Below are 223,592 nucleotides of genomic sequence, written 5' to 3' on the forward strand. Positions count from 1 at the left end.
CGGTTCTAGGCTTCACGACTTCGCCTCCTCGAAGGAAGCGCAATATCAGGGGATCGCCGGCGTGATCTTGTGCATTTTGTGCGGCGCTTGAACGATCTCACGATCCGAGACTATTACACCGAGCAATACTTTTCCTGAATGGCCTGGTCGGCCAACAAGCTGTCGGCGCGGCCTTCATGCACGATCCTGCCTTGATCGATGATGTAGGCGCGATCGGAAATTCTGAGCGCGAGTTCGACATTCTGCTCGACCAGGAGGATGGTCGTCCCCTGATCGCGAAGTTGTGCAAAGTAGTCGAACATCTCCTTCACGAGGACCGGCATGATCCCCTCGGAAGGCTCGTCGAGCATCACCAGTGACGGCCCGGACGCCATTGCGCGCGCGATCGCGAGCATCTGCTGCTCGCCGCCGGACAAGGTGACGGCCTCCTGGCTCAATCGCTGCTTGAGTCGCGGAAACGTCGCGGCGATGCGATCAATCACCTCGTGCTCGTCCAATTTCGGCCGAGCCGCAACCAGCCCCAGCCGAAGATTTTCGAGCACGGTCAGCCCCGGGACGATGCCACGCTGTTCGGGAACATAGGCCAACCCGTCGCTGAAGCGCCTCCACGTCGGCCGGGGAAGAATCTCGCTGCCCTTGAAGTGGACCGATCCGGTACGCTTGGCGATGAGCCCCATGATCGCGCGCAGGGTCGTCGTCTTGCCGGCGCCGTTGCGGCCGAGCAGCGTGACGATCTCGCCACGGTCGACCTCGAACGTCACGTCCTGGATCACATGGCTGCGTCCGTACCAGGCATTGAGACCGTTTACGGTCAGCATCAATGCGCCTCCTGCCCTAGATAGACCCGCTTCACTTCCTGGTCGTTGCGCACGTCGTCGGGCGAGCCGTCGGCAAGCAGCCTGCCATGATGGAGAACGATGATTCGCCGGCTGATGCCGAGCACCAGCTTCATCTTGTGCTCGACGAGGACAACCGTCTTGGTCTCTGCAAGGCGCTCGATCAGCGAGACCATGTCCCTGGTCTCCTCGGGGCTCATCCCGGCGGTCGGCTCGTCCATCAGAAGCAGGCGGGGAGAACAGGCAAGCGCCATCGCGATTTCCAACGCCCGCTGCTGGCCGTGGGCGAGTTCGGACGCGCGCCGACGTCCCTCGCCGGCGAGACCGACCTCCTTCAGCAGTTGTGCCGCCGTATCGTCGGTGGCCGTCAGAGCCGATCGCTTCGACCAGAAGTTCCTGCCCCCGACCATTGCCTGCGCCGCCAGCCTCACATTCTCATGTGCGGTCAGCGCCGGGAACACGTTGGTGATCTGGAACGACTTCGATATCCCGGCATGGACGTAGCGGTGCTGGGGTAACCCGGTGATGTCGCGCCCGTCATAGACGACGCGCCCGGTGCTCGGCGTTCGGGCACCCGAAATGACATTAAAGAAGCTGCTCTTGCCGGCGCCGTTCGGACCGATGATGGAGGTGAGCTCGCCCGCGCGGAAGGCGACCGAGACATCCTCCAGGGCCGTGAAGCTGCCATAGCGTAGCGTAACGTTTTCCGCGCTGAGGACGATACCGTCGTTCACTTCCGGATCCTTTCCAGAACCGTTCCCCAAACGCCGGCAGGGAAGAAACGCACGCATGCGATGAAGATGATTCCGGCGATCAATTGCCAATGCGACGTCCAGGCGGACGTCAGGTCTTCGAGCAGCAGGAACAGCGCGGCGCCGATGAACGGTCCGAAATACGTACCCATGCCGCCGAGCAGCGCCATCATCACGACCGTGCCCGAGGTTGTGTAGAACAGGGCATCGATTGAAACGATGCCGAGATGGATCGTATTGAGCGCACCCGCCAGGCCACAGAACGCCGCCGACAGCACGAAGCTCAACCATTTCGTCGACCGCAGGGCGTATCCGGATGCCCTCGCCCTGTTCTCGTTCTCTCGAATGCCTTCGATCACAGCGCCGAACGGCGATTCGAGGATGCGCGAGAAAACGGCGAGAGCGATGACGACGAAGAACAGGAGGAAGTAAAACTTCGAAAGGGGGTTCAGCAGGGATATCTGGAACGATCCGATATCGATCGTCGGAACCGACACGCCGCGCAGGCCGCTCTCGCCCCCGGTGACCGACGTCCATTGATAGAACAGGAAATACAGGCATTGCGCCAGCGCCAGCGTCACCATGCCGAAATAGACGCCGCTGGTGCGGATCGCGAGGCCGCCAATGATCGCACCCGCGATGACGGCAAGGATGATGCCGCCAAGTAGCGCCGCATACCAGGGCAGGTGAAGCGCAACGATGGCGAGGCCGCAGCCATAGGCGCCCGCGCCGAAGAACGCGGCGTGCCCCAGCGAGAGCAGCCCGGTATAGCCGAACAGCAAGTTGAAGCCGGTCGCGAACAGTCCGTAGATGAGGACGCTGATCGCGAGTGCCGGATGGGGAGCCACTGCCGGCAACACGGCGAGCACCGCCGCAGATGTCAGCACGCGATGGCGCTCCAACCATTTCAGGAACGACCACTGACGGCTGGCATCGGACGCTTCGTCGTTCCGGCTCTGCATGGCAATCGGCTTCACTTCACGACATCCAATCGGCCGAACAGCCCCTGCGGCCGCACCAGCAACACAACGGCCATGATCGCAAACATCACCACGCTGGAGAAATCCGCGGCAAAGAACGAGGTGACGCTGATGATGATCCCCATCGCAAGGCCCGCGATCACCGCTCCGGCCAGCGATCCCATTCCGCCGACGACCGTGACCACGAAGGCTTCGATCAGCACATTGACACCCATCTCGGGGATCACGCCGCGCATCGGGGCGGCAAGAAATCCGGCGAGACCGGCGACCGCTGTGCCGATCGCGAACACGATGAGCCAGACCTTGGACGTGTCGACCCCGAGCACTTCGACGATTTCGGGATTTTTCGCGCCGGCCCGCACAATCAGGCCATAGGAGGTCTTTTCGAGGAACAGCCACAGCACCGTCAGCAGCGTGGCGGTCGCAAGCATGACGAAGATCCGGTACCGCGGGAAGGATATGTCGCCGAGCAGGAGGCTTCCGCGCAGAGCGCTCGGCGCGCTAAACGGAACGCCGTCGGTGCCGAACAGGATGCGGATCAATTCCACCAGGACGTACCCGACGCCAAAGGTGGCAAGCAGCGGATAGCTGGGATCTCGCCCATACAATGGCCGCAGCAGGAACTTCTCAACGGCCATTCCAAGGACGGCCATTCCGAGCGGAACGGCCACGAGCGACAGCCAGAAATTCCCAGTCAAGCCGAAGGCGAACACGCCGAGATAGGCTCCCGCCGCGTAGAACGCGCCGTGTGCGAAATTGACGACGTTGAGAAGCCCGAAGATCAGCGTCAGCCCGGCCGCGACGAGCACGAAGATGCAGCCCAGCGCCAGGCCAGTCAGAATCTGAAGCTCCAGGAGCCCGAGGGAGACATCAGCCATCGACCACCCCCTTGCGGTTAGCTCTTGTGGCCGAGTTCGGCGCAGCTTCGCAGCATGCTCTCGTCCGCCTTGGAGACGGAGACGATCTCGAACGTGTCATTCTGGCTCTTCATCGCGGCCTCGGGCTTCGATTTCAGGATGAACACCGACTGCATCGACTGATGGTCGCAGCCCCTGATTCGCTGCGGACCTTTGTAGAGATCAAAGTCGAAGCCCGTGCCCACGGCGGCGGCAAGCGCGGCGGGTTCGACGGACCCCGCCTTTCGCGCCAATTCGAGCATCGAGCGGACGCCGCCGTAACCGTAGCTGCCGTAGTCGGACGGGACGCCGCCGTTATGCTTGGCGGCATAGGCCGCATTGAAGGCCTTCGAGGACGCAAACGTATCTTCGGCCGCCCAATAGTAGTTGGACGCGCCAACCACGTCGGCATAGGCCTCCGCGCCGCCGGCGATTCTCTGCGTGCTGGACAGCGCGCCGACGACGATCTTCATCCGGTCCTTGAGGCCGAACTCGTTGGCCTGCTTCAGCGCATTGAGCTGATCACGGCCGAAATTGAGCACACACAGGATGTCGGGTTTCGCGCTGAGGATCCGCGGGAACAGACTACTGAAGTCCTGGGTGCCGAGCGGATGCTTCACTTCGGCGACGACTTGCACCCCCATCCGGTCCCCGACCACCTGGAACGCGCGCCGCATCTCATAGCCAAATTCATAGTCAGCGATGAGATAGGCGACTTTCTTGCCCATGTTCGCGAAGACGTAGCTCCCCAGCGCGCCAACGGAGAAGTGGGGCGCCATTCCCTCATGATAGGTCGTCGGGCCGAAGTCCGACGCCTCGTTGATCCGATCCGAAAGGCTGAGCGCATTGTAGACCACGCCTCGCGCCTTGCACGCATCATTGACCGCGAGCTGCACTGCGCCCGAGAGCGACCCGACGATCATGTCGACCTTGTCCTTTTCGATCAGCTCGAGGGTTCGGCTGACCGCCTCGGCGGGATTGAGCTTGTCGTCCCTCACCAGGAGCTCGGCCAGACGACCGTTCAGGCCACCCGCCTTGTTGAAGTTCTCGATGGCGAGCTGGGCGCAGCGAACCTGATCGGCGGCCTCGGAGCCGTACGGACCGGTCAGCGGCACGGGAAAGCCCACTCGGATCGGCGCCGACTGGGCGGTCACCCGCCGCGGGAACGCGGAGATCAGCATCGCACCGGCGGCGAGCTTGAGAGCGGAACGGCGGCTCAGGCCGCCTGAACGGAAATGAGGTGTCACAGATGCCTCCTTGTGGACCCTGGTCGGTGTTTTATTTATCGATCGATCAATTATAAATTAGCAAACGATAAATTCGCGCAAGAGTCAACCGGATCGTTTTGTCTTTGATCCGGCGCAAGTTTTTTCGGATTATTTTCGGGGCGGGAGACCCGTTGCCCGACCGACCGTGCTATTGCACTGCCGATCGGATCGCGTCGCGCGATCGAGACCTGCCGCTGCGCGATGCTTCTCAGTGCGCGGCTAAACTGGCATTCTGGCGCCGACTCCAGCCGAGAGGAACAGTGCGTGACCAATCCCGAAAGCTCATCAGCTCGGGCCAAGGCCGGCAAAAGAACGAGGAAGGCGAAGCCGGCCCAGACGGCGCGTTCTGGCGCAAAGCCGGCGCGCGGCGCCAGGCTCTCGCCTGATGAGCGCAAGAGGCTGATCGTCGAGGAGGCGATCGAGTACTTCGCGGAGGTGGGCTTCGACGCGGGCACCCGGCCCCTCGCCGCCCGGCTCGGCGTCACACAACCGCTGATTTTCCGTTATTTTCCAAACAAGGACGATCTTCTTCAGGCCGTCTATGGCGAGGTCTTCCTGTCGCGATGGCGCATCGAGTGGGAGCATCTCCTCGAGGACCGCTCGCGCCCGCTCCGGGATCGGCTGATCGAATTCTACAACAGCTATACCGACGTGATCTTTCATCCGAAGTGGATGCGGATCTTCCTGTTCGCAGGACTGAAGGCGCTCGATCTCAACCGCTGGTACATCAAGTTCGTCGAGGAACGGGTCCACCGACGGGTGTGCGCCGAGATCCGTGCCGAGAACGGCCTCGCCAGGAGCGGCCCCATCAGCGGCCAGGAACTCGAGCTCTATTGGGAGTTTCACGGCGGCATTTTCTATTACGGTGTCCGCCGGTTCGCTTACGGCGTTCCGGTTCACCTCGACGTGCCCGCGTTCATCGAGGCAAGCGTGGACAGCCTCCTTAAGGGAATGCCGGCCGTCATTGCCAGGCGGCGCTAGGAATCGACGGCTTGACTCGGAGAGCTTCGGTCCGTTATTTATCGATCGATAACTAACGGGAGCAACGACCATGGGCATGAAGGCCAGCAAGAAAGCCGTTGTCGTCGGAGGTTCGATTTCCGGATTATTTGCCGCGGCCCTGCTGCGGAAGGCCGGCTGGACCGTCGATATATTCGAGCGTTCCGACGTAGAGCTGAAAGGGCGCGGCGCCGGTATCGTCAGCCACAAGGAATTGCAGGACATCCTCGTCGAGAGCGGTGCGGGCATCGCCGACCTCGGCGTCTACGTGGAAGACCGCGTGCTGTTTGACGACGACGGACGCGTGATCGAGCGGCACCGCCATCCGCAGATCGTAACCTCGTGGGATCGTTTGCAAAACCTTTGCCGCGAGGTGCAGCCGCAAGGATCCTATCACCTCAACCACAATCTGGCGGATTTTGCCCAGGACGACGACGGTGTCACCGTTCGCTTCCAAAATGGCCACGTCGAGCGCGCCGATCTGCTCATTGCCGCGGACGGCTTTCGCTCGACGGCACGCAATCACCTTGCGCCAGCCGTTCAGCCGATCTACGCGGGCTATGTGATATGGCGCGCGCTGGTCGATGAAGCCGATCTCGACCCGGAGACCCACAAGGCTGTTTTCGACAAGTTCACCTTCTTCGTTGCGCCCGGACACGAAGTGATCGGCTATCCGATCGCGGGCCCCGACAACGACCTGACGCCCGGCAAGCGCCGCTACAATTTCGTCTGGTATCGGAACACGGACCCATCGCGGCTCGGCCAAATGCTCACCGACGAGAGCGGCCGCGCGCACGACATCTCCATTCCGCCGCCGCTCGTCAGGGCCGAAGTGGTACGCGAGATGAGGGATGCCGCCGAGAATTTCATGTGCACGCCGATGTTGAACGTTTTGCGTGCCGTCAAATCCGCGTTCTTTACGCCGATCTACGACCTCGCCTCTCCGACCATGGTGTACGGCCGCATCGCCCTGATCGGAGATGCAGCCTTCGTCGGCCGTCCCCATGTCGGCTTGGGCGTCACCAAAGGCGCGGCGGATGCGAAATGCCTCGCGGACTCACTCGCCGCTGCGGGCGACGACATCCGAGCCGGGCTAAAGGCCTTCAATGACGTCCGAAAGCCGATCGGGGACCGCGTCGTCGCGCGAGGCCGCGAACTGGGCGCTGTCCTCACGCAAGTGCATAGCGTCGCCGCGCATGACCATCAGCAGTTGCTGCGCGATACCGCAGCCGACCATTTTCTAAGGTAGCAAAGGCAAGTCGACTACCGGGACATCCGGCCGGACCATGCGCGCAACACGCGTCCGGTCGGACGCCCCAATCGCCCCGGCGTGATCCAATCGAGCGACGTCTTTGTCGACGCCGCCAGGTTGATCTACGCGACCGATTACAATGCGGGCCTGTACATTCTCGAAAAGAACTGACGGAGCGCGACGCCACGGGCCCGACTCATGCCTGCTCCGCTCAGCCCTTCTTCTACTCGAGCGAAAGCGGCTTGTTCGAGCTTTCCAGGAATTCTACCGTGGCGAAAACCAGCGGTGTATCACCGATGTTCTCGAGATCATGGACCATGAATTCGCCCAGGCCATATGTATGGTGCTGGGTGTCGCCGGACTTGTAGCTGACTTCGCGGATCTCGCCGTCACCGTAATGCGAGCGCGCCTTGCCCGGTGTCATCGCCGTCCAGAAATAATCCAAAACATGCGTATGGAATCCAATACGCTCGCCCGGCTGGAGCGTAAGGTGCCAAACACGAACCCGCTCTGTCTGCGACACGAGAACGCTACCAACGCGACCATCTCCGCGCTTCGCAATGAATTCCTCTCGTAGAGCCTGCGGCCATTGCGCGGGCGCTTCCGGCCAGACAAAGGGGCTGCCCATATTCAACTTCCCATCCCTTGATATTTATCGAACGATAAATATCTTGGGTGACGCCTGTAGTCAAGCGTGGGTAAGCCGTGGCGCCTCCGCCCTCGATTTCGTGGCAATTCCAGCGCCTGTCGCCGCAGGCGGCGTCTCATGACGGATGCGCGATGCATGGGTTCACGCGCGGACCAACGAAAGGACCGGAGTGATGTCGACTTCAACATCCATGACGGGAGAGGCCGCGGGGCTCGGCCGGGGAAAAGTGTTCGCGATGGCCGCCTGCGCCGGCATCGCGGTTGCAAACATCTACTACAACCAGCCCCTCCTGGGACTCATCGAAGCGAGTTACCCGGGATCCTCGATGATCGGGCTGGTGCCGACGGCGACCCAGTTCGGCTATGCGATCGGACTGGTCCTCCTCGTTCCCCTCGGTGATCTCGCCGAGCGGCGAAGCATCATCGCGGCTCAGTTCGTCGTTCTGGCCGCAGCACTTGCCTTTGCCGCGATCGCTCCGACCACGACGGCGCTGATGGCCGCGTCCCTGATACTCGGCCTGTCGGCGACCGTAGCGCAGCAGATCGTCCCGTTCGCGGCAATCCTCGCCGACGCGCGATCGAGAGGCGCCGTAGTCGGCACGGTCGTCAGCGGCATCCTGTGCGGCATCCTTCTCAGCCGTACCGTCGCCGGCTTCGTCGGAGCCCATTTCGGATGGCGCGAGATGTTCTGGCTCGGCGTGCCGTTAGCACTCGTGGCGGCTGCCCTGATGCGCACCACCCTCCCACGTCACCATCCGACGCAGAGCATCCCATACATCGCCGCCCTGCGCTCGCTCGTTCATCTGCTCGTCGAGGAGCCGGCCCTGCGGTTGGCGGCTGCGACACAGGCCATGCTGTTCGCCTCGTTCATTGCGTTCTGGACCATGCTGTCGCTCCACTTGCAGGAGCCTCCGCTTCGGCTCGGTCCCGAGGTGGCCGGATTGTTCGGCGTGATCGGCGCGGCGGGCATATTTGCCGCGCCTCTTGCCGGCCGCATCGCCGATAAGCGAGGGCCGCATCTCGTCGTGGCGATCGGCGCCGCAATAACGCTCGCGTCCTGGTTCAGTTTTGCCATCTGGGACAAGATCGCTGGGCTGGTTGTCGGCGTGATCCTGCTCGACATCGGGGTGAACTGCGCGCTTGTGTCCAATCAGCACATCATCTTTGCACTACGCCCTGAGGCACGCAGCCGGCTCAACACCGTTTTCATGACAGTCATGTTCATCGGCGGGTCGCTCGGCTCGCTGGGCTCGAGCTGGGCCTATGGGCACTTTTCCTGGCCCGGCGTGTGCATCTATGGCGCCGTGCTCGCGGCCGGCGGCCTCCTGTTGCAACTGCCCAGCATCTGGTCGTGGCGAACTTTGCATGCAGCTCATGGCAAGGAGTGACGCCACGCATCGAGGCCCGACTGAGGACATCACACGGAGCATGGGATGCGAGTAGCAATCGTCGGCGGTTCGCTTGCAGGGCTGTTCGTAGCGACGCTGCTCGCGGAAGATGGGCACGACGTCTCGGTCTATGAAAGATCGCGCCACGGGCTCGAAGGGCGGGGAGCCGGGCTGCTCGGCAAGCGCGAGACGTTTGCCATTCTGCGCGCTGCCGGATGCGAACACGTGGCACGCGTCGGGGTCATTGCGCGGGAACGCATCGTGTTCAGCGATGAAGGCACTACCATCGATCAGAAGATGGCGCCTCAAATGCAGCTATCGTGGGATTCCATCTATCGGGTCTTTCGACAGCGGATGACCGGCGACCGATACGCGCTCGATCGGAAGGTCGCATCCATTGTCGAGGAGGCCGACCAGGTTGTTCTTCGGTTCGCCGATGGAAGTGAGGCGGCTGCGGACGTCGTCGTTGGCGCTGATGGAATAGCATCCGCCGTGCGCGCCGCGGTCGACGGCCCGGAAGCCACCAACGCGTACGCCGGATATGTCGGGTGGCGCGGCCTGCTTCCGGAGCTTGCTTTGCCGGGCTTTGCCGCCGATGCCCTGCTCGAGCGCTTCGCCTATTTCCGGATGCCGCGCTCCCATGTGATCGGATTCCTGGTGCCCGGTCCGAACGGCGAGACAGAGATCGGCCGCCGAAGATACAATTGGGTATGGTATCGCCCAGCTGTCGGATCGGCCGCGCGGGACGACGTGCTCACGGACCTCGACGGCAGCATCCACCCGTACTCGCTCCCGCCGGGCGCAGTTTCCGAACGAGCCCGCGAAACGCTCATCGACGAGGCGAGGCAACTCATGCCTCGCCCACTGGCGGCCGCCATAGAAGCGACGGTCAGCCCGTTCGTGCAGGGCATCTTCGACTACGAAACAAAGCGAATGACCTCGCGACGAATTGCCCTTGTCGGAGACGCGGCATTCGTGGTGCGACCGCACACCGGAATGGGAATAGCAAAGGCGGCGGGGGATGCGATTGCGCTGCGAAAGCACCTCTCATCGGCATCTCTCGGCGATGCACTTCAAAGCTACAGACAAGAGCGAATGCAGGCGGGAGCGATCATCGCCGCATCTGGCCGGGAGCTGGGCGCGCATTTCGTGTGAGGCCGTCCTCACCCCTCTGAACGCGCTCGCCGCCACGCGCCAGGGCTCGTTCCGATGCTGCGAGAGAATATCCTGGTGAAGTAACTCTGGTCACCAAACCCGCAGATCAGCGCGATATCCGCCAGCGGCAGCTTGGTGGTTGTCATCAGGCGCTTGGCCTCCTCGATCCGTCCCTTTCCGTCGAGCAAAGGCATTGCTTGACAGGCTGCGAGGGCAAGCAAGGACGTAGTTGGTCCTCCAAGACGCCAACTTCAATCGTCTTCGGCCGCCTCGATCACCCGAGCCGCAAACAGCTCCTCCTGGTCCAGCTCACTCTCCAACCTCTGCATCACGTTGTCGTGGATGCGGCCTGAATCGAAGAGCTCCAGAAGCTTCTCGCGGCCTGCCTTCACCGCGATCAATACGGCACCATAGTGCTGAAGTCTGCGCTCTCCATGGGCTCCCTTGGCAAGGGCGTGATCCTCGGCCACTGCGAGGCGATGGCCGTACTGCTCGACGAGCCGCGGGTGGTGATGCCTGCCTTCGGCTCCGAGAGAATGTGCGCTGACGGCGTCGAACTGGGCTCGCGCGATCTCGGCCCGCACCGTCGCTTCGGACAGCGTCTCCTCGCCATGGAGCAGGAATTCCTTCCCCGCCAGCGTCTTCGCCACCGGACCGAGCGTCAATCCAAGCGCAACGATGGTCGCGGCCACGACGCAAAAGGTCACGAAGAGGATGATATCCCGGCCAGGAAACTGCTCCGGCAACGACAGCGCGGCGGCCAGACTAACAACTCCGCGCATTCCGGCCCAGCTCATCACGAGCGGAACGGCAAACGGTGGATAGGGATCCCGCGCACGGAGCGAGGGGATCAACGCCCTCGGAATGTAGGCCGTCGGGAAAATCCAGGCGAACCGCGCGAGCACGAGCACTGCAAAGATCGTTGCGGCCGCGGGCACGAGCGCACTTACCGCTCCCCAATCCGAGCCGAACCGGTGCAGAACGCCGCGAAGCGCCAGCCCGACCAGGACGAAGACCAACGCCTCCATCACGAACGTCACGACGGACCAGACCGACAACGCCTGGACGCGGGAGGCCGCGCTCAAGGTCCCGTGCTGCAAACGCCCAAGGACGAGCCCACACGCGACCGTCGATAGCACACCCGAGACATGCAGGCTGTCCGCGAACAGATAGGCGGCCCAGGCCGACAGGAATGTCCAGACCACGGCGAGCCGGGCATCGGTCAGTCGGCCCGCGACGAACGCGCAGATCCAGCCGAGCGCAAGTCCGATCCCGGTGCCGACGGCTGAGACGTAGACAAAGCTTGCCACGGCGCCTCCCGCGCTGAAGGCGCCGGTCAGCGCCGCCGCGACGGCGAAGCGAAACAGAACGAGGCCCGAGGCGTCGTTGATCAGGCTTTCGCCCTCGAGGAGAACGGAAATGCGGGGTGGAACGTCAATGTGGTCCAGCACCGCCCGGGCAGCCACGGCGTCCGGCGGTGAAATGATCGCACCGAGTGCAAAGCACGCGGCCCAGGGCAATGCCGGGAAGAAGAAATGCGTGACGACCCCGACCAGCAGCGTCGTCACAACGACAGCCCCGACGGCCAACTGGAGGATGATCCTCAGATTCGCCCGGAAATCCGGCCATACCGTGAAGTAGGCGCCCGAAAGCAGAAGCGGCGGCAGAAACAGCACCATGACGAAGTCCGGATCGAACTCCACTTCGGGAAGTCCGGGTACCAGAGCTAGAGCGATGCCGGCCAGCACCAACACAGACGCGGACGGCAGACGCAGACGGCGGGCCACCGTGTCGAGCACGACGGCAATCATCAGAAGCAGCAGGATGGTCTGGAAGGTCTCGGCTGGACTCATCGTGCGCCTTAAGTCGTCTTCTGTGGGAGGGGATCGGACTCCGCGAGGAACACGGCCGGCAACGCGATGAACGGGGGCAGGACGAAGCACCAGGTACCAAGCTTGGCATAGAGGCAGGCACCCGCCGCGCACCCCAACGCGAACGCGATCACGCTTGCCGTCATCTTGCTCAGGCGGGGCCTGGCAGCGACCAGAACCGGAGCAGGTGCAGACCTGAGAACATCGGCGACATCGATCATGATCTGGGTGGTCGTTCCCGTCATCAGGGTGCTCGGCGGATCCGATCCCATATGGATACGATGCGCTGCATTCTGAATGGCCATTGCGGCAACGAGCAGCATCCCGGTGACAATCGCCTGCCAACTGTCCCCTTGCACGAACGGCCCGAAATAGACGGCTGCGGCACCGCCGACGGCGAGCAGCAGTACCTTGAGGGTCAGCATCGATCGGAAGATCGGCAGTCCCATGGCGGGGAGATAGAAGCTGAACATTCTCGTCACGATCACGACGACGCAGAAGACTGGAAGCGCGAGAAGCTTGGCCAGCGCACCGGACGTTCCGAGCACAATCGCGGCACCGAACGTAACGAAGTTGCCGGTCACGTGCGCCGTGAAGAGCCCCTGAAGCGCGAGAAAGCCGGCGGTATCGACGAAGCCGGCGTTGAGGCTCATCAGGAGAGCAAGAATGGAAATGGTCTTTGACATGTACAGCCTACCGGAAGCTCGACGCTCAGATGGTCACGGGACCCGTCCACCGGAGCCGGCGGATGGCAACGTCGACAGCGAAGTCTGCAGCTTCGGTCAACGCTCGACAAGGCGGGCCGCCTCTTGTTCCGGTCGGCGCCTCACCATCCCCGCTTTATCTCAACGCCGATGTAGTTGGAATCGTGTGCGCCGGCATGGCGCAGCGCATCGCCGATCGCAAAGTGCACGGCCTCGACTGCAAATGACGTTGAGCGGTCGATGGTCCAGTCGACGCGAGCCTGGCCATAGGCGCCGGTATAAGCACCGGGCCGCCCCGCCGTGTTGGGAATCGGTATGTCGGGCTGGGCGTAGACGGCGTCGGCCGTGTTCTGGCGCCACTGTGCAGCTGCCGCGAGGGTGATCTTCACGGACGACGACGGATGCAGCGTCAGCGAAGGCTTGACGTGAATGAAGTTGACGTATCCGGTGTAGCCCGCCAGCGTCACGTAGTAGCCGTTGGGAAAAAGCGGATTAAAGGTTCCGAACGCGCGCCCCGGTGCGTTGCCATCGCCCGACGAGGCGTCCACCTGGATGCCAAGCCTCGGAGTCCAGTTGATATCGGCCAGGGTGTAACCGGCGAGCGACCCGAAAGCCCAGGCCTCAATCGGCCTGCTGCCGATTTGTCCCGTCTGGTACATCGCTTCAACATCCCAATCGAAATGACCGGGCTTGCCGCTCAAATGGATATCGAAGACGTCTCGCCGCTCGTTGCCCGCGGCGTTCGGAAAGCGCACGTCGGCCTGTGTGAAGTGGGCATAGTAGCCGTTGATGCTCATGTCCGACAGCTGGCGCTCCAGCCTGACGCCGCCAAACGTCTGCTTGCTGCTGCTGTAGTCGTCGAAGACCTGGTTGTCCCGGGTCTGCACAGGGTGGCTGTAGAAGGTGATGAACCGCCAGGGTCCGTTCTCGTAGTCGAGCCACGCGGCATCGTAGGATTGCCGGACGTTGGGACCGTCACGCACCGAAACAAAGCGCGCGAGGTCGAGCGAAAACTGTTGACGGCCGAGACGCAGCTTCAACGTTCCACCGCCGACGGGCTCTGTCAGAGCAATGAACGCCTGCTCGAGATCGAGCTGGTTCCGGTCGACTGGCGACAGCATTGTCTTCCAGGGCGCGAAGTCGCTCTGAAACTGCACAAACGCCTGTACCTGATTGGCAATGCGCAGGTCGGCATGGAATTCGTTGCGGTTGATCACGTAGTCCTGGTTGCGGTTTGCACCCGTCCCGAAGCCGGCCGCATTGTTGCTTTCGAACCGCGCGCGCGTGTTCGCACCGAACGAGAGATAGGTGTACGGATCGACATCGGACAGCGGAATATACTTGAATTCGTCAAACGGCTGGCGCGGGACGCGTGGGTCGGCGAGCACCGACCAGTCCTCCTGCCATCGGTTGAACAAGATGGCAGGACGTTGCGGCACGGACGTCTGATCGTCCGCGAGCGCCAATCGCGGTGCCGCCATCAGCCAGAAGGCGGCCGCCACGCATCCTCGTTGTAAAAGCAATCGTGACGAGGCGGCCACCATCTCGGTTCCTACTTCGGTACAGCCGCGTGGATTTCGGCGACGTAGCCGCCCGGGAACTGCACGATCGCCGCGGACCTCCCGTCGGACGTGTACGGCTCGACGAGGACGGTCGCTCCCGCCGTCTTCGCCTTCGCAAGCGTCGCGCCGAGATCCGCCACTTCGTAGCCTGTCGTCTCGCGGCCGTAGGGATAGGGCAGCTGACCGTCGGTCACAAGAACGACCATCTTGCCGAATGCCGATTCGATGCGAATCCTCCTGTAAGTCTGTCCCGTCTTGCCGATCTCGATCCCGGGAGCCTTCGCGGTCTGCGACACGACCTTCCCGTGCGAGAAGGTAACGAAACTCCGCACAAAATCATTCGCCCTGTCGGCCGAAACATACACCCGGTTCTCCGGGATCTTCTCGAAGGCGGCATAATTCGGCTTGGCCGTGTGCCAGTAGATCTGCATGTTGACGCCGCCCGGCCACTGGATCACGGCGTCGCGCCCGATCGGATCCGGAAAGGTCGCGACGGTCAAATCGGCGCCCGCCGCACGGGCGGCCTTGATCGCAACGTCCATGTCGCTGACCAGATATCCGTTCCGTTCGGCGCCGAAGGGATACGGCACCGGCGTCTTGAAGCCGAACAGCGAGACCGTGCCGACCGGTGTCTGAAGCAGCTGCGAGGTCGTGCTGCTCGGCGTGGGCGTGACCGTTGCAACCACCTGCTTGGTGCTCTGGCCGCCGAAAGTCGCAAGGAAGCTCGACACGAACTTGTCCACGTCATCAGGTGCGACATAGACATGCGTCGTATCGTATTGCGGCGCCACCGCAACCATTTCCCTGCCGGCCTTTCCCGCATCCCTGGCGACCGCTGGCGCCGCTACGGCAAGAGCCGCAACCGACAAGAGCAGGATCGATGCCGATAGCCGTTTCATGGACAACTCCTTGAGCGAGATTGGACTAGAATTCGCTGATTCGACGAGGTTGCGTCTTTTCAGCGCAGATCGTCACGATGACAAGACCAGCGATCAGGCCGAGATGTTCGAAGAACGCATTGATCGCCATGAACCGTTCGTGGCCTGTGGACAGCCAAAATGCGTTCGCCGTCAGCATCGCCACGAAAGTCAACACGCCGAGTCCGCCGGCGCCAAGCCAGACGAGCCGGTTGGCGACGACCAGCAGGGAGCCGCCAAGCTCGACGACGATCGCTGCCGCGGCCCACAGCCATGCCGGCTGCAGACCGAAATGCGCCTGCTCTGCGACCGCCGCAGGAAAATCGGCGAGCTTCTGGATGCCACCGATCAGGTAAGGCGAGACCAGCGCGACCCTGGCCGTCGGCAGCAGCCACGGCCAGGACAGGATCGCTGCGATCCAGCGCGGCGTGCCGGTCCTCGCATCCATCTCACACCGCCCAGCAGGCGCAACCGAGCGCCCCCCAGAACGATTTGAGGTCGGCGATCGGCAGCTTGGCCGACCACGCGCTAGCATGATCATGGCCGTGCACGCCGCAGGCGCTGGAGCAGCCACACATCTGCATGGCTTGCGATCGGATCGCCTTGGCCTTGCCGTCCGATCCGACCCAATTGCCGTACCCGCCAAAACTGCGCACCGGCGACCAATCCGGCATGGCCGGCGGCGGCGCGTTGGTATCGAGCGTCTTGAAGTCTCCGGCGCCATAGACAATGCGGCCGCCGACCACCGTGAGGTCGCTCGCCGTATCGGCGATCTCGGCGTCACTGCACGAGAAATAGTCCCGATCCGGAACGATCAGATCGGCGAGCTGCCCGACCTGGATACGGCCCTTCTTGCCTTCTTCATTCGAGAACCAGGTGACATTCTCGGTCCACATCCGCAGCGCCGTCTCGCGATCCAGGCAATTGCGCTGCGGAGTAAGGCGCAATCCCCCCACCGTCATACCGGTCACGAGCCACGCGAGCGAGACCCAGGGATTGTAGGATGCGACCCGGGTCGCGTCGGTACCCGCGGACACCTTGACGCCCTTGTCGAGCATCTTCTTCACAGGTGGCGTCGCTTCGGCGGCACCGTAACCATAGCGCTCGACGAAATACTCACCCTGATAGGCCATGCGATGCTGCACGGCGATGCCGCCGCCGAGCGCGGCGATGCGATCGATCGACTGGTCGGAGATGGTCTCGGCGTGATCGAAGAACCAGTGCAGGCCGTCCAGCGGCATGTCCTGGTTGACCTTCTCGAACACGTCGAGCGCGCGCGAGATCGTCTCGTCATAGGTCGCGTGCAGCCGCCACGGCCATCTGTTCTGGGCGAGGATGCGCACGACGCCCTCGAGTTCGCCCTCCATCTCCGGCGGCATGTCCGGGCGCGCGACGCGGAAATCCTCGAAGTCAGCGGCCGAAAACACCAGCATCTCACCGGCACCGTTGTGGCGGAAATAGTCGGTGCCCTGCTGGTATTTGGAGGTCTTGGTCCAGTTCAGGAAATCGTCCTTTTCACCCTTCGGCTTCTGGGTAAAGAGGTTGTAGGCTAGGCGGATCGTGAGCTGCCCCTCGTCCGAGAGCTTCTGGATGACCGCATAGTCCTCCGGATAATTCTGGAAGCCGCCGCCCGCGTCGATGGCGCCGGTGACGCCGAGCCGATTCAGCTCGCGCATGAAGTGGCGGGTCGAATTGACCTGGTAATCGAACGGCAGCTTCGGCCCTTTTGCCAGCGTGGCATAGAGGATGTTGGCGTTCGGCTTGGCAAGCAGGAGCCCGGTCGGGTTGCCCTTTGCATCGCGCGTGATCTCACCGCCCGGAGGCTCGGGCGTATCCTTGGTGTAGCCGACGGCGCGCAGCGCCGCGGCATTGAGTATCGCGCGGTCGTAGAGATGGAGGATGAAGACCGGCGTATCGGGGGCTGCGGCATTGAGCTCGTCGATCGTCGGCAGGCGCCGCTCGGCGAACTGATGCTCGGTGAATCCGCCGACGACGCGCACCCATTGCGGCGGCGGCGTGATCGCCACCTGCTTCCGCAGCATGGCCATCGCGTCGGCGAGCGACCACACGCCGTCCCAGCGCAGCTCCATGTTGAAGTTGAGCCCGCCGCGAATGATGTGCAGATGATTGTCGATCAACCCGGGCAGGACGCGCCGTCCTTTCAGATCGATCACCTTGGTCGATGGTCCGGCCAGCTTCATCACGTCGTGGTCATGGCCGACCGCCGTGAAGCGTCCGTCCTTGATGGCGACGGCGCTCGCGACCGGATTGGAACGGTCGAGCGTGGTAAATAGGCCGCGATGAAGAATCGTATCAGGAGCGCTCATGACGCCTTCTCCGCAACATCTGTGGTTGTCTTGACTTCCTCGGCGTGCCGCCCCGGCAGCAGGCCGAACATGTGAGGCGCGCACTTCGCCTGCCGCCATGCGGCGGCAATGCCCTCGCCGACGACGATCTGCCTGGCGACCGGAACGATCTGCTCGCCGACGAGGATGCCGAGCAGACCGACCAGAGCCACCAGAGGAGGTGCGGGCGAACGAACATTCAGGAGGCTGTAGACGACGCCGACCAACAGGCCGGCGCCAAGGGACAGAATATAGATCTTCATCGCAGCCCTCCCGGAGGACGGAAAGAAACTAGCCGACCTAGCCGGCCTCCGACGCATGCTCGCCGAGCGCCCACTTCGAGAAGCGAATCTGGACACCGTAGGGTGAATGCGCGCGCTGGATGTCCATCATCCCTTCGTAGGTCTCACTGCGCGCCCAGTCCTGTTGAAGCTCGTAGGCGTATTGCGAAGAGGTTATTGGAACCGCACCAGCCTGGATGACGCGCTCCATTGCGCGATTATGGGCTTCAAGCGAAAGATCGCCGCAAGCATCGGCCGCTACGTAAATCTCGTAGCCCTCCTTGAGCATGTCTAACGTCGGGAAAAGCACGCACGCTTCCGTCCAAAGACCGGCCAACACGAATTTCTTGCGACCGGTGGCCGCCACCGCCTTTCGGAAATTCGCATCGAGCCAGGAATTCATCGAGGTGCGATCGATGATGTCGTGATTCGGAAACACGCTGGTCACCTCTGGTATGAAGGGACCGGAGAAGGATTCCGCCGCGACCGTACTCAACACCGTCGGAACTTTGAAAAGTTTGGCAGCCTTTGCGAGAATCTGAACGTTGTTGATCGTCACCAGGCGGTCATGCGATTGAACACCTTGAAACATGGCCGGTTGAAAGTCGATGAGTGCAATGGCGCTGTTTTGGGGCGTGAGCATATCGAGTTTGGACATCGAGATTTCTCCTTGAATTGACGATCTCCGGCCGGGGCGAATGACAGCCTACGTCGTACGCCCTCCTGTATGACCACTGCCCGCGTCACATGCTTGAACAACCTCGTCGCTACTTGGACGAACTCACGATCAAGCCCGGCGTGCGACAAACCATCCTCGGCGGTTCCGGCACGAGGCTGCAAACCTCTGCGTTCGCGAATCGCACTCCCGCAAGCGTGAAGACGTACAAAGGACATCGACAACGTCCAAGCCAGGCCACGTTCCATCCGCGAGCTTGACGGCAGACGGCCGAGCGCAGGAGTGGCATCGGCACCGTTCGTGCTCACAACAAGGAGTTATCAATGTCGCGGCTGATACTGCGGGATGGGACCGAGCTCTACTTCAAGGACTGGGGCAGCGGGAAGCCGATACTGTTCAGCCATGGCTGGCCGCTCAGCGCGGACATGTGGGACGCCCAGATGCTGTTCTTCGCCGCCCAGGGCTATCGGGCTGTTGCGTTCGATCGTCGTGGCTTCGGTCGATCGGGGCAGCCTTGGAGCGGCTACGACTACGACACATTCGCGGACGACATCGCCGAACTGATCAAGCATCTCGATCTGACGGACGTCACCCTCGTCGGCTTCTCGATGGGGGGCGGCGATATCGTACGCTACATCACCCGACACGGCTCCTCGCGAGTGTCGAAATTGGCACTGGTTAGCGCCGTGACTCCCTTGTTCGGCAAGACCGCGGATCACGATGGCGTCGACAGAGCCGTCTTCGACGGCATTAAGGCCGGACTCGTTAAGGATCGACCGCAATTCCTAGACGATTTCAACCCACTGTTCTACGGCACGAATCACGGCACTAAGGTCTCCCAGGGAGTGTTCAAGCAGACGCTACAAATCGGACTGCAAGCGTCCATCAAGGCGACGATCGACTGCGTGACAGCATTCTCCGAGACCGATTTTCGGCCTGACATGGCGAAGATCGACGTCCCCACACTCGTCGTTCACGGCGACGACGATCAGGTCGTTCCGATTCAATACACTGGAAAGCTTGCGGCCGAGCTGATTAAGTCAGCCAAGCTCAAGGTCTATTCGGGAGCACCACACGCTACCGCAACCACGCATGCGGATCAGCTCAATGCCGACCTTCTCGAACTGCTGAAATCCGGACGATAGGAGCGTAAGATGGCAGATAGCACCCTGCAGCTCCTTGAACCAAAGGATTGTGCGCTTCTCTTTGCCGATCAACAAGCCGGGCTTGCGTTCGGCGTGGAATCGAGCGGCCGACAAATCCTGCTAAACAATGTCGTCGCCCTAGCCAAGACTGCAATGGCATTCAACCTACCGGTCGTTGCCTCGACGTCCGCGACGAAAGTGTACAGCGGGCCTCTGATGCCGGCACTCAGCGCGGCCCTTCCAGGCGTGGTGGCCATCGACCGCCGCAGTATGAATGTCTGGGAGGACGACACCGCCCGAGGGGCAATCCTGGCTACGGGTCGTCGACGCCTCATTGTTTCAGGATTGCTGACGGAAGCATGCGTCAGCTTTACGGTGCTGTCCGCACTGGCACACGGGCTCGAGGTGTACGTCGTCGGCGACGCTTGCGGAGGCCTCACACCTGCGGGCCATGAGCTGGCGCTTCGCCGGATGGAAACGGCCGGTGCCCGACTGACGTCTTGGGTCCAGGTCTTATTGGAGCTACAGCGGGATTGGACTCGCCGAGAGACCTACGACCGCGCAAGAGCAATCGTGGAGCTACACGGCGGTGGATATGGTATCGGACTCGCCTACGCGCGCGACATGATCCATCCGACCTGAGCGAGTGACCTCAACCCTCGGAACGAGCTCGACGCCACGCGCCAGGGCTCGTTCCGACGCTACGGGAGAAGACCCTCGTAAAGTAGCTCTGGTCACTGAAGCCACAGATCAGCGCGACATCCGCCAACGGGAGCTCGGTAGTTGTCATTAGCCGCTTGGCTTCCTCGATCCGCAATCGAGAGAGGTACTCGTGAGGCGCAACACCGGTACTGCGCCGGAAAGAACGGGCGAAATGGCTCGGCGTCAACTTGCACTCGGCCGCGACGTCAGCAATCGTCAAGCTGCTGGCGAGGCGGACGCTCATGATCTCCTTGGCACGACGTTCTTGCCATGGCGCCAGGCCCCCGCCGTCCTGAATTCCCTCACTTGAACGAAGATTCCCATAAGCTTGGGCAAAGTGAGCGAGCAAGCTTAACCCAAGCTGATCGATAAAAAGGTGATTGTTCGCGCGTTCTTCCTCCAAGGAGTTCAAGAGCACACTTGAAAGCGCAGAGAGATAGGGATCGCGACGATCTCGGGGCCACCGCAATGCCGAGACCGGCTTCGCGCCATTCTCATAGGCAAAATCGTCAAGTGCACGGTGCGGCACGTAGTACTGGATGGCGTCGAAGGGTCCCCTAAACTCGCACACCGGATTGTCGCGGAGGTCGATAACGCTAACCGTTCCGGCGTGGAAAGATCCGGAATACCGCTGCTGACCACCGAGCCAGCACGAATGCCTGTCAAGATCCCCGAGCTGATGGAGAATGCTGTATGCTGGCTCGGAGGGAAACGGCGCAGTGCGCTCACGAACAAATCGGGCACAAGTTAGCCGCGTCACGGCGAGTGCAAGCCTTCCCTGCCGGTTAATCTCCAGGACGCAGCCCCCTTCCATTCCAAGGTGAATGGCAAGGCGACGGCCAAAAAAGCCATCGAAATTGGTGTCGGCATCTTCAATCATTGATGCTCGTCTGGATTTCGGCGGGCGTGTAACATGTTATCGAGTTCATCAAGCCAAGAGAACCGGCTCCGACGGACGTTTTTCACGGACATATTTTCCGCAATGGACAAAATCGCTGGTATTTCCGTTTTCGTTCAAGTGGCCGACTCCGGCAGCTATGTTGCGGCTGGGAGGGCGATGGGCCAAACCGCTTCATCGATCGGCAAGACGATCGTGCGCCTCGAAGAAAGGTTGGGAGTCCGCCTCTTTCACCGTAATACGCGAAGCATCAGCCTCACGGCCGAAGGAACACGCTTTCTCGAGCGCTGTCGCGCGATCATGAGCGAGATAGCGGCCGCAGAGGCCGACCTCGCCGCGGTCCGTGACGGCCCGAACGGACGGTTGCGAGTCAGCGTCCCGATGGTCAGTGACTCTTGGAACGCCGTTTTCGTGGAGTTCATGACGCGCTTCCCGGACGTCGATCTTGAGCTTAGCTACAGCAACCGCAATGTCGACCTGATCGAAGAAGGATTCGAGGCCACCCTGCGAATCGGACACCTTACGGATTCCAGGCTTCGATCCCGCAAGATTGGATCATTCCGGCTCGTCTTGGTAGCTTCCTCCGCATACCTTGCCACTCGACCGCAGCCGAGTTGCCTCGATGATCTCGCGGACCATTCGTGCCTTAGGACCCAGAATTCCTCGACAGGAAAACTGTATCCTTGGCCACTGGGGGAAGACTTCGTTCGGCGTAGCGAGCGCCTGCTAACGCGTCTTGTTGCCGATCACAACGCAATGCTGCTGTCGGCTTGCCTTCAGGGAGAAGGTATCGCCTGCATACCGGAGTTCTGGGCGCGTCGGTATGTCGCCTCCGGTGAATTGGTGACCTTGCTCGACGCCGAGACAGAGAACAGAAGAGTAGTATCGGCGCTCTGGCCCACCGGACCATCTTGTCCAACGACCGCCGCCTTCGTAGAGTTCATCGCGGAGAAGCTGCCCGTAATCTTGCAACCAGAAGGCAAGTAGCGGCAACAGGCTTAAGAGAGCGGAGGCAGAATACTCTGCAGTTCGGACCGACGCTTCTCGAGAAAGGCCGGCAACTTGAGCCTTTCCCCGAGGCGATCGCGCGACTCATCGACCTCGAAACCGGGCCCATCCGTTGCGATCTCAAAAAGAATGCCGCACGGAGCGCGAAAACCGATCGCGGTTAGGTAGGTTCGCTCGATCGGCTCGGTCACGACAATATCGTACATTCGTTGAAGCTTCTGAATCATTGCCGATTGATCGTCGACACCAGCGGCACGAAACGCTACGTGCCTGATCGTTCCTCCTCCTAGGCGCCCGCGCGACGACGCGCCGATGGCCCGTAAGGTCAACGCACCTCCGGGACCATCATGTGCGACAAATCGTGTGCAATCCCCTGCTTGGGAGACCCGCTTAAACCCAAGCACGTTTTCCAGAATGTCAATCGTGGCGTCCTCTGCCCGAACATTCAGAGTAACCTCGTTGAGTCCAAGCACCGATTGGACGGCTTGCGCGCTCACTGCCTCCCGCCCAGCCTGCTTTGACTCTACCAGGGCAAGGGCAGTTCCATCAGGATCAGCGAAGCAAAGTGTCGGCTCTCCGAACGGCGAATGGTCCAATCTGAACGCGATGTTCGCGGTCTTGAGCCGATCCGACCACCACCCAAAGGAACCTGCAGGCACACGAAGTGCTGTTTGCACGACCTCGCCGACTCCTACCATTCCTTTTGGAACACATCGCCACGCAAGAGTGCTTATCACCGTGCCTGGCTCACCCGAGCCATCCCCATAGTAAAGGTGATAGCTGCCTGGATCGTCATAACAGACCGTCTTTTTCACCCGCTTCAAGCCTAAGACTTGAGCATAGAAATCCGCGGCTTGCTGTACATCGCCGATGATCGTTGTGACGTGATGAAGTCCACGTGATGGCAGCCGCACCATACCTGCTCACCGCTGCTGAGGAGAATAATAAAAAAGGACGCCGCCCATGGCCGGTATGCCAACCCAAAATCCGCGATCCAGATCACGCGAACCAAAAATTATCTTGCTTGCTTCCACCGCTTCGACGGTCGCAGTCGGTATTGAGGGCCATGCCGGCCCTAATGTCTTGGATTTTCGCCCGATCACGTGGAGGACCAAGCAAGCGCGGAAGTCACAACTACAGTCGCTTCAATGTCGATTCCGGACGCAATCGTACAACTCGGCGCCAAATAGTGCAATCAGTGCGGCCGGCTTTGAAACAACATCCAGGCCACTTTGGATCCACCACGTGAAACCGGCGTGCGCGCCGAGCGGGGACAATGGTGCGGATGAATGAAGTGGGCCACGAGACGATTGTCGCCAACGGCATTCGCCAACACTACTGCTTCGCAGGCTCGGGCCCACCTGTCATCTTGCTACATGGATTCCCGGAAACGAGCTATGCTTGGCGTTTCCAGATTCCTGCCCTCGCCCAACGCTATCGAGTGATTGCGCCCGACTTACGCGGCTATGGCGAGACCGACAAGCCTCAATCCGGTTACGATAAGAGGACGATGGCTAACGACATCGTCAAGCTGGCCGAGGCTGTCGGAATCGGCCGGTTTGCGCTAGTTGGTCACGATCGCGGCGCACGTGTCGCCACACGCCTAGTAAAAGATCACCCCGAGTTGGTCGACAGACTTGTCGTGATGGACAATGTGCCGACGCGGATTGTCGCACGCGAGATGAACGCACGGATCGCCCGCCAATATTGGTTCTTCCTTTTTCATCAGGTCGCCGATCTACCCGAGGCCTTACTGGCCGGTCGAGAGGAGATCTGGCTGCGTCATTTCTTTTCCGATTGGTGTCACGATCCGAAAAGCATTTCGGACGAGGCCGTCGCAACGTATGTGAGGGCATATGCGGCGGAAGGAGGGGTCCGGGGCGCCCTGTCAGACTACAGGGCGGGGCCCGAGGACATCGCACAAGACCTTGCCGATGCCGATATCAAGATCGCCTGCCCCGTACTCTCCATCTGGGGAGCTGACTTCGATGCCGTCGGCAAGCTGTTCGACATGAAGGCGGTCTGGAGTGAGATTGCCGAAAACCTGCAAGTCGCGCCAATCGATCGCTGCGGCCATCTTCCACAGGAAGAGCAGCCCGAAACAGTGACTACGCTGCTGCTCGATTTTCTCGAGGGCTGGACGGAATAAGGCTCGGCGCACTCCGAGGCGCGGACACCATGCCATCCTTTAGCGCGGCGTACTCGGACGCGGAGATCGCTGCCGTCAGCAACTACGTTATCGCTCACTTCGGAGGCAAGTCGGGCACAGTCACACCGGAACAGGTAAAGGCAGCCCGCGACTGAGCCTTTGGTAACGCGGAATGAAATAGGAGATTTATCATGACCCGAGCCCGCACGTTTATTCTGGGTGCGCTCTCCTGCGTTCTACACGGAGGGACCGCCGATGCGGCGGCGCCCCAGCAACGCGTCCAGGCGCCCGGCTTCTACCGGATCATGCTCGGGAAATTCGAAATCACGGCTATTCTCGATGGCACGCACCCTTTCCCCGTTCACGAGGTGATGACACGAAACGAGACGATTGCCGGAGGCAGCCGCAAGGCTGTCAAGCTTTCGGATGAGCATCCCGGCGAAGCCGAGTCCCTCCTGGCCGCCGACCGACTTGCCGCGCCGGTTGAAGGTTCAATCAACGCCTTCCTGATCAACACCGGCGACAAGCTCGTTCTGATCGACAGCGGTGCAGGCAGCCTCTACGGTGATTGTTGCGGCCATCTTGTCGAAAATCTCGCCTCGGCCGGCTACCGGCCTGAACAGATCGACGAGATCTACCTTACTCACCTCCATGCCGATCACGTGGGAGGCATTGCTCCGCACGGCAAGGTCGCATTCCCGAACGCCATCGTCAGGGTCAACGAAAAGGACCTCGACTACTGGCTCGATGCAAAAAGCGAGAGTGAGGCGCCGGCATTCCTAAAGCCCATGTTCGAAGGCGATCGAACGTCGCTGAAGCCATACATCGATTCCAACCGACTGCGACCATTCAAGGACAATGAGCAGCTCTCGGATGGGATCCGCGCCGTCCCGACATCCGGCCATACGCCGGGCCACACCTCTTATGAGGTCACGAGCGGGACCGCTAAGCTGCTGGTGTGGGGAGACCTCGTCCATGTCGCTCCGATCCAATTTCCCGATCCCGCCGTGTCCGTGACCTATGACAGCGATCCGTTCGCGGCTGAGGCACAGCGCCTGACGGTATTCTCGGAGGCAGCACGGACCGACACCTGGATTGCGGCCGCCCACATCGCATTCCCTGGACTGGGGCACATTCGCCCCAAGGATGGCCGTTTCGAATGGATACCCACAAACTACACGACCGGCCTGCGACCCTAGGTTCTCGACCGTCGAAAGATCGACAGCCGGCACGGCTAGCCGGCGGCCCTCGTCGACTCGTAAAGAAACCACGACCGCCGCTCCATTGTCGATAATTGCATGAACTGGTTCTCACATCTCTGACGTCGGCAGCATTGCGGCTGTCAGTCGCGTAAGGGCGCCGGTCACTCTGAACCAGATAGTCCAATCCAGATGGAGGATATGCAAGCCGTTTGTCTTCTAGCGTGCTTATTTGACCGCTCGGTTGCACAACGCTTTTTGATAATGCGGGCAACGCGACATGCCCATACTGAAGAGGTGGCAAACATGAATGGTCTCTTCCGTCCAACGGCTCTGGGCGATCTCGATCTCACCAGCAGGATAGTCATGGCGCCGATGACACGTTCCCGTGCCGACGAGCACGGCGTCATCAACGCGTCCGCAGCCGAATACTATGCCGCACGCACGAGTGCCGGCTTAATCATCAGCGAGGGTATCAACGTTGGCCCGATGTCGAATGCCTTCGACCGCGCCCCCGGTTTATGGACCGACGATCAAACCGAGGCCTGGAAACCGATCGTCGATCGAGTTCACAAAAAGGGCGGCCGTATCGTAGCGCAGCTATGGCATGCAGGACGCGCAAGTGCGCGCGGCCTCCTGTCCGACAAGCAGCCACTATCGCCTTCAGGCGTAAATGACGATCTGGATCGGCTCCAAGTATGGGCACTTCTGGCGAACGGCGCTTATGTGCGCGTCACTGCAACGGCGTCGCGCGCCATGACTCTCGCGGATGTCCACGCCGTCCTCGGCGAATTCGAAGTGGCTGCCGCCAACGCAGTTCGTGCCGGATTTGACGGCGTCGAGATTCACGGCGCCAACGGGTACCTGATTCATCAATTTCTCTCTCCGACGATCAACTTGCGGCTTGATGAATATGGCGGAAGCGTCGACGGACGATTGCGATTGTTGACTGACATCGTTTCGGCGGTTGCGCTCTCGATCCCGCGCTCGCGGATCGGCCTCCGTCTATCACCCTTTGCGGACTACAACAGCCCACGGGATCCGAATCCGGCCGACACCTACGGACGGCTCGCTCAATGGCTTGCGACCGCAGGGCTGGCCTATTTGCATTTGGCGGACACGAATGCATGGACCGGAGCGCCGGACTACGAGAGAATGTTGCCGATTTTCCGCGAGTACTATAGCGGTCCCCTCATCGTAAATGCGGGCATTAGTCCCGAGCGCGCCGCCGAAATCGTCGATTCGGGCGAAGCGGATGCAGTCGCCTTTGGCCGGCTATTTCTCGCCAATGCGGACTTGCCAGCGCGCATCCTTGCCGGCGGACCATATAACGCGCCGAAGCCGTTCGGAATCTACGGTGGCTCGGATGCGGGCTATCTTGACTATCCGAGCCTCGAGAGCTTTGGGAAAGTTCAGGCATAAGCGAGGCATGTGCACCGTCTCTCCGACGCGTCTGCAGCGGGAAGAGACGGATCTTTAACGCACCGCTCGGAAATCCTACCTTGGAAGCTCGGTCGTCAGCCAGGAACCGATCGGTCCGAAGCGACTCACCGATTTCCAACAGGGGTAGGCCTTCGGTTTGCTCATCACGAACTTGATCTGGCTGTCCTCACCGGCCCCCGGCAGAATGATCATCTGGAGTTCGAGCTACTCGTCTCCGAGCAGGTATTTCTTTTTGGACAACCAAACGATCCGCTATTTCGGCGGCGCACCGTGACGCCCAAGGCGTTTGCTTCTCTACCGAGCGCAGTCGTGCCTCTCAGCCGGAATCAATTCCCCGCGTCGGTGCCCTACACGATCTGTGTTGAGAGCAGCATTCCCATGAAGCGCATCGTCGCGCAGGGCATCGGCTACGGCTTGATGCCATACTCCGGCATTCACGAGGAAGTCGAGGCAGGAACGCTTGCTGCGGCGAGCCTTCCTTGGATTCGCGCAGACCGTACTATGGCTCTGCCAAAGGGGCGGCCGGTAAGTCGCGCAACCAGGGAAGCCGTTGCGACGCTCAAGCGCATCACCGACGACCTGGTGCGCGAAGGAAAGATCCGGTTATCATTTCTCGGAAGAAAATTAACTCCCTCAAAGGGAAGGCAGCAGGAGCCCGTCGGTCTCCGTGACTAGATCAACTCATGCGCACACGACGACGCTCGAGCTCTCTGGCGAGATAGGACAGCGCATAGCAAAGTACAAAGTAGAGAATCGCGGTCGCGGTGAAGACCCGATGGGACGAGAACTTGCCGTTGATGGGTCGTTCGCCTGATAGGTGAGATCGGCCACCCCAAGCGCTGGCTCCGCGCCAGTACTACGCCAGACGAATCTGGCGCAATTTCCGATAGATTGGGCCTCTTACGCCAAGCACTTCGCCTTGGAACCTAGTGCTTTCCCCATCCCCAGGACGACAGAGGACAGCACGCCAGGACACGATTGTCGTACTTTTGGAAACTGTAGGTTCACATTGTTTCCATTTTAATCGATCAAGAACACGAGCATCCTAAGCAGGTCGAAGGCAATAGGAGGCTGTCGTGAAACAGATAAACTCTCTGACGCGCATCGCTGCAGTAGGCAGCCTCGCAATCGTGTTGTCGGCGGGATTCTCAAACGCGATGATGCGACTTGAGCCTCGCGACAAGTCCGTGCAGCAGACCCACAGCCTGATCGAGGACACGAACGCGGACCAGAGCGATCGCCTAGCTCTTATTGTTGGTGATTCAAATTATCCGGACGCCGAGGTCCCCCTGCACCAAACAGCGCATGACGCCACGGCCTTGGCAGTTGCCCTCCGCAGCAAGGGCTTCTCGGTCGACTTGCTTGCAAACGGCACGCGCGCGCAGATGCTTGCCGCCGCTGAACGGCTGAAGGCAAAAGTACGCCCTGGTTCAACCGTCCTAGTCTACTTCGGCGGATACGCCATCCAGTCCGGAGGTCAGAATTACATGATTCCTGTCGATGCGAAGATTTGGGACGAGATTGACGTTCGCCACGAAGGGCTGAGCATCGACGGCCTCCTGTCCACATTGAAAGCGCTCGGCGCCCACACGCGGCTCGCAGCCATCGATGCTTCGCGTCGCAACCCGTACGAACGACGTTTCAGGAGTTACTCGCACGGTCTCGCGCCGGTTCAACCGAGCGAAGGCGAAGTGATTCTGACTTCCGCCGCACCCGACATCGTAGTGGACGACTCCAACGAGCTGGCATCGCGATTCATGACTACGCTCGTACGGCAAATCAGCTCCTCAACTGGCCCTCTTGCTGAAACCTTCGATCGAACGCGCGTGGTACTGGCGACGGCGTCTCAGGACGGACAAATAGCCGCTCCGTCGTCAAGCCTAACAAACTAAGTTTCCGCTGCCCTAGCATGGCCGATCCGCGCCCTCCAAACTTGGGGAGTCTAAAATCCGGCTGCCACGTCCCGTCGAGTTTCTCCTAAGGCGGCAATCTGACAATCAGCGGCGAAAATGGACAAGTCAATTGGGCCGCCTAACCGTTATCGTAGGGACGACTTCGGCACCTTATCTGGGCAAGTAGTGCTTAGCTCCCGCGTCCCTTAAAGCGCGACATGTGAGGAATAACCCCATGAAAAAAACTGTAACGTGCTTGATCGCGGCAGTAAGTTTTTGCGCATTGCTCCCCGCTACGGCTGTTGCGCGAAGTTCCGCCTACGACGGTTCGTGGGAACTAGCTTTCGTAACCCAGCGCGGAGCATGCGATCCGACCTACAACTTCACCGTCAATATCAACCAAGGCATCGTAACCCACCCTAACCTTCTCAAGTTCAAAGGCAACGTAGCAAGATCGGGTGTGGTTCACGCCTCGGTCTCGGTCGGCGAGAAATTTGCATCCGGCTCTGGCAAGCTATCGGGCGGAACTGGCCGAGGGACATGGACCGGTTATGCTGGGCGTGAGCGGTGTTCAGGATACTGGAACGCTCAGAGGAATTGATCCTCTTGTCGGGTGAGCGTTGGTCAGGTGTTGGCAAGCTGGTCACCGCAGTGCTGCGGCCGGATCAACCTCCAGGATCCTCGCCACTGTGCATCTAGTGCGCGCCGACATGTCGGAAGAAGAGCGCAATTCCGAGATCTGCGACTTGAATACAGCGCTTCGCAAGTACGGCAAGCCAGCCGGGATGGTGTCATTCGATAACGCCGACAAGGTGATCTACTTCCCGGCGGCAAAAGGCGACGAGAACTCGAGTTCCTTTCGCGAATCAGTCGAGTCGCAACGTTGAAAAGGGCCCGGATTCCGTAGCCACCACTCGGTCGACATTCGTCAAGCAATCGGTCCGGCAGCGCATGAGCCTTAACGTTGGCCCACGTACGACGATTCGCCAGGAACGTCTCGAACCAGGACGCTCTCTGCGCACTTTTTCGAATCCCTACAATGCATGATAGCGGGGCCGTTGCTCACCGATGGGCAATTTCGCCCAAGCCCGTCAGATTTGACCCAGCCTCCGTTGAAGCGACCCCATGAGGACACGACATAACCTCTATCGTCGACCTGCGTCACTGCTGAGAACAACAATATGAACGCGCCATCCAACGTCGATCCCATTACCGCCAGTTCTATCGACGGCATCATATACTGGCTGACAAACGATACTCGCGATGAGCGCTTCATTGACAATATTTTCGCTGACCTCTGCATGCGCCTCCAGCAGGCGGGCATTCCCGTCAAGCGGGCGTCGCTCCATCTTCTGATACATCATCCGCAGTGGCTCGGCGCTCGGATCACCTGGGCGGATGGAATGCGTGCAGCAGAGATCGAGCGGCTTGACTACGATGTGAGCGAGCGATCCGAATACATAGGTAGTCCCGTAAAAGAAATTCATGACGGGGCGGCCGAGATACGCGAAAATCTCGAACTCGATCCTGCGCTGGGCCGTCGGCATGCCATCTTCGATGAGATGCGCGCGAAAGGCCTAACCGACTATGTAGCTTGGCCGCTGTACCATACTCTCGGAATGCGGCATGTCGTGGCTTTTTCAACCGACCGTCGCTCCGGTTTCAATAACAAGCAAATCGCCGACCTATTGACACTTTTGCCGATCCTGGCGCTGGTCAGCGAGATCCGGATGAAGAACCGGCTAGCACGAACGCTGCTCGAAACTTATGTCGGGTCGCATGCTAGCGAACTTATTCTGGAAGGTGCTACCAGACGCGGAAGCGGGACGACTGTGCGCGCCGCCATCATGATCGCCGACCTGCGTGACTTCACTCGGATCTCTGACAATTGGCCACGAGATGACGTGATAGATATCTTAAACGACTATTTCGAAGTGTTGTCGGAGCCGATCTTGCGACACGGTGGAGAAATACTCAAACTCATCGGCGACGGCCTGCTCGCAATTTTTCCGCTCAGCCAGCCTTCGGCTTGCGCTAATCTGTTGCATGCTGTGGACGAAGCCCACAAAGCCATGCTGGTTCTGAACGAGAACAACGGCAAAACTGGTCGTGTACCGCTGAACTACGGCATCGGCATCCACCTCGGGGACGTGATGTACGGCAACATCGGATCGCGCTCCCGGCTGGACTTCACTGTCATTGGTCCCGCGGTCAACATGGCTTCGCGTCTCGAAACCCTCACCAAACAATTGCGCAGGAGGGTGCTGGTATCCCGTGCGTTCGCTGAGCAAGTCGAAGGCGCTTTCAATCTCGAGCGCGTCGGCAAACATTCCGTGCGCGGCTTCAGCGATCCGATCGAAGTGTTTGCTTTTCACGGCTGAGCGCCAGGCTTGCTAGGCGATTAGCATCAATGATCGATCGGGCCACTGTCGGCGGATTGCAGGATTTGGCTTCGTTCCCACCGAACAGAAGCCGTTCCACCGCGGAACGATAAAAATTTCAGGAAGAGCGAACATTTCCGGCGTCGCTGATTTCGAGATCGACGGGTGTCGAAAAAATCCAGCGAAAACAGAGATAGATGGCGCGCCCGGAACGATTCGAACGTCCGACCCTCAGATTCGTAGTCTGATGAACACACCCGCCACGGGTACGCCCTCGCCGTCACAAGTACGATTTAGCAAATAAATTCAAATACATTTGGCGACACCAGCCGCTTCGCACCCGCTGCGATTTGCCTTATCGTGGTTGCTAAATGGTAGCTAGGAGCGGCGGACCAATGGCGTCGGGCAGTGTAACAATTCGCGCGGTACAGGCCTTAGAAGCCGGCGCAACCGTTTGGGATGCCGGGCACAAAGAAGCGGTGCGAGGCTTTGGCGTCCGGCGCCAGCGGGGCGGACCGGTCTACGTCCTCAAGTATCGCTTCGCTAAACGGCAGCGCTTCTACACCATCGGCCCGCACGGCTCACCTTGGACACCGGACCTCGCGCGCAAGGAAGCGAAGCGGTTGCTAGGCAAAGTAGCGGACGGCAAGGACCCTGCGGACGAAAAGGCCCTCGCTGCTTTGCAGGCCAGCGACACTCTTCACAGAGTTGCTGATGAATATCTGAAGCACGCCAAGGCGAAGCAAAAGCCGCGAAGCTACGTTGAAACAGAGAGGCACCTGCTAGTCGCTTGGAAGCCGTTGCATCCGATTTCGGTGTTCAACATTCGGCGTCGCCATATCGCAGCGCGGCTTGACGAGATTGCGATCGATAAAGGGCCAGTAGCAGCCGCTCATGCTCGCGCCGCTCTCTCGGCTATGTTCAATTGGGCTATTCGCGACGGCCTCGACATTCCGGCCAACCCGGTGATGGGGACTAATCGGCCAGCCGTGCCAAAGTCTCGCGAGCGTGTTCTTACCGATGCCGAGCTTGCAGAGATTTGGCGCGCATGCGGTGATGACGACTATGGGCGGATTATTCGGTTGCTGATGCTGACCGCTCAGCGTCGGGATGAAGTTGGTGGAATGTTGTGGCCGGAGATCGCTGGCGACGCGTGGACCCTGCCCGGCACCCGCACCAAGAACCATCGCGAGCATCTGCTGCCGCTGCCTTCCGCCGCCCTGGCCCTGCTCCCCGCCCGCCGCAACGATCGCGATCACGTCTTTGGCGATGGCCCGCGCCGAGAAGGCGACACGCCGCGCGGCTTCTCTGGTTGGTCGAAATCAAAGGCCGCGCTCGATGCGCGCATTCTCGCGGCACGGCGCAAGATTAATCCGAAGGCGGATGGACTCGACTGGCGCTTGCACGACCTGCGGCGTACTGCGGCCACTGTGATGGCCGACCGCCTTGGCGTGCTGCCGCATATCGTTGAGGCGATCTTAAACCACGTCAGCGGACACCGTGCAGGCGTGGCAGGCGTCTACAACCGCGCTCGCTACGTGGCCGAGATGCGCGACGCGCTGGAGCGCTGGAGCGAACATCTGGCGGCTGTTGTCACAGCCTTGTGATACAACCTAATCTCTAGATTATCCCAGATAGTGGGGTTGTAAGCTCCGCTTAGGTTGAATGACCTGCGACGGCGTTTGTCGTTAGATAGCGGCTATCGGCATCCCGGGGTGCTGTTAGGCGTGGTTCGAAAAGGAGGGCGTCAACTCCCTCCCTCGCCGCTTCCCTCAACATCGTTAGGAAACGATCATGTCTGCATTTCTTGTGCAGCACGAGGCGGCTGCGATTCTACGCCTCAGCGAGCGAACCCTTGAGAGAATGCGAGTGACTGGCGAAGGGCCTCCCTTCGCCAAACTTGGTCGCCGTGTGGTCTATCGCCAATCCGACCTTGACGCATGGACTGCCTCACGCGTCCGCACCAGCACCAGCGAACGGAGGGCCGCACAATGACGGATTGGAGACCAATCGAAACGGCGCCGAAGGATGGAAGTTCGGTTTGGCTGTTGGCCCGCCCCCATGCGCATCCGCCAGAACCAGACAGCTTTGCGCCTGTCGTGGGATTCTGGCAGTCGTACCCCGTCGAGCGATGGAAAGCGGCCGGCACGGATGATGATTTGCTTGCCACTCACTGGGCACCCATCCCGCCGACGGAGGGCCAGCCATGAGCGAAACCCTAAAGCGCTTCATCGGCTCCGCAATAACTACCGTTGCACCTCAACAACGCGACCTTGTTGTGGTGCCCCCGGCTCCGCCGACCCTCGCGGAGAGAGCCGCCACCATCCGAAACCAGCACGGCAGAGCAATGGCCGCACTCGGCGAAAGCCTCACCGCTGCGATCGATGCCGGCAAAGAACTGATAGCGGCCAAGGCTTCCGTCAAGCATGGTCTCTGGCAAGACTATGTCGGCATTGAATGCGGAATATCACTGAGCACAGCGAACAACTACATGCGGCTTGCGAAGCACGAAGCTCAACTGACGCCTTTGCTTTCTGCAAATCCACAGACCTCTGCGTTTTTGTCTCAGGCTCAGGCGCTGAAGTTTCTTGGCGAGGAACGGAAGAAGCGGAAGCGCAAGCCGGCGAAGTAGTTTCGCAATCAACGAACGATCTCAAGGGCGCTTGGAGCAATCGCTTCAGGCGCCCTTTTCGTGGCGCACCCTCCATCAATGGCAGCTAAGCCATTGAAATAACTAGAAATTCAAGTTGACATTTATTCGGAAAAGGCGCATTCTATAGGGATAGAATTAGGAGAATCCCCGCATGAAATGCACCAACTGCAATCGCGACTTCGTGCCCCGCGAGGCCAAGCAAAGATTTTGCAGCAAGCCGTGTAGCGTCGCGTGGTTTGCTGAGGAGCGGCGCTCTGCTCTGGCTGCGTATCGCGGCGACGGAGCGACCTATTACGACCGTGCAATGTCCGATGCCGACGGCGCGTCGGGCGCGTTCGTCACCGGCAGCGGCGGACCGCCCCCTTTCCCCGCGCCGCGATACTCCGCTGATCCGGGCCTAGAGCCACCGCTGGGCGAATGTGTGGACGCATTGCCAGACATGCGTTTCACCCCGCACGGGGGCAGACAATGAGCCGGCGCCGCGATCTTTGTCCCGACTGGCCGCACTGCCGTTGCGCTCGAAAGTTCAACAACACCGACTGGCTGCCGTTTGATCCGCAGGACGCGCTCACCGCTGACGAATTCGACGCAATGATGTTCGAAGTGGTGTTCTTGCTGAGTTGCCTTTCGCGTCATTGCCCGGACCACAAGCTTCGCGAGAACGCGCAAGTGCAGTTGTTGCATCCCGTCTTTCGCGACGAACTGCGGCGCGGCAGATGGCTGAATTAACCGGAGCACCAACTATGAAATATCAACTCACCAGCGACTGGCCTTGCGGGCAATGGCTTGTGCCCACCGGCACGATAATTGACGGCAACAATCCGCAGTGGAACGGCACCAAGCTTCCGCTGGCGATGCCCCTGACCTGCATCGCACTCGACGTTGAGGCGGCTAACGCGCTTGTCGAGTGGCATTCCCATTCGCAGCACCTGTTGCATTTCGCACCGGGCATCAAACCAACAGTGAGGATCAACGTATGAGCAAAGCAAAGAGTGGCGGCGGCTCCAACATGAACAAGGTCCGCAGCGTTGGCGTTCGCACTGGCGCTCCAACAACCCGCATTATCTCACCGGGCGCGGTATCGAACATCGGCGCGCCCAAGGCCAATCACGCAACCGATACCGGCACGTTCCGCGCCGCATCGCAGCCGCTTGTGACCGGCAACGCGCGAGACGTTCCACTTGGCAACGCCGTAGCCGGCAACGTTGGCAGGGGTGGCCCGGGGACGGGGCGCGTTGTTCACAGCACCGGCTCGCAGGGCCAGCACGGTCCCGCAGCCGGGAGTCCGCAGCCGCAGGGCCGTGACATCCTTGGCGACTTCGGCCCCAACCGGAAAGGATAAACGCAAATGGACAATCAAGATCGCGATCAGCGTATCGCGGAGCTAGAAGCTGCTGTAGCGAAGCTCACCGCTTCCCCACCGGCACCGTTTGTCCCGCAGCCAATCCCGCGCTTCGATCCCACCGAGCGAATGGGCATGCCGCGTGAAGTTGTCGCGGAGATGGTCGCTGCAGAAGGCGGCTCGATGGCGGAAGTGATCCGCGAGAACCGGGTGCCTTCCACAGCGCAGCTTGGCCGAGCACAAAAGGTCACGGTTGGCGGCGCACTGCCGATCTCCAACGGAGTCGCGCCGGGTCGCAACGGTTGGGTTGAGCCCAAGGGCGTCGGCGATTGGCGGCCACCCGGACAAGCCGTCGCTGATGCCTTGCTCGACGTTGAGGACGCAAGGTGGCGTGCCGCGCGCAAGCGGGAGCTTGGCGGATGAGCGCACGAATCTTCTCCTCAACGGACTTCCTATGGAAGCTTATCGAACGTGACATCGATGCGTTTCTAACCGGCCGCGAACGCGAGATGGAAGCGGCCAACATCGGCAGGGCTATCGGCTTCGAATTGTTCGATCAGATCGAAGCCATTCGCGGGGCTTGGGCTGAGGCTCGCAGGGTCAAAGAAAAGCAGCAACAAGCCGAGGGCGCGTGATGAGTGACGAAGTCTCAAAAGGCATTGTCGCGAGATTCCGCACGCAGACAGCCCAGCCCGTGCAAGCCGCTGCTGCCGCTCGTCGGGACGTAGTTGCGGCAAAGCCCCCGCCTGCGCCCGACGACCGGCCAAGCCTTGATGAGCTAATGTCCCGGGGCCAGCCCGCGCCAACGGTCGCGGCAAATCCATCCGCTGCCGATCAGTACCTAACGGTGATGAACAATCGGCATGCGATCATTGACAACGTCGGGGGCAAAACTGTCATCGCCAGTTGGGAGCCGTCGCAGCTAGACCCCACGAAAGAGGTTCTGGTCTATCACCTCAAAGACAGCTTCATGCTGCGGTACTCAAACCACACCGTTCCCGTTGACGTGCCGAACCGTGTCGGCGGGTTCAACACTGAAATGCAAGACCTTGGCAAATGGTGGCTGAAGCATCGGGGGCGTCGCCAGTATCGCAGCGTCGTGTTTCACCCTGGCGGCCCGCAAGTCGTCAACGATTGCCTCAACCTCTGGCGCTGCTGGGGCGTGGAAGGCACGGCCGGGGACTGGAGCTTGATCTATCGGCACATCGTTGACGTTGTCGCCAAGGGCAACGCGGAACATGCCGAGTACATCATCCGTTGGATCGCTTGGAGCATCCAAAATCCTGATCGGCAGGCCGAAGTTGCGTTGGTTCTTATCGGTGAAAAGGGCGCGGGCAAGGGGACGCTCGCCGAATGCCTGCGGCGCATATTCGGGGTTCATGCTTTCAAGGTCAGCAGCAGCGAGGAAGTGGTTGGCCGGTTCAACGGCCATCTGCAAGACTGCGTGTTGCTGATCGCTGATGAAGCGTTCTGGGGCGAGAAGCACAAGGCTTGCGCTGGCCGCTTGCAGGGCATGATAACCGAAGCAACGCTTGCGATTGAGCCGAAGGGCATCGGCATTTTTCAAATCCGCAACTGCCTTCACATCATCATGCTTGCTGAGCCCGGCTGGGTGATCCCCGCTGGCCGCAACGAGCGTCGCTACGCTGCCTTTGACGTAAGCACGCAGTACCGGGGTGATCGGAGCTACTTCAGAGCGCTGCATCAGCAAATCGAGGGGGACGGCCCCGCAGCGATGTTCCACGACCTCACGCAGTTAGACCTTGATAGCTGGCATCCGCGCGAGGTCCCCGAAAGCATCCTCAAAGGCGCGGCGCTGCAAAAGCAGCAAAGCCGTTCGCTGCCGGCAGAGGAGCAATGGTATCTGGGCCTGTTGCACGATGGCCGGTTGCCGGGGGCATTGGAGAAGCGACCCAACACCACCTACACCACAAACCTTCTCGCCGACGCGCAAGAGAAATCCCCTCGGCTGCGCTATCTCACCAGCGAAGCGCTGCGCAATTTCCTCACTGACGAAGAGCGCATCGGCATCGCCTGCGACAAGCACCACGATTCCAAACGCAACGGATGGGCATTCCCACCGCTTGCAGAATGCCGCGCCGCTTGGGTTCGCATCTATGGCCCGGTCAATTGGGACACCCCGGCAGGGGACTGGGGTGGCTCGCTTCCTCCGGTCGCAGTTTTGGACCTGATCCCCGCAGCGCTGCCAGCGCCTTACCGGAGATTCTAGCGATGCAGGGCCTTGGCTCAGTGGAGGGTGTGGAGGGGTGTGGAGGCCCGAAATTCCTTCTACCCTCTAGGGATTCTGTAACGGTAGTACCCCCTCCATACCCTCCACACTCTCCACAAAGAGATAATTAGAAAGGAAAGGGGATGAGTGAGTTTTACCAAGCGTTGCAGCAGATCGCGAAGCCGGATGCGGAAATAGAGCTACCGGCCGACGCAACGTCGCTGGACTTCCTCCAAGCGGTCTACCGCGATCCACAGCAAACGTTGCCGGTGCGGATGCGGGCGGCAATCGCGGCGCTGCCGTTTGAACGTCCCAAGCTCGCTGTGATCGCAAACGTCAACAGCTTCGCGGCGCAGATGGAAGCGATCGCTCGCCAGTCGGGACGCAGCAACGTGATCGATGCATCGCCCATACCGAAAACCTTGGCCGCCAAGCTCAGACAACGGGCAGTGATTTCGCTCGCGAATTTCTTTCGCCCCGACCCATACCGTAATCATTTATTTTCGGTATAGACTGCGCTATACTCTCGCCCTCAACACCGGAGGGCAGGATATGAAGCGCGTCGGCATCTATCTCCGCGTCAGCAAAGACACCCAAACCACCGCGAACCAGCGGCGAGAGCTTGAAGCCGTTGCCGCTCGCTCCGGGTGGCAAGTCGTCGGCATCTATGAGGATGAGGGCATTAGCGGCGCCAAGGGCCGTGACAAGCGCCCGGGCTTTGATCGCCTGCTTCGCGACGCCACGGCGCGCAAGATCAACCTAATCGCGGCGTGGTCCGTTGATCGCCTAGGCCGGAGCCTGCAGGACCTCGTCGGCTTCCTCAACGAACTACAGGCCCTCGGCTGCAATCTGTATCTGCATCAGCAAGCACTCGACACAACCACCCCATCCGGCCGGGCGATGTTTCAAATGTGCGGCGTGTTCGCGGAGTTCGAACGCTGCATGATCCGCGAGCGGGTGAACGCTGGCCTAGCCAGGGCGAAGGCCAGTGGCATCAAACTCGGCCGCCCCACCATCGCCCCGGCAATCGAAAAGCGCATCCGCAGCCTCCGGGCCGAAGGCATGGGCGTACTCCGCATCGGTCGCACACTCGGCATCGGCACCAGCGCCGTGCAGCGCGTGCTAGGGCCGGGGTGATTTTGGACCGGCCCCCGGGGGCCAAAATTCGTCGGCCCGAACGCGCGTCATAGTGGTCCCCGCAAAATATACAAAATTCCGAAAGCTTCGCTGCGTTATTGAAAGCTCTCAGGCTCGGGGAAGTTTTCGTAACCAGCGTACATGACATACCCAACGTAGCCGACGTATCGCACATGCCCCACGCGGCGGGCATAAGGTGCGAACGAACCCTGTCGCTGTGAACTCTTAGACCTGTGAGTAATCAGGCGATTGTCGTTCATAATCTCACCGAGATATTTGCCATCACGGCCATATACCTCGTCACCGTCAAACCGCCCGACGTGGCGTCCATCGAAAGTCCAAAGGTCGTCCCCATCCCTCACACCGAAATGGGAGCCACCCCAAGTCCAAAGTTCAGTGGTCATCCAACGCCTCCGGTTGTGCGGCCTGTAAATCGTGGGGAACTGACTCGCTATCCCTTGAATCCGGGACCCATCTACCGGACAGTCCATAGGCGAGTCGGCAACCCCGATTCGCTGTGTAAGGAGCAGGGCCGACCAACCGGGAAGTTCGTCCGGCCCCGCATCCTCACTGGCGCGCCCAAACTCGGGGGTTGCGCCCCGGGGGCAAACGGCTCGTTGGAGAAATCCGGCGGGCCGTTTGTTTTTGCGAAGGGCGTCGCAACCTTCACAAGCTGCGTACACTTCGCAATCTGCGTACACTAGGCGTGTACAGAAGATTCTGTAAAGCGGTCGTTGTAACCAATTCGGCAACATCCACTGTCGTTCACCGCAATCACGGCAATTCACCATCGCAACGGAACGCCGCAAGCTCATGGCGAACCCCACGACCATCGATTGCACCATCTGCGGACGCTGGCCCGAGGCCGACCGCTGGGCGCTGCGGGAGATGCTGGACACGCTGCCACTAGATCAGGAGCCGATTTGCGATGAATGCCTTACGGCATGGGCGCGCAACGTCGGCTTTCCGGTCGGGGACGCGACAGAGCCGCCGCGCGGTAGCTAGGTGGTAGCTAGACCGATCTTGGCGAAAGCGCCGTTCTGGTTAAGTCATTGAAAAGAATGGCGCGCCCGGAACGATTCGAACGTCCGACCCTCAGATTCGTAGTCTGATGCTCTATCCAGCTGAGCTACGGGCGCGTTTTTCGCAAGCAACTGTGCGGGCTGGGCCCGCACGCAGCCTCCGACGAGCGCCGGAGGGGTGCGAAAGAGCGCTCTGACTAACCGCTCTTGTCCCGATTGGCAAGGTCCGGGATGAGGAGATTTTGCAGAGAGATGACGGTTTTCGCGTCGGCCGCTGGCCGATTAGGCCAGCGCCCGCTCGTTGCGGATGGAGAGGAGTTCCACGGGCCGATCGGGGATGACGATCCGGAAGGTGGCGCCGATGGTGCCTTCGACCAGGTGGATGTCGCCGCCATGGGCACGGACGAGCTCGGCGGCGATGGCGAGGCCCAGCCCGCTGCCGCCGGGGCGGCCGGAGGTCTGGAACGCCTCGAACAGATGCTCCCGGGTCCGCTGGGGCACGCCCGGGCCGGTATCGGAGACCTCCAGGATGGCGACCGCGCCCTCGCGCTTTCCAGTGATCCGGATCTGCTGCGGACCGCCGTCGCCGGAGGCATGGCTCTCCAGCGCCTGGGCGGCGTTGCGGACGAGGTTGAGCAGCACGCGGAACAGCTGGTCGGGATCGGCGTCGACCGCTAGCCCGCGCTCGATGGCGGCGACCCAGGCAATCGAGACGTCGTTGGCAAGACCCGCGGTCTCGCGCACCTCCAGCACCACCGGCTCGATCAGCATCATGCGGCGGTCGGGCGCGGCCTCCTGGGCGCGCCCATAAGACAACGTCGACTGGCAAAACGCGATGGCGCGCTCGAGCGAGCGCACCAATTTTGGCGCAAAGCGCTGCACCCGCGGATCGGGCACGCTGGCAAGCTGGTCCGACAGCAGCTGTGCCGAGGCCAGCAGATTGCGCAGATCGTGGTTGATCTTGGAGACGGCAAGGCCCAGCGCTGCGAGCCGGCTCTTCTGATGCAGCATCGACATCAGGTCGCGCTGCATGTCCGACAATTCGCGCTCGGCGACGCCGATCTCGTCGCTGCGCTGGCTCGGCACGATGATCCGCGCCGAGCTTTCGGGATTTTCATGGAAGCCGATCAGGCTTGCCGTCAGCCGCCGCATCGGCCGCACGAAGAGATAATGGAGCGCTAGATAGACGAGGCCCGCGGTCAAAATGCCGATGATCAGCGCGACCACCACGACGTTGCGGGAAAAGCGGTACATCGACTGCCGCAGCGGCAGATCGTCGGTCACGATTTCGATGAACTGGGCGTTGCCGACGCCGGGGCCGACGATGCGGATCGGCTGGTTGCCGGTCTCCAGCATCATCTGGAACGAGCCGGTGATGGCCTGCCACACCGTCATGTCGCGCAGGTCGATGTCGTGCTCGATCGTGGCAGGCAGATTGTCGCTGGCGAGCAGGCGGCGCTGCTGGCCCATCTTGATCGCCACCGCGCGCGCATTGATGCTTTTGAGGATTTCCCGCGACAGCGAATCCGGCACCATGCCGAGCGGCGCCGCGTCGAGCACCAGTGCCGCCGTGTTGGCCGCGGCGACGCGGTCGTTGAGCCGGTTGACCCAGAAGTTTGCGATCGCAGGCACGTAGAGCAGGACGGCCGCGATCATCACCAGGGGGACGGTCAGCAGCAACAGCTTGCCGGACAGGCCGAGACCGCCCGGCCCGCGGGACCGCGTCACCGGCGGGTCCGGTTGGTCCATTGACCGATCCAGATCCTGATCCAGATCCAGATCTTGGGTCGGCTGGAGGTCTGTCGCCACGAAATTCGCCCCTGCTGGCCTTGGCTATCGGAGGATGCGACCCGCCCCGGGGGGCGGTCAAATTACGGATCGCTAATCTGCCAAGGTGGGATGTAGGCGCTGATACCGCGAGTTGCCACCTCAAGGGTTAAAAACCCCAAGGAAACAGCGATATTCACCGGAACTGTGCGGTCCTGCGGCGTTGACGAAAACAAGACGCTCCCTTATAAGCCGGCCAAATTGTCCGCGATGACCCGGTGCGACACCGGGAGCGGCTCTTCTGGGGCCGGAAATGGCTCATTTTGGGCCGCATCTTCCGGACTTTATCATCAATTCTACAGGCAAATTGCCCGGTCAGCGGAGAAAAACCCGTGAAGCGGACTTATCAACCCAGCAAACTGGTGCGCAAGCGCCGCCACGGCTTCCGGGCCCGTCTCGCGACCGCCGGCGGTCGCAAGGTTCTGGCTGCCCGCCGCGCCCGCGGCCGCAAGCGTCTGAGCGCCTGAGCCGGACCCCCTTTTTGGGATTTCATTATGGATCGGCTGAGGCAGCGAGCGGATTTCCTCGCCGTTGCCAATGGCGCGCGGGTGAATAGTCCCGCGTTCGTCCTGCAAAGCCGTGGGCGCGACGACAGCGGCCCGATCCGGATCGGCTTCACCGTTACCAAAAAGAACGGCAACGCCCCCGAGCGCAATCGCATCCGGCGCCGGCTTCGCGAACTGGTGAAGCGGCTCGATCCGGTGTCGATGCAACCCCATCATGATTACGTGCTGGTCGGCCGCAGGGACGCGCTCTCGCGCGACTTCACGACCATGCTCGACGATCTGCGCATAGCGTTCACGAAGCCCGTGCGGCATACGGCCAAGGGACCTAACAAGGGACGCGGGCCGAGGCCAGATTCAAGCCCCGGCCCAGCCGCCAGCCGCAAACCGGATTGATGACGAGACCATAGTGATGACTGACAATCGCAATACCATCCTCGCCGTCATTCTCTCCGGCCTGGTGCTGATCGCCTGGCAGTATTTCTACAATGTGCCGGCGATGGAGAAGCAGCGCGCCCAGCAGCAGGCGCAGGCCGAGCTCCAGAAGACCGCACCGCAGCCGACGGCGTCCGCGACGCCGGGTGCCACGCCGCAATCCGGCAGCGCGCCTGCGCCCACCACCGCGCCGGGCGCGAGCCAGCAGGCCCAGCCGACCGTCAGCCGCGACGCCGCGATTGCCGCCAGCCCGCGCGTCAAGATCGACACGCCGCGGCTCGCCGGCAGCATCTCGCTCAAGGGCGGCCGCATCGACGACCTCGCGCTGTTGCAATTCCGCGAGACCGTCGACCCGAAATCGCCGCCGATCATTCTCTATTCACCCTCCGGCACGGCTGAGCCCTATTACGCCGAGTTCGGCTGGGTGGCGGCAACAGGCGTGACGTCGAAGATGCCCGATGCCCAGACCGTCTGGCAGCAGGAGGGCAGCGGCAGCCTGACGCCCAATTCGCCTGCGGTGCTGAAGTGGGATAATGGCGAAGGCCTCACCTTCCGCCGCACCATCGCGGTCGACGACCACTATCTCTTCACCATCAAGGACGACGTGAGCAATGTCGGCAACGCGCCGGTGACGCTCTATCCGTTCGCGCTGATCTCACGCCACGGCACGCCGCAGGTGTCGGGCTATTACATCCTGCATGAAGGCCTGATCGGCTATCTCGATGGCCTGCAGGAATATGCCTACAAGAAGATAGACGAAGCCAAGTCGGTCAACTTCAAGGCCACCAATGGCTGGCTCGGCATGACCGACAAGTACTGGGCTTCGGCGCTGCTGCCCGACACCAGTGCGCAGCTTCAGGCGAAGTTCTCCTCGAACCTCGTCGGCAACGTCCACACCTACCAGACCGACTATCTGCTCGATCCCGTCACCGTCGCGATCGGCGGCACGGCGACCGCAAATGCGCGGCTGTTCGCCGGTGCCAAGGAAGCCGGCGTCGTCGGCGTGTTCCCGTTCGCAGGGCTCGGCGGCTACAACAAGGCGCTCGGGCTGAACCATTTCGATCTCTTGATCGACTGGGGCTGGTTCTACTTCATCACCAAGCCGATGTTCCTCGGCCTCGACTTCTTCTACCGCTTCTTCGGCAATTTCGGCATCTCGATCCTGCTCGTGACCGTGATCGTGAAGCTGCTGTTCTTCCCGCTTGCGAACAAGTCCTACGCCTCGATGGCGAAGATGAAGTCGGTCCAGCCGCAGCTTCAGGCGCTAAAGGAGCGCTATCCCGACGACAAGGTGAAGCAGCAGCAGGAGATGATGGAGATCTACCGCAAGGAGAAGATCAATCCGGTCGCCGGCTGTCTTCCCGTGGTGATCCAGATCCCGGTGTTCTTCTCGCTCTACAAGGTGCTGTTCGTCACCATCGAGATGCGGCACGCGCCGTTCTTCGGCTGGATCAAGGACCTCTCGGCGCCGGATCCGACCAATCTGTTCACGCTGTTCGGGCTGATCCCGTTCGATCCGACCACGCTCCCGCTGTTCGGCCATTATCTCGCGCTCGGCATCTGGCCGATCATCATGGGCATCACGATGTGGTTCCAGATGAAGCTGAACCCGACGCCGCCGGATCCGACGCAGCAGATCATCTTCAACTGGATGCCGCTGATCTTCACCTTCATGCTGGCCGGCTTCCCGGCGGGCCTCGTGATCTACTGGGCCTGGAACAACACGCTCTCTGTGCTCCAGCAGAGCTTCATCATGCGCCGCAACGGCGTGAAGGTGGAGCTGTTCGACAATCTCAAGGCGACGTTCGCGAGGAAGGCGACGTAGGCGCCGTTATTGCCGGGCGCAAATGCCTCCACATCGTCATGCCCGGGCTTGTCCCGGGCATCCACGTTTAGGAGGGTACCGTGCGGACAGACGTGGATGGCCGGGATAAGCCCGGCCATGACGAGAGGATGGACCGCTCGCATGAACGACAAGACTGACGAGCGGCTGATCGAAACCGGGCGAAAGCTGTTCGCCCGCGACTGGCAGTTCATCTGGGCTTCGCCCTCGATTCAAACGCTGCCGCCGATGGCGGGGCTGGAGATCGCCTTTGCGGGCCGCTCCAATGTCGGCAAGTCGAGCCTGATCAACGCGCTGACGGGGCGCAACGCGCTGGCGCGCACCTCGCATACGCCGGGCCGCACCCAGGAGCTGATCTTCTTCGAGGTCCCCGGGAAAACCGACCTGCGTCTCGTCGACATGCCCGGCTATGGCTATGCCAAGGCGCCGAAGAGCCAGGTCGCGTCCTGGACCGAGCTGATCCACACATTCCTGCTGGGGCGCGCCTCGCTCGCGCGCGTCTACGTGCTGATCGACGCGCGGCATGGGCTGAAGGACGTCGATCTCGAAGTGCTCAAGACGCTCGACCGCTCCGCCGTCAGCTACCAGATCGTGCTGACCAAGGCCGATCAGGTGAAGGCCTCCGAGCTTCAATCGCGCGTCGCCGAGACCGAGGCCGCGCTGGCCAAGCATCCAGCGGCGTTCCCGAACGTACTCGCGACCTCGTCACGCAGCGCGACCGGCATGGCCGAACTGCGCGCCGCGATGGCCAAGTTGCTGGAGGAGCGGACCAAGTAATGGCTCGCCTTCTGATCACCCTTGCCGGCTTGATGGGCGCTGCCGGCGTCGCGCTGGCCGCAGCCTCCGCCCATGGCGCCGATGCCAGCCGGCTTGCCTCCGCAAGCGCCATGCTGCTGTTTCATGCAACTGCCATATTGGCCTCCGTCGCCCTGCTCGCGCGCGGCCTTCTGCACGGCGGAATTGGCCTGATCGCCGCGTTCGGCTTCGTGATCGGCGCCGCGCTGTTCGCGGGCGACCTCACCTTGCGGCAATATGCAGGGCACTCGCTGTTTCCGTTCGCGGCACCGACCGGCGGAACGGTGATGATTTTGAGCTGGCTGGTGGTGACGCTGGCGGCGGTGGTGGCGCGGAAATAGGTCTCGTGCCCCGGACGCAGCGCAGCGCTTCAGCGGTGCGCTGCTGAGCCGGGGCCCATGCGGCTTTCTGGGTCCCGGCTCAGCGGCGCGGCACTACGCGCCGCACCGCGTCCGGGACACGAGACGGCATACCAGTCACACTTTGCGCCTCGCCCGCCAATCAGATAGAACGCTGGCCGCGTTAGTCCCGCCAGCGAGATCCGCCTCATGACCGAAATCTCCCCGCTCGACCAGGCCCGCATCCTGTCCGAAGCGCTGCCGCACATGCAGCAGTACGACGAAGAAACCATCGTCATCAAATATGGCGGCCATGCCATGGGCGACGAGGAGACCGCGAAGAATTTTGCCCGTGACATCGTGCTGCTCGAGCAGACCGCGATCAATCCGGTGGTGGTGCATGGCGGCGGGCCGCAGATCGCGACCATGCTCAAGCGCCTCGGCATCGTCTCGGAATTCGCCGCCGGTTTGCGCATCACCGATGCAGCGACCATCGAGATCGTCGAGATGGTGCTCGCCGGCTCCGTCAACAAGCAGATCGTCGGCTACATCAACGAGGCCGGCGGCAAGGCCGTGGGCCTGTCGGGCAAGGACGCCAACATGGTGAAGGCGTCGAAGACGACGCGCACCATCATCGATCCGGACTCGCACATCGAGAAAGCGGTCGATCTGGGCTTCGTCGGCGATCCCGAGAAGGTCGACCTCACCTTGCTCAACCAGCTGATCGGCTACGAGCTGATCCCGGTGCTGGCGCCGCTCGCAACGTCGAAAGAGGGCCTGACGCTGAACGTCAACGCCGACACTTTTGCGGGCGCAGTGGCCGGCGCGCTGAAGGCAAAGCGCCTCTTGCTGCTCACCGACGTGCCGGGCGTGCTCGACAAGTCGAAGAAGCTGATCCCGCAGCTTTCGATCAAGGACGCGCGCAAGCTGATTGCCGATGGCACCATTTCCGGCGGCATGATCCCGAAGGTCGAGACCTGCATCTATGCACTCGAGCAGGGCGTCGAAGGCGTCGTCATCATCGACGGCAAGATGCAGCACGCGGTGCTGCTCGAGCTCTTCACCAACACGGGCACGGGAACGCTGATACATAAGTGATGCGGGAGCGAACAAAGGGCGGCGTCATGGCCGGGCTTGTCCCGGCCATCCACGGTCTTTTGTCCGATACCAAGAACGTGGATGCCCGGCACAAGGCCGGGCATGACGAGCGCAGAGTAAGGCGCCCCCGCCGTTCCAATCTGACCCGCTTGCTGATGTCCCTTCCGGCGGCTGCCGTCTCGTTTGTCTTCTCCTCCGCGCCGGCCTTCGCCGACCTCAAGATCTGCAACCGCATGTCCTATGTCGTCGAGGCCGCGATCGGCATCGACGACAAGGCGGCGACCGCGACGCGAGGCTGGTTCAGGATCGATCCCGCCACCTGCCGCGTCGTGGTTCAGGGCACGCTGACCGCCGACCGCATCCTGCTCAATGCCCGCGCGCTTGGCGTCTATGGTGCGTCACCAATCCCGCAGAACGGCAGCGACATGCTATGCGTGGCGCAGGACAATTTCGTCATCGCGGCCGCACGGCAGTGCCGCAGCGGCCAGACCCAGGCCGCCTTCACCCAGATCACGCCGACGCAAGGCGACGACGGCAATCTCGTCGCCTACCTCGCCGAGGATTCCGAATATGACGACGAGCAGGCGCGGCTCGCCGGCATCCAAAGGCTGCTGGTGATCGCAGGCTACGACATCGGCGCGATCGACGGCGTCGACGGACCGAAGACGCAGGCCGCGCTCGCCGCGTTCCTGAAGAGCCGCGGGCTGCCCACCGACGTGGTTTCATCGCCGAATCTGTTCAAGACCATGGTCGACGCGGCGCAGGCGCCGTCCCCGAGCGGGCTCACCTGGTGCAACGACACGCCGCACAAGGTGATGGCGGCGGTCGCGACCGACGACGGCAAGTCGGTGACGAGCCGCGGCTGGTACCGCATCGATCCCAAGACCTGCCTGCATCCCGATGTCGCCGGCCAGCCCAAGCAGATCTTCAGCTTCGCGGAAGCGGTGGATAGCGACAACCGCGCCGTCAAGCTGAAGGACAAGCCGCTGAACTGGGGCGGCGACAAGCAGCTCTGCACCCGCGAAACCAAGTTCGAGACCAACGAGCAGACCGATTGCGGCGCGCGCGGATTTGCGCCGACCGGTTTTGGGGCGGTGGACATGTCGAGCGGCGGCAAGACGCTGCGATTTGCTGTGCCGTGATTGAGAGAATCTTGATGAAATCCCCCCGCGCCTTCGCCCATATCGACACCTGGGTGTTCGACCTCGACAACACGCTCTACCCGCATCACGTCAATCTGTGGCAGCAGGTCGATGCCAGAATCGGCGAGTTCGTGTGCAACTGGCTGCAGGTCGGCCCGGAGGAAGCGCGCAAGATCCAGAAGGACTATTACCAGCGCTTCGGCACCACGATGCGCGGCATGATGACCCTGCATGGCGTCCGCGCCGACGATTACCTCGCTTACGTGCACAAGATCGACCATTCGCCGCTGGAGCCGAACCCGGCGCTCGGCGAGGCCATCGCAGAATTGCCGGGGCGAAAGCTGATCCTGACCAACGGCTCGGTCGATCATGTCGATGCGGTGCTGGCGCGGCTCGGCCTCGGCTCACATTTCGACGGCGTGTTCGACATCATCGCCGCCGAGTTCGAACCCAAGCCGGCGGCGCAGACCTATCAGAAATTCCTGAGGCAACATGCGGTCGACCCGACACGCGCCGCCATGTTCGAAGACCTCGCCCGCAACCTCACCGTCCCGCACGATCTCGGAATGACCACCGTGCTGGTGGTGCCTGACGGCACCAAGGAAGTGGTGCGCGAGGATTGGGAACTTGAGGGCCGCGATGCGGCCCATGTCGACCACGTCACGGATGATCTGGCGGGGTTCTTGGCGAGATTGCCCCACCCGAAGTAGCCGTCATACCCCGCGAAGGCGGGGTATCCAGTACTCGCCAGCACCTCGATTCATCACGTCCGCCGCGGCGTACTGGATCACCCGCTTTCGCGGGTGATGACAGCGAACCAAGCTTGACTCCACCTCTCCAAATCCCGAAAAAGCGACCCAATCCGTTACAAATCCTGGCCTTCCCGAGAGGAAATCCCGATGTCCCTGTCCGCCCTGGAATCCACCATCAACAGTGCCTTCGACGCACGCGACGGCATCTCGACCTCGACCAAGGGCGAAGTGCGCGAGGCCGTGAACCAGTCGCTGGAGATTCTGGACAAGGGCGAGGCACGCGTTGCCGAGCGCGGGGCCGATGGCAAGTGGAAGGTCAATCAGTGGCTGAAGAAGGCCGTGCTGCTCTCCTTCCGCCTCAACGACATGGACGTCATTCCCGGCGGCCCGGGCCAGGCGAACTGGTGGGACAAGGTGCCCTCGAAGTTCGAAGGCTGGGGCCCGAACCGTTTTCGCGATGCCGGTTTTCGCGCGGTGCCGGGCGCTGTCGTCCGCCGCTCGGCCTTCATCGCCAGGAACGTCGTGCTGATGCCGTCCTTCGTCAATCTCGGCGCTTACGTCGATGAGAGCACCATGGTCGACACCTGGGCCACCGTCGGCTCCTGCGCGCAGATCGGCAAGCGCGTGCACATCTCCGGCGGCGCCGGCATCGGCGGCGTGCTCGAGCCGCTCCAGGCCGAGCCCGTCATCATCGAGGACGACTGCTTCATCGGCGCGCGCTCCGAGGTTGCCGAGGGCGTGATCGTGCGCAAGGGCGCGGTGCTGGCGATGGGCGTATTCCTGGGCGCCTCGACCAAGATCGTCGACCGCGAGACCGGCGAGATCTTCATGGGCGAAGTGCCCGAGTATTCGGTGGTGGTGCCCGGCGCGCTGCCCGGCAAGCCCATGAAGAACGGCCAGATCGGCCCGAGCACCGCCTGCGCCGTGATCGTCAAGCGCGTCGACGAGCGCACGCGGTCCAAGACCAGCATCAACGAACTGCTGCGGGACTGATCCCGACGCACACAGCCACAACATCGTCGTCCCGGCCTGGTGCGCAATTGCGCACGAAGGCCGGGACCAGCAGCGCGAGAGCGAATTTGTCCCGCCCGGCGCTAGCCCACCCGGCGGCATGCATGTTATGCGGGGCGCATGACCGATGCTCTGTCCATTGCCCGCGACCTCATCCGCTGCCCCTCGGTAACTCCGGCCGATGCCGGTGCGCTGGGGGTGCTTGAACAAGCCCTCAACGCTGCTGGCTTCACCTGTCACCGTGTGACCTTCAGCGAACCCGGCACCGCCGATGTCGATAATCTCTACGCGCGGATCGGCACTGAAGGGCCGCACATCACCTTCGCCGGCCACACCGACGTGGTCCCGCCCGGCGACGAGAGCGCCTGGAGCGTCGGTGCCTTCTCGGGCGAAGTGAAGGACGGTTTCCTGCACGGCCGCGGCGCGGTCGATATGAAGGGCGGTATCGCCTGCTCGGTCGCCGCAGTGCTGGAGCATCTCGCCGCCAACGGCGGCAAGCCGCGCGCCGACGGTACGGGATCGATCTCGTTCCTGATCACCGGCGACGAGGAAGACGTCTCCGTCAACGGCACCATCAAGCTGTTGCAGTGGGCCGCCGAGCGCGGCGAAAAGTTCGATCATTGCGTGCTCGGCGAGCCTTCCAATGTCGAGACGCTCGGCGACACCATCAAGGTCGGCCGCCGCGGCTCGCAGTCGGGCACGCTCTATGTCGACGGCGTGCAGGGCCATGTCGCCTATCCGCACCGCGCGGCCAATCCGGTGCCGGATATTTCGCGGCTGATCGTGGCGATCTCGGACGAGCCGCTCGACCATGGCAGCGCGCAGTTCCAAGCGTCCAATCTCGAATTCACCTCGGTCGACGTCGGCAACAAGGCCAATAACGTCATCCCCGGCGAGGCGCGGGCCAAATTCAACATCCGCTACAACGACAATCATACGCAGGCGAGCCTGCGCGAGCTGGTCGAGGCGCGGCTGACCAAAGCCTGCGGCAACCGCATCAAGGCCCGCATCGTCTGGGAGCCCTCGAACTCCAACGTGTTCGTGACCAAGCCCGGCCCGTTCACCGATCTCGCGGTCTCCGCGATCGAAGAGATCACGGGCCGCAAGCCGGAGCTATCGACGAGCGGTGGCACCTCCGATGCACGCTTCATCTCGAGCTATTGCCCGGTGATCGAGTTCGGCCTCGTCGGCCAGACCATGCACCAGGTCAACGAGCGCGTGCCGGTGGTTGATCTGGAGAAGCTGACGAAGGTGTATCGGGGGATACTCACGCGGTATTTTGCTTGAGGCTCTGCTCCCTCGCCCCGTTCTTACGGGGAGAGGGTTGGGGTGAGGGGCTGCCTCCGCGATCAAGGAGCGGACTCGTGGAGAGTCCCCCTCACCCGCCTCGCATCTTCGATGCGACGCGGCCTCTCCCCGCAAGCGGGGAGAGGCGAAGAAAGAATCAATAATCCACCTTCACCAGATACAGCCCCTCCGGCGGCGCGACGATGCCGCAGGCCGCACGATTGCGAGCTTCTAGCGCTGCAGAGAGATCATCCGCGGTCCAGCGGCCTTCGCCGACCCAGACCAGCGACCCCACCATTGAGCGCACCTGGCTGTGCAGGAACGAGCGCGCCGAGGTGACGATGGTGATCTCGCGGCCGTCGCGCAGCACGTCGAGCTGGTCGAGCGTCTTCTCCGGCGATTTGGCCTGGCACTCGGTATCGCGAAAGGTCGTGAAATCGTGCTTGCCGAGCAGGCGCTGTGCCGCGGCATGCATTGCGTCGGCATCGAGCCGTCGCGGCACGCGCCAGGCATGGCCGATGTCGAGCGCGAGATTGGCGCGGGTGTTGACGACACGGTAGCGGTAGTGGCGCTTGACGGCCGAGAAGCGCGCCTCGAAACTATCAGGCACGATGTCGGCTTCGAGCACCGCAACCGGATGCGGGCGCAGATGCGCGTTCAATCCATCGCGAAAGCGACCCGGCGGAAATGACTTCTCGATATCGACATGCGCGACCTGGCCGCGCGCGTGCACGCCGGCATCAGTGCGGCCCGCGCCATGCACCCGCACGTCCGCGCCGGTCATTGCCTTCACCGCCGCTTCCAACGCGCCCTGCACCGACGGCAGCGTGTCCTGAATCTGCCAGCCGAAGAACGGCGCGCCGTCATATTCGATGGTGAGCTTGTAGCGGGGCATCAGGCGAGCCGCATCGACGGCTCGACCTTCACGCCGCGCAGGAAGTCGGTGGCCTGCATCCGGGCCTTGCCCTCGCGTTGCAGCTCGAGGATGCGGATCGCGCCCTCGCCGCAGGCGATGGTGAGCTGGCCATCCAGCACCTCGCCCGGCGCACCGGAGCCTTTGGCGAGCTCGCAGCGCAGAATTTTTACGCGCGCATTTTCGCTGGCGCCGGCGAGTTCGGCCCAGGCGCCGGGAAACGGCGACAGGCCGTGCACGTGACGCAGCACCGCGTGCGCGGGCTTGCTCCAGTCGATCCGCGCCTCGGCCTTGTCGATCTTGGCGGCGTAGGTGACGCCGTCCTCGCTCTGCTTCTTGAGCTGAAGGCCGCCGCGGTCGAGCGCGGCCATGGCGCGCACCATCAGATCGGCACCAAGCCGGGACAGGCGATCGTGCAGATCGACCGCGGTCATGGTGTCGGTGATCGAAAGGCGCTCGGCCATGGCGACGTCGCCGGTGTCGAGACCGACATCCATCTTCATCACCATCACGCCGCTCTCGGCATCGCCGGCCATGATCGCGCGATTGATCGGCGCGGCACCGCGCCAGCGCGGCAGCAGCGAAGCATGTAGATTGTAACAGCCGAGCTTTGGCGCATCGAGGATCGCCTGCGGCAGGATCATGCCGTAGGCGACGACGACGGCGGCATCGGCACCAAACGCGCTGAACTCGTCGAGCGCTTCCTGCGTCTTCAGCGTCTTCGGCGTCAGCACGGGCACGCCGAGTTTTCGCGCGGCCTCCTCGACCGGCGTTGGCTGCAATTGCAGACCGCGCCGCCCGCCCGGCTTCTGCGCGCGGGTGTAGACAGCCACGATCTCGTGGCCGTGCGCGACGAGCTCGAGCAGCGTCGGCACGGAGAAATCGGGCGTGCCCATGAAGATCAGGCGGAGGGGCATCGACGGAGAACCTTACTCCGCGCGCTTGGCGGCTTTCTCGAATTTCTTGATCACGCGGTCGCGCTTGAGCTTCGAGAGATAGTCGACGAACAGCACGCCGTTGAGATGGTCGATCTCATGCTGGATGCAGGTGGCGTAGAGGCCTTCGGCGTCCTCCTCGTGCACCTTGCCGTCCAGATCAGTAAAGCGCACGCGCACCTTCGCCGGCCGCTCGACCTCCTCGTAATATTCGGGGATCGACAGGCAGCCTTCCTCATAGACCGACAGATCCTCGGAAGACGCGATGATCTCGGGATTGATGAAGACGCGCGGCTCCGGCTTGGTTTCGCCGTCCTGGCCGGGCTTGGCGAGGTCCATGGTGATCAGCCGCAGCGGCTGCGCGATCTGGATCGCCGCCAGGCCAATGCCGGGCGCGTCGTACATGGTCTCGAACATGTCGTCGGCAAGCTTGCGGATCTCCGGCGTGACCTTCTCGATCGGCTTGGAGACCAGACGCAGCTGCTTGTCGGGCAGGATGATGATTTCTCTGAGGGCCATGGCGGGCGATTTAAGCTGCGCGCGACAAGCGGTCAATGCGGCCGGGAACGCGTTAACGGTCCGCTAACCATAAAACTTCAGGTTTCGTTAACCATAAGGATTAGGGATCGATTAACCATAAATGTTCGCTATTCGTTCGTATGCCCCGGCGAATCGGGTAGAAGGACGGGCATGAACGAGATCATTTTCATGCTGGGCGACTGGCCGGTGCGCACGATCGATGCGCTGATCGGCTTCGGCGCCCTGGTCCTCATCCTCCTCGTGCTGATTACCGTCGTGATCGCGCGATCCGGGCGGCGCGGCGCGGAACTCGCCATGGCACACGCCATCCGCGCCGACGAGCTGGAGGAGCGCCTCAGCCAGGTGCTGCACGCCCAGAGCGAGGCCGCCGGCCGGGCCGACGCCATGACCCAGGCGCTGGCCGGCCGTCAGGCCGAGATGGCGCGCGCGGTCAACGAGCGGCTGGATTCGGTGACCCATCGGGTCGGCCAGTCCATGGAGCACTCGACCCGCAACACCATGGAGAGCCTGCGCGCGCTGCACGAGCGGCTCGGCATCATCGACAACGCGCACAAGAACCTCACCGACCTCACCACGCAGGTGACGACCTTGCGCGACGTGCTCGCCAACAAGCAGTCGCGCGGCGCCTTCGGCCAGGCGCGGATGGAGGCGATCGTCCAGGACGGCTTGCCGAAGGGCGCTTACGAATTCCAGTTCACGCTCTCGACCGGCAAGCGGCCGGATTGCGTGGTGTTCCTGCCCGACCAGCGCCCGCTCTGCATCGATGCGAAATTCCCGCTGGAAGCGATGACCGCGCTGCACGATGCGCGGTCCGACGAGGAAAAGCGCGCCGCCACGCAGCGGCTGCGCGGCGACGTGATGAAGCATGTCAGCGACATCGCCGAAAAATACCTCGTCACCGGCGAGACCCAGGAGATGGCGCTGATGTTCGTGCCGTCGGAATCGGTCTACGCCGAGATCCATGACGGTTTCGACGACGTGATCCAGAAGGCCTATCGCGCCAAGGTCGTGCTGGTGTCGCCCTCGCTGCTGATGCTCGCGATCCAGGTGATGCAGCAGATCATGAAGGACGCGCGCATGCGCGATGCCGCCGACCAGATCCAGACCGAGGTGATCAAGCTCGGCGACGATCTCGGCCGCCTGCGCGACCGCGTGCTGAAATTGCAGAAGCACTTTGCGGACGCGAACGAGGACGTCCACCAGATCCTGATCTCCGCCGACAAGATCGAAAAGCGCGCGGGGAGAATCGAGGAGCTCGATTTCAGCAAGACCGACACACCCACGGACGGCCCGCGGCTGGTGACGACGGGTGCGCCGGAGCTGTTTCCGAGGAAGCTCCAGGCGGGGGAGTGAGTTCCTTATCTCGCCCCGCTTGCGGGGAGAGGTCGAATTCGATCGCAGATCGAATTCGGGTGAGGGGGTACAGGTCTCACGGCCATCTCATCTGCGGATAGAGGCCCCTCACCCCGCCCTCTCCCCGTAAGAACGGGGCGAGGGAGACGAGGCAGCGCCGCCAGAATCTGCTAACAAGCCCGAATGACCGCACCTGACGCGACCTCAGAAGCTGCTCCGGCCACCGCTGATCCGCGTTCCTCATGGCGCGACAGCCTGGCTGTCTACCTGCAACCGCGGGTGCTGATCGTGCTGTTCCTTGGCTTCTCCTCGGGGCTACCGCTGGCGCTGTCGGGATCGACGCTGCTGGTGTGGATGCGCGAGGCCGGGGTTGATCTCAAGACCATCGGGCTGTTTGCGCTGGTCGGCACGCCCTACACGCTGAAGTTCCTGTGGGCGCCGCTGGTGGATGCGCTGCATGTGCCGCTGTTCACGCGTGCCTTCGGCCGCCGGCGCGGCTGGCTGCTGTTCTCGCAATTGCTGCTGATCGTCGCGATCCTGCTGCTGGCGATGACGGATCCGGCACGCTCGCCGTTCTATGTCGCGCTCGGCGCGCTGCTGGTGGCGACGACGTCGTCGACGCAGGACATCGTGGTCGACGCCTTTCGCGTCGAGAGCCTACCCGAGAGCGAGCAGGCGGCCGGCATGGCGGCCTATGTCGCGGCCTATCGCATCGGCATGCTGGTCTCGACCGCGGGGGCGCTGTTCATCGTCTCCGGTTTCGAGAGCACCGGCATCACGCGCACCTCGGCCTGGATGTGGGGCTATGTGGTGATGGCGGCGATGGTGCTGATCGGGACGATCACGGCGCTCGCCGCGACCGAGCCCGAGCAATCGGTGCGGGCGGAAGCTGCGACGCACGAAGAGACCGCGTTCACGCGCGTGCTGCATGCGGCGATCGGCGCGTTCTCGGAATTCCTGTCGCGAAAGGACGCGCTCGCCGCGCTCGCCTTCGTCGTGCTGTTCAAATTCACCGATGCCTTCTCCGGCACCATGACGGCGCCGTTCGTGATCGACCTCGGCTTCACCCGCAACGATTATGCGGCGATCGTGAAGGGCGTTGGCCTCGCAGCGACGCTGATCGGCGGCTTCGCGGGCGGTTTTGTCGCGCGGCGTTATTCGCTCGCAACCTCGCTCTGGATCGGCGGGGTGCTGCAGGCGCTGGCCAATCTGACCTTCTCCTGGCTCGCAGTGGTCGGCACCAATCAATGGGCGCTGGCGCTCGCGATCTGCGCCGAGAATTTCACCAGCGCCATCGGCACCGTGATCTTCGTCGCCTATCTCTCGGCGCTGTGCCAGAACCCGCTGCACACGGCGACGCAATATGCGCTGCTCACCGCGCTTGCAGCGGTGGGGCGAACCTATCTCTCGTCAGGCGCCGGCTTCGTGGCCGACACGACTGGCTGGCCACTGTTCTTCGTGATCTGCGTGCTGGTGGCGATCCCGAGCCTGGTGCTGCTGACATGGCTGCAGAAGCGCGGGCATTTTGAGGCGCTGGGACCGGTAAGGGTGTAGCGCCGCCTCCTACTTCCGCACCAAGCTCCACTTCGTCACCACGGCCTCGCTCATCTGGCCGGGATCGCTGGCGCAGGCGATTTCGTCGACCTTGACGGAAATCTCCTTGCCGACGAACGATTTCAGCTGCGTGGCCTGCGCGTCGCTGGAGGTGATGAGCTGGAACGTCTCAGGTCCGGTCTCGAGATCGCACAGCCCGTTCGGCGCCGGCAGGCGGCGCGGCTCGGAGGTGATCTGGTACATCGCAATCCGCTTGCCGGCGTTCTTGGCGTCGCGAATCTTCATGGCGTTCAGCTCGCCCGAGAGCACCTCGCCGGCGCTGATCGGCTTGCCGGGCTTCGAGGGCGGCGGCGCCTCGTCGTCCTGCTGCGCGGCGATGGCCGGTGTCACCAGCAAAAGCATCGTCGCGACCAAAGCCGATCGTGTGGCGAAAAGTTTCGTCATGTCGTCCGTTCCGTCAAGTCTGGATGGCTAGAACAGGGTCCGCTGCCGCATGGCGGCCGATAGCGTGCCCTCATCGAGATAATCAAGCTCGCCACCAACAGGCACACCATGGGCCAGCCGGGTTACTTTTACGTTGGCGTCCTGAAGCAGGTCGGTGATGTAATGCGCGGTGGTCTGTCCGTCGACTGTCGCATTCAGCGCAAGAATGATCTCGTGCACCTCGGTCGCGTGGGCACGCGCCACCAGCGCGTCGATGGTGAGATCCTGCGGGCCCACGCCATCGAGCGGCGACAGGGTGGCGCCCAGCACGTGGTAGCGCCCCTGGGTCGCATTGGCCCGCTCCAGCGCCCAGAGATCAGCGACGTCGGCGACGACCACGATGATGGCCGGATCACGCTTCGGGTCGATGCAGACGGTGCAGGGATTCTGCGTATCGATGTTGCCGCAGGTCTTGCAGACCTGAACCTTGTCCAGCGCAACTTGCAGGGCGGAGGACAGCGGCATCATCAGCGCTTCGCGCTTCTTGATCAGATGCAGCGCCGCGCGCCGTGCGGAGCGCGGGCCCAAGCCCGGCAGCCGCGCGAGAAGCTGGACCAGCCGCTCGATTTCGGGACCTGCAACCGCGCCCATATTACTGGCCGAACAGCCCCGGCGGCAGGCCGAGTCCGCCGGTCAGCGACTGCATCTTCTCCTGCATCGCGGTCTCCGCCTTGCGGCGAGCATCACTGAGCGCGGTGACGAGCAGATCTTCCAGCACCTCGCGCTCTTCGGCCTTCATCAGCGAGGGATCGATCTTGACGCCCTTGACGTCCATCTTCGCGGTCATGCGCACGGCGACGAGACCGCCGCCGGAGATGCCCTCGACCTCCACATTGGCGAGCTGCTCCTGCATCTCCTGCATCTTGGATTGCAGCTGCGCCGCCTGCTTCATCATGCCGAGAAAATCAGCCATGGGTGTTCGTCCTTGGAAAGCCTAAGTTGTTTTGAGCATGATCTTGTCGGAAAACCGCTTCACACTTTTCCGGATCATGCTCAGAGATCGTCGTCGGAACCGTCGGGCGGATCGTCGGAGCCATAGTCGGCGTTAATATTGGATTCCGGCGTCTCGGGGGCAAGCCTGCGGATCTCGACGACCTTCGCACCGGGGAAGCGCGATAGCACCTCCTGCACACGCGGATCGGCCTCGGCGGAGCGCGCATGTTCCTGCTTGGCCGCCTGGCTCACCGAGCGCAGCGTCGGCTGGCCCTGCTCGTTGGAGACGATCACGGTCCAGCGCCGGCCGGTCCACATCTCGAATTTTCGCGCGAGCTCGGTAATCATGGTCTTCGAGGCGTTCGGCTCGAGCGCGATTTCGAGCCGGCCCTCCTCGAAACGGACGAGGCGCATGTCGCCTTCGAGCGCGCCCTTGGTCATGACGTCGCGCTTCTGGCTGGCAAGCGCGACGAGCTGGGTGAAGCTCGTGATGCGCACCTGAGGAGCCGCAGCTTGCGGATCCGGCGCGGGTGCCGCCATCTGCGGCCTGGCGCCACCGCCGCTAAACGCGGACGGCGACGAGGTCGGCATGCGAACCGGCGCGGCTGACGCGACCGGCGCCGCGGAAGCCATCGGGGTAGCCGGCGCACCGCTGCGCGCAGCACTGCCGCCGCTCACGACCGGCGAACCGCCACCGTTCTGCTCCAGCATCCGGATCGCCTCGTCCGGCGTCGGCAGGTCGGCGACATAGGCGATGCGCACCAGCACCATCTCGGCGGCCGCAGCAGGGCGCGTCGCGGCCTGCACCTCGGTGATGCCCTTGAGCAGCATCTGCCACATCCGCGACAGCACGCGCATCGAGATCTTCGAGGCGAAATCCTTCGCGCGCACGCGTTCGGTCTCGCCATAGGCGACGTTGTCGGCGGTTGCCGGCACGATCTTCACGCGGGTGACGAAATTGACGAATTCCGCAAGGTCCGAGAGCACGACGATCGGATCGGCGCCGACATCGTACTGGTCGCGGAACTCCTTGAAGGCGCTCGCGATGTCACCGCGCGCCAGCGAATCGAAGAGGTCGATGACGCGGGTGCGGTCGGCAAGGCCCAGCATCTGCCTGACCGCATCGGCCTTCACCTGGCCCGCCGCATGCGCGATGGCCTGGTCGAGCAGCGACAGCGAATCGCGTACCGAGCCTTCGGCGGCGCGCGCGATGATGCCGAGCGCCTCCGGCTCGATCTCGACGCTCTCCTTCGCTGCGATGTTTGCGAGATGCGTCATCAGCACGTCGGCCTCGACGCGGCGCAAATCGAAGCGCTGGCAGCGCGACAACACCGTAACCGGAACCTTGCGGATCTCCGTCGTGGCGAACACGAATTTGGCGTGCTCTGGCGGTTCCTCCAGCGTCTTCAGGAAGGCGTTGAACGCCGCTGTCGACAGCATGTGGACTTCGTCGATGATGTAGACCTTGTAGCGGGCGCTGGCCGGCGCGTAGCGCACGCTGTCATTGATCTGGCGGACGTCGTCGACGCCGGTATGCGAGGCCGCGTCCATCTCCAGCACGTCCATGTGCCGGCTTTCCATGATCGCCTGGCAATGCACGCCGAGCGTCGGCATGTGGATGGTCGGGCCCGTCACCGAGCCGTCCGGCATCTCGTAGTTGAGCGCACGGGCCAGAATGCGCGCGGTGGTGGTCTTGCCGACACCGCGGACGCCGGTGAGGATCCAGGCCTGCGGAATGCGCCCGGTCTCGAACGCATTGGAGACGGTGCGGACCACGGCCTCCTGGCCGATCAGATCGTCGAACGAGGAGGGGCGGTATTTGCGCGCCAGCACCCGGTATGGGGCGTTGGCGGCTTTGCCGGCGCTGTCAGGATCAGGAGGGGCGCCAGCGTCGGTCATCGGTCAATCCGCAATGGAATGTCTCTCGGCTGGCTTTTGCGGACAGGAGCGCGCAGGCGGGAAGCCCGCCGGCGCAATTCGCTCGAAAAAACAGGTAGGAGACTGACGAGCGACCCGATCCGGACCTCGTTAGGGCTGCTTCCTTCCGGACCTGACCCGGTTGGCGAGTGGCTCGTCCACCGCCAATCTCCCGGTCCCTATTTGGGGCTAAAAGGTCGGGAAAGCAAGCGGGTATCACTTTGGCCAGCTTGATCTTGCCCAGCATCCGGGCAATTTCGGGTCTGCTCAGCCGATAGGCTGTGCTTTCGCAGCCTCCGCCACCTTGGTAAGAACGCTGCCGGAACTCCACCTAACCAGAAAAGCGATTGATCCCAATGGTTACACGTCGTGATGTTGCATCGATTGTCGGACTTGGCGCTATCGGCGCGGTGACAGCGGGCGCGCTAGCCTCTCCGGCCGTGGCCCAGGCGGCCGATCCCAACGAATCGACCTTTGCCCGCATCCGCCGCACCAAAAAGATGCGGATCGGCGCAGTCGGCGGTGGCGCCCCCTATTACATGAAGGACCTCGCCAGCGGCCAGTGGAAGGGTTTTTACATCGACATCGCCAAGGCGCTTGCCGACGACATGGAGGCCGAGCTCGAGATCACCGAAACCACCTGGGGCAATTCGGTGCTTGATCTCCAGTCCAACAAGATCGACATCTTCTTCGGCCTGAACCCGACGCCGAAGCGCGCGCTGGTGGTCGATTTCTCGGTGCCGGTGTTCAACAACGCCTTCGGCATCCTCTGCAAGAAGGACTTCAAGCCGAAGAGCTGGGCCGAGCTGAACTCGCCCGACATCAAGATCGCGGTCGACCAGGGCTCGTCGCACGACCAGGTCGTCAGCCGCCTGACGCCGAAGGCGCAGATCTCGCGGCTGAAGACCGCCGACGACGCCACTGCCGCGCTGCAGACCGGCCGCGTCGATGCGCAGTGTCTGATCACCATGCTGTCGCTGACCGTGCTGAAGAAGAATCCCTCACTCGGCCAGTTCGTGCTGCCGACGCCGATCTTCGCCACCACGTCGAACGCCGGCTTCCGCCGCGAGAACGACAAGACCTTCCGCGACTACGTCAACACCTGGATCGACTTCAACAAGGGCCTCGGCTTCATCCGCAACGCGATCATCACCAACATGGAGCTGGTGGGCGTGACCGAAGCGGACATTCCGCCGGGCGTTTCGCTGTAAGTGATAAGCGCCTGAAGTATCCGCATCGTCATGGCCGGGCTTGTCCCGGCCATCCACGTCTGACCCGCGGCACCAAGAACGTGGATGCCCGGGACAAGCCCGGGCATGACGACAAGTTTCTGAACTGACATCGGGTAAAAGTAACAACACGCATGTATCAGTGGGACTTCGGCATCCTCTGGAGCTATCGCTGGCTCTTTCTCAACGGGCTTGGCGTCACCGTCGGCTTCACCGTGGTGATCGTGCTGCTCGGCCTTGTGTTCGGCCTGTTCGGGGCGTTCGGCAGCCTGTCGCGGTTCAAGGCGGTGCGCCTGACCGCCCTCACCTTCATCGAGGCGTTCCGCTGCACGCCGATCCTGGTGCAGCTGATCTGGTTCTATTATGCGCTGCCGATCCTCGCCGGTGTCGAGATGACGCCGATCACGGCCTCAGCGATGGCGCTCTCGCTCTATGGCGGCTCTTTCTATTCAGAGATCATCCGCGGCGGCATCATCTCGATCGACAAGGGCCAGTCGGAAGCCGGCGCCGCGCTCGGCATGACACCTAGCCAGAGCATGCGGCGCATCGTGCTGCCGCAGGCGATCAAGCGCATGATCCCGGCGCTGATGAACCAGTCGATCATCCAGTTCAAGAACACCTCGCTGGTCTCGGTGCTCGCGGTGCCTGATCTGGTCTATCAAAGCCAGGTCGCCGCCCATGACAGCTACCGGCCGCTGGAAACCTACACCGCCGTCGCGGTCGCCTATGCGGCGATCCTGATCCCGCTCACCATCATCGTCCGCCGCGGCGAGAAGCGACTGGCGGTCAGCGAATGAGCGAGACTTCCCAGAACATTTCGAAAATCGAGATCCGCGGCTTGCGCAAAAGCTTCGGCAGCAACGAAGTCCTCAAGAACATCAGCCTCGACGTCGCCAAGGGCGGCGTCGTGGCGCTGATCGGCCCGTCGGGCTCCGGCAAGTCGACGCTGCTCCGCTGCATCAATCTCCTGGTCGTGCCCGACGGCGGCAGCGTCCGTGTCGGCGACACGCGCTTTTCATTCGGCGATGGTTCAAAGCTCCCCGACGTGAGGACGCTGGCCAAATTCCGCGCCACCACCGGCATGGTGTTCCAGCATTTCAACCTGTTCCCGCACATGACGACGCTCCAGAACGTGATGGAGGGACCGGTCACGGTACGGCGCATGGCGAAGGCGGACGCCGAGAAGCTCGCACGTGCCCAGCTCGCCAAAGTGGGCCTTGCCGAGAAGGCCGACCAATATCCGGCGACACTCTCCGGCGGCCAGAAGCAGCGCGTCGCGATCGCACGCGCGCTCGCGATGGAGCCGGATGTCATGCTGTTTGACGAGGCCACGTCCGCGCTCGATCCCGAGCTCGTCGGCGAGGTGCTGAACGTGATCCAGCAGCTGGCCTCCGAAGGCATGACCATGGTGATCGTGACCCACGAGATCGCCTTTGCCCGCGAGGTCGCCGATCGCCTCATCTTCATGCGCGATGGCGTCGTGGTCGAGGAAGGCCCGGCGCGGCAGGTGATCGACAATCCGCAGGAAGCCGCGACACGCGCCTTCCTCAGCCATTTCCACCGCACCGGCGCACTGCCGCCGGCCAACGCGACATCGTGATGCCCGATATCAACCGCGTCTATCTCGTCACCGGTGCCGCCAGCGGCATCGGTCGCGCCACCGCAAAATCGCTCGCTGCGCCTGGCGTCGCGCTTCTGTTGCACACACGCTCGAACGCAGAAGGTCTCGACGCCACTGCGGCGGAAGCCGAAGCGAAAGGCGCTGTCGTCGCCAAATGCCTCGGCGATCTCGTCGAGGAGACGGCGATCATCGATGCCGTCGCCGCCACGCAAAAGGCCTTCGGCCGGCTTGACGGATTGATCCTGGTCGGCGGCCACGCCCGCCGCGGCAGCGCCATCGGCACGCCGGCGGATCAGTTCCGCCAGGCGATGGACGAATCGGCACTCGCCTTCACGCGGATGGTCGAGGCGGCGCTTCCGCTGCTGCGTGCCGGACAAGACGCTCGAATCGTCGCGGTGTCCTCCTTCGTGGCGCACGCGATCCGGCCTGAATTCGCGCCGTTTGCAGCGACAGCCGCTAGCCGTGCCGCGCTGGAAGCGCTGGTACGCCTCACTGCGGTTGAACTTGCGAAAGACGGAATCACCGTCAACGCGGTTGCGCCGGGCCTCATCGTCAAGGACAAGCCCAGCGAAAGCAGGCTGTCGCCGGAGCAAATCGCAGCGACCGAGGCGCTGATCCCGATGCGCCGCCGCGGGCGGCCGGAAGAGGTCGCCGAAATCATCGCCTTCCTGGCATCCCCGAAGGCGTCCTACGTCACCGGCCAGGTCTGGCACGTCAATGGAGGCCTGACATGACCGAAGCGACCATCCAACGTCTCAGGCTCTTCCTGATCGAGAGCCCGATCAAGATGGCGCGCCTTCAGGGCGTCGGCAACGTCAAGGGCACGGTGAAACGCGTGCTGCTCGAACTGACGTCAAGCGACGGTGTGGTCGGCTGGGGCGAGGCCGCGCCGTGGGAGGTTTTTACGGGAACGCCGGAAGCGGCGTTCTCCGCTCTCGACATCTATTTGCGGCCAATCGTTCTCGGCAAGTCCGTGCGGCGCATTCGCGCACTGATGGCCGATCTCGATCGCGCGCTGGTCGGTCATGCCGAGGCCAAGGTGGCGATCGAGATGGCGCTGCTCGACATCGTCGGCAAATCGTCGGGGCTGTCGGTCGCCGATCTGCTCGGCGGCCGTGTCCGCGACACGATTCCTCTCTCTTTCTCGATTGCCGATCCGGATTTCGCCGCCGATCTCGAACGCATGCGAAAAATGGTTCCGGACGGCAATGTCATCTACAAGGTCAAGACCGGCGTGAAGCCGCACCGCGAGGATCTCGACCATCTTGAGGCGATCCGCAACGAGTTCGGCGACAAGGTCGACCTTCGCGTCGATTACAACCAGGCACTGGCGCCGTTCGGCGCCATCAAGATTTTGCGCGATGTCGAGCAGTTTGCGCCGACCTTCATCGAGCAGCCGGTGCCGCGCAAATTTCTCGACGTGATGGCGCAGCTGACCGCGGCGCTGGAAACGCCCGTGCTCGCCGACGAAAGCTGCTTTGACCGCCGCGACATGATGGAGGTGGTGCGCCGCGAGGCCGCCGACGCCGTCTCGATCAAGCTGATGAAGGCCGGCGGCCTGTTCGAGGCGCAGGCGATCATGGCAATCGCCGACATCGCCGGTCTGCCCGGCTATGGCGGCACGCTGTGGGAGGGCGGCATTGGGCTCGCCGCCGGCACACAGCTGATTGCGGCAACACCGGGCATCTCGCTTGGCTGCGAGTTCTACATGCCGCATCATGTTTTGACCGAGGACGTGCTGGAAGAGCGCGTCGCCAATCGCGCAGGTCACGTTGTCGTGCCTGACGGCCCCGGCCTCGGCATTCGCGTCAGCGAAGCCTCGGTTCGCGCCAATGCGCGGGTGCTGGCGGAGGCGTAAGGCAGCGCCGCAAATTCTCTGTCGTCCCGGCGAAGGCCGGGACCCATACCGCGGAATCTATCGATAGGCGCAGGTGGTCGTACCGCGGGAAGACTCTTCACCACCAGCTTTCGCCAAATTTCGTCATGTGGTTATGGGTCCCGGCCTTCGCCGGGACGACAATGGAGCATGCGGGACCTGCGGAGCCCCATCCTTCCCCTCGCCAACTCCGTATCGTATGGTCCGACCAAACGCGCCCGACCCGTCGGGCATTCTGGAAACGCATATGTCCGATCCCGCCTGGTCGCTGCACTCCCGCCTGAAAGAGGACACCATCGACATCGGCGATTTGCCGCTGTCGAAGGTGCTCGTCATCAAGGACGCGCATTACCCCTGGCTGCTGCTGGTGCCGCGGCGCGCCGATGCGGTCGAGATCATCGATCTCGACGAGGTGCAGCAGGCGCAATTGATGACCGAGATCTCCCGTGTCTCGCGCGCGCTGAAGGAGATCACCCAATGCGACAAGCTCAATGTCGCAGCGCTCGGCAATCTCGTGCCGCAGCTTCACGTTCACATCATCGCACGCCGGACGAGTGACGCAGCCTGGCCGCGGCCGGTCTGGGGCGTGATGAAGCCCTTGGCGCACGACGCCACTGAGGTGCAGAATTTCATCAGCGCGCTTCGCCGAAAAATCTGGTTGGGTTGAAAGAACAAGAAATGTCAGCATTCGACTCGTTTCCGCTGGGACAGCCGGCCTTCGTCACCAACATCCTCGATCGCGCCGCGCATCTGCGCCGCGACGACGAAAAACTGTTCGCGATGGAGCAGAAGCCATCGTCGCGCGCCTATGTCGTCTACCGCGACTCGCTGCTGGTCAAGCGCGAGGGCGACAAGGTGCGCGCGCTGCTGGGAATCGACGAGGCGCTGAAATGCGGCGCCAATCCCGGCACGATCTTCCTGGGGCTGCGCGACGGCGCCGCAACGTTCGGCATGGGCCTGTCGCAGGCCGCGGCCGAGAAGCTGATGGGCCGCGAGGACTATGCCGTCACCGAGCTGCGCGGCATGGCGATGCAGGGCGCGATCGCGCCCGAAGAACTCTCGGCGGTCGCGATGGCGAAGTCGATGGTGGGCTGGCATCAGCGCCACGGCTATTGCGCCAATTGCGGCACTCGCAGCGCGATGAAGGAAGGCGGCTGGAAGCGCGAATGCCCGGCTTGCAAGGCCGAGCACTTTCCGCGCACCGATCCGGTCGTGATCATGCACGTGTCATCCGGCGAAAAATGCCTGCTCGGCCGGCAGAAGCAATTTCCGCCGGGCATGTATTCGTGCCTCGCCGGCTTCGTCGAGGCCGCCGAGACCATCGAGGACGCAGTACGCCGCGAGATTCTCGAAGAGTCGGGCATCCGCTGCACCGACGTGCAATATTACATGACGCAGCCCTGGCCCTATCCGTCGTCGCTGATGATCGGTTGCAGCGCGCGGGCCTTGAACGAGGACATCGTCGTCGATCACTCCGAGCTCGAGGACGCACGCTGGTTCACGCGTGAGGATGCGGCCCTGATGCTGAAGCGGACGCATCCCGACGGGCTTGCCGGCCCGCATCCTTTCGCTATCGCGCATCACCTGCTCGGCCGCTGGGTGCACGGCAAGAGCTGACCGCCGATGGCTGCATCTGGGATCGCGCCGCGCATCACCTGCATCGGCATTCCTGTGCGCGACCTCACCTTTCGGGTCGAGGCCGTGCCTGCGCGCGGCACCAAAGCCAACGCGACGCATCTCGCGGAGATCTGCGGCGGCAACGCGCTTAATGCAGCGATTGCGATTGCCCGGCTCGGCGGCCGCGCTGCCTTTGCAGGACCGATGGGCGATGCGCGAGAGACGTCGAGCAACTTCATCCTCGACTTGATGGCCGCCGAAGGCATCGCGACTTCGCACATCGTTCGCATGCCGGGGCTGATGACGCCGGTCTCGGCGATCATGATCGAACCCTCCGGCGAGCGCACGCTCACGATCTATCGCGATCCCGGTCTGTGGAGCGTGAAGCTGCCGGATACCGACCAACTGCTGGCCGATTGTCAGGCTGTCCTCGTCGAGAGCCGTTGCGCCTCGTTCTGCATTGATCTCTGCACCGAGGCGCGCCGGCGTGGCATTGCCGTCATCGTCGGCGTCGACCGCGCGATGGCGCTGACCGACCGCCTGCTCACGGCCGCCTCGCATCTGTTGTTCTCGAGCGATCAGGTGCAGGAAACCGCAGGCATCGCCGACGATGGCGAGGCGCTGAAGCGGCTGGCCCAGCTCACGCCAGCCTTCCTCGCCGCGACCCGAGGCCCGCGCGGCACGATCTGGCTGAACGAGACGGGCGCGCTCGAGGAGACGCCGGCCTTTCCGGTCGAGGCGGTGGATACACTCGGCGCCGGGGACGCCTTCCAGGCCGCCTTCACGCTCCGCCTCGCCGAGGGCGGCAAGGTACGTGAGGCGCTGCGATTCGCCGCGGCTGCCGCAGCGCTGAAATGCACGCGCCATGGCGGCGGCCTCGCCGCCCCGCAACGCATTGAAGTTGAAGAGCTTTTGCGAAACAGGCTTTAGAGCCATTCTGCAGGGACGCCGAGATTATAGACTTGCGGGAGAAGATTTTTCTCTATATGACGGAAACTAGCCCTCATATTGGAACAAAGTTCTTCAAATGACCGATCTCGCTGTCCAACTCCCCGAGACCAGCCGCCGCCTCGACGCCATCGACCGCAAGATCCTGATGGTGCTCCAGGACGATGCCTCCCTGTCCGTTGCCGAAATCGGCGACCGTGTCGGACTGTCGTCGACCCCCTGCTGGAAGCGCATCCAGCGCCTTGAGGCCGACGGCGTGATCCTGAAGCGGGTGGCGCTGGTTGATCAGAACAAGATCGGGCTCGGCATCTCCGTGTTCGTGTCAGTGGAGAGCTCGGATCATTCCGACGCCTGGCTCAAGAAATTCGCCGAAGCGGTCAGCGCCATGCCCGAGGTGATGGAATTCTACCGGATGGCCGGCGACGTCGACTACATGCTCCGCGTCGTGGTCGCGGACATGCATGCCTATGACATCTTCTACAAGAAGCTGATCAGCGCCGTGCCGCTGAAGAACGTCACCTCGCGCTTCGCGATGGAGAAGATCAAGTCGGTCACGGCGCTGCCGATCCCGGCGGTGGTCGCGGCTTAGGAGCTGCCTACCTCTCCCCGCTTGCGGGGAGAGGTCGGATCGCCTCGGCGATGCGAAGCGTCGTCCGGTGCGATCCGGGTGAGGGGGTACAGGTCCCTCGACGATCTCACGTGTGGATAGAGGCCCCTCACCCCCACCCTCTCCCCGTAAGAACGGGGCGAGGGAGCAAACCTTCTTCGTGGCTTCCAATCAGATCGTCTGATTGTACTCGCCGACTTCGGGATGGGTGCGCAGCACGCTGTTCACCATCTCGAACATGTCGTGCATGCGCCGCTCGGAGACCGGGCTCTCGACCACGACCACGAGCTCAGGCTTGTTCGAAGAGGCGCGCACCAGGCCCCAGCTGCCGTCCTCGACCGTGACGCGCACGCCGTTGACGGTGACGAGGTCGCGGATCGACTGTCCGCCGATCTTGGCGCCCTTGGCCTGCAAGCCTTCGAAGTGCTTCACGACCTGGTCGATGACGCCGTACTTCACCTCGTCGGCGCAATGCGGCGACATGGTCGGCGACGACCACGTCTTCGGCAGCGCGTTCTTCAGATCGGCCATCGACTTGCCGGGCGCGCGGTCGAGCATGTCGCAGATCGCGATCGCTGAGACGAGACCGTCGTCATAGCCGCGTCCATACGGCTTGTTGAAGAAGAAGTGGCCGGACTTCTCGAAGCCCGCGAGCGCGCCGGTCTCGTTGGTGCGGCGTTTCATGTAGGAATGGCCGGTCTTCCAGTAAGCAGTCCTGGCGCCCTGCTTCTGCAGAATTGGATCGGTGATGAACAGGCCGGTCGACTTCACGTCGACGATGAACTGCGCGTCCTTGTGGATCGCCGACATGTCGCGCGCCAGCATCACGCCGACCTTGTCGGCAAAGATCTCCTCGCCGGTGTTGTCGACCACGCCGCAGCGGTCGCCGTCCCCGTCGAAGCCGAGGCCGACATCGGCCTTGTGATGCAGCACCGCGTCGCGGATCGCGTGCAGCATCTCCATGTCTTCCGGATTCGGATTGTATTTCGGGAAGGTGTGATCGAGCTCGGTGTCGAGCGGAATCACCTCGCAACCGATGGCTTCCAGCACCTGCGGCGCGAACGCGCCGGCCGTGCCATTGCCGCAGGCCGCGACGACCTTGAGCTTGCGCTTGAGCTTCGGACGGTTGGTGAGGTCGGCGATGTAGCGTGCCGGATAGTTCTCGTGGAACTGGTAGGAGCCGCCGGCCTTGTTCTTGAAATCGGCGTTGAGCACGATTTCCTTCAGGCGCGTCATCTCGTCGGGGCCGAAGGTCAGCGGGCGGTTGGCGCCCATCTTCACGCCGGTCCATCCGTTGTCGTTGTGCGAGGCCGTGACCATGGCGCAGCAGGGCACGTCGAGATCGAACTGCGCGAAATAGGCCATCGGCGTCACCGCAAGGCCGATGTCGTGCACCTTGCACCCGGCCGCCATCAGGCCGGAGATCAGCGCATATTTGATCGAGGCCGAATAACCGCGGAAATCATGCCCGGTAACGATCTCCTGGCTGACGCCGAGTTCCGCGATCAGCGCGCCCAGCCCCATGCCGAGCGCCTGCACGCCCATGAGGTTGATTTCCTTCTGGAACAGCCAGCGCGCGTCGTATTCGCGAAAACCGGTGGGCTTCACCATCGGCTCGGATTCGAAGGCGTAGGTGTTGGGCAAAAGCACGGATTTCGGCTTGGGAAACATTGAGACGGTCTCGTGAAATAGGCAGGAATTGGTGCAGCCTTAGCGAATGCCGGGCCGCAGCGGAAGGCGGGAATGGCAGCTTATGGCTGATAATTGCGGCAGTTTGGTAACGGGAAACGCGACCTGCCGCGGGCTCGCTCAGGACAATATCGAAACTATCTGGCCGCAATCCGCTCGGATTTACTGCTCCAGCACCATCAGGCCGTTGGCGTATTCAAAACGCTTCAGGCGGGACAGGAAGGAGAGGCCGAGCAGATTCTCCGACAGCGCCTCGTCCGGCAACACCATGGCGTCGACATCGCGCACGATGAGACCGCCGACATCAAGCATGGCGATGCGGGTGCGCGCGGCCTTGATGGTGCCGTTGGCGGTGGTGACGGTGGCGTTGTAGTCGCTACGCGAGGGACGCAGGCCGAAGCGGGCGGCCGAGGTCTCGTTCAGCGCTACTACGGAGGCGCCGGTGTCGACCATGAAGCCGATACGCTGGCCGTCGATGCGGCCTTCGGTCTGGAAGTGGCCACGGCCGTCGCGGGGAATGTTGAGGCTGCGGCCGCCGGCCGGCGCCGTGGCCGCAAGCGCGACCGTCGTATGCGGCGCTGACGTGGCCGACGCGGAGCTCATCTTGTCCGCCATCTGCGCCATGAAAGTGCCGAGGCCGATCATGACGGCCGCGATGATCATAATGTTACGCATCACACCACTTCCGGGCCGAAAGCTCGATTTCACCACGCGGCACGCCCGTCCGGGAGCGCCGCCACGGCAGAGCAGGTGTCATTTTGACGAAAAGGATGAGCGTACGGTTAATGGCGGGGCGTGATTTCTCACGTCCCGCGCGGCTTGACCCGCCGGGTGGGCAGTGCGTTTGCCGGATCTTCGGGCCAGGGATGGCGGGGATAGCGGCCGCGCATGTCGGAGCGGACCGCGGCGTAACTGCCGCGCCAAAAACCGGGGAGATCGCGCGTCACCTGCACCGGGCGCTGCGCCGGCGATAGCAGTTCCAGCACCAGCGGCACCTTGCCGGCGGCGATCGACGGATGGGTGTTGAGGCCGAACAATTCCTGGAGGCGCACCGCGATGGTCGGCCCCTGCTCCGCCTCGTAGTCGATCGCGAGCACGCTGCCCGTGGGCGCCTCGAAGTGCGTCGGCGCCTCGCGCTCCAGCCGCGCACGCATCTCCCACGGCAATAGCGCCATCAGCGCGTCGGAGAGATCACCGGCGGAGATGTCCTTGAGCGCGATCTTGTCGTAGAGCGCCGGCACCAGCCAATCGTCGCGCCGCGCGATCAGCCCGTCATCGGAGAGATCAGGCCAGCTATCGCCCTCGGCCTTGCGCAGGAACATGACGCGGTCGCGCCATTGCTTGGCGGCCTTCGACCAGGGCAGCCGGTCGAGGCCGGCAGCGATCAGCCCATCGGCGAAGATACGCGCAGTTTCCTCCGACGGCGACACCGCAAGCGTGGCCTCGGACAGCGTGATCGCATGCAGCACGCGCTTGCGCCGCGCGCGCAGCGCCATGGCGCCACGATCGAAGGAGATCTCGTCGGCGGTGTCGATATGCTCGGCGAAATGCCGCTCGATGTCGTCCTCGGCGATTTGCGCGGCGAGCAGGATGCGGCCGCTCGCAGCCGTCCCCGTCATCTCGCCGATCGCGATATAGGGCGCGCGGGCGAGCGAGGACGTCTGCTCCACCGCGGCGCCGCGGCCATTGGCGAGCACGAAACTGCCATTGCCGCGGTTGCGCGCGACGCGATCCGGGAAGGCATAGGCGAGCATCAGGCCGGTCGAGAGATCCTCCTGCTGTCCCGGCTTCTCGGACGCGGCGACCTGCGAGGCCCAGCGCCGCGCCAGATCGCGCGCACTTGCCGCCCGCGGCGAACGGTCGCGGCGGAACTGGTCGCGCCTGTGCTCGAGATCGGCGCCGTCGCCGCCGAGCCCACGCTCGGTGAGGATGGCCGCGATCTCGGCCGCTTCTTCGCCGCTACCTGCGCGATGCGAATCCACGATCATGCGCGCCAGCCGCGGCGGCAGCGCCAGCGCGCGCAGGCTTTTGCCTTCGGCTGTGATACGGCCGTCGCCATCGAGCGCGTTGAGCTCGGAGAGCAGGTTTTTTGCCTCCTTCCACGCAGGCTGCGGCGGGGGATCAAGGAACGACAACGCCGCCGGATCGGCCACGCCCCATTGCGCGAGATCGAGCACCAGCGAGGAGAGGTCGGCGCTCAAAATTTCCGGCTGGGTGTAGGGCGCAAGCGACGCCGTCTGCGGCTCGTCCCAGAGCCGGTAGCACACGCCGGGCTCGGTACGGCCGGCGCGGCCGCGGCGCTGGTCGACTGCGGCACGCGCGGCGCGCACAGTCTCGAGCCGGGTCAGGCCGATGTCCGGCTCGTAGCGCGGCACGCGGGCGAGGCCGGAATCGACGACGATGCGCACGCCTTCGATCGTGAGCGACGTCTCGGCGATCGAGGTCGCGAGCACGACCTTGCGCGTGCCCTTGGGCGCCGGCGCGATGGCGCGGTCCTGCACGGCGGCGTCGAGCGCGCCGAACAGCGGCACGATCTCGATGCTGGCGTCCTGCACGCGCTCACCGAGGAAATTCTGGGTGCGGCGGATTTCGGCGGCGCCCGGCAGGAAGGCGAGCACCGAGCCGCCGTCGGCACGCAGGGCCGACGCGATCGCGTCCGCCATCTGACGCTCGATCGGCGCATCCGCCTTGCGGCCGAGATAGCGGGTCTCGACCGGAAAGGCGCGGCCCTCGCTCTCGACGACGGGCGCATCGCCAAGCAGCTTTGCGACGCGGGCGCCGTCGAGCGTTGCCGACATCACCAGGATGCGCAGATCTTCCCGCAAGCCGAGTTGCGCATCGCGCGCCAGCGCCAGGCCCATGTCGGCGTCGAGCGAGCGCTCGTGGAATTCGTCGAACAGGATGGCGGCAACGCCCGAGAGCTCGGGATCGTCGAGGATCTGGCGCGTGAAAATGCCTTCGGTCACGACCTCGATGCGTGTGGCCCGCGAAATCTTCGAGCCGAAGCGGACGCGATAGCCGACCGTTTCGCCGGCACGCTCGCCGAGCGACTTGGCCATGCGATCGGCGCTGGCGCGGGCCGCAATGCGCCGCGGCTCCAGCACGATGATCTTCTTGCCCTTGGTCCAGGGCGCATCGAGCAGCGCCAGCGGCACTCGCGTGGTCTTGCCGGCGCCCGGAGGAGCGACCAGCACGGCGGCGTTGTGCGTCTCCAGCGTGCGCGAGAGATCGTCGAGCACGGCATCGATCGGAAGGGGCGTGTCGAAGTTGCGGGGCAAAAGTCTCGGTCCGTCATCGTCCGCCGTGTGCGCAATTGCGCGCCGGGGCGGACGATCCAGTCATCTCGGATCCCGGCCATTCCGAAGATCCTAGCGTACTGGATACCCCGCCTTCGCGGGGTATGACAATCATATGTAGCTATCAGCCCTGGACTGGAGGGCGGCCGATGCTCTCATAGGTGAAGCCGGCGGCAGCCATGTCTTCGGGGCTGAAGATGTTGCGGAGGTCGACGACGACGGGCTGCGCCATGACGCTCTTCAGCCGGTCGAGATCGAGACCACGGAATTGCACCCATTCGGTGACGACGACCAGCGCATCGGCGCCTTGCGCGCAGGAATAGGCGTCCTCGCAATAGGCGATGCTGGGCAGCTCGCCCTTCGCCTGCTCCATGCCGACCGGATCGAACGCCTTCACCTTCGCGCCCATGTCGAGGAGGCCTGTCACCAGCGGAATCGACGGCGCGTCGCGCATGTCGTCGGTGTCGGGCTTGAAGGTGAGACCGAGCACGGCGATGGTCTTGCCGCGCAAGCTACCGCCGAGCGCCTGGCTGACCTTGCGCGCCATCGCGCGCTTGCGGTTCTCGTTGACCGCGAGCACGGATTCGACGATGCGCAAGGAGACATCGTAGTCCTGCGCGATCTTGATCAGCGCCTTGGTGTCCTTCGGAAAGCAGGAGCCGCCGAAGCCCGGACCGGCGTGCAGGAATTTTGTGCCGATGCGGTTGTCCAGGCCAATGCCGCGCGCGACCTCCTGGACATTGGCGCCGACCTTTTCCGAGAGGTCCGCGATCTCGTTGATAAAGGTGATCTTGGTCGCGAGGAACGCGTTCGCGGCGTATTTGATCATCTCGGCGGTGCGGCGCGCGGTGAACATCAGCGGCGCCTGGTTCAGCGACAACGGACGGTAGATGTCGCCCATCACCTTGCGGCCGCGCTCGTCGGATGTGCCGACGACGACGCGATCGGGGAATTTAAAGTCGCGGATCGCCGCGCCCTCGCGCAGGAACTCGGGGTTGGAAGCGACCACGACGTCGGCCTTGGGATTGGCTTCGCGGATGATGCGCTCGACCTCGTCACCGGTGCCGACCGGCACGGTCGACTTCGTCACGACGACGGTGAAGCCGGACAGCGACTGCGCGATCTCCTTGGCGGCAGCGTAGACGTAGGAGAGATCGGCATGGCCATCGCCGCGACGCGAAGGTGTGCCGACCGCGATGAACACGGCATCGGCATCCGCGACCGGCTTCGACAGGTCAGTGGTGAAGCTCAGGCGCTTGGCCTTCACATTGGTCGCGACCAGCTCGTCGAGCCCTGGTTCGTAGATCGGGATCTCGCCGCGATGAAGCGCCGCGATCTTCTTCTCGTCCTTGTCGACGCAAATGACGTCGTGACCGAAATCAGCAAAGCAGGCTCCGGACACCAGTCCCACATAACCCGTGCCGATCATCGCGATGCGCATGAAAATCCCTGCTTTAGCTTGGTTAACGAAACCCCAACTTGGGGCGGTTTAGCATTTTCCCGTCGGGAAGGAAGAGCCCGCGCTCCAAAACCGGCACGCGATTTGTACCGGTAAAGAAGTCGGAAACCACAAAGCCCCACACTGCCCCACGCCCGCACAGGACCGGGCGGAACACGCCTCGAAACGAGACACCATGGCATCATCAGGCACAATCGCCGCGAGCGAGAGCACCAGGGGCCCGGCCGCCGCGCGTGTCGACTGGGTCGACTATGCCAAGGGCATCTGCATCGTCATGGTCGTGATGATGCATTCGGTGCTGGGGGTCGAGCTCGCCGCTGGCGAGACCGGTTTCATGCATGTCCTGGTGGCCTTCGCAAAGCCGTTCCGGATGCCGGACTTCTTCCTGATTTCGGGCCTGTTCCTGCCGCTGGTGATCGATCGGGACTGGCGAACCTATCTCGACCGCAAGGTGGTGCATTTCGCTTATTTTTATGTCGTCTGGGTGACAATCCAGTTCGGCTTCAAAGCACCTGCTTTCGCGGCCGAAACCAGCTGGCGCGACGCAGGCCTGCTGTATCTGGAATCCTTCATCGAGCCGTTCGGCACGCTGTGGTTCATCTATCTGCTGCCGATTTTCTTTGTCGTCACAAAACTGACACGACGAATCCCGGCACCCGCGATCTGGCTCGTGGCGGCCGCGCTGGAGACGGCGCGCATCGCGACCGGCTGGACCGCGATCGACGAGTTCTGTGCGCGCTTCGTCTACTTCTATTCGGGCTATCTGTTTGCGCCATACGTGTTCACGCTGTCGGATCGCGCGCGCAGCCATCCCGCGCTGGCGCTCGCAGTGCTCGCGAGCTGGGCGCTGGTCAATGCCGGCCTCGTCGCATTCGGTGCCAGCGAATGGAAGATCGTATCGCTCCTGCTCGGCTTTGCCGGTGCGTGTGCGATCATCACGATCGGCACGCTGCTTGCGCGCATGCATTGGTGCAATTTCCTGCGCTTCTGCGGCGAGCATTCGATCGTGATCTATCTCGCCTTCTTCCTGCCGATGGCAGCGACACGCACGCTGCTGCTGCACACCGGAATCATCTCTGACATCGGAACGGTGTCGTTGATCGTGACCATCGTCGGCGTGCTCGGATCGCTGGCGATCTGGCGGGCCGCGCTGCGGCTGCACGCCGACTTCCTGTTCGAACGGCCCGACGCATTCTGGATCGCGCCGAAGAAGGCCGGGCCGGTGTTGCAGGCGGCGGAGTAGCCACAGTGTCGTCCCGGCCGAGTGCGCAATTGCGCACGGGGGGCCGGGACCCATACCGCGTGATTTTTCGATGAAACGCGGTCTCGGTACCGCGGCACGATCGCTTAACTGCCGGTCTTCGCAAAATTGCACCCTGTGGTTATGGGTCCCGGGCCCCCGTGCGCAATTGCGCACTAGGCCGGGACGACGATGAGGTGTGGGCTGCGGGCAAAAATCCTCCTCCCACGGCTGTCAAAACTCGCAAAAATTCATACATTGCGGCCATGCCCAAAACCTCGCCCAAAACATCCCCGAAGACCTCCGCCAAAGCCGACACCAAATCCGCTGCTGCGACAGCTGCTGCCAAACCGGTCGCGGCGAAGGCGGCCGGCAAAGGCGACCACATCTTCCTGGTCGACGGTTCCGGCTACATCTTCCGCGCCTATCACGCGCTGCCGCCGCTGAACCGAAAGTCCGACGGCTTGCAGGTCAATGCGGTGCTCGGCTTCTGCAACATGCTGTGGAAGCTTTTGCGCGACATGCCCGAGGACAATCGGCCGACGCATCTGGCGATCGTGTTCGACAAGTCGGAAGTCACCTTCCGCAACAAGATCTATCCCGAGTACAAGGCGCACCGGCCGCCGGCGCCTGACGATCTGATCCCGCAATTCGCGCTGATCCGCGAGGCCGTGCGCGCCTTCGACCTGCCCTGCCTGGAGCAGGGCGGCTTCGAGGCCGACGACCTCATTGCGACCTATGCGCGGCAGGCCAGCGACCGCGGCGCCCACACGACCATCGTGTCCTCCGACAAGGATCTGATGCAGCTCGTGAACGACAAGATCACGATGTACGACACCATGAAGGATCGCCGCATCGGCATCCCCGAGGTGATCGAGAAGTTCGGTGTGCCGCCGGAGAAGGTGGTCGAGGTGCAGGCGCTGGCCGGCGATTCCACCGACAACGTGCCTGGCGTCCCCGGCATCGGCATCAAGACCGCGGCGCAGCTGATTGTGGAATATGGTGATCTTGAACAACTCCTGTTCCGGGCCACCGAGATCAAGCAGCCGAAGCGGCGCGAGGCCCTAATCGAGAATGCCGAGAAGGCGCGGGTCTCGCGGCAACTGGTGCTGCTCGACGACAAGGTCGATCTGGAGGTGCCGCTCGATGACCTCGCCGTCCACGAACCGGATGCGCGCAAGCTGATCGCCTTCCTGAAGGCGATGGAATTCACCACGCTGACGCGCCGCGTCGCCGACTATTCGCAGATCGATCCTGCCAATGTCGATGCCGATGCGAGCAACAGCAGCGGGGCGAGAGGCGGCGACAGCGCGAAGGCAAAATCGTCCGAGACATCAGGCGATCTCTTCGCGGCTCCTGCGGTCCCCGCAAAGGGCGGCGACAAGGGCGACAAATCGGTGAGCCTCAAGGGCGCGCCGATCTCGCTGGCCGCGGCGCGCGAGGAGGCGCTGCGCAACCTGCCGGTCGACCGTGCGAAGTACCAGACCATCAAGACGCTCGCCGAGCTCAACGCCTTCATCGCGCGCATCCATGACGCCGGCCATGTCGCGATCGAGATCAAGGCCAACTCCATCGATCCGATGCAGGCCGATCTCTGCGGCATCGCGCTGGCGCTGGCGCCGAACGAGGCCTGCTATGTGCCGCTGGCGCACAAGCAGTCCGGCGGTGGGGCGGGCCTGTTCGACGCAGGCCTCGCGCCAGATCAGGTCAAGCACGTTGAGGCGATCGACGCACTGCGCCCGGTGCTGGAATCGGCAGGCATTCTCAAGATCGGCTTCGACGTCAAGTTCGCCGCCGTGATGCTCGCACAGCACGGCATTACCTTGCGCAACGCTGACGATGCCAAGCTGATCTCCTACGTGCTCGACGCCGGCCGCGGCTCGCATGAGCTGGACTCGCTATCCGAGCGCTGGTTCGGCCACGCCATGCTGAAGGAGAGCGAGCTGCTCGGTAGCGGCAAGGGCAAGATCACCTACGACCAGGTGCCGATCGACAAGGCCGCGCCGCTGTCGGCGGAGAGCGCCGATGTCGCCTTGCGCGTCTGGCGCGTGTTGAAGCCTCGCCTCGTCGCCGAGCACATGACCGCCGTCTACGAGACGCTGGAGCGGCCGCTGGTTTCGGTGCTTGCGCGCATGGAGCGGCGCGGCATCTCGATCGACCGCCAGGTGCTGTCACGTCTCTCCGGCGACTTCGCCCAGACCGCCGCGCGGGTCGAGGCCGAGATCCAGGAGATCGCGGGCGAGCCGGTCAATGTCGGCAGCCCCAAGCAGATCGGCGACATCCTGTTCGGCAAGATGGGGCTATCAGGCGGCACCAAGACCAAGACCGGCGCGTGGTCGACCACCGCGCAGGTGCTGGACGAGCTCGCCGAGCAGGGCCACGATTTTCCACGAAAGATTCTGGAGTGGCGGCAGGTTTCAAAACTGAAATCGACCTACACCGACGCGCTGCCGACCTATGTCAATCCGCAGACCCATCGTGTGCACACGACCTACGCGCTGGCCGCGACCACGACAGGCCGGCTGTCCTCGAACGAGCCGAACCTGCAGAACATTCCGGTCCGCACCGAGGACGGCCGCAAGATTCGCCGTGCATTCATCGCGACGCCGGGCCACAAGCTCGTCTCCGCCGATTATTCGCAGATCGAGCTGCGGCTGCTGGCGGAGATCGCCGACATTCCCGTGCTAAAGCAGGCCTTCAAGGACGGGCTCGACATTCACGCGATGACGGCGTCGGAGATGTTCGGCGTGCCGATCGATGGCATGCCGAGCGAGATCCGCCGCCGCGCCAAGGCGATCAATTTCGGCATCATCTACGGCATCTCGGCGTTCGGCCTCGCCAACCAGCTCGGCATCGCGCGCGAGGAAGCATCCGCTTACATCAAGAAATACTTTGAGCGCTTCCCCGGCATCCGCGCCTATATGGACGAGACGCGGGATTTCTGCCGCAGCCACGGCTACGTCACCACGCTGTTCGGCCGCAAGTGCCACTACCCCGACATCAAGGCCTCCAACGCCTCGGTGCGCGCCTTCAACGAGCGTGCCGCGATCAACGCGCGCCTTCAAGGCACCGCCGCCGACATCATCCGCCGCGCCATGACGCGCGTGGAGGACGCGCTCGCCGAGAAGAAACTCTCGGCGCAGATGCTCTTGCAGGTGCACGACGAATTGATCTTCGAGGTGCCGGACGCGGAAGTCGAGAAGACGCTCCCGGTCGTGCAGCACGTGATGCAGGATGCGCCGTTCCCGGCCGTGCTGCTGTCGGTGCCGCTGCACGTCGATGCCCGCGCGGCGGCGAACTGGGACGAGGCGCATTGATGCCTCACGACCGGATCTGGCGCGAAGACGAGCCGCGTGAGTAACTTCAGTCCGATGCTCGCCTTCGTTCTGACCTCGCTGGTCATCGAGATCACTCCCGGCCCCAATATGACCTATCTGGCTGCGCTGTCGCTCTCGAGCGGGATGCGCACCGGCTTTGCGGCCGTTGCCGGCATTGCGCTCGGGCTGATGACCTACGGCCTGATCGCTGCGTTCGGCCTCGCGGCGGCGATCGACAGTTCGCCTCTGCTTTATGATGCGCTGCGGTGGGGCGGGGTCGCCTTTTTGCTGTGGCTCGCCTGGGAGGCATGGTCGGGCACGGAGAAAACGTCACCTGGCGCAACCGATAGCACCGACGAACGGCCATGGCCTGCCTTCCGGCGCGGCCTGATCACCAATCTGCTCAATCCGAAGGCCGCCGTGTTCTACGCGGCCGTGCTGCCGGAATTCGTTCGTGCCGACGGCGGCCCCGTGATCACGCAGACATTGGTGCTCAGCGTCATCTATGTCGCGATCGCCACCTTGATCCATGCGGTGATCGTCGCACTCGCAGGTTCCCTGCAATCGACCATCGATGTCGCCAACAATCGCAGGATCGTGGGGCGCATATTCGCCCTGGCTCTGGTCGCGATCGCACTCTGGTTCGCGTTCACGACCGGGCGGCCGCATTGAATTGTCCTCCGTGCAATTGCGCGATGGCTCCACAGCGCCACGCATATTAGAACCGGTGCATCCCCCGCATCGGTTCGCTCATGCCCCACACCTCCGCCGTGCTTGGCTTCGCCCTCGTCTGCCTTGGTCTCGTGCTCACGCCCGGGCCGAACATGATCTATCTGATCTCGCGCTCGATCACGCAGGGACCGGCGGCCGGCATCGTCTCGCTCGGCGGCGTCGCGCTCGGTTTCGTGTTCTACATGCTGTGCGCGGCGTTCGGCATCACGGCGCTGCTGCTCGCGATTCCCTTCGCCTATGACGCGCTTCGCTTCGCCGGCGCCGGCTACATGCTGTGGCTCGCCTGGCAGGCCGTGAAGCCGGGCGGGCGCTCGCCGTTCCAGGTGAAGAAGCTCGCGATCGACAGCCCGCGCAAATTGTTTGCGATGGGGCTCGTCACCAATCTGCTCAATCCGAAGATCGCGATGCTGTATCTGGCGCTGCTGCCGCAGTTCATCGATCCCACGGCCGGCAGCGTGCTGACGCAGTCGGTGGTGCTGGGCGTGATCCAGATTGCGCTCAGCGTCAGCGTCAATGCGATGATTGCGCTTGGGGCCGGATCGATCGCGTTGTTCCTGGCGAGCCGACCAAGCTGGATGCTGGTGCAGCGCTGGCTGATGGGCACGGTGCTCGCCGGGCTTGCGGTCAGGATGGCGGTGGAAGCGCGGAAGGTGTGAGGGTCTTTTCACCTCTCCCCGCTTGCGGGGAGAGGTCGGAATTCGCGCGTAGCGCGGATTCCGGGTGAGGGGGTACAGGTCTCGCATCGATCTCACGTGCGGAGAGATGCCCTCACCCCAACCCTCTCCCCGTAAGAACGGGGAGAGGGAGAAGATGAAACCTCAATCCAGCTTCGCCTCCATCCCCCGCTTCACCGCCGGGCGCGCCATCAGGGCGTCGTACCAGCGCTTGACGTTGGGGAAGTCGGCTAGCTCGACCTTGTGGCGCGGATGCCGCCAGGCCCAGCCCAGAATGGCAAAATCGGCGACCGAGAGATCGCCGGCGACGAAATCGCGGCCATCGAGGCGGCGGTCCAGCACGCCGTAGAGCCGGCGGGTCTCGGCCATGTAGCGCTTCAACCCGTAGGCGCGGTCCTGCTCGTTCTCGAGCGCGATGAAATGGTGCACCTGGCCCGGCATCGGCCCGAAACCGCCCATCTGCCACATCAGCCATTCGTAGACGGGGATGCGGCCCGCGAGCGATTTCGGCAGAAACTTTCCGGTCTTTTCGCCGAGATAGAGCAGGATCGCGCCAGACTCGAAGATGCCGACGGGCTTGCCGTCCGGCCCCTCGGGGTCGAGGATCGCCGGGATCTTGTTGTTCGGGGAGAGCTTGAGGAACTCCGGCGCCATCTGCTCGCCCTTGGTGATGTTCACCGGGACCACCTTGTAGGGCAGCCCCATTTCCTCCAGCGCGACCGAGATTTTGCGGCCGTTCGGCGTGTTCCAGGTGTGCAGCTCGATGATCATTTGCCTGTTTCCTTCCCCAGTTTCTCGCCCAGTTTCTTGCCCGAGATCTCGGGCATCCACCTACTCCAGAAAGTTGCACCCCCACAACCGGCGGACCGGGATGGCCGATCCCTGTTGACTGGGGGCGCCCCCTCTGGAATGTCACCGCCGTCGCGGATAAATTCCGCCACCTTCAAGAACGCCCCCGAGGGACCGCCGTGTCGAAATCAGCCTCCCGCGCCCGCCTGTTCGAAATCATCCGCCGCCGCTCCTTCGGCCGGGGCGAGGTGACGCTCGCGTCGGGCCGCAAGAGCGATTTCTATTTCAACCTCAAGCCGACCATGCTCGACCCCGAGGGCGCGACGCTGCTCGCCGAGCTGACCTATGAGACGCTGAAGGACGACAATCTCGATTTCATCGGCGGGCTCGAGATGGGCGCGGTGCCGCTGGCCGGCGCGCTGGCGCAGATCTCCTGGATCAAGGGCCATCCGATCGCGGCGTTCTTCGTGCGCAAGAAGCCGAAGGAGCACGGCGCAAAGCTGGCAATCGAGGGCTTGCCCAGAGGCGAAACGCTGGACGGCAAGCGCGTCGTGATCGTCGAGGACGTCACCACCACCGGCGGCTCGGCGATGAAGGCCGTGGAGTCCGTGCGCGAGACCGGCGCCGAAGTCGTGCTGGTGCTGACTATGGTCGACCGCGAGGAAGGCGCCACCGACACCTTTGGTGCGGCCGGCCTGCCGTTCCGCTCGCTCTACAAGGCGTCAGAATTTTTGAAGGCTTGAGGCCGCAAAATTTTCCGCGGTCATGCCCGGGCGTTACCCGGAAGCCACCATCCGTCAGAAGCTGTGCCCGGCCTTAAAGAGGTCACTGCCTCGACTTGAAACCGCCTCTGCTCAACGGCTCATTTACCATCCCGTTTTATGGTGAATCATGTGCTGAGACCCCTGCGGTCGAGGCCGGTTCAGTAGCGTCGGGTGGAGTAGCGTGTTGCCTACGATTGTGTCCCATGCGCGCCAGCGGCGTCGCGCGATACTTGTGGCCGCCGCTCTCGCAGCGCCGCTGCTCGCAGCCCCGGCCCCGGTTTCGGCCGAAGGCCTGTTCGACTTCTTCTTCGGCGGAATGCAGCAGCAGCGGCCTCGGCGCGACGTGCCGCAACAGGCGAATTCCTTCGTCGATCCCTTCGCCAGTCAGCAGAACCAGGCGGTGCAACCGCAAGAGATGCCGCCGACCCGCACGGCCGCGGCCGGCGGCTCGGGCCCAGCGTTCTGCGTGCGCAGCTGTGACGGCAAATATTTTCCGCTGATGCGCGGCCTCGCCTCGCCGGCGCAGATGTGTCAGGCCTTCTGTCCTGCCACAGCCACAAAAGTCTTCTTCGGCTCCAGCATCGACGGCGCCTATTCGCAGACCGGCGAGCGCTACGCCGACAGCGAGAACGCGTTCGCCTACCGCAAGGCGCTGCGCGCGGACTGCACCTGCAACGGCCGCGAGCCGGCCGGGCTCGCCCCGGTCGATTTGACGCTGGACTCGTCACTGAAAGCCGGTGACGTCATCGCCACCACCGACGGGCTGGTCGCCTATACCGGCGTTCGCCTCGGTATGGAGCAGACCGCGGAATTCACCCCGGTCGCCTCCTATCCCGGCCTCACTGCGCAGGTCCGCGCCCGGCTCGGCGAAATGAAGGTGGCCCCGGTGCGTGCGGACACGGTGGCGGCCGATGCGCCGGCAGCCGAGATCGTGCGTGAGACACTGCCGGATGTCACGGTGCCGAAGACACAAGCGAAATCGGAGAAGCGCGCGGGGTTGGATTAAGGCCAATCTCTCGTGTCCCGGACGCGGCGCGGCACGAAGTGACGCGATGCAGAGCCGGGACCCAAAGCGAGAATAGGCCCCGGTTCAGCAGCGCATCACTGACGTGCTGGGCTGCGCCCGGGGCACGAGACTGTCACCGCCCGATAATCACCCCGATCACATTCGGCGCCGCCAGATATTTCTCCTCGATCGCCGCGCGCGCGGCAGCGCGGTTTTCAGCCGTCAGCAGGCCGCGCTTCTCGGCCAGGATCATCCAGCAAAAGCCCCACCAGTCGGTCAGCATGCCCGTCTCGCTGACGAGGTCGTAGCCCTGCTCGGCCGCGAAGATGCGCGCATGCGCTTCGTCCAGCGTGTCGAGGAAATGATGGTCCTCGGGCGCGAACAGATCGTCGCTGATGTCGTCGATGGTATAGCCCCAGATCGACTGGCACACCGCGTTGAACTCGCGGTCGAACTGGTCGTCGTCGACGGCATAGCGCCGCGCCGCCTGGTGCAGCCGCGACAGCGACCGCGCGAAATCGGCGATCCGCGTGAGGGCAAATTGATCGAAGGCAATAGTGGACATGTAGTCCTCGCGACGGCTGTCAGACCCTAGATATTGTGTCGGCAATGCGCCGAATCACAATGATATATCAAAGACTTGCTAAAGCGTTCTTAATTTGTTCCGGAGAGCCAAAATACAAGCTCGAGAGTCTTCCCTCTTAGTAGAAGGGTTTGTTGGAGGACCTACACGTGAGACTGCAGGATGCAATCCGAAAGGCACTGGAGCTAGGCCGCCCGGCAGGTGTCGTCACATTCGATCAGCTCAACAACTTGTTGCCATCAACCACCATGACGCCCGAAGACATCGAAACGGTCATGATGGCGCTCAGCGACGAAGGAATAAATCTCGTCGAGAGTGACCCGCCATAAGTTTCGCCAGGACGACGATGTGGTGGCAGTCTCGCTTCGCCGCCCCCTCAATTCGCCGCCGACATCAACCGATCCCCGCACGCGCTCGCATAAAACTTGCCGCCGCATTGGCGCTTGATGGCGGCGCAGCGCGCGGCGGGAGACGCGTTCTGCGGGACCGAGAATCCGCAGCTGAGACCGTCGGCGCTGCGTTTTCCGGCGGCGAAAGCGGCGCTGGAGGTGGCGATGCAGATGACAAGAAGCGCTGCGGCGGCGATTTCGATCAGCAGTCTCATGGGACGTCTCCTCCACAGTGATGGCTGAATCTGCGCCCATTCTAGCACCACATCGGCGTTCCCTCGTGCTGCCGCGGGTTCCCAAACCGGCCCGTTCCTTGCATAATTTTACGCCAGCGCAGTGCACGGCCGCGCCAGGGATGGTTCCGGTGCAGGGGCAAGACGCGTAGGGTTTAGTGGTGTTCTCCCGACCAGGAAGTGACGGCCTTGCAAGATCAATCGTTCCAGCCAAATTTCCCCGCCCCCGGCCAGCCCATCGACGAACTCGCGCTGTCGGAGATCAAGGGCGCGATCCTGGCGAAGCTGCGCCTTGCCATCGGCAAGGATGCGGGCATGGCGACCAGGCACGATTGGTACCAGGCCGCGGCGCTGGCGCTGCGCGACCGCATCGTGCATCGCTGGCTCACGGCCGAGAAGCGCAGCTACGACGCGGGCCGCAAGCGCGTCTATTATCTCTCGCTCGAATTCCTGATCGGCCGCCTCTTCACCGATGCGCTCAACAACATGGGCCTCTTGAAGATCTTCGAGGTCGCGCTCGGCGATCTCGGCGTGTCGCTGCCTGAGCTGCGCAAATGCGAGCCGGACGCGGCGCTCGGCAATGGCGGCCTCGGCCGCCTCGCCGCATGCTTCATGGAGAGCATGGCGACGCTGTCGATCCCCGCGATCGGCTACGGCATCCGCTACGATTACGGCCTGTTCCGCCAGATCATCAATCAGGGCTGGCAGCAGGAATATCCCGACGAATGGCTCGGCTTCGGCAACCCCTGGGAATTGCAGCGGCCCGAAGTGATCTACGACATCAATTTCGGCGGCGGCGTCGAGCATGTCGACGACAAGGGCCGCGACCGCGCGATCTGGCATCCGGGCGAGACCGTGCAGGCGATTGCCTATGATACGCCGATCGTCGGCTGGCGCGGCCAGCACGTCAATGCGCTGCGGCTGTGGTCGGCGCGCTCGCCCGATCCGCTCAAGCTCGATGCCTTCAACAAGGGCGACTATGTCAGCGCCAGCGCCGAGCAGTCGCGCGCGGAAGCGATCTGCAAATTCCTCTATCCGAACGACGAGAGCCCGGCGGGCCGCGAGCTCCGCCTGCGTCAGGAATATTTCTTCGTCTCCGCCTCGCTGCAGGATCTCATCAAGCGGCATCTTGCCTCCGACGGCCAGCTGCGCAGCCTGTCGTCCAAGGTCGCGGTGCAGCTCAACGACACGCATCCGAGCCTCGCTGTGACCGAGCTGATGCGCATCCTCGTCGACCTCCACAATTTCCGCTGGGACGAGGCCTGGAAGATCACGGTCGCCACGCTCTCCTACACCAATCACACGCTGCTGCCGGAAGCGCTGGAGACCTGGCCGGTCGAGCTGTTCGAGCGGCTGCTGCCGCGGCATCTCGAGATCATCTACCGCATCAACGTCCAGCATCTCGCGCTGGCCGAAGCACGCGCCCCCGGCGACATCGACTTCCGCGCCTCGGTCTCGCTGATCGACGAGAAGAGCGGCCGCCGCGTCCGCATGGGCCAGCTCGCCTTTGTCGGCTCGCACCGCATCAACGGTGTCTCGGCGATGCATTCGGATCTGATGCGCGAAACCGTATTCCACGATCTCAACCATCTCTATCCCGGCCGCATCACCAACAAGACCAACGGCATCACCTTCCGCCGCTGGCTGATGCTGGCGAACCCGAAGCTCACCGACCTCCTGCGCGAGACCTGCGGCGAGGCCGTGCTCGACGATCCGACGCAGCTCTCGCTGATCGAGGCGCGCGCCAGCGACGTCGAATTCCAGAAGAAATTCCGCGCCGTCAAGCTTCACAACAAGACGGCGCTGGCGCGGCTGATCGGCGAGCGGCTCGGCATCAAGGTCGACCCGACCGCGTTGTTCGACGTGCAGATCAAGCGCATCCACGAATACAAGCGCCAGCTCCTCAATGTCATCGAGACGGTTGCGCTGTATCAGTCGATCAAGGACGATCCGAACGGCAATTGGGTTCCGCGGGTGAAGATCTTTGCCGGCAAGGCTGCCGCGAGCTACCGCTACGCCAAGCTGATCATCAAGCTGATCAACGACGTCGCCGAGGTCGTCAACAACGATCCCGCCATCGGCGGCAAGCTGAAGGTCGCCTTCCTGCCCGACTACAATGTCAGCCTCGCCGAGATCATCATCCCCGCTGCCGACCTGTCCGAGCAGATCTCCACCGCCGGCATGGAAGCCTCCGGCACCGGCAACATGAAGCTGGCGCTCAACGGCGCCATCACCATCGGTACGCTCGACGGCGCCAATATCGAGATCCGCGACCAGGTCGGCGTCGAGAACATCGCGATCTTCGGCATGGAGGCCGGCGACGTGATGATCAAGCGCAAGCAGGGGCTGGATGCCTCCGACGTGATCCGCAATTCGCCGAAGCTTCAGCGCGCCATCAATGCGATCGGCGCCGGCGAATTCTCGCCCGGCGATCCCGGCCGCTTCGAATCCATCGCGCATGCGCTGCGCTATCTCGACCATTACATGGTCAGCGCCGATTTCGATTCCTACTACGAGGCGCAGCGTGCGATCGACGCGCGCTGGCAGGTGGCGCCGGCCTGGACTCGCGCGTCCATCCTCAACGTCGCGCGCATGGCGTGGTTCTCGTCCGACCGCACCATCCGCGAATATGCCGAGGAAATCTGGAACGTGCCCGTCAATCCGATCACGCCGCCATTCCAGGCGGCAGAGACCCTACGCGACGCGGCGAGCTGATTTTTCCGCAGCGTGAAATCGGCTACGCCAGAGGTAATTGCACAAGCCGGCGTCGGACGTGATATGACGTCCATCATTGAAAGCCGGACATGACCATGCACGCCAAGCTTCCGCACCCCTTCGACGACGCCACCCGCATCACCGCGGGTGACTCGAGCTGGCAGGGGCACACCAGCGACGACTATTGGGCCTTTGTCGGCCCGTTCGGCGGCGCCACGGCCGCGACCATCCTGCGCGCGCTGATCGAGCATCCGCAACGCGCCGGCGACCCGCTCGCCCTCACCGTCAATTACTGCGCGCCGATCGCCAAGGGCCCGTTCGATCTCGACCTGCGGCTGGTGAAGGCCAACCGCTCCAGCCAGCACTGGAGCGTCGAACTGTCGCAGGGCGGCGGCGAGGTCGCGACGCTTGCCACGGCGGTGTTCGCCGAGCGCCGGCCGTCCTGGGAACACCGGGTAGCGCAGTATCCCGACGCCAAGCCATTCGAACAGACGCTACCGTTCCCCAATATCAAGGCATCTTGGGCCAACCAGTACGAATTCCGCTTCGTCGAGGGAGAAATGCGGCTCGGCCCGCCGCAGGCGGAGCTCGCCAGCACCTATTCAAAGATCTGGATCAGCGATCGCGAGCCGCGCAAGCTCGACATGCCGTCGCTGATGTCGATGTCGGACGCCTTCTTCGGCCGCATCTTCCACGCAAGGCGCGAGCTGGTGCCGTTCGGCACGGTGTCGCTGACGACGTATTTTCACACGGACGCGGAAGAGCTCGCGGCCGAGGACATCACGCGTGTGCTGGCGACGGCTGACTCGAAAATCATGCATAAGAGCTACGCCGATCAAAACGCGGAGCTGTGGTCGCCGAACGGCAGATTGCTCGCGACGACCACGCAGATCGCGTATTTCAAGGCCTGACTGTCGTCCCGGACAAGCGCAGCGAAGCGGAGCGCAGATCCGGGACCCATAACCACAGGAAGCGGTTTGGCGAAGATTCTCAGTGATCCCTTCTTCGCCGGTACGTGCACTGAATTCCCTCGATAGATCACGCGGTATGGGTCCCGGCCCCCCGTGCGCAATTGCGCACTAGGCCGGGACGACACTGAGCGTGTGGTTCGCGCGCGTGCCACAAAGCAAAAAGGGCGGCCTTTCGGCCGCCCTTTTGCATTTCAAACGATGCGAACTTACTCCGCCGCGAGCTTCACGTCCGGAGCCGCCGCACGCACCTCGGCGTCGACCTGGGCTTCAAACTTGGCAAAGTTCTTCTGGAACATGCCGACCAGCGCGCGGGCGGTCTTGTCGAACTCGTCCTTGTCCTTCCAGGTATTGACCGGGTTAAGGATTTCGCTCGGCACACCCGGCAGCGCGGTCGGGACTGCGAAGCCGAAATATTTGTCGGTGCGGAATTCGACGTTGCGAAGCGAGCCGTCGAGCGCTGCGGTCAGCAGTGCGCGCGTCACCTTGATCGGCATGCGCGAGCCCGTGCCGTACTTGCCGCCGGTCCAGCCGGTGTTGACCAGCCAGCAGTCGACATTGTGCTGGGCAATGAGGTCACGCAGCATGTTGCCGTAGACGCTGGGGTCGAGCGGCAGGAAGGGCGAGCCGAAGCAGGTCGAGAATTCCGGCTGCGGCTCGTTGCCGAGGCCGCGCTCGGTGCCCGCGACCTTGGCGGTGTAGCCCGAGAGGAAGTGATACATCGCCTGCGCCGGCGACAGCTTTGCGATCGGCGGCAGCACGCCGAAGGCGTCGGCGGCGAGCATCACCACGTTCTTCGGCTGCGGCGCACGGCCGGTGCGCGAGGCGTTCGGGATGAAGTCGAGCGGGTACGCAGAACGCGTGTTCTCGGTCTTGGAGCCGTCGTCGAAATCGACAATTCGGGTGTCCTCGTCGAGGACGCAGTTCTCGAGCACCGCACCGAAGCGGGTCGACGCCGCGTAGATCTGGGGCTCGGCTTCCTTCGACAGCTTGATGCACTTGGCGTAGCAGCCGCCTTCGAAATTGAAGACGCCGTTCGGGCCCCAGCCGTGCTCGTCGTCGCCGATAAGCGTGCGGTTCGGATCGGCCGACAACGTGGTCTTGCCGGTCCCGGACAGGCCGAAGAAGATCGCAGCGTCGTCGTTGGCGCCGACATTGGCCGAGCAGTGCATCGGCATCACGCCGCGCTCGGGCAGGTAATAGTTCAGCGTGGTGAAGACCGACTTCTTCATCTCGCCGGCATAGTAGGAGCCGCCGATCAGCACGATCTTGCGGGCGAAGTCGATCGCAACGACGTTCTCCGACTTGCAGCCATGGCGCTTCGGATCGGCGCGGAAGCTCGGCATGTCGATGATGGTGAGCTCCGGTGTGAAGCTCGACAGCTCGACCGCCTCAGGGCGGATCAAGAGCGTGCGGATAAATAGCGAGTGCCAGGCGAGCTCGGTGAAGACGCGGGTCTTGATCCGGTAGGCCGGGTCGGCGCCGCCATAGAGGTCCTGCGCGAACAGGCTCTTGCCTTCGGCGTGCTTGAGGAAGTCCTGATAGAGCGTCTCGAACTGCTCCGCGGTAATCGACTGGTTGCCGGCCCACCACATCTTCTTGTCGGTGGTAGCGTCGCGCACCGTGAACTTGTCCTTCGGGCTACGGCCCGTGAACTCGCCGGTGTCGGCGCAGAGCGAACCGTCGGCAGACAACACCGCCTCACCCGCGGAGAGCGAGTATTGATAGAGCTGCGGTGCGCCAAGGTTCCAGTGAACCTGCTTGAGATTCTTTAAGCCGAATTTGTCGGCGCCGAAGGCACCGTTGCGCACGCCCGTCTCTTGCACGAAAGATCCTCCTAGAACCCGCGACACTCAGCGCGACCTAACCTTGGCGCCATCGCGGTCACCGTGAATTGCAGGCCGTCCGGCCTCGGTTGGACGACCTAATACTGATGAACGCTGACGTTGCCAAGCTGATCCCGCAGGATTTGGTTTATTCAAGGACCGCGCCAAACGCCGCGCATGTCAGCCCTGAGCGACTGCATCAAAAAATTAGAAATGGTCGCGCAACCAAACGCACATTTCGGCGTTATTTGCGTTTTGCGACGCACAATCCTGCGCCGGCCTATCGTACCGCGCCTTCGCCAATGAGCGCGAACGGCCCCCACATCGCAGGATAGGCATTGCGGGGCGACGAGGCGTCATCAACGTACGTTAGCATCGCGCGCCGCAGAGCTTCGGCTCTGCCGATTTTTGGTTCGCTTTTGAGCAGATCGAAAGTCGAAGTGGTCAAGCGGGTAGCAGCCTCCGAATCCACTGCCCAATGCGAAACCAGCAGCGCACGTGCGCCTGCATAGAAGAAGGCACGCGCCAGTCCCGACAGGGCCTCGGCGCCCGGCTTGTCGCCGGCGATCGTATTGCAGGCCGACAGCACGACCCAATCTGCGTTGAGCTTGAGCTGGGCAACTTCGCTCGCCGTGAGCAGGCCATCGTCGAGCTCCGAGGGCCGATCGGGAATCGACAGCGCGAGCGACGGCTCGCCGACATCCTTGATGTCACCGGCGACGAGGCCGTGGGTCGCAAAGTAGATGATGCTGTATTGAGCAAGCGGTGCACGCTTGAGCGTCGTTTCGCTGGCGTCACGGCCGAGATGAATGTCGGCATCAGTCGCGCCGACATCTTTCGCCACGGCGTTCAGCTCGTCCGCTGTATCAGGGAGTTGCGGCAACGCTTGCGCAAGCCGTGCGCGATCGACGCCGGCGCCGCGCCAAAAATCGGTATAGGCTGATGTCACGATGCTGCGCGCGGCCACCCTGCCGCTCGCTGCGCGACGGTCGGCGGGACCGCCCTCGGCGGGATTGAACACGGGATCGCCAAAGCCGGTCATCGGCTTGATGCCCTGATCCTTGCGCGCAAAGGCGCGCAGCGATTTCAGGCTGACCACCGATGGCAGCACCGAGACAGCTTGACGCCGCAGCAGCCAGGCGGCGCTGCGATAGCCTTCGAGCGTCTCCGGGATCGGAGCTTGCGGTGGCGCCGTGACGAGCAGATGAAACGGCAGCGCAGTGAGCGCACCCGACGGCACCATGAGCAGGCTGCGCTTGTCCGTGGTCAGTGCCTCGACCGGGCCGAGCAGCGTGACATAAAGTTCGTTGGCGAGCGCGAGGTCGAACAGGCCCGATTTGCCGGAGCCATCGCGCGCCTTGCCGACATCGAGACCTCGGCGGAAAGACGTGACCTTCTGCGCCAGTGCGTCTGCGCCAAGCGGAATTTCCTTCCAATCTGCGCCCTCGCGCGTGATGGCGATGACGTAGCTGCGGTTGTCGACGACGGAATAGAGCACCATCGCCTCATCGGCCGACAGCAGTGGCTGGACGTCCTTGACGGTCAACGGCAGCGGGTTGGAGAGCGAGGCGTAATCAGGGAATTCAATGGCAAGCGTCTTCTGCAAACCCGTGCGCTCGCTTGCGATGGCTGCGATCCGTGCGCGGCTGCGCTGCTCGGAGGCGACGTCGCGCTGCGCCGGCGGCTTCGACACGGCCGCGATGATCGCTTTGTCCAGCGCGTCGGATTCGGCGCCGAGATCCTGGTCCTTGCGCACCAGCTCGGCGAGACGGTCGCTGCCGGCGGCGAGCCGCACCGCGAGCTTGTTCACTGCCGACGCGGCGGAGGATTGCGTGCCGCGCTCGATCGCGGCGAGCGCCTCGTCCAGCGCCTTGTCTGGCGGCAGCAGCGATTGCTGGCGCGCCGCAAACAGGATCGGCAGCACCACGCGCAGCTGCGCGCGATCGTTCGCAAGCGTTTTTTCCGCGAGCGGCAACGCGTCCGCAGTTCGCCCAGACACAAAGAGGAAATAAGCGAGATTGCCGGTGGACGTCGTGACGTCAGGATGATCCGGCCCAAGCGCACGCTCGCGGATGGCGAGCGCGCGGCGATACAGCGGTTCGGCCTCGGCATAGCGCTGCTGGTGCTCGTAAAGGCCGGCGAGATTGTTGAGCGAACGCGCGACGTCGGGATGATCGGGACCCAGCGCTTTTTCACGGATCGCAAGCGAGCGCTTGATCGGCGCTTCGGCATCGGCGTCGCGGCCGAGATCGCGATCGACCTGGCCAATGTTGTTCAGGACCGTGGCGACCGCGGGATGCTCGGGCCCGGCAGCCTTCTGGTAGATCGCGAGCGCGCGCTGAAACAGCGGCTCGGCTTCGGCCTGGCGCTGCTGCCTGACATAGAGCGTGGCCAGATTGTTGAGAGCCTGGCCGACATCGGGATGCTCGCGTGACAGGCTCTTTTCCCGGACGGAAAGCGCGCGCTTGAACAGCGGCTCGGCCTCGTCAAAGCGGCTCTGCCGCTGATAAAGCGCGGCGAGATTGGTCAGTTCGGCCGCGACCAGTGCGTTGTCCAGACCGAGCGACTTCTCCATCAATGCGATCGAACGCTTGTAGAGCGGCTCGGCGAGGTCGTCCCGGCCCTGACCGGCATAGACCTGACCGAGATTGTTCAAGGCGGCTGCAAGTTCACGACCGTTGTCGCTCTTCTCCAGGCTCGCAACCATCGCCTGCGCCAGGGGAAGCGCTTCCGAATATCTGCCGGCCTTGGTGAGCTCGTTGATCCCAGCGCTCTCGGTCGCGAGACCGCCTTTCTGGGCAAGGCCTTTCTGGGCAAGGCCTGGCGTGGCGAGCGATGCAGTGATCGCGAGCGCCAACCCCAGCGTCAAACGGCGGCGTGTCATGAACCCTCTCGCTGCGCGCCTTGCGACCATTACGGTCTTGGGTCGCAGCGATGGGCGGCAGCGTTCAAATTGTTGCGTTCAGCCTGCCTTCGCGCGCGCCTCGCCAGCAAGGCGCACCAGCATCTTGCGCAGCGCAGTGCCATCAGTGACACGCTCCGGAAAATCCAGCCGCAGCGCGGTCTGGCCGTCCTGCATGTCGAGGCCTTCGGGGTCGCAGCCGGTGCAGCGCCAGTCGCCCGCAGCCGCCCTGAGAAGTCTCGTCGCATAGAGGCCCAGGGCCTCGCGATGGTCGGCATTCATGTGCTCGACCGCCCCCTCCTCCGCCGCGAGCAGATCGTCGGCGCCGGTGAGGTCCGTGAGGAATTGCTCGGGCTTGAGGTCAACGATCCGGCCGAAGCCCGCGACCAGATGGGTTCCCGTGGGCCGGATCCGGAAGAACGCAAAATCCCTAAATGAGACAAAGGCTTCCGCCGAGGGATGGGCATTGAGATACCGCCGCTGGAGCAGCTCTCGCTCGGTGCCGGCCTGCTCAGCCCGGCCTGACAGCATGATCCGGGCGCCTTCCAGCGGATCGCCGGCGGCGCGCTCGTCCAGCATCAGGGAGACCCGGCTGTCTGCGAGGATGTTCCTGGTGTGCACGGCCAGTCCCGAGATCAGCAGGATCGGCGAGCCATCCGGATGGCTCGCCAGATTGACCAGGGAACAATAGGGATCGCCGCTGCCCGCCATCAGCGTTGCCAGCGCACCCTGCCGCGACCGCCGCAGCAGCGATTTGGCGAGCATTCCGGGGGCGAAATCGGGGGTCGGTTGCATCGGCTTTCTCGGCTCAGGTGGTTGCAAGGGAGGTCTTTTTTCGGGTAAACGGGGGTCAGGTTATGGGTCGAAACGCGGCGAATCTGCCGTGTTTCGTGGAACTTGGTCACACTTCAGCCCAGCTTGCATTGCTCGGTGACAAGGTTCGAATGCCAATTCGGCACCCATGTATGCGGCGCATCACTGGATTGCTCGCCGTTTAAGCCACGACCCAAACGGAAAGCAGAAAGCAGAGGCTCATGCCCACAATCGCTTTGGTCGACGACGACCGCAACATTCTCACATCCGTCTCGATCGCGCTGGAAGCCGAAGGCTATCGCATCATGACCTACACCGACGGCGCCTCCGCGCTCGACGGTTTCCGCACGACCCAGCCCGATCTTGCCATCCTCGACATCAAGATGCCGCGCATGGACGGCATGGAAACGCTGCGCCGGCTGCGGCAGAAGTCCGACCTGCCGGTGATCTTTCTGACCTCCAAGGACGAAGAGATCGACGAGTTGTTCGGCCTCAAGATGGGCGCCGACGATTTCATCCGCAAACCGTTCTCGCAGCGCCTGCTGGTCGAACGCGTCAAGGCGGTGCTGCGCCGCTCGGCGCCGAAGGATCCGACCGTCGCTCCGAAGGAGAACGACGCCAAGGCGCTCGACCGCGGCCTGCTGCGCATGGATCCGGAACGGCACACCTGCACCTGGAAGAACGAGCCGGTGACGCTGACCGTCACCGAATTCCTGATCCTGCAGGCACTGGCGACAAGGCCCGGCGTCGTCAAGAGCCGCAACGCGCTGATGGACGCCGCCTATGACGACCAGGTCTATGTCGACGACCGCACCATCGACAGCCACATCAAGCGGCTGCGCAAGAAGTTCAAGGTGACCGACAACGATTTCGAGATGATCGAGACGCTTTACGGCGTCGGCTACCGCTTCAAGGAAGCCTGAGGCGCACGCGCCTTCACGACAGATGAGGGCTGCACCGGTTCTGATTCCATCAGAACCGGGCATGCTCTAGGATGCGGGCCGTCGCACGAGCTGTCCTAACGCGGGCGTAAGCATTGCTTGACCGAACGCAGCCTGATCCGAGTTCGAACGCCGAGGACGTTACCGCCCACGGCGCCTCGGAGCATGAGGACAAGCCGGTCGCGCGAGGCTGGGGGCCGCTGAACTGGCTCAAGCGTGCTGGCCAGTTCTTCTTCGCCCTGTCCTTCTCGAGCCTCACCCGCCGCATCGTCTCGCTCAACCTCGCAGGCCTTGTCGCCCTGGTCGCGAGCATTCTCTATCTGTCGCAGTTTCGCGCCGGCCTGATCGACGCGCGCGCGCAGAGCCTGCTGGTGCAGGCCGAAATCATCGCCGGCGCCATCGGCGCCTCGGCGACGGTGCAGACCAATGCGATCACCGTCGACCCCGAGCGGCTGCTCGACTTGAAACTGGGTGAGAGCTATGGCGGGCCCGACGATTCGCTGGATTTTCCAATCAATCCCGAGCGCGTGGCGCCGGTGTTGCGCACGCTGATCTCGCCGACCAAGACCCGCGCGCGGATTTTCGATCCCAACGGTTCGGTACTGCTCGACAGCCGTGACCTCGACGTTCTCAGGGCGTTTCCGCTGCCGCCACCGTCCGAGAAACCCGGGCTGGTCGAGCGCGCCATGGTCGCGACCCGCACTTGGCTGAACCGCGGCGACCTGCCGCTCTATCGCGAGCTTGGGCGTGAGAACGGCAATGGCTATGTTGAAGTCGCCGATGCGCTCCAGGGTCAGAAGCGCTCGATGGTGCGGGTCAATGCGCGCGGCGAGGTGATTGTCTCGGTCGCGGTCCCCGTGCAGCGCTCGCGCGCCATCCATGGTGCGCTGATGCTGTCGACGCAGGGCGACGAAATCGATCAGATGGTCACGGCCGAGCGCCTGGCGATCCTGAAAGTCGGCGGCGTCGCTGCCGCGGTCATGATCATGCTGTCGCTGCTGCTCGCGAGCACGATCGCAGGCCCCGTGCGCCGGCTCGCCGACAGCGCCGAGCGGGTCCGCCGCCGCATCAAGACCCGCGTCGAGATCCCCGACTTCACCCGCCGCCGCGACGAGATCGGCCATCTCTCCGGCGCGCTGCGCGACATGACCAATGCGCTCTACAAGCGGATCGAGGCGATCGAGATGTTCGCCGCCGATGTCGCCCACGAGCTGAAGAACCCGCTGACCTCGCTACGCTCCGCAGTCGAGACGATGCCGCTGGCGCGCAACGAGACCAGCCGCGCCCGCCTGCTCGAGGTGATCGAGCATGACGTCAAGCGGCTCGACCGCCTGATCTCGGACATCTCCGATGCGAGCCGGCTCGATGCCGAACTGCAGCGGCAGGATGCGATCCCGGTCGATCTGCGCCGCCTGCTGACGACGCTCGTGTCGGTCGCCAACGAGACAAAACTCGGCCACGACGTCGCGGTCGAGGCGCGCTTCGAGGGCCGCAGCCCGACCGATACGTTCGCGGTCACCGGCCATGATTCGCGGCTCGGGCAGGTGGTCTCAAACCTGCTCTCCAACGCGCAGTCCTTCTCGGAAGCCGGAGCCAAGGTCCGCCTGACCTGCCGCCGTGTCCGCGGCGAGATCGAGATCGTGATCGACGACGACGGCCCCGGCATCCGCGACGACGCGCTGGAGCGAATCTTCGAGCGCTTCTACACCGACCGGCCGCATCAGGGCTTTGGCCAGAATTCCGGCCTCGGCCTGTCGATCTCCAAGCAGATCGTCGATGCCCATGGCGGGCGCATCTGGGCGGAGAATCGCGCCGGCCCCGCTGATGAAGACGGGGCGCCGACGGTTGCCGGCGCGCGCTTCGTGGTGAGGCTGCCGGCGCTATGAGCCAAGGCGGTCTAAACGAAGACGGGCCGAGCGTTCACGCCTCCGCGGTCAAGGTCGGCCCCCTGGCGGTGCTGATCCGCGGGCCCTCGGGCGCCGGCAAGTCGCGCCTTGCCTTCGATTTGATCATGGCGGGGCGCGCGGGCGTGGTCGACAGCGCTGTTCTGGTCGGCGACGACCGTGTCCATCTGGCGACACTCGGCCACGAAATTGCGGTTCGTCCCGCCCCCCTCCTGGCCGGCCTGATCGAGATCCGGGGACTGGGAATCCGAAGCTGCGACTTTGTGGAGCATGCGACGGTCGGTCTCGTGGTCGATCTGGATGCCGATGACGCCGAACGGCTGCCTTCGCCGGAATCGCTGAAAACCACCATTTTTGGTGTCGAAATACCGCGAATCCCGGTCGGGCGCGGCTATTCGCCCCTCCCCTTGGTTGTTGCGGCCTTGACCACTACCAAGAGTTAACCTCCACCTAACCCTTGAGGCGATTGTTTGAAGGGAAATTGTAACCATATGAACCCCACACTCGCGACCGAATAGACCGGCGCAGCTCCCCTTATCCATCCGTCTAGATTCAGGGAGATACGCAACATCCCCCCTTGCGCGGGGGCTCTGGATGGTCAAAGTGGCGCGTTCGTGCGGTGCACCAAAAGCGCCCGCGGGAGTTTTCCGATGATTGGTCTAGTACTTGTGACCCACGGGCGCCTTGCCGACGAATTCAAGGCAGCGCTTGAACATGTCATGGGCCCACAAAAGCAAATCGAAGCGATTACGATCGGTGCCGAAGATGATTCCGATCTCTGCCGAAGCGACATCATCGAGGCGGTTAACCGCGTCGATTCCGGCGACGGCGTTGCGATCCTCACCGACATGTTCGGCGGCACCCCGTCGAACCTCGCGATTTCCTGCATGAGCCGACCGAAGGTCGAAGTGCTCGCGGGCATCAACCTGCCCATGCTGGTGAAGCTCGCCAAGGTGCGCGAGGAGCGTCCGCTGCCCGACGCGATCGCGATGGCCCAGGAAGCCGGTCGCAAATACGTCACCATCGCCAGCCGGGTGCTCGCCGGCAAATGAGCGACGACGCGCCACAAGCCGGGACGGGCGTGCCCGCGGGCGCGATCTCCAAAGAGCTCCTGATCATCAACAAGCGCGGCCTGCATGCGCGCGCCTCGGCGAAATTCGTCCAGGCGGTCGAGCGCTTCAACGCGCAAGTGTGGGTGACGCGCGGCGGCGAGACCGTCGGCGGCACCTCGATCATGGGCCTGATGATGCTCGCGGCCGGACCGGGCACGACGATCACGGTCGCCGCCGCCGGCGCCGACGCTGAAGCCGCGCTCACGGCGATCGCCGAGCTCGTTGAAAGCAAATTCAACGAGGAAGGGGTTTAGACCCCTCGATCACTTCGCCGGCGGGGCGATGTAGACGTTCCACGTCATCGACGGGCCGGCCTTGCCGTGGGTGAAGCGGCGCGTCGTCATCACGATCCGCTCGGCATTCGGCGCAATCTCCGACACCCACTTCTCAAATGCCGGCAGGCGGCCATCGGTCGGATCGAACACGCCGATGAAACCGTCCTTGTTGACCTCATCGAGTGACGTCAGCCCGGAGCTCCAGGCTTCGTTCGGGATGAACGCAACCGGATGATCCGGGCTGTAGAACACCATCGGCTGGATCGATTCCATCGTGCCGGCGACGATCGCCCAGCGCGAGGCGAAGCGCGAGTGCCAGGCTTGCGTCAGTTCCCGCGCGAGCTCCGAGCGCGCGCCATAGGTCGCCGTGTTGTCCGAATTCGCCGCCATCTCGCGCGCGGCGATCCAGGGCGAGGCGACGAGCGTCGCGACGCTGAGCACCAGCCAGATCGCTACGATGTTGAACAGCACGGCACTCTGAACCCGCAGCGCCGGAATCGCGACCAGCGCGAGCGGCACCAGGAAGAACAGCGAGATGCCCCAATCGGTCTTCATGTAAATGCTGAAAGCGAGCGCGCCGAGCGGCGGCCCGGCCGCGACGATGATCTGGATGATCCAGATGTTCAGCGCCTGGGAAACATTGACGCCCGCGTTGGCGCCGCGCGCCCAGGCCCGCGTGACGATGCGCAAGGGCGCGCGCACGAGCAGCGACAGCCATGGCGGCACCAGTGCCATTGCGAGTGCGGCGAGCGCCACGGGAAGAGCCAGCAGCGCGGCATTGTGCAGGACATAACCGAACACGAGCTGACGTACCTGGCCGGCGTCCTCGATGCTGTAGGTGTCGCCGGCATAGGTCAGCGGCACGAAATGCGCATCCGCCAGCCAGACGATGTGCGGGATCATCGCCACCACCATCGTCGCGATCGCGACCCAGGGCGCCGGCGACAGCAGGAATTTTACGCGCTCTGGATGAATCAGCGCGGCAAGGCCGATCGCGCCGATCATGGTCAGCACCCAGTATTTGGTCATCAGCGCCAGCGCGCCGGCAAGCCCGAGCCAGATTCCGGACTGCCAGCTCCGCTTCTCGAACGCGTTGAGATAAGCGAGCACGACGAGCGGCAGGGTGACGAGCTGAAGCAGGTCGGGGTTGTACTTGAAGCCCTTGAAATTGAAGATCGGGTAGAGCGCGACCATCACCACGACCAGGAACGCGCGCCGCGGATCCACCACACGCAGCGCGACCAGCCAGCAGATCACCATGCCGACGCTGACCGTCGCCATCGCCAGCGCGTAGGTCGCCCAATCCGCCGCCGGGAACACCTTGAACCAGACGCCGGCGATCCAGCCCGACAGCGGCGGATGCTTGCCGTAGCCCCACAGGAATTTCTGGCCCCAGCCCCAGGCTTCTGCGACGTCCATGTGAACGTCCTGCGCCGCCTTGAGATTGATCAGGATGAAGGTCCAGATCACGGCATGCAGGATGGCGAGCTGGATCACCAGCCACAGCCGGGCTGAAGGGTGGGTCGCGCAGGCAACCAGCCAGGCCCGGAAACGGTCAAGGCTGAGGCGGGTCTTCGCGCGCGCCCGGGCGGAGGGGATCGAGGTCGTTGACATCGTCGTTGCGTAGCGCGTTTTGGCTCCGCGTGGAATCAGCTTGGCGTGAAGAAAGGCCCTGAAAATACAGCAATATGGTTGCCGCACGGGGATGTGAGTGGTATCCCGCGCCCATGACGACCGTCCCCATTTCCAACATCCGCAATTTCTCCATCGTCGCCCATATCGACCATGGCAAATCGACGCTGGCCGACCGTCTGATCCAGATGACCGGCGGCCTCTCCGACCGCGAAATGGCGGGCAAGGAGCAGGTGCTCGATTCCATGGACATCGAGCGCGAGCGCGGCATCACCATCAAGGCGCAGACGGTCCGCCTCGCCTACCGCGCCAAGGACGGCAAGGATTACATCTTCAACCTGATGGACACGCCCGGCCATGTCGACTTCGCCTACGAAGTCTCGCGGTCGCTGGCGGCCTGCGAAGGTTCCCTGCTGGTGGTCGACGCCAGCCAGGGCGTCGAAGCGCAGACGCTCGCCAACGTCTACCAGGCGCTCGACAACAATCACGAAATCGTTCCGGTCCTGAACAAGGTCGATCTTCCGGCTGCAGAGCCGGAGAAGGTCAAGCAGCAGATCGAGGACGTCATCGGCATCGATGCGTCTGATGCCGTGATGATCTCGGCAAAGACCGGGCTCGGCGTTCCCGATGTACTGGAAGCCATCGTCACCCGCCTGCCGCCGCCGAAGGGCGACCGCGACGCGACCTTGAAGGCGCTGCTGGTCGATAGCTGGTACGACGTCTATCTCGGCGTCGTCGTTCTGATCCGCGTCGTCGACGGCGTCATGAAGAAGGGCAGCCGCGTCCGCATGATGGGCACAGGCGCGGCCTACGACGTCGAGCGCGTCGGTTTCTTCACGCCGAAGATGACACAGGTCGACGAGCTCGGCCCCGGCGAGATCGGCTTCATCACCGCCGCGATCAAGGAAGTCGCCGACACCCGCGTCGGTGACACCATCACCGACGACAGGAAGCCGGTGACCGAGATGCTGCCGGGCTTCAAGCCGGCGATCCCGGTCGTGTTCTGCGGCCTGTTCCCGGTCGACGCCGACGACTTCGAGACGTTGCGCGCGGCGATGGGCAAGCTGCGCCTCAACGACGCCAGCTTCTCCTTCGAGATGGAAACCTCCGCGGCACTCGGCTTCGGCTTCCGCTGCGGCTTCCTCGGCCTCTTGCACCTCGAGATCATCCAGGAGCGGCTGTCGCGCGAATTCGACCTCAATTTGATCGCGACCGCGCCGAGCGTCATCTACAAGATGAAGCTGACCGATGGCACCGAGCTCGAGATTCACAATCCCGTCGACATGCCCGACGTGGTGAAGATCGAGGAGATCCAGGAGCCCTGGATCGAGGCGACAATCCTCACGCCCGACGAATATCTCGGCAGCGTGCTGAAGCTGTGCCAGGATCGCCGCGGCGCGCAGAAGGAGCTGACCTATGTCGGCGCCCGCGCGATGGTGAAATACGACCTGCCGCTCAACGAGGTCGTGTTCGACTTCTACGACCGGCTGAAATCGGTCTCCAAGGGCTACGCCTCGTTCGACTATCATCTCACCGACTACAAGCCGGCTGACCTCGTCAAGATGCAGATCCTGGTCAACGCCGAGCCGGTTGATGCGCTCTCGATGCTGGTCCACCGCACCCGCGCCGAAGGCCGTGGCCGCGCCATGGTCGAGAAGATGAAAGAGCTGATCCCGCCGCACATGTTCCAGATCCCGATCCAGGCGGCGATCGGCGGCAAGGTGATCGCGCGCGAGACCGTGCGCGCGCTGCGCAAGGACGTCACCGCAAAATGCTACGGCGGCGACATCACGCGTAAGCGCAAGCTTCTGGAGAAGCAGAAGGAAGGCAAGAAGAAGATGCGGCAGTTCGGCAAGGTCGACATCCCGCAGGAAGCCTTCATTGCCGCGCTGAAGGTGGATAGCTGAGACGGATCAACGTCCGGCCCGGGATGTTTCGGGCCGACCACCACAAATCTCGAAAACAACCCCATGCACAGTAGCCGACTCATTGTCGGCACTACGGTTTTTCGATTTTTAAGAAATTCTCTTGCTCCGTCGGGCAAAACACCGGCATGATGCCATCATGGCAGTGGTGCAGCCGGCAGGCGACGATGTCCCATCAAACCGTTCCCGTCACGTTTGCGCTCATCGCCCGAATACCTGCGGAGGGCGTCGCGGACTTCAGGGCTTATGAGGACGCGGTGCTGCCGCTCTTGCCCGAGCTCAACGGACGTCTGGAACGGCGGCTTCGGAACTCAGACGGCACGATAGAAATGCACATCGTCAGCTTCGCATCGGAAGCGGACTTCCATAGTTATCGGAATGACCCGCAGCGGACGGCCCAAGCCTGCCTGCTGGAAAAATCGTCCGCCACGCTGGAGTTGCTTCCGATGGAGAACGTCTGACGGGGCGTCGATCAGCGATCAAGTCCCTCGAGCTGATTCAGATGCTTGGCGTCGATTCCGTCGGCAGGGTACTGCCTGACCTCCAGGCTCAGCCTGTGTTTGTCTTGTTCAAATCAAGACTCCGTTAGCCGCGCCTAAATAATTGATATAACTTATATATTCTATTTTTAGGTCGCTACTTTGCCGACGAGTTAGTGTTGTGCCGGTTGCGCAGAATTCCTTTAGGTTTCCCGCTGCTCCCCGCAATTCGCGCGCGACACGAGGCGCAATATGACGCGTCGAAATAATGTTCTAGACAGGGTTGTACAGGCGTATAGCCTCCCACGAATTGGGTGGGGGAACATCCTTGAAACGACCGAAGCAGTTGCAGCAGGTATTTCGGGGCAAACCGAAACAGCTGAAAAAGAGCGTTACGGCTGAGGAAATTGAACGTGCAGTAAGCGGTGTTAAGTACACACCGAGCGACTATCACTGCAAATTAGACGGCAGGTTGGCCCGGAGATATAAACCTCATACCCCGTGCCCGCGGGACTTCACCATTCAGCAAGCGGGTGATGCGATTCGAGCGGCAATACGAGCGCGACATGTGTCCCCGCAGTGGGTCGACGACTTCCCTCGTTATTGTTGGAGAAAAATTGATGGGCGCTGGTACGAGGCGACCACGAAGTTTGCTGATCCGGGAAACTATCACGCGTACCCGATCGACGAGGAGGGTCTCCCTCCGGAGCTACGAAAATGAGCGGATTCGAAATTGCGCGGTCTTGGCTTCCACGTCCTGGCAAGACTGAAGCTGATGCGACGCTTGCCAGATTGCACATTCAAATCGAAGACAAGTCTGTTTCCGATTTTTTAGACAGCCGTGAGCAAAAGCATTCACTCGAAATTCCCGCCTATTATCTCGCGGAATGGGTGGCTGAAAACTGGTGGCCACTTCTGTGGGAGCCCAAGAAATCGGAAGACGCCGTCTTCGACGCGGCATTTGTTCGCCGACATTCTTTCCTAGCTGCTCAGCGCGGATTCGCATTACCCGACGTTCAAATTGTTTCAGTTGGCAAGTCAGTTGAAGTCTCGGCCGCTGCTCGAACCTCGGATTTGGCGAAGGTAAGATTCTTCAATCGCGCTTCGGCATCGCTCGATCGGAAGGAAGTTGAGAAGGTCTTACGTCAATTCATCGAAGGTGTGGTCGCTCGCCTCGAAGAGGCGCACATAGCCGACTCCTTCTTGCAGGCTGCCTGGGCGTTGATTTCGTCCACCGACGAAGAGGAAGCACTGTTTTGCAGACTCGCAGGTGCCCTTGGAATATCGCCGTACGAAATTTCCGAGCCGATTGCCGAGCTTTTTGAAAGGCTCGAAGTCACCTTGGGGGCGAAGGTGCTCCTCGATTTATGCCAAGTGGCGACCATTGAAGACTTTCCCGAAATGGCGAAGGTTACTGAACAAGCGGTAGCGCTCACGAAGAACGCACCGACGTCGACGCTATCGCCATTATCAACGTTCAAGATGCCATCGGACAACGTCAATGCTGTTGCTCACCGATATGGCGTGCGCACTGCGGACTATTTACGCCGGCAATTGGGCATTAAGGACACGGATCCGAATGGCGCGACCAAGATATTCGAGAAACTGCACGTCGATCCGAAAAACCGTGTGCTTCAAAAGCACACTGATTTTGATGAAGCTTCAGTAACAGGTGCGGTTGTTCGTCACGATGACGAGATGCAAATAGCATTGCTCCAAGAAACCGAAACGAAGCGCCGTTTCTCCGCAGCGAGAGCCATATTCTCCGCATGGTCGGCCGAAGACAACGAAAGCATGCTGCTCACCTCTGCAGTCACACGTGATCAACAAGCCAACAGAGCATTTGCGGCTGAGCTTACATGCCCATTAGCGATCGTGCGTTCCAAAGCTAAATCCGGAAGACTTACAAGTAGTGCCATATCAGACTTAGTTGCCGAGTTGCACATAGGCGCGGACGTTGTCAGGAAGCGGGCTACTGACAACGGTATCCACGTTTGATCGGAATGTACCGCGATCGTACTCCATCGAAGAAGTTGGCATGGCTATTTTCATTCACCTGACCCGCCGGGGACCTCCAGAACGTGAGGTGCTGGTGAACCTCGATCGAATACTGCTTATTCAGCCCGGCCAAAACGGCGGCTCCACGATCCTATTTGGGCACGAACATACAATCGCGTTTGTCGAAGAACCTGACGCTGTCCATGAAAGGATTGCGGCCGGCCCGTATGTGAGGACCCATTAGATCGGTGAGGCTCTGATGGCTTGCGGCACTCTAGACAGCGTTGGCCGATGCTGACAACGAGAGTGCGAGCGCAATCATTGACGCACTGGCCAAGGCCTACGGCGTTCCGGCGAACGACTTACCGTGCCTAGGGCAATCAACCGCAACGCTTGTGAGAGAAGTCGCCTCCGCACGGCCTTTGTCCTCTGGCTGCTAATTGCTCTGCTGGGGGATGCCCGCCAGATTTGGGCGCTAGACTGATCTGTTAGTTACCGAAAGATGGCAGTTGTCTTCGCACGCCCTGTCCGGTTGCATGCCCTCTTTGGTGTGATCTGTTTGCTATGGGGCTCAGATGGAATGGAGCAGCGCGCTAGGCTCTATCGCTTCCTTTGTTACCGAAACATGGAGCAAGACGCCTGCTCCAGTGCAGACCATCATGATAGCGGCTTTCGGCACCTTGGTCGGCGCATACGTTGCTAGTCGGGCACAGGAGAAGCGTCGGGTTATCGATGAATTGAAGGCTGTCCACGTCGCGTATGGTCTCTGCTTCACCATCGTCAACAAAGCGCTGGCGATAAAACGGCAGCATATTCGTCCCATGAAAACTACTTATGACGAGGCCGTCGAGCGCTACGATAATTTCGTCGTCAATCCGGTGGGCGTGTTTGAGCTCGATCTGGACCTCAAGACTCTCTCGCAACCGCGCTTCGGCGTATCTGCTCTCGAAAAGATTGTCTTTGAGAAGTTCGCACTGGGTCACCGCGGCATAGCCGCCGCGACCTCGCTCGCGGACGCAACGGAGGATCTCCGACTATCGATCGACTATCGAAACAATCTCATCTCGGAGTTCCAAAAAAGGCAACCTATGCCTCACCTTGAACGCATCGCGTTTTACGTGGGAGCTTACATGGAAGAGCAAGTTGACCAGCGTTTTGGTCACAACATAGATGCACTCAATCATCAAGCCGACGATTGCATCTTTTTCGGAATGACGCTTGCGGATGAATTGCTGCGTCTTGAGAGAAAGCTGCACGCGCGCAAGGGTTGGAAATATCGTTTGGGCGTACCGCGACAATATCCGGCGAACTGGTCAATCGCCCAAGAGCAGAATTTAATCCCGAGCGACGATCAATATGCCGATTGGCTAAGAGGGTTTGGAAGACCGCCCAGCGCGTGGCGTCGACTGCGGGATTTTGTCAAAGGCGCGAACGCGCATGCTTAGTTGTTCAAGCGCGGCGGACCTAGTACTAGCTATGCGGCTCATGCTCGGTGTAGCGGCCGGTTAAGTTCAATTGACGCGCGGAGCGACGTCTTCCAAGTCCGGAACTCCGATAGCATCTGCGGAGCAATTTGCTAAACGTTGATCCTACGGGCTGCCCCGACCCATCACACAAGGTGCCCATTTCTATGCTTCCATTCCCACCCGACGCGATCGTCTTCGACATGGACGGGCTGCTGTTCGACTCGGAGCGATTGTATCTGGAGGCATTCCTGGCGACAGCAAACGAGGGCAAGTACAACGCCAGCCGCGATACGTTCCTGCCGATGCTCGGCAGATCTTGGCAGGAGAATCGGACTCATCTCGCCGCGCAGCTCGGCCCAGGCGCCTCCGTCGACGATTTCAGGGTTCTCTGGCAACGGCAATTCGAGCAACGTCTCGCGGCTGATGCGGCGCTACCGGCGCTGAAGACGGGCGCTCGCGAGCTGGATCTCGGGCGTTAAGTGCACTGTCATCGTAAGCACCGGCAGCGCCGATTTCCTACTGCCAGAATCTGTCACTACCCCACGCTAGGTTTCCTTTCAGTTCACCAATCACTGAAAGGAAAACCATGAATAGCCAGAGCAGCGGCACAGCGTTGCAAGTCGCCAAGACCTATGTCGAGGCCATCGCCAGCAGAGATGTCGATACGATCGTCTCCGTTTCGGCGGACGACATTGTCTGCACGTCGCCGATCGGGCGGATCACCGGGACCCAGAGGTTTCGCGAGTTCCACGCCGGGTTCGCCCGCATGATCAAGACGGTGACGATACTCGCCACCTACGGCGACGATCAGCAGGCGGTTGTCGTTTACAGCGCGGACACCCATCCGGTCGCCAGCGCCATCGTCGCGGAACTGCTCAAGGTGAAGAATGGCAAGATCGCGTCGACCGATGTGATCTATGACGCGACACCCTTTGCAGCCTACATGGCGACCCGGACGCAGGCTCAGCGGTGAGGCGCTGGTCGCGATGTGACCCCGGTCCAGGCCATCGAAGCGGCGCGGCTACTCGAAGCCGCGCCGCCATTCTGCAGTAGCTAACTGCCAAGCTCGTAGGATGGGTTGAGCCCTTGCGAAACCCATCGCCTCGACGGGCGGACGCGGTATCTAGCAACTCTTGCTGGCTCGATCCGATCGTGAGGATGAAACTTGATGGGTTTCGCTTCGCTCTACCCATCCTACGAGCTGCGGCTGGCTGCTGCCAATTTTTGGCAGGATAAGTGTTAGACTTGCACCATGTCCAAGAGCCAGCGCCTGTTCGACCTCATGCAGATCTTGCGGCGGCACCGTCATCCGGTGTCGGGCAGCAATCTGGCGGCTGAGGCAGGCGTGTCGTTGCGGACGATTTATCGCGACATCGCCGACTTGCAGTCTTTGGGCGCGCAAATCGAGGGTGAGCCGGGCTTCGGTTATGTGCTGCAGCCCGGCTTTCTCCTTCCTCCACTGATGTTCTCCGAGCAGGAAATCCAGGCCCTGGCGCTCGGCGCACAATGGGTGTCCCGTCAGACCGATGATGAATTCGCACTGGCCGCGCGTAACGCGCTCGCAAAAATCGGTGCCGTACTCCCGTCCGAGCTGCAACACAAGATCGACGACAATGCCTTTCACGTGGGTCGCAGGCCGAAGCAGCCTGAGGCCGTCGATCTTCGCATCGTGCGCCAGGCCATGCGCGACCAACACAAGCTTTCCATTGTGTATCGCGATCCGAAAGGCGCGAAAACCACCCGGACGATCTGGCCGATTGGCGTCGCCTTTTTCGATTCCCGGCGCATCCTCGCCGGCTGGTGTGAAATGAGGAAAGACTTTCGCTCATTCCGGGCGGATCGGATCGAGAGGATCAAGCTTAAGGCGGAACGCTATCCCGGTCGCCGACGCGACCTCGTCAAGCAATGGCGGGCCCAGGTCGACGCGGATCGCCGCAAGGCTATGGATTGACTGGCCAAGCTGCAACGAGACCGCCCTCACCCGATCGCGAAATCCGCCGCGGCCTCCGCGTGGATGGCCGTCGTGTCGAACGTCTCGACCGATGTATCGGCGGCCCCACCAGCATCGTGATCTCGGTGCAGCCGAGGATGATAGAAAGATCGATCACACTACGAGAATTCCGACCGCCAAGATTGTCGACAAAACGCTGAACGCGGTGACATTCGCATCCCATAACCACGGTCCTACCGGCGATCGAAAGGGCAGGTAGCCATTTTGATCATAGAGTGCGCCGCCAAACAGCTTTCGCACGAGTAGCGCGGCGAAAAAGGCCCCGTAGACCGCAGCGCCAAGCGCCCCTGCAAGCAACAGCCTTTCTTTCGGAAGCGGCCCGTTCAGCCAAATTAGGCAGAGGGCGATGACCGCGATGCCAGTATAGCTAAGTACCTGCCACACGACGTGGAAGCGTGCGTGCGGCGTCCATAATGGATTGGTTGCATGGGTGCGGTTGAAATCGGCTTTGATCGTCACGAAACCATATCCGATGGCTGCGAGCGTCAAAAGAGCTCTTGATAGCAAGTGTCCGTCGCTAATGCTTTCCATTGGCAGCCCTCAAATCGAGAATTGTGATTTTCATGCCCGTCAATCATTCCGGCTGTATCCAATCACATCCAAGACCGGGATGGCTACTTCCGATGCTGGCCCATCGCCGACATACCACGGCCATGAGTCAACGACCGATTTTGCCCCAAAACAGACAACGGCTAAAATCTCGGCTTCAAATGGCGAGCATCTAGCGTCCCGTCAGGTCACAATCATCCGATCGCGAAATCCGCCGCCGTCTCGGCGTGAATGGCCGTCGTGTCGAACGTCTCGACCGATGTATCGGCGGCCCCCACCAGCATCGTGATCTCGGTGCAGCCGAGGATGATGCACTCTGCACCACGCGCCACGAGCGCAGCCATCACGTCCTGATAGCGGCGCCGCGAGGGCTCTGCGACGACGCCGAGACACAGCTCGTCGTAGATGATGCGATTCACGTCGGCGCGCTCGTCGGCAGACGGAATGAGGACATCGAGATCATGCGCGCGCAGTCGATCGATGTAGAAATCCTCCTCCATCGTGAACTTGGTGCCGAGCAGCCCGACTCGCCGGTATCCCTTGGCCCGGATGCGCTGCGCCGTCGCGTCGCCGATATGAATGAACGGAATGGTCAGCTTCGACACGATATCGGGCGCGAGCTTGTGCATCGTGTTCGTGCACAGCACGATGGCGCGGGCGCCCGCGCGTTCGAGGCGCTGCGCGACTTCCGCGAGGCTCGCCGCCGCCTCGGCCCAGCGGCCGGCATATTGCATCTCCTTGATGTCCTGGAAGTCGTAGGAATACATCAACAGCGGGGCCGAATGCAGCTTGCCCATGCGATCGCGGACGCGCTCGTTGATGAGCTTGTAATAGAGCGCGGTGCTCTCCCAGCTCATGCCTCCAATCAGGCCAATGGTTCGCATCCCGGTGCCTTTCGAAATCTGGCTCGCGCCGATCGTAGACGAGGGCGACGGGCTGCGCCATCACAGAAGCGGACATCAGCCAGCCGACAATCTCCGCTGAGACCGACGAAAATGACCCAAAGCCGGCATGAGCGGCGCAAGATTGCTGCTGCGCGACCTGATCCCGAATCCCATTTTCTTTAGCCGCTGTCTGTGGTGCGCGACGACAGCGTATGAGACGGCGCAGCGCGACTGACCGGTCACGCGAGAAAATAGCATTGTGTGGGCGTCAGAGTTCGGCAGTTCGGCGCCCATATGACGGTTGATTTGGAACGGACTACTTGTAGTAACCGACGCCGCATCCCAGGCCGGCGACCGCAGTAACTAAGCTCGCCTTCGGCACCCACGTCTTGTCAGCGCCGGGCTTGGGGGACATGTAGCTGACCTCATTGATCTGGCCCTCTTTTGCTTCGTCATAGAGCCTCGGGCCATACAGGTCGCCCGTAGGGTCCTTAAATGTCCTCACATCCTTGCCGAGCAACTGCTTTACGTTGAGATTGGCATTCGCGACGAGGAGTCCGTCGCTGAGATTGAAGCAGAACGGATAGATGTCGCCAGCAAGGAAGCCGTTTTCGTCCTTGTTGATCTGGTCGAGCGTCTTGGCCTTATCGGCTTTGATGGCCGCAACCGTCTTTTCAAGCATGGCCTTAGCGTCCGCCGCAGTACCTTGCGCGAATGCCGTAGTCGAAAACAAGACAGCCATGGCGCCTAGCGCGCCAATCGGGAGCTTACGAAACATGGATATTTCCTCCCCGCTCTTCGAGCAATTTGCAGTTGTCATGCACCGTGCGTAGGACGCAAGGATCATATCCAAACATTGCCCAATGACCAATCTGCCAGAGGAATTGGCGCGCGAATGTTAGTATTTTCGTACCGGAAACAGTGCTCGTCAGAGCAGATAACGTGATTGAATGGGGTTGCGGTTGCTGCGTCGCAATTCGTCTCCTTTTGGCGCATCGCGACACACTGCGCTGCCGGACGTTTTTGGTCGCGATAGGAGCAAAGCGGACTTCGTCACCAGCCACATGACGCCGCTGGGTTTATAGGTACACGGCCTAGCTGGATTGAACCCGAACCGGCCTCGACGACACTATCTCCTGCAGAAAGAACGACCTCACCCATCCATGGACGATACGGGGGAGCATCTCGCATGCGACAACGAAACTGGCGATTGATTGCGGTGGGCACGGTGCTGCTGGTACTGGCCGTGCTGTTCTTCCTGTCGATGCGCGACATGACGCTATGGTCGAATGATCCTGTCGCCCTGATGCGCACGGTCGGAGAGGTCTCCGGCGCCGTCGGCGGCATCAGCCTCGTCATGATCGTGTTCGGCCTGATCGGCCGCAAAGCGCCGGTCTGACAAGGCGTCCCTACATTCCCCCCCAGTAAGGATAACGATTGCCTCCATCCGACGGAGTTGGCCCGGGGATTGGAACCCGAGACGCATGCGGTCCGTCCGCAGAACCCCGAACCGGACCCGCGAGGACGCCTTGATTGGTGCGAACAACGGCATGTCGGTGATGTGAGTGAGACGCTGCGGAGACGGTCGCCGATGCACACAGAGCAATCAGAAGACACAGGACCGAAGAGAAACGCATCGCATCCTCCGATTCTCGCGGCTCGCGTTTTCCGGCTTCGCCGATCCGCCGACGGACTCAAATAATTCCCCGCGAGGCAGCAGTGGCATTTCGGCAGTTGATGTCGAGACGTGGGATTGCCATTGATCTGAATCAACATGCTGATCGCCGCAAAGCACCGACCTGGCGCGGCGTGTTTCCGGACTGCAGGTCACGGTGGCATCACGCCTCCGCGACGATGGGAATAGCCGGTCTTCGATGCCAATCTGAATGTCAGAACCGCGCGTCTCGCGTGGAAGCCATTCGGAGGCATTCATGATCACCTCGAAGCTGTTGGTTGCGCTCGCACTCGTCTCGACGATCGGCGCCGTATCGGCGCAATCCTTCCATCCGTCGGTGGCCGGGAAGGAAACGACCACAAAGCCCTGGACGGCGCCGATCGGCCATCGCCAGCCTCGCGTAGCCGACCTGCCCGCAACGATCACGGGACCGCTGGATTTCCTCGACCAGGAAGATGCCAGTGTCGACCGCAAGATCAGCGGAATTTGCCGGGGTTGCTGAGCCGGCCGAAATGTTCGGCAGGTCTGGGGTCGGCCCCAGAGCGCACGTTAACAGTCAGTCTTTCATGCCATCGAGACCGGGATGATCTTTGTAATGTCGTCCTGAAGCACAGTGTCTATCCGAGCGATGAAATCGCCGACCGATGTCCTCAATCTCAGAAGCTCATCTTCGCGTTTTGACCTGAAGCAGAAGTTTGCGGGCGGCTCCTTTATCGGCCGATCTTCTTGATGCAAGTGGGTTCGCTGCTGGGGTGAGGTATGCAATCCCAGTCGGGTCCAAAGCCCGCATTGGCGTTCCGCTGTGGCAGGAAAGGGTAATAAACCACAACGGCCGCGAAGATGGTGACAGCGATGATTGCCAGCACCAGCGTCCATGCAATACCCGCACGATCCGGACTCCAGTGGAGCAGTCGAATGGATCGATGCTTCCTTGGATTGGGATGCTTCACTGCCGCATCAGCGAGGTGGTCTGGCGATCATGCGCATTCAAGCGATTTCGCCGCCTCTATCGACCTGAGGGTCGTCCCTGCCAATCCCGAGCTCGAGAGCCGCAGCGATCCGCTCCAATCCGGCGTTCGTTCGGCGCGTTTCGGCAATCTGCTGCTCGTACAGATCGATCATCGTCGCGCCGGACGGGGTACGTTGGCGCATCACACGCATTGCCAAGATCGATCCACCCACCATCAGGATAAACGGCCACCACGAGTACATGGCAAGTAGTATATCGCGCACGGTCATCCACAACCTCCTAGGCCAGGCAACTTTGGTCAGTTCCGATGGTTTTTCTCGAGAGCAGCAGCGATCCTCTCTATCGTAGCGCTCATCCGATATGTCTCGGTGAGGTGTTGCTCCCGCAATTCAATCATCGGGACCCCAGAGGCTGTGCGTTCCCGGCAAAAATGCCCTAACACGAACCATCCCGCAGGTACCAAGATGATTGGCCATGCGTAGTACACGACAACAGCCCAATCGTAGGCTTCCATGCGATTTGCACCAAAACTCTCGACCACAGCGTCGATCACAACTTAAGCGCTAATCATTCAAAACGCACGTGAGGCACGCGCTCACGATTAATAGATCGTTGCCGGGGCCGCCGCGACCCGACTGAATCCAGCCTGCATCCTGAGGCATCTCCGCAAACGGCAGCCTGTCTGGGTCTGTCCATGGGCAGAGGAGGAGCCGTCGCGTCGACAGCGGCATACGGCCCCGCCTCCATCCGTTGCCCGGCGCGCCCTTACGACGTCTTCTGCTTCGCCTCGACGTATCGCGCAAAACTGTCGAGGATCGCCTGCCAGCCGCCTTTCTGCTGCTCGACCGAGTGCGTCTCCTCGCCATCGAAGACAACGCGAACGACGACGCCCTTCGGGCCGGGCACGAACTCGACCTCGGCCTTGCGATCGCCGAACGCATATTCGATCAGCTTGTGCTCGACGATCGTCGTGTAGGTGCCGGCGAAGTCAAAGCCCATGCTGCCGTCCTTGGCCTCCATGCGGGACGAGAACACGCCGCCCTCGCGCAAATCGACCGTCGCCTTGGTCGTATGCCAGTCGTCCGATGCGGCGTTCCACTTCACGATGTCGGCGGGGGTCGTATAGGCACGCCAGACCTGATCGATGGGGGCGGCGACGCTGGTTTCGACGGTGATTCTCATGGGTATTGCTCCAGTTCAATCTTGACGGCTCGGGATGACGACATCACGTCACGTGTGCGGGGTCCAGTCCAGCACGTCCGGGACGTGTCTGGCCAAGGACGGACGAGACAGGTCCATGCCGACACGCCCGGGCCGTCAATAGGCAAAAAAAATGTTGGAGAGAAGCCCTGGATGTTCGTATCATCCGCTCCAAAGGGCGCGCGCAGGCTTTAGCGCCAGCTGGGACCGCTTTTCCGGGAGCTTCAGATGGCCGCGGCAACATGCCTCAAGTGCGAAGGGCACGCTTTCGAGCGCGGTCGCATCATGCCGCTCGGCGAACAGCACGCTGTGTCCGTATTACAGTGCGCCGACTGCGGGGCAGTGGTCGGGATATTGGACACGCAATCGTCGATCGAGAGCCTGCACAAGCAGGTCGCAAGCATCGACGCCGGCATCATGCGCATCGTCAAGGCGATGCAGGATCTGACTTGAGCGCTGATCGACAAATACTGGTTCGGGTATGAAGCAGATTTGGCGCAAGCTGACGAGACGCTCGACGCCAGGCTCGCGGCCTTGGTCGAGTCATGGCGACGCAAGTAGATTGTCGGGCATGATCAACCGATCCGATCGCGACCCGCGATCAGGTGAAGAAGTCCCTGAGCTTATCGACCACGAGCTCCGGCGCCTCTTCGGGCAGATAATGTCCGCAAGGCAGGCTTTCGCCGCTGACATCCACGGCCTTTTCGCGCCACGTCGCACGCACGTCGTAGGTCGATCCAACGACGCCTTTTTCGCCCCAGAGCACGAGCAAGGGGCAACCGATCCGCTTGTCTGAATCCGCCGCGTCGTGGACCAGGTCGATGCCGGCGGCCGCCCGGTAATCCTCGCACACCGCGTGCAGCGTCTCACGCGTATAGCAGCGGCGGTACTCCTCGAAAGCGAGCGGGTCGATCGCGCCTGGCGTCTTGTTCTGCTTGTTGATGTGCGCCTGGAGATAGAAGTCGAGATTGTTGCCGATCAGGGTTTCCGGCAGCGGCGCCGGCTGGCTCAGGAAGAACCACCACATGTAGCGCATGGCGAAATCCTTGGTCACCTTCGCATACATCGTCGCTGTCGGCGCGATATCGAGCAGTGCGGCCCTGGTCACGGCGGCGGGATGATCCAGCAGCAAGCGGTGGAGGACGCGTCCGCCGCGGTCGTGACCGGCCGCAAGGAAGCGCTCGAAGCCGAGCGAACGCATCACCTCGACCTGGTCGCGTGCCATCTCGCGCTTGGAATAGTTGACGCTGTCCTTTCCGCCGTCGGGCTTGCTGGAATCGCCGTAGCCCCGCAGATCCGTCAGCACGACCGTGAACCGCTCGGCAAGCTTTGGCGCAACCTTGTGCCAGCACACCACCGTCTGCGGATGGCCATGGAGCAGCAGGAGCGGCGCGCCCTCGCCCTTCACGAACGTATTGATCTCCGCGCCATCAGTCTTGATGCGGCTGCGACGAAAGCCAGGCAACAATTTTTCGATCCGGTCGGCGTCCACGGTCATCTTCTCCTCCGCGAGAGCAGGCAAATTTATCATGGCCGAGCCGATCGCGCCTGTAGTGGTTGCCGCCAGCGACATCAGGCGGCGTCGCGACAGCGCTGGAGCTGCCGTGTCGGTTAGATGTTCTGCTTGGTCACTGCCGGGCATATCGCGTTCCAACGGAGGAATTGAGCCTTCCGGGAAGGTGCCGGCCCGACCGGCGAAAATCCAATGTCAGGTCAAAATATGATTATGCATGCTTTGCATAAGCGGGCGGGAGGCCTGACGCATTGCCGCCAATGCCTCGATCAGTCCCGCGACGTCGCCGGCAGGATATAGCGATCCAGCAGGTCGAGCTCGGGCGCGACCATGTTCTTGGATTCTCGCCCCGCGTTGAAGACGACGACCATGTCGAGCGCGGGGATGATGATGGTCTTCTGTGAATTGAAGCCGAGCGCGGCGGCCCATTGAACGGTGCTGTCCTTGTCCGGCGAATGCCCCACCCACCACTGATAGCCATAGGTGAGCGCTGGCTTGTCCGTCTTGATTTGCTCGGCCGTCGATTGATCCACCCAGGACGCCGGAATGATCTGCCTGCCGTCCCAGGCGCCATGGTTGAGGACGAGCTGGCCGATCTTCGCCCAATCGCGCGGGCGGAGGCTCAGGCCACTCGCCGACGTTGGGAGGCCGCTGACCGGAGTCCTGTACCAGGCAGCATCCTCGATGCCGAGCGGTGCAAAAATGTTCTCCTGAGCCAGCACATCGACGCCCTTTCCGGTGACCTTCTTCAAGATGGCGCCGATCAGCTCCGTTTCCGCATTGTTGTACTGGAAGGAAACGCCGGGTACCCTCTCGAAGCCCAATCCCGCCGACATCGTCAGGAGATGGCGCAGCGTGATCCGATCCTTGTCGGATGCACGCAACCCCGCATAATCGGGGAGATACGACACGATCGGCGCATCCAGATCCCTGATCAGGCCGCGATCCATGGCGATGCCGACCAGCAGCGAGACCACGCTCTTGGTCATGGAATAACCGTTGTGCCGCGTGCTCGCGTCGTAATTGAGCTGATGCGGATAATCGTAGTAGCTCTCGTAGACGAGCACGCCGTGCCTGATGACGACGATGTCGTCGACATTGGCGAGCTTGCCGCCGCGGATGCCCTCGTCCATCGCGCAGAGCAGCGCCGCGTTCAGCCCCTGCTTGTCCGGCGAGCTCATCGCCCATCCGTCATGGATCTCCTGAGGAATGCCGCAACCGGATGCAGGCTCGGCCCCGAACGCAAGGGGAGCTCCGATGGGACTTAAGGCGACGGCACACACGGCTGCAACGACGGCGATCCACGTCCGCATGTCAGGCTCTCCCCCACCATTGCCCGCGACGAGCAACCCAAGGATGCCGTTCAGTGTGTGACCGTTTTGCGGCGTTGCAGGTTTTGAAAGAGCCTTCATTTCAGGCACACGCCTGAATGCAACACAGTCCGGCCATGTTGCTCCACTAGGTCAACGCCAAATTTTTTTGGAGCGGCATCGATGCGCCGGCACTATTGGTTTTGCCTCGCCTTGCTCTTTTGCCTGACCTCGTCCGCGCAAGCGGCGGGCATTCAGCTTCTGGACACCGACCCGACTTTGGCGGGCGCGATCTGGTACCCTTGTGCGGGGGAGCCGCAAGCAGTGTCGCTCGGCAGGCTGACGTTGAATTTCATCGACACCTTGCAAGGCGTGAAAGATTGCCCCGTCTCCGGGAGCAAGCTGCCGCTCGTCATCGTCGCGCACGGCCGCGGCGGCTGGTTTGGCGGGCATGACGATACCGCGCAGGCTCTCGCCGATGCCGGCTTTGTCGTCGCCGCCATCAATTATCGCGGCGACAACGGCGCCGACCGTTCGCAGAGCGAAAGCCTGTTCACCATCACTGCACGCCCGACCGATACGATCCGGCTGCTGAACTTCGTGTTGAACGACTGGCGCGATCGCGCGGTGATCGACCCCGAAAAGATCGGCTTCTTTGGTTTTTCCGCCGGGGCCTATACGGGATTGATTTTGGCGGGCGCCAACCCGGACTTTCAGAAGATCGCGCCGTTCTGCACCGAGAGCAACAATTCGCTGGGGTGCGAACAGTTTCGCAACGGCAACATTCCGCCCGAGCCGCCGCACGACCCGCGCATTCGCGCCGCGGTTCTCGCCGACACGGCGCTGAACTTCATGTTCTCGCCGGAGCGACTGGCCGGCGTTCGAATTCCGCTGCTGATCTGGCGATCGCAATCGGGAGGCGGCGGTGTCGATCCCAAAGATGTGGTGCTGACGGCAAGCAGCCTGCCGGGCAAGCCGACGGTTCATGTCGTCCCAGCCGGTCACTTCGCGTTCCTGGCGCCCTGCACGCCGAAATTCTTGGCCGAGTTGCCGCGATTGTGTGCTGATCCGCCGGGCTTCGACAGAACCGCGTTTCATCTAGAGCTCAACGCGAGCATCGTGAGCTTTCTGCGCGATCAACTCGCGATCGAGCGCAAACCTTAAAAGCCCGCGGCCACGATGGCGCGCAGCAGTTTGGCGTTGCTGAAGCCGATATCCTCGCGCGTCAACCCCATCCGCAAAATCACCAGCTTGCGCGAGGGGATGATGGCGATCACCTGGCGGAGATGTCCTTGCATCATGAAGGTATCGGCGGGGAGATCGAAGCCCTGGCCCTTGGCCAGCCAAATCTGGCCGCGACCGTAGACGGGGCCGTGGCCCTCATCGGACACCGGCGATGGTGAGCGCATATAGTCGACGAAGCCCGGCGGCAGAAGCTGCTCGCCGTTCCATTTTCCGCCCAATCGCAGGAATTCACCGAACCGCGCCCAATCGTGCGCGGTGGCAAAAAGGAAGCCTTCGCCGCGAAACGTGCCGGCCTCGTCGGCCTCGAGAACGGCGCTGGTCATGCCCAACGGATTGAACAGCCGCTCACGCGGGTAAGACGGAGCCATCTCGCCAACCGCGTCCTGCCAAAGCCGCGTCAGCAAGACGGACTCAGCGCTGGAATAGTTGAATCGCGTACCCGGCGGAGCGTCCAGCGGGAGGTCCCGTGCGAAAGCTGCTGTATCCCTCACCAGATATTCCATGCGCCCGGGATCGGTGATGCGCCCCTGATCTTCGCTCCATTTCAGTCCGCCGGTCATGGCCATCAGATCGGCGATCGAAATCTCCGCGCGGGCATCCCCCGCCCATTGCGGAAACAGATGCTTTTGATCGAGCGAAATCTTGCCATCCTTGATCGCCATGCCGACCAGGGCCGCGGTGACGCTCTTGGTCATCGACCAGCCCTGCAGGGTCGTTGCAGCGCTAAAACCCCGGCCATAGGCTTCAGCGACGATACGCCCGTCGTGGACGACGACGATGGCGCGCATGCCCGGGCCTTGCAAAGCCGGATCGTTCACCGCCGCCTGCAAGCGTGTGTCCTCGGACAATTCCACCTTCTCGCCGGTTGGCCACAGCGCATCCGCATTTGCCCTGGGCGGGAGTTGCTGCGCGGCGGGGCGCTTCCAGGACTGGTCGTTCAGGACGTTGGTGCAGCCCCGGCCCTCGATATATCGCGCGTGACGTTCCGCAATGAATCCGAAAAGGCCTGCATCGACGCGGTGATCGGCGGCGTTGACGTCGATCTTCACCCAGCGGAAGATTGGATGCTCAACGGCCACCAAATCGGCCTGCACGATTGCGTCCGGGTCGCGCCCAGCCATGAAGACATTCCAGCAGACGGTCTTCGCCGCAGCGGCAGAGACGAGCTGCAATACATCCTGGCGGGCGATGACGATCCAACCGCCGAACCCCAATATCGCCAACGCTAGAATGCCGACGACAATGCCGAATATCCTGAGCGCCATACGCATAAATGTTTCACCCGAGCCCCGGGGCACCTTCTACTACAGCGGGAAGATGGTTCCAAGGGACCGGCCCATGGCGGTCACGCCAAGTCGTCGATAGAACAGCGTTTGCGAGACACTGGACACAAAACCCGTTGGAAACAAAACGATGGCTCTCTGGATTGCAGGCGCGGTTGGGTTGGTGATCGCCTATCTGCTCGGCTCGATTCCCTCGGGCTATCTGGCGGGGAAGCTGCTTCGCGGCATCGACATTCGCGAACACGGCTCCAGGTCCACCGGCGCCACGAATGTGTTGCGGACTCTCGGCAAATGGCCTGCGCTGGTGGTGCTCATCGCCGATGTGCTGAAGGGCGTGGCTGCGATCTTCGTTGCGCGCTGGTTTTGTCCCTGGCTTTACGCGGCGCTATCCTCATCGCCGCCGGCCGTGTCAGATCTGCAGATCTGGGTGCCATGGGCGGTGTGCCTCGCCGGCATTGCCGCGCTGCTGGGACACGGCCGCTCGATCTGGTTGAACTTTACGGGCGGCAAATCGGCTGCGACCGGGCTCGGCGTGCTGCTGGCGATGTCGTGGCCGGTGGGACTGGGCACGGCAGCGATGTTCGGCGCCGCGCTGGCGATCGGCCGGATCGTTTCGCTGAGCTCGATGCTCGCGGCAGTGACGGCCATCATCCTCGTCTGCGGCTTCGCGCATCCGTTGCCCTATCGGCTGCTGGTGGTCGCAGGCGGCCTCTACGTGATCATCCGCCACCGCGCCAACATTCAACGGCTGCTGGCGGGGACGGAGCCGAGGCTGGGTCAGAGCAGCCCGGAAGCGCAAGTCTGATGCGCGATCAATTCACCGCCTGAAGCGCGGCCGGCAGGCCGGGCGGGGCTTTGCGCATGTTCGAGGCCTGCTCATAGGCATAGGCGAGACGCAAGAGCTTGTGCTCGCTCCAGGCGCGGCCCGCGAAGGTGATACCGAGCGGATAGTCCGGCGTGTCCTTGTCGCCGGCCCCGGAGACGAAGCCTGCGGGCACCATGACGCTGGGATAGCCGGCCTTCGCCGAGATCACGCAGCCGCTGCTGCCGGGAAACAGCACCGCGTCGAGCTTGTGCTGGTTCATGTAGGCGTCCATGCCGCGCGTCCTGGCGGAGAGCAAATCCATGGCGCGCGCCGATTTGTACTCGCGCTCGCTTAAGTCGCCTTTGGTGAGGTCGGCGGCGAGAAACAGGTCCTGGCCAAAGCGCATCGCCTTCTCTGCGTTCGCCGCGTTGAAGGCGATGATATCGGCCATGGTCTTGATGTCGGTATTGGTAGCCCAATCCTTCAAATAGAGATTGAGACCGTATTTCAGCTCGTAGAGAAACACGATCGGCGACCCCGTTGGATTGCCCTTGTTCTCGCTCAGCGGATTGCGGTTGAGCACGGCCATGCCGGTGCCCGGCCCGCCGAGCCAGCCACGCGTCGGCATATTGGCGCGCACGATGACGGCGCCGAGATCCTCGAGCACCTTGATCGCCTCGCTCATCACCTTGGCCCATCCGGGTGGCAGCTTGCCGTAGTAGCGATCGTTCAGCGGATCAGTCGGGTCGCTCGGTACACCGATGCGCGCGCCCTTCATCGCATCGCGCGAGAGGCCCGCGGTGTAGTCGGCCGGCCGTCGCTGCCGCTTTGTCGCGGGATCGAGCGGATCCTGGGCCGCCAGCACGTTCAGAAGCATCGCCGCGTCGCGCACGGTGCGCGTCATCGGGCCTGCGGTGTCCTGGCTGTGCGCGATCGGCACGATGCCGGCGCGGCTGATCAAGCCGACGGTTGGCTTCACCGTAACGAGCCCGTTCTGGCTGGCGGGGTACAACAGCGAGCCGGACGTCTCGGTGCCGATCGACGCCGCGCACAGGCCGGCCGCCACAGCGACCGCCGACCCCGCGCTCGAGCCGCCTGGTGCCACGAGCGGGATGTCGTGATCGCCCATCAGCGCCGGCGCATAGGGATTTCTCACCTGACCGCCCAGCGAGGAATAGCCCGCGGGCATCTCGATCGCGAGGATGTTGGCGAACTCGGTCAAATTCGCCTTGCCGAGGATCACCGCGCCGGCCTTCCGCAGCAGCTTGACGACGGTGGCGTCACGCCTGGCGCGCGCACCTTCCAGCGCCAGCGAGCCCGCCGTCGTCGGCTGCTTGTCGGAGGTCGCGATGTTGTCCTTCAGCAGGATCGGCAGGCCGGCCAGCGGGCGCTTGGCCGACGGCTTGGTGCCGTCGAGCTTGCCAGCGATCGCCAGCGCGTCGGGATTGAGCGCGCGGACGGAGTTCAGCATCGGCCCGTCGCTGTCGTAAGCCGCAATGCGCGCGAGATAGGCTTTTGCGAGCGCCGTTGCGGTGACCTGCCCAGCCGCCAGGGCATCGATGATGTCGCTCATCGGCGCAACTTCGAGCCGCAGCCCGGGCGGCGCCGCAGCGCTGCGAATTTGCTTCTTCATCGCGTGCCTCTCAGGCAAATAAATGCTACACAACGTAGCATTTATTCCAATTGAGCGACAAGCCAACCCTCCACCTTGATCGTCCCCATCAAATAGACCACCATCGCAATTCACCGCTCACGCCAGAATGAGCGAGGAAACGCGGACATGGACGCAACTGTCGGAAACGATCTCGTCGAGCGGGCGCGGGCCATCGTGCCGCTGATTGCGGGTGAGGCAGGCGAGATCGAGCGGACGCGGCGGCTGACGCCTTCTGTCGTCGACGCGCTGATCGAGAACGGGCTCTATCGCGCGCTGCTGCCGCAGAGCCTCGGCGGGTCGGAAGCGCCGCCCGAGATCTTCATGCAGATGCTGGAGGAGATCGCGAAGGCCGATGCGTCCACGGCCTGGTGCCTCGGCCAATGCAGCGTCTGCGCGATGATCGCAGCCAGCCTCGACCACGACACTGCGCACGAGATCTTCAACACCGCGCCCGGCATTCTCGCCTGGGGCGCGGTGGCGCATGAGGCCCGCGCGGTCGAGGGCGGCTACCGCGTCACCGCGTGCTGGGATTTTGCCTCTGGCTCGCGGCAGGCGAGCTGGTTAGGGGCGCATGTCCGCATCGTCACTGCCGACGGCACGCCCCGGAAGACTGCCGATGGCGCGCCGGAGATGCGCACCATCCTGTTCCCGCTCGCAAGCGCCGTGATGCACGACGTCTGGCAGGCGATCGGGCTCGCCGGCACCGGCACCGATTCCTACGAGGTGAAAGACCTCTTCATTCCCGATCGCTTCGCCGCCTTCCGCGACGTGCCGAGCGCCTTGCGCGAGCCCGGCCCGCTCTACCGGCTTCCGACCGGCTCGACCTTCAGTCTCGGCTTTGCCGCAGTCTCCCTCGGCGTCGCGCGCGCAACGCTGGATGCGGGAATCGCACTGGCGCGCGCCAAGCACCAGTCATTGGCGGCAAGCGCAATGCGCGACAATCAGGCGGTCCAGGGCCTGATCGGCCGCACCGAGGCGGATTTGCGCGCCGCGCGCGCCTATCTCTATGCGACGGCCAATGCGATGTGGCGCGACCTCTCGGCGACCGGCACGTTCAGCCCGGCGCATCGCAGCGCCGTTCGCCTCGCAGCGACCTGGACCATTCAGCAGTCAGCAAAAGTGGTCGACACCGCCTATCACATGGCCGGCGCGACCGCCGTGTTCCGCAGCAATCCGTTCGAGCGACGGTTCCGTGACATGCATGCGATCACCCAGCAGATCCAGGCGCGCGACACGCATTACGAGGACGTCGGCAAGATGATCCTTGCCGAAAACCGCTAGTCTTGCACGCGAAGCTGCGGCGCTTTGTCTCTGCCCACGGCGAATGGCCAATCACTCCATGCGCTTACCGCATTGAGTCATGCAAAAGCGGGGGTGCGAATCCGTTGAAACACGGGGGCCATGCCGGCCTTGTTGTTAAGCAATTTCTGGGACCGTTCCGGGAAAACCAAGATCAATCTTTGGAATGCCCGGGAATTTCCGATGTTCATGCTCAAGTCGATTGCGGCCCGCCTGATTCTCACCATCGCGCTCACCGTTGCGGTGGCCTGCGCCATCCTCTCCGGTTTCTCGATCAGCCAGCAACGTGCGCTGACCCGGATGGCGCTCGATCAGCAGCTCAAGCTGCAATATGAGAGCGTCATTGCAGCGATCGACTATGAGGGACGTTCAGCCCTGGCGGTCTCCGCCGTGATCGCGGCTCTGCCGCCGGTCGGCGACGCCATCGTCAAGGGCGACCGCGACAGCCTGCTTGCGCTGCTTGGCGACGCCAACAAGGCGCTGAAGGCGCAGGGCATCCCGCTGATCACCTTCCAGCTGCCGCCGGCGATCTCGTTCTTCCGCGTCCACACGCCCAAGACTTTCGGCGACGATGTCTCCGGTCGCCGCGCCACCGTGGTCGAGGCGCTCAAGACCGGCCGGCAGATCGTCGGCGTCGAGCCGGGCCGCGAGGCGCTCGGCATCTTCGGCATGACGCCGATCGTGCGCGACGGCAAGAATATCGCCAACGTCGATATCGGCGCCGCCTTCGGCAAGGAATTCGTCGACCGCGCCAAGAAGCGTTTTGGCATCGACCTTGCGGTCTATTCCGTCGACGGCGCGTCGCTGAACAAGCTGTCGTCGACCTTCGGCGAGAACGCCGTCGCCAAGCCGGACGAGCTGAGAGCCGTGATCAACGGCGCGCCGCTGCTGCGCGAGGCCGAGCTCGACGGCCACCCGGCCGAGGTCTATGCCGGGCCGATCAAGAACTACGCAGGCCAGCCGGTCGGCGTGCTCGAAATCATCAAGGACACGACCGCATACGAGGCCGCTTTCGCCGCCTCCGAACGCAATCTGATCCTCGGCACAGTCGCGATCCTCGCAGCCGCTATCCTGCTGGCGTTCCTGCTCGGGCGCGGATTGTCGCGGCCGCTCACCGCGATCACTGGGGTCATGAACAAGCTGTCGAGCGGCGACACCAGCGTCACCATTCCCGGCAGCGAGCGGGCCGACGAGCTCGGTACCATGGCCAAGGCCGTCGATGTATTCCGCGGCAACATGCTGGAATCGGTCGCGATGCGCGAGGCGCAGGAGGCCGACAAGGCCAGGGCCGCGGTCGAGAAGCAGGCGCTGCAGCGCCAGATGGCCGATCGCTTCGAGGCCGACGTCAAGGGCGTGGTCGCAGCGGTCGCCAAGGCGACCGAGGGCATGCAGCATGTCGCCGGCGAAATCACCTCCAGCGTCAACGGCACCTCGCAACGCGCTTCTGCCGCAGCGACCGCGTCGGAAGAAGCCTCGACCAGCGTCAATGCGGTCGCGGCTGCGACCGAAGAGCTCGCCTCCTCCGTCACCGAGATCGGCCGCCAGGTCACCCATTCCAGCCAGGTCGCCAGCGGCGCGGTGGTCAAGGCCACCGAGACGACGGAGATGGTCACGAGCCTTGCGGCCTCCGCCGAGCGGATCGGCGATGTGCTGCGCCTGATCAGCGAGATCGCAAGCCAGACCAATCTGCTGGCGCTGAACGCCACCATCGAGGCGGCCCGCGCCGGCGAAGCCGGCCGCGGCTTTGCCGTGGTCGCCTCCGAGGTGAAGGAGCTGGCGAGCCAGACCGCGAAAGCGACCGACGAGATCGCGACCCAGGTCAATGCGATCCAGGCGGCGACCGGCAATTGCGTCACCGCGATCTCCGACATCAGCGGCACCATCCGCGAGATCAGCGGCATCGCCACCACGATCGCCGCCGCTGTCGAGGAACAGGGCTCGGCGACGCGGGAGATCGCCCGCAGCGTGCAGCAGGCGTCCACCGGCACCACCGACGTCTCGGCCAACGTCGCCGGCGCAAGCCAGGCCGCGGACCAGTCGCGCGCGCTGGCCGGCAATGTCATGGTTGCCTCAGGCGAGCTTGGGCAGCATGCGTCGGCGCTGATGAAGAGCGTGGATACGTTTTTGGCGGGGCTGCGGGCGGCGTAAACGCCGCATGACCAGCCGCGATCTGCTTGTCCTAAATCAAGTCTGGCGCAGCAAGCCTGCCTCCGAATAGGCTGTCGATGGCCGCGCCCAAGCGCCGCCTCACAGCACGGAGAAGGTCATGGGGTTCTCGAACTCTCTGCGTATTGCCGTTCTCGCCGCGGCCGGTGTCCTGCTCGCCACGGGCGCCCAGGCTGGCCCGATGCCGACATCTGTGGCGACGATCAAATCGATGGTCGATCCTGTGACCACCGAAGTGCGCTGGGGCTACGGCTATCGCGGCGGCTACGGCTATCGCGGCGGCGGATGGGGCTATCGTGGTGGCTATGGCTATCGTGGCGGCCTGGCCTATCGCGGCTACGGTTATCGCGGCTATGGCTATCGGGGCTACGGCTACCGGGGCCTTGGCTACGGGGTCGCCGGCGCCGTCGTCGGCGCCGGGATCGCGAGCGCGTATTACGGAGGCTATGGCGGTTATTACGGCGGCGGCTATGGCGGCGGCTACAGCTACGTCGACGACTCCTGCATGCCCTCCGGCCCCTACTCCGGCTACTAGAAGCCAATCTGCCGACCGCTAGGCCACCAGCGCGGCGTCCTCAGCCGGGGCATCGATGCCGCGCTGCGCGGCCAACAGGCTGATGATCTCGGCATTCGGCCGGGCCTTGCTGAACAGAAAGCCCTGGCCCTCGTCGCAGCCTTCAGTACGGAGGCAGCTCAGCTCGGCTTCGGTCTCGACGCCCTCGGCGGTGATGATGACGCCGAGGCCTTTGCCGAGGCTGACGATGGAGCGGATGATCGCCTGCGCCTCGCGATTGGCGCCGAGATCGCGCACGAAAGATTGGTCGATCTTGATCTTGTCGAACGGGAAGCTGCGCAAATAGCTGAGGCTGGAATAGCCGGTGCCGAAATCATCCATCGATATGCGCACGCCGAGTGCGCGCAGCGCATGCAGCGTCGCCAGCACCTGCGCGCTCTTCTCCAGCAGCAGCGTCTCGGTGATCTCGAGCTCGAGCCGCCGCGGCGGCAGGCCGGAATGCTTGAGCGCGTCCGTCACCATCGAGTGGAGATTGCCGCTGCGGAACTGGAGCGGTGACAAATTGACGGCGACGCGGACGTCGTCCGGCCAGGTCGCGGCGTCCATGCACGCCCGGCGCAGCATCAAGCCGCCGAGCGGATTGATCAGGCCGGTTTCTTCCGCAACCGGAATAAACTCGGCCGGCGAGACCATGCCGCGCTCGGCATGCGGCCAGCGCACCAGCGCCTCGAAGCCGGTGATGCGGCCGCTCTGGAGATCGATCAGCGGCTGGTAATAGGGGCGCAGCACATCGTTCTGGATCGCGTCGCGCAGCTCGACCTCGATCTTGCGGCGGCTCTGCGCCTTCGCGTCGAGCGCGGCCTCGAAGAAGGCGAAGGTGCCGCGCGCATCCAGCTTGGCGCGCGACAGCGCCATGTCGGCGCTCTTCAGCAGCTTTTCGGAATCATCGCCGTCGCCGGGCGCCATCGCGATGCCGATCGAGGCGCCAATCACCACGGATTGGCCGTCGAGCAGATAGGGATCGGCGATGGCCTCGAGCAGGCGCTTTGCGAGCAGCACGGCATCTTCGGGCCGTGCCAGGCCGCTCTGCACGATCGCGAATTCGTCGGAATTGAGCCGCGCCAGCGCGTCTTCGTCGCGCAAAGTCGAGCGCAGCCGCTTGGCGACACCGCGCAGCAGCTTGTCGCCGACCGCGTGCCCCAGCGTGTCGTTGACCGCCTTGAAATTGTCGAGCCCCAGCATCAGCACCGAGACCTTGTCGGTGCTGCGGCGCGTGTGCAGGAGCATCTCGTCCATCTGCTGGCGCAGCAGATTGCGGTTCGGCAGCCCCGTGAGCCCGTCATGCTGGGCCATGAAGGCAAGCCGCGCCTCGGCGCGCTTGCGTTCGGTGATGTCCATCAGCGCCAGCAGCACCGCGGGCCGCTCGGCATAGGTCAGTTCGCGGGAGTAGATTGCAAGGTCGATCAGCGCGCCATCGGCCTTGACATGCTTCCAGGTGCGCGCGGCCTGCTCCTCGCTGGATCTGCCGGTGGCCCAGGGCGGCTCGCTGTCAAAGGCCTGCATGGAGCGGATCTTCAGCTTCTCGAACTCGGCGCGGCTATAGCCGTAATGCGCAACCGCGGCATCGTTGACACCGAGGATGCGCTCGTCGTCCAGCGCGCAAACGATCATGGGGACGGGATTGCCGTCGAACAGCAGGCGGAACGAGGCTTCGCGCTGCTTCAATTCGGTGATGTCGACGCGCAGGCCGACGACGCCGCCGTCATCGGTGCGACGTTCCTCGATCAGGATGACGCGGCCGTCGGACAGCGTCTGTTCGTGACGCTTGCCGGGCTCGTAGAGCTTCTTCAGCCGCTCGGCGATCCAGTCGTCCTCGTTGCCAGCCGCTTCCGGATAGTCGCCGCGGGCAACGCCGACCCGCAGCGTGTCTTCGAGCCGCGCGCCTTCGGCAAACAGATCGGCGGTCTTGCTGTAGATCTCGGAATATTGCTTGTTCCAGAGGACGTAGCGGCCTTCGGGATCGAGGATCACGATGCCTTGCGGCAGCAGGTCGACGGCCTGGCGCAGCCGCTCATGCGATTTGCGCGCCTCGATGATGGCCGCTTCGGCTTCGGCACGGCTCTGCACGAGCAGGTCGCGTTCGCCGGGCGGACGAGGCGCGCGCGCAAATCGCGGCTTGCGCGGCTGTCGGCCGCCCCGGGCAACCGGCTTGCGCTTTCGCTTTCCTGTTTTTTTGGACCCCAAACTCAACTTCACATGCCCCAGCCGCGCCCAGCGGCCGCAAGTCTTGGGGCAAGTGTCTGAAAGAAAAGTAATCTTGGTCGGCGGCGTCACGGAGGCGCCCGCCGAACACCAGGCCGTTTTGCCTGTTTGCAAGGCGCGACTAGCGTCCACGGGCGCGTCGAACCTGCTCCCGCGTCGCGACCAGCGAGCGAGGAGCTGCAAAAACGCGCACTCTCCATGAATCAATTCCGGAACCAGGCTTGATTGCATGCGGGAGCCAAGCGCATCTCGTTCCGCGCACGAATTTTGGTCAATGCGGGATAGAGTTATCGGGTCGTTAAAAAACCGTCAGCTAGTATGCGACTTTGGGGTCGTCTCGTCGAAAACATCGATCGCGTCCGGGCGGGACATGTCGGTCGTGCCATGGATGGCAATGTCGTGATGGAAGAAGATCGCGTCCGGCGTCGATGCAACGTTGGGCTATAAGGACGTCAGCATGAGTCCCCGCCGCATTGCCCCTCTCCTGCTTATGATGACGCTCCTGGCCGCCGGCGGCGCGCTGGCCCAGGACAAGGGCAGCGTGAACCCAAAGCCGTTGCCGCCGCTCGCCAACCCGAACGATCCCAAGGTCGGCGCCAAGGAGCTGTTCGCGCGCAAGCTGCTGCCCTCGACGGGACCGGCGCATGTCATCGGCTCCTATGTGAAGGGCTGCATCGGCGGCGCCGAGCGGATGCCGCTCAACGGCGACAATTGGCAGGTGATGCGGCTGTCGCGTAACCGCAATTACGGCCACCCTGATATGATCGCGCTGATCAAGCGCTTGGCTGCCAAGGCGCACAAGGACGCGGGCTGGCCGGGTATTTTGGTCGGCGACATCGGCCAGCCGCGCGGCGGGCCCGCACTCTCCGGCCATGCCAGCCATCAGATTGGGTTAGACGCCGACATCTGGCTGACGCCAATGCCCGACCATCGCCTCTCGCGCGAGGAGCGCGAGGAGATGTCGGCGGTGATGATGGTGCGCGAGGACCGCCTCGACATCGACCCGAAGGTGTTCACACCTGCCCACGTGCTCGTGCTGCGCGATGCGGCACAGGAGCCGGCGGTGCAGCGCATCTTCGTCAATCCCGCGATCAAGAAGGCGCTGTGCCGCGAGGCCAAGGGCGACCGTTCGTGGCTGTCGAAGATCCGGCCGTGGTGGGGCCACGACTATCATTTTCACATCCGCATGCGCTGCCCGGCGGGCGCCGGCGAATGCCAGGGACAGCCGTCGCAATCCGAGGACGAAGGCTGCAAGCCGTCCGATTTCGCCTATTGGTTCAGCGAGGGCGTGCTGCACCCGAAACCACCGCCGGAGCCGCCGAAGCTGAAACCGCCGATGACGCTGGCCCAGATGCCGGCCGCCTGCAAAGCCGTGCTGCGCGCGGCCGATGCGAAGCCGTAGCCACTACTGTCGTCCCGGGGCGCGAAGCGAGCCCGGGACCCATAACCACAGAGAGTGGTTGTTGGGCGTAGTGATAACTTCGAATCTTCGCCAAATTCCTCCCTGGGGCCATGGATCCCGGATCTGCGCTCCGCTTCGCAGCGCTTGTCCGGGATGACGACGAGAGGAGCATGCGCTAGGATCGGCCCGCCGTTCGGCCGTAAGCCCGCGGCATTCCGGGATGCGCATCCCGTTCGCCAACGAAGCCTAGCTTCAAGCCCGCTTCCCTCGCGTGGCCAATGATGAGATTTGACATGCGCGTCCTTGCCCTCCTCACCGTGCTTTCGCTCAGCGCGACCTCCGCCCTCGCCGCGGAAGAACCCAGCGGCTGCGACAAGTTCAAATGGCCGATCGAGCGCGACCGCGCGGCGCTGACGGCACCGGACCGCGCCAAGCTCGCGTCGGGAGCCGAGCAGGCCGCAGTCCCGGCATCAGCGATCACGCTCGGGCTGGTCGCGCCGCAGGAGGCAAAACTGCCGACGCCGCCCGAGCGCGCGCCGAAGGACGGTACGTTTGCCGGCTTCACCAGCATCAAGGCGGCCAAGGCCGGGCTCTATACCATCAGCCTGTCCTCGGGTGCCTGGGTCGATCTGGTCCAGGACGGGCATTTCCTCAAGCCCGTGGCCTTCAGCGGCGCCACCGATTGCGACGGCATCCGCAAGACCATGAAATACGAGCTCTCGGACAAGCCCTTCGTGCTCCAGATCAGCGGCGCCAAGGACAATTCGCTGTCGATTTCGATCCTGCCAGCCCAATAGGTTAGACAAACGGTCGCCTTTGATCTGAGGGCTCAGCCTGCTATCTTCGTAACTGCGATATCCCCGCCGGCCGTAAGCCGTTGCGGGGACACGTGGAACAGCGCTTCCGCCGGTCGCGACTTAAATCCACCCAACGCCAGATTTGCGCGTGCGCTTTTGTGCGCGCGGGCTCGCACGGAGCGCCATCCATGTATCGACTTGCCGGACTTTTCACCGCCTTCGTCATGCTCGCGGGCGCGAGCCTCTCGCCGGCCGCCGCCGAGGACAAGACCATCACCGTATTCGCGGCAGCCTCGATGAAGAACGCGCTCGACGAGATCGACGCCGCCTACACCGCCAAGACCGGCGTGAAGATCACCGCGAGCTACGCGGCAAGCTCGGTTCTGGCAAAACAGATCGAGCAGGGCGCGCCGGCCGACGTGTTCGTTTCCGCCGACACCGACTGGATGGACTACGCGCTCTCAAAGAAGACCATCAACGAGCCTTCCAGAGTCAACCTGCTCGGCAACAGCATCGTGCTGATCGCGCCGAAGGATTCCAAAATCGACAACGTCACCATCGCGCAAGGTTTCGACCTCGCAAAGCTTGCCGGCGACGGCAAGATCGCGACCGGCGACGTGAAGTCCGTCCCGGTCGGCAAATACGCCAAGGCGGCGCTGGAGAAACTCGGCGCCTGGCAGGCCGCGGAGCCGAAATTCGCGATGGCCGAGAGCGTGCGCGCGGCGCTGACGCTGGTGGCGCGTGGCGAAGCCAATCTCGGCATCGTCTATTCCACCGACGCCAAGGTCGAGCCCGGCGTGAAGATCGTCGGCACCTTCCCGGCGGATTCGCATCCCGCGATCATCTATCCGGTTGCGGCGACCACGACTGCGAAGCCCGAGACCAACGACTATCTCGCCTTCCTGCGCACCTCGGCCGCCAAGATCATTCTGGAAAAATACGGCTTCAAGTTCCTGATCTCTCCCACAACTTAATTTTGCGACGTGATACCCTCGACTTGATGCTCGACATCTCTCCCGCCGAATGGACGGCGATCCTGCTCTCGCTCAGGGTCGCCGTCATCGCGACGCTGGTGGCAACGCCGTTCGGCATTGCGCTGGCGTGGCTGCTCGCCCGCAAGGATTTTTGGGGCAAATCGGTGCTCGACGCCCTCGTGCATCTGCCCCTGGTACTGCCGCCTGTCGTCACCGGCTATCTCCTGCTTCTCACCTTCGGCCGCCGCGGCCTCGTCGGCGCCTTCCTGGCCGATCATCTCGGCATCGTCTTCGCGTTCCGCTGGACCGGTGCGGCGCTCGCCTGCGGCGTGATGTCGTTTCCGCTGCTGGTGCGCCCCATGCGGCTGTCGATCGAGGCGATCGACCGCCGGCTCGAACAGGCCGCCGAGACGCTTGGTGCCGCGCCTTTCAAGGTGTTCTTCACGGTGACGCTGCCCTTGGCCCTGCCCGGCGTGCTCGCCGGCATGGTGCTGGGCTTTGCCAAGGCGATCGGCGAATTCGGCGCCACCATCACCTTTGTCTCCAACATTCCCGGCGAGACCCAGACGATTTCGTCCGCGATCTATTCGCTGATCCAGACGCCAGACGGCGACGCCGCTGCGGGCCGGCTCGTCATCATCTCGATCGCGCTCGCGCTTGGTGCGCTGATCGCGGCCGAGTGGTTCGCCCGCCGCGCGACACAGCGCCTGCACGGGAATTGACCATGCTGCGCGTCGATGTCGAAAAACAGCTTGGCGAATTCTGGCTCTCCGCGTCGTTCTCGAGCGAGGGCCGCGTCACCGGCCTGTTCGGCGCATCCGGCGCCGGCAAGAGCTCGCTGATCAACATGATCGCGGGGCTATTGCGTCCCGATCGCGGCACCATCGTCATCGACGGCGAGACCGTCGACGACACCGCCGCCGGCATTCATGTGCCGACCTATCGCCGCCGCATCGGCTACGTGTTCCAGGATGCGCGGCTGTTTCCGCACCTCAACGTGGCGCAGAATCTCGACTATGGCCGGCGGATGAACCGCCTCGCCGAGGATCCGGCGCAACACAAGCGCGTCGTCGAGCTGCTCGACATCGGTGCTTTGCTCGATCGCCGTCCCGGAAAGCTCTCCGGTGGCGAACGCCAGCGCGTCGCGCTCGGCCGCGCGCTGTTGTCAAAGCCGCGTTTGCTGCTGCTCGACGAGCCGCTCGGCGCGCTCGACGAGGCCCGCAAGCTCGAAATCCTGCCTTATCTGGTCCGCCTGCGCGACGAGGCCAATATTCCGATGGTCTATGTCAGCCACGACGTCGCCGAACTGCGCCAGCTCGCGACGCAGATCGTGATGCTCAGGCGGGGGCGGGTGACGTCGTTCGGCGGGGTGAAGGTACTGACGTGAGACGCGCTGACGCGACATGCTCCGCCGTCGTCCTGGCGAAAGCCAGGACCCATATGTGGACGGCCCCCTGCTAGCAAGAGACGAAGCGACGTTTTGATCGAAGCGATTGCGATCATATGTCCGGTCTGTTGATGCGGTCGCACATGACCGCTGCCAAGATGGGGTGCACAGCGCGAGTTCCAAACATACCGGCGGTGTGTTGCACCATCGGGTCCTACGGAGTTTTTTGCCTCGCGACTGTGATCGTTCGATCAGGTCCATCTTTCGTTATCGAGCAAGCTTCGGCCTGCGGCGCGAGGATGAGGTCTCGCGCCGAAGTTCATGATTTGCGGGGCAGGGATGTCATTTGATCACCTTGTCTGTGGTGTGGGCCGGGTCCGGAATGCTTCGTTTCACCGACGGCAGCCATTGAGCGCCGCGCGCAGGCTCGTCAAGGCTGGCCGGAGGCCACCGCCGCAGGCGGCGTGCAGCGGCCTTGACGAGGCGAGCACGGAGCTAGTCTTGCGGGCGGGGAGACGATGCCGGCGCGTGCCGCGTCGTAGCGTTCGCCGCTGACCATCAATCGCCAGGCGATGCGCGCGAGCTTGTTGGCGAGCGCCACGGCCGCGAGCTTCGGCGGCTTGCGCGCCACCAAGTCCCGCAGCCAGAGAGAGGGATTGCCCTTGCCCTGGCTCACCTGCTTGATCACCGAGGTGGCGCCCAGCACCAGGGTGCGGCGCAGGGCCTCGTCGCCGGCGCGGGTAATCACCCCGAGCCTCACTTTGCCCGCCGTGGAATGGTCCTTCGGGGTCAAGCCCATCCAGGCCGCGAAGTCGCGGCCGCAGCCGAAGGCATGCGGGTCGGGAGCCTTGATCGCCAGCAGACAGCCGCCAATCGGGCCGATGGCATCGACTTCGGCCAGGCGCCGGCTCATCTCGTTCTGCCGGTGCCAGGCCTTCAGCTTCGCCTCAACCTCGCGCAGCTCGCTCTTCAGCCGGAGGTACTCTTGGCCGTGGATGGCGAACAGCTCCCTGGCGAGCCCGGGCACCCTTCCATCCTCGGCAATGCGCGCCAGCAGCGGCTCGATATGGGCAGGTCCTTTGGCGGCCGTGAGGCCGAACTCTGCCGCATGGCCGCGGATGATGTTGATGAGTTGCGCGCGATAGGCGACCAGCCGCTCGCGCGTCGCCATCAACATCTGCGCGGCTTGGCTTTCCGCAGTCTTGATCGCCACGAAGCTCATGCGCGGCCGGCTCATCGCCTCGCAGATCGCGTCGGCATCGTTCCTGTCGTTCTTGTTGCGCCGAACGTATGGCTTCACATGCTGCGGCGGCAGCAGCTTCACCTCGTGCCCCAGTGCCGTCAGTTCGCGCGCCCAGTAATGCGACCCACCGCAGGCTTCCAAGCCGATCTTCGTCGCCGCTACCCGCTCAAAAAAGCTCAGCACGTCGCGTCGGCGCAGCTTCTTGCGCAGCACCGGCTGCTCGGCCGCATCCACCCCATGAAGCTGGAAAACGCTCTTGGACGTATCCACCCCAATTCTGATAATCTCACTCATGGACGGCTCCCTTGTCTGAGATCCACGCGACCTCATTCTGGCACACCGATGCCGTCGGGGGCCGTCCACCCCAACATACCGCGTGATCTATCGAGAAATTGCGGTGCGAGTACCGGCAAAGAATAACTAGTAGCCTTCGTCAAACTACTGACTGTGGTTATGGGTCCCGGCCTTCGCCGGGACGACAGCGGAGAGTTCAGCGCTTTCGCCGCTTCGGCTTCACCGCCGCGAACACCGTCGTCAAATCCTCACTTACCGGCGCGGCATCATCATCCAGATGAAGCCGGCTCTCCACATGCAGGAAATGCTCTCGCGACACGGCAATCGCCCGCGCGACATCACGGGCACGTAACGCTTCGACGATGGCGCCATGCTCGTCGACGGCGCAGATCGAATCGGTGGCCGGCTCATAGACCGACACCATCACCGAGGAGCGGCTGAGCAGATCGGCGAGAAAGCGCGTGAGCTCGGCGTTGCCGAGTGCCTCGACCAGATGGACGTGAAACGCACCTGACAATCGCACCGAAGCCGCGCGGTCGCCGCGCGTGGCGGCGGCACGTTCCTCGGCCAGATGGGCGTTCAGCTTTTCGATCAGGGCATCGTCAACCAGGCGCACAAGCTGCGACAGCACGCCGGCCTCGAGCACGCGATGCGCCTCGTAGACGCTGCGGACGTCGTCGAGCGTCGGACGCGGCACGCGGGCGCCGCGGTTGGGAATCATCTCCAGACGGCGTTCGGCACCCAACCGGTGCAGCACCTTGCGGATGCGCTCGCGCGACACGCCAAAGATGTCGGCCAGCGGCGGCTCGGCGAGCTTGACCCCCGCCTTCAACTTGCCTTCCAGCAGCGCATGCAGGATGGCCTGATAGACCGCCTCGTCCTCTGCCGGATTGGCCTTTCTGTTTCCCTTGCCGTTTCGCCTGCGCTGCGTCGCCATGGGGATAGCTAGGCCCAAAGGATGCGCAGCGTCACCTCCAAAAAATGTGCACATTTGCTGCGCGAGTGCGCAGCTACCCAACACGCCACTAAATCAAGGCATTGAAATTACTACAATTTATAAAAATGTGCACATTTGGCATGGCGCTTGCTGCATCCTCGTAGCAAGCTTTACGCACAACAAACGGGACATGCCCATGCACACCCCCTCCCGACGCAGCGTTTTGAAGTCCGGCGCGGCCCTGGCCACGCTTCTCGCCGCTCCGGCACGCCTGCGCGCCGCGACCAAGGAGATCGTCATCGGCGGCCCCGCGGGCGCCGCGAAATATTTCAACGCCGATCTGTTTCCGGTGCTGGAGAAGAAGCTCGACTGCAAGGTGCTCTATGAGGGCACCAACTCGCTGACCAACCTCCAGAAGATGCAGGCCGACAAGGCCACGCCAAAAATCTCCGTGGTCATCATGGACGATCCGGTGATGCTGCCGGCAGCCAGCGAAGGCCTGATCACCAAGATGTCGGCCTCGTCGATCGCCAATCTCGGCAAGCTCGTGGACGGCTCGGTGCACCAGGACGGCATGTGGGCGAATTATCAGCGGCCCTGGGCCGGCATCGCCTATTCAACCAAGCGCATGAAGACGGCGCCCGCCAAATGGGCCGATCTGTGGGACGCGAAATATGCCTCGCGCGTGATCGTGCCGTCGCTCTCGAACACCGAAGGCTTCTGGACGCTGCTCGCCGCCGCCCATCTGGAAACCGGCAAGCCTTACAAGGAAGCGCAGTACGAGATCGACGCCGCCTTCAAGAAGGTGAAGGAGCTGAAGCCGAACCTGCTCAACGTCTATACGAACGCGCCGCAGGCCATCAATCTGATGGAGCAGGGTGAGGCCTGGATGATTGGTGGGCAATTCTCGGCCTACACCCTGATCCGCAAAGCCGACGGTTCGCCGGTCGATCTCGCCGTGCCGCAGGACGGCGGCTTTGCGATGCCATCGGGCATCGCCAAGGTGACTGGCGCACCGGCAGGCGACCTCGCCGATGCCGTGATCGACTTCTTCCTCAGCCCGGAGGCGCAGACCATCCTTGCCGACAAGGCGTTTGTCGCGCCGACCAACAAGGCCACGCCGACACCCGCGGGCTTCCCCGATCCCGCCTCGCTATTCGCGCCGGACTGGGCGTTCGTTGCCAAGAACCGCGCGGGCTGGGTCGACCGCTGGAGCAAGGAGATGACATGAGCGAGGCCGCGCCGCATCTCGTCGTTCGCAGCGTCTCCAAGCGGTACGGGCCGACGACGGTCCTCGACCATATCGACCTGACCATCCGCCGCGGCGAGCTGGTGACACTGCTCGGCCCCTCCGGCTGCGGCAAGACCACGTTGCTCCGCGCCATCGCGGGGCTGGCGCAGCCTGACACCGGAAAGGTCGAACTCGCCGGACGCGACATCACCAACGTGCCGCCGCACAAGCGCAATGTCGGCGTCGTGTTCCAGAGCTACGCGCTGTTTCCGCATCTGACCGTCGCCGGTAATGTCGCATTCGGGCTGAAGGTGCGCGGCGCGGCGAAGCGCGAGATCGATGCCGCCGTCGAACGCGCGCTGTCGCTGGTCAAGCTAGGCCATCTGGCGGGACGACGCATCTCGGCGCTGTCGGGCGGCCAACAGCAACGCGTGGCGCTGGCGCGCGCCATCGCGGTCGAGCCCGACGTGCTGCTGTTCGACGAGGCGCTGTCCGCGCTCGATCGCAAGCTGCGCGAGGAGATGCAGGTCGAGTTGCGCCGCCTGCTCCAGGATTTGAAGGCGACCGCGATCTTCGTGACCCATGACCAGGACGAGGCGCTGACCATGTCCGACCGCGTTGCGGTCATGAACAGGGGCCGCATCGAGCAGCTGGCCGAACCGCGCGAATTGTATCTGCGCCCCGCGAGCCTGTTCGCGCTCAACTTCGTCGGGCTGTCGACGCGGATTTCCGGGACCGTGCTGGCCGCGGATAACGGCAAGGTCGATGTCGAGACCAAGCTCGGCCGCATGTCCGCGCTCGGCAATTTTCAAATGGGCTCGCCCGTTATCGTTGCGGCGCGTCCCGAGCAGCTTCGCCTTGGTGAGCAAGGCGAAGCGAATTCTGCCGCCGGCCGCGTCCGCTCCGTCGTGTTCCAGGGCTCGCGCACACTGGTGGAGGTCGATGCGGGCGCCGGCGAAAGCCTGCTCGCCGAGCTCTCCGGGCGAGATGGCGCAATCCCCCGCGTGCATGACGAGATCCGCCTGAGCTGGCCGGTGGCCGAGACCTTTGCGTTTCCGATGGAGGCGCAGGCATGACGGAAGCCGCGCTTCCCACGCCCGTGGCAGCGCCTGCGGTCGATCGCGAGCAACTGACCGCAGTCGGCTTCGTGCTGCCCTCCTTCGTCATCATCGCCGGCGTGTTTGCGCTGCCGCTGGTGCTGCTGCTCGGCGTCAGCATCGTTGATGCCAACGGGCTGACGTTGGCTCATTACAAGCGCCTGCTCGGCACGCCGTACTATCTCGGCGTGATCTGGAATTCGCTGCGGCTCGGATTGTTGACCACGCTGATCGCCTTCCTGATCAGCTATCCCGCCGCCTTCGCGCTGGCGCGCGCCCGTGGGCCCTTGCGCTCCGTGCTACTGGCCACGCTGTTCCTTCCGTTTGCCGCCAGCGTCATCGTCAAGGCCTTTGCCTGGACCATCCTGTTGCGCAGCGACGGCATCGTCAACGAAACGCTGATGGCACTCGGCATCATCGAGGACCCGATCCGGATGATCTTTACCGAGACCGCGCTGATCGTCGGCGCCGTCAACATCTTCCTGCCGTTCATGATCCTGCCGATCTACGCGATCGTCGCCCAGCTCGATCCGCGCTACGCTGAAGCCGCCGCAATGCTCGGCGCTTCGCCGGTCGTGACGTTCTTTCGCGTCATCCTGCCGCTGACCTTGCCCGGCATCATCGCGGGCGTCGCGCTGGTGTTCTCGCTCTCGGTCTCGGCCTATGTCGTGCCGACGCTGCTGATCGGCGAAAAATATCCGACGCTCGCGACCACGATCGCAAAGGCCTATCTGCTGGCGCGCGAGCCCGGGTTTGGTGCCGCCGCCGGCGTCGTGCTGCTCGCGATCGCCATTGCCGTCGTCGCGCTGAGCGCGCGGCTGTCGCGGGAGCCGAAGTGATGACGCGCGGCGCAATCATCGTCTGCTGGGTGATGGCGATCGGGCTGGCGCTGTTCCTGCTCGTGCCGCTGCTGGTGATCGCGGCCGCCAGCTTCTCGCCAACGCCGGTGTTCGATTTGCCGCTGACCGGCGCATCGACGCGCTGGTATGGCCGGATCGGCCGGCTCGACGGATTCTGGCCGTCGCTGCTGCTGTCGCTTCAGATCGCACTGCTCTCGACCGCGATCTCGCTGGTCTGCGGCACGCTCGCGGCCATCGCTATTGCACGCGGAAAGCTGCCGGGCGCAGGGATCTTCGCAACCGCTTTGGTCTCGCCGCTGATGATGCCGGGCCTCGTGCTCGGCATCGCGCTGCTACAGGGCTTTCGCGCCATCGGGTTCAATACGCCCTGGGGCACGCTGCTGGTCGCGCACCTCGTGATCACGCTGCCTTACGTCGCCCGCACGATGATCGCGGGACTTGCGCGGTTCGACTTCACGCTAATCGAGGCGGCGCGCACGCTCGGCTGCACCTATCCCGGCAGTGTGCTGCGGGTCATGGTGCCGGCGCTGGCGCCATCATTCCTGATCGCCGGCATCTTCTCGTTCCTGGCGTCGTTCGACAATTATCCGGTGTCGATCTTCCTCGCCGACGTCCGCACCAAAACGCTGCCGATCCGGATGCTGCAATACATCGAGGAGGCGCCCGACCCAACGCTCGCGGCGCTTTCTACCCTCATCCTGGCCGGCACGGTGATCCTGCTGTTCGCCAGCGACCGCATCGTTGGCCTGCACCGCATGGCCGGAACCTCGGACTGATCCATGAGCGACACAAAACACCCGATTTCACAACGCGACTTCGCCGGCTACCGCGGCAAGCCGCCAAACCCGCACTGGCCGAACGGCGCGCGCGTTGCGGTATCGCTGGTCGTGAATTTCGAGGAAGGCTCGGAGTTCTCCGTCAACGACGGCGATGCCGGCAACGAGGCGATCTACGAGGTCGTGCACCGGCTCGACGGCCCGGATCCCTGCATCGACAGCCACTTCGAGTACGGCACCCGCGCCGCATGGTGGCGCATCATGGATCTGTTCGACAGCTACGGCGTCAAGGTGACGGTGAGCTCGTGCGGCCGTGCGGTCGAGCGTTCGCCCGAGCTGGCGCGCGATGCAATCGCGCGCGGCCATGAGGTCTCCGCCCATGGCTGGCGCTGGCAGAGCCACGCCGACATGGACGAGGCGAGTGAGCGCGAGGTGATCGCCAGAACCGTCGCGACGATCGAACGCGTTACCGGGCAACGCCCGGTCGGCTGGCACACGCGCTCGGCGACCTCCCCGAACACGCGGCGGCTCTTGGTCGAGGACGGTGGCTTTCTCTACGACAGCGACGCCTATAATGACGACCTGCCCTATTACAAAGAGATCGCCGGCAGGCAGCATCTCGTGCTGCCCTATGCGTTCGATACCAACGACATGCAGTACTACAACGGTTCGCGCTTCAACGGTGCCGATTTCGCCGACTACGTCATCGGCGCCTTCGACTGGCTCAGGCGCGAGGGCGCGACGGCGCCGAAGATGATGTCGATCGGCCTGCACCTGCGCATGATCGGCCGCCCCGGCCGCATCGGCGCGCTGGAGCGGATTTTGGCGCATATCGCCGGCAGCGGTGCCGCGTGGATCGCGCCGCGCGCGGCGATTGCGCGGCATTGGATGAAGACGGTGCCGGCGGGGGAGTGATTGGCTCTGGCGTTTGCCACCATCTTGGCCAAATGGACAGTGTCATGCCCCGCGAAGGCGGGGGCATCCAGTACGCCGCGGCCTATCGGCTCAGTCGCAGCCGTCTCTGGAATACTGGATCGCCCGCCTTCGCGGGCGATGACACCGAAGCTGTGGAAACAGCTCCCCCTCTCACGCAGCTAAACCCCCGCCACCGAGGTCCACAGCTCCGCGAGCTTCTTCCGCAGTGCCTGCCTGCGCGTCAGCGGCGCCGGGGTTTCGTCGTCTTCCGGCAGGCGGAGGCCGACGACGTTGACGCGGCCACCGGAGATGCTGCGCGCGACGAGCACGATCTCACCCAGCGCAAGCTCGGCGCCTTCCTTCGGCGCACGGTCGAGATGGACGTCGAAATAGTCGGCCAGCGTCAGCTTGCTATCGTCGTCACTTGCCGTCACGCCGTAGATCTCGGCGAGCTCGGCGAGCGTATGCTCGCCGGAGACCATGAAGTCGCCGAGCAGATGCGGGTCGGGCGCCGAGCTTGGCTGCATGTCGACAAAGAAGCGATCGAGCGCCTCGGCCTTTTCCGGCGGCGCCAGCAGATAGATGTAATCGCCGGGTGCGATCGGATCGGCCTCCGTCGGAGTCAAAATGCTCTCTTTGCGGATCACAAGCGTCGGCTTGGACCAGGACGGGATCAGGCCACGGCGGAAATAGAGGCTCTTGGGCCGCACCGGATAGCCGACCAGCTGCTGCTCGAGCTGACCGGGCAGATCAAGCTCGACACGGCGCGGGCCGCGTTCGGCGCGCGGCAGCGCCACGTGCAGCTTGCGCGCGGCGGGCGCCAGCGTCCAGCCCTGCAGCAAGAGCGAAATGATCACGACGACGAAGGCGACGTCGAAATAGAGATAGGCTTTTGACAGACCCACCAGCATCGGGATCGACGCCAGGAAGATCGCGACCGCGCCGCGCAGGCCGGTCCAGGCGATGAAGATCTTTTCGCGCCAGTTGAAGCGGAACGGGGCGAGACACACGAACACTGCGATCGGCCGCGCCACCAGCATCAGAACGAAGGCGACGCCGATCGCCGGCAGCACGCTCGAGCCCAGCCGGCTCGGCGACACCAAGAGGCCCAGCAGCACGAACATCACGATCTGCGCCAGCCAGGTCGCGGCGTCGAGAAAGGCCACCACCGAATTATGCGCGCGCGTCGGCCTGTTGCCGATGATGATGCCGGCGAGATAGACGGCGAGGAAGCCCGAGGCGTGCATGATCTGCGAGCCGCCGAAGATCACGAGCGCGGCCGTGGTGACGAACGGCGCATGCAGGCCCTGCGGCAGCGCGACCTTGTTGAGCCCGATGACGACGAGACGTCCGCCGAAGAAGCCGACGACGGCACCCAGCACCGCCTCCTGCAGGAATTCCATCACCACATGGCCGGGCGAGCTCGAGCCCAGCGAAATGTATTCGACCAGCATCAGGGTGAGGAAGATCGCGAAAGGATCGTTGGTGCCGGACTCCGCTTCAAGCGTCGCGCCGACGCGCGGGCGCAGGCGCAGACCCTGGGTGTGCACCAGCAGGAACACCGCGGCCGCATCGGTCGAGGCGACCACGGCGCCGACCAGCAGCGACTCCGTCCAGTTCAGGTCGAGCGCGTATTTCGCAAACGGCGCCGTGATCAGCGCGGTCAGGAGCACGCCGACGGTCGCGAGCACCACGGACGGCGCGAGCACGGTGCGGATGCTGGCAAAGCGCGTCTTCAGGCCGCCGTCGAACAGGATCAGGGCCAGCGCCACCGAGCCGACCAGATAGGTCGTGCCAACGTCGCTGAACTGGAGCTGGCCGGGGCCTGAATCGCCCGCCAGCATGCCGATCGCGAGGAAGACGAGCAGCAGCGGCGCGCCGAAGCGCAGCGCGAGCAGGCTCGACAGGATACCTGCCATGACAAGGACGGCGCCGAGCAGAATGGCGATGCTGAAAGAGTCGAGGGAGGCCATCCACCTTCCGGGTACAAATCGCTGGAATTGCATCCTTATCGTCGCCACACCGGCGCGCCAACCCATTTTCTCCCGCTCGCGGCAATCTGCCCGTATTTTGCGGCCTTAACGCGCTTCACTTCACGGTGTATCGATGGCCCGGCCGCTTCCTTTGTGGAATTCTGCGGCACTTTCGAATCAAATCCTCCCGCCTGTTTCCCGACGAGACCCGATGGACATGGACCTCAAAGACCTCATGGAGTTCGTGCAGACCACCGCGCGCAGCGTCGGGGCGGAAATCGCCTCGCCCTGGTTCTACCTGCAATTTGGTCTCATTCTGGCCTCGGCCGGCATCGCCTATGCCGCGGAAACCGCCATTCGCAACCGGGTCGACATGAGCTCGCTCGCGATGCGCTGGCCACTGCCGCTTCGGCACTTCGCCCGCGTGATGGTCTCCAGCGCCTCGACGGCGGTGTTCACCCTGCTCGTGATCGTCTCCCGCGTGGTGATGTATCACGCAACCTGGCCGAGCCGCAGCTACCTCCTGATGGTCGCCGCCAAGCTGGGGCTCGCCTGGCTCGCGATCCGGCTCCTGACCTCGGTGCTGCGCAACGCCTTCTTCGTCAGGCTGGTGTCGGTTGCGGCGTGGTTCGTCGCCGCGCTGTCCATCCTCGGCCAGCTCGATACCACGGTCGACCTGCTCGACTCCTATGCGATCGTGCTCGGCGGATTGCGGCTGACGCCGCTCCTGGTGCTCAAGGCCGGCGCGCTGTTGATCCTTGCGCTCTGGCTCACCAACATCGCCAGCAATTTCGCCGAGAGCAAGATCAACTCGGCGACGGACCTGACACCGTCGGTCCAGGTGCTGCTGGTCAAGATCATCCGCATCGGGCTGCTCGCAATCGCGATTGTGCTCGCGCTCGGCACGGTCGGCATCGACCTCTCGGCGCTTGCGGTGTTCTCCGGCGCGGTCGGCGTCGGCATCGGTATCGGCCTGCAGAAGATCGTCGCCAATTTCATCTCCGGCATCATCCTGCTCGCGGACAAGTCGGTGAAGCCGGGCGACCTCGTCACCATCGGCGACAATACCGGGCGCATCAGCGCGATGAAGACGCGTTATATTTCTGTGGCCGCCGGCGACGGCCGCGAATTCCTGGTGCCGAACGAGGATCTGGTGACGCAGAAGGTCGTCAACTGGACCTACACCGACAAGAACACGCTGGTGAAGATCACCTTCGGCACCAACTACGACGCCGATCCCAGGCTGGTCTGCAAGCTCGCGATCGAGACCGCGGCCGCCCATCCGCGCGCGCAGAAGGCCAAGCCGCCGAACTGCCTGCTGACCGAGTTCGCGGAGGCCGGCATGAAGTTCTCGCTGACGCTCTGGCTCGCGGACCCCGACGGCATGGATGCCGTCAAGAGCGACGTGATGCTGGCGCTGTGGGACGCCTTCAAGCGCGAGGGCATCCGGGTTCCCTACCCCGTCCGCGAAATCCGTGTCCGCGGCGGCGCGCTGCCGGTCGAAACCACCGTAGAAGTCCCGAATTGAGCCGCCTTTCGGGCGCATGGCGGGTAGGCTGAGCTTGCGTGGCGGCCCGCAATCATTAAATTGGGCCTGAAATCAAGCCTTTCCGCCCAATCGGGCCCGAGCCAGAAGAACCAGACCCGCATGAGCTACGTCGAAGCCACCGATACCTCCCTGCGCAAGACCGGACAGATCAAGCTGCATGGGCCGGCCGCCTTTGCCGGCATGCGCAAGGCGGGTGCCCTGGTGGCGAAGTGCCTCGACGAGCTCACCGACATCGTCGGCCCCGGCGTTCCGACCGATCGCATCGACGAATTCGTCCGCGAGTTCGCCTTCAGCCATGGCGCCTATCCGGCGACGCTGATGTATCGCGGCTATCGCTACTCGACCTGCACATCGCTCAATCACGTGGTCTGCCACGGCATGCCCGGCGACCGTCCGCTCAAGGAAGGCGACATCGTCAATATCGACGTCACCTTCATCGTCGACGGCTGGTACGGCGATTCCAGCCGGATGTATGCGGTCGGCCCGATCGCGCGCAAGGCCGAGCGGCTGATCGAAGTGACCTATGAAGCCATGATGCGCGGCATCGCCGCCGTGAAGCCCGGCGCCACCACCGGCGACATCGGCCATGCCATCCAAAGTTTCGTCGAGCCGCAGGGCATGAGCGTGGTGCGCGATTTCTGCGGCCATGGCCTCGGGCGCATGTTCCACGACGAGCCGAACATCATCCATATCGGCCGGCCCGGTGAAGGCGTGCAGCTCAAGCCCGGCATGTTCTTCACCATCGAGCCGATGATCAATCTCGGCAAGCCGCACGTGAAGATTCTCTCCGACGGCTGGACCGCGGTCACCCGCGACCGTTCCCTCTCGGCGCAGTTCGAGCATTCGGTCGGCGTCACCGCCACCGGCGTCGAGATCTTTACGCTGTCGGAGCGGCACGGCGAGAAGCAGATCGGCTGACCTGCTGCCGCTTCGTCTCGTCAATCCAGCGTGAACAATTCCGCGCCTTCGATCGCGTAATGCGCGAACAGGAAATCCCTGATGTTGACGATGCTGCCGTTCTCCCAGTCGAGGAGGACGAAGTAGCGCGGCGGGCCTGACGGGTCCTGCGGATCGAACATGATGATCGCAGGGCGCCGGTCGACAAAACCGGGAACGCAATGCCAGGGGCTGGTCTGCGCATAGCGACCAAAATATTCGCTGACGTCGCGGCGGCCGGCCCTGCGCGTTCGGTTGACCATCTCCAGCCGCACGTCGTCGGCCAGCATGTCGCGCAGGGAATCGAAATCGCGTGCGTTGAAACGCTCGACATAGTGCAATAAGCGGGCGCGCTCGGCCGTCTCCAGTTCGGGAGGCCTGATGTCGTCGGATTCCTCCGCGAGCTCGCGGAGACGGACGCGGCCGCGTTGCAGGGCGCCCTTGGTGGCCGGAATGCTGCCGCCCATGATGGTGCAGACCTCGTCGACGGAGTAGCCGAGCACGTCGCGCAGGATCACCGCGCCTCGCTGCGCCGCCGGCAGGCGCATGAAGGTCCGCAAGCTCGCCGCCACGATCTGGCGGTCGGTCACGGGGCTGGTCGAGGCGGCGATCATGTCCAGATCTTCATCGGAGTGAGCAGCGTTGTAGCGCGCGCGCCGGCGCAAAAAATCCAGCGCGGCATTGTGGGCGATGCGAAACAGCCAGCCTTCCGGATTGTCGAGCGGCTCAGTCCGCGGCGCGGCCTCGATGGCCTTGAGCAGCGCCTCCTGAAGCACGTCCTCGCCGTCGATGACCGAGCCCGTCATGCGCGCGCAATAGCGGTGTAGCTGGGGCCGCAGCTCCACCGCCAGGCGATCGAGGGCCTGCTGGGCGGTCTCCCGGACCGCCCCCGCGCCGTTGCTCGTCACATCCTCTGCCAAGCCGGATCTCCCCGTCGCCAACAGGCGTGATACGTCAATCGGGGCCGAGGCACTACCCGCCGAAGCTCAGGCATGATTGACCTCGACGACCTCGCACAGGATCGTTTCGGCCTTCGCGATCGCGGCAAGGCGCTGGATGTACGGCGCGAATTTCGGATCCTTGCGGAAATTCTCGATATCCCCGGCGCTTCGCCATTGCGAGTAGTTGATCGCGCGCCCGCCCTCCTTGCTGGCGTGGACGCTGGAAGAGATGAAGCCGGGCTGCCTGCTGAAGAAGGAGTCGGTCCCCTCCTTCAGGAGCTGGACCAGCTTCTGCTGGTTGTCCGGTTCGACCGTGAAGACGTTGACGAGGGTGGTGATGTCGCTGCCGGTGCGGATGGTGGCTTCCATTTTCGAACTCCTGTTCTGGCTGTAGGACGGAACGCTTTGGGCGGCGAGCAGCACGCCGGCGCCAAGGCCGGTGGCAACGACCGCGCGACGCGACGGCGTGGCTTTGATCTCTGACATCGATGTTCTCCCTTGCGGAAACTCCGCCGGCCGCTCGATGAGGCCCACAGCGCAGAGACGAACGAGGCGATAAAAACGAAACGGTCGGTGCGGAATTTTTTTCGTCGGGCGCTGGCCCTATCGGCGCCGCCGGAAGGACGACGGCGGCCGCCTGTAGGTCGCGGCAAAGGCATCGTTGAAGCGGCGAACGCTGCCGAAGCCGGCGGCGAAGGCGATTTCCGCCAGGGTCATATTGGTCTGGTCGATCAGGCGCTTGGCCTCCTGCACACGCCGGGTCGCCGCGATGTCGCTGGGGCTCGCACCGGCATGGCGCAGGAACAGGCGCAGCAGGTGGCGCGGCCCGACGCCAAGCGCCTCGGCGAGCTCCGTCATGGTGGCGCGATCGAGAAAGCCGTCGTCGATCAGCCGCATCCCGCGCGCGACAGTGGTGGCCGTCCCCAGCCAGGCCGGCGAACCAGGCGCGGTTTCCGGCCGACAGCGCAGGCAGGGGCGGAAGCCGGCCCGCTCGGCCGCGGCCGCCGTGGCATAAAACGTGACGTTCTCCGAGCGTGCGGGGCGAACCGGACAGACCGGCCGGCAATAGATGCGCGTCGAGCGAACGCCGGAGAAAAACAGGCCGTCGAACGCACGGGCACGCGCCAGCCGCGCCCGGTCGCACGTCTCCCAGTCGAGATGCGGTGGCAGGGTTTGCCGTTGCGCCGAGCCCGTCGTCATGCCGCGACAATAGTTTCGATGCGGCCCGCCGAGTAGCTGAAATCGGACTCGATCGGACGATGAGGTCCGAATTCGGCCAGCCCGCGCCGCTGCTTCCTGATCATGCTGCCGGCAAGTCACGGAGCACACCGCATGAGCACGCAGGCCGAACCGGCAACATCGGAACAAGCCGCCCTTGCCTGCGAGATCGCCCTGTTGCTGCTGCTCTCGCTGATCTGGGGCAGCTCGTTCACGCTGATCAAGTTGGCGATCCCATCGATTCCGCCATTCACGATGGTCGCGGCACGCGTGACCCTCGCGGCAGGTCTTCTCCTTCTCATTGCGACGGCGCAGGGGCACGCACTTCCTCGCCAGGGATCGGTCTGGGCTGCCTTTCTCGTGCAAGGCGTGCTGCAAAGCGCGCTGCCATTCACCCTGATCAGCTGGGGCGAGGCGCATATCACCAGCGGCCTCGCCGGGGTACTCAACGCGACACCACCGATGTTCGTGCTCTCGATCGCCTTGATGACGGGGCGCGGGCGACAGGCGATCAGCGGCCGCAAGATCGCGGGCGTCGCTCTCGGCCTCGCCGGTGTCGCCGTGACCGTGGGGATCGACGCGCTGTCCGGGATCGGCACGTCCGCGCCGCTGGCGCAGACGGCCGTGCTCGGCGCGAGCCTTTGCTACGCGCTCGCGCCGCTATGGGGGCAGCGGTTCAAAAAACTTCCCCCGATCGTCACGGCGGCAGGCGCCATGAGCTGCGCCGCGATCCTGATGCTGCCCGCGGCCGCGATCCTCGAGCGGCCATGGATGCTGGCGCCGCCGCCGGCGCAGGCGATCGCGGCTGTCGTCGCACTCGCGATCGTCTGCACGGCGCTCGCGATGGTGATCTATTTCCGGCTGATCCGCACGATCGGCCCGCTCGGCACGACCAGCGGGAGTTATCTGCGCGCAGGTTTCGCGGTGATGCTCGGCACCACCCTGCTCGGCGAGAGTTTTACCTGGTCAATTCTGGCCGGAATGGCGTTCATTCTCACCGGGGTGGTCACCGTCACACTGCCCTCGCCGGCGCGACACGATCAGAAACCGTCAGGCTGATTGTCGCCATCTTCAAAGCCTGATCTTGCCAACCTCTTTCTCGATGACGATCTCTCGTCAACAGACAGGAGAGACGGAGTGAGTACGTCGACGCGCCGCGGCTTTCTCGGATTTGTGTCGGCCAGCGCCGCAGGCCTGTTGCCCGGCAACGCGGAGGCTGCCCCCATTGGGGCGGACGCCGAGCCCGCCTGCATCCTGACGCCGCAGGCGGAGGAAGGGCCGTTCTATTCCGACCCGAAACTCGTGCGATCCGACATCGCCGAGGGCAAGCCGGGCGTGCCGCTGACCTTGCGGCTGCGGGTGATCGATGCCGGATCGTGCACGGCGATTCATGACGCGCGGGTCGACATCTGGCATTGCGACGCGAAAGGGCTCTATTCGGCCTTTCCTGGCCAGAGCGACGACCACAATGTCGATGCGACCGGCAAGACGTTCCTGCGCGGCACGCAAACGACCGACGGCGCCGGCTGGGTGAATTTCAACACGATCTATCCCGGCTGGTATGACGGCCGCACCACCCACATCCATTTCAAAATTTTTCTCGGCGACCGCACCGTGCTGACCGGGCAGACCTTCCTGCCGGATGCGCTCAACGAGTTCATCTATACCAACGTGCCTGATTATGGCGACCGCGCACGGCAGCGCATGGTGATCAACGCCAACGATCACGTCATCGAACGTTCCGATCCGGAGCATCGCGCCTTCTGCGCGGTGAAGGAGGAGCGTGACCGCTACGTCGCGACGCTGACGCTCGGCGTCGACCGCCGGGCGGTCGTGACTGTCGGACGCGCAGGCCCACCGCCGCGGCCCGGCATGCGCGCCGGACTGCCGCCGGGTCCACCGCCCGGCGGCATGGGCGGGGCGATGTTCGGACGTCCGATCAGGGACCGGCTGGCTGCGCTGGTGCCGGGGTTGAAGCGCGACAAGTGAGGCCTGCGACGCTTTAGCCCCGACGACCAAGCTCTTCGCCGCTCACGGGATCAGAAGCAGCTTGCCGGTCGTCGCGCGGCTTTCCATGTCGGCATGGGCTTTCGCTGCATCAGCCAGGGGATATTGCCCGCCGATCCTGATCTTGAGCTTGCCCTCGACGATCCAGTCGAACAGCTGCGCCGAGCGCGCGCGGAGCTTTTGGGGCGTGTGAATATGATCGAAGAACGTGGCGTAACCGATCTTGATGCTCTTCGGCAGGCTCATGATGTCGAGCGGTCCAGGCCCGCCGAGCACGGGTCCATACCAGCAGAACGTGCCCGAGCGCCGGAGCGCATCGAGCGAGCCCTGGAAGGTCTTGGGGCCGGAGCCGTCATAGACGACGTGCACGCCCGCGCCGCCCGACAGCCGCACCGCTTCGCCGGCGAATTCGCCCTCGGCGTCCACGATCACATGATCGGCGCCCGCGTCCTTCGCGACCGCCACCTTGTCGGTCGACGAGACGCGGCCAATCACATGTCCACCTCGCAGCTTGATGATCTGGGTCAGGAGCAGGCCGACGCCACCTGCGGCGGCGTGAACGAGGGCGATATCACCTTGCTGCACCGGATAGAAATCCGTCGCGAAATGACTGGCGGTGAGCCCCTGCATCATCACCGACGCGGCAGTGCTGTCGTCGATCGCATCGGGCAGGGGCACGAGCGACGTCGCAGGGACCACAACCTTGTCGGCGTAGCTTCCGGGTGCATAGACCCAGGCAACGCGTTGGCCGATCCGGAAGCCATCGACGGCGTCGCCAACCCTGAGCACCCGGCCCGCGCCCTCGACGCCCAGGATCTTTGGATCGGACATGCTGGTCCAGGCCATTCCTTGCCTGACACCCACGTCCATGAAATTGACGCCTGCGACCGCGATCTCGACCAGCACGTCACCCGGGCCCGGTAACGGGTCCGGCCGCTCGACACAAGCGATGACGTCGGGACCGCCTCGACGATTCATGACCACAGCCTTCATGGTGTTGCTCCGTATTTGATTGATCGTTCCAGAATTATGCAAAAAAGAAGATCCGCCTTACGAGAGCGCGCGCAGCGCCATGTCGCCGAGCGCTCGCAAGTGCCGGGCCTTTGCGCCGCCTCGGGCTGCAATGCGGATGCCGGCGAAGCTTGCCAGCAGAAACTCCGCCGCTTCGTCGGCATCGATGTCGGCCGAAGCATCGCCGTCGGCCTGCGCTTCGCGCATTCGTTTCGAAACCGCCAGGCGGAGCGGCCGCCCGGCAGCGTGATGGATCTCGGTGAGATCGTCCCGCGTGCGGCCGAACTCGCACATCGAACCGACGCCGAGGCAGGCTTGATGCGCCTCACCGACGACGCGCTCGACCATGGCCCTGACGCCGTCCATCGCGCGTGGCTGCCCCCGCAGAGCGGACAGATGAGCCCCGGTCTCGGCGGCCGCATAGCGCTGCACAGATGCGCAATAGAGCTGCCACTTGTCGCCGAAGGTATCGTAGATGCTCTGGCGTCCAATACCCATCGCGTCCACGAGCATCGGGGTCGAAGTTCCCTCAAAACCATGTTCGCGGAAGACGGCGATCGCGGCAGCGAGCGCTTCTTCCCTGTCAAATTCCTTCGGTCTCGCCATGAGCCTGCAATAGCAGTTCTGGAATGAACAGTCAATTACATATTCCCCGACGTCCGGTTGGATCAGGGCCTCCGATCGAGCCGAGCTGGCCGGCAAAACGGGACTGTTGCTATTGGCTTCCAGAAAGGCCGGCCGCCAGAGCCCAAGACACTTCATGGTTGCAAAACGCCCCCGGAACGGCATGCTTGTATGCGATGCCCGCCAAAACCAAGGCCGACGACAGCAAGCCGGAGGACACGCCGCACTATCTCGGCCATCGCGAACGGCTGCGCGAGCGCTTCTATAGTGCGGGCGCGGACGCACTCAGCGATTACGAGCTGCTGGAGATGGCGCTGTTTCCGGCGCTGCCGCGGCGCGACACCAAGCCGCTGGCGAAGACGCTGATCAAGACCTTCGGCTCGTTCGCCGAAGTCGTCCACGCGCCGGTGGCACGCTTGCGCGAGATCGACGGCGTCGGCGAAGCCGCCATCAACCAGCTCAAGCTGATCGCCGCGGCGGCGCACCGCGTCGCCAAGGGCGAGGTCAACAACCGCAACGCGCTGTCGTCCTGGAACGAGGTGATCGCCTATTGCCGCACCAGCATGGCCTTCGCCGACAAGGAGCAGTTTCGCCTGCTCTTCCTCGACAAGCGCAACCAGCTCATCGCCGACGAGATACAGCAGACCGGCACCGTCGACCACACCCCGGTCTATCCGCGCGAGGTGATCAAGCGCGCGCTCGAGCTCTCGGCGACCGCGATCATCCTCGTGCACAACCACCCCTCCGGCGATCCCTCACCCTCGCAGGCCGACATCCAGATGACCAAGGCGATCATCGACATCGCCAAGCCGCTCGGGATTGCCGTGCATGATCACATCATCGTCGGCAAGAACGGGCATGCGAGTTTGCGGGGGATGAGGTTGATCTAAGGCCGCGCCAAGGTGCAGTTCAGCATCCATTGCACACCGAAGCGATCGGTGAGCTTGCCGTAATAATCGCCCCAGGGCTGGATCCCGAGCGGCGTGGTGATCGTGCCGCCTTCGGCGAGGCGCGCGAACAGACCCGTCGTCGCCTGCGCGTCGTCCATCATCAGGATATGCGCCGATCCACGCATCGGCTCGGCATCGTCATTGTCGGATGCGTAGAACTGGATGCCCGGTCCCTCGAATTTCGCATGCAGGATCTTGCCCTGCATCGGTCCGGCGGCGCCGTGGCGCTTGATCTCGGTCACCTCGCCGAGGCCGCAGGCGGTATAGAAGGCGAGCGCCGCCTCGCAATGCGTCGTGAAGAAGAGATAGTTCGACATCTGCATCTGCGGTTCTCCGCTTCCAGCCAGTCAAATCTCGGCACAGGCCTTGAGCGCAGCCGCGCGACACGCCGACGCGATCGCCGCGCTGACATCCTCGTCGGCGACGGCCCTTGCCATCGTGACACCGCCGGACAGGATCGAGAGCAGCGCCCAGGCGCGCGCACGTCTGTCTTTGGACGTTCGGCCTGGCAGGCCATCCGCGACCGCGTTCACGACGCCCTCGATCTCGGCCTCGAACACGGTCTTGATCCCGGCGTCCGCGCGCTGCACCTCCGAGGTCAGGCTCTGCAAGGCGCAGCTCGAACCGAGCTCGCAGACCCGCTTTTGTCCGAGATAGAAATCGACGAACGCCGCGACCCATTTGGCGCCATGCTCGGCCCGCAGGCCCTCGACACCCTGGCGCAGCTCTTCGAGGCCCGCCACCAGCGCGGCCTTGAACGCTTCACCCTTGGACGAGAAGTGCCCGTAGAACGCGCCGGAGGTGACTTCGGCCTCCTTGGCAAGGCCGTCGACGCCGATGCCGCCAAACCCCTGGCGGCGAAAGCCGCGGCCAGCCGCCGCCACCATGCGCGCGCGGGCCTCTTCCTTGTGTCCGGACTTGTATCGCACCACCGCACCTTTTTTAGATAACGATCGCTATTTTAATGTTGACGGCATCGCCCTGGTCGTGCGAATGCAATCACGATCGTTATATAACGATCGCAATATTATCGCAAGCCGCGATCGCAGCCGGCGTTCGCGACGCTCACATCACGAAGGGAGTTTTGGTCATGCCGATCACCGTCGTCGCCACGGATGGCATCTTCACTGCAACCGCCGAGAAAACCATGTTCGCCGAGCTGACCGCCGCGTTTCTCAGGCATCACGATCTCGCGGGCAATGCGTTCCTCACGCCGAACGTGATCGGCGAGATCAGCACCGTCCCGAAGGGCCGGTCCTTTGCCGGCGGGACGTCAAACGACATCGTCGTGGTCGAGTTGAAAGTCCCGTCCTTCGCGCTGGCGAGCCCAGAGCAAAAGGCGGGCTTCATCGCCGACGCCACCGAGATCGTGTTCAAGGCAGCGGAAGGCCGCCATCCGCGCGAGCGGATTTTCGTCAACATGGTCTATGCGGTGGACGGCTTGTGGGGCATCGGCGGCAAGGCCTACACCAATGGCGAGCTCGGCGATGCCGTCAGCCGGGCCAGCGCTGCCTGAGAACAGCGATCGGACATGGCAGCGCCGGCGCGTGCGAGACGCCGCCGGCGCAAAGTCCGTTCAGTAGCAATATCGCGGATCGACCGGGACGTAGCGGCCGTCCGGGCGCTGCATGTAGCAGCCGCGCTGATAGGCGTAATAGCCGGACCGGCGGCGCTCGCCTTCGGAGGCGATCGCTGCTCCCGTTCCGGCTCCGACGACGGCACCGATGGCGGCGCCGCGGCCACCGCCAAGCGCGCCGCCCAGGATCGCTCCGCCCACGCCGCCAATAATGGCGCCGCCGACGGCGTCCTGCGCTGTCGCTTCATGGACCGGTATGGCCATGGCCACCGTCAGGCACGCCGCAATTCCAAGACCTCGAAGCATTCCGAATCCTCCTGTTCAGGGCCGCCCGTCATAACGCCGGTAGAGGCTTGAGGCCAGCGCTATCCGGCGCCCTCGCCTCTTGCGCCAAATATCCAGCTTGTCGCGCCAACTTGCGCGCCTCAGGCCGAGGGCCCTTTGTCCAGGGCAAAGGACAGCACGATCGCGTCCGGCGTCTGCTTGAATTCCTTGGTCACCGCCGTGCGCACAAGGCCGGCGAGGTCATCCAGGGGCTTCTTTTGATAGAGGCCCGGGAATAGGACGGTCACCGATGTGAGGCGTCCATTGTGCCAGTTGAAGCCGACCCGTGGCTTGACGCCGGTCGACTGTTCGAGATCACCTTCGACCGCCTTGGCTTGCTGCAGTCCGTCCTTCAGCGTGGCCACGACATCGCAGGCGGACAGGGCAAAGGCGAGAACGACGAGGACGACGGCTCTGAACATCGCGTGGCTCGGACGAAGTTGCGCTCTCCGCATGGTTGCATAAACCGCATCGTGCAACAAGCCGGCCGCACGACAAGTAGAGGCGCGGCATCGACTGAGGTTGCGTCGTTTCACCGCAATCTTTCGCGCTGCACCTGTAAGCCATTTCACATGCACCCAAGCGGCGAGCTGCCACATTTGTGACGCCACGCCGAGAGCCCATGCCGCCGATGATGGCACGCGGCTCGCGCCTGACTTGCACGACGAAGCAATACTTCATCAATTTGCGGGAGCGGGAGATGGTGTCATTCGAGAGTCTGAAAAGCGAATATGAAAGAAACTGGGCCAATATCGAGATCCGGCCCGCACGCCTCGCCGAGGCAAACGCCGTCGCGCGCAAGGCGATCAACGGCAAGACGACCTATCAGCAGGTCGAGCGGCTGACCGGCGTGCCCTGGCACTTCGTCGCGCTGTGCCATTATCGCGAATCCAATTTCGATTTCGACACCTATCTCGGCAACGGCGAGTCGCTGAAGCGCGTGACGTGCCTCGTTCCGAAAGGGCGCGGCCCGTTCGCCTCGTTCGTCGATGGTGCCGTGGATGCGCTGAGGATCGAGAATTTCGTCGGAACGCAGGACTGGGGCATCGCACGCACCCTGTTCAGGCTCGAATGCTTCAACGGCCTCGGCTATCACGCCAAGGGCGTCAACTCGCCCTATCTCTACGGCGGCTCGACCCTCTACGGACCGACCGAGGCAAAGGCCGGCAAGTTCGTCGCGGACCACGTCTTCGACCCGAGCCATGTCGATTCCCAGCTCGGCACCGCGGTGATCCTGCATGCGATGATGTCGCAAGATTCCTCGATCACGCTCGACGGCAGCCCGCCCAACGCCGGCCGTTCCGAACCCGACGACGACGTGGCGTCATCGGTTCTTCTGATGCAGCAGACGCTCAACAAGCTCGGCGCCAATCCGCGGCTCGATGAAGACGGCATCAGCGGACCGAAGACCAAGGCGGCGGTGTCGCAGTTTCAGCAACAACACGCTCTCGAAGATACCGGCCTGCTCGACGGCACCACGATCGCCGCTATCACGCGCGCGGGCCTGCAACCGGTCCAGACGGCGAGTGTCGATCTGTCCCAGATCCTCAAGCGACTGGATAATATCTCACAGGTCGTGCAGCCAGGAGGCGGTACACCGGCAGGCGCGGTGTCGGGAGGACAGTCTGCCGATCTGTCTCAAATCCTCGGTCGACTGGAGAATCTCACACAGCTCATCCAGTCGGGAGGAACGACGCCAACGCCGATAGCGATCCCATCGACAGGGACGACGCCCGCAGGCCTGCCCATCCAGCTGTCCCAGATCCTGAACCAGCTGCAGGGCCTCACGCAGGCCTTGCAGCCGGGAGCGGCAAATCCGGTAAGCCCAACACCGGCGACCAACACACCAGTCGGCGTTCTCGGACAGCTCCTCTCTCTCATCACCAAGACAGTGCCGGGAACGCCGGCGGCGGCAAATCCCGCTCCGGCCGATCAGCTCAAACAGGTGGTCGACCTGCTGAGCACGCTGCTCAGCAACAAGCCCGTGCTCGGCCAAGTCAATGGCGCGCTCGGCGAAACCATCGGCAAGCTGCTGGACGGCAAGAAGACGGCGCTCGGCATCGGCGGCTCGCTGATCACCGCGCTGCTCTCCGCCGTGACGGCAAGCCCCAACGCCGGAGGTCTTGCCGGGCTGTTCGGGACGATCGCGTCAGCGGTGCCGGGCCTGAGCCAGTTCGCTCTCCCGATCTCGCTGGCGCTCACCGCCTGGGGCGTGCTCGGCAAGCTGGAGAAATGGGCCCAGGGCACCGCGCCGCCGCCCAAGCCGACGACCTAGAGAGGCTGATCGCTGAGCGCCGCGGCGCGGCGCTGCATCAGCACGCGCTCGCGTCCGTTGGTCGCAAGATGCGCGGCAGCCTCGAACGCCTGCCGCGCCTCTGCGAGACGTCCGAGCTTTTGCAGAAAATCACCACGAACCGCCGGCAGATGATGATAGGCGGACAGCGCCGGCGCGCTGGCGATCTCATCCAGCACGTCAAGTCCGGCCTGCGGTCCCCAGGCCATCCCAACCGCGACCGCACGATTAAGCTCGATGATCGGCGAGCGCACCAGCCGCGCCAGCTCGGCATAAAGCTGCGCGATGCGATGCCAGTTGGTCGCTCCAGCGGTCTCCGCTCTGGCGTGACACGCCGCAATCGCAGCCTGGAGCGCGTAAAATCCCCCCGAGCCGCCGAGCTCACCGGCACGTTCGAGCGAACGCAGGCCGCGGCGGATCTGCAACCAATCCCAGAGCGTGCGATCCTGGTCCATCAGCAGAATGGGATCACCATTCGTATCGGTGCGCGCGCGTGCCCGCGAGGCATTCAAATCCATCAGGGCGACGAGGCCGTGAACCTCCGGCTCGTCCGGGGCGAGGCCGGCGAGCACGCGGCCCATCCGCAGCGCCTCGTCGCAGAGCTGCGGCCGCAGCCATTCCTCGCCGCGCGCTGCAAGGTAGCCCTCGTTGAAGATCAGATAGACGACCTCCAGCACCGAGGCGAGACGCTCCGACAACGCTTCGCCGCCCGGCGTCTCATAGGCGAGGCCGGATCCCGACAATGTTCGCTTGGCGCGGACGATGCGCTGGGAAATGGTTGCTTCCGGCACGAGATAGGCGCGCGCGATCTCGGACGTGGTCAAGCCGCAGATCATGCGCAGCGCCAGCGCCGCGCGTGCCTCGCGCGACAGGATCGGATGACAGGCCGTGAAGACCAGCCGCAACAATTCATCGCCGATATCATCGTCGAGCGCGGCATCGAAATCGGGCACGATCTCCTGCTCCTGCAACATGTCGCGCGCCAGCATGTCGTGCTTCTCGCTAAGCATCTTGCCGCGGCGCAAGACATCGAGCGCGCGGCGCCTTGCGGTCGTCATGAGCCAGGCGCCGGGATTGTCGGGCACGCCGATGGTCGGCCAGGCTTCGAGCGCCGCGACCAGCGCGTCCTGGGTCAGCTCTTCCGCGAGCGGCACGTCGCGCAGCATCCGCGACAGCGTCGCGATCAGCCGTGGCTGCACGACGCGCCAAGTCGCGTGAATCGTGGCACGGATGACCTGATCGATGTCGGCGGCCGTCATCGCCGCCGACCGGAACAAGCTATGCTGGCCATCAGGCGTGGGCGGCTACACCGGAACGCGAATCGACCTCGCAGGCCCCGTCGACGCCCGGCGTTGCGAACGCCCGCAATTCGCAGGTGCCTTCCCAGCCCGGCATGTGATCGAGGTGCAGCTGCATGAACTCCTTGGCCATGGCCAGGGCTTCCGCCTTGTCGCGCAATTCGAAGATGGCATAGCCGCCGACTACTTCCTTGGCCTCGATGAAGGGGCCATCGATGACGCTAAGCTCGCCGTCGACGATCCGCACCCGTGCGCCGGTCGCAAGCGGCATCAGGCCGCCATTGTCGAGCATCCGGCCGGCCTTGATCTCCCGTTCGGAGATCCTTTGCATCGCCTCCGCCAGCGCCGGGGACGGCCCTGCCATGGGCTTTGGGGAGGTGACGATGTACATGAAGCGCATGCAAAACTCCTGTTGAGGCGAGACGCGGCCGGTTCGGCCGCGCGATCAGCTCGCTATTGGGATGACGATCAGGCCGGGGCCGGATCGACATCGCCACGATGAAAATTGGGCACGGGAACAATTGCAGGCAGAAATTGCAGGAACGGGCGGGCGCCTATTGGCGCAGCATGATCAGGGGATCGGCCGTATCGGGAACCCGCCGCCATTGCGCGTTGTCGTCGGCCTCGAACTGCCAGACATCACCCGATTTAGACATCAGGATGATCTGGCCGCGCTCGAGCCGCCATTGCGTCGGGTTGAACTGGACGATCGCCGCATCGCATTTCGGCTTGAGGAAGACCTGGAAATTGTCCTGATCGGCTTCCGTGTTGGTCAGCGTCAGCCCGCAGATCGGCTGGCCGTTTCCGCGCACCATCGCCCAGTCGCCGATCATCTGGTCCATCGACTTGGCCATCGAACGGGCGGCGGCGAGATCCTGCAGGATGTAGACGCCCTCGCCCTGCCGCAGGCCCTCGAAGATGCCGGTCTCGACCTCGGTGAAGTCGATCACGGATTCACCGGTCGCATCCTGCAAACGGACGATGTCGAGACCTTTCACACTCCAGGCGACGATATCCTTGGTGAAGGGCAGCGCGGTCTTGCAGGCCGGTTCGAGCTCGAGCTTGAAACCTTGCGCCACCGGGTCGCCCTTGATCGTGACGACGCAGGTCTTGCTGCGTTCGGTGGTCGAGAGCTCCCACTGCCCGACCATCTCCTTCTTCAGGCTCGTCGCATCCTGCGCGCGCGCAGCGCCGACCGCGGCGATAGAAGCCGCGATCAGCAAAGCAACGACCCGAACAACGGTCATCAGCGCCCCTTGAACGGCGTTTCCGCAACCGGCGACAGCGGCGCCTTGCCGGCGAACCAGGACTTGAGGTTGTCGACCACGAGCTGGTCCATGGCATTGCGCGTCACCACGGAGGCCGAGCCGATATGCGGCAGCAGCACCACATTCTGCATGGTCTTGAGCTCGTCCGGCACGTTGGGTTCGGCCGCGAACACGTCGAGACCGGCGGCGAGGATGGTGCCTGATTTCAACGCCTGGATCAGCGCCTGCTCGTCGACGACAGAGCCGCGCGCGACGTTGACAAGCACGCCGCGCGGGCCGAGCGCCTTGAGCACCTCGGCATTGATCATCTTGTTGGTCGAGGCGCCGCCCGGCACGATCACCATCAGCGTGTCGACCGCCTTCGCCATCTCGACCAGGTCGGGATAGTGCTTGTAGGAGACGTCCTTGGACGGATTGCGCGAGTGATAGACCACCGGCACCAGCGACGCATCGAGCCGGCGCGCGATCGCCTGGCCGATCCGGCCCATGCCGACGATGCCGACCTTGCGGTCACGCAGCGAGCCGACGCTGAGCGGATAATTCTGGGTCTGCCAGAGGCCGGAGCGGACGTAACGGTCGGCCTTGATGAATTCGCGCACGGTGGAGATCAGCAGGCCCATCGCGACGTCGGCGACCTCCTCGGTCAGCACATCAGGCGTGTTGGTGACGATGATGTTGTGCTCGGCCGCGTATTTGGCGTCGATGTGGTCGTAGCCGACGCCGAAGCTCGCCACCATCTCGATCTTGGGCAATTGCGACAGCGAATCCTTGTCGGCGCGGACGGTGTGATAGGTCACCGCGACGCCGCGGATCTTTTCGCGGATCGCCGGCGTCAGCCGCTCGAGGTCGCCTCGCGTCTCGGCCTTGTGCACGACGAAATGATCGGAAAACCCGTTCTCGAGGATCGGCCGCACCGGCCCATAGATCAGAAGGTCGATCTTGTCGGACGAAATCGAACCGGTAGACATCAGTTTTCCTTTCCAAGCGCGCTCTCGTGCCAGCGCCGTAAAACGAGGTGGGAAATTAGCGCCAGCACCCCATAGATGACAATCCCGGCCAGCGACAGCAAAAGCAGCGCTGCGAACATGCGGGGTATGTTCAATCGATAGCCGGATTCGGCGATCCTGTAGGCGAGGCCTGAGCCGGCACCCGCCGTTCCCGCCGCGATCTCGGCCACGACCGCGCCGATCAGCGACAGGCCGCCGGCAATGCGCAGGCCGCCCAAGATATAGGGCAGCGCCGCGGGCAGTTTCAGGAAGCGCAGGGTTTGCGGCGGCGAGGCACCATAGAGCTGGAACAGGCCCGCAAGGTTGCGGTCGACCGAATTCAGCCCGAGCGTGGTGTTCGACAGCACCGGGAAAAAGGCGACGATGAAGGCGCAGACGACGACCGCGGTCTGCTGTTCCAGGTAGATCAGCAACAGCGGCGCGATCGCGATCACCGGCGTCACCTGGAGGACGACGGCATAGGGGAACAGCGAATATTCCACCCATTTTGACTGGTTGAACAGCAGCGCCAGTGCGATGCCGCCGATGCTCGCGGCGACAAAACCTTCCAGCGTCGTCAGCAGCGTGGTGGCGAGCGATTGTGACAGCACCGTCCAGTCCTTGATCAGCGTCAGGAAAATCACCGACGGCGCCGGCAGCACATAGGGCGGGATCTCGCGGATGCGGACCACCAGCTCCCAGGCGGCAAGTCCGGCCGCGAACACGATGACGGGCAGCACGAAACGCACCGCGCTTTGCGCGGCGGACGGCTTTGTGGTGACGGCGGCTTGCGCGCTCATAGCATCGACTGTCCCGAATAGGACGGCGCCAACGCAGCCGAGACTCTCCGGCAATAGTCGGAATAAGCCGCCGAGGTGCGAAACTCCTCACCGCGCGGCTCGACGGTCTCGATACGGATGTCGGCCTGGATACGGCCGGGCCGCGCCGTCATGACCACGACGCGCTGCGACAGATAGACAGATTCGAACACCGAATGGGTGACGAAGATGACGGTCTTGCCAAGGCTGCGCCACAGCGCGAGCAGATCGTTGTTGAGGCGGAATCGCGTGATTTCGTCGAGCGCCGCAAACGGCTCATCCATCAGGAGGATGTCCGGATCGGTAACGAGCGCGCGCGCCAGCGACACCCGCATCTTCATGCCGCCGGACAATTCACGCGGAAAGGCATCGGCGAAATCGGCGAGACCGACGCTGGCGAGCGCTGCATCGGCCCGCGCCCGCCCTTCGGCCTTGGGGACGCCGCCGAGCTTCAAGGGGAGCCGCACATTCTCGCGCACGCTGGTCCAGGGCATCAGGGTCGGTTCCTGAAACACGAAGCCGATGCCATGGCCGATCTGCGCCGGGCCTTCATGACGCGACATCCGCACCATGCCTGATGACGCAGCGCTGAGCCCCGCAATCAGTCTCAGCGCCGTCGACTTGCCGCAGCCGGAGGGTCCGAGCAGCGAGATGAACTCGCCCTTGCGCACCGCGAGGTCAAAGGGACCGAGCGCCATGACGCCATTGTCATAGGCCTTCGTCACGCCGCGCAGGCTGACGGCAAGCGCCGTCAGGCTGGCCTCGACCGTGGGCGAAGTTTTGGCGTCCGACATCAACGCTTGCGCTACGGCTTGGCGGGGCGCAGCTCGACACCGACGCCCTTGTTGACGAAGCGCAGCGTGTAGGACTTGCGGAAGTCGAGATCGCCCTTCACGACGCCGGCCTTCACCATCTTGTTGAAGAAGGAGGTGTAGCGATCGTCGCTCATCGCGCCGATGCCGTTCTTCAGGGACTCACCGGAATCGACGATGCCGTATTCCTTCATCTTGGCGACGGAATAGGCGAGCAGCTCGTCGGTCATCTCCGGATTGAGCTTCTTGATCATGGCATTGCCGGCGGAATTGTCGCCGTAGATGTAATTGTACCAGCCGATCATGGAGGCATCGACGAAGCGCTGCACCAGGTCCGCCTTCTTCTCGACTAGGTCGCGACGGGTTTCGATCAGGGTCGAATAGGTGTTGAAGCCGGCATCGGCGAGCAGGATGACGTTGGGTTTGAAGCCCGCGGCTTTCTCGACGGCGAAGGGCTCGGAGGTGACGTAGCCCTGCATCGCGCTCTTGGGGTTGGCGATGAAGGGCTGCGGATTGAAATTATAGGGCCGGACGTTCTTCTCGCTGAAGCCGTATTCGGACTTGAGCCACTGGAAGTAGCTGCCCATGCCCTCCTTGGAGACGAACAGCGTCAGCGGCTTGAGCTCCTCGATCTTTGTGACCTTCGCATCCGGCTGTGTCAGCATCACCTGCGGGTCTTTCTGGAAGACCGCGGCGATGGTCACCACGGGGACGTTGTTCGCCACGGCATCGAACGACATCAGCGTGTTCGCGGCCATGAAGAAATCGATCTTGCCGGCAATCAGCAGCATCCGGTTGTTCTCGTTGGGCCCGCCCGGGATGATGGTGACGTCGAGCCCGTATTTCTTGTAGGTGCCGTCGGCGACCGCCTGGAAGAAGCCGCCATGCTCGGCCTCAGCGACCCAGTTGGTACCGAAGGTGACCTTGTCCAGGGTTTCCGCGCGCGCCGGCAGGATCGACACGACCGTGGCCAGCAAGCCTGCCGTTAACGCTCGCCGCAGATGGGAAGGGCTCATGATGGGACTCCGTCGATCGTGTCTGGCCGATGCCAAACCAACGCGATAAAACCGCAAGACATTCGGGGACGCGAACCGGCCAGGCCCGCGTCCCCTCCATAACACCAAACTACGTGACAAATTCGGGCAAAGAAACCTTGATGACGCCTCCGCGCGACTGGACCGAGATCCACTGGGCCGATGCGAACCCTGCGGACATATCGCGCTGGATCGCGGTGCTGCCGCTGGCGGCGACCGAGCAGCACGGCCCGCATCTGCCGCTCGAGACCGACGTGCTGATCGCAGACGCCTATCTCGCGCGCGTGCAGGAGGTGCTGCCCGCGACCATTCCGGCGACGTTCCTACCTGTTGAGCCGGTCGGCATTTCCACCGAGCATATCGACTATCCGGGCACGCAAACGCTGCCGACCGAAATGGCGCTGAAGCGGTGGACCGCAATCGGCGAGGAGGTCGCACGACGCGGCGTGAGAAAGCTCGTCATCATCACCAGCCATGGCGGCAACAGCGCGGCGATGATGCTGGTGGCGCAGGATCTTCGCGCGCATCAAAAACTATTCGCGGTGACGACATCATGGTCGCGGCTGTCGGGCGCGGAAAAACTGTTCCCGGCCGATGAAGTGCGCCACGGCATCCATGGCGGCGCGGTCGAGACCTCGATCATGCTGGCACGCTATCCCGACCAAGTGCGCGCCAATGCGATCGCGGATTTTCCCGCGAGCAGCATCGCGATGGAGAAGCAATATCGCTGGCTCTCGACGCAGCGGCCTGCGCCCTTTGCCTGGCAGGCGCAGGATCTCAACGCCAGCGGCGCCGTCGGCAACGCGACACTGGCCGCGATCGAGAAGGGCGAGCAGCTCGTCGACCAGGGCGCGCGCGCATTCTGCGAGCTGCTGACCGAGGTCGATAACTTCGACGTGAACAGGCTCGCCAAGGGCCCCCTCGGCTAACTCGCATCTTTTTGAAATCATTCACGAAAGATCCGGATTCCAGAGCCGCATGGAGCGTGTTCGAACCGGCTGCTGCAAGCCTCCGTCCAATTGGGCACGCGGACCACAACGGACCGCCTCAACCCGGATGGAGTTTCACATGTCGATCAAGACCAAGATTGCCGCCGTCGCTCTCGCCGCCCTCACCGTCACCGCTAGCGTCGCATCCACCACGTCGACCGCTCAAGCCAAGCCGCTCGGCTGGGGCTTCGGTGTCGGCGCCGGCATCGCCACCGCCGCCATCGTCGGCACCGCGATCGCCGCCAGCAACCAGCCCTATTACGGCTATCACCGCTGCGGCTGGGTCGCCCAGTACAACGCTTACGGCCAGTTCGTCGGCAACGTCCGTACTTGCTACTGATTTGAGGTTCTGAGGCCGATCTCACGTGGATCCTGCGTCCGACACGGGCGCCTCATCCACCCCGTGTCGTGCCCCCGACCCCTCCCGGCTGTCCCCCCCGGGCGGGGTCATCCGTTTTGGAGGCCAGGATTTTGTTGCAGTCCCGTCACATAACGGTGCGAACCATCTTCTGCGACATTCTAGACTAGTTGCTATTGCGAATTATTAGCAATAAGGTTCGCAACGAGCGCAGGGACTTGGCAAGATCTTGGGGTGAAACGCATCGAAACGAGCCCGTCTCGTCCCGCCGCGTGATTGGCCAAGACCCTGATGACAGGAGTACCGCGAATCGGCAGGGATGTCGGGCGCGGTTGGGGCATGGTCGCGTCTGGGGGCGTAGTTTTGACGTTGAGAGGTCACCGTTACAGGTATTTGCGGACGGCCGGAGCGCTTGCCTCGGGCGTGCTCGTGCTGCCGGGTGCCAGCGTCGCTGCCGACCTGCCACTGAAGGCGCGCGCCGCGAAAACTGTCTACGAGTGGACCGGCTTCTATGTCGGCGGGCACTTCGGCTATGGCGACGCGAGCTTCGGACCCGGCACCAATCCGTTGCCCGAGCAAGGCGTCGTCCTGCCCCACAGCGCAACCGGGCTCACCGGCGGCTATCAGCTCGGCTACAACCGCCAGCTCGCCAACCGCGTCGTGCTCGGCATCGAAGCCGATGCGACGTTCCCGGCGCCGGTTGACGGCCCGGCACTCGCGCGTTCACCGGCGCCCTTCAACACCACGATCGACTATGTCGGCACCGTGCGCGGCCGCGTCGGCTATGCCTTCGACAGATTTATGCCCTATGTCACCGGCGGCTTTGCCTGGGGCCATACCCATATCAACGTCAACGACGGCGACGGCGTCACCGAATTATTTCCGGTTGGCCATTATCAGACCGGATGGACTGCGGGCCTTGGTCTCGAATACGCCGTCAGCGGCAATTGGACCGCGAAGGCCGAATACGAATATGTCGACCTCTCCCGCAAGACTTACGATCTGAGCGGCTTTGGCCTCGGCAGCGTCAACGTCGATCCACGCATTCATCTGGTCAAGCTCGGCCTGAACTACCAGTTCGGCGACACGCCGTGGATGCCGGTGGTCGGTGGCAAGACCAAGCTGCCTGAATCCGACGACTGGAACGTCCACGCCCAGACCACCGTGCTGCCGCAAGGCTATGGGCCGATCCATTCGCCCTATGCGGGCCCGCAGAGCCTTCCCGGCGGCGGCCAGTTCCAGGCGACATGGACGACGACAGCCTTCCTGGGTGCAAAACTCTGGGACGGCGGCGAGTTCTATTTCAACCCTGAGCTCGCGCAGGGATTTGGCCTCGACGGCACGCTCGGACTTGCCGGCTTCTCCAACGGCGAAGCGCAGAAGGCCGGCTCGGCATTCCCGAAGATCCGCGCGCAGCGCTACTACCTCAAGCAGACCTTTGGCCTCGGCGGCGAACAGGAAGCGGTCGAAGACGCACCGAACCAGCTCGCCGGCAAGCGCGACGTCGACCGCGTCACGCTGATCGTCGGCCGCTTCGCCATCGGCGACTTTTTCGATGGCAATTCCTATGCAAAGGACCCGCGTGCCGATTTCATGAATTGGGCGATGTGGTCGTCGGGTGCCTACGACTTCCCCGCCGACCTGCCCGGCTATACCCGCGGCGCCGTGGTCGAGCTCAACCGCAAGGATTGGGCGATCCGCGCGGGCCTGTTCCAGGTGCCTTCCGCGCCGAACAGCGACGTGCTGACCTTCAAGACCGGTGGCACGGTGGTCGAGTTCGAGGAGCGGCATTCGATCTTCGAGCAGCCCGGCAAATTGCGCGTCGGCGTCTTCGCCAACAGCGGCAACACCGCCAACTATCGCGAGGCGATTGACTTGGCCGCTGCGAACCCGGCGCTCGACATCAACGCCATCGCCGATGCGACCCAGCGCACCCGGCTGAAATACGGCGTCTACGTCAATCTCGAGCAGCAGATCGTCAACGACGTCGGACTGTTCGCGCGGGCAAGCTGGAACGACGGCCAGAACCAGATCCTGTCCTTCACCGACATCGACCGCAGCCTGTCGGCCGGCCTGTCGATCAAGGGCAGCCACTGGGGGCGGCCGGATGACACGATCGGCATCGGTGGTGCCATCAACGGCCTGTCGGCCGCGCATCGCGACTTCCTCGCCGCCGGCGGCACGGGTCTCCTGATCGGCGACGGCCAGCTCAACTATCGCACCGAACGCATCCTCGAGGCCTACTACGCCTACTCGGTCATCAAGGGCGTGACGCTGACCGCCGACTATCAATTGATCGCAAACCCGGCCTATAACGCCGATCGTGGACCGGTCTCGATCTTCTCAGGCCGACTGCACGCCGAGTTCTAGCCGAAGATTAGTTCAAGATTCTTGCCCAAGGGCGGGCCCATGAAACCGAGAGATATCCGTACGGCCGCGATCGGCCGGGCGCTACGCCCCAATGTCTGGGATGTCGTGGCACTTGTCCTCGTGATCGGGGCCATGGTGCTGATCGTCTATGGCGGCGAGCAGACCGTCGCACCATTGTCCGAGCTGGAGCGTACGCCGGTCTCGCTCGATCCGGCGAACCTGCCGCTCTACGCGCTGCGCACCGTCTTGCGGATGCTGCTTGCGATTGTTTGCTCGACCGTTTTCACATTCATCTACGCGGCGATCGCCGCCAAGAGCCGGCGCGCGGAGATGGTCATGATTCCGGTGCTGGACATTCTCCAGTCGGTGCCGATCCTGGGCTTCCTGACGTTCACAGTCGTCTTCTTCATGAATTTGTTTCCGAGCCACGTGCTTGGCGCGGAGCTCGCCTCGGTGTTTGCGATCTTCACGAGCCAGGCCTGGAACATGACCTTCAGCATGTATCAGTCCATGCGCAACGTGCCGAAGGACCTGGAAGAGGCCACGGAGAGCTTTCATCTCTCCGGCTGGCAGCGCTTCTGGCGGCTCGACGTGCCTTTCGCGATGCCAGGATTGATCTGGAACGCGATGATGTCGATGTCGGGCGGCTGGTTTTTCGTGGTTGCCTCGGAAGCGATCACCGTCGGCAACACCACGGTGACCTTGCCGGGTATCGGCTCCTATGTCGCGCTGGCGATCCAGCAGCGGGATTTGCCGGCGATCTTCTACGCCATCCTGACGATGCTGCTCGTCATCATCGCCTATGATCAGTTGCTGTTCCGGCCCATCATTGCCTGGGCCGACAAATTCCGTTTCGAACAGACGGCATCCGGCGATCCACCCACGTCGTGGATGCTCGACCTGTTTCGCCGGACCCGCGCGCTGCGTGCCACCACGTTGCCATTCTCGGCTCTCAATCGTGCCGTCTCCAATCTGCGCATCTCGCTACCCAAGCTGGGGCCGTCGGCAAAGCCTCGGAGCGAACCGTCGCGACTGATCGACGGGCTTTGGGTTGCGGTTATCCTTGCCGGCACGGTCTATGCCGGCTGGCTGACCTATCACTATCTCTCGGCCACTCTGGGCGTGAGCGACGTTCTCATTGCGATCCGCGATGGGTTGATCACGCTTCTCCGCGTCATCGTCCTGATCACTTGCGCAACGCTGATCTGGGTTCCGGTCGGCGTCTGGATCGGGCTGCGTCCCAAACTTGCCGAACGCATCCAGCCACTTGCACAGTTTCTCGCAGCATTTCCCGCCAACCTGGCCTTCCCGGTCTTCGTCGTGGCCATCGTCAGCTTCAAGCTCAATCCAAATGTCTGGCTGAGTCCGCTGATGATCCTGGGCACGCAATGGTACATCCTGTTCAACGTCATCGCCGGCGCCAGCGCTTTTCCGACCGATTTGAGGGAGGCGGCGGGCAGCTTCCACCTCGAGGGATGGCGCTGGTGGACCAAGGTGATCCTGCCCGGCATCTTCCCCTACTACATCACCGGCGCGATCACGGCGTCCGGCGGCTCGTGGAACGCCTCGATCGTCGCGGAGGTGGCGAGCTGGGGCGACACGCATCTCAATGCCACCGGGCTCGGCGCCTATATCGCTGGTGCGACGGAGGCCGGCGATTTCCCGCGCGTCGTGCTCGGCATCGCCATCATGTGCATCCTGGTCACATTGTTCAATCGCCTGGTCTGGCGCCCACTCTATGCCTATGGCGAACGCCGTCTGCGTCTCGGTTGATGAGGAAACCATCATGCTTGACCAACCCTCTACTCTCATCGATATCCGCGGCGTCTGCCGGTCCTTTCCAAAAGGCAGCGGCGAACAGCTGTTGGTGCTCGAACAGGTCGACCTCACGATCCGCTCGGGCGAGATCGTTGGCCTGCTCGGCCGCTCCGGTTCCGGCAAATCCACGCTGCTGCGGATCATCGCCGGCCTCGTCAAGCCGTCCTCGGGCAGCGCGACGTGCCGCGGCGAGACCATCGTCGGTCCGCCGAACGGCGTCGCGATGGTGTTCCAGTCGTTTGCGCTGTTTCCCTGGCTGACGGTGCTCCAGAACGTCGAGCTCGGGCTGGAGGCGCTCGGCGTCGATTCCACCGAACGGCGCAAGCGTGCACTCGCCGCGATTGACCTGATCGGCCTCGACGGCTTCGAGTCGGCATTTCCCAAAGAGCTGTCGGGCGGCATGCGCCAGCGCGTCGGCTTTGCCCGTGCGCTGGTGGTGCATCCGGACTTGCTGCTGATGGACGAGCCGTTCTCCGCGCTCGACGTGCTCACCGCCGAAACATTGCGCACCGACTTGATCGATCTCTGGATCGAAGGCCGGCTGCCGATCAAGTCCATCTTGATGGTGACTCACAATATCGAGGAGGCGGTCCTGATGTGCGATCGCATCCTGGTGTTCTCGTCCAATCCGGGCCGCGTCGCCACCGAGATCAAGGTCGAGCTGCCGCATCCGCGCAACCGGCTCGATCCGTATTTCCGCCAGCTGGTCGACAGCATCTATGCCCGCATGACCCAGCGCGCCGAGCCGAAGGCACCCTCGATCGAGGGTATTCCCGGCACCGGGATCGGCATGACGTTGCATCACGTCTCGTCCAACGTGCTGTCCGGCCTGATCGAGACGCTGGCGGCACCGCCGTATCGCGGGCATGCCGACCTGCCGGTGCTGGCGAGCCAGCTCCAGTTCGAAGCCGATGAAATCCTTCATCTCGGCGAGTCTCTGCAATTGCTGCGCTTCGCCCAGCTCAGCGAGGGCGATCTGATGCTGACCGAAGCCGGAAAGCACTTCGCCAATCTCGCAACCGACGCGCGCAAGAAGCTCTTCGCCGAACATCTCGTCACCTACGTGCCGGTGATGGGATTGATTCGCCGCGTGCTGGATGAACGTCCTTCGCATACTGCGCCGGCGGCACGGTTCCGCAACGAGCTCGAAGACTATATGTCCGAAGAATATGCGGACGAGACTCTCAAGACCGTCGTGTCCTGGGGCCGTTATGCCGAGCTGTTCGCCTATGACGAGCAGTCCGAGACCTTCAGCCTCGAAAATCCCGGCGAAGGCGGTTGAACGCTCAGAACAACAGCGCAACGCCCGAGACGAACAGCAGCGCGAGCACGATTTTGCGGAACGTGGCCTCGTCGATCCGGCCGAACAGCTTGAGCCCCAGCCACGTCCCGGCAAACAGGAACGGAACGCCGAGCGCGAACAGCTTCATCGTCTCGACCGTGAGCGATCCCCTCGCGCCCAACATGAGCGCGGCGATGACAAACACAACGACCGCAACGGGCTGGAACGTCGCGCGTTGAAGGTCCTTCGGCAAGCCGCGCAAATTGCACCAGATGGTGATGACGATACCGGCAAGACCAGTCAGCCCGCCGAGCAGACCGTTGATGAACCCCACCGCGATATCGACGGCGGGCGGCACGGCGGCCACGACCTTAAGCTGCGGTCGGAGCAACGCATAGAGGCTGTAGGTGATCAGGATCGCCCCAACTGCGATGCGGACGCTCTTCGGATCGGCCCAGGTCAGAAGCGACACCCCGACCGGCACGCCCGCGACGGCCCCGATCAAGAAAGGCCATAGCCGGCGCCAATCGATTGCGGCGCGCAGCTTCCAGACCGAATAGCCCTGCACCAGAAGGCCGAACCCGACGATCAGGCTGGCGCTCTGGAGCGGCGTCAGGACATACAGCCACAACGAAGCCGCGACGAGGCCGAAGGCAAAGCCGGAGAGGCCGGCAACGAATGCGCCGGCGAAGGTGGCCAACAGAAAAAGCGGAAGCTCGATTGCGATCCCGTCCATTGCTCGCTCCATAAATCAGCGAGCAGCGCTTGCGTGGGATCGCCACTTTACGGGGAGGCTGCGACACCCCCGGACTGCAAGCTTAGGAGAAGTTGGTTCCCTCCACAACGGTCCCGCTTTGGCACGGTGCGACAATTTGGTCGGAACGGGCAATCTACGTAATGAGTTCCTATATAAGAGGTTCGCTCCGGCGACCGCCGGTCCGCATCCCCTCCCCCCAGCGCACAATGTTGTCTGTCGAACTCATCATCGTCGTCGTCCTGATCGTCATCAACGGCCTGCTGTCCATGTCCGAGCTTGCCGTGGTCTCATCGCGCCCGGCGCGGCTGTCGCTGCTGGCCGCCAAGGGCGTGCGTGGCGCCGAGCGCGCGCTGCGGCTTGCCGCCGATCCCGGAAAGTTCCTCTCGACGGTGCAGATCGGCATCACGCTGGTCGGCGTGCTCTCGGGCGCGTTCTCCGGCGCGACGCTCGGACAGCGGCTGACGCAATGGCTGCTCGAGCTCGGCCTGTCCCCAGGCATTGCCGACATCGTTGGCGTCGGTATCGTCGTCACCATCATCACCTATGCGACCCTGATCGTCGGGGAGCTGGTGCCCAAGCAGGTCGCGCTGCGCGACCCCGAGAGCATTGCGGTCAAGGTCGCGCCCGCAATGCACGTGCTGGCGCGAGTCTCGCTGCCGCTGGTGTTTCTGCTGGATCTCTCCGGCAAGCTGATCCTCACGCTGCTCGGCCGCGGCGGCAAGGCCGAGGAGAAGGTGTCGGAGGACGAGATCCATCATCTCGTCAGCGAGGCCGAGAGCGCCGGCGTGCTCGAGCCCGGCGAGAAGGAGATGATCGCCGGCGTGATGCGGCTCGGCGACCGGCCGGTCGGCGCCGTGATGACACCGCGCACGGAGGTCGACGAGATCGACCTGAATGATGCTCCGGAAGCAATTCAGGCGATCATCGCAAAGAGTCCGCATTCGCGCTTTCCCGTCTCCGACGGCGACCGCGACGCACCGATCGGCGTACTCCAGGCGAAGGATTTGCTGGTCGCGTACATGAACGAACGCACGCCGAATCTGCGGGCACTCGTCCGCGATGCGCCAAGCATTCCCGCGTCAGCCGATGCCCGCGATGTGCTGGCAATCCTGAGGGCTGCGCCGGTTCACGTCGGGTTCGTCTATGACGAGTACGGCGCGTTCGAGGGCGTGGTCACGGCCGCCGATATTCTGGAATCGATCGTCGGTGCCTTCCATTCCGAGGAAGGCCCGCCGGAGCCAGCTTATGTCCGACGCGCGGACTCGTCGCTCCTCGTCTCAGGCTGGATGCCGGTCGACGAGTTCGGCGAGCTCCTGAGCATCGAGCTGCCGCCGCATCATCGCTACAACACGGTGGCTGGACTGGTGCTGCAGCAATTCGCCGTGCTTCCCAATGTCGGCGATGCGTTTGACCTCGGCGGCTGGCATATCGAGGTGGTCGATCTCGATGGCAGGAGGATCGACAAGATTTTGGCGAGCCGGCTGGGTGAGGTCGAGACGGGGTGAGACCTCACTTGTCGTCCCGGCGAAGGCCGGGACCCATACCGCGTGATTTCTCGATAGTGCGCAGGTAGCAGTACCTGCGCAACTACCAGCCTTCGCCAAACTCGATCCTGTGGTTATGGGTCCCGGCCTTCGCTGGGACGACACCGGAATTTGTTGCACGAGCTGGCCTCAAACGCAGAGCCTCACCCGAACCGCACCCCGATCCGCTTTTCCTTGCGCCACACCACCGTGCAGGCGAGATGCGCGCCGTCGGCCTTGATAGACAGAGTAAAGTGCTCGGGAATTCCGACCGGGCTGGTAACGTCGAGGGCGGCGCCAGTGTCGGAGAAATTGCGGACGGTGCAGTCGATCGCCCCGCCGCCGAACTCGATGGTTCCGGCCTTCAATACGCGATGCCTGCTTTTATCACGCCGCTCGTCCATCCCGCCAATTTACTCCCGAAGCTGACACGGAGGTCAAGATACAACCGGCTTCCGATGAATTCACGCCACCTCACAGCGCCGGCTGGAACGTATCCGCGCGCGCCATCCGCCAGGCGTCGCGGAACCGCGGGTCTTCCGTGCTGCCTTCCAGCAGCTCGCCCGGGCGCAGCGCCGGATAAAGTTGCGCGAAGGATTGCACATGGGTCGTCGAGGTCCGCTGGCTGAAATGGACCGGGCGCAGCTCCTGCGGGTGGGTCAGGCCGGCCGCGGCGATCAGCTCGGTCAGCGAGTGCAGCGTCGCGTGGTGATAATTGTGCACGCGGTCGATCTTGAGCGGCACGTAGAGCGCGCGCGCCCGCGTCGGATCCTGCGTCGCGACCCCGGTCGGGCAACGATCGGTGTGGCAGCTCAGCGACTGGATGCAGCCGAGCGAGAACATGAAGCCGCGCGCCGAATTGCACCAGTCGGCGCCGATCGCCATCGCGCGCGCCATGTCGAAGGCGGTGGCGATCTTGCCGGACGCGCCGACCTTGATGCGGCCACGCGCGTTGATGCCAACCAGCGCGTTATGGACGAAATTGACGCCCTCGCGCATCGGCATGCCCAGATGATCCATGAACTCCAGCGGCGCGGCACCGGTACCGCCCTCGTTGCCGTCGACGACGATGAAATCGGGATAGATACCGGTCTCCAGCATCGCCTTGCAGATCGCCAGAAACTCCCAGGGGTGGCCGATGCAGAGCTTGAAGCCGGCTGGCTTGCCGCCGGACAGCTTTCTCATCTCGGCGATGAACTGCATCATGCCGACAGGCGTCGAGAAAGCACGATGCGAGGCCGGAGAGATGCAGTCCTCACCCATCGAGACGCCGCGGATTTTTGAGATTTCCTCGGAGACCTTCGCTGCCGGCAGTACGCCACCATGACCAGGCTTGGCGCCCTGGCTGATCTTGAGCTCGACCATCTTGATCTGGTCCTGGCTCGCGACCCGCGCAAACGCCTCCGGATCGAACGTGCCGTCGAGATGACGGCAGCCGAAATAGCCGGAGCCGATTTCCCAGATGATGTCGCCGCCCATCTCGGCGTGATAGGGGCTGAAGCCGCCCTCGCCGGTGTCATGGGCGAAGCCGCCCTTCTTCGCGCCGGCATTGAGCGCGCGAACGGCGTTGGGACTCAGCGCGCCAAAACTCATCGCCGAGATGTTGAACACCGAGGCCGAATAGGGCTTTGCGCAATCCGGCCCGCCGATGGTGACGCGAAATTTCTCCTCGGCATGCGCCTGCGGCGACACCGAGTGATGCATCCACTCATAGCCCTCGCGGTAGACGTCCTCCTGGGTGCCGAACGGACGCTTGTCGAGCTGCATCTTGGCGCGCTGATAGACCACCGCACGGATGTCGCGCGAGAACGGCATGCCGTCCTTCTCGCTCTCGAAGAAATACTGCCGCATCTCCGGCCTGATCTCTTCGAGCAGGAAGCGGATATGCGCCGAGATCGGGTAGTTGCGCAGAACCGCATGGCCCTTCTGCATGAGATCGCGGACGCCGAGCAGCGTCAGGGCACCGAAGATGCAGATCGGGATCAGCAGGATGTCGAAGATCTTGTGGTCGGCGATGCCGATGCCGATCAACAGCGCGGTGACGACCGCGCAGATCGTCAGGATGATGAAGCGCGGCGAAAATGGAAGCAGCAGGGTTTCCATCAGCCCTTCGGACGAAGCTTGCGTCTTGTTCTCGTTGGCCACGACCACGTCCCTCTCGTCAGCATAACGGGGTATGATACGCCCGCGCCGCGTCTATAGATATGACGCGGACCTGCCTTGAGGCTACCTAATCCGCACGCTTCAGATCAATCTATCCGGGTGCGGGCTTTTGCACTGCAATAGATTCAATGGCATGACAAATCAGTGACCAATTCAGTGGCTATGCAGCTGCGCCTCGTGCGGAATCACGCCGTGCCGCTCGAGGCCGCCCTGAGCCAGCCATTCGGCAGTGCTCTCGATCGCACGATCGATGTGTTCGCCGGTACGCGTGAAATCGTAAGGTGACCCGACCATCGGGCAGAGCGGCGGCACCACGACATATTCGATATCGGGGGCAAGCCCTTCAAGCTCGGCCACCAGTTGCCGCGCGGTCAGCAGCGTCAGCGCGTGCAGGGCATTGGCGACCGCCCCGACCGGCGGGCTTGCGACCGCACAGGCGTGCCCGGCCGGCAGCACGATCAACCGCTTGGCGCCCATCTTCACCGCGATCCGGACCGGCGTATTCGAGGAGATCGCGCCGTCGGCAAGAAAGAGGTTCCGGTAGTGGACCGGCGTAAAGGCGCCGGGGATCGCGGTCGACGCCAGGATCGCCTCGACCACCGGGCCGTCCGACAGCACCACGCTCTCTCCGGAGACGAAATCGGTGGTGACAATATGCAGGGGAAGCTGGGCCTCCTGCACGTTGCGATAGGGCAGATGATCCTCGATCAGCTTGCGGATGCCGTCATGGGGAATGAGAAAGTCGCGCCGCCACATGAAGCCGAGCAGCGTCCGCCATGAGACCGGGAAGACATCGTGGCGTTTCAGGCTGCGCCAGATCGCTTCAAGCCCGAGCACGCCCTTGAGCGAGGGATCGCCGGCATAATAGGCGCCGTTGATCGCACCGACGCTGGACCCGACCACGAGATCGGCGACGACCCCGTGCTTGGCCAGCGCATGCATCATGCCGACCTGGATCGCCCCGAAACTGCCGCCGCCCGCCAGCACATAGGCGGTCGGTCTTGGCGGACGACCATGGTCGATCGCGGACAAGGCGTGCGCAGCTCCCCCACTTCTCGCATCGCAACATCGCTGCGAGATTTTGCCGCGAGCTTATAACAGCGCGCGAGCGAGGGAGGCCAATAACAAAGTCGGGGGAGGATGGTGGGGGAAAACGAGCGGAAGCGAAATGCCAGCAACACCGCTGGTGTCGTCCCGGCGAAGGCCGGGACGACAGGAAAACTACCGCTCGACGAACGCCTTCTCGATCACGAAATGGCCGGGCCTGTTGCCGGAGCCCTCGACGAAGTCGCGGCTCTCGAACATCACCTTCAGCTCTTCGAGCATCGCCGGGCTGCCACACATCATGATGCGGTCGGTTGCGATGTCGAGCGGGCCCTGGCCGATGTCGTTGAAGATCTGCTCGGAGCTGATGAGATCGGTGATGCGGCCGCGGTTGCGGAACGGCTCGCGGGTCACGGTCGGATAGTAGATCAGCTTGTCCGCGAGCAGCTCACCGAACAGCTCGTCCTCGCGCAAACTCGCGACCAGCTTCTCGCCATAGGCGAGCTCGGAGACCTGGCGGCAGCCGTGGACCAGCACGATGCTCTCGAACTGGTCGTAGACCTCGGGGTCCTTGATCAGGCTGGCGAACGGCGCAAGTCCGGTGCCTGTCGAAAGCAGCATCAGCCGCTTGCCGGGGATGAGGTTGTCGGTGATCAGTGTGCCGGTCGCCTTGCGGCCGACCAGGATGGTGTCGCCTTCCTTGATCTTCTGGAGGCGCGAGGTCAGCGGACCGTCCTGCACCTTGATCGAAAAGAACTCGAGCTCTTCCTCGTGGTTGGCGCTGGCCATGCTGTAGGCGCGCAGCAGCGGACGGCCATCGACCTCGAGGCCGATCATCGCGAACTGGCCATTCTGGAAGCGGAAGCCGGTATCACGCGTGGCGCGGAAGCTGAACAGCGTGTCGGTCCAGTGCTGGACGGAAAGAACCTTCTCTCGGTAAAACGCGCTCATGATTTTCGATATTCCGAATAATTGCGGTTTTAGGGCAAAAGCGCTGCCCAGCCCTGAAAACGGGGCGGACACCATTGCCATGGCGGAGGATTTCGCGTGTGTGATCTACGCCATTACGACCAATAATCAACCTCGTTCCGGATACAATTGATGCCGGTCAAAGCGGCATTTGCGGCGGAAATGGCCCCATCATTAACGGTTCTGCTGTCCGGGGCCCGCAAAGGGCAATTTCTTTTCCCCTTCGGGCGCAATTGCAGCACTTAATTTCCATCCTGCTCGCGAGAATTTCATTAAGAATAGCTCTGACTTTCACCCCGGTTTGGCGTCGCTTCCCGCATTTTTGCGGCTTTTGGCGACAGGAACGATCAGGACAAGCGACTGAACACATGGCGGCGAGCGGCGAGCGGATCTTCGTCCAGGCGATCAGGAGCTATGGCGCGCGCCATGGCATCGACGTCGATGTCCGCGCCGGCGGCTGGCTGATCGCAATGCGTCGTGGCGAGATGCGCCGCTTCGCCTTCGGCTACGACGTCGGCCTCAACAGCGCGATCGCACATCGCCTCGCCAACGACAAATCGGCGACCGCCGAGGCGCTGTCGCTTGCAGGCGTGCCCTGCATTCCGCATCACCTCTTCCTCAACCCGAAGCTTGGCAGGAACGTTGTCGGCGCCGACTGGCGAGAGGCTATGCTTGGGCTGCTTCACGACAATCCGCAGGGCGTGGTGGTGAAGCCCAACGAGGGCACGTCAGGACGATCGGTCTTCAGGGTCGCGACAGAGACAGAGCTCGACCACGCGGCTGACGAAGTCTTTTCGATGAGCACAGGGCTCGTGATCTCGCCTTATGTCGAGATCGAGGACGAGGTCCGTGTGATCCTGCTCGATGATGTGCCCCGCGTCGTCTACAGCAAGCAGCGTGGCTCGGATTGGCGGCACAATCTCGACGCCGGCGCAAAGCCGGTGCTGCTGGAGGACGGCGAGACTCTTGCGGCCTGCGTGAGGCTCGCGATCGACGCCGCGAGCGCGATCAGCATCGCCTTTGCATCAATTGACGTGGTGCGCGTCGATGGCGCGTGGCGCGTGCTGGAAATCAATTCCGGCGTGATGATGGAAGCGCTGGCGAAGCTGCATCCGGAGCTCGTGCAGGCGACGTATGATGCGGCGCTGGATCGGGTGTTTGGGGAAGAACACTGAGTGCTGATCTATGACCGTCACCCTGAGGTGGCCGCTTCTTCAGCGGCCCTCGAAGGGCGACGGCCCCTGCTAGCTCGGCCGTTCATCCTTCGAGGCTTGCTCAGCGATGCACATGCACCGCCGAGCGCGCACCTCAGGATGACGGAGACAGACGACCGCCACTAATTATTCGCGCTGGCGGAATCGTCCATCGCCTTGAAGGCTTCTTCCAGCTGCAGCGAGAGCGGCACGTTCATTCGCTCGCCGGTCGGCATTCGTGCGATGAACCATTTGTTGTAGAGCGGCACGAGGTCGTGGTTGGAACCGAGCTTGCGGAAAGTACGATCGACCACGGCTGACAATTGCGGCTCACCCTTGCGGAACATGATGCCGTAGGGGTCGTAGGACAGATAGTCGCCGGTGACGCGAAACTTGTCCTGCGACTTGTGGCGGACGATCAGGCCCGAGAGCAGAATATCGTCGGTCGCGAACGCGTCGGCCTTGCCGTCGACAAGCATCTGGTACGACTGCTCGTGATCGGCGCCGACGAGAATCTTCAATCCCAGCGACGACTTCTTGTCGGCCGCCTGGATCGCCTGCTCGTTGGTGGTGCCTTTCGTCACCACGATGGTCTTGCCCTTCAGATCGGTCAGAGACTGGACGCTGGATGCCTTCGGCACCATCAGCTTGGTGCCGGCGACGAACATCAGCGGCGAGAAGGCGACACGCTTGCCGCGCTCCGAATTGGCCGTGGTCGAGCCGCATTCCAGATCAATCTTGTTCTGGAGCACGGCGTCGATGCGGTCGTCCGAGGTGACCTTGACGTAATCGATCTTCAGATCGGGGTCATCCACCTCGACGCCGATCTCCTCGACGATGGCCTCGCAGAGTTCGAGGCTGTAGCCGATTGGACGATTGGCCTGGTCGAGGAAGGAGAACGGCGGCGAGCTTTCGCGGTAGCCGAGCCGCACCGTGTGCGCATTCTTGATGGCGAGCAGCGTCGGGCTAAGCCCTTCGCTGCCGCCGGTCTGGGCGGAGGCGCCCGTTGCCAGCAGACATGCTGCCAGCAACAGCCCACCGGAAATCGCCGTCAAAGGGCGCATGCCGCACTCCCGTCAGTGGCCGGCCATCACGGGCACTTCGCCCGGCACCATGTCGCCGGGCACAGCGTCGTCCGGTCCCATCGCATGCTCGGGTCCGAGCTCGCCTTCCCACTTCGCCACGACAGAGGTTGCCAGCGTGTTGCCGATCACGTTGGTGGCGCTGCGGCCCATGTCGAGGAAGGTGTCGATGCCCATGATCATCAACAGACCCGCCTCGGGAATGTTGAACTGCGACAACGTCGAGGCAATCACGACGAGGGAGGCGCGCGGCACGCCGGCGACGCCCTTCGAGGTAATCATCAGCGTAGCCAGCATCGCGAGCTGCGTGCCGAGCGGCATGTCGATGTGATAGCTCTGCGCGATGAAGATGCTCGCGAAGGTGCAGTACATCATCGTGCCGTCGAGGTTGAAGGAATAGCCGAGCGGCAGCACGAAGCTCGAGATCCGCGACGAGGCGCCGAACTTGTTCAGTCCTTCCAGCGTCTTCGGATAGGCCGCTTCAGAGCTCGCGGTCGAGAACGCGATCATCAGGGGCTCGCGGATCAGCCTGAGCAGATGGCTGTAGCGCGGCCCGATCACGATGAAGCCGACAATCACCAGAATGCCCCAGAGGAGGAAGAGCGAGAGATAGAAGCCGCCCATGAACACGATGAGCTTCCAGAGCACCAGCAGGCCGTTCTTGGCGACGGTCGCGGTGATGGCGGCCCACACCGCGAACGGCGCGAACAGCATCACATAGCTCGTCACCTTCAGCATGATGTGGCCGAGATCATCGATCAGCGACAGGATCTGCTTCGAGCGTTCCGGCAGCGCACCCATCGCCACCGAGAAGAACACGGCGAAGATCACGATCTGAAGGATCTCGTTCTGCGCCATCGCGTCCGCGATCGAGGTCGGGATCAGATGGGTCAGGAATTTCTCGATCGAGAAGGCGGAGACCGGCAGGCCGGTCGACTGCGCCTTGTCGGGCAGTGTGCCCGGGAAGTTGGCGCCGGGCTGGAGCAGGTTGACCATGACGAGGCCCAGCATCAGCGAGACGAAGGAGGCGCTGACGAACCAGCCCATGGTCTTGGCGAAGATGCGGCCGAGCTTGGCGCCCGAGCCCATGTGGGCGATGCCGCCGACCAGGGTCGCAAACACCAGCGGCGCGATGATCATCTTGATCAGGCGCAGAAAGATCACGGCGATCAGGTTGATGGACGAGGCCCAGTCACCCCGCGTATCGGGCAGGAAATTGTAGATCGCCGAGCCCATGATGATGCCGAGCACCATCGCCGCCAGAATGTATTGCGTAAACCTGTTCGACATTGAATACCCCCAACGACACCGGCTGTTTCATGATGTCGCAGATATGACAGCGACGCAACACGCTTTGCGTGCGGTTGCCTGAGCCCGATGTTCCCGTTGCGAAACTGAACGCGACGATCTAGCCTTCATGCAGCGCACAACGAACGCGGCTTGCTCGTTTTGTTTGCGGCGACTGCATCAATAATCGTCAAACAATATGAGAGGAAACGCCATGACCGGAAGCGTCAATCGCCAGATTCTTCTGGTGGAAAAGCCCAGCGGCAAGCTCGGTCCCGAGCACTTCAAGATGGTCGAGAGCGCACTGCCGGAACCGAAGGATGGCGAGGCCTTGCTGCGCGTGCGTTACATCTCGCTCGACGCGGCCAACCGCGCCTGGATGCACGGCGCGACTTATCGTTCAGCCGTGGAGGCGAACAGCGTGATGGCCGGCGGCGCCATTGCCGAGGTCATCAGCTCGAAAGCGCCGGAGCTTGCTCCGGGCGACATCGTGTTCGGCGACACCGGCTGGCAGGAGTTTGCCGCAGTGCCCGCAAAGCATTTGACGAAAATGCCGAAGCTCGAGCCGATGACGCATCTGCTCAGTGTGTTCGGCATTGCTGGCCTCACCGCTTATTTCGGCCTGCTCGAGGTCGGCAAGCCCAAGGAAGGCGAGACGGTCGTGGTGTCGGCAGCCGCCGGCTCGGTCGGCTCGATCGTCGGACAGATCGCCAAGATCAAGGGATGCCGGGTGATCGGCATCGCCGGCGGCGCGGACAAATGCCACTGGCTGACCTCCGAGCTCGGCTTCGATGCCGCCGTCGACTACAAGGACGGCGCGACGTTCAAGGCGCTGCGCGCGGCAGCACCAAAGGGCATCGACGTCTACTTTGACAATGTCGGCGGCGACATCCTCGAAGCCTGCCTGCCGCAGATGAACAATTACGGCCGCATCGCCTGCTGCGGTGCGATCTCGCAATATGACGGAGCGCCGTCGGCGCACGGCCCGCGCGGCGTGCCCGGCCTGATCGTGGTGAAGCGGCTCGTGATGCAGGGCTTCATCGTGATGGACTACATGAAGGAGAGCCAGCGCGCGCTCGCCGAGCTCCAGGCCTGGGTGAGGTCCGGCAAGCTGAAGGTGCAGGAAGACATCATCGACGGATTGCAGAACACGCCGAAGGCGCTGATCGGACTGCTCGCCGGCGACAACCGCGGCAAGCGCATGGTCAAGCTGTGACGACGTATTGTTTGAGCATGATCTCCGCGCAAACGCGTTCCGCGTTTGTCGCGAGGGAAAACCGCTGCACACTTTTCCGGATCATGCTCTAAGTTACGTCGCAATTCCGAAGATACTATCTACTTGCGGTAGTGGCCAAAGCGGCCAAAGATACCGCGCGCGAGGCATTGCTCGCGACGATTGCGTTTGCATCACATTTAAAAAATCGTCGGCGTCGCCGACAGGGCAGGAATTCACCCAGATGTTCAACACGTTGAAACATGTTTCGACGCGAAAGGCGTTGCTCGCCGCAGCCCTCTTCGCAACTGCAACAAGCGCGTTCGCGCAAGCGCCGACCGAGGCTCAGAAGAGCGCCATCCGATCCGCATGCCGCTCGGACTTCATGGCGCACTGCGCGAGCGTCACGCCGGGCGGCGTGGAGGCCTATCAATGTCTCCAGAGCCACATGTCGAGCCTGTCGTCGGGATGCCAGACCGCGGTTCGGGCCGTTGAGCCGGCGGCCAAGACCGAACCAAAGACCGAAGCTGCACCGCCGAAATCCGAACCGGCCAAATCCGAACCGGCGAAGACGGAAGCTGCGCCCGCTGCCGAGCCTGCGGCGAAGCCGGCCGCCACCGCTGCTCCGAAGGCCGCCGCGCCAAAGCGGCCGAGCAGCGCGCAGGTTGCCGCGGTGAAGAGCGCCTGCCGCTCAGACTATCCGAAGGTCTGCGCCAGCGTTCCGCCCGGCGGCGCGCCCGCTCTCGAATGTCTGGAGAAGAACAAGGCGAAGGTGTCGGCGGCCTGCGCGAAGGCTGTGAGCGCAGCCTCGGCTGGTGGTGCGGCAGCTGCTGCGCCTGCAGGCGCTGCACCGGCTGCTGCGGAAGCGCCGGCCGCAGCACCCGCCGTGATCGCGCTGCGGCCGCTGCGCCCGCGCGAAGAACTGTTCATCGTCCGATCCGCCTGCGGCGCCGACATCCGCTCGCTGTGCGCCGGCGTAGCGCCGGGAGGCGGTCGCATCGTACAATGCATCGCGAGCAATGCCGCATCGCTCTCGCCCGCGTGCAAGGACGTGCTGGCGCCGTTCGCGGCACGATAGGACGAGGCGAGCAAGGGTGCGCATCGATAATATTTGGCGACGCGCGTAGATGAATTTTCGCGCGCCTGTGCCGACAAACCTTTGTTGATAGCCGTTTTCGATCACGACAAGACCGGGAGGACAATATGCGTTCATTGCTGCTCATCGCTTCTGCGCTTCTCGCCTTCGGCGCGACCATGACTTTCGAAACCACCGATGCCAATGCGGTGGTATGCGCCCGCGGTGTCTATCGCGCCGGCTGCGCCGGACCGAACGCGGCCGTCGTCGTCCGCAAGCCGGTTCCGGTGGTCCGCTGTACCAGGGTGCTGGTGAACGGGGTCTACGTGAAGCGCTGCGTCTGACGCCCGGGTGGCCAATCCGGCGCGCTTTGGCTATGGTCCGCACCTGACGGTTTCGGGTACACGCGAAACGAGTGCCCGCGGCCGAGCTGCGGCTGATCGCGCCTGCCGATAATTCCGCTGGCGTGGGAAGCTGCAGCCGATTAGTCTACCCTGAGATAGTAAGTATACTGTCAATTAGGGAGGCAGAATTTGCGAATCGCCGTGATTGGCGGGGGGCCCGGTGGGCTCTACTTCGCCTATCTCTGGAAAAAGCGTCACCCCGAGGATCAAGTCGACCTGTTCGAACAGAACCCGGCCGACGCGACCTGGGGCTTTGGCGTCGTGTTCTCCGACCAGGCCCTGGAGTTCCTGCGCGCCGACGACCCCGAGACGGTCGATGCGATCGCGCCGCATATGGAGAGCTGGGAGAACATCACACTGAACCACGGTAGCGACAGCGTCGCCATCGACGGCGTCGGCTTCTCCTCGATCGGTCGGCTGGAGCTCCTGCAGTTCCTGCAGCAGCGCGCGCTCGATGCCGGCGTCACGGCGCGCTTCGACACCCAGATCCAGACGATCGACCAGCTCAACGGCCACGATCTGATCGTCGCCTCCGACGGCTTGAATTCGCTGGTGCGCCGCACCTACGAGGGCGATTTCGGCACCTCGCTGTCTTACTCGTCCAACAAATTCGTCTGGTACGGCACCTCGAAGCGCTTCGACACGCTGTCGCAGACCTTTGTGAAGACCGACCGCGGCGCGTTCAATGCGCACCATTATCGCTACTCGCCGAACATGAGCACCTTCCTGGTCGAGTGCGACTACGCGACCTGGCAGGCCTATGGCTTCGCCTACAAGGACGTCGAGCAGTCCAAGGGCGTCTGCGAGGAGGTATTTTCCGACATACTCGGCGGCCACTGCCTGGTCTCCAACAAATCGGTCTGGCGCAATTTTCCCTGGGTCTGGAACGAGCACTGGTCGTTCAAGAACATGGTGCTGATTGGCGATGCGCTGCACTCGGCGCATTTCTCGATCGGCTCGGGCACGCGGCTCGCGATCGAGGATGCGATTGCGCTGGTCAAGGCGCTGGAATCGGATGCGCATCTGACGACCGCGCTGCAGCGCTACCAGGCCGCCCGCAAGCCGGTGGTACAGAAGCTCGTCGACGCCGCGCGCACCAGCGCCTTCTGGTACGAGCACTTTGCCCAGCACATGCAGCTCGACCTGATGGATTTCGCCTATAGCTACATCACCCGCTCCGGCCGCATCGACGATGCACGCCTGCGTCACATGTCGCCAGCCTTCATGGCACGCTACGAGGCCGCGAAGAACGGCGAAGACGCGGACGGCGAGGCTACGGCATGAGCAACGAGATACGCGACCAGGTGCCCGCGGACAGCGCGGGCGCCCTCGAGATCGGCTTTGCCGTTCCGCAAGTCTACAACGCCAGCCGCGTGCTGTTCGACAATCTCGCCAAAGGCCGTAGCGACAAGCTCGCACTGATTGGCCCGGCGGGCACGCGAACCTATGCCGAACTCTGTGCCGAGGCTTGCCGCTGGGGCAACGGCTTTGCATCGCTCGGCCTGAAGCGCGGCGACCGCGTGCTGCTGTTCCTCGACGACACGCCGGCCTATCCCGCAGCCTTCTTCGGCGCGGTGCGCGCCGGCTTCGTCCCGCTGCTGATCAACACGCTGACACCGCCGGACCTGCTGCAATTCTATCTCGCCGATTCCGGCGCGGCCGTTGCCGTAGCGGATGCCGAGTTTTGCGCGCGTTTCAACACCGAGGCCTGCAAGGACACGGAACTGCACGTGCTCATCGCCGTCAATGGCGATGTCGGCGATCACGCGGTGCCGAAGGCGATGGCTGCCGCGGACTGGCTTTCGCAATTCTCGGCCGAGCTGCCCGAAGCGCCGACGCATCGCAACGAGATGGCGTTCTGGATGTACTCCTCCGGCTCGACCGGCCGGCCCAAGGGCATCGTGCACCTCCAGCACGACATGGCCTATAGCGAGGTCGCCTTTGCACGGAACGTGCTGAAGCTGGCGCCGGACGACATCTGCTTCTCCGTGCCGAAGATTTTCTTCGCCTACGGCTTTGGCAATTCCGTCACCTTCCCGTTCTCCGCGGGCGCCGCAACTTTACTTCTGCCGGGACAGCCGAAGCCGGCATCGATCTTTGCCGCGATCGAGCAGTACAGGCCGACGGTCTTCTTCGGTCTGCCGACGCTTTACACGTCGCTGACCAAGGCCGAGGGTGCGAACAAGACGAACTTCTCGTCGCTGCGCATGGCGCTCTCGGCAGCCGAAGTGCTCTCGGCCGATGTCTTCAACGGCTGGAAGACGCTCACGGGCCTCGAGATCGTTGAAGGTCTCGGCTCGACCGAGGTGCTGCACATCTACCTCTCCAACCGCCCCGAGCAGAAGAAGCTCGGCGCGGCGGGCTTGCGCGTTCCAGGCTACGAGGTCGCGCTACGCGACAAGGAGGGGCGCGACGTCGGCGACAACGAGGAAGGCATTTTGTGGGTGCGCGGCGATTCCAACACGCCGCTGTACTGGAACCGGCCGGACAAATCCGCCGAGACCATCCGCGAGGAGGGGTGGATCTACACCGGCGATCGCTTCGTTCGCGACAGCGACGGTTTTCACTTCTTCCGCGGCCGCGCCGACGATCTCATCAAGATCTCGGGCCAGTGGGTCTACCCGCTCGAGGTCGAGCTGTGCCTCGCCGACCACCCCGAGATTCGCGAATGCGCCGTGTTCGCGGCCGAACTGCCGGACCGGCGCATGACGCTGAAGGCGGTGGTGGTGATGAACAACCGCGCCACCGACCAGAACGAAACAACGCGGCGGCTGCAGGACTACGTCAAGGGCAAGCTGCTGCCCTACAAATATCCGCGCGAGGTGATCTTTATCGACGAGCTGCCGAAGACGGGCACGGGGAAGATCGATCGGCAGGCGTTATTGCGGATGTAGCTGTCGGATGTAGCCACTGGCGCAGCCACGCTCACGATGTCGTCCCGGCCTAGTGCGCGATTGCGCACGGGGGGCCGGGACCCATACGCCGCAGCAGCGGTTGTCGTACGAGATGGTCGTTGCCTGTCTTCGGCAAATTTCTGCTACGGCGTATGGGTCCCGGATCTGCGCTTCGCTTGTCCGGGACGACAGCGGAGTTTTTAGCTCCCACATTGGCAAATCACCCCCTCACCCCGCCTTCCCCAAATGCTCCAGCGCATCCTCCGCCCGCAGCGGCACCCGTGACGCCTCGTTGTTGAGATCGACGAGCTGCACCATCAGCCCCATCAGCGCCTTGCGCTCGGTGGGCTTGAGCGGCTCCAGCATGCGCGCCTGCGCGCGTTCGACCGCGGGGATGATCTCGCGCAGGATCGCGGCGCCCGGCTTGGTCAGATAGAGCAGCTTGATCCGCTTGTCCTCCGGCGCAGGCTTGCGCTCGACAAAATCCTTGGCCTGGAGCCGTTCGATCACGCTGCCAAGCGTGGAGCGGTCGAAGGCGATCACCGCGGACAGCCGCGTCGCGTCGATGCCGGGATGGGTGTGGATCGCGACCAGCGCCGCATACTGCACCGGGGTCAGATCGAACGCCTTGCACTCCTCCATGAAGATCGAGATCGCGATCTGCTGCATGCGCCGGAACAGATAGCCCGGCGCGGCATAGACCGCGTCCATCGTGATCGGAGGAAGAGGCTTACTCGGCATCGGGCTGCTTCTCCGGAGCGGCATTGGCGAAGGCGAGCAACGCCTTGGCGGCGGCTTCGGCCTTGAGCAGGCGCGGATAGGCCGCGACATCGACGCCGAAGCGGCGCGCATTGGCAAGCTGCGGCACCAGGCAGAGATCGGCCAAGGTCGGCGCATCGCCGAAGCAGAACGGCCCCTTCTCGTCCCTGATCAGCGTCTCGCAGGCCGACAGTCCTTCGCGATTGACCCAGGCGGCCCATTCCTGGACTTTCTCTTCGGGCAATCCAAGCTCACGCAGCCGGGCCAGCACTTTCAGATTCTGAACCGGGTGAGTGTCGCAGGCGATCGCCAGCGCGAACGCCCGCACCTTGGCGCGCTGCAGCGTATCCTTCGGCAACAGCGGCGGATTGGGATGGGTCTCGTCGAGCCATTCGATGATCGCGACCGACTGGGTCAGCACCGCGCCCGCATCATCCTCCAGCGCCGGCACCAGACCCTGCGGGTTGATGGCGAGATAGGCCGGCGCGCATTGTTCGCCCTTGCGAAGATGATGCGGCAAGTGCTCGGCACCGAGGCCCTTCAGATTCAACGCGATGCGCACGCGGTAGGCGGCGCTGGATCGGAAATAGCCGTGCAGCTTCATCAGAACCCTCCCTGTCTGTCATTCCGGGGCTCGCGAAGCGAGAGCCCGAAATCCATACGCCCGGTCGTGGTTACGGATTCCGGGCTCGACGCTGGCGCGTCGCCCCGGAATGACAACGACCTTGTATGTCGTTCGTCAAGTTGACGCTACCTAGACTGTCAGTATACTGTCAATCAACAACACCTATGGGAGGTGCGCCATGGAAGCCGTGACCAAGACGCCGGAACGCGAGGCGTTCTACAAGAAGATCGACGGCGAGAATCTCACTGCGCTGTGGACGGTGATGAGCGATTTGATCACACCGGAGCCGAAGAGCGCCTGCCGGCCGCACCTTTGGAAGTTCGAAGTCATCCGCGACTACATGCGTGAGGCCGGCAAGCTGATCACGGCCAAGGAAGCCGAGCGGCGGGTGCTGGTGCTGGAGAATCCGGGCCTGCGCGGCCAGTCCAAGATCACGACATCGCTTTATGCCGGCGTACAGATGGTGGTGCCCGGCGACGTCGCGCCCGCGCACCGGCACAGCCAGTCGGCGCTGCGCTTCGTGCTTGAAGGCAAGGGCGCCCATACCGCAGTCGACGGCGAGCGCACCGCGATGGAGCCCGGCGATTTCATCATCACGCCGTCGATGACATGGCACGATCATTCCAATGAGACCGATGAGCCGATGTTCTGGCTCGACGGCCTCGATATTCCGCTCGTGCAATTCTTCGATTGCTCGTTTGCGGAAGGCTCCAAGGAAGACCAGCAGAAGCTTACAAAGCCCGCCGGTGACAGCTTTGCGCGCTACGGCCACAACCTGCTGCCGGTCGATGTGAAGCGGTCATCGAAGACTTCGCCGATCTTCAGCTACCCCTATGCCTACACCCGCGAGGCGCTGGAGAAAGCCAGGACGAGCCAGGAGTGGGACGCCTGCCACGGGCTGAAGCTGAAATTCAGCAACCCCGAGACCGGCGATTTCGCGATGCCGACCATCGGGACGTTCATCCAGTTGCTGCCCAAGGGGTTCAAGACCGCACGCTACCGCGCGACCGATGCGACCGTGTTCTGCCCGATCGAAGGCCGGGGCCGCAGCCGCATTGGCGATGCGGTTTTCGAGTGGGGCCCGCGCGATCTGTTCGTGGTGCCGAGCTGGCAATGGGTAATGCACGAGGCGGATGAGGACGCCGTGCTGTTCAGCTTCTCGGACCGGCCGGTGCAGCAGAAGCTGGATCTGTTTCGCGAGGATCGCGGGAACGCGTGAGTTTCATAGGGTGGGTTAGCGAAGCGTAACCCACCTCTTCTTGCTCCGCGGAGACAAACAGTGGTGGGTTACGCTGCGCTAACCCACCCTACGGCTGCGGTGATTGTGGCTACCGCCAGTGCAACAGCCGCGTCTCCAGCAGATTAATCACCTTCCCCACGACCAATCCGAACACCGACAGGATCACCACGCCCGCGAGCAGCTGATCGGTCTGCATCAGATTGCCGGCCTGGAGCACGAAGGCGCCGATGCCGTATTGGGCGCCGATCATCTCGGCGCTGACGACGAGCAGCAGTGCGACGGAGGCCGTGATGCGGAAGCCGGCGAGGATCGCGGGCAGCGCGCCCGGCCAGACAACCTTGCGCACAATGGTGGCGAAGGGAACGTTAAAACTCTGCGCCATGCGGATGAGATTGCGCGGCACCGCATCGACGCCGCTATAGACCGAGATCGCGGTCGAGAAGAACACGCCGAGCGCAATGGTCGCGATCTTCGGCTCTTCGCCGATGCCGAGCCAGAGGATGAGCAGCGGCAGCAGCGCGATCTTCGGGATCGGAAACAGCGCCGAGATGAAGGTGATGCCGACGCTGCGCGCCAGCCGCGACAGGCCAATGGCGAAGCCGACCGCAACGCCGGCCGTTGTTCCAAGTACCCAGCCGACGCCGATACGCAGGATCGAAGCAGAGAGATGCTGCCAGAGCGCGCCCGACATCGCGAGCTCATAGATCGCCCGCACGATGGCCGACGGTGCCGGCAGGAACAGCGGATTGACGAGGCCGGTACTCCCCGCCGCCTGCCAGATGGCGATGACCAGCGCGAGCGCGATCCAGCCGCCGAAGCGGCTGCTGGCGGGCACGAAGCCGGCGCCACGGAAGCGGACGCGCCGCGTCGTATCGTCCTTGGCCGATATGTCCGTCGCGCGATCAAGCATGCTGCACCTCGCGCTCGGCATCGATCGCCTCGTTGCGGATCAGCGACCAGATCTGGTTCTGAAGCGCCAGCAGCTTTTCGCGCGCAGCGGTTTCGCCGCGCTCAGTGCGCGTCATAGGCACGGTCACGACCTCGCGGATGCGGCCGGGCCGCCGCGACAGCACCACGATGCGGTCGGCAAGCCGCGCCGCCTCTTCGAGATTATGCGTGACATAGACCGCGCCCATGCCGCCATCGGCGAGCAGGCGGACGAAATCCTCCATCAGCAGCTCGCGCGTCTGCGAATCCAATGCCGACAGCGGCTCGTCCATCAGCAAGATCGCGGGCCTGACTGCAAGCGCGCGCGAAATGCCGACGCGCTGGCGCATGCCCCCGGAGAGCTGTTTTGGATAGGTCTTGCGAAAATCGGTCAGCCCGGTGCGGCGCAGCGCGTCGTCGACCAGCGCGCGACGTTGCACGGCCGAGAGCTGGGTGTGCAGTAACGGGAATTCGACGTTCTCCTCCACCGTCGCCCAGGGCAGCAATGCAAAATCCTGGAACACGAAGGTCAACGGATTGAGACTGTCCGCCGGCGGCGCGCCGCGCAGCTCGGGTGCGCCGGATGTCGGCTGCAGCAGTCCGCCAAGGATCGACAGCAGCGTGCTCTTGCCACAGCCGGAGGGACCGACGATCGCCACCACCTCGCCAGCACCCACCGTGAACGAGATGTCTTCGAGCACGGCGAGATCGCCGAAGCGATGGGAGATGTGGTTGGCGATCAGGTCCATCTCATGCTCTCATTCTCGAACCGTCATCCTGAGGTGCGAGCATTGCGGAAGACCGCAAGTCGAGCACCTCAGGATAACGGAGATGGAGGGGTGCGCGCCGCATCAATCCGCCTTCACAAAATCCTTGGCGATGATCGTATTGGCATCAAAGCCCTTGTCGGCAAAGCCCTGCTCCTGGAGCCATTTGATCTGGTTGTCGACGTTCTTGACGTCGAGCTTGCCGTCCGGATCGATATAGGCGCAGTTGCCGACCACCTGCTCGACCGGCAAATTGGTGTACTTTGCGATGATCTCCAGCAACGGCTTTGTCTTGTCGTTGATCGGAGCGACGCCATCCTTCATCGAAGCCAGGATGACGTCGTGATATTCGCGATCGGCCTTGGCGAGCACATCGAGAAATTTCGTCACCAGCACCTTGTTGGTCAGCGTCTTCGGCGAGGCGAACACCGCGCCCAATTGCCAGGGCGTCTCGTCACCGACCCAACCCAGGAACTTTGCGCCGCCTTCGTCCATCAGCTTTCGCGCGGTGGAGATCGGCAGCAGCGCCGCATCGACGGTCTCGCCCTTCAGCGCCGCAGCTGCATTCGACAATGATTGCAGCGGCACGATCTTCACCTCAGAGAGCTTGAAGCCGTATTTGTCGGCGAGCAGGCCAAGCGAATAATGGAAGCTCGATCCAACCTGAGTCATCGCGATGCGCTTGCCCGCGAGGTCCTTCGGCGTCTTGAGGCCGGCAGCGTAGGCGTTGTTGCTTGCGAAATAGCCGATCAGGGGATAGCCGGCCTTTTCGCGGCTCATGCCGCCGATCACCTTCAGCACGCCCTTGCCGGCGAGATTGTAGAGGCCGGCGGTGAAAGCCGTGACGCCGAAATCGACATCGCCCGAGGTCGTGGCGACCGCGATCGGCTGCGCCGCATCGAAGAACTTCAGCTCGACGTCGAGGCCGGCCTCGCGGAAATAGCCCTTGTCCTGCGCGATGAAGACCGGCGCGGAGGACGACAGGCGGAGCACACCGACCTTGGCCTTCAGCACATCCTCGGCCCGGGCCGTGCCCATCGCCATCATAGCCAAAAGGCTAATAGCCGCGACCCGCGCAATCCCGATCATCCCGCTTCCTCCAATGTTTCTTCTTGCAGTCCGTTACAGGCCCTTTGGCACGGGTTGATCCCGCCCGACGAAGGCGCCCTGTTGTTTCAACGTTTCCTGCAATTTTTCAATGGGGATTTCGCGTGGGATGCGGTTTCCGGAGAGCGCCAATGCCGCGGCGGAACCGGCCGCCTCCCCCATCACGAAACAGGCCCCGGACACCCGCGCCGCCGACTGGCCCTCATGGGTCATCGAGGCGCAACGGCCGGCAACCAGGAGATTGTCGACGCCTTCGGGCACCAGCATCCGGTAGGGCAGCTCGTTATAGCCGCGCGATTCCGGGATCGGCGGGAATGTGAAGATGACGTCGCCGGCAACGTGGGCCTCGATCGGCCAGCCATTGACACCGATGGAATCCTCGAATGAGGCACATCCGAGCACGTCCTCGCCGCTGAGCTGGTAGCCCCCCCTGATGCGACGGGTCTCGCGGATGCCGAGCTGCGGCGGCAAATCGACGATGTAGGACTTTTCAAAGCCGGGCACGGTGCGCAGGAATTCGAACGCGGCGAGTGCCTGCTTGCGGCCCTCGATCTCGCCGCGGGTGAGATCGTCGGGCTCGACGCCATTGATGGCGTGGCCATCCTCGCGCGCGACTTGGGTGAAATTCACCCGCCATTCGATGCCGGATTTTTGCGGCCGTACGATCGCGCTCTTGCGCGGGAATTTGTGCGTGCCGGCGGCGGTGGCCTCTTCCATCAATTGCGGGATGGTCCGCCAGGCATCGCCCGCCCGTGCGGGATCGATGCCGTTGAGGCGGAGCATCATCGACGGGTACATCGGATGGCCGTGTTCATCGCCAATGTCGAACGGCGCGCCGGCCCAGACCGCGAGATCGCCGTCGCCGGAGCAATCGATGAAGATCTCCGATCGTACCGCCTGCCGGCCCGCCTTGGTCTCGACCATCAGCGCGTCGATGCGGCGGTTATCGCCCATCACGACGCCGGCACCGAGCGCATGGAAGAGGATGTGGACCTTGTGGCTCGCCAGCAATTCATCGGCTGCGATCTTGTAGGCCGCGGTGTCATAGGCCTGGGCAAAGACCTTGCCGAGGATCAGATGTGGCGCGTTCAGGCCATTCAGGTGATCGATCCGCGCCAGCAGGTCGGACGCCATCCCCTGCACCAGCCGGACGGCCTCGCCGTAGACGTTGCCATGCAGGCCGCAGAAATTGGTGACGCCTGCCGCGGTGCCCATGCCGCCGAGAAAGCCATAGCGCTCGATCAGGAGTGTTTTCCGGCCGGCGCGCGCGGCGGACGCCGCTGCCACGATGCCGGCGGGGCCGCCGCCGAGCACGACGACCTCGTATTCGCCGTAGAGCGGCACCTGGCGCGCTGGTTCTTCGATCGTCGTAGCCCGCATGGCGCGTCCTATCCCTGAAAATCCTTGCTTGGGCCGGACTATGAATTAACGCGAGCAAGGCTACAATCCACCAATATACGCGATCAGCTTTCTCGAATCGAGAAAGGTCAAAAATGGACATCCTGGTAAACCTTCAGGCGTTCCTCGCTACAGCAGACGCGGCCGGCTTCTCCGCCGCCGCGCGAAAACTCGGTGTCTCCACCTCGGTCGTGGCAAAACGCGTCACGCAGCTGGAGGCACGGATCGGCACGCCGCTTTTTCACCGCTCGACCCGGCAGTTGCGGCTGACCGAGGCCGGCCAGCGCTATGTGCATCGCGCCCGCGGCGTCGTCACCGACGCCACCGATCTGCTCTCGCGCATGGGCGAGAAGGGCCACGATCTCGTCGATCACCTCCGCATCAAGGCACCGACCTCGCTGACGGTGGCGCGGCTTGCCGACGCCTTCAGCACCTTTCAGACCCAGAACCCGCGTCTGAAGCTCGAGATCGTGCTGATCGATCGTCCGGTCGATCCGGTGACCGAGGGATTCGACATTGCCATCGGCGCTTTCCCGCACTCCTTCGGTGGCGTCGTCGACGAGCCGTTGTGCGCGCTGAAGCGGCTGCTCTGCGCCTCACCGGCCTATTTGAAGAAGCACGGCATGCCAAAGCATCCGCGCGACCTCGTCGAGCATCGCTGCCTCAGCTTCCTGCCAACCGGCCCGGAATGGATCTTTGACGGACCGCGCGGCCGCATCAGCATTCAGGTCAGCCCGCTGCTCTCGTCCAACGAAGGACATGTCCTGGCGCGCAGCGCGATCGCCGGCAACGGCATCGCGCTGATGTCGCATTATCTCGTCGCAGATGCCCTGCGCGACGGCACGCTGAAGCCGGTGTTGCGCGACTTTCCGATTCCGGAATTATGGGTCAAGGCCGCGATCCCCGAGCGGCGGCGCAATGCCGCGGCAGTGCAGGCGCTGCTGACCCTGCTGAAAACGTCGCTCGCCTCGTCGCTGTAGAGGGCGCCAAGCGTGCGGTGTCGTAGCCCGCATGGAGCGCAGCAGAATGCGGAGATACGCTGCGCTCCATCCGGGCTACATTCACAACATCTGCGGTCAGCCCTTCCCGCCGCCCCAATTCGCCGCCCGCTTCTCCGCGAACGACGCCAGCCCCTCCGCCGCCTCCGCGCTCTGGCGCTTGAGCGAATGCAGCTCCACCAGCCGCGTGTACGCCGCATCGTCCACGGCCATCCCGCCGAAGGAGCTCTCCAGCGCCAGCCGCTTGGTTTCGGCCATGGCCTCCGGACCGTTGGCGAGCAACTGCTCGACCACCTTGCTGCCTGCGGCTTCGAGATCGGCGAGTGGCACGACGTCATGGACGAGGCCGATGCGGCGGGCGTCTTCGGCGCCGAAGCGTTCGCCGGTCAGTGCGTAACGGCGGACTTGCCGTACACTAATGGCGTCGCAGAGCTGGGGGATGATGATGGCGGCGGTCAGGCCCCAGCGCACCTCCGTGATGGAGAACAGGGCGTTGTCGGCGGCAATCACGACATCGCAAGCCGAAATCACGCCGGTGCCGCCGCCAAAGCAGCCGCCCTGTACCAGCGCGACGGTCGGTATCGGCAGCGTATTGAGCCGCTGGACGGCCTCGAACGTCGCCCTGGACGCCGCTTCGTTGGCCTCTTTCGATTGCGGCCGCACGCCGTTGATCCATTTGAGGTCGGCGCCGGCCTGGAAATGCTTGCCATTGCCTTTGAGCACGACAACGCGGAGGTTGGGCTTCTTGCCGAGCTCGTCCATGGCCGCGAGCACGCCGGCGATCAGGGCGCCGTCATAGGCGTTGTTGACCTCCGGGCGGTTGAGCGTGACGGTCGCAACCCCACGCTCGTCGAGGGTCCACAGGACGGGGTTGGCAGTCATCGGCGATCCTCCGGTCAGATTGATTGCCGCGCACTATGGACGAGGCGATGGACCCCGATCCATATCTTTCCGGCGTGGGGCGGTCGCGCCCATCGCATGGCGGCTTGTGTCATGCTGTCGCCGGGCGACGACCAAAGGGATCAGGGACGGGACATATCTATGCGCATCTGCATTTTCGGCTCGGGTGCCGTCGGAAGCCATCTCGCGGTCAGGCTCGCGCGCGCCGGCCACGAGGTCTCATGCGTGATGCGCAGCGCCCATTTAGAGGCGGTGCGCGCCAACGGCCTGAAGCTGCGCGTCGGCGATTCCGAGGTCTCGGCCAAGGTGAACGCCTCGGGCGATCCGGCCCAGCTCGGCCCGCAGGATGTGGTGATCTCGACGCTGAAGGCCACGGCGCTGACCGGACTGGTCTCCAGCATCAAGCCGCTGCTCCAGGACGACACCGCCATCGTGTTCGCCCAGAACGGCATTCCCTGGTGGTACGGTATCGGCCTGCCGCCGCGACACCCGACGCCGCCGGACATTTCCTTCCTCGATCCCGGCGGGCGCTTGCGCGCCTGCATCCCGAAGGAGCGGATCATCGGCGGGGTGATCTTCTCCTCCAATGAGGTGACCGCGCCCGGCGTGGTGCAGAATCTGACGCCGGACCGCAACCGCCTCCTGATCGGCGAATGCGACGACCGCAATTGCGAGCGCATCACCAAGCTGCGGGGTGTGTTCAACGACGCACGGCTGGAATCGCCGCCGGTGGCCGAGATCCGCGAGGCGATCTGGTCAAAGCTGCTGACCAATATGTCGCTGTCGGTGCTGTGTCTGCTCACCGGCCAGACCGCGCGCGGCGTGCGCGACGATCCCGCCTTCGCCGAAGTCATTCCGCGCATGCTGACCGAGGCCAACGATATCGCCCAGCACTTCATCCCCGAGGTCAAGCGCGTGACGCGCAGCGGCCCCGCGCCTAACCACAAGCCGTCGCTGCTGCAGGATTACGAACTCGGCCGCGCCATGGAGATCGATGTGCTGGTGAAGGCCCCCGCCGCCTTCGCCCGCACCGCCGGCCTGTCGACGCCGACGCTCGACCTGATCGCGGCGCTGGCGATCCAGAAGGCGCGCGACAAGGGGCTGTATTCGGCGTGAAGCGCGTGCGCTTCACGTTATCTTTTGGAGCATGATCTTTTCGGAAAACCGCTGCGCACTTTTCCGGATCATGCTCGTGCCTCAAGCGAGCCCGTCGATCCAGGCCGTGAGCGTGTCGAGCACCTCGGTGAGCGCCTCATCGTTGGTGCGGCCGGACTTCTTCAGCACCGCGAAGGAGTGGTCGCCGCCTTCGACCTCATGTAGCGTCGCCTTCGCGCCGAGCGCCGCGACGACTGGCTTGAGAAGGCCGAGATCGGCGAGCCCGTCGCGCGTGCCTTGCAGGAACAGCATGGGAATCCCGACATGGGCGAGATGCTCAGCCCGCTCCGTCGACGGCTTCTTGTCGGCATGCAGGGGAAAGCCGAGGAAGGCGAGCCCCTTCACACCCGGCAACGGCGCCTTGGCCTGCGCCTGCGACGTCATGCGCCCGCCGAACGATTTTCCGCCGGCGACCAGCTTTAGTCCGGGGCAGAGCCGCGCCGCCTCCTCGACCGCCGCGCGGACAGCGGCGTGCGCGACCGCCGGCTGATCGGGGCGCCCCTGCTTGTTTTCCATGTAGGGAAAATTGAAGCGGAGCGTCGCGATGCCGCGCACGCTGAGGCCTTCCGCGATCTTGTCCATCGATGCATGCCGCATCCCTGCGCCGGCGCCATGCGCCAGAACGTAGCAGGCGCGCGCCTTGTCCGGCTGCATCAGGATCGCGGAGACCGCGCCGATGCGATCGATCTCGAGCTTGAGCTCTTTGATTTTGACGGCTTGGGTTTTGACAGCCACAATCAACCATCCCAACAGACGCGTTTCCGGCCGCCTTGGTAGCGTCACCGGCGCAGCCTGAAAACACAATAATTGCTGGCGCCGGCTGGCCTACCAAGCCGGCAAGCCGCATCAACCGAGGTAATCATGTCCTACCGCTCCTCCTGGATGACCGAAGAGCTCGACGTCTTCCGCGACCAGTTCCGCAAATATCTCGCCAAGGATCTGGCGCCGCATGCCGAGAAATGGCGCGAGCAGAAGATGGTCGATCGCTTCGCCTGGCGCGGGCTCGGCGAGATGGGCGCGCTGCTGGCGAGCGTCCCGGAGGAATATGGCGGGTTGGGTGCGACCTTCGCTTATGATGCCGCCGTGCTGGACGACCTCGAAAGCACGGTACCGGAGCTGACCACCGGCGTCTCCGTGCACAGCGCCATCGTCGCTCATTACATTCTCAACTACGGCTCGGAAGAGCAGAAGAAGCGCTGGCTGCCGAAGATGGCGTCAGGCGAGATGGTCGGCGCCATCGCCATGACCGAGCCCGGCACCGGCTCGGATCTGCAGGCCGTCAAGACCACGGCGAAGAAGCAGGGCAATTCCTACGTCATCAACGGCCAGAAGACGTTCATCACCAACGGCCAGGCTGCCGATCTCGTCGTCGTGGTCGCGCGCACCGGCGATGCCGGCGCCAAGGGCATTTCGCTGATTGTGGTCGAGACCGCGGGCGCGGACGGCTACAAGCGCGGACGCAACCTCGACAAGATCGGCCTGCACGCCTCCGACACGTCGGAATTGTTCTTCGACAATGTCACGGTGCCGCCGGAAAACCTGCTCGGCAAGGAGGAGGGCCAGGGGTTTGTGCAACTGATGCAGCAATTGCCCCAGGAGCGCCTCGCGCTCGCCGTCGGCGCCGTCGCCTCGATGGAGCGTGCCGTCAGGCTCACCACCGAATACACCAAGGAACGGAAGGCGTTCGGCAAGCCGCTGATGGATTTCCAGAACACCGCCTTCACGCTCGCCGAGCGCAAGACGGAAGCAATGATCGCGCGCGTTTTCGTCGACTGGTGCATCGAGCGCCTGGTCGCCGGGGATCTCGACACCGTCACCGCGTCGATGGCGAAATACTGGTGCTCGGACAAGCAGGTCCAGACCGCCGACGAGTGCCTCCAGCTGTTCGGCGGCTACGGCTATATGCAGGAATATCCGATCTCGCGCATCTTCATCGATTCCCGCATCCAGAAGATCTATGGCGGCACCAACGAGATCATGAAGCTGCTGATCGCAAGGTCGTTGTAGGGCGGAGCTACCGCGCCCTCCAGTCACGCGGGCGGCAACCAAAGCGCTGCTTGAAGCGCCGCGTGAAGTGGGAGAGGTCCGAAAAGCCCCAATCGAACGCAATGGCGCCGATCGTGCGGCCCGCCATTGCGGCATCCCTAAGATCCCGTGCGATGCCATCGAGCCGACGCTCGATCACATAATCGGTGAAGCCGGTGCCCGATCGCGCCAGAAGCTTGTGCACATAGCGCTCGCTGATCCCTACGGCCGCGGCGATATCGGCAACCGCAAGGCCGGGCTCGCGGAGCCGTCGGTGAATGGCTTGCTTTAGCGCCAGCATGGTCGCGTCAGTCAGGCTTTCCGCCTCTGCAGTGCGCGCGCGGCTCTGCCGTGACAGGCTCACTGCGACCAGCTCGATCAGCGCCCGGAACAGACGTACGCCCTCGTCCTCGGTCATGCGCAGCGCACCCTCGCTGAGCGTGCGTGCCGTCTCTGTGATGAGGTGACCGACAAATGGATCATCGGAGACGCGAGCCGCGGTGACGTCGAACGAAGCCGGCAACCGCTCACGCAAGGCTTCCGCAGGCACCCAGAACGAGGCGACCTGCAACTGCGGGCCACGATCATGCAGAAGCGCAAACTGCCGATCGCTGTCGAAGATGCCGACCTGTCCGGGCGACAGGCTGATCTCGCGGCCGTCCTGCCGGATGCGGCAGCGACCGGCCAGCTTCAAATTGAGATAGTAGCAGCTGCGGTCAGACGCCGCGATGTCGGCGGCGGAGCGACGCACGACGTGTTCGGGGAAGCTGACGCGGTTGATCGCGGCATCGCCGAGACGGATGTTCTGGACGCTGGCCGAGAAGCCGGCTTCTGCCATCGGCTCCGGCGTCAGCTTCATGAAGGCCTGACAGATCGCCTCGCGATAATAGGTGAATTGCTCGTTCGACCGAAGACCGGCGGTGTTCCAGGCCGATTGGCGTGACGGAACGGCGCGCGCGATTTCCTGCATCGGTTCACTCCGAGACCAATCCGGTTCACTTCCAGCCAAGCGGAAAACGGCCAGCCGGTTCACACTGCGCACAACAAGACTTGTCCGCCGCGCCTCGCGAGCGCCGCAAAGGACCCAATTGATGCCGATCTAACCACACCCTGCGGAGGAGCCACAACATGTCGACCTACGTTCTTGTTCACGGCGCCTGGCACACCGGTGCCGAGTTTGAGCCTGTCGCGGCCCCAATCCGCGCCGCTGGCCATCAAGTCTACCTCCCGACCATCAAGGGCAACCGCCCGGGCGACGCCAAGACGACGGGGCTGAAGGAAGCGATCCAGTCGATCGCCGACTATCTCGCCGAGAACAGTCTGAAAGACGTCATCCTGCTCGGCCATTCCTATGGCGGCATGATCATCACCGGCGTCGCCGACCTCGCGCCCGAGCGCATCCGCCGCCTGGTCTACTGGAACGCCTTCGTGCCCAATAATGGCGAATGCCTCAACGACATGGTGCCGCCGCACTATATCGGGCTGTTCGACGCGATCGCGGCCGAACGCGGCGACGGCTCGGTGGTGTTGCCATTCCCGGTCTGGCGCGAAGCCTTCATCAACGATGCAGACGCCGAGACGGCGCAGCGCGCCTACGACGTGCTCAATCCGCATCCGCTGGCGACCTTCACCGACAAGATCGCGCTCAAGGCCAATCCGGCCGGGATGCAGCTGGCAAAATCGTACATCAACTGCACCGAGGACACCGCGCTGCCGCACAGCTATTCCTGGCACCCGCGGCTATCGGAGAAGCTCGGCCTGTTCCGCCTGGTGCAAGTGCCTGGAAGCCACGAGCTGTGCTTCTCCGATCCGGCACGTCTTGCCAAGGCAATCATGGAGGCCGGACGCGACTGACCGGCGCGCGCCTGTCAAAAGCGAGACGATTGTCGGCGATTGCTGCACCGCCGGTATCGGCGGCACAGCCCTTGCGCGCTCGCAGGCGAACTCAGATCGGTGGAAGCAACCCTGCTTGTCACGTGTGGCTCCCCGCCATACGCTGCCCGCCATCGGCATCCGCCGTCTGGTCTCGCTTGCATCGGGAGAATTGCAAATGGTTCACGTCTCGCGACGGAAAATGCTTCAGCTTGCGGCTGTTGCACCATCGGCACTTACCGCTGCCTGGACGTCGGCAGCACCGGCTGCGACCGGAAAGAAGACCCTGACTGCGGTGATGCAATCGGACCTTCGCGTCACCGACCCCGGCTTCACGACCGCCATCATCACCCGCGACCATGGCTACATGGTCTACGATACGTTGCTCGGCATCGATTCCACCTTCAAGGTGCAGCCGCAGATGGCCGATTGGACGGTGTCGGCGGACAGGCTGACCTACACCTTCACCCTGCGCGACGGCCTGAAGTGGCATGACGGAGCGCCGGTGACGGCAGAGGATTGCGTCGCCTCGCTGAAGCGCTGGGGCACGAGCGTCGACGGCATGGCGCGCAAGCTGATGGATTTCACGGCCGGCATAGAAGCCGCGGACGCCAAGACGATCGTCCTCAAGCTGAAGGAGCCTTATGGCCTCGTGCTGGAGACGATTGCCAAGCCGTCGTCGATCTGCGCCTTCATGATGCCCAAGCGGCTTGCGGAGACCCCGATCACCAAGCAGATTCCGGAGCAGATCGGCTCCGGCCCGTTCAAATTCGTGGCGGGCGAATTCCAGCCCGGCGTGAAAGCCATTTATGAGAAGAACACCGACTATGTGCCGCGCAAGGAGCCGGCCGAATGGACATCGGGCGGCAAGGTGGTCAAGGTCGACCGTGTCGAGTGGCTGACGATGCCGGACGCGCAGACCGCTCTCAACGCGCTGCAATCGGGTGATGTCGATTTCGTCGAAACGCCGCCGTTCGACATGCTGCCCGCGCTCGAATCCAATCCGGATGTCAACGTGACCATCCTGAACAAGTTCGGCTTCCAATCGTTCGGCCGGATGAACTTCCTGCATCCGCCGTTCGACAATGTGAAGATCCGCCGCGCCGCGCTGCTCGCGATCAACCAGAAGGACGTGCTCGACGCCCAGATCGGCAATCCCAAATACTACAAGCTCTGCGGCGCATTCTTCATCTGCGATACGCCGCTCGCCAGCGACGCCGGCGGCGAGACCCTGATCAAGGGCAACGGCATGGCGGACGCCAAGAAGGCGTTGGCTGAGGCCGGTTATGACGGCACACCCGTGGTGATCCTGGCGCCGGGCGACCAGATCCTGCTGAAAGCGCAGCCGATCGTGGTCGCGCAGCTGTTGCGCGAGGCCGGCTTCAAGGTCGACCTTCAGGCGATGGACTGGCAGACCGTGGTCACCCGCCGCGCCAACCAGAAGTCCCCGAAGGAGGGCGGCTGGAACATGTTTTTCACGTATCAGGGCGCCGCCGATTCGATGAACCCGCTCGTCAATGGCGCGATGGTCGGCAAGGGCAAGGAAGGCGGCTGGTTCGGCTGGTCCGAGGACCCCAAGCTCGAAGAGCTGCGCGACGCCTTTGCCCGCGCCGCCTCGCCGGAAGAGCGGAAGAAGATCGCCCTCGACGTGCAGAAGGAGGCCTACGATCAGGTGATCTACGTCCCGCTCGGCCAGTTCCAGGCGCCGAGTGCATGGCGCAAATCGCTCACCGGCGTGATCGACGGCCCGGCGACGCCGATGTTCTGGAATGTGGACAAGAACGAGTAGCTTCCTCTCCCCGCTCTCACGGGAAGAGGCAAAGCCCTAATTCGGATGCCACCAGCGGCCGCCGATCACGACGCCTTCGGAGACGATCTTGCGGTCGCCGATGAGGTGCTCGCCGACGACGTCCTCGTAGTCGAACTGGCCTTGCTTCACCGAGATCAGCGTGGCGTCGCCGACGCTGCCGGGCTTGAGGCTGCCGAGCTCGGGCCGCCGCAATGCCATCGCGGCATTCTCGGTCGAGGCCGCAATCACGTCCGACAGCGACATGCCCATGCAGAGGAATTTCGACATCGTCGTCACCTGGTCGAAGGCCGGGCCGTCGATGCAGAGCTGATGGATGTCGGACGAAATGGTGTCCGGATAGAAGCCGTTGGCGAGCATGGCGCGCGCGGTCTTGAAGGCAAACGAGCCCTTGCCGTGGCCGATATCGAACAGCACGCCGCGCTCGCGCGCGTCCAGCACCGCTTTCTTCACCGTGCCTTGCGCGGTCGCCGGCGCGTTCGGGAACGGGCGGAACGCATGGGTCAGCACGTCGCCGGGGCGCAGGCGGGCCAGCACCTCTTCATAGGTCGGCGGCGGATGGTCGATATGCGCCATCAGGGGCATGCCGACCTCGTCGGCGACCTGGAGCGCGATATCGAGCGGCACGGCGCCCGAGGTGCCCGAGGAGTGCAGCCCGACACGCACCTTGATGCCGACGATGAGGTCGCGATTGGCATCCGCGACCTTGGCCGCTTCGATCGGATTCATCAGCCGCAATTCCTCGCTCTCGCCGACCATGATCCGGTGCGAGAAGCCGAAAATGCCGGCATGGGAGACGTGCAGATAGGCGAGAATGCGGACCTGGCTCGGCTCGATGACATGCTTGCGGAAACCGGCGAAATTGCCGGGGCCGGCGCTGCCGGTGTCGACCGAGGTGGTGACGCCGGAGGCGCGGCAGAATTCCTCGGCATCGATGCCGAGCGAGGTGCCGCCCCAATAGACGTGGGTGTGGAGATCGATCAGGCCCGGCGTCACGATGAGCTGCGAGACGTCGCGCACTTGGGTCGAAGGATCCGCCTTGAGCCCGCTGCCGACGGCGGCGACCTTGCCGCCGGCAAAGGCGACATCGGTCACGGCATCGAGTTTCTGGGATGGGTCGATCACCCGCCCACCGCGCAGGATCAAGTCGAAAGGCATTGTCGTCTCCGGATCAGGCAGTGAGGCGTGGCCGCCATGTCGGCGGAGCCAGGAAGGAAGCCGGTTGCTTCTAGCAATTCCTGCGCCGGAGGGCCCGCCAAATAGCGGTCATTGCCCATGACAAAATGGCGATCCCGGCATGACTCGAACATGCGACCTACGGTTTAGGAAACCGCCGCTCTATCCGGCTGAGCTACGGGACCGCGGAACCTGCCAATGAGGCAGGTTACCTGGAGCTGTACATATCAAAGCGGGGGCCGAATCGGAAGCCCTTCGCTGAACAACAAGCGGTCGGTCAGGACTTGCCGTAAGCCCCCTGATAGCGGCCCTCGCGGATCGCCTTCAGCGTGTCATCCTCGCGCTTGATCTGGACACGCACCGCCTCCAGCAACGCCGCCGCACCCGCGGCGGGAAACGACACCACGCCGTCCTCGTCGCCGACCACGATGTCGCCGGGCGAGATCACGCTGCCGCCGATCGTAACAGGCACGTTGATCTCTCCAGGGCCATTCTTGTAAGGGCCGCGATGGATCACGGCGCGGGCGAAGCAGGGAAAGTCGTCGCCGGCGAAGGCTGCGACATCGCGGATCGCGCCGTCGATCACGTAGCCTTCCGCCTTGCGCCACTGCGCGATGTTTTTCATGATCTCGCCGACAAGTGCCCGGGTCTCGTCGCCGCCGCCATCGACCACGATGACGTCGTCGGGACCGACCAGCTCGAGCGCGCGATGGATGGCGAGATTGTCGCCGGGCCGGGTGCGCACCGTGAAGGCCGCACCGATCAGCCTGCCGCTGCGATGATAGGGTTTCAGCCCGACCGCACCCGGCAGCCGGCCGAGATTGTCTGATATGATCGAGGTCGGTGCATTCCTGAAACCCTCGATGATATCGGCCGGCGGCTTCGGCACGCTGTTCGCTGCGATGGTGATCGTCATAAATTCAGTCCTTCTGTGATGTCTTACTCGGCGTGCGCCTGCCGCTTCGCGGGCATGATACGGAAGGCACGACCCTCCTTCATCCACGCCGCGCGCTCGTCGCGCAGCAATGTGCGGCGAACCTTTCCGGAATCGTCGCGCGGCGGTGTGCTGACGATCTCGAAACTCTCGGGATGCTTGTAGCGGCTGAGCCTGTCTTTCAGGAAGTCCGCCATGCCGTCCGCAATCGCCTGACCATCCGCGTTCGCCTCCGGCTCGATGATGGCGTGCACGCGCTGGCCCAGCTCCGCATCCGGCAAGCCCACCACCACGCAGGACCGCACGCCCGGACATTCGGAGACGGCGGCCTCGACCTCGGCGGGATAGATGTTGGCGCCACCGCGCAGCACCATGTCGGCGAGGCGGTCGCCGAGATAGAGGTAGCCTTCGGCATCCAGCCTGCCGATATCGCCGAGCGATTCCCAGCCGTCGGCGCGACGCTTCGGTTCGGCGCCGAGATAGTGATAGGTCGCGTCCTCGCCGTCATTGTTGAGGAAGTAGATCTCGCCGGTCTCCCCGGGCGCGACGTCGTTGCCGTCCTCGCCGATGACGCGGAGTTTCGCCGTTTCGCCGATCTTGCCGACCGAGCCCTTGTGCGCCAACCACTCCGTGCCGGAGATGATGCAGGAGCCCTGCCGCTCGGTGCCGCCATAGAGCTCCCAGACCCGCTCCGGCCCGAGCCACGCGATCCAGTTCTCCTTGAGCCAGGGCGGCATCGGCGCCGCCATGTGGAAGACGGTCTGCAGGCTCGATACGTCGAAAGCGTTGCGGATGTTCTCCGGCAGCGCCCAGATCCGATGCATCATGGTTGGAACGAAATTGACCCATTGCACGCGCTCGCGCTCGATCTGGCGCAGCGTCTCCTCGGCGTCGAACTTGACGAGGCCGGTGAGCTTGCCGCCGCCGAACAGCGCATAATGCGACACGATGAACGGCGCATTGTGGTAGAGCGGGCCCGGATTCAGCAGCGAGGCGCCGAACGGCATGTTCAGCGGCGGCGGCGCGACCGTGTCGACGACCGCGGGATTGTGGTCGAGGATCACCTTGGGTCGGCCGGTCGAGCCGCCGCTGGTCATGGCCTTCCAGTAGCGCGCCACCGGCGGGTCGATCTGCTCGTCGGAAAAGCCTTCCGGCACGAAATCGGCCGGCAGCCGGTTCGGCGCATTCCAGTCGGCCTCGCCGCCGACCACCAGCGCCGGCTTGAGAATCTCGAGCACGGCTGCGGCTTCACCGCGCGGCAGCCGCCACGACAGCGAGGTCGGCGTTGCGCCGCATTTCCACACCGCAAAGGTGGTCTCGAAGAACGCATTGCCGTTGGGCAATCCGATCGCGACGAAATCGCCGGGCTTGACGCCCTTCGCTGCAAATGCCCGCGCGCGCCGGTTGGCGCCGCGCTCGAGCTGGTCCCATGTCAGTTGATCCTGCCCATGCTGGACGGCGATGGTGCCTTCGGGTTTGCGTTGCGCGTACCAGCGCGGCACATCGGACAGGGGCAGCAGCATCAGGCGTTTCCACTTCGTCTTCTTGGCGTCGCCTCAGGACAAGGCGCCCGCGGGACGAAGTGTAACAGCCGGAGCCGGACCTTCAAGGCGCTCGCATCAGCGCTCCGCGCCGCAGCCCGGACTATCGAACAGCGCCGCAAGGCCGCATTTCGAGGTCAGCATCTTGTCGCCGTCATGGCCGACGCCGGCAACGTCCCACACCCGGTGATTAGGCGTGCCATGATTGCGCTTCGCCATCGCATCAACATAGGCGTGGCCACGGGCGTAGCGATAAGGTCCCTGCGCTTTGGCCATGCAGCTTTTGTCCAGCGCGGGATGCTCGGGATTGGTGTCGAGCGTGCCGAGCAGATAGATCACGTCGCGCTCGACATAACGCTGCTCAAGCGCGGCCGGAGTCGCATCCGCAAGATAAGCGGGCCGCTCGTCCATGCCATATTTCCAATTGTTGTAGCCGGGGCAGGACGCGGCAATCGACGGCACCGGGCGCTCGCTGCTGAAATAGGCGTAGGACGAGGGGTTGGCGACGACATAGCGGATGTCAATGTGCTGGCGCGACAGCATCGCCTCGCCCTTGCCGGCGATGGCATAACGTTGCGCGACCTGGCCGCCGCCGGAATGACCGGCGACCACGACCTGCTTCAGGTTCGGGAAGATGCGCCGGTCGGAGAGCTTTGCCAGGATCGCGTCGAGCGCCTCGAAGGAGGAGACCGGGTTGGGTGCGAGCGCAGCATCGCCGCCCTCCCATCCTTCCAATGACCAGCGCAGCGTGTCCGCAGGCAGCTTGTACGCCTCGATATCGATCTCCGCCAAAAACTGCGGAACGATCATCAACGCGCTCTTGCCGTCATCGCCCGCCGCGACCTGCGCGGTATGGGCCGACATATAGTACACGTCGGCATTGCGCAGGCGTCCGTGCAGCACGATGATGGCGCGCGAGATTGCCGGCAGCGGCATCGACCAGTCGCTGGAGAGATAGAGCGGCAACGTTCCCTGGCCGCCGACCGACAGCCGCGCATCGGCAACGACCTTCACCGGCTTGCGGTTCGGTGCATCCTCGTCCGCGGCGAGTGCGCGGCCACAAACCAGCGCCAATGCGATTGCGGCGAAACAGCTCAGCGCTCTCATGACCGATATTTCCCCTAAGATTCGAACCAATAAAACTCTAAACGCATCCTGTGCCGCGCGGCTGTGACTCCCGCGCCACGTCAAGCAAAAAATGTCAGCAACCCAGCCATGAATTTCCCGGGTTCCACGGGTGACAAGGCGGCGATAATGGAGCAAAAATCAGGCCCGACTCAGTTTGGGTTGAGTTTTGCAGGGAATGCTCTCGTAGAATGTTGTCCGTGTTTGCATCGCGTCGCGCGGCGCCGCTTTTCGTTGCCGCAGCAGGATTTTTTCTGCTGACGTCGCCGCATGCCCACGCGCAATGGTGGAAGCGCGCACCGGTCGACTTCGAGGAATGCGCCGACGCTGCCGAAAAATCCGCGACCAAGGCCGAAAAGACCTCAGCACTTGCGGACTGCAACGCAAAATTCGCCGGCCGGCGCAAGGCGGGCGGCGGTTACACCTACTACGACTTCCTCCAGGATCGCACTTTCGACATCGCCGGACCGAACCCGACGCCGGACGAGCAGAAGAAGATCGACGAATCCTACACCGCCTATCTCGCCAATCAGCGCCGCAGCAATGAAGCGGCCCAGGCCACGGCGCGGCAGCAGCGCGAGCAGCAGGAACAACAGGTGCAGCAGCTTCAGCGAGTCGCACTGCGAGCCGAGGTCGAGCGGGTGCCCGTGCCCGTGGAACGGCCGAAGGTGTTGCGACAGAAGGGCGCGCCCTGCACCAAGGGCTCGTTCTCCTGCGAATGGCCGCGGCTGTCCGAGAGCTTGAACGATATCAAGAAGCTGTTCAGCCCGACGCCGAGCAAGCCGGCGAAGAAGGGCTGAGCTGCGGATTCAGTCTCTGCTGTCGTCCCGGACAAGCGCAGCGAAGCGGAGCGCAGATCCGGGACGACAGCGGAGGGTGTAGCGTCAGTTCGGCTGTTTCTTCTTGCTGCGCTTCGGCTTGGTCGCTGGAGCATCCGATGGCGTCGTCACCGTCGGTGAATTGCTCAGCGCCGACCTGCTCTCCTGCAATCGCCTGTCGTAGCCGGGAGAGTTCATAACCGTCGGCGGCCTCGCAAAGGCGAGCGTCGTTGCGCCGCAGAGCGTGGCCAGCACAAACCCAATGATCAAACAACGCTTCATCCCGCTCCTCCTCGCGCTCAGCCCACACCGCGGATCTGCTGCGGTGTCAGCCCCGGCGGGCCCTTGCCTGCCGTCTCGGCCTGCTTGATCAGCGCAACAATGCGGCGCATCAGCGGCGCATCGACATTGTTCTGCTCGGCCAGCGCAATGACCGCGCCCTGGAGATAGTCGATCTCGGTCTTGCGGCCCTGCTTCAGATCCTGCCACATCGAGGAGCGCGCCTCGGGATCGATCTTCATCGTCCGTCCCAGGATCGCGTTGAAGATCATGTCGGGCAATCTCAGCAAGGTCGGCGTCCAGTTCGGCGGGATTGGCGTTGCCGAGGCCGGCGTGATGCCGGCGGCCTTCAGCGCGGCCAGACCCTCCGCCATCTGGTCGGCGAACAGTCTTCGCCAGTCCCGGTTCGCCAATTGCGCGGCGAGGGGCTTGTCGGACAGTGCGCTGAGCGCGTTGTTCAGGTTGATGATCAACTTGCCCCATTGCACGCCGGCGATGTCGCGCCTTGTGCGCAAATTGAGTCCCGGCACAGAGAGCGCCGCCGCCGTGTTACCGGCATCTTCGCCGACGGTGATGTCGCCGGAGGTCGAACGGTGGAAACGTCCTTCACCCATTGCGACCACATTGAACGGCACCATACCGGCGAGCACGCGCCGGCCGCCGAGCCGCTCTTGCAGCACGGCGACATTGCCGACACCGTTCTGCAACGACACGATGACGGCATCCTGAGGCGCGTGCTGCGCGATCTGGTCCGCGACATCGGCCGTGTCGGCGCTCTTGACCGTGACCAGCACGATGCCGGCGCTGTGGAAGATTGCGGGATCTTCCGACAGCGCGAGCCGGCCCGCATCCAGCTTCTTCTCGGCGCCGTCGAAATCCGTCAGCCGCAGGCCGAACCGCTCGATCTCGGTCTTCACCCGCGGCCGCACCAGCAGTGCGACCCGACGGCCGGCAGCCGCCAGCTGGCCTCCGACAAAACAGCCGATGGCGCCGGCGCCAGCCACCACGATCGATCGATCCGTAACCACCAGATCTTGCTCCCCTTAACGACCCGCCTTCGATAGCAGAGGCGGAGCGGCATGCCCATCACGACGCATCCGCCTTGTAACCGTCATCAGAGCCTCATATGTTTTTGCCCGGGGGCTTTGTCACCGGCGAGAGCTCGCCGAACGAGAACGCCAAAGGAGAGCACCATGGGTCTACTCGACGTCCTCAACGGCATGCAGAACGGCCCGCGCGGCCCGAGCACGCCGAGCTCACAATCATCTTCAGGTGGCATGTCGCCGATGACCATGGCGATCATTGCCCTGCTCGGGTGGAAAGCATTCAAGCATCTGACGGCAAGCCAGCCCGGTGCGGCGCCGCAGTCGGCACCAACCCCTGTCCCACCGCCGGTGAACGCGGGAGCGGGCGGCGGCCTTGGTGGCGCACTGGGTGGCGGCGGCGGCATGGGAGATTTGCTCAAGGGCGGTCTCGGCGGCCTGCTCGCGGGCGGCGCGGCCGGCAGCGTGCTGAGCGGCGGGCTCGGTGATCTCCTCAACCAGCTTCAGCAGGGCGGCCACGGCGACACCGCGAATTCCTGGGTCGGCAAGGGCGAGAACAAGGCAATCAGTCCCGGCGACCTCGCCAATGCGCTCGGCTCCGACCAGATCCAGAGCCTGTCGGCTCAGAGCGGCCTCTCGCGCGACGAGCTGCTCTCCGGCCTCAGCCAGTATTTGCCGCAGGTGGTCGATCATTTGACTCCGGACGGACGGCTACCAACCGAGAGCGAGATCTCGGGCAGAATTTAATCGAAATTGGATCGACGCATTCGGCAAGGGGAGCACTGACATGAGCATGGGCGGCATCTTGTGGATCATCGTCGTCGGCTTCGTCGCCGGCCTCATCGCGCGCTGGCTGGCACCGGGACCGAACAACCCGAGCGGCTTCATCCTCACCACCATCCTCGGCATTGTCGGTGCGTTTCTGGCAACCTTCATTGGCCAGGCCATCGGCCATTACGGTCCAGACCAGGGCGCCGGCTTCATCATGGCCACGATCGGCGCGGTGGTGGTGCTGTTCATCTGGCACCGCCTGGTGGCGAGCGGCGTGATCAAGGGATAGCGGCTCACTCCTTCGTCGTCCCGGACAAGCTCGCCTCAAGCGCGCGCAGATCCGGGACCCATAACCACAGGGAGGAGTTCGGCGAAGATCAATAACTCCGAGTCTTCGTCAAACTCCTCCCTGTGGTTATGGGTCCCGGCCTTCGCCGGGACGACACCTTTGATTGCCGCGCTCGCCGAACGCATCACGTAATCAAATGCATCCCGGCGTCCATGCGCACGGCCTCGCCGGTCATGTTGCCGGAGGCAGGCAACGCCAGGAAGCAGACGAGCTGGGCGATGTCGTCGGCGGTTGATGCGACCTTCAGCGGCACCTTCGCCACCACGTTGTCGCGCACCTTTTTCGCGCCTTCCTCACCGCGGCCCTTGGTGAACCAGGGCGTGTCGATGTAGCCCGGACAGACCGCGTTGACGCGGATCAGCGGCGCAAGCGCGACCGCCAGCGATCGCGTGAGGGTATTGAGCGCGCCCTTGCTCGCGGCATAGGCCATCGAGGAGCCGACGCCGTTGATGCCTGCAACCGAGGACACGTTCACAACCGCAGCGGTCCGCCCCGATGCCTTCGCGCCGGCCTCGAGCAGGCTGCGCGCGGCGCGCACCATCTGGAACGGACCAATGGTGTTGACGCCGTAGAGCCGCTGGAAATCCTCCGACGACAGTCCGTCGAGATCACTATAAGTGACATGCTTGGTGGTGCCGGCATTGTTGACGAGGATGTCGAGCCGGCCCCAGCCGGCGGCCGCCGCCACGATCTTGCGGCAATCGTCATCCTTCGAGACGTCGCCCTGCGCGACCAGCACTTCCGCGGCGCCGGCCTTGCGGCAAAGCTCTGCCGTGGCCTCGGCTTCCTTCTGGCTCGACGAATAGTTGATGACGAGCCGCGCCCCGCTCCGCGCGAGAATTTCCGCGGTCGCAGCACCGAGGCCGGATGCGGACCCCGTCACGATTGCGCACAAACTGTCCTTGGCCATCCGAATTTCCTTCCCCGTGATTGAATGTGGCGCCCTGTTTAGCGAGTTTGTCGCGCCCTGCAAATCGAGCAAACTCCGCTAAGCGGAATTAGTCCAGACCCGGTCTTGCCCCATGCCGGCGTTGCAGATGGGCCTGCGATCAACGCTTGTCAGGGCCATGGCTTTTTCAGATCATCGGGCGCAAGAAGAGACCGCGCGCCGCCCCATTCGGGCAGGACGCGCCAATGGCAAAACACGGGGAACGCTGTGGCGGAGAGTGACAACATCGTCGTCGAGACCGCGGAGAAGATCTTCGCCGATCTCGCCGATCCGCAAGAGATCAACAACGACAAGAAGAATTCGTGGCAGGCGCCGCTGTGGCAGGCGCTGAGCGAGGCCGGCTTGCCCTTGTCCTGGGTGCCCGACGATCTCGGCGGCTCCGGCGCGAGCCTTGCCGACGGTTTTGCATTACTGAACGCCGCCGGCCGCTTCGCAGTCGCGGTTCCCCTGGCCGAGACCATGCTCGCGGGCTGGCTGCTCGCGCAGGCGAAGATCACCTCGCCCGACGGCGAGATGACGGTGCTGCCAGCCTCGCCAAAGGATCGTATCGCGATTGATGCCGACGGCGCGCTCTCGGGCCGCTGCCGCGGCGTACCATTTGCGAAAGCGGCGAAACATTTTGCGGTGCTGGCGCATGGCAAGGACGGCGTCTCGATTGCGCTGGTCGATGCCTCCAAGGGCCGGATCGAATCCGGACTCAATGTCGGCTACGACCACAGCGACACCGTCACGCTCGACAAGGTCCAGCCTGTCACCATCAAGCCGGCGCCGAAGGGTTTTGACCAGACGACGCTGATGCTGATGGGCGGCGTCGCGCGCAGCCTTCAGATCGCGGGCGCGCTGGAAGCGATGCTCGACATCTCCGTGCGCTATTCCAACGAGCGCGTCGCCTTCGAGAAGAAGATCTCGAAATTCCAGGCGGTGCAGCACAATCTCGCGCGCCTCGCCGGCGAGTCCGCTGCTGCACTGGCAGCGGCGACCTCGGCGGCCGACGCGATCGCGAACGCAAAATCGTTCGACGACGAGGTTTATCTCGAAGCCGCCTCGGCAAAGATCCGCTGCGCGGAAGCGGCGGAAAAAGGCGGCGGCATCGCGCATCAGGTGCACGGCGCGATCGGCTTCACCATCGAGCACATCCTGCACCGCTACTCGCTGCGGGCGCTGGCCTGGCGCGACGACTTTGGCTCGGAGAGCCATTGGGCCGTTGAGCTCGGCAAGCTGGTCGCCAATCGCGGCGCCGATGAATTGTGGCCGCTCGTGGCGTCGCGCTGACGGGGAACGAAACACATGACTGCTGCTCTTCGTTTCGATCCGATCCGCCTGCCCGAGAAGTGCGAGCAACTGCGCAAGGAAGTGCGCGCGTTCCTCGCCGAGGAAATCGCCGCCGGCACCTTCGATCCGCACAAGCCCAACCGCGAAGACACCGACGCGCCGGAATTCTCCCGCCGGGTCGGCGCCAAGGGCTGGCTCGGCATGACCTGGCCGAAGAAATATGGCGGCCAGGAGCGCTCCTTCCTGGAGCGCTACGTCGTGACCGAGGAGATGCGCGTCGCCAACGCGCCGACGCGGCGCTTCTTCGTCGCCGACCGCCAGAGCGGGCCGGTGCTGCTGAAGTACGCGCCCGAGCACGTCAAGATGGACATCCTGCCGCGCATCTGCCGCGGCGAGATCTGCTTTGCGATCGGCATGAGCGAGCCGAACTCCGGCTCCGACCTGTTCGCCGCGAAGACGCGCGCGACCAAGACCGACGGCGGCTATCTCATCAACGGCACCAAGATCTGGACCTCGTCCGCGCATATCGCCGACTACATGATCGCGATCTTCCGGACGTCACCGCCAACCAAGGAAAACCGCCGCCACGGCCTGACGCAATTCCTCGTCAAGATGAAGCAGCCGGGCATCAAGGTGAACCCGATCGGCCAGATCACCGGCCAATACGAGTTCAACGAGGTCGTCTTCACCGACTTCTTCGTGCCCGAGGATCACGTGCTCGGCGAGGTCGACGGTGCCTGGAAACAGGCGACGAGCGAGCTCGCTTATGAGCGCTCCGGTCCCGAGCGTTTCCTCGAGACCTATTACGTGCTGACCGAACTGGTCCGCGCGGTCGGTCCAAACCCGGACACGCGCAGCGCCGAAGGCATCGGGCGCCTTGTCGCGCAGCTCCACACCATGCGGCGCATGTCGGTCTCGGTCGCCGGCATGCTGCAGGCCGGCAAGGAGCCGGTGGTGGAAGCCTCCATCGTCAAGGACATCGGCACGGTCTGGGAGCAGCAGCTGCCGCATCGCGTGCGCGATCTCGCGGCCTTCGTCGAGGAGACTGCGACCAACCGCGAGACGCTGGAGCGCCAGCTCGACTTCGCGATCAAGACCGCACCGAAACTCACCATCCAGGGCGGCACCACGGAAGTGCTGCGCGGCATCATCGCGCGCGGACTTGGTTTGCGCTAGTCGCGCGGACCTGGCCAGCGCTAACTTTTCGAGGACATCATGAGCACCTACAAAGATATCGGCGTCGAGAAAGTCGGGCACGTCGGCACCATCGAGATCCGCAGGCCGCCGCTCAACTTCTTCGACATCTCGCTGATCAACCAGATCGCGGACGCGCTTGACGAGTTCGACCGCGACATCGAGATCCGCGCCTCCGTTCTCTCGGCGCAGGGCAAGGCGTTCTGCGCCGGCGCGAATTTCCAGGACCCGGCGCGGCAGGCGCAGGAAGCCCGCGAAGCCGACAAGACGGCCAAGGGCGACCCGGCCGACAGCCTCGGGGCGATCAATCATCTCTATATCCAGGCCGTGCGCATCTTCCGCGCCAAGAAGCCGATCGTCGCCGCCGTGCAGGGCGCCGCCATCGGCGGCGGCCTGGGCCTCGCGGTGTCGGCCGACTTCCGCGTCACCTGCCCCGAAGCGCGCTTCTCCGCGAATTTCACCAAGCTTGGCTTCCATCCCGGCTTCGGCCTGACGACGACGCTGCCCGAGCTGATCGGCAAGAACAACGCCGAGCTGATGTTCTACACCAGCCGCCGCGTCACCGGCGAAGAAGCAGTCAAATGGGGCCTCGCCAATGTGCTGGTGCCGCAGGACCAGGTGAAGGCAGAGGCAATGAAGCTCGCCGGCGAGATCGCCGAATGCTCCCCGCTCGGCCTGCTCTCCACCCGTGCCACGATGCGCGCAGGGCTCGCCGATCGCGTGATGGCCGCGACCAATCACGAGCTCGCCGAACAGACCCGCCTGCGCGCGACGGAAGATTTCAAGGAGGGCGTGAAGGCCACGGAAGAGCGCCGCGTGGCGAATTTCAAGGGACGTTAACGCCACCGTTCCTCCGTCATCCCCGCGCAATGGCGAAGCCATTGTCGCTGGAGGTGCGAGCTCTTGCGAGCCTCGAAGGATGCACGGCCCAAATGTTTCGGCACCATCACCAGCCGGGCCGTCGCCCTTCGAGGCTCGCCGAAGAGGCGAGCGCCTCAGGGTGACGGATAACGATGAAACGGATTAACTGACGCGGAACGTCACCCCGCCGAGCAGGAACTCATTGCCCGCCACTGCGAGCCCCTTCGCCTTGGCGGCATGCAGCACCTGGACCACGTCAGCCACCCGAAATTCCAGCGCACTCATAATCTCGTTCGCGCCTTTCACGAAACGAAAGGTCGCGTTGGGCAGTTTCAATTCGGCATCGCCATTCGGCGCAACACCGATGATCTTGCCCCAATGCTCCGCCAGCCCCTGCGGGTCCGGGCTCTGCATCTCCACACCCGTCAGTGCCTGCGTCACGTCCTTGCGGATGAACTTTTGCCAGTCGGGTCCAGCCGGCGGATACGCGCCAAAAATATCGTCGCTGCCTTCGGTATGGTTGAATTCGATGAAGGCGGCGCGGCAGTCGCGGGGGTGCAGCTGCACCCCGTGATAGGGGGCGTGGTCGATCACATTGGCGGTGCGCACGCCAAGCGAATTGGCGTTGTGGCCACGCTCGTCCGGATCATTGCAGCAGAAGATCGCCATGTAGCCGCCGCGACCGCCGGTCTTCTCGATGAAGCGGCCGGCCGTGGTGCCGTCCTTGAAGGGTGCGACGACCTCGAGCATGATCGTGTCGACCGGGAGCAGTGCATTCTCCAGGCCGTATTTGGCGACATTGCCGTCGCGGTAGCAGACGGCGAGGCCCATGATCTCGGCGATATCAGAAATGACAGGCGCAAGCTGCGGCGCGACGAGACAAATCTGCCGCAGCCGCATATAGGGCGCCATCGTCATGCGCCCCTGAAGGCCGGCTTGCGCTTCTCGACGAAAGCCTTCGCGGCCTCCTTGTGATCCTCAGTGTCGCTGCAGCGGGTGTGATGGATGGCTTCACCGTCGAAGCAATCTTCCAGCGGCAGGTGCTCGGCATTGTTGATGTTGCGCTTGATGTAGCCGAGCGCGATCGACGGGCCCTGCGCCAGCGACAGCGCGAGCTCGTGCGCGGCAGCATCGATCTCGGCATCGGGTACGACCCTCGTCACCATGCCGATCGCATGCGCCTCCTTCGCCGTCAGCACTGGCGAGGTCAGGTAAAGCTCGCGCGCCCGCGCGCTGCCGAGCAGCTGGGTGAGAAAATAGGTGCCGCCGTAGTCGCCGGAGAAGCCGACCTTGGCGAAGGCGGTCGTGATCTTGCAGGATTCGGAGGCGACGCGGAGATCGCATGACAGCGCCATCGAAAGACCGGCACCGGCCGCCGCACCATCGAGCTGCGCCACCACCGGCTTTGGCATCTGATGCAGGATGCGCGAGACCTCCATGCCGCGGCGGAGGTTCGCCATCTTCACTTCGAACGGCAGCGGCGTCCGGCCAGCCGCCATCGACTTGACGTCGCCGCCGACGCAGAACGAGCCGCCGGCGCCCTTGAACAACACCGCGCGCACCTCGGGATCGTCGGCGGCGCGCCGCGCCGCATCGACTAATCCCGCGACCATCTCCGGATTGAGCGCGTTCTTTCGCTCGGGACGGTTCATGGTGATGGTGAGCAGCCCACCTTCGAGCTTTTGCAGGACCATGTCGTTCATGGGACTCTCCCTTGTTGTTTGTTTTGCTGCGTCATTCCAGGGCGCGCCACTTGGCGCGAGCCCCGGGATGATGCCGTCATTTCTTCACCAGCGGGCAGCGCGACTGCTCCAGCGGCTGGAACGCTTCGCTGCCGGGCACTGTGGCGACCAGCTTGTAGTCGTCCCAGCGGCCCTTGGACTCCGACGGCTTCTTCACCTCGAACAGGTACATGTCGTGGATCATGCGGCCATCCTCGCGGATCTTGCCGTTCTTGGCGAAGAAGTCGTTGATCGGCGTGTCCTTCATCACCTTGATGACCGCAGCCGCATCGGTCGTGCCGGCCGCCTTCACCGCCTTCAGATAGTGCATGACCGAGGAATAGACGCCGGCTTGCGCCGAGGTCGGCATCCGCTTGGTGCGCTCCATGAAGCGCTTCGACCATGCGCGGGTGTCATCGTTGAGATCCCAGTAGAAGGCTTCGGCCAGCAGCAGGCCCTGCGCGGTCTCGAGACCGATCGAGTCGATGTCCGACACAAAGGCGAGCAACGGCGAGACCTTCTGGCCGCCCTTGGTGATGCCGAACTCGGCCGCCTGCTTGATGGCGTTGACGGTGTCGCCGCCGGCATTCGCGAGCCCGATCACCTTGGCCTTGGACGCCTGCGCCTGCAGCAGGAACGACGAAAAGTCCGACGTGTTGAGCGGATGGCGCACGCTGCCGAGCACCTTGCCGCCGGTCTTCGTCACGACCGCGCTGGTGTCCTTCTCCAGGTCCTGGCCGAAGGCATAGTCGGCGGTGAGGAAGAACCAGGTGTCGAGGCCCGACTTCACGGCCGCAAGGCCGGTCACGTTGGCCTGGCCGTAGGTGTCGAACACATAGTGGATGGTGTACGGACCGCAGGCCTCGTTGGTGAGACGGATCGAGCCCGGGCCGTTGAACATGATGATCTTGTTGCGCGCCTTCGCGATCTCGCCGGCGGCAAGCGCGGTCGCGGACGCCGCGACGTCGTAGATCATTTCGACGCCCTGATTGTCGAGCATGTCGCGGGCGAGGTTGGCGGACAGGTCGGCTTTGTTGAGATGGTCGGCCGCAATCACCTGGATCTTGCGCCCCAGCACCTCGCCGCCGAAGTCTTCCACCGCCATCTTGGCCGCGGTCTCGCTGCCGGGGCCGGTGATGTCGGCATAGAGGCTCGACATGTCGAGGATGCCGCCGATCTTCAGGGGTGGCTTGTCCTGGGCCTGCGCAGCACTCGCGCTGAGGGCCAGCGCGGCGGCAAAAATGCCCGACAAAATATGCTTCATCGAAAAGACCTCCCTTGATCGCCTGGCTCTGAATGGCGGCTTGATTATTGCTCTTGGCAAACGCTGTTGCCGTAATCATGCCGCATGCGCAAGAGCGCAGCAAGCGCAGGTGCGTTACGTGAGCACGATTGCCGCGCATGTTTTCCGCAAAGCGGAATGGTGAGATGCGGCGAGATGTTTCCATGTCATTGCGAGCGCCTTGTCCGCCATAGCTCGAAGAGCGACGGCGGAAGCGAAGCAATCGAGAGTCCCTCCGCGGAAAGATTCTGGATTGCTTCGCTGCCCTCGCAATGGCGGCGGAGTGTGAGGAAGCCTTTCGCGACCCACCGCGCATGAGTTAAGGTTGAAGCACAACGCAACCTGTCCGGGTCTCGTGACGCAACGGCTTCACCTCATCGCCGCATTTGCTCTCGCCGCAGGTCACACTGCGTTCGCCGCGCCGTGCCAATTCGAGACTCAAGGCGAAGGCCGCGTCGCGGGAATCGTCGATGCGCGTAGCGTACGTCTCGACGACGGCCGCGAGGTGCGCCTCACCGGAATCGAGCCCACCGCATCGACCGGGCAAGCGCTGACTTCGTTGCTCGTCGGCCGCGACGTGACGCTGCGCAGCGCCGACGACACGCCCGACCGCTATGGCCGCCAGGGCGCGCTGGTGTTCATCGGCGAGAGCGACACCTCTGTACAGGCCATGCTGCTCGCCCAGGGCGATGCCTTCGTCTCGGCCGAGATCGCAGACAAGGAGTGCGCCGCCGCCCTGCTGTCGTCGGAGGCCGAGGCGAGGCGCCAAAAAAAGGGCAGCTGGGCTGACCCGTCGGCCATAAAAAACGCGGAAAGTCCGGACGATATTTTGGCCGGGATCGGGCGCTTTATGGTGGTCGAGGGCAAAGTCCTGTCGGTCCGGCAAGCTGGGGCAATGACCTACCTCAACTTCGGACGGAACTGGACACGCGGCTTTGCGGTGACTATTTCAAAGCGCAGATTGCCGGCGTTTGAAAGCGCCGGAATGACCATTAAGTCCCTGGAAAATCGACGTATTCGCGTCCGGGGCTGGGTTGAGGGGACGACGGGGCCGCGTATCGATGTGCTCCGGGTGGGGCAGGTCGAGTTGCTGGGCGCAAACGAGCCTATTGGGGTAAGGCCCTGACAAGGGCCAGGCACGGGTTAAGCGACGTGAATGGGGTGCTAGAACAGCACAAAAAGGGCGAGGGACGCCGCCTTCGGGCTGCGCCGGCCGCGCTTTGTCTCGTTCTGGGCACAGCCCTCGCGGGTTGCGGCGACATGAACCGGTTCCAGACCGCGGCGGCCCCGCCAACCGTGGCAATGCCCAAGCCGAAGCCGGCCGTCGCCCAGACCCCCGCCACGGAGAAAGAACACGAGCGAATCCTGGCGAGCTATGGCGGCGCCTATGACGACCCCAGGCTCGAATCATTGGTCAGCAAGACCGTCGACCGGCTCGTTGCCGCCTCTGACCGCCCCGACCAGGGCTACAAGGTCACCATTCTCAATTCCGGCGCGGTGAACGCCTTCGCGCTGCCAAACGGCCAGCTCTATGTCACCCGCGGCTTGCTCGCGCTGGCCAGTGACACCTCCGAACTATCCTCCGTGCTCAGCCACGAGATGGCGCATGTGCTGTCGAAACACGCCGCGATGCGCGAGGACCAGGCGCGCCAGGCCGCCATCGTCACCCGTGTCGTCACCGACATGAGCACCGATCCCGATCTTACCGCGCTCGCGCTTGCCAAGACCAAGCTCACCATGGCGAGCTTTTCGCGCAACCAGGAGTTCGAGGCCGACGGCATCGGCGTCGGCATCTCCGCCAAGGCACATTTCGACCCGTATGGCGCCGCACGCTTTCTCTCCGCGATGGAGCGCAATGCCGAGCTGAAGGCCGGCAAGAGCTCGCTCGATCCGCGCGCGCAGGATTTCACCTCGTCGCATCCGGCCACGCCCGAGCGCGTGCAGAATGCGCAGACCATTGCTCGTCAATACGTCGCCCCGGAAGGCGGCGAGCGGGACCGCGAGAGCTATCTCGCCGCGATCGACAACCTCGTCTATGGCGAGGACCCCAGCGAAGGCTTTGTCCGCGGCCGGCGTTTCCTGCATCCAAAACTCGGCTTCACCTTCCAGGCGCCGGACAATTTCACGCTCGACAACACCGCGCAGGCGGTGATCGGCGTCCGCGAGGGCGGCTCGCAGGCGATGCGCTTCGACGTCGTGCGCGTGCCGGCCGAGCAGTCGCTGGGTGACTACCTCAATTCCGGCTGGATGGAGGGCGTCGAGAAGGCGTCGACCGAGGACATCACCATCAACGGTTTTCCGGCCGCGTCTGCCACCGCCAAGGGCGACCAGTGGCAGTTCAAGGTCTATGCGCTGCGCTTTGGCAGCGACGTCTATCGCTTCATCTTCGCCGCGCGGCAGAAGTCGACCGAGAGCGAGCGCAATGCGCGCGAGACCGTCAATTCGTTCCGCCGCCTGACCCTCGAGGAGATCCAGGCCGCCCGTCCGCTGCGCATCAAGGTCATCACCGTGCAGCCCGGCGACACCGTGGAATCGCTGTCGCACCGCATGGCCGGCGTCGATCACCCGGCCGAACGTTTTCGTGTGCTGAACGGCCTCGATCGCACCGCGCAGGTGAAGGTGCGTGATCGCGTGAAGATCGTGACGGATTGAGACGCCGTCGCTACTTCGCCTTTTCCTTCAGATACGCGATGATATCCGCACGATCCTGCGCGTCCGGCACATCGAAGAACATCTTGGTTTCCGGGACCATGGCCTGCGGTCCGGTCAGCCATTTGTCGAGATTCTCCTCGGTCCAGACGATCCCCGAGTTCTTCAGATCGGGCGAGTAGTCATAGCCGGGAACGCTGCCCGCCTTGCGCCCGACCACGCCCTTGTGCATCGGGCCGACGCCGTTCTCGGCGATCGAGTGACAGTCGGCGCAGCCCTTGTAGAGCGTCTGGCCGCGCGCGACATTGCCGGTGGCGCCGGCTGAGCCGGCTGCGCATAGAAGCGCAATCGCGATGGCGGCGAGAGCCGGGCTTGTCGTGCTTCGCGGAAGGACGGAATTCGACCGGACGTTCATGTGATCTCCTGCTTGCGACAGCAAACTGGATCGTCCGGGCCGGATTTTATTCCCGTGAGTTCGAAGATTTGCCCGCGTCCATGTCACCCAACTCGCGCTAGCCTGAAGCCAGCGAGCACTATCTGGCAGGCTCTAATTGACCAGCACCGCACCGTCGCAACGAACGCCCGATACCCACACATCGGCCTGGCCGACACCAACCCCGAGCGTCGACAGGACCGAAGCGATGAGCTGGTCGATTGGGCCGGTCGCCCCGGCCAGGATGCCGCTGACCGCCGACGTCAATCCTGGGATCGGCAGGCCGACGCCGTTGACGCTCAATGAGAGATCGCCGAGCAGGCTGGAGGTCAGCGATGAAGTGAAGTTTCGCGTGCTGACCGTCTTCGCCAGCTGCGACTGAATGTCGACATAGGTGAAATCGACCGACGTCGGCGACGTATTCCCGATCGCCGCGTGGGCGCGGCCCGAGACGTTCAATCCGGCGACGGTAACGAGCACGGCCGCGGGTGGATTTGGCTTGCTCGTGAAATTCGTCATGTCCGCCAGCGAGACACCGCCGATCCACGCATCGACGAGTCCCGGCGTCACGCCCAGCGTCACGGTCGAGTTAGTGATGTTGGCATGGTTGCACGTGATCGCATTGAGCGTGGCCGTCCCCTGCGCGATCTCGACATAGAGCGGCAGATTGATCGCCGGCACGATGCCGCTGCCGCCGACCTGGACGGTCAGCAGGATTCGCGTCTGGGCGGTATGAACGCTCGCACCTACCGTGCCGATCGCGAGCCAGCTCGAGCCGACGGGCCGCTCGCCGACTGTGACAACGAGGCTTGCGGCAGCGATGCCCGGGAGGCTGAGATTGACCTGCGCCGCAATCTGATGCGTGCCGTTGGCGACCTCGGCGATCGCCGACAACAAGCTGTAGACCGAAACGCTGGCGCCGACCTTCGGCTTTTGACCGGCGAGCATGCCGCTATAGGGCCCCAGGTCGATCATCGGGCCGAGGCTGATCCGGGTCGGGAGGCTGGAGACAGCCTGCGATATCGAGGACAGCGCGATCGTCGCTGAACTGGCACCATTGGTCGCCTGCTGCGCTGCAAGGGCTGAGGCAACTACGTCGGACAATTTCACATTGCCCGAGAGCAGCGTGTCGTACGACACTCCGGTCAGATTCACGCGGGTCGCCAGAGCCGACAGAAAATCGAAGGCGTCGAGCCGGGCGTTAATCAAGGACTGGTAGTCCATCGCCGACAACGAGAGATTGGTGCCGAGCATGCTGCCGAGAATGGCGTTGAGCAGACCACCGTTGATCGAGACGAGGCGCGAGCCGATCGCCAAGGAGGCAAAGGCCGTGCTCGAAGCCGTCGCCGTCGTATTGATCGTGAACTTGTCCTTTCCGGTGATGTAGCGCGCGAAGTAGAGCGGCGTGTCTGTCTTCAAGGTCACCCGCGCGGCATTGGCGGTCGCCGTAGCCGGCGTTACGAAGCGGGCCTGCGGCGCCACGGCAGGATTGGCCGTGTAGGTGCCGACATCCACGGCCACCAACGAGTTGGCTGGGTAGTTGTTCTTCACCACCGTCACGGACGCGGCGTTGTAAGCATTGGTCAGATTGCTCGCGGCAACAATAGCGGCGAGGTCCGCGGCGCTCTGGGCTTTCCGCTTGTCGGTGAAGATCGCTCCGACGTCGACGCCGAGCGCGGTGCAGCCGATGATGAGCGTCATCAGCCCCGCGCTCATCAGGGTGAAATTCCCTCTCGCGTCAGCGCTGAAACCGCGAATCAGCTTCGTCAGCTTCATGTCAGAATCCCCCATATGGAATAACCGCCGATCGGGAGATCGATGACGGCAACGGAGGCACGAAAGGAAGCGAGAAGATGAAACTGGAGGAAGCGTCGTAGTTGACCGTTACGATGTAGACATTCGCATCCGAGCCGGATGGTGCCGCAACCACGTACACTTTTGCGGCATCCAGGAGGGGATAACCGCCGACACTGGAGGTCACGTAGGACGTGGCCAGGCTGTTACGTTCAACGTCGCTGAGACCCGCGACCGACGTACGCGCAGCCTCCGCTGCGAGCTGCTGAACGCCGTGAACCATCGTGAGATAGGATCCGAAGACCACGATCCCGAATATGAGCGCGAGGAAAATCGGGAGCATAATGGCGAACTCGACCGCCGTTGCTCCACTCTGGTTTATTGCAAAGCGCATGGGACAAAAGCCTCAACCCGAATTCTTACGAGCTTGAGGAAATCGCATTTACGATGTATGGACAGTAACACACGCACTGGTTGATATCGTTATGCATGCAAATAGGCATATAGATTTTATTGATGGGATTGAGCTTGCCCCTGCGGAGCGATCGAACGTTTGATCGTTCGACCGTAAGGCTGCGTGGAATTCCGCCAAATCAAAGAAGCACGCGGGAATAGGGAGATTAAGTTTCCTTGATGCAGACTGGCCAAAGGAGCCCGGATGCTTCGACAGCAGATTCAGAATCTTCCAATGGAAGCAATCCGGACGGTGGTTGCGATCGCCGAGACGGGCAGCATGTCGAAGGCCGCCGAAAGGCTCAACCTCAGCCAGCCCGCGATCAGCGCCCAGATCAAGCGCCTCCAGGGACTCATCGGTGGCGAGCTTTTCACGCGGACCGCGAGCGGGACGGCCCTGACCGAACTCGGCAAGCTCGCGCTTCAGCAGGCCCGCCGCATCATCGATGCCAACGATCAGCTTCTCAGGCTGGGAGGATCGGATAAATCCGCAGTGCGTCGGCTCGGCGTGAGTCAACTTCTCGCACAGCGCCTGTTCGATGAGTTCAGCAGGGAGAATCTCGCCACCGTCTTCGTCTCTGCCGAACATTCCAGCGAAATTCGACGCGGGCTCCTCGAAGGGTTTGTCGACGTCGCATGCCTGTTCCTGCGCGAGAATGTCGGACAGGACCTCGAAAATCTGATCGTCGGTGAATTCCAGTTCGAGACGAGCTGGGTCAAGTCGCAGGATTTCGTCGCGCGGCCCGGCGCGCCGATCCCGATCATCACGCTGCCCGAGGACAATTGGATGATCGAGCCGCTGGACCGAAGCGGGATTGCTTACCGGATCGTACTGCGAAGCTCGGACTCCGCCGTGCGCGTCGGTGCAGTTCGGGCGGGCTTGGGCGTGTCCGCCATGCCGAGCGCCCTCGTCACCTCGGACATCGTCAGGTCCAAGGACTACTACCTGCCAAAGCTGCCTCCCTCTCGCGCTGTCGTCTGCATTCGCGAGGGGCTGGTCGATGCCGACGTCAAGCAGTTGGCGAAGCGGCTATCCGTGCTTCTTGCGAATCTGAATGTCGATCAGAATTCGGAGGGAGACGGCGTGCGAGGCGAGCAGGACCTATAGCCGCTTCAACGCCGCCGGAAGATTGTCAGCTTGCCGAAGATTCGCCCGCGTCCATGTCGCCGACCTCGCGCTGGCCGCTGAGCCAGAGCGCGAGCAGGGTCCAGAACGCGCCGGAGAGCAGATAGGCACCCGAGGCGATGACGCCGAGATTGGTGGCGAGCAGCAAAGCGACCAGCGGAGCGAATCCGGCACCAAACAGCCAGGCCATGTCCGAGGTCAGCGCCGACGCCGTGTAGCGATACATCTGCTTGAAGTTCGAGGCGATCGCGCCCGAGGACTGGCCGAAGGAGAGGCCGAGCAGGATGAAGCCGATCACCATGTAGATGGTCTCGCCGAACGCGCCGGCGTCGAGCAGTTGCGGCGCGAAGCCGCTGTAGATCGCGATCGCGATCGCCGATCCCATCAGCAGCGACTTGCGGCCGACCCGGTCGGCGATGATGCCGGAGGCCACGATCGCAGCGACGCCGAACACGGCGGCGACGATCTCGATGATCAGGAAGCGCACCGGGCTTTCCCGGGTGAACAGAAACACCCAGGACAGCGGAAACACCGTGACCATGTGGAACAGCGCGAAGCTTGCGAGCGGCGCGAACGCACCGAGCATGATGTTGTGGCCTTCGCGCGCAACCGTGTCGGAGATGCGCGAGGGCTGCAGTTCGCGGGTCTCGAACAGCGAGGCATATTCCTCGGTCGTCACCATGCGCAGGCGCGCGAACAGCGCCACGACGTTGATGGCGAAGGCGACGAAGAACGGATAGCGCCAGCCCCAGTCGAAGAAATCGTCGGCCGAGAGGTTACCGGCAAAATAGGCGAACAGCGCGCTCGCCACGATCAGCCCGAGCGGTGCGCCGAGCTGCGGCACCATCGCGTACCAGCCGCGCTTGGAGGCCGGCGCGTTCAGCGCCAGCAGCGAGGCCATGCCGTCCCAGGCACCGCCCCAGGCCAGACCCTGCGCGATGCGCGCCAGCGCCAGCAGCCAGATCGCGGCAACGCCGATGTCGTGATAGCCGGGCAGGAACGCCAGCGCCACTGTGGCGGTGCCGAGCAGGAACAGCGCCGAGACCAGCTTGGCCGTCTTGCCGTATTCGCGGTCGACCGTCATGAAAATGACGGTTCCGACCGGCCGGGCGATGAAGGCCAGCGCGAAAATCATAAAGGAATAGAGGGTGCCGGTCAGTTCGCTCGTGAACGGGAACACCAGGCGCGGAAACACGATCACCGAGGCGATCGCATAGACGAAGAAGTCGAAGAACTCCGAGGTACGGCCGATGATGACGCCGATGGCGATCTCGCCGGGACTGGCCAGGTCGTGACCGTGCTCGCCCGAGTGGAGGTCTGCCATTGCGGGGGTCTGTGCCGTCGCCATGCGTGCGCCCTTAACGTCCTGAAAACCAAAGCCAACCGCCCGGCGGGGCGCCGGACGATCCTGCCCTGTTTGACGCAACATTTCGCACTGCAACATTGGACAAATTGTCCAATGTCCGGATTGCTGCGCCGCAGCTACCCATTGGCCCCGCAAAAGAAACTCATTCTCAAAGGCTCGGCCCGTGTCCCGTCTCAAGATCCTGGCGCTGCTACCCCTGGCAGTTGCGCTCAGCGGCTGCAACTACGTCGTGCTGGCGCCAGCCGGCGACATCGCCGCCCAACAGCGCGACCTCGTCATCATCTCCACCGTCCTGATGCTCCTGATCGTCGTCCCCGTGATGGCGCTGACGGTGCTGTTCGCCTGGCGCTATCGCCGGTCCAACACCTCGGCCCGCTACGAGCCGGATTGGGATCACTCGACCAAGCTCGAGCTGGTGATCTGGTCGGCGCCGCTGCTGATCATCGTCTGCCTGGGCGCGCTGACCTGGATGGGCACGCATCTGCTCGACCCCTATCGCAACATCGGCCGCATCCACGCGGAACGCGCGGTGGACCAGTCCAAGGCTCCCCTCGACGTCGATGTCGTCGCGCTCGACTGGAAGTGGCTCTTTATCTACCCGGATTACGGCATCGCCACCGTCAACGAGCTCGCCGCGCCGGTCGACCGCCCGATCAACTTCCACATCACCGCGTCCTCGGTGATGAACTCGTTCTACATCCCCGCGCTCGCCGGACAGATCTACGCGATGCCGGGCATGGAGACGTCGCTCCACGCCGTGATCAACCACGCCGGTTCCTACAGGGGCTTTTCGGCGAATTATAGCGGCGCCGGCTTCTCCGGCATGCACTTCACCTTCCACGGCCTCGACGACAAGGGCTTTGACGCCTGGATCGCGCAGGCCAAATCAGCCGGCGGCTCGCTCGGCCGCGCCGAATATCTCCAGCTCGAAAAGCCGAGCGAGAACGAGCCGGTGCGCCGCTGGGGCACGGTCGATGCCGATCTCTACCGTCTGATCCTCAACATGTGCGTCGAGACCGGCAAGATGTGCCAGAGCGAGATGATGGCGATCGACGCCAAGGGCGGCAACGGCCATGAGGGTCTGAACAACACCCTGCCGCTGGCCTACGACAAATACGCCCGCCGCGGCACCGTGCTCGGGCCCGAGCCGACCTTCGTCACCGGCACCTGCACGCCGGATGCGCCGCAGGGACAAACCACGGCCGCGATCAAGGCGCCGCTCGACACCGCGCCACTTACCGGTGCCGGCCTGAAGCGGCCGACCTTCACGCCGCTGAAGTCCTCGTCCTTCTTCCTCGGACAACGTCCCAAGTCAGACTCCTGAGAGCTCGCATGTCTCCTGATCTTCTCAAGCTCATCTTCGGCCGCCTCGGCCTCGATTCGCTGCCGCTGCACGAGCCGATCCTGGTCGGTACCTTCGTGATGGTCGCGCTCGGCGGCGGCGCGTTGTTCGCCGGCGTCACTTATTTCCGCCTCTGGGGCTATCTGTGGCGCGAGTGGTTCACCACCGTCGACCACAAGCGCATCGGCATCATGTACATGATCCTCGGCATCGTGATGCTGCTGCGCGGCTTCGCCGACGCACTCATGATGCGCGCGCAACAGGCGCTCGCATTCGGCGGCTCTGAAGGCTTCCTCCCCGCCCATCACTACGACCAGGTCTTCACCGCCCACGGCGTGATCATGATCTTCTTCGTGGCGATGCCACTGGTGACGGGCCTGATGAACTACGTCGTGCCGCTGCAGATCGGCGCGCGCGACGTGTCGTTCCCGTTCCTGAACAATTTCAGCTTCTGGATGACGGTCGGCGGCGCGGTGCTGGTGATGGCCTCGCTGTTCATCGGCGAATTCGCCCGCACCGGCTGGCTGGCTTATCCGCCGCTGTCGAACATCGGCTACAGTCCTGACGTCGGCGTCGACTACTACATCTGGGCGCTGCAGGTCGCCGGCGTCGGCACGACACTATCCGGCATCAACCTGATCTGCACCATCGTCAAGCTGCGCTGCCCCGGCATGACCATGATGAAGATGCCGGTGTTCACCTGGACCGCGCTCTGCACAAACATCCTGATCGTCGCCTCCTTCCCCGTCCTGACCGTGGTGCTCGCGCTGCTCTCGCTCGACCGCTACGTCGGCACCAACTTCTTCACGAACGATTTCGGCGGCAGCCCGATGATGTACGTGAACCTGATCTGGATCTGGGGCCATCCCGAGGTCTACATCCTGGTTCTTCCTGCCTTCGGCATCTTCTCGGAAGTGACCTCGACCTTCTCCGGCAAGCGGCTGTTCGGCTACACCTCGATGGTCTACGCCACGGTGGTCATCACCATCCTGTCGTACCTGGTCTGGCTGCACCACTTCTTCACGATGGGGTCGGGCGCCAGCGTCAACTCGTTCTTCGGCATCACCACGATGATCATCTCGATCCCGACGGGCGCGAAGATGTTCAACTGGCTGTTCACGATGTATCGCGGCCGCATCCGCTTCGAGCTGCCGATGATGTGGACGATCGCCTTCATGCTGACCTTCGTGCTCGGCGGCATGACCGGCGTGCTGCTCGCAGTCCCCCCGGCCGACTTCGTCCTGCACAACAGCCTGTTCCTGATCGCCCACTTCCACAACGTGATCATCGGCGGCGTGGTGTTCGGCGCGTTCGCCGGCATCAACTACTGGTTCCCGAAGGCGTTCGGCTTCAAGCTCGATCCGTTCTGGGGCAAGCTGTCGTTCTGGTTCTGGGTCACCGGCTTCTACATGGCCTTCATGCCGCTCTATGTGCTCGGCCTGATGGGCGTGACCCGCCGCCTGCGCGTGTTCGACGATCCCTCGCTTCAGATCTGGTTCGTCATCGCCGCGATCGGCGCCGGCCTCGTCTTCCTTGGCATCCTCAGCATGCTGATGCAGTTCGCGGTCTCCTTCCTCAAGCGCGAGCAGCTCAAGGACGTCACCGGCGATCCCTGGGATGCGCGCACGCTGGAATGGGCCACGTCCTCGCCCCCGCCGGACTACAACTTCGCCTTCACCCCCGTCGTTCACGACAACGACGCGTGGTGGGACATGAAGAAGCGCGGCTATCAGCGTCCGCTCACCGGGTTCAAGCCGATCCACATGCCCAGCAGCACCGGCACCGGCGTCATCCTCGCCGGTCTCGCCACCGCGATGGGATTCGGCC

Annotated in this window: 217 protein-coding genes, 3 tRNA genes, 1 other RNA gene and 1 pseudogene (2 of these 222 running past the window's edge); 122 read left to right on the plus strand and 100 right to left on the minus strand. The window is 63.4% G+C overall.

The window, feature by feature from the left end; translation table 11 throughout:
* From ACLFLU_RS39395 to ACLFLU_RS39420, 6 genes are all read right to left on the minus strand, one after another.
* On the minus strand, positions 1-16 hold the 5' portion of the coding sequence (locus tag ACLFLU_RS39395; RefSeq protein WP_426410003.1) for a c-type cytochrome. Its footprint begins 1,292 nt before the window's first position; 16 of the gene's 1,308 nt are visible here — the first part of the coding sequence; the start codon lies at positions 14-16; the stop codon falls past the left edge of the window.
* A 97-nt stretch (positions 17-113) separates the two neighbouring features.
* Positions 114-818, minus strand: a complete 705-nt coding sequence (locus tag ACLFLU_RS39400; RefSeq protein ID WP_426410004.1) for an ABC transporter ATP-binding protein — start codon at positions 816-818, stop codon at positions 114-116.
* A complete protein-coding gene (locus ACLFLU_RS39405; protein WP_426410005.1) occupies positions 818-1,570 on the minus strand; it encodes an ABC transporter ATP-binding protein in 753 nt (250 codons plus the stop codon). Before ACLFLU_RS39405 ends, ACLFLU_RS39400 begins: the two co-directional genes overlap by 1 nt.
* Positions 1,567-2,565: a branched-chain amino acid ABC transporter permease gene (locus tag ACLFLU_RS39410; protein ID WP_426410006.1), complete on the minus strand. Its 999-nt coding sequence runs from the start codon at positions 2,563-2,565 to the stop codon at positions 1,567-1,569. Before ACLFLU_RS39410 ends, ACLFLU_RS39405 begins: the two co-directional genes overlap by 4 nt.
* Positions 2,562-3,446 carry a branched-chain amino acid ABC transporter permease gene (locus ACLFLU_RS39415; RefSeq protein WP_426410007.1) on the minus strand — a complete coding sequence of 295 codons (885 nt, stop codon included), beginning with the start codon at positions 3,444-3,446 and terminating at the stop codon, positions 2,562-2,564. The genes ACLFLU_RS39410 and ACLFLU_RS39415 overlap by 4 nt, the downstream gene beginning before the upstream one ends.
* A 17-nt stretch (positions 3,447-3,463) precedes the next feature.
* Positions 3,464-4,711, minus strand: coding sequence for an ABC transporter substrate-binding protein (locus tag ACLFLU_RS39420; protein ID WP_426410008.1), 1,248 nt, complete (start codon positions 4,709-4,711; stop codon positions 3,464-3,466).
* A gap of 285 nt (positions 4,712-4,996) precedes the next feature.
* Here ACLFLU_RS39420 and ACLFLU_RS39425 point away from each other — a divergent pair, with 285 nt between their 5' ends.
* Both ACLFLU_RS39425 and ACLFLU_RS39430 read left to right on the plus strand, forming a co-directional pair.
* On the plus strand, positions 4,997-5,713 hold the full coding sequence (locus ACLFLU_RS39425; RefSeq protein WP_426410009.1) for a TetR/AcrR family transcriptional regulator: 717 nt from the start codon (positions 4,997-4,999) through the stop codon (positions 5,711-5,713).
* A gap of 70 nt (positions 5,714-5,783) precedes the next feature.
* Complete coding sequence (locus ACLFLU_RS39430; protein WP_426410010.1) at positions 5,784-6,980, plus strand: FAD binding domain-containing protein; 1,197 nt, start codon at positions 5,784-5,786, stop codon at positions 6,978-6,980.
* Between the two features lie 226 nt (positions 6,981-7,206).
* Here the strand turns inward: ACLFLU_RS39430 and ACLFLU_RS39435 are convergent, their stop codons facing one another.
* Complete coding sequence (locus ACLFLU_RS39435; protein WP_426414170.1) at positions 7,207-7,611, minus strand: hypothetical protein; 405 nt, start codon at positions 7,609-7,611, stop codon at positions 7,207-7,209.
* A 193-nt stretch (positions 7,612-7,804) separates the two neighbouring features.
* Here ACLFLU_RS39435 and ACLFLU_RS39440 point away from each other — a divergent pair, with 193 nt between their 5' ends.
* A complete protein-coding gene (locus ACLFLU_RS39440) occupies positions 7,805-9,019 on the plus strand; it encodes an MFS transporter (protein WP_426410011.1) in 1,215 nt (404 codons plus the stop codon).
* Between the two features lie 45 nt (positions 9,020-9,064).
* Positions 9,065-10,174, plus strand: coding sequence for an FAD-dependent monooxygenase (locus ACLFLU_RS39445; RefSeq protein ID WP_426410012.1), 1,110 nt, complete (start codon positions 9,065-9,067; stop codon positions 10,172-10,174).
* 8 nt (positions 10,175-10,182) lie between these two features.
* Here the strand turns inward: ACLFLU_RS39445 and ACLFLU_RS39450 are convergent, their stop codons facing one another.
* From ACLFLU_RS39450 to ACLFLU_RS39490, 9 genes are all read right to left on the minus strand, one after another.
* Positions 10,183-10,368 (minus strand): helix-turn-helix domain-containing protein, encoded by a 186-nt coding sequence (locus ACLFLU_RS39450; protein WP_426410013.1) that lies wholly within the window; start codon positions 10,366-10,368, stop codon positions 10,183-10,185.
* A gap of 57 nt (positions 10,369-10,425) precedes the next feature.
* Complete coding sequence (locus ACLFLU_RS39455; RefSeq protein ID WP_426410014.1) at positions 10,426-12,027, minus strand: Na+/H+ antiporter; 1,602 nt, start codon at positions 12,025-12,027, stop codon at positions 10,426-10,428.
* Positions 12,028-12,035: 8 nt separating this feature from the next.
* Positions 12,036-12,731 carry a YoaK family protein gene (locus ACLFLU_RS39460; RefSeq protein ID WP_426410015.1) on the minus strand — a complete coding sequence of 232 codons (696 nt, stop codon included), beginning with the start codon at positions 12,729-12,731 and terminating at the stop codon, positions 12,036-12,038.
* Between the two features lie 140 nt (positions 12,732-12,871).
* Positions 12,872-14,293 (minus strand): alginate export family protein, encoded by a 1,422-nt coding sequence (locus ACLFLU_RS39465; protein ID WP_426410016.1) that lies wholly within the window; start codon positions 14,291-14,293, stop codon positions 12,872-12,874.
* An 8-nt stretch (positions 14,294-14,301) separates the two neighbouring features.
* The gene (locus ACLFLU_RS39470) at positions 14,302-15,210 is read right to left on the minus strand and encodes a glyoxalase (protein ID WP_426410017.1); all 909 of its coding nucleotides are present in this window, start codon (positions 15,208-15,210) and stop codon (positions 14,302-14,304) included.
* A 25-nt stretch (positions 15,211-15,235) separates the two neighbouring features.
* Positions 15,236-15,676, minus strand: a complete 441-nt coding sequence (locus ACLFLU_RS39475) for a DoxX family protein (protein ID WP_426410018.1) — start codon at positions 15,674-15,676, stop codon at positions 15,236-15,238.
* 1 nt (position 15,677) lies between these two features.
* Positions 15,678-17,555: an amidohydrolase gene (locus ACLFLU_RS39480; RefSeq protein WP_426410019.1), complete on the minus strand. Its 1,878-nt coding sequence runs from the start codon at positions 17,553-17,555 to the stop codon at positions 15,678-15,680.
* Complete coding sequence (locus tag ACLFLU_RS39485) at positions 17,552-17,836, minus strand: XapX domain-containing protein (RefSeq protein ID WP_426410020.1); 285 nt, start codon at positions 17,834-17,836, stop codon at positions 17,552-17,554. Before ACLFLU_RS39485 ends, ACLFLU_RS39480 begins: the two co-directional genes overlap by 4 nt.
* A 37-nt stretch (positions 17,837-17,873) precedes the next feature.
* A complete protein-coding gene (locus ACLFLU_RS39490) occupies positions 17,874-18,512 on the minus strand; it encodes a hydrolase (protein WP_426410021.1) in 639 nt (212 codons plus the stop codon).
* Positions 18,513-18,853: 341 nt separating this feature from the next.
* Between ACLFLU_RS39490 and ACLFLU_RS39495 the strand changes: the two genes are divergently transcribed.
* Both ACLFLU_RS39495 and ACLFLU_RS39500 read left to right on the plus strand, forming a co-directional pair.
* Positions 18,854-19,675, plus strand: coding sequence for an alpha/beta fold hydrolase (locus ACLFLU_RS39495; protein WP_426410022.1), 822 nt, complete (start codon positions 18,854-18,856; stop codon positions 19,673-19,675).
* 9 nt (positions 19,676-19,684) lie between these two features.
* Complete coding sequence (locus tag ACLFLU_RS39500; RefSeq protein ID WP_426410023.1) at positions 19,685-20,317, plus strand: hydrolase; 633 nt, start codon at positions 19,685-19,687, stop codon at positions 20,315-20,317.
* Between the two features lie 10 nt (positions 20,318-20,327).
* Here ACLFLU_RS39500 and ACLFLU_RS39505 read toward each other — a convergent pair whose 3' ends face one another.
* Positions 20,328-21,257, minus strand: a complete 930-nt coding sequence (locus tag ACLFLU_RS39505; protein WP_426410024.1) for a helix-turn-helix domain-containing protein — start codon at positions 21,255-21,257, stop codon at positions 20,328-20,330.
* Between the two features lie 102 nt (positions 21,258-21,359).
* Here ACLFLU_RS39505 and ACLFLU_RS39510 point away from each other — a divergent pair, with 102 nt between their 5' ends.
* Positions 21,360-22,262 (plus strand): LysR family transcriptional regulator, encoded by a 903-nt coding sequence (locus ACLFLU_RS39510; RefSeq protein ID WP_426410025.1) that lies wholly within the window; start codon positions 21,360-21,362, stop codon positions 22,260-22,262.
* Between the two features lie 11 nt (positions 22,263-22,273).
* Here ACLFLU_RS39510 and ACLFLU_RS39515 read toward each other — a convergent pair whose 3' ends face one another.
* Positions 22,274-23,200, minus strand: a complete 927-nt coding sequence (locus ACLFLU_RS39515) for a ring-cleaving dioxygenase (protein ID WP_426410026.1) — start codon at positions 23,198-23,200, stop codon at positions 22,274-22,276.
* Between the two features lie 359 nt (positions 23,201-23,559).
* Here ACLFLU_RS39515 and ACLFLU_RS39520 point away from each other — a divergent pair, with 359 nt between their 5' ends.
* The 7 genes from ACLFLU_RS39520 (at position 23,560) to ACLFLU_RS39550 (ending at position 31,347) form a co-directional block, all read left to right on the plus strand.
* Positions 23,560-24,432 carry an alpha/beta fold hydrolase gene (locus tag ACLFLU_RS39520; RefSeq protein WP_426410027.1) on the plus strand — a complete coding sequence of 291 codons (873 nt, stop codon included), beginning with the start codon at positions 23,560-23,562 and terminating at the stop codon, positions 24,430-24,432.
* Positions 24,433-24,623: 191 nt separating this feature from the next.
* The gene (locus tag ACLFLU_RS39525; RefSeq protein WP_426410028.1) at positions 24,624-25,631 is read left to right on the plus strand and encodes an MBL fold metallo-hydrolase; all 1,008 of its coding nucleotides are present in this window, start codon (positions 24,624-24,626) and stop codon (positions 25,629-25,631) included.
* Positions 25,632-25,937: 306 nt separating this feature from the next.
* On the plus strand, positions 25,938-27,053 hold the full coding sequence (locus ACLFLU_RS39530; protein WP_426410029.1) for an alkene reductase: 1,116 nt from the start codon (positions 25,938-25,940) through the stop codon (positions 27,051-27,053).
* Positions 27,054-27,062: 9 nt separating this feature from the next.
* A complete protein-coding gene (locus ACLFLU_RS39535; RefSeq protein ID WP_426410030.1) occupies positions 27,063-27,749 on the plus strand; it encodes a LysR substrate-binding domain-containing protein in 687 nt (228 codons plus the stop codon).
* 401 nt (positions 27,750-28,150) lie between these two features.
* Positions 28,151-28,966: a caspase family protein gene (locus ACLFLU_RS39540; RefSeq protein WP_426410031.1), complete on the plus strand. Its 816-nt coding sequence runs from the start codon at positions 28,151-28,153 to the stop codon at positions 28,964-28,966.
* A 710-nt stretch (positions 28,967-29,676) separates the two neighbouring features.
* On the plus strand, positions 29,677-29,853 hold the full coding sequence (locus ACLFLU_RS39545; RefSeq protein WP_426410032.1) for a hypothetical protein: 177 nt from the start codon (positions 29,677-29,679) through the stop codon (positions 29,851-29,853).
* A gap of 294 nt (positions 29,854-30,147) precedes the next feature.
* Entirely contained in the window at positions 30,148-31,347 is a 1,200-nt protein-coding gene (locus ACLFLU_RS39550; RefSeq protein ID WP_426410033.1) for an adenylate/guanylate cyclase domain-containing protein, read from the plus strand.
* A 198-nt stretch (positions 31,348-31,545) separates the two neighbouring features.
* On the opposite strand, the gene ACLFLU_RS39555 is transcribed toward ACLFLU_RS39550, so the two are convergent.
* Positions 31,546-31,619 (minus strand) — tRNA-OTHER (locus tag ACLFLU_RS39555).
* Between the two features lie 123 nt (positions 31,620-31,742).
* On the opposite strand from ACLFLU_RS39555, the gene ACLFLU_RS39560 reads away from it, so the two are divergent.
* The 11 genes from ACLFLU_RS39560 (at position 31,743) to ACLFLU_RS39610 (ending at position 38,709) form a co-directional block, all read left to right on the plus strand.
* Entirely contained in the window at positions 31,743-32,954 is a 1,212-nt protein-coding gene (locus ACLFLU_RS39560; protein WP_426410034.1) for a tyrosine-type recombinase/integrase, read from the plus strand.
* Positions 32,955-33,210: 256 nt separating this feature from the next.
* Entirely contained in the window at positions 33,211-33,342 is a 132-nt protein-coding gene (locus ACLFLU_RS39565) for a hypothetical protein (protein WP_426414171.1), read from the plus strand.
* A gap of 211 nt (positions 33,343-33,553) precedes the next feature.
* Positions 33,554-33,979 (plus strand): DUF3102 domain-containing protein, encoded by a 426-nt coding sequence (locus tag ACLFLU_RS39570; protein ID WP_426410035.1) that lies wholly within the window; start codon positions 33,554-33,556, stop codon positions 33,977-33,979.
* A gap of 489 nt (positions 33,980-34,468) precedes the next feature.
* Positions 34,469-34,729, plus strand: a complete 261-nt coding sequence (locus tag ACLFLU_RS39575) for a hypothetical protein (RefSeq protein WP_426410036.1) — start codon at positions 34,469-34,471, stop codon at positions 34,727-34,729.
* A 14-nt stretch (positions 34,730-34,743) separates the two neighbouring features.
* A complete protein-coding gene (locus ACLFLU_RS39580; protein WP_426410037.1) occupies positions 34,744-34,980 on the plus strand; it encodes a hypothetical protein in 237 nt (78 codons plus the stop codon).
* Positions 34,977-35,342: a hypothetical protein gene (locus ACLFLU_RS39585; protein ID WP_426410038.1), complete on the plus strand. Its 366-nt coding sequence runs from the start codon at positions 34,977-34,979 to the stop codon at positions 35,340-35,342. The genes ACLFLU_RS39580 and ACLFLU_RS39585 overlap by 4 nt, the downstream gene beginning before the upstream one ends.
* A gap of 6 nt (positions 35,343-35,348) precedes the next feature.
* The gene (locus tag ACLFLU_RS39590; protein WP_426410039.1) at positions 35,349-35,765 is read left to right on the plus strand and encodes a hypothetical protein; all 417 of its coding nucleotides are present in this window, start codon (positions 35,349-35,351) and stop codon (positions 35,763-35,765) included.
* Positions 35,762-35,977, plus strand: a complete 216-nt coding sequence (locus ACLFLU_RS39595; RefSeq protein WP_426410040.1) for a hypothetical protein — start codon at positions 35,762-35,764, stop codon at positions 35,975-35,977. The genes ACLFLU_RS39590 and ACLFLU_RS39595 overlap by 4 nt, the downstream gene beginning before the upstream one ends.
* The gene (locus ACLFLU_RS39600) at positions 35,977-37,572 is read left to right on the plus strand and encodes a DUF5906 domain-containing protein (RefSeq protein WP_426410041.1); all 1,596 of its coding nucleotides are present in this window, start codon (positions 35,977-35,979) and stop codon (positions 37,570-37,572) included. The genes ACLFLU_RS39595 and ACLFLU_RS39600 overlap by 1 nt, the downstream gene beginning before the upstream one ends.
* Before the next feature lie 143 nt (positions 37,573-37,715).
* Complete coding sequence (locus ACLFLU_RS39605; protein WP_426410042.1) at positions 37,716-38,084, plus strand: hypothetical protein; 369 nt, start codon at positions 37,716-37,718, stop codon at positions 38,082-38,084.
* A 40-nt stretch (positions 38,085-38,124) separates the two neighbouring features.
* Positions 38,125-38,709 carry a recombinase family protein gene (locus tag ACLFLU_RS39610; protein ID WP_426410043.1) on the plus strand — a complete coding sequence of 195 codons (585 nt, stop codon included), beginning with the start codon at positions 38,125-38,127 and terminating at the stop codon, positions 38,707-38,709.
* Between the two features lie 1,062 nt (positions 38,710-39,771).
* On the opposite strand, the gene ACLFLU_RS39615 is transcribed toward ACLFLU_RS39610, so the two are convergent.
* Together ACLFLU_RS39615 and ACLFLU_RS39620 are read right to left on the minus strand one after the other, a co-directional pair.
* Positions 39,772-39,848: transfer RNA gene (locus tag ACLFLU_RS39615), tRNA-Arg, on the minus strand.
* Positions 39,849-40,013: 165 nt separating this feature from the next.
* On the minus strand, positions 40,014-41,480 hold the full coding sequence (locus tag ACLFLU_RS39620; protein WP_426410044.1) for a sensor histidine kinase: 1,467 nt from the start codon (positions 41,478-41,480) through the stop codon (positions 40,014-40,016).
* Between the two features lie 410 nt (positions 41,481-41,890).
* Here ACLFLU_RS39620 and rpmH point away from each other — a divergent pair, with 410 nt between their 5' ends.
* The 10 genes from rpmH (at position 41,891) to dapE (ending at position 50,762) form a co-directional block, all read left to right on the plus strand.
* Positions 41,891-42,025, plus strand: a complete 135-nt coding sequence (rpmH, locus tag ACLFLU_RS39625; RefSeq protein WP_008542748.1) for a 50S ribosomal protein L34 — start codon at positions 41,891-41,893, stop codon at positions 42,023-42,025.
* Positions 42,026-42,052: 27 nt separating this feature from the next.
* On the plus strand, positions 42,053-42,457 hold the full coding sequence (gene rnpA, locus ACLFLU_RS39630; protein WP_426410045.1) for a ribonuclease P protein component: 405 nt from the start codon (positions 42,053-42,055) through the stop codon (positions 42,455-42,457).
* Between the two features lie 16 nt (positions 42,458-42,473).
* Complete coding sequence (gene yidC, locus ACLFLU_RS39635) at positions 42,474-44,321, plus strand: membrane protein insertase YidC (protein ID WP_426410046.1); 1,848 nt, start codon at positions 42,474-42,476, stop codon at positions 44,319-44,321.
* A gap of 141 nt (positions 44,322-44,462) precedes the next feature.
* Positions 44,463-45,116 carry a ribosome biogenesis GTP-binding protein YihA/YsxC gene (yihA, locus tag ACLFLU_RS39640; protein WP_426410047.1) on the plus strand — a complete coding sequence of 218 codons (654 nt, stop codon included), beginning with the start codon at positions 44,463-44,465 and terminating at the stop codon, positions 45,114-45,116.
* Positions 45,116-45,475, plus strand: a complete 360-nt coding sequence (locus ACLFLU_RS39645) for a DUF423 domain-containing protein (RefSeq protein ID WP_426410048.1) — start codon at positions 45,116-45,118, stop codon at positions 45,473-45,475. Before yihA ends, ACLFLU_RS39645 begins: the two co-directional genes overlap by 1 nt.
* A gap of 207 nt (positions 45,476-45,682) precedes the next feature.
* A complete protein-coding gene (argB, locus tag ACLFLU_RS39650; protein ID WP_426410049.1) occupies positions 45,683-46,570 on the plus strand; it encodes an acetylglutamate kinase in 888 nt (295 codons plus the stop codon).
* Positions 46,571-46,725: 155 nt separating this feature from the next.
* Complete coding sequence (locus ACLFLU_RS39655) at positions 46,726-47,712, plus strand: DUF1036 domain-containing protein (RefSeq protein ID WP_426414172.1); 987 nt, start codon at positions 46,726-46,728, stop codon at positions 47,710-47,712.
* A 14-nt stretch (positions 47,713-47,726) separates the two neighbouring features.
* Positions 47,727-48,422 carry a pyrimidine 5'-nucleotidase gene (locus ACLFLU_RS39660; RefSeq protein ID WP_426410050.1) on the plus strand — a complete coding sequence of 232 codons (696 nt, stop codon included), beginning with the start codon at positions 47,727-47,729 and terminating at the stop codon, positions 48,420-48,422.
* Positions 48,423-48,611: 189 nt separating this feature from the next.
* Positions 48,612-49,457 (plus strand): 2,3,4,5-tetrahydropyridine-2,6-dicarboxylate N-succinyltransferase, encoded by an 846-nt coding sequence (gene dapD / locus ACLFLU_RS39665; RefSeq protein WP_426410051.1) that lies wholly within the window; start codon positions 48,612-48,614, stop codon positions 49,455-49,457.
* 138 nt (positions 49,458-49,595) lie between these two features.
* Entirely contained in the window at positions 49,596-50,762 is a 1,167-nt protein-coding gene (gene dapE, locus ACLFLU_RS39670) for a succinyl-diaminopimelate desuccinylase (protein WP_426410052.1), read from the plus strand.
* A gap of 157 nt (positions 50,763-50,919) precedes the next feature.
* Here the strand turns inward: dapE and truA are convergent, their stop codons facing one another.
* The 3 genes from truA to def are packed head-to-tail and all read right to left on the minus strand — an operon-like array spanning position 50,920 to position 53,129.
* A complete protein-coding gene (truA, locus tag ACLFLU_RS39675; protein WP_426410053.1) occupies positions 50,920-51,657 on the minus strand; it encodes a tRNA pseudouridine(38-40) synthase TruA in 738 nt (245 codons plus the stop codon).
* Positions 51,657-52,592, minus strand: coding sequence for a methionyl-tRNA formyltransferase (fmt, locus tag ACLFLU_RS39680; protein ID WP_426410054.1), 936 nt, complete (start codon positions 52,590-52,592; stop codon positions 51,657-51,659). Before fmt ends, truA begins: the two co-directional genes overlap by 1 nt.
* Positions 52,593-52,604: 12 nt before the next feature.
* On the minus strand, positions 52,605-53,129 hold the full coding sequence (gene def / locus ACLFLU_RS39685; RefSeq protein ID WP_426410055.1) for a peptide deformylase: 525 nt from the start codon (positions 53,127-53,129) through the stop codon (positions 52,605-52,607).
* A gap of 171 nt (positions 53,130-53,300) precedes the next feature.
* Here def and ACLFLU_RS39690 point away from each other — a divergent pair, with 171 nt between their 5' ends.
* Complete coding sequence (locus ACLFLU_RS39690) at positions 53,301-54,503, plus strand: DNA recombination protein RmuC (protein WP_426410056.1); 1,203 nt, start codon at positions 53,301-53,303, stop codon at positions 54,501-54,503.
* 183 nt (positions 54,504-54,686) lie between these two features.
* Positions 54,687-56,057 (plus strand): AmpG family muropeptide MFS transporter, encoded by a 1,371-nt coding sequence (locus ACLFLU_RS39695; RefSeq protein ID WP_426410057.1) that lies wholly within the window; start codon positions 54,687-54,689, stop codon positions 56,055-56,057.
* 9 nt (positions 56,058-56,066) lie between these two features.
* On the opposite strand, the gene ACLFLU_RS39700 is transcribed toward ACLFLU_RS39695, so the two are convergent.
* The 5 genes from ACLFLU_RS39700 to ffs all read right to left on the minus strand — a co-directional run bounded on the left by ACLFLU_RS39700 (position 56,067) and on the right by ffs (position 59,563).
* Complete coding sequence (locus ACLFLU_RS39700) at positions 56,067-56,501, minus strand: hypothetical protein (RefSeq protein WP_426410058.1); 435 nt, start codon at positions 56,499-56,501, stop codon at positions 56,067-56,069.
* 27 nt (positions 56,502-56,528) lie between these two features.
* Positions 56,529-57,131, minus strand: coding sequence for a recombination mediator RecR (gene recR, locus ACLFLU_RS39705; protein ID WP_426410059.1), 603 nt, complete (start codon positions 57,129-57,131; stop codon positions 56,529-56,531).
* A 1-nt stretch (position 57,132) separates the two neighbouring features.
* Positions 57,133-57,453, minus strand: coding sequence for a YbaB/EbfC family nucleoid-associated protein (locus ACLFLU_RS39710; RefSeq protein WP_426410060.1), 321 nt, complete (start codon positions 57,451-57,453; stop codon positions 57,133-57,135).
* 80 nt (positions 57,454-57,533) lie between these two features.
* Positions 57,534-59,372 carry a DNA polymerase III subunit gamma/tau gene (locus tag ACLFLU_RS39715; protein ID WP_426410061.1) on the minus strand — a complete coding sequence of 613 codons (1,839 nt, stop codon included), beginning with the start codon at positions 59,370-59,372 and terminating at the stop codon, positions 57,534-57,536.
* 94 nt (positions 59,373-59,466) lie between these two features.
* Positions 59,467-59,563: signal recognition particle sRNA small type (gene ffs / locus ACLFLU_RS39720), an RNA gene on the minus strand.
* A 183-nt stretch (positions 59,564-59,746) separates the two neighbouring features.
* Between ffs and ACLFLU_RS39725 the strand changes: the two genes are divergently transcribed.
* The 9 genes from ACLFLU_RS39725 to ACLFLU_RS39765 all read left to right on the plus strand — a co-directional run bounded on the left by ACLFLU_RS39725 (position 59,747) and on the right by ACLFLU_RS39765 (position 67,270).
* Positions 59,747-60,601, plus strand: a complete 855-nt coding sequence (locus tag ACLFLU_RS39725; protein WP_426410062.1) for a transporter substrate-binding domain-containing protein — start codon at positions 59,747-59,749, stop codon at positions 60,599-60,601.
* A gap of 152 nt (positions 60,602-60,753) precedes the next feature.
* Entirely contained in the window at positions 60,754-61,416 is a 663-nt protein-coding gene (locus ACLFLU_RS39730; RefSeq protein WP_426410063.1) for an amino acid ABC transporter permease, read from the plus strand.
* Complete coding sequence (locus tag ACLFLU_RS39735) at positions 61,413-62,219, plus strand: amino acid ABC transporter ATP-binding protein (RefSeq protein ID WP_426410064.1); 807 nt, start codon at positions 61,413-61,415, stop codon at positions 62,217-62,219. The genes ACLFLU_RS39730 and ACLFLU_RS39735 overlap by 4 nt, the downstream gene beginning before the upstream one ends.
* Positions 62,219-62,974, plus strand: a complete 756-nt coding sequence (locus ACLFLU_RS39740) for an SDR family NAD(P)-dependent oxidoreductase (RefSeq protein WP_426410065.1) — start codon at positions 62,219-62,221, stop codon at positions 62,972-62,974. Before ACLFLU_RS39735 ends, ACLFLU_RS39740 begins: the two co-directional genes overlap by 1 nt.
* Positions 62,971-64,098 (plus strand): muconate cycloisomerase family protein, encoded by a 1,128-nt coding sequence (locus ACLFLU_RS39745; protein WP_426410066.1) that lies wholly within the window; start codon positions 62,971-62,973, stop codon positions 64,096-64,098. The genes ACLFLU_RS39740 and ACLFLU_RS39745 overlap by 4 nt, the downstream gene beginning before the upstream one ends.
* 265 nt (positions 64,099-64,363) lie before the next feature.
* Positions 64,364-64,783 carry an HIT domain-containing protein gene (locus ACLFLU_RS39750; RefSeq protein WP_426410067.1) on the plus strand — a complete coding sequence of 140 codons (420 nt, stop codon included), beginning with the start codon at positions 64,364-64,366 and terminating at the stop codon, positions 64,781-64,783.
* Positions 64,784-64,794: 11 nt separating this feature from the next.
* Positions 64,795-65,733 (plus strand): NAD(+) diphosphatase, encoded by a 939-nt coding sequence (gene nudC / locus ACLFLU_RS39755; RefSeq protein WP_426410068.1) that lies wholly within the window; start codon positions 64,795-64,797, stop codon positions 65,731-65,733.
* Positions 65,734-65,739: 6 nt separating this feature from the next.
* Positions 65,740-66,663 carry a sugar kinase gene (locus ACLFLU_RS39760; RefSeq protein ID WP_426410069.1) on the plus strand — a complete coding sequence of 308 codons (924 nt, stop codon included), beginning with the start codon at positions 65,740-65,742 and terminating at the stop codon, positions 66,661-66,663.
* 97 nt (positions 66,664-66,760) lie between these two features.
* The gene (locus tag ACLFLU_RS39765; protein WP_426410070.1) at positions 66,761-67,270 is read left to right on the plus strand and encodes an Lrp/AsnC family transcriptional regulator; all 510 of its coding nucleotides are present in this window, start codon (positions 66,761-66,763) and stop codon (positions 67,268-67,270) included.
* Positions 67,271-67,459: 189 nt separating this feature from the next.
* On the opposite strand, the gene ACLFLU_RS39770 is transcribed toward ACLFLU_RS39765, so the two are convergent.
* The 4 genes from ACLFLU_RS39770 to ACLFLU_RS39785 all read right to left on the minus strand — a co-directional run bounded on the left by ACLFLU_RS39770 (position 67,460) and on the right by ACLFLU_RS39785 (position 73,714).
* The gene (locus tag ACLFLU_RS39770; RefSeq protein ID WP_426410071.1) at positions 67,460-68,959 is read right to left on the minus strand and encodes a phosphomannomutase/phosphoglucomutase; all 1,500 of its coding nucleotides are present in this window, start codon (positions 68,957-68,959) and stop codon (positions 67,460-67,462) included.
* A 180-nt stretch (positions 68,960-69,139) separates the two neighbouring features.
* Positions 69,140-69,652, minus strand: a complete 513-nt coding sequence (locus ACLFLU_RS39775) for a TIGR02281 family clan AA aspartic protease (RefSeq protein WP_426410072.1) — start codon at positions 69,650-69,652, stop codon at positions 69,140-69,142.
* A 128-nt stretch (positions 69,653-69,780) separates the two neighbouring features.
* Positions 69,781-72,255 carry an ATP-dependent helicase HrpB gene (gene hrpB / locus ACLFLU_RS39780; RefSeq protein ID WP_426410073.1) on the minus strand — a complete coding sequence of 825 codons (2,475 nt, stop codon included), beginning with the start codon at positions 72,253-72,255 and terminating at the stop codon, positions 69,781-69,783.
* Between the two features lie 142 nt (positions 72,256-72,397).
* Positions 72,398-73,714, minus strand: a complete 1,317-nt coding sequence (locus tag ACLFLU_RS39785) for a UDP-glucose dehydrogenase family protein (RefSeq protein ID WP_426410074.1) — start codon at positions 73,712-73,714, stop codon at positions 72,398-72,400.
* A gap of 193 nt (positions 73,715-73,907) precedes the next feature.
* Between ACLFLU_RS39785 and ACLFLU_RS39790 the strand changes: the two genes are divergently transcribed.
* From ACLFLU_RS39790 to ACLFLU_RS39805, 4 genes are all read left to right on the plus strand, one after another.
* The gene (locus ACLFLU_RS39790) at positions 73,908-74,975 is read left to right on the plus strand and encodes an acyltransferase family protein (protein ID WP_426410075.1); all 1,068 of its coding nucleotides are present in this window, start codon (positions 73,908-73,910) and stop codon (positions 74,973-74,975) included.
* 263 nt (positions 74,976-75,238) lie between these two features.
* Entirely contained in the window at positions 75,239-78,289 is a 3,051-nt protein-coding gene (gene polA, locus ACLFLU_RS39795; protein ID WP_426410076.1) for a DNA polymerase I, read from the plus strand.
* 54 nt (positions 78,290-78,343) lie between these two features.
* Positions 78,344-78,961, plus strand: a complete 618-nt coding sequence (locus ACLFLU_RS39800; RefSeq protein WP_426414173.1) for a LysE family translocator — start codon at positions 78,344-78,346, stop codon at positions 78,959-78,961.
* A gap of 80 nt (positions 78,962-79,041) precedes the next feature.
* Positions 79,042-79,677, plus strand: coding sequence for a LysE family translocator (locus ACLFLU_RS39805; RefSeq protein ID WP_426410077.1), 636 nt, complete (start codon positions 79,042-79,044; stop codon positions 79,675-79,677).
* Positions 79,678-79,839: 162 nt separating this feature from the next.
* Here ACLFLU_RS39805 and ACLFLU_RS39810 read toward each other — a convergent pair whose 3' ends face one another.
* Complete coding sequence (locus ACLFLU_RS39810; RefSeq protein WP_426410078.1) at positions 79,840-80,466, minus strand: glutathione S-transferase family protein; 627 nt, start codon at positions 80,464-80,466, stop codon at positions 79,840-79,842.
* A gap of 197 nt (positions 80,467-80,663) precedes the next feature.
* Here ACLFLU_RS39810 and pyrE point away from each other — a divergent pair, with 197 nt between their 5' ends.
* Both pyrE and ACLFLU_RS39820 read left to right on the plus strand, forming a co-directional pair.
* On the plus strand, positions 80,664-81,227 hold the full coding sequence (gene pyrE, locus ACLFLU_RS39815) for an orotate phosphoribosyltransferase (protein WP_234683441.1): 564 nt from the start codon (positions 80,664-80,666) through the stop codon (positions 81,225-81,227).
* 205 nt (positions 81,228-81,432) lie between these two features.
* Positions 81,433-82,254 carry a DUF2865 domain-containing protein gene (locus ACLFLU_RS39820; protein ID WP_426410079.1) on the plus strand — a complete coding sequence of 274 codons (822 nt, stop codon included), beginning with the start codon at positions 81,433-81,435 and terminating at the stop codon, positions 82,252-82,254.
* A gap of 133 nt (positions 82,255-82,387) precedes the next feature.
* Here the strand turns inward: ACLFLU_RS39820 and ACLFLU_RS39825 are convergent, their stop codons facing one another.
* Entirely contained in the window at positions 82,388-82,819 is a 432-nt protein-coding gene (locus tag ACLFLU_RS39825) for a hypothetical protein (protein WP_212303426.1), read from the minus strand.
* Positions 82,820-82,986: 167 nt separating this feature from the next.
* Between ACLFLU_RS39825 and ACLFLU_RS39830 the strand changes: the two genes are divergently transcribed.
* Positions 82,987-83,166 (plus strand): RNA polymerase sigma factor region1.1 domain-containing protein, encoded by a 180-nt coding sequence (locus ACLFLU_RS39830; protein ID WP_426410080.1) that lies wholly within the window; start codon positions 82,987-82,989, stop codon positions 83,164-83,166.
* 47 nt (positions 83,167-83,213) lie between these two features.
* Here the strand turns inward: ACLFLU_RS39830 and ACLFLU_RS39835 are convergent, their stop codons facing one another.
* Complete coding sequence (locus tag ACLFLU_RS39835) at positions 83,214-83,441, minus strand: hypothetical protein (protein ID WP_426410081.1); 228 nt, start codon at positions 83,439-83,441, stop codon at positions 83,214-83,216.
* Positions 83,442-83,648: 207 nt separating this feature from the next.
* Between ACLFLU_RS39835 and ACLFLU_RS39840 the strand changes: the two genes are divergently transcribed.
* On the plus strand, positions 83,649-86,174 hold the full coding sequence (locus tag ACLFLU_RS39840) for a glycogen/starch/alpha-glucan phosphorylase (protein ID WP_426410082.1): 2,526 nt from the start codon (positions 83,649-83,651) through the stop codon (positions 86,172-86,174).
* A gap of 95 nt (positions 86,175-86,269) precedes the next feature.
* Positions 86,270-87,085 carry an acyl-CoA thioesterase gene (locus ACLFLU_RS39845; protein WP_426410083.1) on the plus strand — a complete coding sequence of 272 codons (816 nt, stop codon included), beginning with the start codon at positions 86,270-86,272 and terminating at the stop codon, positions 87,083-87,085.
* A 266-nt stretch (positions 87,086-87,351) separates the two neighbouring features.
* Here ACLFLU_RS39845 and ACLFLU_RS39850 read toward each other — a convergent pair whose 3' ends face one another.
* The 3 genes from ACLFLU_RS39850 to ACLFLU_RS39860 all read right to left on the minus strand — a co-directional run bounded on the left by ACLFLU_RS39850 (position 87,352) and on the right by ACLFLU_RS39860 (position 92,665).
* A complete protein-coding gene (locus ACLFLU_RS39850; RefSeq protein ID WP_426410084.1) occupies positions 87,352-88,968 on the minus strand; it encodes a phosphoenolpyruvate carboxykinase in 1,617 nt (538 codons plus the stop codon).
* Between the two features lie 280 nt (positions 88,969-89,248).
* Positions 89,249-91,852: a CHAT domain-containing tetratricopeptide repeat protein gene (locus ACLFLU_RS39855; protein ID WP_426410085.1), complete on the minus strand. Its 2,604-nt coding sequence runs from the start codon at positions 91,850-91,852 to the stop codon at positions 89,249-89,251.
* 78 nt (positions 91,853-91,930) lie between these two features.
* Positions 91,931-92,665 carry a HugZ family protein gene (locus tag ACLFLU_RS39860; protein WP_426410086.1) on the minus strand — a complete coding sequence of 245 codons (735 nt, stop codon included), beginning with the start codon at positions 92,663-92,665 and terminating at the stop codon, positions 91,931-91,933.
* Between the two features lie 239 nt (positions 92,666-92,904).
* Here ACLFLU_RS39860 and ACLFLU_RS39865 point away from each other — a divergent pair, with 239 nt between their 5' ends.
* The 5 genes and pseudogenes from ACLFLU_RS39865 (at position 92,905) to ACLFLU_RS39885 (ending at position 96,894) form a co-directional block, all read left to right on the plus strand.
* Complete coding sequence (locus ACLFLU_RS39865) at positions 92,905-93,606, plus strand: response regulator transcription factor (protein ID WP_148775966.1); 702 nt, start codon at positions 92,905-92,907, stop codon at positions 93,604-93,606.
* 113 nt (positions 93,607-93,719) lie between these two features.
* The gene (locus ACLFLU_RS39870) at positions 93,720-95,510 is read left to right on the plus strand and encodes a stimulus-sensing domain-containing protein (protein WP_426410087.1); all 1,791 of its coding nucleotides are present in this window, start codon (positions 93,720-93,722) and stop codon (positions 95,508-95,510) included.
* Positions 95,507-95,989: pseudogene (locus ACLFLU_RS39875) on the plus strand (HPr kinase/phosphorylase). Before ACLFLU_RS39870 ends, ACLFLU_RS39875 begins: the two are co-directional and overlap by 4 nt.
* A 189-nt stretch (positions 95,990-96,178) precedes the next feature.
* Positions 96,179-96,580: a PTS sugar transporter subunit IIA gene (locus tag ACLFLU_RS39880; RefSeq protein ID WP_007597752.1), complete on the plus strand. Its 402-nt coding sequence runs from the start codon at positions 96,179-96,181 to the stop codon at positions 96,578-96,580.
* A complete protein-coding gene (locus ACLFLU_RS39885; RefSeq protein ID WP_426410088.1) occupies positions 96,577-96,894 on the plus strand; it encodes an HPr family phosphocarrier protein in 318 nt (105 codons plus the stop codon). Before ACLFLU_RS39880 ends, ACLFLU_RS39885 begins: the two co-directional genes overlap by 4 nt.
* Before the next feature lie 9 nt (positions 96,895-96,903).
* Here the strand turns inward: ACLFLU_RS39885 and ACLFLU_RS39890 are convergent, their stop codons facing one another.
* On the minus strand, positions 96,904-98,529 hold the full coding sequence (locus tag ACLFLU_RS39890) for a glycosyltransferase family 39 protein (protein WP_426410089.1): 1,626 nt from the start codon (positions 98,527-98,529) through the stop codon (positions 96,904-96,906).
* Between the two features lie 113 nt (positions 98,530-98,642).
* On the opposite strand from ACLFLU_RS39890, the gene lepA reads away from it, so the two are divergent.
* The 7 genes from lepA (at position 98,643) to ACLFLU_RS39925 (ending at position 106,366) form a co-directional block, all read left to right on the plus strand.
* Positions 98,643-100,454, plus strand: a complete 1,812-nt coding sequence (lepA, locus tag ACLFLU_RS39895) for a translation elongation factor 4 (RefSeq protein ID WP_426410090.1) — start codon at positions 98,643-98,645, stop codon at positions 100,452-100,454.
* Positions 100,455-100,639: 185 nt separating this feature from the next.
* Positions 100,640-100,933, plus strand: coding sequence for a hypothetical protein (locus ACLFLU_RS39900; protein ID WP_426410091.1), 294 nt, complete (start codon positions 100,640-100,642; stop codon positions 100,931-100,933).
* Positions 100,934-101,668: 735 nt separating this feature from the next.
* Positions 101,669-102,949 (plus strand): hypothetical protein, encoded by a 1,281-nt coding sequence (locus tag ACLFLU_RS39905; RefSeq protein ID WP_426410092.1) that lies wholly within the window; start codon positions 101,669-101,671, stop codon positions 102,947-102,949.
* Positions 102,950-103,524: 575 nt separating this feature from the next.
* Positions 103,525-104,394, plus strand: coding sequence for a hypothetical protein (locus ACLFLU_RS39910; RefSeq protein ID WP_426410093.1), 870 nt, complete (start codon positions 103,525-103,527; stop codon positions 104,392-104,394).
* 221 nt (positions 104,395-104,615) lie between these two features.
* Positions 104,616-104,894 (plus strand): hypothetical protein, encoded by a 279-nt coding sequence (locus ACLFLU_RS39915; RefSeq protein ID WP_426410094.1) that lies wholly within the window; start codon positions 104,616-104,618, stop codon positions 104,892-104,894.
* A 107-nt stretch (positions 104,895-105,001) separates the two neighbouring features.
* Entirely contained in the window at positions 105,002-105,388 is a 387-nt protein-coding gene (locus ACLFLU_RS39920) for a nuclear transport factor 2 family protein (protein ID WP_426410095.1), read from the plus strand.
* A gap of 279 nt (positions 105,389-105,667) precedes the next feature.
* Positions 105,668-106,366, plus strand: a complete 699-nt coding sequence (locus ACLFLU_RS39925; RefSeq protein ID WP_426410096.1) for a helix-turn-helix transcriptional regulator — start codon at positions 105,668-105,670, stop codon at positions 106,364-106,366.
* Between the two features lie 153 nt (positions 106,367-106,519).
* On the opposite strand, the gene ACLFLU_RS39930 is transcribed toward ACLFLU_RS39925, so the two are convergent.
* The 3 genes from ACLFLU_RS39930 to ACLFLU_RS39940 all read right to left on the minus strand — a co-directional run bounded on the left by ACLFLU_RS39930 (position 106,520) and on the right by ACLFLU_RS39940 (position 108,637).
* Positions 106,520-106,957, minus strand: a complete 438-nt coding sequence (locus tag ACLFLU_RS39930; RefSeq protein ID WP_426410097.1) for a hypothetical protein — start codon at positions 106,955-106,957, stop codon at positions 106,520-106,522.
* Between the two features lie 212 nt (positions 106,958-107,169).
* Positions 107,170-107,859 carry an aspartate/glutamate racemase family protein gene (locus ACLFLU_RS39935; protein WP_426410098.1) on the minus strand — a complete coding sequence of 230 codons (690 nt, stop codon included), beginning with the start codon at positions 107,857-107,859 and terminating at the stop codon, positions 107,170-107,172.
* Positions 107,860-108,175: 316 nt separating this feature from the next.
* Complete coding sequence (locus ACLFLU_RS39940) at positions 108,176-108,637, minus strand: cache domain-containing protein (protein WP_426410099.1); 462 nt, start codon at positions 108,635-108,637, stop codon at positions 108,176-108,178.
* Positions 108,638-109,048: 411 nt separating this feature from the next.
* Between ACLFLU_RS39940 and ACLFLU_RS39945 the strand changes: the two genes are divergently transcribed.
* Together ACLFLU_RS39945 and ACLFLU_RS39950 are read left to right on the plus strand one after the other, a co-directional pair.
* Positions 109,049-109,258 (plus strand): hypothetical protein, encoded by a 210-nt coding sequence (locus ACLFLU_RS39945; protein WP_426410100.1) that lies wholly within the window; start codon positions 109,049-109,051, stop codon positions 109,256-109,258.
* A 532-nt stretch (positions 109,259-109,790) separates the two neighbouring features.
* Positions 109,791-110,036: a hypothetical protein gene (locus tag ACLFLU_RS39950; RefSeq protein WP_426410101.1), complete on the plus strand. Its 246-nt coding sequence runs from the start codon at positions 109,791-109,793 to the stop codon at positions 110,034-110,036.
* Between the two features lie 485 nt (positions 110,037-110,521).
* Here the strand turns inward: ACLFLU_RS39950 and ACLFLU_RS39955 are convergent, their stop codons facing one another.
* The gene (locus ACLFLU_RS39955; RefSeq protein ID WP_426410102.1) at positions 110,522-110,773 is read right to left on the minus strand and encodes a hypothetical protein; all 252 of its coding nucleotides are present in this window, start codon (positions 110,771-110,773) and stop codon (positions 110,522-110,524) included.
* 496 nt (positions 110,774-111,269) lie between these two features.
* Positions 111,270-111,686: an SRPBCC family protein gene (locus ACLFLU_RS39960; protein WP_426410103.1), complete on the minus strand. Its 417-nt coding sequence runs from the start codon at positions 111,684-111,686 to the stop codon at positions 111,270-111,272.
* 246 nt (positions 111,687-111,932) lie between these two features.
* On the opposite strand from ACLFLU_RS39960, the gene ACLFLU_RS39965 reads away from it, so the two are divergent.
* Complete coding sequence (locus ACLFLU_RS39965; RefSeq protein WP_426410104.1) at positions 111,933-112,157, plus strand: hypothetical protein; 225 nt, start codon at positions 111,933-111,935, stop codon at positions 112,155-112,157.
* A gap of 148 nt (positions 112,158-112,305) precedes the next feature.
* Here ACLFLU_RS39965 and ACLFLU_RS39970 read toward each other — a convergent pair whose 3' ends face one another.
* A complete protein-coding gene (locus tag ACLFLU_RS39970) occupies positions 112,306-113,202 on the minus strand; it encodes an alpha/beta fold hydrolase (protein ID WP_426410105.1) in 897 nt (298 codons plus the stop codon).
* A 284-nt stretch (positions 113,203-113,486) separates the two neighbouring features.
* The gene (locus ACLFLU_RS39975) at positions 113,487-114,530 is read right to left on the minus strand and encodes a serine hydrolase domain-containing protein (protein ID WP_426410106.1); all 1,044 of its coding nucleotides are present in this window, start codon (positions 114,528-114,530) and stop codon (positions 113,487-113,489) included.
* A gap of 180 nt (positions 114,531-114,710) precedes the next feature.
* On the opposite strand from ACLFLU_RS39975, the gene ACLFLU_RS39980 reads away from it, so the two are divergent.
* Positions 114,711-115,691 carry an alpha/beta hydrolase family protein gene (locus ACLFLU_RS39980; RefSeq protein WP_426410107.1) on the plus strand — a complete coding sequence of 327 codons (981 nt, stop codon included), beginning with the start codon at positions 114,711-114,713 and terminating at the stop codon, positions 115,689-115,691.
* Here ACLFLU_RS39980 and ACLFLU_RS39985 read toward each other — a convergent pair.
* Positions 115,688-117,043, minus strand: coding sequence for a serine hydrolase domain-containing protein (locus ACLFLU_RS39985; protein ID WP_426410108.1), 1,356 nt, complete (start codon positions 117,041-117,043; stop codon positions 115,688-115,690). The two genes, ACLFLU_RS39980 and ACLFLU_RS39985, sit on opposite strands and share 4 nt — an antisense overlap.
* 142 nt (positions 117,044-117,185) lie before the next feature.
* On the opposite strand from ACLFLU_RS39985, the gene plsY reads away from it, so the two are divergent.
* Positions 117,186-117,860, plus strand: coding sequence for a glycerol-3-phosphate 1-O-acyltransferase PlsY (gene plsY, locus ACLFLU_RS39990; protein ID WP_426410109.1), 675 nt, complete (start codon positions 117,186-117,188; stop codon positions 117,858-117,860).
* A gap of 7 nt (positions 117,861-117,867) precedes the next feature.
* Here the strand turns inward: plsY and ACLFLU_RS39995 are convergent, their stop codons facing one another.
* Positions 117,868-119,493 carry an amidase family protein gene (locus ACLFLU_RS39995; protein WP_426410110.1) on the minus strand — a complete coding sequence of 542 codons (1,626 nt, stop codon included), beginning with the start codon at positions 119,491-119,493 and terminating at the stop codon, positions 117,868-117,870.
* Positions 119,494-119,640: 147 nt separating this feature from the next.
* Here ACLFLU_RS39995 and ACLFLU_RS40000 point away from each other — a divergent pair, with 147 nt between their 5' ends.
* The 3 genes from ACLFLU_RS40000 to ACLFLU_RS40010 all read left to right on the plus strand — a co-directional run bounded on the left by ACLFLU_RS40000 (position 119,641) and on the right by ACLFLU_RS40010 (position 123,514).
* Positions 119,641-120,795: an acyl-CoA dehydrogenase family protein gene (locus tag ACLFLU_RS40000; RefSeq protein ID WP_426410111.1), complete on the plus strand. Its 1,155-nt coding sequence runs from the start codon at positions 119,641-119,643 to the stop codon at positions 120,793-120,795.
* A 201-nt stretch (positions 120,796-120,996) separates the two neighbouring features.
* Positions 120,997-122,961, plus strand: a complete 1,965-nt coding sequence (locus ACLFLU_RS40005; protein ID WP_426410112.1) for a methyl-accepting chemotaxis protein — start codon at positions 120,997-120,999, stop codon at positions 122,959-122,961.
* Positions 122,962-123,079: 118 nt separating this feature from the next.
* Positions 123,080-123,514: a hypothetical protein gene (locus ACLFLU_RS40010; RefSeq protein WP_426410113.1), complete on the plus strand. Its 435-nt coding sequence runs from the start codon at positions 123,080-123,082 to the stop codon at positions 123,512-123,514.
* 18 nt (positions 123,515-123,532) lie between these two features.
* Here ACLFLU_RS40010 and ACLFLU_RS40015 read toward each other — a convergent pair whose 3' ends face one another.
* Entirely contained in the window at positions 123,533-125,737 is a 2,205-nt protein-coding gene (locus ACLFLU_RS40015) for a putative bifunctional diguanylate cyclase/phosphodiesterase (RefSeq protein WP_426410114.1), read from the minus strand.
* Positions 125,738-126,212: 475 nt separating this feature from the next.
* Between ACLFLU_RS40015 and mepA the strand changes: the two genes are divergently transcribed.
* The 5 genes from mepA (at position 126,213) to modC (ending at position 130,315) form a co-directional block, all read left to right on the plus strand.
* Positions 126,213-127,157, plus strand: coding sequence for a penicillin-insensitive murein endopeptidase (mepA, locus tag ACLFLU_RS40020; protein WP_426410115.1), 945 nt, complete (start codon positions 126,213-126,215; stop codon positions 127,155-127,157).
* Between the two features lie 293 nt (positions 127,158-127,450).
* Complete coding sequence (locus ACLFLU_RS40025) at positions 127,451-127,954, plus strand: hypothetical protein (RefSeq protein ID WP_426410116.1); 504 nt, start codon at positions 127,451-127,453, stop codon at positions 127,952-127,954.
* 188 nt (positions 127,955-128,142) lie between these two features.
* Positions 128,143-128,928: a molybdate ABC transporter substrate-binding protein gene (modA, locus tag ACLFLU_RS40030; protein WP_426410117.1), complete on the plus strand. Its 786-nt coding sequence runs from the start codon at positions 128,143-128,145 to the stop codon at positions 128,926-128,928.
* A 26-nt stretch (positions 128,929-128,954) separates the two neighbouring features.
* Positions 128,955-129,650, plus strand: a complete 696-nt coding sequence (modB, locus tag ACLFLU_RS40035; RefSeq protein ID WP_426410118.1) for a molybdate ABC transporter permease subunit — start codon at positions 128,955-128,957, stop codon at positions 129,648-129,650.
* A 2-nt stretch (positions 129,651-129,652) separates the two neighbouring features.
* On the plus strand, positions 129,653-130,315 hold the full coding sequence (modC, locus tag ACLFLU_RS40040; protein ID WP_426410119.1) for a molybdenum ABC transporter ATP-binding protein: 663 nt from the start codon (positions 129,653-129,655) through the stop codon (positions 130,313-130,315).
* A gap of 430 nt (positions 130,316-130,745) precedes the next feature.
* Here the strand turns inward: modC and ACLFLU_RS40045 are convergent, their stop codons facing one another.
* Together ACLFLU_RS40045 and ACLFLU_RS40050 are read right to left on the minus strand one after the other, a co-directional pair.
* Complete coding sequence (locus tag ACLFLU_RS40045) at positions 130,746-131,852, minus strand: IS110 family transposase (protein ID WP_426410120.1); 1,107 nt, start codon at positions 131,850-131,852, stop codon at positions 130,746-130,748.
* Between the two features lie 196 nt (positions 131,853-132,048).
* Positions 132,049-132,789, minus strand: a complete 741-nt coding sequence (locus ACLFLU_RS40050) for a GntR family transcriptional regulator (RefSeq protein WP_426410121.1) — start codon at positions 132,787-132,789, stop codon at positions 132,049-132,051.
* 196 nt (positions 132,790-132,985) lie between these two features.
* On the opposite strand from ACLFLU_RS40050, the gene ACLFLU_RS40055 reads away from it, so the two are divergent.
* The 5 genes from ACLFLU_RS40055 to ACLFLU_RS40075 are packed head-to-tail and all read left to right on the plus strand — an operon-like array spanning position 132,986 to position 137,668.
* On the plus strand, positions 132,986-134,020 hold the full coding sequence (locus ACLFLU_RS40055; RefSeq protein ID WP_426410122.1) for an extracellular solute-binding protein: 1,035 nt from the start codon (positions 132,986-132,988) through the stop codon (positions 134,018-134,020).
* Positions 134,017-135,096, plus strand: a complete 1,080-nt coding sequence (locus ACLFLU_RS40060) for an ABC transporter ATP-binding protein (RefSeq protein ID WP_426410123.1) — start codon at positions 134,017-134,019, stop codon at positions 135,094-135,096. Before ACLFLU_RS40055 ends, ACLFLU_RS40060 begins: the two co-directional genes overlap by 4 nt.
* Positions 135,093-135,956, plus strand: coding sequence for an ABC transporter permease (locus ACLFLU_RS40065; RefSeq protein WP_426410124.1), 864 nt, complete (start codon positions 135,093-135,095; stop codon positions 135,954-135,956). The genes ACLFLU_RS40060 and ACLFLU_RS40065 overlap by 4 nt, the downstream gene beginning before the upstream one ends.
* A complete protein-coding gene (locus ACLFLU_RS40070; protein ID WP_426410125.1) occupies positions 135,956-136,753 on the plus strand; it encodes an ABC transporter permease in 798 nt (265 codons plus the stop codon). Before ACLFLU_RS40065 ends, ACLFLU_RS40070 begins: the two co-directional genes overlap by 1 nt.
* 3 nt (positions 136,754-136,756) lie before the next feature.
* Entirely contained in the window at positions 136,757-137,668 is a 912-nt protein-coding gene (locus ACLFLU_RS40075; protein ID WP_426410126.1) for a polysaccharide deacetylase family protein, read from the plus strand.
* 179 nt (positions 137,669-137,847) lie between these two features.
* On the opposite strand, the gene ACLFLU_RS40080 is transcribed toward ACLFLU_RS40075, so the two are convergent.
* Complete coding sequence (locus ACLFLU_RS40080) at positions 137,848-139,641, minus strand: potassium/proton antiporter (protein WP_426410127.1); 1,794 nt, start codon at positions 139,639-139,641, stop codon at positions 137,848-137,850.
* A gap of 211 nt (positions 139,642-139,852) precedes the next feature.
* On the opposite strand from ACLFLU_RS40080, the gene ACLFLU_RS40085 reads away from it, so the two are divergent.
* The gene (locus ACLFLU_RS40085) at positions 139,853-141,169 is read left to right on the plus strand and encodes a mechanosensitive ion channel family protein (protein ID WP_426410128.1); all 1,317 of its coding nucleotides are present in this window, start codon (positions 139,853-139,855) and stop codon (positions 141,167-141,169) included.
* A 120-nt stretch (positions 141,170-141,289) separates the two neighbouring features.
* Entirely contained in the window at positions 141,290-142,108 is an 819-nt protein-coding gene (gene map / locus ACLFLU_RS40090) for a type I methionyl aminopeptidase (RefSeq protein ID WP_200470446.1), read from the plus strand.
* 20 nt (positions 142,109-142,128) lie between these two features.
* On the opposite strand, the gene ACLFLU_RS40095 is transcribed toward map, so the two are convergent.
* The 3 genes from ACLFLU_RS40095 to ACLFLU_RS40105 all read right to left on the minus strand — a co-directional run bounded on the left by ACLFLU_RS40095 (position 142,129) and on the right by ACLFLU_RS40105 (position 144,267).
* A complete protein-coding gene (locus ACLFLU_RS40095; RefSeq protein WP_426410129.1) occupies positions 142,129-143,046 on the minus strand; it encodes a sigma-70 family RNA polymerase sigma factor in 918 nt (305 codons plus the stop codon).
* Positions 143,047-143,112: 66 nt separating this feature from the next.
* Positions 143,113-143,553, minus strand: coding sequence for an antibiotic biosynthesis monooxygenase family protein (locus ACLFLU_RS40100; RefSeq protein ID WP_426410130.1), 441 nt, complete (start codon positions 143,551-143,553; stop codon positions 143,113-143,115).
* Between the two features lie 117 nt (positions 143,554-143,670).
* On the minus strand, positions 143,671-144,267 hold the full coding sequence (locus ACLFLU_RS40105) for a bifunctional transcriptional activator/DNA repair enzyme AdaA (protein WP_426410131.1): 597 nt from the start codon (positions 144,265-144,267) through the stop codon (positions 143,671-143,673).
* Between the two features lie 132 nt (positions 144,268-144,399).
* On the opposite strand from ACLFLU_RS40105, the gene ACLFLU_RS40110 reads away from it, so the two are divergent.
* Together ACLFLU_RS40110 and ACLFLU_RS40115 are read left to right on the plus strand one after the other, a co-directional pair.
* The gene (locus ACLFLU_RS40110; protein ID WP_426410132.1) at positions 144,400-145,344 is read left to right on the plus strand and encodes a DMT family transporter; all 945 of its coding nucleotides are present in this window, start codon (positions 144,400-144,402) and stop codon (positions 145,342-145,344) included.
* A gap of 78 nt (positions 145,345-145,422) precedes the next feature.
* Entirely contained in the window at positions 145,423-146,274 is an 852-nt protein-coding gene (locus ACLFLU_RS40115; RefSeq protein ID WP_426410133.1) for an intradiol ring-cleavage dioxygenase, read from the plus strand.
* Positions 146,275-146,316: 42 nt separating this feature from the next.
* Here the strand turns inward: ACLFLU_RS40115 and ACLFLU_RS40120 are convergent, their stop codons facing one another.
* Positions 146,317-147,285: a quinone oxidoreductase family protein gene (locus ACLFLU_RS40120; protein ID WP_426410134.1), complete on the minus strand. Its 969-nt coding sequence runs from the start codon at positions 147,283-147,285 to the stop codon at positions 146,317-146,319.
* Between the two features lie 57 nt (positions 147,286-147,342).
* Complete coding sequence (locus tag ACLFLU_RS40125) at positions 147,343-147,909, minus strand: TetR/AcrR family transcriptional regulator (RefSeq protein ID WP_426410135.1); 567 nt, start codon at positions 147,907-147,909, stop codon at positions 147,343-147,345.
* Between the two features lie 194 nt (positions 147,910-148,103).
* Here ACLFLU_RS40125 and radC point away from each other — a divergent pair, with 194 nt between their 5' ends.
* Entirely contained in the window at positions 148,104-148,817 is a 714-nt protein-coding gene (radC, locus tag ACLFLU_RS40130) for a RadC family protein (protein ID WP_426410136.1), read from the plus strand.
* Here the strand turns inward: radC and ACLFLU_RS40135 are convergent.
* Together ACLFLU_RS40135 and ACLFLU_RS40140 are read right to left on the minus strand one after the other, a co-directional pair.
* On the minus strand, positions 148,814-149,200 hold the full coding sequence (locus ACLFLU_RS40135) for a VOC family protein (protein WP_426410137.1): 387 nt from the start codon (positions 149,198-149,200) through the stop codon (positions 148,814-148,816). The genes radC and ACLFLU_RS40135 overlap by 4 nt on opposite strands.
* Before the next feature lie 24 nt (positions 149,201-149,224).
* The gene (locus tag ACLFLU_RS40140; RefSeq protein WP_426410138.1) at positions 149,225-149,806 is read right to left on the minus strand and encodes a TetR/AcrR family transcriptional regulator; all 582 of its coding nucleotides are present in this window, start codon (positions 149,804-149,806) and stop codon (positions 149,225-149,227) included.
* Between the two features lie 161 nt (positions 149,807-149,967).
* Here ACLFLU_RS40140 and ACLFLU_RS40145 point away from each other — a divergent pair, with 161 nt between their 5' ends.
* Complete coding sequence (locus tag ACLFLU_RS40145; RefSeq protein ID WP_426410139.1) at positions 149,968-150,393, plus strand: tautomerase family protein; 426 nt, start codon at positions 149,968-149,970, stop codon at positions 150,391-150,393.
* A 60-nt stretch (positions 150,394-150,453) separates the two neighbouring features.
* On the opposite strand, the gene ACLFLU_RS40150 is transcribed toward ACLFLU_RS40145, so the two are convergent.
* Positions 150,454-150,759, minus strand: a complete 306-nt coding sequence (locus ACLFLU_RS40150) for a YMGG-like glycine zipper-containing protein (protein WP_426410140.1) — start codon at positions 150,757-150,759, stop codon at positions 150,454-150,456.
* 119 nt (positions 150,760-150,878) lie between these two features.
* Positions 150,879-151,199, minus strand: a complete 321-nt coding sequence (locus ACLFLU_RS40155) for a hypothetical protein (protein ID WP_426410141.1) — start codon at positions 151,197-151,199, stop codon at positions 150,879-150,881.
* A gap of 278 nt (positions 151,200-151,477) precedes the next feature.
* Between ACLFLU_RS40155 and ACLFLU_RS40160 the strand changes: the two genes are divergently transcribed.
* Complete coding sequence (locus ACLFLU_RS40160) at positions 151,478-153,052, plus strand: peptidoglycan-binding protein (protein ID WP_426410142.1); 1,575 nt, start codon at positions 151,478-151,480, stop codon at positions 153,050-153,052.
* On the opposite strand, the gene ACLFLU_RS40165 is transcribed toward ACLFLU_RS40160, so the two are convergent.
* The 7 genes from ACLFLU_RS40165 to ACLFLU_RS40195 all read right to left on the minus strand — a co-directional run bounded on the left by ACLFLU_RS40165 (position 153,049) and on the right by ACLFLU_RS40195 (position 159,268).
* Complete coding sequence (locus ACLFLU_RS40165) at positions 153,049-154,329, minus strand: RNA polymerase sigma factor (protein ID WP_426410143.1); 1,281 nt, start codon at positions 154,327-154,329, stop codon at positions 153,049-153,051. The genes ACLFLU_RS40160 and ACLFLU_RS40165 overlap by 4 nt on opposite strands.
* A 31-nt stretch (positions 154,330-154,360) precedes the next feature.
* Positions 154,361-154,768, minus strand: coding sequence for a YciI family protein (locus tag ACLFLU_RS40170; RefSeq protein WP_426410144.1), 408 nt, complete (start codon positions 154,766-154,768; stop codon positions 154,361-154,363).
* Between the two features lie 154 nt (positions 154,769-154,922).
* Positions 154,923-155,615 (minus strand): AprI/Inh family metalloprotease inhibitor, encoded by a 693-nt coding sequence (locus tag ACLFLU_RS40175; protein WP_426410145.1) that lies wholly within the window; start codon positions 155,613-155,615, stop codon positions 154,923-154,925.
* The gene (locus ACLFLU_RS40180; RefSeq protein WP_426410146.1) at positions 155,615-156,604 is read right to left on the minus strand and encodes a 2-hydroxyacid dehydrogenase; all 990 of its coding nucleotides are present in this window, start codon (positions 156,602-156,604) and stop codon (positions 155,615-155,617) included. Before ACLFLU_RS40180 ends, ACLFLU_RS40175 begins: the two co-directional genes overlap by 1 nt.
* The gene (locus tag ACLFLU_RS40185) at positions 156,604-157,422 is read right to left on the minus strand and encodes an ABC transporter permease (RefSeq protein WP_426410147.1); all 819 of its coding nucleotides are present in this window, start codon (positions 157,420-157,422) and stop codon (positions 156,604-156,606) included. Before ACLFLU_RS40185 ends, ACLFLU_RS40180 begins: the two co-directional genes overlap by 1 nt.
* Entirely contained in the window at positions 157,419-158,234 is an 816-nt protein-coding gene (locus ACLFLU_RS40190) for an ABC transporter ATP-binding protein (RefSeq protein ID WP_426410148.1), read from the minus strand. The genes ACLFLU_RS40185 and ACLFLU_RS40190 overlap by 4 nt, the downstream gene beginning before the upstream one ends.
* An 11-nt stretch (positions 158,235-158,245) precedes the next feature.
* Positions 158,246-159,268, minus strand: a complete 1,023-nt coding sequence (locus tag ACLFLU_RS40195; protein ID WP_426410149.1) for an ABC transporter substrate-binding protein — start codon at positions 159,266-159,268, stop codon at positions 158,246-158,248.
* A 140-nt stretch (positions 159,269-159,408) separates the two neighbouring features.
* Here ACLFLU_RS40195 and ACLFLU_RS40200 point away from each other — a divergent pair, with 140 nt between their 5' ends.
* From ACLFLU_RS40200 to ACLFLU_RS40220, 5 genes are all read left to right on the plus strand, one after another.
* Positions 159,409-160,215, plus strand: coding sequence for a creatininase family protein (locus ACLFLU_RS40200; RefSeq protein WP_426410150.1), 807 nt, complete (start codon positions 159,409-159,411; stop codon positions 160,213-160,215).
* Between the two features lie 139 nt (positions 160,216-160,354).
* Entirely contained in the window at positions 160,355-160,615 is a 261-nt protein-coding gene (locus ACLFLU_RS40205; protein WP_426410151.1) for a hypothetical protein, read from the plus strand.
* A 357-nt stretch (positions 160,616-160,972) separates the two neighbouring features.
* Positions 160,973-163,003, plus strand: coding sequence for a carbohydrate porin (locus ACLFLU_RS40210; protein WP_426410152.1), 2,031 nt, complete (start codon positions 160,973-160,975; stop codon positions 163,001-163,003).
* Between the two features lie 39 nt (positions 163,004-163,042).
* Positions 163,043-164,776 carry an ABC transporter permease gene (locus ACLFLU_RS40215; RefSeq protein WP_426410153.1) on the plus strand — a complete coding sequence of 578 codons (1,734 nt, stop codon included), beginning with the start codon at positions 163,043-163,045 and terminating at the stop codon, positions 164,774-164,776.
* 13 nt (positions 164,777-164,789) lie between these two features.
* Positions 164,790-166,103, plus strand: coding sequence for an AAA-associated domain-containing protein (locus ACLFLU_RS40220; protein WP_426410154.1), 1,314 nt, complete (start codon positions 164,790-164,792; stop codon positions 166,101-166,103).
* 4 nt (positions 166,104-166,107) lie between these two features.
* Here the strand turns inward: ACLFLU_RS40220 and ACLFLU_RS40225 are convergent, their stop codons facing one another.
* Positions 166,108-166,839, minus strand: a complete 732-nt coding sequence (locus ACLFLU_RS40225) for a sulfite exporter TauE/SafE family protein (RefSeq protein WP_426410155.1) — start codon at positions 166,837-166,839, stop codon at positions 166,108-166,110.
* Positions 166,840-167,066: 227 nt separating this feature from the next.
* On the opposite strand from ACLFLU_RS40225, the gene ACLFLU_RS40230 reads away from it, so the two are divergent.
* Entirely contained in the window at positions 167,067-168,365 is a 1,299-nt protein-coding gene (locus tag ACLFLU_RS40230) for a hemolysin family protein (RefSeq protein ID WP_426410156.1), read from the plus strand.
* Between the two features lie 182 nt (positions 168,366-168,547).
* Here the strand turns inward: ACLFLU_RS40230 and ACLFLU_RS40235 are convergent, their stop codons facing one another.
* From ACLFLU_RS40235 to ACLFLU_RS40250, 4 genes are all read right to left on the minus strand, one after another.
* Positions 168,548-168,787: a PilZ domain-containing protein gene (locus tag ACLFLU_RS40235; RefSeq protein ID WP_426410157.1), complete on the minus strand. Its 240-nt coding sequence runs from the start codon at positions 168,785-168,787 to the stop codon at positions 168,548-168,550.
* A 70-nt stretch (positions 168,788-168,857) separates the two neighbouring features.
* Positions 168,858-170,486 carry an FMN-binding glutamate synthase family protein gene (locus ACLFLU_RS40240; protein WP_426414174.1) on the minus strand — a complete coding sequence of 543 codons (1,629 nt, stop codon included), beginning with the start codon at positions 170,484-170,486 and terminating at the stop codon, positions 168,858-168,860.
* A 213-nt stretch (positions 170,487-170,699) separates the two neighbouring features.
* Positions 170,700-171,578: a patatin-like phospholipase family protein gene (locus ACLFLU_RS40245; RefSeq protein WP_426410158.1), complete on the minus strand. Its 879-nt coding sequence runs from the start codon at positions 171,576-171,578 to the stop codon at positions 170,700-170,702.
* A 189-nt stretch (positions 171,579-171,767) separates the two neighbouring features.
* The gene (locus tag ACLFLU_RS40250) at positions 171,768-172,541 is read right to left on the minus strand and encodes a ferredoxin--NADP reductase (protein WP_426410159.1); all 774 of its coding nucleotides are present in this window, start codon (positions 172,539-172,541) and stop codon (positions 171,768-171,770) included.
* On the opposite strand from ACLFLU_RS40250, the gene ACLFLU_RS40255 reads away from it, so the two are divergent.
* Together ACLFLU_RS40255 and ACLFLU_RS40260 are read left to right on the plus strand one after the other, a co-directional pair.
* A complete protein-coding gene (locus tag ACLFLU_RS40255; protein WP_426410160.1) occupies positions 172,540-172,692 on the plus strand; it encodes a hypothetical protein in 153 nt (50 codons plus the stop codon). The two genes, ACLFLU_RS40250 and ACLFLU_RS40255, sit on opposite strands and share 2 nt — an antisense overlap.
* Before the next feature lie 235 nt (positions 172,693-172,927).
* On the plus strand, positions 172,928-173,734 hold the full coding sequence (locus ACLFLU_RS40260; RefSeq protein ID WP_426410161.1) for an ATP-grasp domain-containing protein: 807 nt from the start codon (positions 172,928-172,930) through the stop codon (positions 173,732-173,734).
* Positions 173,735-173,895: 161 nt separating this feature from the next.
* Here the strand turns inward: ACLFLU_RS40260 and ACLFLU_RS40265 are convergent, their stop codons facing one another.
* Positions 173,896-174,816 (minus strand): amino acid ABC transporter substrate-binding protein, encoded by a 921-nt coding sequence (locus ACLFLU_RS40265; RefSeq protein WP_426410162.1) that lies wholly within the window; start codon positions 174,814-174,816, stop codon positions 173,896-173,898.
* Between the two features lie 12 nt (positions 174,817-174,828).
* Entirely contained in the window at positions 174,829-176,124 is a 1,296-nt protein-coding gene (locus ACLFLU_RS40270) for a dicarboxylate/amino acid:cation symporter (RefSeq protein WP_426410163.1), read from the minus strand.
* A 211-nt stretch (positions 176,125-176,335) separates the two neighbouring features.
* Between ACLFLU_RS40270 and ACLFLU_RS40275 the strand changes: the two genes are divergently transcribed.
* From ACLFLU_RS40275 to ACLFLU_RS40295, 5 genes are all read left to right on the plus strand, one after another.
* Positions 176,336-177,337, plus strand: coding sequence for an NADP-dependent oxidoreductase (locus ACLFLU_RS40275; RefSeq protein ID WP_426410164.1), 1,002 nt, complete (start codon positions 176,336-176,338; stop codon positions 177,335-177,337).
* Between the two features lie 241 nt (positions 177,338-177,578).
* A complete protein-coding gene (locus ACLFLU_RS40280; RefSeq protein WP_426410165.1) occupies positions 177,579-178,412 on the plus strand; it encodes a cysteine rich repeat-containing protein in 834 nt (277 codons plus the stop codon).
* A gap of 125 nt (positions 178,413-178,537) precedes the next feature.
* Positions 178,538-178,753 (plus strand): hypothetical protein, encoded by a 216-nt coding sequence (locus ACLFLU_RS40285; protein ID WP_426410166.1) that lies wholly within the window; start codon positions 178,538-178,540, stop codon positions 178,751-178,753.
* Between the two features lie 189 nt (positions 178,754-178,942).
* Entirely contained in the window at positions 178,943-180,097 is a 1,155-nt protein-coding gene (locus ACLFLU_RS40290; RefSeq protein WP_426410167.1) for an FAD-dependent monooxygenase, read from the plus strand.
* Entirely contained in the window at positions 180,094-181,707 is a 1,614-nt protein-coding gene (locus ACLFLU_RS40295) for a benzoate-CoA ligase family protein (RefSeq protein ID WP_426410168.1), read from the plus strand. Before ACLFLU_RS40290 ends, ACLFLU_RS40295 begins: the two co-directional genes overlap by 4 nt.
* A 228-nt stretch (positions 181,708-181,935) precedes the next feature.
* Here ACLFLU_RS40295 and ACLFLU_RS40300 read toward each other — a convergent pair whose 3' ends face one another.
* Positions 181,936-182,448: a MarR family winged helix-turn-helix transcriptional regulator gene (locus ACLFLU_RS40300; protein ID WP_426410169.1), complete on the minus strand. Its 513-nt coding sequence runs from the start codon at positions 182,446-182,448 to the stop codon at positions 181,936-181,938.
* Positions 182,438-183,070 carry a maleylacetoacetate isomerase gene (gene maiA / locus ACLFLU_RS40305; RefSeq protein WP_426410170.1) on the minus strand — a complete coding sequence of 211 codons (633 nt, stop codon included), beginning with the start codon at positions 183,068-183,070 and terminating at the stop codon, positions 182,438-182,440. The genes ACLFLU_RS40300 and maiA overlap by 11 nt, the downstream gene beginning before the upstream one ends.
* Before the next feature lie 199 nt (positions 183,071-183,269).
* On the opposite strand from maiA, the gene gtdA reads away from it, so the two are divergent.
* The gene (gene gtdA / locus ACLFLU_RS40310; protein ID WP_426410171.1) at positions 183,270-184,310 is read left to right on the plus strand and encodes a gentisate 1,2-dioxygenase; all 1,041 of its coding nucleotides are present in this window, start codon (positions 183,270-183,272) and stop codon (positions 184,308-184,310) included.
* A 109-nt stretch (positions 184,311-184,419) separates the two neighbouring features.
* Here gtdA and ACLFLU_RS40315 read toward each other — a convergent pair whose 3' ends face one another.
* The 4 genes from ACLFLU_RS40315 to ACLFLU_RS40330 all read right to left on the minus strand — a co-directional run bounded on the left by ACLFLU_RS40315 (position 184,420) and on the right by ACLFLU_RS40330 (position 188,512).
* Positions 184,420-185,241, minus strand: a complete 822-nt coding sequence (locus ACLFLU_RS40315) for an ABC transporter permease (protein ID WP_426410172.1) — start codon at positions 185,239-185,241, stop codon at positions 184,420-184,422.
* Positions 185,234-186,007, minus strand: coding sequence for an ABC transporter ATP-binding protein (locus ACLFLU_RS40320; protein ID WP_426410173.1), 774 nt, complete (start codon positions 186,005-186,007; stop codon positions 185,234-185,236). The genes ACLFLU_RS40315 and ACLFLU_RS40320 overlap by 8 nt, the downstream gene beginning before the upstream one ends.
* Before the next feature lie 102 nt (positions 186,008-186,109).
* A complete protein-coding gene (locus ACLFLU_RS40325; protein WP_426410174.1) occupies positions 186,110-187,114 on the minus strand; it encodes an ABC transporter substrate-binding protein in 1,005 nt (334 codons plus the stop codon).
* A gap of 33 nt (positions 187,115-187,147) precedes the next feature.
* Entirely contained in the window at positions 187,148-188,512 is a 1,365-nt protein-coding gene (locus ACLFLU_RS40330; protein ID WP_426410175.1) for an FAD-dependent oxidoreductase, read from the minus strand.
* Between the two features lie 113 nt (positions 188,513-188,625).
* Here ACLFLU_RS40330 and ACLFLU_RS40335 point away from each other — a divergent pair, with 113 nt between their 5' ends.
* Positions 188,626-189,510, plus strand: coding sequence for a LysR family transcriptional regulator (locus ACLFLU_RS40335; protein WP_426410176.1), 885 nt, complete (start codon positions 188,626-188,628; stop codon positions 189,508-189,510).
* Between the two features lie 96 nt (positions 189,511-189,606).
* On the opposite strand, the gene ACLFLU_RS40340 is transcribed toward ACLFLU_RS40335, so the two are convergent.
* Positions 189,607-190,410, minus strand: a complete 804-nt coding sequence (locus ACLFLU_RS40340) for an enoyl-CoA hydratase-related protein (RefSeq protein WP_426410177.1) — start codon at positions 190,408-190,410, stop codon at positions 189,607-189,609.
* Between the two features lie 159 nt (positions 190,411-190,569).
* On the opposite strand from ACLFLU_RS40340, the gene ACLFLU_RS40345 reads away from it, so the two are divergent.
* Positions 190,570-191,544: a ketopantoate reductase family protein gene (locus ACLFLU_RS40345; RefSeq protein ID WP_426410178.1), complete on the plus strand. Its 975-nt coding sequence runs from the start codon at positions 190,570-190,572 to the stop codon at positions 191,542-191,544.
* Between the two features lie 81 nt (positions 191,545-191,625).
* Here the strand turns inward: ACLFLU_RS40345 and ACLFLU_RS40350 are convergent, their stop codons facing one another.
* Complete coding sequence (locus tag ACLFLU_RS40350; RefSeq protein ID WP_426414175.1) at positions 191,626-192,324, minus strand: alpha/beta family hydrolase; 699 nt, start codon at positions 192,322-192,324, stop codon at positions 191,626-191,628.
* A 120-nt stretch (positions 192,325-192,444) separates the two neighbouring features.
* Between ACLFLU_RS40350 and ACLFLU_RS40355 the strand changes: the two genes are divergently transcribed.
* The gene (locus ACLFLU_RS40355) at positions 192,445-193,590 is read left to right on the plus strand and encodes an acyl-CoA dehydrogenase family protein (RefSeq protein ID WP_426410179.1); all 1,146 of its coding nucleotides are present in this window, start codon (positions 192,445-192,447) and stop codon (positions 193,588-193,590) included.
* Positions 193,591-193,597: 7 nt separating this feature from the next.
* Here the strand turns inward: ACLFLU_RS40355 and ACLFLU_RS40360 are convergent, their stop codons facing one another.
* The gene (locus tag ACLFLU_RS40360) at positions 193,598-194,578 is read right to left on the minus strand and encodes a helix-turn-helix domain-containing protein (protein WP_426410180.1); all 981 of its coding nucleotides are present in this window, start codon (positions 194,576-194,578) and stop codon (positions 193,598-193,600) included.
* 158 nt (positions 194,579-194,736) lie between these two features.
* Between ACLFLU_RS40360 and ACLFLU_RS40365 the strand changes: the two genes are divergently transcribed.
* Together ACLFLU_RS40365 and ACLFLU_RS40370 are read left to right on the plus strand one after the other, a co-directional pair.
* Entirely contained in the window at positions 194,737-195,462 is a 726-nt protein-coding gene (locus ACLFLU_RS40365) for an alpha/beta fold hydrolase (RefSeq protein WP_426410181.1), read from the plus strand.
* 196 nt (positions 195,463-195,658) lie between these two features.
* Positions 195,659-197,269 carry an ABC transporter substrate-binding protein gene (locus ACLFLU_RS40370; protein ID WP_426410182.1) on the plus strand — a complete coding sequence of 537 codons (1,611 nt, stop codon included), beginning with the start codon at positions 195,659-195,661 and terminating at the stop codon, positions 197,267-197,269.
* A 36-nt stretch (positions 197,270-197,305) separates the two neighbouring features.
* Here the strand turns inward: ACLFLU_RS40370 and ACLFLU_RS40375 are convergent, their stop codons facing one another.
* The 5 genes from ACLFLU_RS40375 to ACLFLU_RS40395 all read right to left on the minus strand — a co-directional run bounded on the left by ACLFLU_RS40375 (position 197,306) and on the right by ACLFLU_RS40395 (position 202,045).
* Positions 197,306-198,445: an amidohydrolase/deacetylase family metallohydrolase gene (locus ACLFLU_RS40375; protein ID WP_426410183.1), complete on the minus strand. Its 1,140-nt coding sequence runs from the start codon at positions 198,443-198,445 to the stop codon at positions 197,306-197,308.
* Between the two features lie 126 nt (positions 198,446-198,571).
* A tRNA-Arg gene (locus ACLFLU_RS40380) sits at positions 198,572-198,648 on the minus strand.
* A 92-nt stretch (positions 198,649-198,740) separates the two neighbouring features.
* The gene (locus ACLFLU_RS40385; RefSeq protein WP_426410184.1) at positions 198,741-199,379 is read right to left on the minus strand and encodes an RraA family protein; all 639 of its coding nucleotides are present in this window, start codon (positions 199,377-199,379) and stop codon (positions 198,741-198,743) included.
* A 23-nt stretch (positions 199,380-199,402) separates the two neighbouring features.
* Positions 199,403-200,920, minus strand: a complete 1,518-nt coding sequence (locus ACLFLU_RS40390) for an AMP-binding protein (protein ID WP_426410185.1) — start codon at positions 200,918-200,920, stop codon at positions 199,403-199,405.
* A gap of 96 nt (positions 200,921-201,016) precedes the next feature.
* On the minus strand, positions 201,017-202,045 hold the full coding sequence (locus ACLFLU_RS40395) for an alpha/beta hydrolase (RefSeq protein ID WP_426410186.1): 1,029 nt from the start codon (positions 202,043-202,045) through the stop codon (positions 201,017-201,019).
* A gap of 209 nt (positions 202,046-202,254) precedes the next feature.
* Between ACLFLU_RS40395 and ACLFLU_RS40400 the strand changes: the two genes are divergently transcribed.
* A complete protein-coding gene (locus ACLFLU_RS40400) occupies positions 202,255-202,863 on the plus strand; it encodes a hypothetical protein (protein ID WP_426410187.1) in 609 nt (202 codons plus the stop codon).
* A gap of 84 nt (positions 202,864-202,947) precedes the next feature.
* Here ACLFLU_RS40400 and ACLFLU_RS40405 read toward each other — a convergent pair whose 3' ends face one another.
* Together ACLFLU_RS40405 and ACLFLU_RS40410 are read right to left on the minus strand one after the other, a co-directional pair.
* Complete coding sequence (locus ACLFLU_RS40405) at positions 202,948-203,163, minus strand: hypothetical protein (RefSeq protein WP_426410188.1); 216 nt, start codon at positions 203,161-203,163, stop codon at positions 202,948-202,950.
* 17 nt (positions 203,164-203,180) lie between these two features.
* Positions 203,181-204,188: a 2-dehydropantoate 2-reductase gene (locus ACLFLU_RS40410; protein WP_426410189.1), complete on the minus strand. Its 1,008-nt coding sequence runs from the start codon at positions 204,186-204,188 to the stop codon at positions 203,181-203,183.
* Positions 204,189-204,353: 165 nt separating this feature from the next.
* Here ACLFLU_RS40410 and ACLFLU_RS40415 point away from each other — a divergent pair, with 165 nt between their 5' ends.
* The gene (locus tag ACLFLU_RS40415; protein WP_426410190.1) at positions 204,354-204,950 is read left to right on the plus strand and encodes a YidB family protein; all 597 of its coding nucleotides are present in this window, start codon (positions 204,354-204,356) and stop codon (positions 204,948-204,950) included.
* Positions 204,951-204,990: 40 nt separating this feature from the next.
* On the plus strand, positions 204,991-205,263 hold the full coding sequence (locus ACLFLU_RS40420) for a GlsB/YeaQ/YmgE family stress response membrane protein (protein ID WP_197087151.1): 273 nt from the start codon (positions 204,991-204,993) through the stop codon (positions 205,261-205,263).
* Positions 205,264-205,447: 184 nt separating this feature from the next.
* Here ACLFLU_RS40420 and ACLFLU_RS40425 read toward each other — a convergent pair whose 3' ends face one another.
* On the minus strand, positions 205,448-206,233 hold the full coding sequence (locus ACLFLU_RS40425) for an SDR family NAD(P)-dependent oxidoreductase (RefSeq protein ID WP_426410191.1): 786 nt from the start codon (positions 206,231-206,233) through the stop codon (positions 205,448-205,450).
* A gap of 246 nt (positions 206,234-206,479) precedes the next feature.
* Here ACLFLU_RS40425 and ACLFLU_RS40430 point away from each other — a divergent pair, with 246 nt between their 5' ends.
* Genes ACLFLU_RS40430 through ACLFLU_RS40440 form a run of 3 tightly spaced genes read left to right on the plus strand, consistent with a single transcriptional unit; the run spans position 206,480 to position 209,578 of the window.
* On the plus strand, positions 206,480-207,544 hold the full coding sequence (locus ACLFLU_RS40430; RefSeq protein WP_426410192.1) for an acyl-CoA dehydrogenase family protein: 1,065 nt from the start codon (positions 206,480-206,482) through the stop codon (positions 207,542-207,544).
* Between the two features lie 15 nt (positions 207,545-207,559).
* Positions 207,560-208,720: an acyl-CoA dehydrogenase family protein gene (locus ACLFLU_RS40435; protein ID WP_426410193.1), complete on the plus strand. Its 1,161-nt coding sequence runs from the start codon at positions 207,560-207,562 to the stop codon at positions 208,718-208,720.
* Between the two features lie 39 nt (positions 208,721-208,759).
* Entirely contained in the window at positions 208,760-209,578 is an 819-nt protein-coding gene (locus ACLFLU_RS40440) for an enoyl-CoA hydratase/isomerase family protein (RefSeq protein WP_426410194.1), read from the plus strand.
* Between the two features lie 183 nt (positions 209,579-209,761).
* On the opposite strand, the gene ACLFLU_RS40445 is transcribed toward ACLFLU_RS40440, so the two are convergent.
* The 3 genes from ACLFLU_RS40445 to ACLFLU_RS40455 all read right to left on the minus strand — a co-directional run bounded on the left by ACLFLU_RS40445 (position 209,762) and on the right by ACLFLU_RS40455 (position 212,584).
* Positions 209,762-210,511, minus strand: coding sequence for a hypothetical protein (locus ACLFLU_RS40445; RefSeq protein ID WP_426410195.1), 750 nt, complete (start codon positions 210,509-210,511; stop codon positions 209,762-209,764).
* Between the two features lie 2 nt (positions 210,512-210,513).
* Positions 210,514-211,302, minus strand: coding sequence for an enoyl-CoA hydratase (locus ACLFLU_RS40450; protein WP_426410196.1), 789 nt, complete (start codon positions 211,300-211,302; stop codon positions 210,514-210,516).
* Positions 211,303-211,378: 76 nt separating this feature from the next.
* On the minus strand, positions 211,379-212,584 hold the full coding sequence (locus ACLFLU_RS40455) for an ABC transporter substrate-binding protein (RefSeq protein ID WP_426410197.1): 1,206 nt from the start codon (positions 212,582-212,584) through the stop codon (positions 211,379-211,381).
* Positions 212,585-212,927: 343 nt separating this feature from the next.
* On the opposite strand from ACLFLU_RS40455, the gene ACLFLU_RS40460 reads away from it, so the two are divergent.
* Together ACLFLU_RS40460 and ACLFLU_RS40465 are read left to right on the plus strand one after the other, a co-directional pair.
* The gene (locus ACLFLU_RS40460) at positions 212,928-213,728 is read left to right on the plus strand and encodes a thermonuclease family protein (RefSeq protein WP_426410198.1); all 801 of its coding nucleotides are present in this window, start codon (positions 212,928-212,930) and stop codon (positions 213,726-213,728) included.
* A gap of 134 nt (positions 213,729-213,862) precedes the next feature.
* The gene (locus ACLFLU_RS40465) at positions 213,863-215,254 is read left to right on the plus strand and encodes a M48 family metalloprotease (RefSeq protein ID WP_426410199.1); all 1,392 of its coding nucleotides are present in this window, start codon (positions 213,863-213,865) and stop codon (positions 215,252-215,254) included.
* Between the two features lie 10 nt (positions 215,255-215,264).
* Here the strand turns inward: ACLFLU_RS40465 and ACLFLU_RS40470 are convergent, their stop codons facing one another.
* From ACLFLU_RS40470 to ACLFLU_RS40480, 3 genes are all read right to left on the minus strand, one after another.
* A complete protein-coding gene (locus tag ACLFLU_RS40470; protein WP_426410200.1) occupies positions 215,265-215,666 on the minus strand; it encodes a c-type cytochrome in 402 nt (133 codons plus the stop codon).
* 132 nt (positions 215,667-215,798) lie between these two features.
* A complete protein-coding gene (locus ACLFLU_RS40475; protein ID WP_426410201.1) occupies positions 215,799-217,460 on the minus strand; it encodes a pilus assembly protein TadG-related protein in 1,662 nt (553 codons plus the stop codon).
* A gap of 1 nt (position 217,461) precedes the next feature.
* On the minus strand, positions 217,462-217,872 hold the full coding sequence (locus tag ACLFLU_RS40480) for a TadE/TadG family type IV pilus assembly protein (protein WP_426410202.1): 411 nt from the start codon (positions 217,870-217,872) through the stop codon (positions 217,462-217,464).
* A gap of 294 nt (positions 217,873-218,166) precedes the next feature.
* Here ACLFLU_RS40480 and ACLFLU_RS40485 point away from each other — a divergent pair, with 294 nt between their 5' ends.
* Positions 218,167-219,039, plus strand: a complete 873-nt coding sequence (locus ACLFLU_RS40485; protein WP_426410203.1) for a LysR family transcriptional regulator — start codon at positions 218,167-218,169, stop codon at positions 219,037-219,039.
* A gap of 25 nt (positions 219,040-219,064) precedes the next feature.
* Here ACLFLU_RS40485 and ACLFLU_RS40490 read toward each other — a convergent pair whose 3' ends face one another.
* Entirely contained in the window at positions 219,065-220,405 is a 1,341-nt protein-coding gene (locus tag ACLFLU_RS40490) for an MFS transporter (protein WP_426410204.1), read from the minus strand.
* A gap of 181 nt (positions 220,406-220,586) precedes the next feature.
* Between ACLFLU_RS40490 and cyoA the strand changes: the two genes are divergently transcribed.
* Both cyoA and cyoB read left to right on the plus strand, forming a co-directional pair.
* Positions 220,587-221,747 carry a ubiquinol oxidase subunit II gene (gene cyoA, locus ACLFLU_RS40495; RefSeq protein WP_426410205.1) on the plus strand — a complete coding sequence of 387 codons (1,161 nt, stop codon included), beginning with the start codon at positions 220,587-220,589 and terminating at the stop codon, positions 221,745-221,747.
* 8 nt (positions 221,748-221,755) lie between these two features.
* A protein-coding gene (gene cyoB, locus ACLFLU_RS40500) for a cytochrome o ubiquinol oxidase subunit I (protein ID WP_426410206.1) crosses the window boundary here: on the plus strand, positions 221,756-223,592 show its 5' portion. The gene runs 161 nt beyond the window's last position; the window shows 1,837 of its 1,998 coding nt (coding positions 1-1,837); the start codon lies at positions 221,756-221,758; the stop codon falls past the right edge of the window.

The sequence above is a fragment of the Bradyrhizobium ganzhouense genome, from assembly GCF_049949285.1.
In the GTDB taxonomy this organism is placed as follows: Bacteria; Pseudomonadota; Alphaproteobacteria; order Rhizobiales; family Xanthobacteraceae; genus Bradyrhizobium; species Bradyrhizobium ganzhouense.

What these genes read in the sequence shown, in the direction of transcription:
- ACLFLU_RS39400 (WP_426410004.1), bottom strand. Translation starts at nt 818, where the DNA reads ATGCTGACCGTAAACGGTCTCAATGCCTGGTACGGACGCAGCCATGTG.
- ACLFLU_RS39415 (WP_426410007.1), bottom strand. Translation starts at nt 3,446, where the DNA reads ATGGCTGATGTCTCCCTCGGGCTCCTGGAGCTTCAGATTCTGACTGGC.
- ACLFLU_RS39430 (WP_426410010.1), top strand. Translation starts at nt 5,784, where the DNA reads ATGGGCATGAAGGCCAGCAAGAAAGCCGTTGTCGTCGGAGGTTCGATT.
- ACLFLU_RS39435 (WP_426414170.1), bottom strand. Translation starts at nt 7,611, where the DNA reads ATGGGCAGCCCCTTTGTCTGGCCGGAAGCGCCCGCGCAATGGCCGCAG.
- ACLFLU_RS39440 (WP_426410011.1), top strand. Translation starts at nt 7,805, where the DNA reads ATGTCGACTTCAACATCCATGACGGGAGAGGCCGCGGGGCTCGGCCGG.
- ACLFLU_RS39445 (WP_426410012.1), top strand. Translation starts at nt 9,065, where the DNA reads ATGCGAGTAGCAATCGTCGGCGGTTCGCTTGCAGGGCTGTTCGTAGCG.
- ACLFLU_RS39450 (WP_426410013.1), bottom strand. Translation starts at nt 10,368, where the DNA reads ATGCCTTTGCTCGACGGAAAGGGACGGATCGAGGAGGCCAAGCGCCTG.
- ACLFLU_RS39455 (WP_426410014.1), bottom strand. Translation starts at nt 12,027, where the DNA reads ATGAGTCCAGCCGAGACCTTCCAGACCATCCTGCTGCTTCTGATGATT.
- ACLFLU_RS39460 (WP_426410015.1), bottom strand. Translation starts at nt 12,731, where the DNA reads ATGTCAAAGACCATTTCCATTCTTGCTCTCCTGATGAGCCTCAACGCC.
- ACLFLU_RS39465 (WP_426410016.1), bottom strand. Translation starts at nt 14,293, where the DNA reads ATGGTGGCCGCCTCGTCACGATTGCTTTTACAACGAGGATGCGTGGCG.
- ACLFLU_RS39470 (WP_426410017.1), bottom strand. Translation starts at nt 15,210, where the DNA reads ATGAAACGGCTATCGGCATCGATCCTGCTCTTGTCGGTTGCGGCTCTT.
- ACLFLU_RS39475 (WP_426410018.1), bottom strand. Translation starts at nt 15,676, where the DNA reads ATGGATGCGAGGACCGGCACGCCGCGCTGGATCGCAGCGATCCTGTCC.
- ACLFLU_RS39480 (WP_426410019.1), bottom strand. Translation starts at nt 17,555, where the DNA reads ATGAGCGCTCCTGATACGATTCTTCATCGCGGCCTATTTACCACGCTC.
- ACLFLU_RS39485 (WP_426410020.1), bottom strand. Translation starts at nt 17,836, where the DNA reads ATGAAGATCTATATTCTGTCCCTTGGCGCCGGCCTGTTGGTCGGCGTC.
- ACLFLU_RS39490 (WP_426410021.1), bottom strand. Translation starts at nt 18,512, where the DNA reads ATGTCCAAACTCGATATGCTCACGCCCCAAAACAGCGCCATTGCACTC.
- ACLFLU_RS39495 (WP_426410022.1), top strand. Translation starts at nt 18,854, where the DNA reads ATGTCGCGGCTGATACTGCGGGATGGGACCGAGCTCTACTTCAAGGAC.
- ACLFLU_RS39500 (WP_426410023.1), top strand. Translation starts at nt 19,685, where the DNA reads ATGGCAGATAGCACCCTGCAGCTCCTTGAACCAAAGGATTGTGCGCTT.
- ACLFLU_RS39505 (WP_426410024.1), bottom strand. Translation starts at nt 21,257, where the DNA reads ATGATTGAAGATGCCGACACCAATTTCGATGGCTTTTTTGGCCGTCGC.
- ACLFLU_RS39510 (WP_426410025.1), top strand. Translation starts at nt 21,360, where the DNA reads ATGGACAAAATCGCTGGTATTTCCGTTTTCGTTCAAGTGGCCGACTCC.
- ACLFLU_RS39515 (WP_426410026.1), bottom strand. Translation starts at nt 23,200, where the DNA reads ATGGTGCGGCTGCCATCACGTGGACTTCATCACGTCACAACGATCATC.
- ACLFLU_RS39520 (WP_426410027.1), top strand. Translation starts at nt 23,560, where the DNA reads ATGGTGCGGATGAATGAAGTGGGCCACGAGACGATTGTCGCCAACGGC.
- ACLFLU_RS39525 (WP_426410028.1), top strand. Translation starts at nt 24,624, where the DNA reads ATGACCCGAGCCCGCACGTTTATTCTGGGTGCGCTCTCCTGCGTTCTA.
- ACLFLU_RS39530 (WP_426410029.1), top strand. Translation starts at nt 25,938, where the DNA reads ATGAATGGTCTCTTCCGTCCAACGGCTCTGGGCGATCTCGATCTCACC.
- ACLFLU_RS39545 (WP_426410032.1), top strand. Translation starts at nt 29,677, where the DNA reads ATGTCGGAAGAAGAGCGCAATTCCGAGATCTGCGACTTGAATACAGCG.
- ACLFLU_RS39550 (WP_426410033.1), top strand. Translation starts at nt 30,148, where the DNA reads ATGAACGCGCCATCCAACGTCGATCCCATTACCGCCAGTTCTATCGAC.
- ACLFLU_RS39560 (WP_426410034.1), top strand. Translation starts at nt 31,743, where the DNA reads ATGGCGTCGGGCAGTGTAACAATTCGCGCGGTACAGGCCTTAGAAGCC.
- ACLFLU_RS39565 (WP_426414171.1), top strand. Translation starts at nt 33,211, where the DNA reads ATGCGAGTGACTGGCGAAGGGCCTCCCTTCGCCAAACTTGGTCGCCGT.
- ACLFLU_RS39570 (WP_426410035.1), top strand. Translation starts at nt 33,554, where the DNA reads ATGAGCGAAACCCTAAAGCGCTTCATCGGCTCCGCAATAACTACCGTT.
- ACLFLU_RS39575 (WP_426410036.1), top strand. Translation starts at nt 34,469, where the DNA reads ATGAGCCGGCGCCGCGATCTTTGTCCCGACTGGCCGCACTGCCGTTGC.
- ACLFLU_RS39580 (WP_426410037.1), top strand. Translation starts at nt 34,744, where the DNA reads ATGAAATATCAACTCACCAGCGACTGGCCTTGCGGGCAATGGCTTGTG.
- ACLFLU_RS39585 (WP_426410038.1), top strand. Translation starts at nt 34,977, where the DNA reads ATGAGCAAAGCAAAGAGTGGCGGCGGCTCCAACATGAACAAGGTCCGC.
- ACLFLU_RS39590 (WP_426410039.1), top strand. Translation starts at nt 35,349, where the DNA reads ATGGACAATCAAGATCGCGATCAGCGTATCGCGGAGCTAGAAGCTGCT.
- ACLFLU_RS39595 (WP_426410040.1), top strand. Translation starts at nt 35,762, where the DNA reads ATGAGCGCACGAATCTTCTCCTCAACGGACTTCCTATGGAAGCTTATC.
- ACLFLU_RS39600 (WP_426410041.1), top strand. Translation starts at nt 35,977, where the DNA reads ATGAGTGACGAAGTCTCAAAAGGCATTGTCGCGAGATTCCGCACGCAG.
- ACLFLU_RS39605 (WP_426410042.1), top strand. Translation starts at nt 37,716, where the DNA reads ATGAGTGAGTTTTACCAAGCGTTGCAGCAGATCGCGAAGCCGGATGCG.
- ACLFLU_RS39610 (WP_426410043.1), top strand. Translation starts at nt 38,125, where the DNA reads ATGAAGCGCGTCGGCATCTATCTCCGCGTCAGCAAAGACACCCAAACC.
- ACLFLU_RS39620 (WP_426410044.1), bottom strand. Translation starts at nt 41,480, where the DNA reads ATGGACCAACCGGACCCGCCGGTGACGCGGTCCCGCGGGCCGGGCGGT.
- rnpA (WP_426410045.1), top strand. Translation starts at nt 42,053, where the DNA reads ATGGATCGGCTGAGGCAGCGAGCGGATTTCCTCGCCGTTGCCAATGGC.
- yidC (WP_426410046.1), top strand. Translation starts at nt 42,474, where the DNA reads ATGACTGACAATCGCAATACCATCCTCGCCGTCATTCTCTCCGGCCTG.
- yihA (WP_426410047.1), top strand. Translation starts at nt 44,463, where the DNA reads ATGAACGACAAGACTGACGAGCGGCTGATCGAAACCGGGCGAAAGCTG.
- ACLFLU_RS39645 (WP_426410048.1), top strand. Translation starts at nt 45,116, where the DNA reads ATGGCTCGCCTTCTGATCACCCTTGCCGGCTTGATGGGCGCTGCCGGC.
- argB (WP_426410049.1), top strand. Translation starts at nt 45,683, where the DNA reads ATGACCGAAATCTCCCCGCTCGACCAGGCCCGCATCCTGTCCGAAGCG.
- ACLFLU_RS39655 (WP_426414172.1), top strand. Translation starts at nt 46,726, where the DNA reads ATGTCCCTTCCGGCGGCTGCCGTCTCGTTTGTCTTCTCCTCCGCGCCG.
- ACLFLU_RS39660 (WP_426410050.1), top strand. Translation starts at nt 47,727, where the DNA reads ATGAAATCCCCCCGCGCCTTCGCCCATATCGACACCTGGGTGTTCGAC.
- dapD (WP_426410051.1), top strand. Translation starts at nt 48,612, where the DNA reads ATGTCCCTGTCCGCCCTGGAATCCACCATCAACAGTGCCTTCGACGCA.
- dapE (WP_426410052.1), top strand. Translation starts at nt 49,596, where the DNA reads ATGACCGATGCTCTGTCCATTGCCCGCGACCTCATCCGCTGCCCCTCG.
- truA (WP_426410053.1), bottom strand. Translation starts at nt 51,657, where the DNA reads ATGCCCCGCTACAAGCTCACCATCGAATATGACGGCGCGCCGTTCTTC.
- fmt (WP_426410054.1), bottom strand. Translation starts at nt 52,592, where the DNA reads ATGCCCCTCCGCCTGATCTTCATGGGCACGCCCGATTTCTCCGTGCCG.
- def (WP_426410055.1), bottom strand. Translation starts at nt 53,129, where the DNA reads ATGGCCCTCAGAGAAATCATCATCCTGCCCGACAAGCAGCTGCGTCTG.
- ACLFLU_RS39690 (WP_426410056.1), top strand. Translation starts at nt 53,301, where the DNA reads ATGAACGAGATCATTTTCATGCTGGGCGACTGGCCGGTGCGCACGATC.
- ACLFLU_RS39695 (WP_426410057.1), top strand. Translation starts at nt 54,687, where the DNA reads ATGACCGCACCTGACGCGACCTCAGAAGCTGCTCCGGCCACCGCTGAT.
- ACLFLU_RS39700 (WP_426410058.1), bottom strand. Translation starts at nt 56,501, where the DNA reads ATGACGAAACTTTTCGCCACACGATCGGCTTTGGTCGCGACGATGCTT.
- recR (WP_426410059.1), bottom strand. Translation starts at nt 57,131, where the DNA reads ATGGGCGCGGTTGCAGGTCCCGAAATCGAGCGGCTGGTCCAGCTTCTC.
- ACLFLU_RS39710 (WP_426410060.1), bottom strand. Translation starts at nt 57,453, where the DNA reads ATGGCTGATTTTCTCGGCATGATGAAGCAGGCGGCGCAGCTGCAATCC.
- ACLFLU_RS39715 (WP_426410061.1), bottom strand. Translation starts at nt 59,372, where the DNA reads ATGACCGACGCTGGCGCCCCTCCTGATCCTGACAGCGCCGGCAAAGCC.
- ACLFLU_RS39725 (WP_426410062.1), top strand. Translation starts at nt 59,747, where the DNA reads ATGGTTACACGTCGTGATGTTGCATCGATTGTCGGACTTGGCGCTATC.
- ACLFLU_RS39730 (WP_426410063.1), top strand. Translation starts at nt 60,754, where the DNA reads ATGTATCAGTGGGACTTCGGCATCCTCTGGAGCTATCGCTGGCTCTTT.
- ACLFLU_RS39735 (WP_426410064.1), top strand. Translation starts at nt 61,413, where the DNA reads ATGAGCGAGACTTCCCAGAACATTTCGAAAATCGAGATCCGCGGCTTG.
- ACLFLU_RS39740 (WP_426410065.1), top strand. Translation starts at nt 62,219, where the DNA reads ATGCCCGATATCAACCGCGTCTATCTCGTCACCGGTGCCGCCAGCGGC.
- ACLFLU_RS39745 (WP_426410066.1), top strand. Translation starts at nt 62,971, where the DNA reads ATGACCGAAGCGACCATCCAACGTCTCAGGCTCTTCCTGATCGAGAGC.
- ACLFLU_RS39750 (WP_426410067.1), top strand. Translation starts at nt 64,364, where the DNA reads ATGTCCGATCCCGCCTGGTCGCTGCACTCCCGCCTGAAAGAGGACACC.
- nudC (WP_426410068.1), top strand. Translation starts at nt 64,795, where the DNA reads ATGTCAGCATTCGACTCGTTTCCGCTGGGACAGCCGGCCTTCGTCACC.
- ACLFLU_RS39760 (WP_426410069.1), top strand. Translation starts at nt 65,740, where the DNA reads ATGGCTGCATCTGGGATCGCGCCGCGCATCACCTGCATCGGCATTCCT.
- ACLFLU_RS39765 (WP_426410070.1), top strand. Translation starts at nt 66,761, where the DNA reads ATGACCGATCTCGCTGTCCAACTCCCCGAGACCAGCCGCCGCCTCGAC.
- ACLFLU_RS39770 (WP_426410071.1), bottom strand. Translation starts at nt 68,959, where the DNA reads ATGTTTCCCAAGCCGAAATCCGTGCTTTTGCCCAACACCTACGCCTTC.
- ACLFLU_RS39775 (WP_426410072.1), bottom strand. Translation starts at nt 69,652, where the DNA reads ATGCGTAACATTATGATCATCGCGGCCGTCATGATCGGCCTCGGCACT.
- ACLFLU_RS39785 (WP_426410074.1), bottom strand. Translation starts at nt 73,714, where the DNA reads ATGCGCATCGCGATGATCGGCACGGGTTATGTGGGACTGGTGTCCGGA.
- ACLFLU_RS39790 (WP_426410075.1), top strand. Translation starts at nt 73,908, where the DNA reads ATGGCATCATCAGGCACAATCGCCGCGAGCGAGAGCACCAGGGGCCCG.
- polA (WP_426410076.1), top strand. Translation starts at nt 75,239, where the DNA reads ATGCCCAAAACCTCGCCCAAAACATCCCCGAAGACCTCCGCCAAAGCC.
- ACLFLU_RS39800 (WP_426414173.1), top strand. Translation starts at nt 78,344, where the DNA reads ATGCTCGCCTTCGTTCTGACCTCGCTGGTCATCGAGATCACTCCCGGC.
- ACLFLU_RS39805 (WP_426410077.1), top strand. Translation starts at nt 79,042, where the DNA reads ATGCCCCACACCTCCGCCGTGCTTGGCTTCGCCCTCGTCTGCCTTGGT.
- ACLFLU_RS39810 (WP_426410078.1), bottom strand. Translation starts at nt 80,466, where the DNA reads ATGATCATCGAGCTGCACACCTGGAACACGCCGAACGGCCGCAAAATC.
- ACLFLU_RS39825 (WP_212303426.1), bottom strand. Translation starts at nt 82,819, where the DNA reads ATGTCCACTATTGCCTTCGATCAATTTGCCCTCACGCGGATCGCCGAT.
- ACLFLU_RS39835 (WP_426410081.1), bottom strand. Translation starts at nt 83,441, where the DNA reads ATGAGACTGCTGATCGAAATCGCCGCCGCAGCGCTTCTTGTCATCTGC.
- ACLFLU_RS39845 (WP_426410083.1), top strand. Translation starts at nt 86,270, where the DNA reads ATGCACGCCAAGCTTCCGCACCCCTTCGACGACGCCACCCGCATCACC.
- ACLFLU_RS39855 (WP_426410085.1), bottom strand. Translation starts at nt 91,852, where the DNA reads ATGACACGCCGCCGTTTGACGCTGGGGTTGGCGCTCGCGATCACTGCA.
- ACLFLU_RS39860 (WP_426410086.1), bottom strand. Translation starts at nt 92,665, where the DNA reads ATGCAACCGACCCCCGATTTCGCCCCCGGAATGCTCGCCAAATCGCTG.
- ACLFLU_RS39865 (WP_148775966.1), top strand. Translation starts at nt 92,905, where the DNA reads ATGCCCACAATCGCTTTGGTCGACGACGACCGCAACATTCTCACATCC.
- ACLFLU_RS39880 (WP_007597752.1), top strand. Translation starts at nt 96,179, where the DNA reads ATGATTGGTCTAGTACTTGTGACCCACGGGCGCCTTGCCGACGAATTC.
- ACLFLU_RS39885 (WP_426410088.1), top strand. Translation starts at nt 96,577, where the DNA reads ATGAGCGACGACGCGCCACAAGCCGGGACGGGCGTGCCCGCGGGCGCG.
- ACLFLU_RS39890 (WP_426410089.1), bottom strand. Translation starts at nt 98,529, where the DNA reads ATGTCAACGACCTCGATCCCCTCCGCCCGGGCGCGCGCGAAGACCCGC.
- lepA (WP_426410090.1), top strand. Translation starts at nt 98,643, where the DNA reads ATGACGACCGTCCCCATTTCCAACATCCGCAATTTCTCCATCGTCGCC.
- ACLFLU_RS39900 (WP_426410091.1), top strand. Translation starts at nt 100,640, where the DNA reads ATGTCCCATCAAACCGTTCCCGTCACGTTTGCGCTCATCGCCCGAATA.
- ACLFLU_RS39905 (WP_426410092.1), top strand. Translation starts at nt 101,669, where the DNA reads ATGAGCGGATTCGAAATTGCGCGGTCTTGGCTTCCACGTCCTGGCAAG.
- ACLFLU_RS39910 (WP_426410093.1), top strand. Translation starts at nt 103,525, where the DNA reads ATGGAATGGAGCAGCGCGCTAGGCTCTATCGCTTCCTTTGTTACCGAA.
- ACLFLU_RS39915 (WP_426410094.1), top strand. Translation starts at nt 104,616, where the DNA reads ATGGACGGGCTGCTGTTCGACTCGGAGCGATTGTATCTGGAGGCATTC.
- ACLFLU_RS39920 (WP_426410095.1), top strand. Translation starts at nt 105,002, where the DNA reads ATGAATAGCCAGAGCAGCGGCACAGCGTTGCAAGTCGCCAAGACCTAT.
- ACLFLU_RS39925 (WP_426410096.1), top strand. Translation starts at nt 105,668, where the DNA reads ATGTCCAAGAGCCAGCGCCTGTTCGACCTCATGCAGATCTTGCGGCGG.
- ACLFLU_RS39930 (WP_426410097.1), bottom strand. Translation starts at nt 106,957, where the DNA reads ATGGAAAGCATTAGCGACGGACACTTGCTATCAAGAGCTCTTTTGACG.
- ACLFLU_RS39935 (WP_426410098.1), bottom strand. Translation starts at nt 107,859, where the DNA reads ATGCGAACCATTGGCCTGATTGGAGGCATGAGCTGGGAGAGCACCGCG.
- ACLFLU_RS39940 (WP_426410099.1), bottom strand. Translation starts at nt 108,637, where the DNA reads ATGTTTCGTAAGCTCCCGATTGGCGCGCTAGGCGCCATGGCTGTCTTG.
- ACLFLU_RS39945 (WP_426410100.1), top strand. Translation starts at nt 109,049, where the DNA reads ATGCGACAACGAAACTGGCGATTGATTGCGGTGGGCACGGTGCTGCTG.
- ACLFLU_RS39950 (WP_426410101.1), top strand. Translation starts at nt 109,791, where the DNA reads ATGATCACCTCGAAGCTGTTGGTTGCGCTCGCACTCGTCTCGACGATC.
- ACLFLU_RS39955 (WP_426410102.1), bottom strand. Translation starts at nt 110,773, where the DNA reads ATGACCGTGCGCGATATACTACTTGCCATGTACTCGTGGTGGCCGTTT.
- ACLFLU_RS39960 (WP_426410103.1), bottom strand. Translation starts at nt 111,686, where the DNA reads ATGAGAATCACCGTCGAAACCAGCGTCGCCGCCCCCATCGATCAGGTC.
- ACLFLU_RS39965 (WP_426410104.1), top strand. Translation starts at nt 111,933, where the DNA reads ATGGCCGCGGCAACATGCCTCAAGTGCGAAGGGCACGCTTTCGAGCGC.
- ACLFLU_RS39970 (WP_426410105.1), bottom strand. Translation starts at nt 113,202, where the DNA reads ATGACCGTGGACGCCGACCGGATCGAAAAATTGTTGCCTGGCTTTCGT.
- ACLFLU_RS39975 (WP_426410106.1), bottom strand. Translation starts at nt 114,530, where the DNA reads ATGCGGACGTGGATCGCCGTCGTTGCAGCCGTGTGTGCCGTCGCCTTA.
- ACLFLU_RS39980 (WP_426410107.1), top strand. Translation starts at nt 114,711, where the DNA reads ATGCGCCGGCACTATTGGTTTTGCCTCGCCTTGCTCTTTTGCCTGACC.
- ACLFLU_RS39985 (WP_426410108.1), bottom strand. Translation starts at nt 117,043, where the DNA reads ATGCGTATGGCGCTCAGGATATTCGGCATTGTCGTCGGCATTCTAGCG.
- plsY (WP_426410109.1), top strand. Translation starts at nt 117,186, where the DNA reads ATGGCTCTCTGGATTGCAGGCGCGGTTGGGTTGGTGATCGCCTATCTG.
- ACLFLU_RS39995 (WP_426410110.1), bottom strand. Translation starts at nt 119,493, where the DNA reads ATGAAGAAGCAAATTCGCAGCGCTGCGGCGCCGCCCGGGCTGCGGCTC.
- ACLFLU_RS40000 (WP_426410111.1), top strand. Translation starts at nt 119,641, where the DNA reads ATGGACGCAACTGTCGGAAACGATCTCGTCGAGCGGGCGCGGGCCATC.
- ACLFLU_RS40005 (WP_426410112.1), top strand. Translation starts at nt 120,997, where the DNA reads ATGTTCATGCTCAAGTCGATTGCGGCCCGCCTGATTCTCACCATCGCG.
- ACLFLU_RS40010 (WP_426410113.1), top strand. Translation starts at nt 123,080, where the DNA reads ATGGGGTTCTCGAACTCTCTGCGTATTGCCGTTCTCGCCGCGGCCGGT.
- mepA (WP_426410115.1), top strand. Translation starts at nt 126,213, where the DNA reads ATGAGTCCCCGCCGCATTGCCCCTCTCCTGCTTATGATGACGCTCCTG.
- ACLFLU_RS40025 (WP_426410116.1), top strand. Translation starts at nt 127,451, where the DNA reads ATGCGCGTCCTTGCCCTCCTCACCGTGCTTTCGCTCAGCGCGACCTCC.
- modA (WP_426410117.1), top strand. Translation starts at nt 128,143, where the DNA reads ATGTATCGACTTGCCGGACTTTTCACCGCCTTCGTCATGCTCGCGGGC.
- modB (WP_426410118.1), top strand. Translation starts at nt 128,955, where the DNA reads ATGCTCGACATCTCTCCCGCCGAATGGACGGCGATCCTGCTCTCGCTC.
- modC (WP_426410119.1), top strand. Translation starts at nt 129,653, where the DNA reads ATGCTGCGCGTCGATGTCGAAAAACAGCTTGGCGAATTCTGGCTCTCC.
- ACLFLU_RS40045 (WP_426410120.1), bottom strand. Translation starts at nt 131,852, where the DNA reads ATGAGTGAGATTATCAGAATTGGGGTGGATACGTCCAAGAGCGTTTTC.
- ACLFLU_RS40050 (WP_426410121.1), bottom strand. Translation starts at nt 132,789, where the DNA reads ATGGCGACGCAGCGCAGGCGAAACGGCAAGGGAAACAGAAAGGCCAAT.
- ACLFLU_RS40055 (WP_426410122.1), top strand. Translation starts at nt 132,986, where the DNA reads ATGCACACCCCCTCCCGACGCAGCGTTTTGAAGTCCGGCGCGGCCCTG.
- ACLFLU_RS40060 (WP_426410123.1), top strand. Translation starts at nt 134,017, where the DNA reads ATGAGCGAGGCCGCGCCGCATCTCGTCGTTCGCAGCGTCTCCAAGCGG.
- ACLFLU_RS40065 (WP_426410124.1), top strand. Translation starts at nt 135,093, where the DNA reads ATGACGGAAGCCGCGCTTCCCACGCCCGTGGCAGCGCCTGCGGTCGAT.
- ACLFLU_RS40070 (WP_426410125.1), top strand. Translation starts at nt 135,956, where the DNA reads ATGACGCGCGGCGCAATCATCGTCTGCTGGGTGATGGCGATCGGGCTG.
- ACLFLU_RS40075 (WP_426410126.1), top strand. Translation starts at nt 136,757, where the DNA reads ATGAGCGACACAAAACACCCGATTTCACAACGCGACTTCGCCGGCTAC.
- ACLFLU_RS40080 (WP_426410127.1), bottom strand. Translation starts at nt 139,641, where the DNA reads ATGGCCTCCCTCGACTCTTTCAGCATCGCCATTCTGCTCGGCGCCGTC.
- ACLFLU_RS40085 (WP_426410128.1), top strand. Translation starts at nt 139,853, where the DNA reads ATGGACATGGACCTCAAAGACCTCATGGAGTTCGTGCAGACCACCGCG.
- map (WP_200470446.1), top strand. Translation starts at nt 141,290, where the DNA reads ATGAGCTACGTCGAAGCCACCGATACCTCCCTGCGCAAGACCGGACAG.
- ACLFLU_RS40100 (WP_426410130.1), bottom strand. Translation starts at nt 143,553, where the DNA reads ATGTCAGAGATCAAAGCCACGCCGTCGCGTCGCGCGGTCGTTGCCACC.
- ACLFLU_RS40105 (WP_426410131.1), bottom strand. Translation starts at nt 144,267, where the DNA reads ATGACGACGGGCTCGGCGCAACGGCAAACCCTGCCACCGCATCTCGAC.
- ACLFLU_RS40110 (WP_426410132.1), top strand. Translation starts at nt 144,400, where the DNA reads ATGAGCACGCAGGCCGAACCGGCAACATCGGAACAAGCCGCCCTTGCC.
- ACLFLU_RS40120 (WP_426410134.1), bottom strand. Translation starts at nt 147,285, where the DNA reads ATGAAGGCTGTGGTCATGAATCGTCGAGGCGGTCCCGACGTCATCGCT.
- ACLFLU_RS40125 (WP_426410135.1), bottom strand. Translation starts at nt 147,909, where the DNA reads ATGGCGAGACCGAAGGAATTTGACAGGGAAGAAGCGCTCGCTGCCGCG.
- radC (WP_426410136.1), top strand. Translation starts at nt 148,104, where the DNA reads ATGCCCGCCAAAACCAAGGCCGACGACAGCAAGCCGGAGGACACGCCG.
- ACLFLU_RS40135 (WP_426410137.1), bottom strand. Translation starts at nt 149,200, where the DNA reads ATGCAGATGTCGAACTATCTCTTCTTCACGACGCATTGCGAGGCGGCG.
- ACLFLU_RS40145 (WP_426410139.1), top strand. Translation starts at nt 149,968, where the DNA reads ATGCCGATCACCGTCGTCGCCACGGATGGCATCTTCACTGCAACCGCC.
- ACLFLU_RS40150 (WP_426410140.1), bottom strand. Translation starts at nt 150,759, where the DNA reads ATGCTTCGAGGTCTTGGAATTGCGGCGTGCCTGACGGTGGCCATGGCC.
- ACLFLU_RS40155 (WP_426410141.1), bottom strand. Translation starts at nt 151,199, where the DNA reads ATGTTCAGAGCCGTCGTCCTCGTCGTTCTCGCCTTTGCCCTGTCCGCC.
- ACLFLU_RS40160 (WP_426410142.1), top strand. Translation starts at nt 151,478, where the DNA reads ATGGTGTCATTCGAGAGTCTGAAAAGCGAATATGAAAGAAACTGGGCC.
- ACLFLU_RS40165 (WP_426410143.1), bottom strand. Translation starts at nt 154,329, where the DNA reads ATGACGGCCGCCGACATCGATCAGGTCATCCGTGCCACGATTCACGCG.
- ACLFLU_RS40170 (WP_426410144.1), bottom strand. Translation starts at nt 154,768, where the DNA reads ATGCGCTTCATGTACATCGTCACCTCCCCAAAGCCCATGGCAGGGCCG.
- ACLFLU_RS40175 (WP_426410145.1), bottom strand. Translation starts at nt 155,615, where the DNA reads ATGACCGTTGTTCGGGTCGTTGCTTTGCTGATCGCGGCTTCTATCGCC.
- ACLFLU_RS40180 (WP_426410146.1), bottom strand. Translation starts at nt 156,604, where the DNA reads ATGTCTACCGGTTCGATTTCGTCCGACAAGATCGACCTTCTGATCTAT.
- ACLFLU_RS40185 (WP_426410147.1), bottom strand. Translation starts at nt 157,422, where the DNA reads ATGAGCGCGCAAGCCGCCGTCACCACAAAGCCGTCCGCCGCGCAAAGC.
- ACLFLU_RS40190 (WP_426410148.1), bottom strand. Translation starts at nt 158,234, where the DNA reads ATGTCGGACGCCAAAACTTCGCCCACGGTCGAGGCCAGCCTGACGGCG.
- ACLFLU_RS40195 (WP_426410149.1), bottom strand. Translation starts at nt 159,268, where the DNA reads ATGAGCCCTTCCCATCTGCGGCGAGCGTTAACGGCAGGCTTGCTGGCC.
- ACLFLU_RS40200 (WP_426410150.1), top strand. Translation starts at nt 159,409, where the DNA reads ATGACGCCTCCGCGCGACTGGACCGAGATCCACTGGGCCGATGCGAAC.
- ACLFLU_RS40205 (WP_426410151.1), top strand. Translation starts at nt 160,355, where the DNA reads ATGTCGATCAAGACCAAGATTGCCGCCGTCGCTCTCGCCGCCCTCACC.
- ACLFLU_RS40210 (WP_426410152.1), top strand. Translation starts at nt 160,973, where the DNA reads ATGGTCGCGTCTGGGGGCGTAGTTTTGACGTTGAGAGGTCACCGTTAC.
- ACLFLU_RS40215 (WP_426410153.1), top strand. Translation starts at nt 163,043, where the DNA reads ATGAAACCGAGAGATATCCGTACGGCCGCGATCGGCCGGGCGCTACGC.
- ACLFLU_RS40220 (WP_426410154.1), top strand. Translation starts at nt 164,790, where the DNA reads ATGCTTGACCAACCCTCTACTCTCATCGATATCCGCGGCGTCTGCCGG.
- ACLFLU_RS40225 (WP_426410155.1), bottom strand. Translation starts at nt 166,839, where the DNA reads ATGGACGGGATCGCAATCGAGCTTCCGCTTTTTCTGTTGGCCACCTTC.
- ACLFLU_RS40230 (WP_426410156.1), top strand. Translation starts at nt 167,067, where the DNA reads ATGTTGTCTGTCGAACTCATCATCGTCGTCGTCCTGATCGTCATCAAC.
- ACLFLU_RS40235 (WP_426410157.1), bottom strand. Translation starts at nt 168,787, where the DNA reads ATGGACGAGCGGCGTGATAAAAGCAGGCATCGCGTATTGAAGGCCGGA.
- ACLFLU_RS40240 (WP_426414174.1), bottom strand. Translation starts at nt 170,486, where the DNA reads ATGGAAACCCTGCTGCTTCCATTTTCGCCGCGCTTCATCATCCTGACG.
- ACLFLU_RS40255 (WP_426410160.1), top strand. Translation starts at nt 172,540, where the DNA reads ATGATTTTCGATATTCCGAATAATTGCGGTTTTAGGGCAAAAGCGCTG.
- ACLFLU_RS40250 (WP_426410159.1), bottom strand. Translation starts at nt 172,541, where the DNA reads ATGAGCGCGTTTTACCGAGAGAAGGTTCTTTCCGTCCAGCACTGGACC.
- ACLFLU_RS40260 (WP_426410161.1), top strand. Translation starts at nt 172,928, where the DNA reads ATGGCGGCGAGCGGCGAGCGGATCTTCGTCCAGGCGATCAGGAGCTAT.
- ACLFLU_RS40265 (WP_426410162.1), bottom strand. Translation starts at nt 174,816, where the DNA reads ATGCGCCCTTTGACGGCGATTTCCGGTGGGCTGTTGCTGGCAGCATGT.
- ACLFLU_RS40270 (WP_426410163.1), bottom strand. Translation starts at nt 176,124, where the DNA reads ATGTCGAACAGGTTTACGCAATACATTCTGGCGGCGATGGTGCTCGGC.
- ACLFLU_RS40275 (WP_426410164.1), top strand. Translation starts at nt 176,336, where the DNA reads ATGACCGGAAGCGTCAATCGCCAGATTCTTCTGGTGGAAAAGCCCAGC.
- ACLFLU_RS40280 (WP_426410165.1), top strand. Translation starts at nt 177,579, where the DNA reads ATGTTCAACACGTTGAAACATGTTTCGACGCGAAAGGCGTTGCTCGCC.
- ACLFLU_RS40285 (WP_426410166.1), top strand. Translation starts at nt 178,538, where the DNA reads ATGCGTTCATTGCTGCTCATCGCTTCTGCGCTTCTCGCCTTCGGCGCG.
- ACLFLU_RS40295 (WP_426410168.1), top strand. Translation starts at nt 180,094, where the DNA reads ATGAGCAACGAGATACGCGACCAGGTGCCCGCGGACAGCGCGGGCGCC.
- ACLFLU_RS40300 (WP_426410169.1), bottom strand. Translation starts at nt 182,448, where the DNA reads ATGCCGAGTAAGCCTCTTCCTCCGATCACGATGGACGCGGTCTATGCC.
- maiA (WP_426410170.1), bottom strand. Translation starts at nt 183,070, where the DNA reads ATGAAGCTGCACGGCTATTTCCGATCCAGCGCCGCCTACCGCGTGCGC.
- gtdA (WP_426410171.1), top strand. Translation starts at nt 183,270, where the DNA reads ATGGAAGCCGTGACCAAGACGCCGGAACGCGAGGCGTTCTACAAGAAG.
- ACLFLU_RS40315 (WP_426410172.1), bottom strand. Translation starts at nt 185,241, where the DNA reads ATGCTTGATCGCGCGACGGACATATCGGCCAAGGACGATACGACGCGG.
- ACLFLU_RS40320 (WP_426410173.1), bottom strand. Translation starts at nt 186,007, where the DNA reads ATGGACCTGATCGCCAACCACATCTCCCATCGCTTCGGCGATCTCGCC.
- ACLFLU_RS40325 (WP_426410174.1), bottom strand. Translation starts at nt 187,114, where the DNA reads ATGATCGGGATTGCGCGGGTCGCGGCTATTAGCCTTTTGGCTATGATG.
- ACLFLU_RS40330 (WP_426410175.1), bottom strand. Translation starts at nt 188,512, where the DNA reads ATGCGGGCTACGACGATCGAAGAACCAGCGCGCCAGGTGCCGCTCTAC.
- ACLFLU_RS40335 (WP_426410176.1), top strand. Translation starts at nt 188,626, where the DNA reads ATGGACATCCTGGTAAACCTTCAGGCGTTCCTCGCTACAGCAGACGCG.
- ACLFLU_RS40340 (WP_426410177.1), bottom strand. Translation starts at nt 190,410, where the DNA reads ATGACTGCCAACCCCGTCCTGTGGACCCTCGACGAGCGTGGGGTTGCG.
- ACLFLU_RS40345 (WP_426410178.1), top strand. Translation starts at nt 190,570, where the DNA reads ATGCGCATCTGCATTTTCGGCTCGGGTGCCGTCGGAAGCCATCTCGCG.
- ACLFLU_RS40355 (WP_426410179.1), top strand. Translation starts at nt 192,445, where the DNA reads ATGTCCTACCGCTCCTCCTGGATGACCGAAGAGCTCGACGTCTTCCGC.
- ACLFLU_RS40360 (WP_426410180.1), bottom strand. Translation starts at nt 194,578, where the DNA reads ATGCAGGAAATCGCGCGCGCCGTTCCGTCACGCCAATCGGCCTGGAAC.
- ACLFLU_RS40365 (WP_426410181.1), top strand. Translation starts at nt 194,737, where the DNA reads ATGTCGACCTACGTTCTTGTTCACGGCGCCTGGCACACCGGTGCCGAG.
- ACLFLU_RS40370 (WP_426410182.1), top strand. Translation starts at nt 195,659, where the DNA reads ATGGTTCACGTCTCGCGACGGAAAATGCTTCAGCTTGCGGCTGTTGCA.
- ACLFLU_RS40375 (WP_426410183.1), bottom strand. Translation starts at nt 198,445, where the DNA reads ATGCCTTTCGACTTGATCCTGCGCGGTGGGCGGGTGATCGACCCATCC.
- ACLFLU_RS40385 (WP_426410184.1), bottom strand. Translation starts at nt 199,379, where the DNA reads ATGACGATCACCATCGCAGCGAACAGCGTGCCGAAGCCGCCGGCCGAT.
- ACLFLU_RS40390 (WP_426410185.1), bottom strand. Translation starts at nt 200,920, where the DNA reads ATGCTGCTGCCCCTGTCCGATGTGCCGCGCTGGTACGCGCAACGCAAA.
- ACLFLU_RS40395 (WP_426410186.1), bottom strand. Translation starts at nt 202,045, where the DNA reads ATGAGAGCGCTGAGCTGTTTCGCCGCAATCGCATTGGCGCTGGTTTGT.
- ACLFLU_RS40400 (WP_426410187.1), top strand. Translation starts at nt 202,255, where the DNA reads ATGTTGTCCGTGTTTGCATCGCGTCGCGCGGCGCCGCTTTTCGTTGCC.
- ACLFLU_RS40405 (WP_426410188.1), bottom strand. Translation starts at nt 203,163, where the DNA reads ATGAAGCGTTGTTTGATCATTGGGTTTGTGCTGGCCACGCTCTGCGGC.
- ACLFLU_RS40415 (WP_426410190.1), top strand. Translation starts at nt 204,354, where the DNA reads ATGGGTCTACTCGACGTCCTCAACGGCATGCAGAACGGCCCGCGCGGC.
- ACLFLU_RS40420 (WP_197087151.1), top strand. Translation starts at nt 204,991, where the DNA reads ATGAGCATGGGCGGCATCTTGTGGATCATCGTCGTCGGCTTCGTCGCC.
- ACLFLU_RS40425 (WP_426410191.1), bottom strand. Translation starts at nt 206,233, where the DNA reads ATGGCCAAGGACAGTTTGTGCGCAATCGTGACGGGGTCCGCATCCGGC.
- ACLFLU_RS40435 (WP_426410193.1), top strand. Translation starts at nt 207,560, where the DNA reads ATGACTGCTGCTCTTCGTTTCGATCCGATCCGCCTGCCCGAGAAGTGC.
- ACLFLU_RS40440 (WP_426410194.1), top strand. Translation starts at nt 208,760, where the DNA reads ATGAGCACCTACAAAGATATCGGCGTCGAGAAAGTCGGGCACGTCGGC.
- ACLFLU_RS40445 (WP_426410195.1), bottom strand. Translation starts at nt 210,511, where the DNA reads ATGGCGCCCTATATGCGGCTGCGGCAGATTTGTCTCGTCGCGCCGCAG.
- ACLFLU_RS40450 (WP_426410196.1), bottom strand. Translation starts at nt 211,302, where the DNA reads ATGAACGACATGGTCCTGCAAAAGCTCGAAGGTGGGCTGCTCACCATC.
- ACLFLU_RS40455 (WP_426410197.1), bottom strand. Translation starts at nt 212,584, where the DNA reads ATGAAGCATATTTTGTCGGGCATTTTTGCCGCCGCGCTGGCCCTCAGC.
- ACLFLU_RS40465 (WP_426410199.1), top strand. Translation starts at nt 213,863, where the DNA reads ATGAACCGGTTCCAGACCGCGGCGGCCCCGCCAACCGTGGCAATGCCC.
- ACLFLU_RS40470 (WP_426410200.1), bottom strand. Translation starts at nt 215,666, where the DNA reads ATGAACGTCCGGTCGAATTCCGTCCTTCCGCGAAGCACGACAAGCCCG.
- ACLFLU_RS40475 (WP_426410201.1), bottom strand. Translation starts at nt 217,460, where the DNA reads ATGAAGCTGACGAAGCTGATTCGCGGTTTCAGCGCTGACGCGAGAGGG.
- ACLFLU_RS40480 (WP_426410202.1), bottom strand. Translation starts at nt 217,872, where the DNA reads ATGCGCTTTGCAATAAACCAGAGTGGAGCAACGGCGGTCGAGTTCGCC.
- ACLFLU_RS40485 (WP_426410203.1), top strand. Translation starts at nt 218,167, where the DNA reads ATGGAAGCAATCCGGACGGTGGTTGCGATCGCCGAGACGGGCAGCATG.
- ACLFLU_RS40490 (WP_426410204.1), bottom strand. Translation starts at nt 220,405, where the DNA reads ATGGCGACGGCACAGACCCCCGCAATGGCAGACCTCCACTCGGGCGAG.